Below are 230,686 nucleotides of genomic sequence, written 5' to 3' on the forward strand. Positions count from 1 at the left end.
GAAGTTGTTGCGCAGTGCAAGCGCTGTCGCCCTAGCCGTCGGCGCTTGCTTCGCCTCCGGTGCCGAGCCGCACGGGGATGATCGGCTTGAAACGATCAAGGCGGCAATCTCTCGCCACTCTGGCGGCGAAGTACTGCCAGACGCGGTCGCCGCGACCCCCGTCCCGGGCATATTCGAAGTCACCAACGGCCGGGAGGTCTTCTACGCCGATTCGACCGGTCGCTACGCCTTCGTGGACGGTCGGCTCGTCGACATCGCGGAGAAGCGGGACCTCACCCAGGCACGCCTCGAGCAGCTCGCTGCAATTCCCTTCGACGAGCTGCCCCTCGACTTGGCAATCAAGACGGTCCGCGGGAACGGCGCCCGCAAGCTGGCGGTGTTCGAGGATCCCGCCTGCCCGGTCTGCCGCTCCATGCAGGGCAGTCTGGCCGCCCTCGACGACGTCACGATCTACACCTTCGCCTATCCGGTGGTCTCGCCCGAGTCGATCCCGGCCGCGGTTTCGGCCTGGTGCGAGCCGGGCGACCAGCGGGACCGGCAGTGGCAGACCTATATGGACGGCGCTCCGCCTCCCCAGGCGATCGCGCCGCAGTGCGAGCCGGCCATGCAGCAGGTGGGCCGCATCGTGGAGTTCGGCCGTACCCGGGAGATCCGGAGCACGCCGACGCTCGTCTTGGGCGACGGGCGGCGAATCGTGGGCGCGATGCCGCGCGAAGAGCTCGATGCGGCGCTGACGCGAGCGGCTGCGCGATGAGTAGCCTGCACACGCGGCTGGTGACCGCCCTGGTGGCCTCTATCTGGGCAGTTCCACTCGTCGGCGCACAGGAACAGGTGGAGATCTTCCTGCTCGCCACCCACGAGGTTCGGGGCGCCCAGGGGGCGAAGGTGTTCCATGTGGATGCGGTCGAGCACCTTGCCGCGTCGCTGTCGGCTGGTCTGCCAGCGGATCCGACCCAGGCCGCAGCCCTTGCGCGCCGACGTTTCGATGCCTTGAGCCAAGCCGAACGGCAGGGCGCCAGTGCGGGCGCGCAAGCCCTGGCGCTCGCCGCCCAGTACGGGCTGACGAAAGTGCCCGCGATCGTCTTCGATCGACGGGCCGTGGTCTACGGTGTCCTCGATGTCGAGGAGGCCCGGGCGCTTTACCATGCGTGGCGGGCGCGGGGCGGATGAGGGCCAAGCCAATGAGCCGCTTCGTCCGGCACTTTGCTGCATCCCTGTGCGTCGGGACGCTGGCATCACACGGCATGGCGGCTGAAGTCACCACGACCGCGGCACTCGTCGCCCAGGCCGTTGCGAGCTACCCGACCTGCAGCGCCTGGCACGCCTCGGGGATCTGCTTCTGGCTGGTGTGCTCGCCGTTCGGGTGCAGCGTGAAGACCTCGACACGGTTCTCTCACTTTGCGCCGGACCTGGTGGTGAGCACCTACCACGATGTCGCCACGCATCCGTGGCCGGAGATCGGCATTCCCTTGGCGGCTGCGACCAAGACGACACTCAGTTCGCTCCTCACCACGCCGCTCTCCGACAGCGCGGGCACCCACTCCCAGGGCGACCGCACCGACAAGAACCGGCGTTTCCGCGACGCCGATGCCATTGGTCACCCTGCCACCCGCGTCGGCACCTGCCCCACGGCCGTCGATCCGTTCGTTCCCTATTACCAGTCCACCCTGGACGCCATGGTGTGGCGGTCCTACCTGCCGGCCGAGCTGCTCTATCCGGCCTCATGGATCCCCGGCATGCGTGAGGTGGGATCCTGGCCGACCAACACCTGGGGCAACGTCTATCCGCGCACCGGCGAAGTCGTGCAACAGCACGAGGTGAAAGGGGCCGCCGTGCTCTCCCAGCGGATCGCCGACTTCGTGACCCGCTCGGGTCAGCCGCACGTGTATGTGCCCGTGTCTTCAGGGAAGCGGGGGGTGCGCGACGGTCAGCTCGTCTGGGATCCCCCGCCCGCCATGGAGACGAACCTCCTCGGCGGACTGTGGCAGATGAATGTGGCGGTCCCCACCGGCTGCCACGTCTTCGGCTTGAATGACACGCTGAGCCCCGTCTCCTATGGGGACGCCAAGACGACGCAATCCGGGAGCTACGCCTATACCTTGTGGCGGCCGTACGCCTGCTGCCGCGTGAGGGGCAAGTTCATCGGGTATCTCCAGTGGGGCATGTGGTGATGACGATGCGTGTGCTCGTGTCTGTGATCGCCGGGACGCTGGCGTTCCCCGTCTGGCCGGCGGATCTTCCCGCCATGCCGCTTACCGTCATCCACGACGCCGGCGGCGTCCCGATCGCACCGGACCTGCGTCGCGAGGCTTCCCCGGCGCCGCGTCCGGTTTCGCCGGGGCCCGCTGCCGTGACGCGAGCCGCGGTTTCCTTCCCGGTGGTATCCACCCGCGCCGGGCCTGGGCGATTGCTGCATAACCCCCTGCCCGCGAGGCTGCCAGGCGGCCCTGGCCAGCCCATCTTTATCGTCGGCGACGATGCGCCGTCCCAGCAGTGGCTGCAGCGCAACCTGCAGGCGCTCCACGACATGGGGGCGCGGGGCATCGTGGCGGCCGTACGCTCGCCGGCGGATCTGGAGCGGCTGCGCATCGCCACGGGCCTGCCGATGGTGCCGATGCCCGCCGACGACCTCCTGGAGGCAGCCGGCATCTTCGTCTGGCCCGTCCTGATCGCCGCCGACGGCTCGATCTCGCAATGAGGTGCCACTATGAAGTGCTTCCCTTTGTTCCAAGCGTTCGTCGTGGCCGCCCTCGCGCTGCTTCATCTCACCGTGGGCCTTGCCGCCGAACCGTCCGGTAAGGCTCACGTGCTTGCCGGCGCGCTGTTCGCCTCGGTGCCGTCCGGCAACCTTTCGGGCGCGGACCGCGCCGCAATCGCCGCCCTCACCCCCCTCGACTTGCGCGACGGCGTGGTCGTCAGCACTGCCCGTGGCTGTGAAACCGCGATGCACCCGAAAGTCGCGCTCGAGGACCTGAATGGCGACCGTGTGCCCGAGATGTTTATCCTGGCCGGCAACACTTGCACGTCCGGCATGACGGGCAAGAGCGTCTGGCTCTATGCCAGACGCCGCGACGGTCGTTGGGCCCGGCTGCTCGATGCCGGCGCCGCCGGCTACCGGATCCTGCCGACCGCAACCTTCGGCTGGCGCGACATTGCCCTGGGCGGGCGCGGCTTCTGCGAGGGACTCTGGCGCCTGGGCCCTCAGGGCGAGTACGACTATGCCCGATCCATCCAGGCCGACGGCACGCCATGTCCCGAGCGATAGGAAGAGCACGATGAGCCTACCCCGCCGCCTCTCCTGCCTGCTGCTCCTGGTGGCCACCTTCGCTTGGGCGGGCGTGACCTACACGGACTTCCTGAAGGCGCTGGCCCAGCGCGAAAGCAGCCTCAACCCGGCCGCGATCAACCCGCACGGTTATGCGGGCCTGTTCCAGTTCGGCGAGGCCGCTCTGGAGGACGTCGGTCTCTATGCGGGCGGCGGAACTTCCAAGAACGACTGGACCGGAAACTGGACGGGCAAGTTCGGCGTCACGTCCTTGGACGACTTCCTGGCGAACCCGGACGCACAGATGCAGACGGTCGCCGCTTACCACGCGCAGGTGTGGGACACGCTGAGGCGGGTCTACAGCGCCGACAACTACGTCGGCTCCACTGTCAACGGCATCATGATCACCCAGTCCGGCCTGGTGGCCGCGGCGCATCTCGTGGGTGCTGGAAAGGTCGGCGACTGGCTGAGCTCCGGTGGTGCCACGACCCCCAAGGACGGCAACGGTACGACGATGACCTCCTACCTCTCGGCGTTCGCCGGCTACAGCGTCGGCGGCTCGGCGCCCTCTTGGGCGGATGTGCTCGCCGGCAATCCGACCCAGTCGGGAGGCGGAGGCTACGTCCATACCCCACCCCCAATGAGCGCAGCATCGTCGGACCTTCTGTCCGGTGTGAAGAGCCACGGCTTCGGGAGCGCGGGCGAAGGCTTCCGGGCAGCGACGGGGTACCAGATGGACGAGGTGCGCACTATGTTGACAGAGCTCGCGGCCATGGTGCTGCTGACGTGGATTGCGTACGTGGCCATCAGTAAATGGCGAGCCTACGGCGCGGGCGGCGAAACAACTCGTGACATGACGTTCGATATTCTGCGGGCTATGGTCACCACATCCATCGTGCTGTTGTGGATGGCCTGAAAGTTCTGTGGATCAGGTTAGGTGAGGACCATGGAGACCGACTGGATGATGAGGCGACTGCGCTCCATCGGCTTGGCTTTGTTGCTTCCGGTGGCACTCGGCACCACGTCGGCCCGGGCCGACGTGCTCGACGGAATCGTGTTTGGCATGAAGTGCCTCGGGGCGGCGGATCGCCAAGCCTGCGAGGAGCGGTCAAAGCGCGAGGCGGATGAGACGCGAGACCGATTGAGGGAGCGCCCTGCTCCAAATACGCAGCCTGTCCCAATTGCCGAAAAGAACAAGGAAGAGACGTTCGGACAGAGAATCCATCGTAACTGGGTTAAGAACCTGGTGTGTTACAACTTCGCCAAACGCTCGGTGCGCGACGTTGACTCCACATATGCACGCGCAACCGCCCGGTACGGCTTCATGAATCCGGCTGAACTCAGCCGACAAACTATGACTGTCGAGGCCGGAATCAACCTTGCGGGCTACCTCCACGAGACGATCCCGGGAGCCCGTTACCGACTCGAGCAAGTTGTCCATTCTCAGGATGTGGCGAGCGGAAAGCGTCAGTACAAGCTCAATCTCGAGTTGGCGCGCGACGGCTCAGGCACGCGCGTGTCGGGCCATTACTGCGTCACGACCGACGATCCGGCAGGGTGGCAGGATTTGTCACCCCAGGTCCTTTCGAGTCTCAACAGCACCTTCTGACCAGGGAGACTCCCGATGTTCGACGATGAACGCTCCTGCCCGTACTGTCGCGGCGTCCGCGAAAACAAGACGAACGTTGAACGGCCTTGTCGGGCCTGCGGCGGCTCCGGGCGTGAGCGGGGCTCAAACGACGACGTTTGCCGGGCGTGCAACGGCCGGGGGATGGAGTCAACGTGGGAGGACCAGCCCTGCTCCGCGTGCCACGGCCGCGGATACCTGTAAAGCGTGCTTCGCCCCACACTTAGGCAGCGCCCCCGTGGCCTGCAGCCGCGCCGCACGCCACGGTTGCGCACACCTTATCCACAGAGCTGTCCCACGCTAGCTGTGGATAAGTCTGATCGAATCGTGGTGCATGCTTGGTCTGCTCGCGGCGGACTTCCGCAAGCTAGCCACTGATGGCGCTGTCATAGGGGTTTCGATGAGAACGACGGCGGCGCTGGGGCGGCCATCCCTGCCTGCCCTACCGGTAACACACGGACATCGACTACATCACCATGGCCCGGCGCATGGCATACGTTTCGCGCCCATCCGGCAATCGTCCAGCGACTCATCGGCAATAAGGCCCTCCGGATCGAAGGGTGCCCTGGCTCCGACCACTGAGCGCCCTGCCCTTTGTCCCCGACCCGGACTACTCAGTCGGATGGCAACTTCACAAGAGTAGCTGACGTTCGCCGACCTACTGCCCTCGTCGCATCGCCGGCTTGAACTGCCGGCCAGCATGCCGTTCGGCGGCTTGCCAACGTCAGGTTTACAGCGCCCCTCAGAATCACACTTCCGGCCAGGAGCTGCCGATCTTCGCCTCTGCACACCGGCCATTCGGGTGACTGCTCCGTTCAGGTAGCTGCCGATCACCGTCACCCCGCCTTCGTCGCGTCGTCGGCCATTTGTGGACCTATGGGCTCCCCCGGAATTGCAAGCGAAGGTTTTTGGGCTGTTCGGAGCAGATCAGCAGAAATCAATCCGGCCTACTTTGGCGCCCGTCGAGCCCGACCCTGATGACATTCGTTCTACAGCCACATCCTATTCCAGCTCACTGCGAAGAAATGCATCCAAGCCTGCGGCGGCGGGCCTGAAGCCAGTGCGTGGACGACGGCATTTTCATCACGCAACTGGCCGCGGGAAACGCAGGGGGTGGATGGCGATCGCTTCTAGGCGCGGCTCGGGAACGCTGAGTGGCCGCGATAAATCGCATTCGCACCCAGTTCAGCTTCGATCAGAAGAAGGCGATTGTACTTGGCAACCCGGTCGGAGCGGCACAGGGAGCCGGTCTTGATCTGGGTGGCAGCAGTGCACACGCTCAGATCGGCGATGGTGGTGTCCTCGGTTTCGCCAGAGCGGTGGGAGACCACTGCGCTGTAGCCGGCCCGGTCCGCCATCGTGATGGCCGCCAGGGTTTCGGTGAGGGTGCCGATCTGGTTGGGTTTGATGAGGATGGAATTGGCCACCCCGGCGGCGATTCCTTCGCTGAGGATCGCGGTGTTGGTCACGAACAGGTCGTCGCCCACCAGTTGCACGCGGTGACCGAGTCGTTCGGTCAGCAGCTTCCAGCCCGCCCAGTCGTCCTCGGCCATGCCGTCTTCGATGGTGATGATCGGGTAGTGGTCCACCCAGTCCGCCAGGTAGTCCACGAATTGGGCCGAATCGAAGCGCTTGCCTTCGGAGGCGAGTTCGTAATGCCCGTTCTCATAGAATTCCGAACTGGCAACATCCAGGCCCAGGTAGATGTCGATACCGGGTTTGTAGCCAGCCTGCTCGATGGCGGAGAGGATGGCTTCCAGGGCGGCCTCGTTAGATGGCAGGTCCGGCGCGAAGCCACCTTCGTCGCCTACCGCAGTGGACAGGCCCCGACCCTTGAGAAGGAGCCTGAGGGCGTGGAACACCTCGACCCCCCAGCGCAGCGCCTCGGAGAAGCTCGGCGCCCCCAGCGGCAGGATCATGAACTCCTGCATGTCGACGCTGTTCGTCGCGTGGGCGCCGCCATTGACAATATTCATCATCGGCACAGGCAGGCGCACCGGCCAGGTGGGCTGGGCCAGGTGCCGATACAAGGGCAGGCCAGCCTCCGCGGCCGCCGCCTTGGCCGAGGCCAGGGACACGGCGAGGATGGCGTTGGCTCCCAGGCGCGATTTGGTGGAGGTGCCATCGAGGTCGATCATGCGCTGGTCCACGCCGGCCTGGTCGGCCGCCTCGCAGCCTTGAAGTACCGCGTTCAGTTCGCCATTGACGTGGGCGACGGCCTGCAGAACGCCTTTGCCGAGGTAGCGATGCGGGTCGCCGTCGCGCAGTTCCAGGGCTTCGCGGGCGCCGGTGGACGCGCCCGAGGGGGCGGCGGCGAAACCGCGGGCGCCACCTTCGAGTATCACCTCGGCGGCGACGGTGGGATTGCCGCGGGAATCCAGGATTTCAAAGCCGCGAACCTGCTGAATCAATGCCATGCTGTGTTCTCCATCTGCATATTTGGTGACGCCTGGTGGGTGATGCGCGCGTTGCTCGACCGCGGCATCAGCCGATCCGGGCGATGCGCAGCAAATTGGTGGTGCCAGAGGTGCCGAAGGGCATGCCCGCCGAGATGGCGATCATCTGGCCGGCCTGGCCGAAACCTTCCTTTTGTGCGGTATCGCAGGCCAGCTCGCTCATTTCGCTGACATCCGCGACATCGCTGCACAGCACGGGATGCACTCCCCAGGCCAAGGCCAGCCTGCGGGCCGTCACAAGCCGCGGGGTCATGCCGATGATCGGCGCCCGGGGCCGCTCCCGGGCCATACGCAGGGCTGAATAGCCGGAGCTGGTGTAGGCCACCGTGGCCGCTACCTGCAGCACGTCGGCCACACAGCTCATGGCCGCACCGATCGCGTCGGCCATGTCGACGCGGGGCGGAGGACATCCGGCATTGAGGGCGTCGCGGTAATGCGGATCGGTTTCGGTGTGGGTAATGATGCTGTCCATCATGCGCACTGCTTCCACTGGATAGGCACCGGAAGCCGATTCGGCCGACAACATGACTGCATCTGCACCATCGTAGATGGCGGTGGCCACGTCGGATGCTTCGGCCCGCGTTGGTACCGGCGCGACCACCATCGATTCGAGCATCTGGGTGGCGACAATCACCGGCTTGCCGGCCTTGCGGCAGGCACGGACGATGCGCTTCTGGATCGCCGGCACCTGCTCGGGGGGCATCTCGACGCCCAGATCACCGCGGGCCACCATCACCGCGTCGCTCTCCGCGACGATGGCTTCCAGGCTGCCGATGGCCGCCGGCTTCTCCAGCTTGGCAACGATCCCGGCACGGCCCTGGACGATGGCTTTGATCTCGATAATGTCCTCGGGGCGCTGAACGAAGGAAAGCGCGATCCAATCGACGCCCAAGGTCAGGCCGTAGTCCAGATCGGCACGATCCTTGGCGGTCAGGGCCGACAAGGGCAGCACTACCCCAGGGACGTTCACCCCTTTGCGGTCGGACACCGTGCCACTGTTGATGACCCGGGTATCGGCAAAGTCTGGGCCGCAGCGTTCGACCCGCAGGCGCACCCGTCCGTCGTCGACCAGTAGATCGGTGCCGACTTCCAGGGCAGCAAAGATCTCAGGGTGGGGCATCGGCGCCCGCTCTTGCCCCCCGGGCTGGTCGCGGTTCAGGTCGAGGCGAAAAGCGGCTCCCTCCACGAGCTGGACCGCCCCCTTTGCAAACGTGCCCAGGCGCAGCTTGGGGCCCTGCAAATCGAGCAGCACGCCAACGGGACGACCCGTTTCCTGCTCGATGGCGCGAATGGTGTCGAGGCGCTGTTTGTGATCCTCGTGGCTGCCGTGGCTGAAGTTCAGGCGAAAAACGTCGGCGCCGGCGTCGAACAGCGCCCGGATGGTGGCCCGGTCGGTGCTTGCCGGGCCGAGGGTGGCGACGATCTTGGCGTTGCGGATGCGGTGCATGTCTCGGTTCCTTAATTGTTGTGGCGGCCAGCCGTCTCGTGGGTGATCAGGATGGCGCGAAAATCATTCACGTTGGTGAGGGTCGGGCCGGTGACGACGGCATCGCCCAGGGCGCCAAAGAAGCCGTGTCCGTCGTTATCTGCCAGGGCCTCGCGGGGCCGAAGGCCCTGGGCCCAGCCGCGGGCCAGGCTGTCGGGGGAGAGAAAGGCGCCGGCAATCTCCTCCTGGCCGTCCACCCCGTCGGTATCCGCCGCCAGGGCGTGGATGGCGGGATGTCCGTCCAGGGCGACGCCCAGCGCGAGCAGGAATTCGACATTGCGCCCTCCGCGGCCGCGGCCCCGCACCGTGACCGTGGTCTCGCCCCCGGAGAGCAGCACGCAGGGCGGAGTGAAGGGCTGGCCGCGGTCGGCTACCTGCAGCGCAATGCCGGCCATCACCTTGCCCACGTCACGGGCTTCACCTTCGATGGCGTCGCCCAGGATGTGGGCCGCCAGCCCCGCCTCCCAGGCCACCGCCGCCGCGGCTTCGAGGGCGAGCTGGGGGGCGGCGATCATGTGGGTTTGCACCCGCGCGAGGCGGGGATCGCCGGGCTTGACTGATTCACCGCGCCCGGATTCGAGCAGATCGAGCACCGCTGGCGGCAGGTCAAGACCGTAGCGGCGCACGATCGCCAGGGCATCGGCGCAGGTGGTGGGGTCGGGAACGGTGGGCCCGGAGGCGATGTTGATGGGGTCGTCGCCGGGTACGTCCGAGATCAACAGATTCACCACCCGGGCCGGGTGACAAGCCGCCGCCAGGCGCCCACCCTTGATGGCGGAGAGGTGGCGGCGTACGCAGTTCATTTCGCCGATGGTGGCGCCACAGCGCAGCAGCTCGCGGTTGACCTGTTGTTTGTCCTCCAGGCTTAGTCCCTCCGCCGGCAGCGGCAGCAGGGCCGAACCTCCTCCCGAGATCAGACACAGCACCAGATCGTCGGCAGACAGCCCCTCCACTACCGAGAGCATCCGCGCCGCAGCGGCCAGCCCTGCGGCGTCGGGCACCGGGTGGGCGGCTTCAACGATCTCGATCCGCTCACACGGCACGGCGTAGCCGTAGCGGGTAACCACCAGGCCGGATAATTCGCCCGGCCAGTAGGCCTCCACGGCCCGGGCCATCTCCGCCGAAGCCTTGCCGGCGCCGATGACCACCAGGCGCCCGGCCGGCTCCGCCGGTAGGTGTAGTGGTATGCACTGCGCCGGCTGCGCGCTGGCGACCGCGGCATCAAACATGCGGCGCAGCAGTTGCCTCGGATCTTTGATCGAATTCACGGTAAACCTCCTACTCGGTCAGTCAGCTTGGAGCTCGGCCTGCGCAACGGACAAGGGCGACCGGAACGATCACTTGATGAAACCTACCTGGCGCTTGATCCGATCGATGACCGGCTGCTTCTTTGCGTTGAAGCTGGCCTTGTTCTGCTCGATCAGGTTGTTGCCCTTGGTATCGATCGAAATGATCAACGGACCAAACTCCCGCACACGGTTCACCCAAAGGGTCTCGGGCATGCCCAGGTCCTGCCATTCGGCCCGCTCGATTTCCTCTACCAGGGTCGCCGCAAGCACCGCACAGCCGCCGGGGAAGATCGCATGTACGGCCTTGTGCTCCTGACACCCGGCGGTTGTCTCGGGCCCCATGCCGCCCTTGCCGACAATCAGCTTGACGCCCGTTTCTTTGATGAACTCGCGCTCGAATTTCTCCATCCGCATGCTCGTCGTCGGCCCGATCGACACCATCTCGAACTTTCCGTCATCCTTTTTGCGCACGATCGGGCCGGCGTGAAAGATCGCGCCACCCTTCAGGTCCACCGGCAGTTCGCGCTTCTGCTCGATGAGCCGGCGATGGGCGACGTCGCGGCACGTAACCAGGTGTCCGGTGAGAGGCTGTGAAAAATCCCCGGCCAGTTATATGCCGTTGTTATAATTAGGTCTTGCTACGAGGTCTGGATTTGCGCCGATGACGAAGATGCGAGCACGGGTGCTGCTGCCCAACCGGGGGCAGATGGAGTTTCGGGCAAGTGACCTGGAGTCACTGCTGCCGGAGGGGCATCGGGCGCGCCTGGTGTGGGCGTACGTCGAGCGGCAGGACCTGTCACGGTTCTACGCCGGGATTCGTGCGGTCGATGGCGGGGTGGGCCGCTCGGCAATCGCGCCGGAGATTTTGCTGGCGCTGTGGTTGTACGCCACGCTCGACGGGGTGGGCAGCGCGCGGGCGGTGTCACGGCTGCTCGAATCGCATGACGCCTACCGCTGGTTGTGCGGCGGGGTTCAGGTCAATCACCACACCCTTTCGGACTTTCGCAAGGATCAGGGCGAAGGGCTGGACGAGTTGTTGAGTGTGAGCATCGCCAGCCTGATGGCGGCCGGGGTGGTCAAGCTCAAACAGGTGGCGCAGGACGGGATGCGGGTGCGCGCCAGCGCCGGGGCGGGCTCGTTTCGCCGCAAGGAGAAGCTCGAAGGCTACCTGGAGGCGGCGCGCGCGGCCGTGGCGCGGCTCAAAGCCGAGGTGGAGGCGGACCCGGCGCAGGCCGAACGGGCGCGGGAAGCGGCCCGGCTACGGGCGGCGAAAGAGCGTGAAGCGCGTCTTGAGAAAGCGCTGGCGCGGCTGCCCGAGATCGAAGCGATCAAGCAGCGGCAAGGCAAAAACCCCGACCAGGCGCGCGCGTCGATGACCGATGCCGAAGCGACGGTGATGAAGATGGGCGACGGCGGCTTTCGGCCGGCGTACAACCCGCAGCTGGCGAGCGACGCCGACTCGCTGGTGATCGTGGGGGTCGAGGTGGCCACCGTCGGCAGCGACCAAGGGCAGATGGTGCCGATGATCGAGCAGGTCACCGCGCGCTGTGGTCAGGCCCCGGAGGCTTGGCTGGTCGATGGCGGCTACGTCGGGCACGAGCAGATCGAGCAGGCGAGCCGGAGCACCGTCGTTTATGGGCCGGTGCCGCAACCCAAGGACAAGGCGGTCGATCCGCACCAGGCGAAGGCCGGCGACAGCGAAGCGGTGGCGGCCTGGCGGCAGCGGATGGGCACGGACGAGGCCAAGGTCATTTACAAGCGGCGAGCGGCAACGGCCGAATGCGTCAATGCGCACAGCCGCAACCGCGGCCTGCAGCAGTTCCGGGTGCGGGGTCTGGCGAAGGTCAAGTGTGTGATGCTGATCTTTGCTTTGGCGCACAACCTGATGCGCATGGTCAGCCTCGCACCGGAATTGCTCGGGGTAGGGACAGGTGCGTCCGCAGTTCCCGGAATCGGGGTTTAAGGGGCGAAAAATGGGGAAAAACGTCAAATGAACCGTCGATAGCAGCACAAACGATGCAAAAACCCTATCGCGCCCAGCAAAACGGCGTTAACCCCGCTCGCGCGTCTAATCGGTCCTGCGAACGAAAGATTCACAAACTCTGAGATAGACCGTGTCACCGACGTTCAGGCTTTCCAGGTCTTCGCTTTTGATGGGGGTGGTAAGAATCTTCTTGGTCACAGCACTGCTCCTTTGTGGGAGATGATTTCGTAGGACAGGTCGGCATCGATGCGGATCTTTCCGCGGCGGTGCGCCCAGCAACCGGTCGATACAGCGACGCCGATCGTCGAGGGATGGCGCGCCGAGGATTCGATGTTGACGCCCATCACGCTGTTGTTGCCGGTCAGCCCTTGTGGCCCGATACCGATTTCGTTCAGGCCTTCCTCCAGCAGTTGCTCCATCTTTGCGGCGTTCTCGTTCGGGTTGTGGGAGCCCACTTCGCGAAGGATCGCGCGCTTGGAAAGTCGTGCTGCCGTTTCGACCGACGTAGATACGCCAATCCCGACCAGCAAAGGGGGGCAGGCGTTGACGCCGCGCGAAGTGATCACATCGAACACGAAATCGGTGACCCCTTCGTAGCCCTCTCCCGGCATCAGCACGGTGGCCTTTCCCGGGAGGGTGCAGCCACCGCCCGCCATGTAGACGTCGATGAGTGCGGAGTCGTCGTCGGGGACAATTTCCCAATCCAGCCAGGGAATCTTCGAGCCCGTATTGGTACCGGTGTTCTTCTCGTCGAACGTCTCCACGGCGTTGTGGCGAAGCGGGCCCATCTCCGTTGCGCCGAGCGTCGCATTGCGCAGGATGTCCTCGAGTTCGCCCAGCAAGGGGAACCTTGCACCGGCCTTGATGAAATACTGGATGACGCCGGTATCCTGGCAGCTCGGCCTGTCCAGCTTGTCTGCAGCCTCCTGATTGTCGGCCATGGACATGTAGATCGTTTTTGCGAGGGGGTTGGTCTCGAATGTCCGCAGTTCAGCCAGTTTGTCCTTGACGTCATTCGGAAGGCGCTTGCCGATGTAGGAGGTGAACTTCGCCATCACATCGGTGAGGGCCGTTATTTCGGTTTCTCGTTGCATTTCGCGCTCCTTTGGGGGAATGGGCGGTCGGGTGAGGGCGCCCCATGCCAGGGGCGACCGGAGATTGAATGTGTGAGCTGTACGTTGATCAGCTTGGGAAGAACGGGAAGAAGATGAGCAGCAGCGGAATGCTGACGGCACCGGATACGAAGATCAGGGGCAACCCCGCCCGGACGTAGTCCATGAAGCGGTAACCACCTGCCGCGAGCACCATCGTGTTGGCAGGCATGCCGATCGGCGTTGCATAGGCACACGAACCGCCGATCACGATCGCCATCAGCACAGCCCTTGGATCGGCACCGATACTGGCCGCGATTGAAAGGCCGATCGGCACCAGTAGCGCGGTGGTCGCAGTGTTAGACATGAAGTTCGTCAGCACACAGGCAATCGCGAAGATCACAACCAAGAGCAGGACCGGGGATGGGGTATCGCCAAGCAGGCCCATGATGCTCGTTGCGACAGCCGCACCGGCGCCGGTGGACTCGAGCGCAGTGGCAAGCGACAACGTTCCGCCAAAAATGAAGATCGTCTGCGAGTCGATCGCCTTGTAGGCCTGCTTTTCCGTCAGCACCCCGGTGAGGACGATCAGGACCGCGCCGATCGAGCCGATGATGTGGAGCGGGATGCCGATGCTGCGCTCGAATACCATCCCGGCAATAGTCGCAAGCAGGATTGCAAGCGAGGTGTATTGCTTCCACTTCGGAACATCCGAGTAGTCGAGCTTGGGTGCATGCGAGGGGTCATACGGATCGGCAGTGTTGTTACCGCCCGGAAGCAGCCGATGGCCGAAGAGTGCAAAGAACGCGATGCCACACAGGAGCATGGGTAGGCCGATCTTCGCGTACTCGAAGAAACTGAACTCCTGGCCGATCTGTTGCAGTGCGCTTTGTGCAATCAGGTTCCCGGGGGCACCGATCAGGGTCAGGTTTCCGCCCATGGCCGCCGCGAAGACCAGCGGCATCAGAAGTCGGGAACGGGCGAACCCCGATTTCGCCGCGATGCCGATCACCACCGGGATCAGGACGGCCGCAGTACCGGTGTTGGAGAGCACACCGGACAGCAGACCCACGATGAGCATGATGGCAATGATCAGTTGGCGCTCGGTCTTGGCGAAGCGGGTTACCAGCCCCCCGATCTTGTTCGCCATGCCGGTCTCGAACAGCGCTCCACCGACGATGAACATTGCAACGAATAGAATGACGTTTGTATTGACGAAGCCATTGAATGCGACTTTTGTATCCAGCACGCCAGTCAATACCAAAGTCAGGCAGACGATCACCGAAGTCAGCGCCAGCGGGATCTTTTCCCAGACAAACATGACTGCGGCGAAAAGCAGCAGCAGCAGGGTTATTTCCATCGGATTCATTGAGGTCTCCTCCTAACGTGCGTACCGACGCCCCACCGCTGTTATCGTCAGCAGGTGCGTGGACACGGCGGCGCTGCAACTGGAGCAGCGCCGCCTATCTTCTTGTGGATGTGTTCGCCCAACCCGGCGCGCAATGCGCCGGTGGAGGCGATCAGGCGGCCAGGGACTTTGCGCCAGTGAGGAACTGACACACTGCTGCAGTCACGTCGGCGGTCTTCGCCGTGCCGCCGAGGTCGCCGGTGTGAAGAACGGGGTTTGCCGTGACGCTCTCCACCGCCTTCATCAGCTGGGCGGCCGCTTCCGATTCGCCGAGGTGTTCGAGCATTAGCGCGGCCGACCAGAAGGCGCCGACCGGGTTGGCCAGGCCCTTGCCCATGATGTCGAACGCCGACCCATGAATAGGCTCAAACATTGAGGGGTAACGGCGTTCCGGATCGATGTTGGCGGTCGGCGCAATGCCCAGGCTGCCGGCAAGCGCCGCAGCCAGGTCGCTGAGGATGTCGGCGTGCAGGTTGGTGGCGACGATGGTGTCGAGCGAGGCCGGACGGTTGATCATGCGCGCGGTCGACGCATCGACGAGTTCCTTGTCCCAAGTCACGTCCGGGAACTCCCTGGAAACCTGCACGGCGATCTCGTCCCACATCACCATGGCGTGGCGCTGGGCGTTGCTCTTGGTGATGACCGTGAGCAGCTTGCGGGGCCGGGACTGGGCCAGCTTGAACGCGAAGCGCATGATGCGCTCGACCCCTGCCCGGGTCATCATCGACAGATCGGTGGCGGCCTCGATCGGGTGGCCCTGGTGCACACGGCCGCCGACGCCGGAATATTCGCCTTCGGAGTTCTCCCGCACGATGACCCAGTTCAGATCGTCGGCGCCGCAGCGCTTGAGCGGGCCGTCGATACCAGGCAGGATGCGGGTCGGGCGCACATTGGCGTATTGGTCGAAGCCCTGGCAAATCTTCAGGCGAAGGCCCCACAGCGTGATGTGATCGGGGATGTCCGGATCGCCGGCCGAGCCGAAGAGGATCGCATCCTTGCCGCGCAGGGCGTTCAGTCCATCTTCTGGCATCATCACACCATGTTCGCGGTAGTAGTCGCCGCCCCAGTCGAAGCTCTCGAACTCGAAACCGAATGTGCGGCTCGAGGCCGCCAGCGCTTCCAGCACTTGCTGGGCCGCGGGCACAACTTCTTTGCCGATGCCGTCTCCGGGAACCGTGGCAATGTTATAGGTCTTCATCATGTGTCTCCTGTCTCAGTGGTAGGTGGTGCAGTGGGTGCACTGTAGGAGTTGGACTTGGCCGCTACGCGCGCCTGGATTCAAGCCATCGTTAACCTGAATTCAACAATGGCCCCGCCATGACCGTTGGCATCCAACCGGCAGAACTCAGCTTCTTTTCCACTCTGGCCTCCTGCGGCAGCCTCAGTGCGGCGGCGCGGGAACTCGGCATCACCACGCCGGCCGTCAGCAAGCGCCTGGCCCAGATGGAGGCGCGCCTGGGCCTCCCCTTGGTCAACCGCACCACACGCCGCATGAGCCTGACGCCTGAAGGTGAAGTGTTTCTGGAGCACGCGCGGCGGATCCTGGGTGACATCGCCGATCTCGACCAGCTTCTGACGAGGTCGAAAGGCACCCCCAAAGGCTTGCTGCGAGTCAATGCCACCTTGGGTTTTGGCCGGTTGCACATTGCGCCGGTGATCTCGCGCTACGTCTCGCAGTACCCCGATGTGGACGCACAGTTGCAGTTGTCGGCCACCCCGCCGCCCCTGACCGACGACCAGTTCGACGTTTGCATCCGCTTCGGCGCGCCCCCCGAGGCTCGCGTGATCGCCAAGCGGCTGGCTCCCAATCGGCGCCTGCTGTGCGCCTCGCCAAAGTACCTGAAGGCGCAGGGTGAGCCCAAGGTGCCCAATGACCTGACGCACCACAACTGCATTGGCATTCGGCAGGGAGATGAGGCCTACGGAGTGTGGCGACTTTCTCCGTTACGCAGCCCCAGCCGGGACACGGAAGCCGTCAAGGTTCGCGGCAACCTCACCACCAACGACGGCGAGATCGCGGTGAACTGGGCCCTCGACGGCCACGGCATCCTGATGCGGGCAGAATGGGACATCAAGCGTTATCTGAACAGTGGCCGGCTGGTGCAAGTCCTGCCCCAGTACCAGACGCCAGACGCCGACATCTATGCGGTTTATCCCCTGCGGCATCAGCTGTCGACACGCATTCGGACGTTTATCGACTTTCTATCGCAATCGTTCGTCCGGTTCGGGGAAAAGTCGGGTTGAGGTCTCAGCGTTACAAGTCGGGTAGGTGATCAAATGAGCGTAGGCAAATTCAGAACGACCTTGCTGCTACAACTATAGCGACCTGCCGGCACCTCCCCAATGACCACTGAGGCATTGCGCTGCCGCCCTGGCTCTCGTCCTGACAGACTGCTTCACTCAGAAACCTGCCGCAGGTCTGCCGCGATGATGAGTGTCTCTTGTGGGTCGATACCGCCAGTTCGATCAATTGGACACCTGCCGTTCGACGGCGCTGAACGCCGTGGGACGGTTTTCCGCAGCACTGCCGCCACTCAATCGGGCGTGTCTGGCCGGCGGCTGAGCAGCACCTTGGCGCCCCGGCGAAGGGTGACGTCCTTGAGGGTGATCATGAAGTCAGGGCTCTGATAGGGGGTTGCGGTTGCGGGCGGATAGGGGAAAGAACGCGCGCGGGGACCGCACTGCGGAGCTCGACCGAATCGGGACGGACGCAAGGATACGTGCTTTGGCGAAGTTCACCGAATAGGCCGTCGCCGAAGTGTACTATCCGGCTTTGCCCACTCACGAGACGTAATCTCCGAATGCAAAGCGAAGTCCAGGGAAAGCCCACGTACGCCGTCGCCGCGGCCGTCCAACTGCCGAACGTGAGCGATGTCGAGTTCGAGGCGTCACTGACCGAGCTGCGCGAGCTTGCGAAGACCTTGGGGCTGACGGTCGTCCACACCTTCATCCAGAAGCGTTCCGGCTTCGACACGACCGCCTACCTCGGCACCGGCAAGCGGCAGGAAATCCGCGAGTTCGTCGACGCCGGCGGCGTCGTCGACGGCAAGTCCCACGAGATCGACGTGATCCTGGTCGACCACGAGATTTCGCCGTCGCAGGCGCGCCACCTCGAGCTGGAGGTGGGCTGCGAGGTGACGGACCGCACGATGGTCATCCTTGAAATCTTCCATCGCAATGCGCGCTCCCGCGCAGCCCGCGCGCAGGTGGAGATCGCACGCCTCGGCTACATGGCCCCGCGCCTGCGTGAGGCGGCGAAGCTCGCGGGACCGCAAGGTCGGCAGCGCAGCGGCACCGGCGGCCGGGGCGCCGGCGAGTCGCACACCGAGCTCGACCGACGCAAAGTGCGAGACCGCATCGCCGAACTGCAGGAGGAAATCGATGCGATGGAGGTCGAGCGCAAGACGCAGCGCGCGCGTCGGCAAGGGCGTCAGAGCGTTGCGAACGTCGCGCTCGTCGGCTATACGAACGCCGGCAAGTCGACTTTGATGCGGGCGCTCACCGGCAGCGAGGTGCTGGTCGCCAACAAGCTTTTCGCGACGCTCGACACCACCGTGCGGGTCATCTACCCGGAGAGCGTGCCGAGGGTGCTCGTCAGCGACACGGTCGGATTCATCAAGAACCTGCCGCACGGGCTCGTCGCGTCATTCAAATCGACGCTCGATGAAGCGCTGGATGCCTCGCTACTGCTCCACGTCATCGACGCCAGCGATCCCGGTTTCGAGCGCCAGCGGGAGGTCACGGACCAGGTGCTGGCGGAAATCGGCGCCGATGTGCTGCCGCGCCTGCGCGTCTTCAACAAGATCGACCACGTCGGCGATGCCGAGGCGCAAGCCGAACGCGAAGCGGCGTTGCGGGCGCAGTACCCGGACTGCGTCGTGATGAGCGCCCGTCGTCCGGAAGACGTGGCGAAGCTGCGCCAGCGGATCGTCACCTTTTTCCAGCAGGACCTTGTCGCCGCCGAACTCTTCCTTCCCTGGTCGGCACAGCAATGGCGCAAGGACATCTACGCGAATTGCGAGGTGGTGGACGAGCGGGCGGACGACGAGGGCGCGTTCTTCCACGTGCGCGGGGAGCGCGACACCGTGGAGAGCCTGCGCGAGCAGTTCGAGCAGGTGCGATGAGCTGAGGGTATCGGCTCTACAAGCGAGCGAAGAACCAGCGCCCCTCCAGTTTGACAGACCGGCGCTGCGCTCCGCTGCCAAGCGGGATGCCGCGAAGCTCGTTCGGCCACTTCCGTTCGGTCCCCTTGGCTTCAGAGCCGACATTCGAGCGCCCGCTCGACGCTGCCATTTGCCCGATTGCCAGATAGTGCAGTTCGGCCGAAACTGCCTGCCAGCTCGCACAACATGAGGGGCGGCAATGCGCGCTTACACTGGCCGCCCAGTTCTCACGCGGATTGAACGGCAGATCACGACCGCCTCGATCTGACGGTTTCGACCCAGACCCACCAATCACCTGGTCATGCCAAATGCGTGATGATAGGTGACCGTGCCAGTCGCCATCGGTTGTCCGAACGACAGTGCCATGAAGTATTCGGGAGGCACGTCTGGCAACACGAGACCGGCCTCGTTCGCAAAACCGAATCGCTTGTAATAGGAAGGGTCACCAAGGACAACGCAGCCTGATGCACCTTGTGCGGAAAGCCGAGCGAGCGCCTCGCGCATCAGTTGCGCCCCGATGCCGCGTCCCTGCAGCTCGGGAATGACCGATACAGGCCCCACCCCGAACCATCCTGCCGCGCCACTGGATATGGAAACCGGTGAAAGGACGACATTCCCGACGATTACCCCATCCATTTCAGCGACCAGCGAAACCGAGAGCGCGCCGGCATCGCGCAACGCCGCAACGATGAACTGTTCGTTGTGGTCCGAATGAGGCGCGTGGCGAAAAGCTGATTCCGTTACGGCCTCGATTGCCGCAGCGTCTTCTGGAGCTTCGGAACGGATGATTAGTTTCGTCATGTGGGTCACTGTAGGTGGCAACAGACGCTTCTGGCCGATACTTCCCTGCCGGCATAGGCCCCGCAGGCGCCCGCTCGGCGCAAATCGTCCAGGCGCCGAGCGGCTGCTTGCTGGAGCGGTTCCGAAGGGATCGTATCGGCCAGAGGCGCAATTTTGTCCGCTTGGTAGTTGTCGTCAAAACGACGATTTCACTCGGCAAGCCGTCGGATCAGGTGCGCATCGCCACACAAAACGAACCCTTGATCAGTTTCTCAATCTCGCCTACGGCGGTGCCCAGCCCATCTTCCTTTTCCATCTGCTCGCCAAGCTGCGCTGCCCGCTTCTGGACCCCCTCGCCTTCGACAAAGCCTATCGCCTTCCCCAGCAGCCCGGCCTCCAGCTTCGCCGCATCGAGTGCTGGCGGCGCGACGCCCAGACGATTCAGGCGTTCGGCCCAGAAGGCTTGATCGCCGGCAAATGGGATGACGACGGACGGCTTGCCAGCGCGGGTGGCGGAATGGGTCGTACCGGAGCCACCATGATGGATGACGGCGCTGGTGCGCGGGAGCAGCCAATCGTGCGGGGTGGTACCGATACGCAGGATGTTGTCAGGCAGCCCGACGTCGTCCATGCCGCTCCAGCCGGGGTAGAAAAGTGCGCGGCGGCCGGCCAACGCAGTCACCAGCGTTTCTGCCATGTGTTGCCCATCTATCCCGGCCATGCTGCCGAAGCCGACATAGACTGGCGGCGGGCCGGCGTCGAGAAAGTCGGTGAGTTCGGGCGGTGGCGTGAAATCGGCGACCGGCGTCTGCCATTGGCCGCACAGGCGCGCGTGGGCCGGCCAATCTCCGGGCTGCGGCAGGATCGTCGGTGAAATGCCGTAGAGCATTGGATGTTCGATCGGCAGATCTCGACGCGGCGGCAGCCTGAGCACACTCTGGCGCGCTTCATTCAGGGTTTTCCTGAAAGCAAACCAGAGCAACTGGTTCGTTGCCCGGAGGCTGGCATGGTTGAGCCAGCGTGGCACCAGAGCGGCGGGCAGGAAAGGCGAAGGAAACTCGCGCGAAGGCGTGAGCGGAATCATTCCGCTGCCGATGACCGGGATGCTCAGGCGTTCGGCCACCGATAGGCCGATGAAGCCCGCCAAGCCGGACGTGAGGATGGCGTCGCAGCCTTCGGCAGCCGCCAAGGTTTGAACCGTCCAGGCGCGGGTGTTGGCGTTGGTCAATTCCACTAGTGCCTTGGCCGTGCCTTTTGGCCCGTGGCGGCTCCATTCGGAGAACAACTGGCGGACGTCGCCGGGCAGCGCCGAGTTGGCCAGGCCGAGTTCTTTGGCCGAGCCGAGGGCGCGCGCATCGCCGAGCAGATGGACAGCGTGGCCGCTCCTGCGCAGCGCGTGGCCAACGGCGACGAGCGGCCGGGTGTCGCCTTCCGTGCCGTACGTGAGGATCAGCAGTTTCATAGAAACGCCCTAAACAGTATACGTCGTATACTTTAGCGTCCTTTATACTTCTCGGCCATGATCTCTCTGACCGATCTGGAAACCCCTACCAAGGTGCTCGCGAGCGGCCGGCGACCGCTGAAGAAGGCGCACCTGATGGAACGCATTGCCGCTGCTGCGGGGGAATTATTTCAAGCCGCTGGCTACATGACCGTGACGATGGAGCAGATTGCCGCCGCCGCCCAGGTCTCCAAGCGCACGTTGTACAAGTATTTCCCGGCCAAGGAGGCGGTGCTGGCGCATCTGCTGGAACGGGAACTGGCGCGCGACCTTGCCGGCCGCGGTTTACGATTCGACCTGAACGCTCCGTTCCGTGCCAACGTCTCCGCACTACTGGCGGAGTCGGCTGCCTGGTGCGAGCGTCATCCCGACTATCTGCTGCCCTATATCCGCTACAAATTCGGCAGCTTTGAGCCGAATGCCGAAACCGCCGACAAACCCGCCGACAGCGGGGACATGGTGCAGATGTGGACGCTGCTGATCGCTGCGGCCCAGCAGCGCGGCGAACTCGATGCGACACGCCCGGCCGAACAACTGGCGATCTATTTCCATTACCTGTATTTCGGCGCGCTGATGCGCTGGATCACGGATGGGCGGCTCGATCTGAAGCAGGAGTTCACGACAGTGGTATCGCTGTTCGTCGATGGTGCCTGCGCTGCAAGGCGACAGTAGTATTCCCCTGCAAAGCCGCGGAATTTACATTATGAGCATGTCAAAGCGGCAATTCGGGGGCTAACGGGATCCCGGTCCTTTATGGCAACTTTTAAGGTTATCGATCACTGCACGGGTGGTCCGGGCGCAGTCCGTCGGAGGCGGACAGAGCGGCCGCTCGAACGAATTTGCGTACGGGCTGCCGCGTCCAGTACCGGCCGAACGGCAAGTCCCGGCCCCGGCGGGGGTGTCAGGATTTCTGTGTGTGAGGCGTGAAGAGACTGTTCCAACGGGGCCGCCTGCAGGCGGCCCCGTTGGAACAGTCGGTAGTCATTTTAGCCCCGGCCGGCTTCAAAGCGCTCGGCGTAAAGGATGGCGAACTGGTTCATCGCCTCTTTCCAGTCTTTGGCTGCCCGTCCCCAGTCGGCGGTGATGTTGCGCAGGGCGAGCCAGATCAGCTTGGTTGCCGCCTCGTCGCTCGGGAAGTGCCCCCGCGTCTTGATGATCTTGCGCAGCCGCGCGTTGATGCTCTCGATGGCATTGGTGGTGTAAATCACCCGGCGGATCGGGGACGGAAAGGCAAAGAACGGGATCACCCGATCCCACGCCCGGCGCCAGGCGGCGGCCACGGGGGGAAACTTCTCGCCCCACGGCCCTTGGGCGAATGCGTCGAGTTCGCCCAGCGCCGCTTCGGCACTCGGGGCGGTGTAGATCGGCCGGATTGCCGCCGCCAGCGCCTTGCGATCTTTCCAACTCGCGTAGTCGAGGCTGTTGCGGATCAGATGCACGATGCAGGTTTGCAGCGTGGTCGCCGGAAACACCGCCTCCAGCGCTTCGGGCATGCCCTTCAGGCCGTCGGTGACCGCAATCAGGATGTCGGTCACGCCGCGCGTCTTGAGGTCATTGAAGACCTTCATCCAGAATTTTGCGCCCTCGGTGTTCTCGATCCACAGCCCCAGGATGTCGCGTGTGCCGTCGGGCAGCACCCCGAGCGCCAGGTAGATCGCCTTGTTGCGGACTACGGCGTCCTCGCGGATCTTGACCCGAAGGGCATCGAAAAACACCACCGGGTACATCGGCTCCAACGGGCGGGATTGCCAGGCAGTGACTTCACCCATCACGGCATCGGTGACCGAGCTGATGAACTCGGGCGACACGTCGGTGCCGTATTGCTCGCCCAGAAATCCCTGGATCTCGCGGATCGTCATTCCGCGCGCATACATGGCGACGATCTTGTCGTCGAAGCCGGTAAAACGCCGCTCGTGCTTCGGGATGAGCACCGGCTCGAAACTGCCGGCGCGGTCACGCGGCACTTCGATCCGCAGCGGCCCGTCTTCGGTAAGCACCGTCTTGCCGCTCGCGCCGTTGCGGTGATTGCTGCTCTCGACCGGCTTGTCAGCGCCCGGCAGGTAGCCGAGGTGATGACTGAGTTCGGCGCCGAGTGCCCGTTCGATCAGCGCCTTCTTGAACGCCATCGCGGCCGCGTTGACCGCCTCGGCGCTCATTGGACCGCCGACGAACTGGTCAATCAGTTCTTTCGGAATGTTGGGCAGCGCCGCCGGTTGCTTCTTGCTCGTCTTGCTTGGCATACATGCTCCTTGCTGACATGTTATGCCTCACACACAAAATTTCTGACAGGCTCGCCCCGGCCGGTCGATCACCTTCTCTCGACGACAGACTTTCGAGGGGCTGTTTCGCCCCGAGACCTGCCGGATGCTGTACTTCAGCATCTCGGCCTCAACGGTCGTTCGAACGGTAGCCTGCACCAGTCACCAATCCATCGGTAACCTGCCGCTCAACCACGGACTCCAACGAGCTGCAGCTTTTCGATCCGGTGAACGCGAACTCCGACCCGTTGCCGCGTGTCGTGCGTGCTGGCATTCTTCGGTAGCTTTCTGGGCTGAACGCGGGAGGTCTTCCAACGGCACCTCGGCGAATTCCGTCGCATTGATTGCGCGCAGATGAATTACGCAAGTATGCTTAACAACTCGTCAAATTTTCACCTCCCATGTCCAAGCACAAGAAGCAACACTTCGTGCCAGCCTGCTACCTCAAAGCGTGGTGTGATCCGGAGGCTCCCCCAATGCATAAGCCATATGTATGGGTTTTCGACAGAAATGGTCAAAATGTCCGGAGAAAAGCCCCAGAGAATATCTTTCACGAGTCAGATATGTACACCACTTTCGGCAAGAACGGAGAGCGTGATCTCATACTGGAACAAGGTCTCAGCCAACTTGAGATGGAATTCACAAGAATTCGCAACAGCAAAATCAACTACGGCCGCGATCTAACTCCTGACGAACATATCCTACTCTGTGCATTTACTGCGACAGCGCAAGCTCGCACACCAGCTAACCGAGAGCATCAAAGAAAACAGTGGGAACGTCCGCTAAGAATGATGGAGCGGATGACGGAGGCTGTTGCGAACATGACGCCAGATACGAAGGAAAGATTCATCGCCAGCCAACCGCCTCGCTCCGTCAATTCGAAGGGAAGTATCGGCTACGAGGAAGTCAAGCAAATGCACGAGAACCCTTTGCAAACATTGTTGTATCCGATGATCCAAGCGACAACGCCGTTGCTATGCAAGCTCGACATGGCATTTCTCGTTTCCAACGACGAGATCGGCTTTATCACGTCAGACCATCCGTGCGTGTGGTTCGACCCAGATTCCTGTCGGCGCCCTCCGATGTATCGTGGTCCGGCGCTGATGTACGAGACGATAGAAATTACCGTTCCACTATCGCCAACACACTGTCTGTTGCTCAATCGGCAAGGGATGAATGGCTACATTCAAGTCCAACCCAACGTCGTACATGAAGTAAATCGTAGAACGAGATTCGAAGCCGACGAATATTTTGTCGTCCGGAGAAATGTCAAGCTGGATCATTGGTTTGATCGTGGGAGAGAGCCTGAAGACTCATGGGATCGGCTGCATCCGCGTTCAGGAGGATAGACCGTGTCCGATGCGGGAGAACACCAAATCGTACCGGACACAACTGCCAGCCATTCCGTCTTCGCGCAACTAGCAAATATTGATTGAGGGAATATTGGGAACTCAAAACGTCGCGATAGTTGCGAAGGAAAGCGGCCGCAAAGTTGCGGGACAGCCGGTTTTCCCACGGCCAGTTCGTTTGATTCGAGAACTGATAGCTGCCTTCGTCTGGCTCCTGGTTGTCGGTCAGCTATTGCTTTTCGACATCGCTAGCTATCTCTCAGTACGATTCGCGTATCTGGAACTGCTTCTTCGCTTCCGGCTGCTTACGTTATTGGTCGTCGTAGCCCTCCTCTGGGGGCTGCTCGGAAACCGCAGGTTCCTGCTATTTTGTGGTTACATATTCGCCTATCCGTTTGTTCTCGTTTGCTGGCACATTCCGAGGATCCTGTTCAAGAACTGGGCTGTTGTCCTCGCATTCTCTCCAGCTGTGCATTCAATCTTAGGCCGCTTCAAAGCCAGCTTCATTACGTTTGTGGTTGTTCTCCTTGCGGCTTCCTTGGCCTCACTCGCTACCTATAAGCCTCTAATCGCCGGATCAATGAGTGTTCTTGGCGTCTATCTCATTCATCACTTCATCCGACGGTTTCGGGTTGCCTTCTCTCCCTCAACTGTCTTCGCCGATGCGGCAAATGTCATCCGCAACATCTGGAGCACGATTAAGGATTCAGAATTCTTCAAGCGACCGGAGAATATTGCCCCCGATTCGAGCGAGTATAGGCAGAAACTCGGGCAGAACCTACTTAGCCTCTACGTATTGACGGCCGGCTTACACTTCCTTGGAGAACGCCTTAAAGTGGTGGCGAGAAGTCGGAAGCTAGATTTATATTTTCTCTCTTCTCTGCTATACACCTTCATACTTACTACGGTTCTCTTTGCCTTCGTATACTTTGGCTTGGAACGCTTGCTACCGGGAAGCTTTACAGGTGAATCAAGCCCAGGTTTGTTTGACTTTCTGGGCCTGAGCTTCGGCACCCTGATGACCGCAGATATATCCCCCTTGAAGCCCGTCAGCGGCATAGCGCAGGCGTTCATGTATGTTCAGTTGTTTGCATCGCTCCTAATAATCGTCCTATTGGTCTTTGTTGTCCTTACAAGCATCAGAGAGCGCCACAGACAGGATCTTGATGCAGTCATTGTTGAAATTAGCGAAGCTTGTGACCGTATAGGCAGTGCGCTCGAATCGAACTACGAACTGACTATCGCCGGGGTCGAGGCATTGCTTCTAGAATTTAGCCCTAGTGTGATGAAGTGGTGTTTGAAGCTTAGACATGGTGAGGAACGGGCTAGAACGATTCAGGCGGAACGTGAAGCGCGCGGTAAACTGGGGCGTGAAGGTGGACGAGAGTAGGGTGATTTCGATCCGAAGGATCGTCGCCCCCTGCCGTTCGACCATATTGAGGCGCTGCACGGCAGGTTTAGGCCGCGTTGCCGCCACTCATTTGGCTCAGGCTGGCCAGCAGCTCAGGCCGAGGAGGCGTCTCCGACCAATCGTCTCCAACGGCCGCTGTACTTCATCACCTGCCCTTTGGTCAGACGCGGCACGAAGGCCTGCAGGCGCAGGCTCTAATGTGTTGCGTCCCCCAGGTGAATCCGCCTCAGCACTGCCGCCGCTCAATCTGCGCGGGCTGGCCGGCAACTGAGGCCCACTTCCGGTCCTGGGCCGGAACGGACATTGACAATCCGATCCATGGACGTCCGCGGCGATCAAAATGGTGACCGGACGTAGAGCAAGAAACCGACTTCTGGACTCGCTCGAGATAGCTCCGGTGCCGCCGCATTCCGTCGCCTCGCCGCAGGGGGGTGAAGAGGAAGATCTCCCGTTTCCGGTCCCGGACGAGGCGTTGTTCCGGCCTGTCAGGCACTTCCCCGCCGACACGCGAAAAACCGGGGAGTCCCCGGCTGCTCCGTGTGCTGCGCAACGGATCCCGCTTACTGCACGCGCACCTCGACGCGACGCGCCTCGGCGGCGTCCCCACCACCCGACGTGACGGCCGGACGGCGCAGCAGCACGCGCTCGGCAGGCACGCCGGCAGCCAGAAGCGCCTCGCGCACCGACAGCCCGCGGTTCTTCGCCACCTCGGCGTTCACCGCGGCGCCACCGGTCTCGTCGTGAAAGCCGGACAGCAGCGCCTTCTTCTCCGGCGCCGCTTCCAGTGCGGCGATGACGGTCGCCAGGTCGGCCGACGCGTTCGCGGGCAGCGCCGTTTCGCCGACACCAAAGTAGAACTTCACCAGCGGCTCGCCGACTTCCGCAACTTCAACGAATCCGCCTGCCGCCGTGGCCACCACGGGTTCCGCATCGGCTGCACGCAGCGTCCAGGCTCCAAGTCCGATGACCAGCGCGATCACAAGCGCTATGACGCCGAAGAGTACACCGATGACGACGTTGAGTTCGCCGTCTTCCTGATCGAACATGTCCTAAGCTCCAGTCATGGGTTGTCCCGCGCAGCCGGGGTCGGGCGAGAGTTTAGCCCAATCCCGTGCGGTCACCGTTATTCATAGCGAATTCCGAATGTGGAGATCGGCAGCTTCGTTCGCAGGCCGTAGGCATCGCCACTTGCCAGCTTCAGCCGCGGCGTGGTGACGGGAGGGGAACGGGCGGACTTCGGGCTGCACGGCGATCGTTGGGGCAGTGCCACACCTATGGCAGTGGCCATTGGCCTTTATGACGCCGCAAACCCGTAGAGCACGTTTCTTCGTTTGATTTCGTCACGGGCAAGGGCTATCGGATTTGACGGACGCGTTCGTCTCGGATCGGCCCACTTTTGCCTCATCCCCCAGGCGGAATCGCTCCCCCGGTCAGGCCTGTCGGCAGCGGCACACTTCCTTACCGGGCGCGCACGATCCATTCCTGCACCACGCCGCGCTCACCCACCCGCTCATAGCCGCGCCACAGTTGCACGCCGTTGCGGGCGCTGATCAGGACCGGCTCGTAGAGTTCCACCGGCGCGTAGCCGCTCGTCCACGGGCTCTTGAGGCGAAGCCGGCGCGCGCCGTTGGCGACATCCAGGACGAACTCTCCCGAGTGCTCGGTCTGACTCGCCGCCTCGTCGCGCGCCAAACGCACGCCGTCGCGGCGCATCACGCGCACGTCGAACACGCCCGCCCCGCGTCGTCGCCCCTTGCTTCGCCGTTGCGCTCAGCAGGCGGTGAAGCGGCACCCGCCGCTGGGACCGCTGCGAGGAAAAGCGCTTGATCGCACTCCGGACACACCCGGCAGACCGCCTGACTGCACTGCGCATGCTCGAACGAGCCGATCGGAACCGAGGTATGGCAATAGGGGCAAACGACGTGCGGGGCGTTACGAGGATCAGTGTTCATCATGGCGGGGCTCCTATGAACTGTATTTTCGTAGGGGGTATCCACTTAGCTCCACCGACCCCGGAGTGCTGTATATTTATATATATGATAGCTCCGGTTGCAGGGATGGACTACCCCCGAACGTGGAACGAGTTCTTGGACTGGTTCCCGACGGAGGAGGCCTGCATGGCCTTTGTCGAGCGGCTTCGCTGGCCGCACGGTTTCACCTGTCCGGCGTGTGGGGTGGTCGGGCCGCCGTACCGCGCCAGTCGGGGACGCTTGATGTGCCGCAGTTGCCGGCATCAGACGTCGGTCACGACCGGCACGATCTTCGAGAAGACGCGCACGCCGTTGCGCGTATGGTTGGCGGGGGCTTGGTATGCAGCCAACCAGAAGCTGGGCGTGAGTGCCCTCGGCTTGCAGCGGGTGCTTGGCCGAGGCAGTTACCAGACGGCGTGGACGATGCTGCACCGCTTTCGCCGAGCCATGGTGCGCCCGGAGCGCGAAAAACTGCATGGGCTGGTCGAAGTCGATGAAACCTATTTGGCCCTCACCGACCGGCAGTTACCCATTACGGCCGCGGGGCGCAAGAGCAAGACCACCAAGGTCCTGGTCGTCATGGCGGTGGAAATCCACCAGCCGAAGGGGTTCGGGCGAATTCGGCTGCGCCGGGTGAGCGACGATAGTGCTGCGAGCGTAATTCCGTTCGTTCAGGAAGCCGTCGACGCCGCGGCCGTCGTGCGTACCGACGGCTCGGCTGCCTATCTGGGATTGAAGTCGCTCGGATATGGGCACGAGCGCAAAGTCATGCTCGGCGCGGAGGATGCGGCCCATGTCGCGATGCCCGGCGTCCACCGGGTCGCGTCGTTGGTGAAGCGGTGGATTCTCGGTACGCACCAAGGCTCAGTGCAGCCCGACCAGCTCGACTTCTACCTGGATGAATTCGTGTTCCGTTTCAACCGCCGCGCCTCGCGCTCACGCGGCATGCTGTTCTACCGACTGATGGAGCAGGCTGTGCGGACTCCACCTGTAACGTACGCCGATGTTGCACGGAAACGGCGACCTACCGCAGGCTTAGTGGAGCTAAGTGGATACCCCTTATTTTCGTACAGTCTTTCTGCCTCTTCAAGAGCCGATCGCCCACGTTCGAGAATTTGTCTCCTAACGAGCTGATCCTGCAACCGTCGAGTTCGGCGCACTCCACTACGAGAATGGAATGTTCTACGCGCGACCTCTTCTTTCGGCCGGGGCGAATGTCTACGGCCCGCTATGGAGGATCGCGGTCGCCTTGCAGCCTCTCGATTGGCCGATGATTGAGAGTGACTCGGCGCGCAGGAAGCGACGCGCGAGCGCGTCGAGGCGCCGCAGTCGAGCTAAACGCCTTGACGGGGTCGGCTGCCACGCCTATGAATATTCTGTCTGGTCGAAAGACTGCACGGCATCCGGTCAGCCCCTGTAACCGGAACGGCTTTCGGGCTCGGGGTCACTTCGTAGGTTCATGTTCAATCCCGTGGGGAGTTCCTCCCCCACGGAGAGACGGCTCTCCGCATTGTCCAAGGAGACGCCGATGTTGCCCTTCTACGCTTCGCCTACTTCGCTCGCGGATGCCGCCCTGCTCGAGCGTTTCTTCGGCCCCGAGGCCGAGGACGTCTGGGAAAGCTGCGGCGGCTCGTGGAGCCGGGTCGTCGAGTTCGCCCGCGAGCCCCGCACGCCCGCCTGGGACGCATTGTCCAGCGCGCTCGAAATTCTGCAGCGCAGTTTTGCCGAGCAGCTTGCCGCGGGGGACGTTCTCGACGCCCCCGATGTGGTCAAGCCGTTCCTTCGAACTTTCTTCGCGGGGCGACCCTACGAAGTCTTCGTGGCCCTCTATCTCAACGCCCGCAACCACCTCATCCTTGCCGAAGAGGCTTTTCGCGGCACGCTGACGCAAACGAGCGTCTATCCGCGCGAGATCGTGCGCCGGGCGCTCGAGCTTCGCGCGGCCGGCGTGATCTTTTCGCACCAGCATCCGTCCGGCGCCTGCGAGCCGTCGCTCGCGGACGAACTGCTCACGCGAACGCTCACTTCTGCGCTCGCGATGGTCGAGGTGCGGGTGCTCGACCACTTCATCGTTGCCGGGCACTCGACGGTCTCGTTCGCCGAGCGGGGTCTTCTCTAGACGCGCACCGAAGCTCAGGTTTCCTCGCGCTTCGCGCGGCCACTGCACCTTGCACGTGGCCGCTTTTCTCAGGCGGCCGATGCCTGAGAAAAGCGGCTACGCTGCCCGCCAATCCGCCCTGACCGTCCCCGCACAGCCGTCACCGCCAGCCGTCACCGCGCCTCCTTGCCAACGCGCAGCCGAGGCACTAGATTGAACACGCTGGCCGGTCGGCATCCTGCCGCATCCACAGACGCGCGGATCCCCTAGCTCCGTCTTCTAGCACGCTCTCGCTTCTTTTCCTTGCTCGTCGCGCGGCGCCAATGCGCTGCTCGAACATCGTCCCGAATCCTCACGCGTCGCCAGTCCATGAGCTGCTCATCGGACCGAAGGCTGGCCCCCGGACCCACGAACCTCAGCAAGGAGAAGGACATGAAGCATGATTCCCCTGGACTACGGGCAGCGCGCCGTATCGCCCCCGGCAAGATCCGCCCCGCGACCGACGCTGGCGACGCCACCATGACGGCCGATCACGTGCGCATCGAAGACATCGCGCACGTACTGGCCACGACGTGGTGCTTCGCAGGCCAGACGAAGACTTTCTACTCGCTCGCGCAGCACGACTATCTCGCGAGCGTGATGGTCCCCCCTCAAGACGCCCTGCCCGCCCTGCTGCTCGATATCGAAGACGCGCTCAGGCAGTTGCTGGCGAGCCGCGAGATGAACGGCCGTACCACCGCGGCGATTCGGGCGAAGTTCGGGGTCTCGGGCGCCCTGCCTTCCTCTGTCCGGGATGCCGATCTCATTCTTCGCGCCACCGAACAACGCGACCTCGAGCGACCGCGAGACAGCCTGTGCCCCGCCCTCCTTCAGGTTCGGCCGTTGTCGCTCAAGCTTCAGCCGCTTCCGCCGATCGTCGCGAAGCACCTCTTCATCGATCGCTACTACGAGCTGCGGCCTCAGGCCGACCCGAGGCGCCGTCACCCTGAGGAGGGCGTGACATGAGGCGCGACGACAATCCGGGCGGTTCCGGCGGCGCCCGGCGGATCTACCGCTTCCACTTCGGCTGGTCGACCGCCGGTCGCGTCAACCACTTCAACTTGGCTGCACCGCCCCTGCAAGAGCCCGACTGCGCCAACAGTGAGGTGATTCAACGTACGCCGGGCGGCAGCTTCCCGGGCAATGGAAGCGCCGACTTGAGAACGTCCGGTCCATCCAGGAGCCAGCGAGCGCATCGCTGCGCGAATGCTGTTGGAAGGAGGGCCGGCGAATGAGTCTGCAACAAAGCGCCACCTCACACGACGAACAAAACGCTGCAACTCGCCCCGACAGTTGCAAGAACCTGTCACATCGAGGCGTTGAAACGAGCTCCGCTGCTCCGGCGGGTCGGCGCGCACCGACTCACGCACGGAGGAGCGTTCCTGGAGCGGTTCCTGCCGCCGAGCGGGAAGACGGTCCTCGAGCATGCGACAGCGGCGAAATCGCTGCCGGCGCCGAAGGAGTGAATCGGATGAGCGGGCTCACCCCTGCCCACCTCGCCCTGATTCGCCTCATCGCACGGCAGGCTGTTCGGGACCATTCGACACCACAACCCAAGAAGCCGCGCGGCATGGAGCCAGAGCGTTCAAATCGTGCCGTTCAAAGCCGGCGGTCAACCCGATAAGCTATTTCAGATGCGAACCGCCGCCTACTGCCGATTCTCGTCCGACGCTCAGCGCGAGACCTCGATCCGCGACCAGCTCCGAAACATCGAGGTCTATTGCCAGCGCGTGGGTTGGCAGGCCCCGGCCCTCTACCAGGATCAAGCGGTCTCAGGTTCACGCAGCGATCGTCCCGGGTACCAAGCCATGCTCGAGGCGGCCGAGCTTGGTGCCTTCGATGTGCTGCTGGTCGATGACCTCTCGCGCCTGTCGCGGGACCACATTGAGAGCGCGCAAGCGGTGCGCCGGCTCAAGTTCTCCGGGATCCGCATCATTGGCGTGTCGGACGGAACGGACACCAGTCGCGACGGCTACAAGCTCGAGACGGGCCTTCGCGGGTTGATGAGCGAGTGGTACCTCGACGACCTGGCGAAGAAGACGCACCGCGGCCTCATGGGCCAGGCGCTGGAGGGCTACAGCGCGGGAGGTCTGCCCTATGGGTACCGAAGCGAGTTTGACGGCAATGGCCACCGCCGTCTCATCGAAGAGGAGCAGGCGCGCTGGGTCCACTTCGTCTTCGAGCGCTATGCCGCGGGCGCGAGTCCACGACAGATCGCCGACGAGCTCAACCGTCGGGGCGTTGCGAGCCCCCGTGGCGGCACCTGGGCGCACTCTGCGCTCTACCCCGACAGCAAGGGCGTGGGCATGCTCGGGAATCCCATCTACAACGGCCACCAAGTGTGGAACCGCACCGCCTGGATCAAGGATCCGGCAACCGGCCGGCGCCGGCGCACGCTGCGCCCGATGTCCGAGTGGGTGATTATCGACTCGCCCGAACTCAAGATCGTCGACGACGAGCTGTGGAGAGCATGCGAGGCGCGCGCCCGGGCGGTGAAGCGTAACACCGCGGCAAAACGGAAAGCCGGCAAGGGCTCTGGCGGACGTGCGCCGAAATACCTTTTCTCCGGGCTCCTGAAGTGCGGGGAGTGTGGTGGAGCGTTCGTGATCCAGGGGCGCACGGACTACGGATGCGCGACGCACAAGAACCGCGGTCCGTCGGTGTGTGGGAACCGGTTGAAGGTGCGGCGCGCGACCATCGAAAAGGTCCTGCTGGCCGGCATCAAAGACTCGCTTCTTTCGGACGAGGCCTACCGGGCCTTCGAAACGGAGGCATGTGCGCTGTTGAAGCAGGCCAAGCCTGACCCGGGCGTCGCAAAGCGGAAGCTTGCGCACGCGCACAAGGAGCTCGACAACCTGATGGCGGCCATCCGCGCTGGCATCATCACCCCCACCACCAAGGCGGCACTGATGGAGGCCGAGCGCCAGGCCGCCGATGCGCAGGCCGAGCTTACCGCGATCGAGCGCTTCGAGCCGACGCAGATCCTACCCAGGGCCCGCGAGATCTACCGCGACCTGGTGGCCAGACTGGAAGCGGTCGAGGACATCACCAGCGCACGCGAGGCGATCCGCAAGATCGTGGGCGGTGAAGTCCGCCTTATTCCGGAAAACGGTGCGCTGACTGCCGAACTGGCGGAGCCGGTTTTTTTTTGCTTGGTGAAATAACGATCAAATCCTGCCCCCGCAACCAAATAAGTACAAAAAACCCAATCACTTCGCGGTGGTTGGGTTTTTTGCTTTTTCGCTTCGCTGTGTAGCTGCGCGCGATAATTGGCACTACCACCGCTTTGACGATGCGCAAATGAATTGCGCATCAGTTTCACCTCATCAGGATTCAACCGTACGGCGCCGCAAGTGGTACTTTGCAGCGTTGGCGTTTCCCCAGGAGAGTGGCGCATATGTCCGAGACTACGCAAGCCGTCCCCGCGCGCATCAATTCCCGGATGCCGACCCTGTTCGTTCCCCATGGTGCCGGCCCCTGCTTCTTCATGGACTGGAACCCGCCCACGGCCTGGGACGCGATGGCCGGCTTCCTCAAGAGCGTGGCCGCTACCCTGCCGCAACGCCCGCAGGCCGTGGTCGTCGTTTCAGCGCACTGGCTGGAGCCCGTGTTCAGCGTTACCGGTGGCGTACGGCCGGAGCTGATCTACGACTACTACGGTTTCCCGGCCCACACGTACGAATTGCGCTATGACGCCCTTGGCGAGCCGCACCTGGCGGGGCGGATTGCCGCGCTGCTCGGCCAGGCGCAGCTGCCGGCGAAAACGGACGCCCACCGCGGCTTCGATCACGGCATGTTCATTCCGCTGAAGCTGATATTCCCGACTGCCGATATCCCGGTGGTGCAACTGTCGCTGCGCCGGGATCTCGATCCGCTGGCGCATCTGCAGGCAGGCCAGGCGCTGGCGGCGCTGCGTGACGAAGGGGTGTTGATCATCGGCAGCGGCATGAGCTTTCACAACATGCGCGGTTATGGCGATCCCCGTTTCGGGCCCGTCTCCGACGAGTTCGACCGCTGGCTCACGGCGGCGGTCGAGGCGGCGCCGCAGCACCGCCATCAGGCGTTGGTCGACTGGGCGCAGGCGCCTTCGGCACGTCTTTCGCACCCGCTGCAGGCCGAAGAGCATCTGCTGCCGCTGATGGTGGTCGCCGGCGCCGCCGGTGAGGATCGCGGTCAGCGCGTCTTCTCGGATCGCGTGCTCGAAACCACGCTTTCCGCTTTCCGGTTCGGCTGAAGCAACAACGGGCTGCTGCCCGCGGGAATTGCTTGGAGGCGCAGTTCATGAGTGCGCGATGCAGCCCAGCCTGTCCAGGTGATTCACGATCTTGACGGCGCCTCTGTAGCGGCCATGCTGTATGGATCGACGCCCATGGAGTGCCGATCATGAAGTCCGCGCGCCGCCACACTGAACGTCACCGCACCGATCGCCTCGGCTGGATGCGTGCCGCCGTGCTCGGCGCCAACGACGGCATCGTTTCGACGGCCAGCCTGGTGGTCGGCGTCGCAGCTGCCGGATCAGGTCAGGGGGCTGCCCTCGTGGCCGGTGTCGCCGGACTGGTGGCCGGGGCGATGTCGATGGCCGCAGGCGAATATGTATCGGTGCATTCGCAGGCCGATGCGGAAAATGCCGACCTGTTGCGCGAGCGCACCGAACTGGAGAGGCAGCCGGTCGCGGAACACCGCGAGTTGGCCGCGATTTATATCGCGCGGGGCCTCGAGCCAGGCCTCGCGCAGCAGGTTGCCGACCAGCTGATGGCACACGACGCGCTCGGCGCCCATGCGCGCGACGAACTCGGAATTTCCGCAACGCTCAGCGCACGGCCGGTCCAGGCCGCACTGTCGTCGGCCGCGAGCTTCGCGGTCGGGGCAGCGCTGCCGCTGGCGGTGACGGCGCTGGCCCCGGCGCAGGGCCTGATGGCGTGGGTTTCGGGGACGTCGCTCGCGTTCCTCGCCCTGCTCGGCGCCGTTGCCGCCCGCGTCGGCGGCGCCCCCGTGCCGACAGGGGCATGGCGCGTGACGTTCTGGGGCGCGCTCGCGATGGCGGTCACTGCCGGCGTCGGGGCGCTGTTCGGGGCGGTTGCTTGAGTCGGTGACGACGGTCTTTGTCAGGTTCCCGGCGTCCTCGGCGGGATCACGAGTGCCGCCAACCAGTCGCGCAGCAGCCCGGTGACCTGTTCGGGCTGCTCGAGCGGCACGAGATGACCGCATTCCTCGATGACATGGAGCCGCGCACCGGAAATCCCCGCCGCCAGTTCACGGTGCACGTCCGGCGGCGTGATGACGTCATCCTGCCCGCACAGGACGAGCGTCGGGCATTCGATGTCGGCGAGCGTGGGCCGGCTGTCCGCGCGGCCGATGATCGCGCGCTGCTGGCGTACGAACACTTCGTACCCGAGGCCGGTCGCCATCGACTGGAACACGCCGCCCACCTCGGGGGTGTTGGCATGCTCGGGGTGCGCCATGCGCGCCAGCAGTTTTTCGATGACCGCCGGAAAATCGGTGGCGCCAAGTTCGATGAGCTCCTCGCGCGCCGCCGTGGCGTCGGGCGTGTCGGGACGCGCGCTCGTGCTGAGCAGCACCAGTGCCCGCACACGGTGCGGTGCCCGGCGCAGGATCTCGAAGGCGACATACCCGCCCATCGACATCCCGGCAAGCACGAACGGCCCTTCGGGCGCTTGCGCCAGCGCATCCTCCGCAAGGCCGGCCATCGAGTCCGAACCGGTCAGGTCGGCGATCGTGATGCCAACCACGTCCGCCAGCGCCTCCACCTGGTGTTCGAACAGGCTCGCCCCGTTCAGCAGCCCGGGCAACAAAAGCAGGTTCATCTTTTCCATGTCGATCCCTCTCGTCAATCTGCCGCCAGGACGGCAGTGCGCCCCCGAAACCCTGAATCCAGTCTAGCCTCCCCGGCTGGCTGAGTCGAACCGCCGCGGGGTGCGGGATTTGCGCGCCCCGGCCCTCGTCACAGCTGCGACTTCAGCGGCAGCACGAATTTCTCGACCAGCTTGTCCTTCATCGGCCGCTGCTGCCACATTTCATAGGTGTAGCGCTGCGCCTGGGCGAGGTCGGCCTCGAAGACCGCGATCATTTTCTCGGCGAACGGCCGGTCGTAGAGATTGAGGCTCGCCTCGTCATTGAGGCGAAACGAACGGATGTCGAAATTGGTGGACCCGACCGACACCACCTCGCGGTCGACCACCAGCAGCTTCGTGTGCAGCATCGTCGGCTGGTATTCGTGGATCTCGATGCCGGCGTGCAGCAGCGGACCCCATCCGGCTTTCGACGCGAACCGCACTGCGTCCGAATCGATGTACGGGCCGGGCAGCAGGACGCGGATGCGCACCCCGCGTTGCCGGGCGGCGATCAGCGCCTTGACGATCAGCTCGTCCGGCACGAAGTACGACGCGGCGAGGTCGATCGAATGTTTCGCGGCGGTCACCGCCATCATGTACATCAGGTGCATGCTCTCGCTGCCGCCCGACGGCGACGCGAGGAAGAGGTGCGCGGCCACGTCCCCGACCGGGGACAGCTCCGGGAAATAGGCCGGACCGCTGAGCACTTCGCCGGTCGTCTTGATCCAGTTGTCGTTGAACGCCGCCTGCATCTGCGCGACGGCCGGACCCTCGATGCGGTAATGGGAGTCGCGCCAATGCTCGGGATCCTGCGCGTGACCGAGCCATTGGTCGGCGATGCCGACGCCGCCGGTAAAGCCGATGCGCCCGTCGACCACCAGCAACTTGCGGTGCGTGCGGTTGTTGAGCCGGTCCAGCGAGTACCAGTGCAACGGCCGGTAGCGATGGACCCGCACCCCGGCCTGCTCCATCTTCCGCAGCAGGCGCTCGTCCATCTTGATGCTGCCCGCCCAGTCGATCGTGACATGGACCGGAATGCCGGCCTGCGCGCGCTCGGCCAGCGCATCGGAGAATTCCCTGCCGATTTCGCCGGACCAGTAGATGTACGTCTCGAAGGTGATCGAAGCGCGGGCGCCACGAATGGCCTGCAACATCGCCGGGAATATCTCGTCTCCATTTTGCAGTGCGGTGACGCGATTGCCGGCGATGATCGGCGGCCCGAGCAGCACCGACATTTCGCGCCGGAACTGCGGCGTGGCGACTGCGAAGCGGTGCGCGAGCACCTGTTCCAGCTTCTTTTCCGGCGTGGAGAAGTTCATCGCCACGAGCGCCACGGCGCCGGCCCCCGCCGCCGTGATCGCGGCGGTCCAGAGCATGCGCTTGGACATCCATTTTCCTGGCATGGAAAGGTCCTTTCGGCGGGAAGCAGGCAGTCCGGCGCGGCATGCTGCCGTGCAGCCCGTCGCGTGGGAAATTGAAACACAGAAGCGCGCGCCGATGCGAGGCCCGCTACCCGGAGTGGCCTCCCAGACGCCTGCATTGCGCCTCGCCACTGACGATCGCGCCGACCCCGCGCCTCGTCATTGCGGCGTGGAGATGATGTACGTACTATCCCGCACTTTTGTTTCCTTTTGTTTCTCGATACGTTCATCGTAACCATGCAGGGAGCGCGGGATGGGAGCGCAGGTTCTTTGGCAACAGCCCCTGGCGGTTGCGGTCGCGGTCGCTTGTTTTGGCCAGTCCGGCACGCTCTTCGCGCACAGTTCGCATGATCCGGAGCTGGTGGATCTGTCGCTTGACGACCTGCTGCGCGTCGAGGTGCGCGGCGCCGCGCGTTACCCCCAGCCGCTGTCGGATAGTCCCGCTTCGGTAACGGTCATTGCGCACGACGAGCTGCGCGAGCAGGGCTACCGGACCCTCGCCGAAGCCTTGTCGAGCGTGCGCGGCGTATACACCAGCAACGATCGCAACTACACCTACCTCGGCGTGCGCGGCTTCAGCCGCCCGGGCGACTACAATTCGCGCGTGCTGCTGCTCACCGACGGCGCCCGCCGCAACGACGCGCTCTACGACCAGGCTCAGGTCGGCAACGAAGCGCCGATCGAGATCGACTGGGTCAAGCGCCTGGAATTCATCCCGGGTCCGGGTTCCGCCGTCTATGGCGGCAATGCATTGTTCGGCACCGTCAATGCCGTGATGCTCGACGGCGGGGATGTCGAGGGTGCGCGGGTCAGCGTCGATGCCGGCAGCGGGCAGAGCCGGCGGCTCGGCGCGGTCGCCGGCCGGCGCCTTGCGAACGACGGCGACTGGTTCGTCGGTTTTGCCGCGTACGAAGCCCAGGGCGAAGACCTTTACCATGCCGAATTCGACGACACTGCGACCGACGGCTGGGCACGCGGCCTCGACGGCGAGACCTACCAGAAACTCTACGGCAAGCTCAGTCAGGGCCGCTGGCGGCTGAGCGGGAGCTTTTCGAGACGCGACAAGGACTTGCCGAACGCCCCTTTCGGCACGGTTTTCGGCGAAGCCGGCACGCGCACGCTCGACCAGCACGGTCTGCTCGACCTGGCCCACGACAGCCATCTCGAAAACGGCTGGCAGCAGCAGTTCCGGGTTTTCAGCGGCGCCTATCGCTATGACGGCGACTACCGCTTTGCCGACGGACTCGACAACCGGGATCAGGCGCGATCCACGGGGCGAGCCCACTGGTTCGGCGGCGACTACCGGCTGAGCGGCGCGCTCGGCGTCGGCCACCGCTGGATGTTCGGCGCCGAACTGCAAAAGAACGCGCGTTTATTGCAGCGCCTCTTCGACGTGAATCGGCGCACAGTGCTCCTGCATACCGACAATCCTTCGCACACCTACGGATTTTTCGTGCAGGACGAGTGGCGCCTCCATCCGCAGTGGCTGCTCAACGTCAGCGCGCGCCGCGACCAGCATAGCGATTATTCGCCGATCGTCTCGCCACGCGTCGCGCTGATCCACCAGCCAACCCGCGACCTGACGCTGAAGGCGATATTCGATCATGCCTACCGGCCGCCCAACGCCTATGAGCGTTTTTACGCCGACGGGATCTTCCAGAAGGCGAACCCGGAATTGCGTCCGGAGCGTGTTCGCAGCGTCGAACTCGCAGCGGATTTTCGCCTCGGCCAGAGCGGGCGGGCCGGCATGAGCCTGTACCGGAACGAAATGCGGAACATGATCGACCAGGTGTCCGATCCGGCCGACGGTTTCCTGGTCTTTGATAACTTGCCGCCCGTGCGCGTCCATGGCGTCGAGGTGGATGCCGAGAACCGCTGGGCCGCCGGCTACCGGCTGCGCGGCAGCCTCGCATGGCAGCGCTCGCGGATGGCCGATGGAAGCACGCTGGCCAACTCGCCGCGCCTGCTCGGAAAACTCGTTTTCGGGCTGCCCTTGCCCGGTGGCTGGACGGCTGCCGGGCAGTGGCAGGGCATGGCCGACCGGCTGTCGCGCAATCGCCGCAGCGCGAGCCACGGCCTGTTCAACCTCGTGCTGTCGGCGCCCCATCGCGCCGGACTCGGCGAGTGGAGCCTCGGCCTCTACAACCTCGGCGACCGTCGCTACAGCGATCCGGTGTCATCCTCTTTTGTGCAGGATGCGGTCGAGCAGGATCGGCGCCAGTTCCGCCTGCGCTGGACACTGGCCCTCTGACCCGGCCGGCCATGTCTGTTCCACTCCCTCTGCGCGGCCTCCTGCTCGCGCTGCTGCTCGCGCTGTCGCCGCCGGCCCTCGCGCAACGCCAGGCGTCCGAACCCGAGATCAAGGCAGCGATCCTGGTCAACATGCTGCTTTTCGTCGAGTGGCCCGAGAGCGGCGAGGAGGCCGAAGAGGCGCTCGCGGTGTGTTATCTGAGCGACAGCCCGGTCGCCGATGCGCTGGTGCGGCTCGACGGAAAAATCCTCCGCAAGCGGCGGCTGCGCGTGCTGCGCACCGATGAGACCGGGGCCGTTCGATGCCATGCGCTGTACGTGTCGCAGGGAGACGATGCGGCCCTTCTCGCTTCGCCCCCCGGCCCGGGCCCGCTGCTGGCCGGCGATACGCCGGGCGATCTGCAGCGCGGCGTCATGGTGAACCTCGAACTGGTTGCAGGGAGGGTGGTTTTCGATGTCGATCTGCGCGCGGCTCGTCGGGCGGGACTGAACGTGAGTTCGAAAGCACTGCGCCTGGCGCGGACCGTACTGGAGTAGCGATGGAAGAATCTCACCGTCTGCGACGCTCGCGCCGCCTGAGCCTGCTGTCGATGGGGCTCGCGCTGCTGATCGCGTTTTTCCTGCTTGTCGTGCATCAATATTTCGCCGGGCGTCGGGCGCTGCTCGAAGAGCTGCACACCGAAGCGGCGATCATTGCCGAAAACAGCAGTGCGGCGCTGGTATTCGAGGATGCCCGGGCCGGCCAGGAAATCATCACCGCCATCCGGCTCACGCCGCGCATCGTGGCCGGAGCGCTGTATCGCGCCGATGGCCTCCTGCTGGCATCGCATCCGGAGGGACAACGCGCCTTCCCGAACCTGATGCCCGGACACGACGCTACCGCGTTCGCGGACCACCCCCTGCCCGAGCGGACAGCACTCGGGCTGACCGGCGGGGTGATCCGCGAGGAGGTGCGCTTCAAGGGCGCGCCGGTCGGCACGCTGTTCCTGCACGTGGATTTCACGTCGCTCTACTGGCGCCTGCTCGAATACGCCGCCGGCGTGCTGGGCATCGCCGCCGTTGCGCTGGCGCTGGCGTACCGCCTGACGGGCCGCCTGCGTCGGCGTGTTGCCCGCACCGAAGAGCAGCTCGAGCAGTTCGCGCTCTACGACCAGGTGACGGGGCTGCCGAACAGGCGGCTGTTCGAGCAGGAACTGGCGAAGGCCGTCAGCCGCGTGCGCCGCGAGGGCGGGTCGGCCGCGCTGCTGTTCCTCGACGTCGATGGCTTCAAGAAAGTGAATGACTCGTTCGGCCACGAAGTCGGCGATCGCGTCCTGACGATGATCGCGGCGCGCCTGCGCGAAGCGCTGCGCTCCGAGGATGTCGTCGCGCGCATCGGCGGCGACGAATTCGCCGCGGTTCTTCACGCGCTCGGTGGTCCGAATGACGCGGCACGGGTGGCCTGCAAGCTGATCGCGACGATCAACGAACCCTTTCCGACCGATCCGACGCCGATCCACATCGGGCTGAGCGTCGGGATCGCGATGCTGCCCGCCGACGGGGAGGATCCCGTCGCGCTGCTGCGCCATGCGGACATGGCGATGTATGTCGTCAAGGGGCAGGGAAAGAACGGCTACCAGTTCTTCTCCGAAGCGATCGACGGCAAGGTGCGCAACGATCTCCGGCTCGAAACCAGCCTGCGGCAGGCGCTGGCGGCGACGGACGGCGGGCTGTGGGTCGCGTACCAGCCCAAGCTGTGCGCCCGGACGCGTCGTTTCCTCGGAGTCGAAGCACTGGCGCGCTGGCAGGCACCGGACGGTTTGCAGGTCTCGCCGGCCGAGTTCATCCCGGTGGCCGAGCGTTCCGGGCTCATCACCGCGCTCGGCGACTGGCTGCTCGGCCAGGTGTGCCGCGACCTCGCGTGGCTGCGTGCCGCGGATGTCGAGGTGCCGAAAGTGGCGGTCAACGTTTCTCCGCATCAGCTGCTGCGCGGCGAAGCGGTCATCGACGGCTTTTGCCGGACCCTCGCGCGACATGGCGAGCGGGCCGAGCGATTCGAGTTCGAGCTGACCGAAAGCACGCTGACCGAAGCGCGGGGAGCGAGAGTGCTCGAGGCGCTGCACGCCGCCGGCTTCACGCTCGCGATCGATGATTTCGGCACCGGCTATTCGTCGCTCGGCTACCTCAAGCGTTTTCGCGTCAGCACCCTCAAGATCGACCAGAGCTTCGTGCGCGACCTGCCCGATGACGGCGACACCGCCGTCATCGTGCGGGCGGTGATCCAGATGGCGCATGCGCTGAACATCTCGGTGGGCGCCGAAGGGGTCGAAACCGGCGCCCAGGCGGACTTCCTCGCCGCCGCCGACTGCGACATCCTGCAGGGCTATCTCTTCGGCCGACCGATGTCCGCCCACCAGCTGCGCCAGTATCTGCACGAGCCGCTCGTCAAAGCGCTCCCGTAGCGCGGACCGGCGCCCGGCAGGGATCGCCCTTGCGGAGGGCGGTGCATGAGGCCGCCGCCGGCGCAGCAGAAAATTCGGCTCCAACCGTGCAAGAATCCCGTCCACCCGTCGCCTGCCCGCCGCGCTCGATCGCGGACCGCGGCGACGGCCGGATGCGTACACGCGAGCGGCGGCTGCAGCGCCCGATCGCGCCTTCAGGAGTCCTCCTCGCGATGAAGCCCGAAATCCCCGATCCCGCCACTGCCGCCCTCCCCGCCGCCGCCCGTTCCGAACTGCGCCGGCGCATCGACGCCGCCTGGCGAACGCCAGAACCCGAGTGCGTGCCGGCGCTGATCCGCGCCGCGCGGCTCGATGCGGAAATGCAGGCGCGCATTGGCGCACAGGCGCGCGAGCTGGTCGCAGGACTGCGGGCGACGCGCACGCGCTCCAGCGGCGTCGACGCGCTGATGAAGGAGTTTTCGCTGTCGAGCCAGGAAGGGGTCGCGCTGATGTGCCTCGCCGAAGCGCTGCTCCGGGTGCCCGACTCCGCGACTGCCGACCGCCTGATCCGCGACAAGCTCGCCCACCGCGACTGGCATGCGCACCTCGGCCACAGCCCGTCGCTGTTCGTCAATGCCGCGACGTGGGGCCTGCTGGTGACGGGAAGGCTGGTGGCGACGAGCAGCGCGCAAGGGCTTTCGAGCGCGCTCACGCGGATGCTCGCGCGCGGCGGCGAACCGCTGATCCGCCGCGGCATGGACCTGGCGATGCGCCTGCTCGGCGAACAGTTCGTCACCGGCCGCAGCATCGCCGAAGCGCTCGAGCGCAGCGCCACGGCGCGCCGGCGCGGCTACCGCTACTCGTTCGACATGCTCGGCGAGGCGGCGATGACGGCGACCGACGCGCGGCGCTACCTCGCCGGCTACGAAGAGGCGATCCACGCCATCGGCAAAGCGTCGGCCGGCCGTGGCGTGGTCGACGGCGACGGCATTTCGGTCAAGCTGTCGGCGCTGCATCCGCGCTACGTGTGGTCGCAGCGCGAGCGCGTGCTCGCCGAGCTGCTGCGGCGGCTGAAATCGCTGTGCGTGCTGGCGAGGGACTACGACATCGGCCTGAACATCGACGCCGAGGAAGCCGAGCGCCTGGAGCTGTCGCTCGACCTGCTCGAAGCGCTCGCGCTCGACGACGAACTGGCCGGCTGGCAAGGCCTGGGCTTCGTCGTGCAGGCGTACCAGAAACGCGCTCCGCGAGTCGTCGACTGGATCATCGAGCTGGCGCGGCGCAGCGGCCGGCGCCTGATGGTGCGGCTCGTCAAGGGGGCATACTGGGACGCGGAAATCAAGCGCACCCAGGTCGAAGGCCTCGCCGGCTACCCGGTCTTCACGCGCAAGCTGTACACCGATGTCGCCTACCTCGCGTGCGCCAAACAGCTGCTTGCAGCGCGCGACGTCCTCTATCCGCAGTTCGCGACGCACAATGCGCACACGCTGTCGGCGGTCTTCCAGCTCGCGGGCGACGACTATGCGGCTGGCGACTACGAATTCCAGTGCCTGCACGGCATGGGCGAGCCGCTCTACGACCAGGTCGTTGGCGACGGCGGCCGGCGGCGCAGGGTGCGCATCTACGCGCCCGTCGGCAGCCACGAGACGCTGCTCGCCTACCTCGTCCGGCGCCTGCTCGAAAACGGCGCGAACTCGAGCTTCGTCAATCGCCTCGTGGATGAAAACGTGAGCATCGACGAGCTGGTCGCCGACCCGGTCGAAGAAGCGTTGCCGCTCGCCGGCGCGCCTCACCCGCGGATTCCGCTGCCGGCCGACCTGTACGGCAGCGAGCGGCGCAATTCGGCGGGCCACGACCTCGCGAGCGAGCCGGTCCGCCAGCGCTTCGGCGCTGCATTGCAGTGCAGCCGCAGCGTCGTGCGCCGCGCCGGACCGCTGCTCGCGAACGGTGCAGCATCGCCCGCCGCACGCGACAACGTGCGCGCGGTGCGCAATCCGGCCGACCACTCCGACGTCGTCGGGATGGTCGTTCAGGCCGACGAGGCCGATGTCGAACGGGCGCTCGCGGCGGCATCCGGTGCCGCCCCTGGGTGGGCGATGCGGGCTCCGGCGGCACGTGCCGATTGCCTGGACCGCGCCGCCGAACTGATCGAGCGCGACACCGACGAGCTCGTCGCGCTGGCGGTCCGCGAAGCCGGCAAGTCATGGGCCAATGCCCTTGCGGAAGTGCGCGAGGCGGTCGATTTCTGCCGCTACTACGCCGCCCGGGTGCGCGGCTTCGACAACGCCAGCCATGTCGCGCTCGGGCCGCTGCTGTGCATCAGCCCGTGGAATTTCCCGCTGGCGATTTTCACCGGCCAGATTGCGGCGGCACTCGCCGCAGGCAACCCGGTGCTCGCCAAACCGGCTGAACAGACCCCGCTGATCGCCAGCGCGGCAGTGGCCCTGTTCCGCGAAGCCGGCGTGCCCGCGGCGGTCCTGCAGTTGCTGCCCGGCCGGGGCGACACCGTCGGCGCAGCGCTGGTCGCCGACCCGCGCGTACGCGGCGTGCTGTTCACCGGCTCGGTCGAAGTCGCGACGCAGATCAATCGCGCCCTCGCCAGGCGCGGCGGCGACGTGCCGCTGATCGCCGAAACCGGCGGGCAGAACGCGATGATCGTCGATTCCACGGCGCTCGCCGAGCAGGTCGTCGCCGACGCGATCGCGTCGGCTTTCGACTCCGCCGGCCAGCGCTGCTCGGCGCTACGCGTGCTGTGCCTGCAGGACGACGTCGCCGACGCCGTGCTCGCGATGCTGCGCGGCGCGCTCAACGAAATGCGGCTCGGCGACCCGTCGGATGTGCGCAACGACATCGGTCCGGTCATCGACGCGGACGCCCAGGCGGCGCTCGAGCGCCACGTCGCCGCGATGCACGCGAACGGCGCGAAAATCACCCGCCTCGCGTTGCCGCAGCGCTGCAGCCGGGGCACTTTCGTCGCGCCGACGATCATCGAGGTCGGCGACATCCGCGACGTCGGCGGCGAGCACTTCGGTCCGATCCTGCACGTGCTGCGCTACCGCGCTGAGGAGCTCGACCGCCTCCTCGACGCGATCAACGCGACCGGCTACGGCCTGACGATGGGCGTGCATTCGCGCATCGACGAGACGATCGATGCCGTCATCGCGCACGCCCGCGTCGGCAACCTCTATGTCAACCGCAACATGATCGGCGCCGTCGTCGGCGTGCAGCCTTTCGGCGGCGAAGGCCTGTCCGGCACCGGACCAAAAGCGGGCGGCCCGCTGTACGTCCATCGCCTGCTGCGCCGCGGCCCGGGGCCGGCGCTGGAGGGCCGCGACCGGCTCCCGGACGGCGAGGCGTTCGGCTGCCTCGTTGCCTGGCTCGACGCTGCAGGGCGGACGCTGATCGACGACGCCGGCCGCGCATTCCTGCACGAGCGGATCGCCGCCTGCCGCGCGACGCGCCTCGCTGGCCTGCGGCTCGCCCTGCCCGGCCCGACCGGCGAAGACAACAGCCTGCGTTTCGTCCCGCGCGGCCTCGTCGCCGGCGTCGCCACAACCACCGTCGGACGCCTGCACCAACTCCTCGCCGCGCTCGCGAGCGGCAACCGCATCGTATTCACGGACGATGCCGCGCATCGCGCACTGTTCGACGCCCTGCCGAGTCCGGTGCGAAAAGCGGTGACGCTGGACACCGACCGGGAAGGCCACCGGTTCGGCGCGCTGCTGCTCGACGGCACCGCGGCAGAGGCCGACGCGTGGCGCGTGCGCCTCGCCGAACGCGACGGCCCGATCGTGCCGCTGCTGCAGCCCGAGCCCGGATACGATCCGGCGCGGCTCATCCATGAGCGCACCGTCAGCATCAACACCGCCGCTGCCGGAGGTAATGCGAGCCTGATGACGCTCGGCGCCTGATAGCAGTCAGCCCGGCTTCACTCGCCGGCGAGTTGCGGATATTCCCCGCGCAGCGTCTCCCCGTCGCGCCGCCATGCGAGGCATTCGCCGACGAACGCGACCGCGCGTGCATCCGGCCAGCGCCGCGGGTCGGGATCGATGGCGATCTGGCGCGCGACGCGGTCCGGCCACGAGGCCTGCGTGTAGGTGTTGCCGACCTGGGTGATGAGGTCGGTCAGATGCGCGCATCCTTCCGTGCCGCCGACGCGCTCGCGCACCTGCCGGCCGAATCCGGGCCCGATGTGGAGCCCGATGAGGCGACGATACGCCGCAGCGGCTTCCGGACACACCGGCCACGGCGCCGCCATCATCCGCGCCTCCACGTCCAGGATCGTGAACTCCCGGTCGATCAGGAACGCGATCGTCATGTGATGGATCAGTTCGCCGGGACGGATCGGCTCGCGCGAGCGAAAAATCATCTCCTGCGCCTTCTCGTCCGCCACCGTCGCTTCGACTTCATACAGGCCGTCCTTGCGGCGATAGGCGCGGCAGGTGATCTGTCGCGTATGCGCGAGTTCGCGCTCGCATTCCCCAAGCATTCCAGCTTCCTCCGGAGCGGTGGCCCGTTCGCCACCGCGATAGCAAAAGTCAATGGTAATGGCAGCCGGCTACGATCGACAGCGCCGGCTGATCAACCGCGCCGACGGTAGATCGAAGCACGCATCAGCAGCATCGCGGTCACCGGCGAAGTGAGGACGACGAACACCGCGATCAGCACTTCATGCACCACCGGCCGCTGCGCGAGCGCTGACGAAACCAGGATCGAGGCGAGCAGGATGCAGCCCGCGCCCAGCGTGCTTCCCATCGTCGGCGCGTGGATGCGGGCATGGAAATCGTGCAGCCGCAGCAATCCGAGCGAACCGACCAGCGTCAATAGCCCGCCGATCACCAGCAGCGCGGCCGCGGGGAGCGCCGCCCACAACGGCACGTTGATCGCGTTCATGGCTCGATGACCTCGCCGCGCAGCAGGAACTTCGCCATCGCGGTGGCGCCGACGAAGCCGAACAGCGCGATCAGCAGCGCGATGTCGAAGTAGATGCCCGAGCCGAAACCGATTCCCAGCGTAAGCACGACAAGCATGCCGTTGATGTACAGCGTGTCGAGGGCGAGCACGCGGTCCTGCGCCTGCGGGCCGCGCAGCAGGCGGATCGTGGCGCACCCCATCGCGACCGAAACGCACATCAGGGCGAAGTACACCGCCCACGGAAGGACGTGATTCATCCGAAGATCTCCATCAGAGGTCGTTCGTAGCGCTGCTTGACCGTTCGTATCCACGCCGCTTCGTCCTGCAGGTCGAGGATATGCAGCGTCAACACATTGCTCTCCCTGTCGTGTCCGGCCCACACCGAGCCCGGGCAGGCGGTGATGATCATCGCCAGCACGGCGAGTCCGTGCGGATCGCGCAGTTCGAGCGGAATCTTCATGAAACCGACATGCGGCTGCCGCCTCGACGCGCCGAGGATGACGCTGCCGACCGCGATGTTGGAGCGGACGACATCGACGAGGACGACGAAGAACAGGCAAACCGCGACGTCGAAGCGTCGCGGCCACGCGGACACCGGGCGCAGGGCCGCGACGGCGAGCGTGACCAGGCCCGCGAACAACACGCCGAGCGCGATCTGCCCCGGCGCGAGGCTGCCGTTGAGGGACAGCCACATCACCAGGAGAAAGACCGGCAGGACCGGCACCCTGCGTCTCATCGCGCGAAGCCTTCCGTCACCGTCATCGCCGGCAGCACCGCCTCGACGTAGCCTCGGCCCTCGAGGTATCGGGCGGTAGCGTTGAAATACGTCATCGCCGGCCCGGCGCCGCCCGCGAGCGCGACGCACAGCAGCAGCAGCGCGGTGACGGGGACGGCTTCGGTCCATTGCAGCTGCGGCACGCTGCGCTCGGTGCCCCAGAAGATGCGCACCCCGATGCGCGACAACGCGACCACGCCGGCGAAGCCGGAGAGCAGCAGCGCGGCGACGAACAGCCAGGGTTGCGGGGCATTGGAGCCGGCCCCGGGCTCGAAAGCGATCGCCGCGACGAGCAGCGTGAACTTCCCAACGAACCCCGACAGCGGAGGAAGGCCCGTCAGCAACACCCCGCACAGGATGAACGCCAGGCCGAGGAAGGCCATCGCGGCCGGGATCGGAAAGCCGACGACGCTCTCGATCTGCCTGGGGTCCTGGGGATCCTGGAGCCCGAAGGCTTCGAAGCTGACCGCGAGGAGATCGGCCGCGATCGCCCGGCCGCGTTCGGCCATTTCGATGACCATGAAGAACGCGCCGCTCGCGAGCACCGAGCTGACGAGATAGAACAGGCCGGGGCCCGTCAGCGCGTAGCCGTCGAAGCCGAACGCCGTCAGCAACGTTCCCGACGAGACGATCACCGTGCAGCCGGCGAGGCGGTCCAGCTGCTGCGCGGCGAGCATTCCGAGCGTCCCCGTGGCGATCGTCGCGAGGCCGCAGTAGAACATCCATTCCCCGCCGAACGGGGCCGGCGCGGCGTCGCCGAGCAGCGTTTCGAAGCGCATCAGCGCATAGACGCCGACTTTCGTCAGGATCGCGAACACGCCCGCCACCGGCGCGGCTGCCGCGCCGTAGGCTGCGACCAGCCAGAAGTTGAGCGGCCACGCGCCCGCCTTGACGAGGAACACGACGCCGAGCAGCGCCGCGGCCGCATCGACCAGCGCCCGTTCGTCCCCGACGAGGAGCGGGATGCGCAGCGCCAGTTCGGCCATGTTGAGCGTGCCGGTGACACCATAGATGAGGGCCGCCGCGATCAGGAAAAGCAGCGACGCGACGAGATTGACGACGATGTAATGCAGCCCCGCCCTCACCCGCGTCGCGCCCGAGCCGTGCAGCACGAGCCCGTACGACGCGGCGAGCAGCACTTCGAAAAAGACGAACAGGTTGAAGAGGTCGCCGGTCAGGAAGGCGCCGCTGATCCCCATCAGCAGGAACTGCGAAAGCGGCAGAAAATGCGTGCCGGCGCGCTCCCACCGCGCGAGCGAATACACGAGCGTCGCGAGTCCCAGCGTCACGCCCAGCGTGAGCATGATCGCCGACAGGCGGTCGACGACCAGCACGATGCCGAACGGCGCGGCCCAGCCGCCGAGCGCATAAGCGCCGACCTCGCCGCTCCACGGCGCACTGATCAGCCCGCCGCTCATTCCCAGCAGCGTGACCGCGACGACCAGCTGCGCGAGCGTCGCGGTCAGCGCGAGAATGGTGCGCGCTCGCCGCTGTGTTTCGCCGAACAGCAGCATCGCCGCTCCCGCGAACAGCGGCAGCACGACCGGCAGGATCGGCAGATGCTGCAGCCAGCCGCTCATGCCGCGGCTCCGGCAAAGGAGCGGTCGAGCCGGCGGGGTAAGGCAGCGACACGCATCGGCTTCGTCATTCCTGCTCCGGCTCCCGTCCGTCGACGTGGTCGGTGCCCGTCAATCCGCGCGACGCGAGCAGCACGACGAGGAACAGCGCGGTCGTCGCGAAACCGATGACGATCGCCGTCAGCACCAGCGCCTGCGGCAGCGGATCGGCGTAAAACGCGGGATTGCTGCCGAAGGACGGCACGATCACCGGCGCGCGGCCGAGATTGAGCCGCCCCATGCTGAAAATGAACAGGTTCACCGCATATGCCAGCAGCGACAGGCCGATGATGACCTGGAAGGTGCGGGGGCGCAGCAGCAGGTACACGCCGGAGCCGCCCATGATCCCGATCGCCAGTGCGAGGACGATTTCCATCAGACGAATCCTCCGCGCGCGAGCATCGCCTTGCGATGGTGGCTGCGCAGCGACTGGTGCGCGAGCGCGACCAGCATCAGCACCGTCGCCCCGACGACGAGCATGTAGACCCCGAGATCGAACAGCAGCACCGTCGACAGATGGATTTCACCCAGCAGCGGCAGCTCGCCGTGCCAGGACCGGCTCGACAGGAACGGCTCGCCGGCAAGCCACGCGCCGCCCCCGGCGGTTCCCGCGCCGAGCAGCCCGAGCGCGATCCAGTACTGGGGATGGATGCGCAGGCGCGACTCCACCCACACGGTGCCGCCGACGATGTATTGCAGGATCACCGCGGTCGCGAGCACGAGCCCGCCGACGAAGCCGCCGCCCGGCGCATTGTGCCCGCGCAGCAGGAAGAACAGCGACACCAGCGTCGCCAGCGGCAGGAGCAGGCGCACGATCACCGCCGGCAGCATCAGGTAGCCGTCCGGCAGCAGCGCCGCAGGGTCCGGCAGCCGCTCTTCACTGTCGCCGTCCGCTCCGTCCTGCTCGCTTTGCTGGCGCGGCAGCGCGACGCTCTCGGGCGCCGGGCGGAAGCGGCGCAGCAGCGCATACACGGTCAGCGCGACGATCCCGAGCACGGTGATTTCGCCGAAGGTGTCGAACCCCCGGAAATCGACGAGGATCACGTTCACGACGTTCAGGCCGCCGCCGTCCGGCAGCGCCCGTTCGACGAAGAACGGCGAGATGCCGTCGGTCGGGGGGCGGGTCAGGATGGCATAGGCGAGACCGGCGAGTCCGAGTCCCGCCGCGGTGGCGATGAGGGTGTCGCGGGCGCGGCGCACGCGCGTGCTCAGCGGCACCCGCTCGCCCAGGCGGAAGCGCTCGTCGCGCCGCGGCAGCCACCGCAGCCCGAGCAGGATCAGCACCGCCGTGACGACCTCGACGGTGAGTTGCGTGAGCGCGAGATCGGGCGCGGAGAACCAGACGAAGGTCAGGCTCGTCGCCAGCCCTGCGCCCCCGGACAGGATCAGCGCGGCGAAACGGTGATGCTTGGCCTGCCACGCGGCGGCGACCGCGCACGCCGCGCCGATGACCCACATCAGCACGAAAGCCGGGTGAGGAGGAAGGACCGGGCGCGTGCCCCACGACCACCCCGCGGTCAGTGCCGGATAAAGCGCGCCGACGACCGCGACCCCGACCACCAGCAGCAACTGCGTCTGCAGGCGACGCGAGGACAGCGCCCGCAGCGCACGCTCGGAACCCGACATGATTCCGGTCTGCGCCAGGTCGAACGCCCGCTTGCCGTCGAAGCGGCCGAACAGCGGCGCGCGGATCCCCGGATGGCGCCGCAGCAGAACGTGCAGCAGGATTCCCCCGGCAAGCGCGCTGAAGCTCATCAGCACCGGCAGGTTGAACCCGTGCCACATCGCGAGGCTGTAGGCAGGCGCATCGGCGCCGAGGATCGCGGTCGTCGCCGTCTTCAGGAACGGGCCGACGGTGTGCGCCGGAAAAACCCCGACCAACAGGCACATCAGCACCAGCAGCGCGCTCGGCAGCAGCATCCAGCGCGTCGGTTCGTGCGGCGCGCGCGGCAGGTCGGTGGCCTGCGGGCCGAGGAAGACCTCGGCGATGAAGCGCAGCGAATAGGCGACGCTGAACATCCCCGCGACCGTCGCCGCAAGCGGCAGTCCGATCCGCTGCACGTCGGGGCGCTGCAGGAAGACGGTTTCGGAGAAGAACATCTCCTTCGACAGGAAACCGTTGAGCAGCGGCACGCCGGCCATCGACGCGGCGGCGACGAACGCCAGTGTCGCGGTGATCGGCATCGCACGGTAAAGACCGGACAGGCGCTTCAGGTTACGCGTACCGGTCTCGTGGTCGACGATGCCGGCCGCCATGAACAGCGAAGCCTTGAACGCGGCGTGATTGACGATGTGAAACACCGCGGCGACCAGCGCCAGTTGCGTGTTCATCCCGAGCAGCAGCGTGATGAGACCGAGATGGCTGATCGTCGAGTACGCCAGCACGCCTTTCATGTCCTCCTGGAACATCGCCAGGTAGGCGCCGATCACCAGCGAGCACAAGCCGGCGCCGCCGACGATCCAGAACCAGGCGTCAGTCCCGGAGAGCACGGGCCACAGCCGCGCCAGCAGGAACACCCCGGCCTTGACCATGGTCGCCGAATGCAGATAGGCCGAAACCGGCGTCGGCGCCGCCATCGCGTGCGGCAGCCAGAAATGGAACGGGAACTGCGCGCTCTTCGTCAGCGCGCCGAACGCGATCAGCCCGAGCACGGCCGGATACCAGGGATGCGACCGGATCACCGCCGCCGAATCGAGCACGATGTCCAGGTCGTAGCTTCCCGCCATATGGCCGAGCAGGAGCACGCCACCCAGCAGCGAAAGTCCGCCTGCTGCCGTGACGGTGAGCGCCATGCGCGCGCCCCGGCGAGCGTCCACGCGATGATGCCAGTACGCGATGAGCATGAACGAGGCGAGGCTCGTCAGCTCCCAGAACATCGTCATCTGGATCAGGTTGCCCGACAGCACCACGCCGAGCATCGCGCCCATGAACGCGAGAAAGAAGGAGAAGAACCGCGGCACCGGGTCGGCCGGCGACATGTAATAGCGCGCATACACGACGACGAGGGTGCCCATCGCGGCGACCAGCATCGCGAACAGCCACGCGAAGCCGTCGAGCCGCAGCGAGAAGCTCAGGCCGAGTTCCGGCGCCCACGGCAGCGACGCACGCACGACGCCTCCGTCGGAAACCTGCGGATACAGGCTCGCGGTCAGCAGGGTCGACGCGAGCGCCACCAGCCCGGCGAGCCATGCTTCGGCATTGCGGGCGTTCGACGGGAGGAAGGCGGCGCACAGGCTGCCGGCGAACGGCAGCAGTATGATCAGGAGCAGAGTCATTTTGCTCCAATGCTAACCGTAATGGCGCGTCCCTGCGAACCCCATGCCGTAATGCTAAAAGGACGGTTTCGCAGAAACGCACAAGCAAAAAGGCCAGTCTTTCGACTGGCCTTTTTGCCTGAATCCGTGGCGCGCCCGGAGAGATTCGAACTCCCTACCCCTTGGTTCGTAGCCAAGTACTCTATCCAGATGAGCTACGGGCGCTTTGTGAAGAAGCGAGATTCTAACAGGTCTCGCTGCTGCGTCAACCACCTCGCGGTATTTTTTCGGAATCACCGTAATTTCATCGAAAATCCTGTTGAATCATCGATTTGGTTAAGCTTTCCCGCTCTTGCGAGCTACCGCGAGACGCCGCAGGCCGGCATTATGGGCATGCCCGTCGCGCGACGCAAGCATTTTTGCTGGCCGGCGCGGCTCAGCGCGTGTAATAGCCCACGCCGACGATCTTGTCGCCGACCTTGCGGAAAAAGCTGTGTTTCGACTCGAGCTTTTCCGTCAGCGGATTGCGCCAGGCGTAATCGAGCTCCCCTTCGCCCTTGCGCCCGACGATATTCAGCATGTCGGTGACGATGGCCTTGCCTTTCGGGTCGCGCAGCGCGCTGCCGTCGGTGCCGACCATCGCGGGAGAACCGCCGTGGGCGACGAAGCGCCGGGTCGGGATATCGATGACGAAGACGTAGAGATCGTCCTGGATGAAACCGCCGTCGACCGCGTTGAACGCGTCCAGCGCGGTGTCGCCCTTGTCGTTCAGCGCGGTGACGGCGCGCTCGAGCAGGCCTTTCGCCTGCTCGGCGGTGGCGCGCGGCGTGTAGTAGCCGACGGCGATGATGCGGTCGTTCACTTTCTCGAACAGGGTAACCTTCGGCTCAACGCGGTTATCGACGCGGTTGAGCCAGCGGTACTCGATGCGGCCATGGCCGGTCTTCGCCGCGGTGTCGAGCATGTCGCGGAAAAACGCCTTGCCCGAGACATCCTTCATCGTCGCGACGTTGCGTCCGACCAGCGCGACGGACGGTCCGCCGCTCGCGAGCATTTCGCCGTCCATGCTCAGCACATAGACATAAAGCTCCTTGTCGCTGAACGCCGGCGATCGATTGAAATCGGCCAGCGCGGCTTCGCCCTTCTCGCGATAGTGCGCGACGGCCTTCTCGAGCAGGCGGCGGCTGCGGTTCTCGTCGGCGCGCTGGACGAGATCGGCCTGGGCAGCCGGAGCGGTTGCGGCGGATGCGGGTGCGGCCGCGTGGGCCGCCGGAAACGCGAGGCTGCACAGGCACAGGGAAGCGATGCGAAGAGTTGTTTTCATGGCGCGGAATTAGTTTCAGTAATGATTGGATGCACAAAAATTATCGGATATGACGATGATTGTCGACACATGCTCGTCGCGCGACTCCCGGCGCCTTCCGCAGCGCCACCCGCGTTAGGTCAGCCGAGGCGGTACACGCGCGCCTCGTACGGCCTGAGCAAAAGACTCTCGGTCGGGGCGTGCGGCTCGACCGGCTGGTTCGCGAGCAGCAATCCGCCGTCGTCCAGCGGCAGGCCCGGCTGGTGATATCGGGCTTCGTCACGCGTCATGTTCGTGATGATCACATAGCGCCGAGCGTCGTGCGTGCGCGTGTAGGCGTACACCTGCGCATCGCCCTCCATCAGGAGCTCGTAGTGGCCATGGACGAGCCCCGGCTCGCGTTTGCGCAGCGCCATGAGGCGGCGGTAATGGTTCAGCACCGACGCCGGGTCGCGCTCCTGCAGCTCGGCGTTGATCTCGTTGAAGTTCGGATTGACCCGCAACCACGGCGTGCCGGGGCTGAATCCGGCGTTCGCCGACCCGTCCCACTGCATCGGCGTGCGCGCGTTGTCGCGCGAGACGATCGCCAGCAGGTCGATGATGTCACGCTCGGCGAGCCCTTCGCGCTTCATCAGCGCGAAGCGGTTCTTCGTCAGGACGTCGTTGAAATCGTCGATCGCCGCAAAGCGGCTGTTCGTCATGCCGAGCTCCTGCCCCTGGTAGATGAACGGCGTGCCCTGCATCAGGAAATACATCGTCGCCAGCGCGGTCGCGCTCTCGCGCCAGTAGCGGCCGGTGTCGCCCCAGCGCGAAACGACCCGTGGCAGGTCGTGGTTTTCGAGGAACAGCGCATTCCAGCCGATGCCTTCGAGGCTCTTCTGCCATTTCGTCAGCACCGCCTTGAGCGCCGGAAGGTCGAGCCCGTTGCGCGGCGCCTTCTTCCATAGCGCGGAGTGCTCGAACTGGAAGATCATGTTGAGCCGCCGGTGCTCCTCGCCGACCCAAGCTCTGGCCTGCTCCGGCGACACGCCATTGGCTTCGCCGACGGTCATCACGTCGTAGTGGTCGAAGGTGTGGCGGCACAACTCGTCCAGGTAGTCGAGCACGCCATCGACGTTCATATGCTTCTCGAACGAGGGCACGTAATCGAGGCCATGCGGATTCGGCATGTCGGGCAGGCCCGGCTCCTTTTTCTTGTGGCTGACGGCGTCGAGCCGGAAACCGTCGACGCCCTTGTCGAGCCACCAGCGGACCATTTCGTAGATCGCGGTCCGCACTTCCGGGTTGTCCCAGTTCAGGTCCGGCTGGCGCTCCGAGAACAGGTGCAGGAAATACTGGCCGGTCTCGTCATCGTGTTTCCACGCCGAGCCCTTGAAGATGCTCTCCCAGTTGTTCGGCTCGCGCCCGTCCTTGCCGTCGCGCCACAGGTACCAATCGCGCTTCGGATTGTTCCGTGACGAGCGCGACTCGAGGAACCACGGATGCGCGTCGCTGGTGTGGTTCGCGACGAGATCGAGGATCAGCCGCATACCGCGGCGGTGGACTTCGGCGAGCAGGCGGTCGAAATCCGCCATCGTGCCGAACTCGTCCATGATCGCCCGGTAGTCGCTGATGTCGTACCCGTTGTCATCGTTCGGCGACTTGAACACCGAGCAGATCCAGATCACGTCGACGCCGAGCGATTTCACGTAATCGAGCCGCGCGGTGATGCCGTTCAGGTCGCCGATCCCGTCGCCGTTCGAATCCATGAAGCTGCGCGGATAGATCTGATACACGACGGCTTCCTTCCACCATGCCCTGCCCGCCGCGTTGTCGCCTGCCGTCCTCATCCGTACTTCTCCCCGCTGTTCAGTGTCGAATCGCCAATTGTCGCAGTTCCAGCCCGCTCCGCGGTTGCCGCGTGTGAGCCGCCTGCGGGCCGGGCGGCAAGGTGGACACTTTTTCGCGCGGCGGGCACTCTCCCGATTCTGTCCATCCGCTTCGCTCGCCCTGATGTCCACTGGCTGCTCCGACACCTACCCCCGGCTGATCGGCGATATCGGCGGCACGCACGCCCGCTTTGCCGTCATCGACTCGCCCGGCAGCCCGCCGACGCGCTTTCGCACGCTGTGCTGCGACGATCACGCCGGCCTCCTCGAGGCCGTCCGGGCTTACCTGCTGCCGGAACGGGGGCTTGCCGGTCCGCGTGTCGCCGCGTTCGGCATCGCCAATCCGGTCGAGGGCGATCGGGTGCAGATGACGAATCACGACTGGTCGTTTTCGATCGAGCAGCTGCGCACGGATCTCGGGCTCGCGCGGCTCGTGGTCCTCAACGACTTCACCGCGCTGGCGCTGTCGCTGCCCCGGCTGCAAGCCGGTGAACGGCGTCAGATCGGCGGCGGCCACGAGCGCGCCGGGCGGCCGGTCGCACTGATCGGGCCGGGGACCGGCCTCGGCGTGTCGGGACTGGTGCGCTGCGGCAACGGCTACGCGCCGCTCGAAGGCGAAGGCGGGCACGTCACGCTGGCGGCGTCCACGCCACGCGAAGCGGAGCTCATCGCGGTGCTCGCCGCGCGCTTCGGCCACGTGTCGGCCGAGCGGGCGCTGTCGGGACCGGGGCTGATCGCCCTGCACGACGCGATCCGGCAGCTCGCGGGCGCCCCGCCGCTGGCCCTCGAAGCGGACGAGATCAGCGCCCGGGCGATGGCCGCGAGCTGTCCGTGGTGCGCCGAAGCGCTGCAGGTCTTCTGCGCGATGCTCGGCACCGTCGCCGGCGACCTCGCGCTGACGCTCGGCGCATTCGGCGGCGTGTATATCGGCGGGGGAATCGTGCCGAAGCTCGGCGAATTCTTCGATCGATCGGATTTTCGCCGGCGCTTCGAACAGAAAGGGCGGTTCTCGGACTACCTCGCGCGGATTCCCTGCTACGTCATCCTCGCCGAATATCCCGCACTGCTCGGCGCAGCGACGGCGCTCGACCACGCGCTTGCCGGCGAAACGGGCAACTGATCGGGCGAAAACGCCTGCGGCAATCGGCCGTGCCGCTCAACCCGCCAGCGGAACGGCGCCCTGCGACAGCAGGCTCCAGCCGGCTCCGGTGCACACCGCCTCGCGCCGCATCACAACCGTGAAACGCCCGATGCGGACGTCGTGATCCCGCTCTTCGATTTCGATGCGCCGCACGCCCGTCCGGCTGGCGCCCGGCTCGGGCGGCGCGAAATGCACCAGATTGTACGAATTGGGCCGGCCGTTGCGACGCCGCGTCGACATCGACGTGCCGGCCTGCAGCACCAGCGCCTCGCGAGAGCCGTCGCCGGTCGCCACACAGTACGGCAAATGGATGTGTCCACCGAGAAACAGGTCGGCGCCGGCTGCGATCCAGGCCGCGAGCGCCGCGTCGGCACCGCGCACGCGGTTGCGCCGGTCGGAAGGTTCGATGATCTCCAGCGGGTGGTGCAGCGCGACGACCTTGAAAGCCTCGCCGAGGGCGGCAAGCTGACGGGCGACCTCATCGACGAGCGGCGCCGGCAGTTCGCCATGCTTGTGGCGCAGCATGCGTGTCGAATTGACGCCGACGACGGCGACACGACGGCCCCGCCACAGCGGGGAAAGCGACGCGCAGATGTGGCGACGGTAATAGCGATAAGGCTCGGTGAAGCGGGTAACGAGGTCGAACAGCGGCAGATCGTGATTGCCGGGCAGCGCCAGCACCGGAAGCGGCGCGAGACTGTCGAGGAAGGTGCGTGCAGCGCGGAATTGCGCCTGCCGGGCGCGCTGCGTGATGTCGCCGGTCAGCACGATGAGGTCTGGCGCTTCGCGCAGCAGGTCCTCACGCAGCGCGTCGCGGACCGGCGCGTCCTCGGTGCCGAAATGCGGGTCCGAAATATGGGCGAGCCGCATCACGCGCGCACCTCGGGCACTGCCGGCACGAGGACCTGCAACGCCTCCGGCACCGATCTCACGACGAGCGGCAGCTCGCAGTCGATGAGTTCACCGTCGAGCGCGACGCGGATATGCCGCGTGCCCTCGTCGAGCCGCTCGATGTGCACCGTCAGCGCGCAATACTGGCGCAGGTTTTCGGCGGTTTCGAGGCGGGCCAGGGCGCCGCGCAGCACCAGCGCCAGCAGGTCGTGGCGGCCGACCTCCCGCAGCGCGAGCACCGCCAGTTCGCCGCGCGCAACGCACACCGCCTCGTCGAGGCCGAGCTGCTCCATCTGCAACGCGTTGCGGCCGAAGAACACCGTCAGCGTCGACAAGGTCAGCGGGTGGCCGTCGATCTGCAGCGCCAGGCGATATGGACGGTGCTCGCGCATCAGCGTGACGAGGCCGGAGACGAACGCGACGAAGCGGTTGCGCCCGAAGCGGCGCTTGTGCACTTCACGCCATTCGAGCAGGCGCCGGTACAGTCCGATGCTCGCGTTGTTGAGGAAGACCCTGCCATTGACCTCGCCGATCGCGACGCGGCGGATCGACCCCTCCACGACCACTTGCGCCGCGGCCGCCGGATCGAGCGGAATGCCGAGTTCGCGCGCGAAATAGTTGAAGGTGCCGAGCGGGATCACCGCGAACGGCAAATTGCGCGCGTACGCGACCGAAGCGACCGCGTTGAGCGTGCCATCGCCCCCAGCCGCTGCGAGGATGCCGGGCCGCCGCTCAGCCGCCCGACGAACGAGCGTGGACAGTTCCCGCGGCTGCTTCACGATCAGCAGCTCGACGTCGCGGCCGCTCGCGCTCAACACCTTCTCGATCGCCGCGCCGGCTTCGGACTTGTCCTCGCGGCCGGAGCCCGCATTCATCACGACGGTGATCGGCAACTGCCGCAGATCGGCGGCCGGCGGCGGCGCGGGAGGCAGCGGGTGAAGGGACTGTGGCTGGGTCAACATTTCCTCCCATACAGCCCGGCGATCGGGCAGTTCGGCTCGACGTAATGACGGCGCGCTGCGCCGGCAGTTCCGAAAACACACCGCTGCAAGATCAGAACCCGATCACCGGCCCGCTCCACATCCCGTCTCTTGGCCGCGCACGGCCGATTGCTTCGGCGGCTTCGCACCAGCCTTCGCAGGCGTTGCGCCCCGCCCGGCCCCGCCACAGGTTCAGCAGCCCCTTGCAGCGGGCGTAAAGATGAAAGAAACGCAGCACCGCGCGGCACTCGGTCGAACTCGGGCGATGCGCAGCGCACACCAGCTTGTCGTCGGTCATGCCGCGGTCCCTCAGGATCACCGCGCCCCAGGCCTTCGTCACCACCCGGCTGCCGAGCGGCAGGCGCGGCCCGAGCACGAGCGCGTCGAGCAGATCGCCTTCGCACCCGATGTAGGCCGGCACCGAGCCGTAATTGAACGGGCAGGGCAGCGGCGAGATGAAGTCGACGTGACCGGTCGAACCGCGTTTTACGAAGCTGCCTTTCGGAATCTCGATCAGGACTTCAAACTCCGGCGGCTCCTGATCGAGGAAAAAAGGACTCGAAGTTGCGTCGTTCATTGCGCAAGCCTACGCCGTTCCGGCGTGCCGCGACGGACAAGGGTATATTTCGTCCTCGGCCGAGGACCCGGACTAACGGGCATCGCGGCTTTTTCGTCGTTTCGCGCGCTTCGCCCGGAAACGGCCCTCACAGACACCGCAACACCCTTGGCAATACCCACGGATTTCATGCCCCTACCCGCCATCGACCCCGCCGAGTACGCGTCGCAGCTCGCGGACAAAGTGACGCAGTTCAAACAGGCTTTCGCACCCTTCGCCGTCCCCGAGCCGGCGGTCTTCCCCTCCGCGCCGCTGCACTACCGGCTGCGCGCCGAGTTCCGCATGTGGCACGACGGCGAGCGCGTCGATTATGCAATGTTCGACCCCGCCAAGCCGAAGCAGCCGATCGCGATCGAGCAGTTCGACATCGCCGACGAATCGATCTGTGCGGCGATGCCGCGCCTGCGCGAACGGCTGCAGGCGAGCGAAACCCTGAAGCGCCGCCTGTTCCAGGTCGAGTTTCTCGCCACGCTCAGCGGCGAGCTGATGATCAGCCTGATCTACCACCGGCCGCTCGACGAAAGCTGGGAAGCGGCGGCACGGGAACTGGCGGTCGAACTCGGCGTGCAGCTGATCGGGCGCAGCCGCAAGCAGAAGATCGTGCTGGAGCGCGACTGGGTGCTGGAACAGTTCGCGCTCGATGGCCGCGAGTTGCGATACAAGCAGATCGAAGGCAGCTTCACGCAGCCCAACGGCGGCGTAAACCGGCAGATGCTCGGCTGGGCCTGCGAACAGGCGCGCGGCTCCGGCGGCGACCTGCTGGAACTGTATTGCGGCAACGGCAACTTCACCGTCGCGCTGGCGCCGCTGTTCGAGCGAGTGCTGGCCACCGAAGTCAGCAAGACGTCGGTCGAGGCCGCGCACTACAACCTCGCCGCGAACGACATCGACAATGTCGCGATGGTGCGCATGTCGAGCGACGAGATCAGCGCCGCGCTCGTCCGCACGCGGGAATTCCGGCGCATGAAGGACGTGGACCTCGACGGCTACGGGTTCTCGACGCTGTTCGTCGATCCGCCGCGCAGCGGACTGGACGCGCCGACGGTCGAGCTCGCGCGCGGTTTCGACCGCATCCTGTACATCTCCTGCAACCCGCAGACCCTGCAGGAAAACGTCGCCGCGCTGCAGGCGACGCACGACATCGCCGGCGCCGCGGTGTTCGACCAGTTTCCGTACACCCGGCACCTGGAGTGCGGGTTGCTGCTGACGCGGCGTGGAGGCCGCGGATGAAGCGGACCGCGGCCAGCGCGCCCCGGCACTAGGGACCGGTTTCGATCTTGACCGAACGCTACGCGCTGATCGCCGCCTGGGTGCTGTCGGCGGTATCCCTTTTCCTGGTGCTGCGCCTGGACCTGCTGCCGGCGCTGCTGACCGGGCTGCTGGTTCACGAACTGGTCCATCTGCTCGCCCCGCGGCTGCCGAAGCAGCTCTCGGGGCGGCGGAGCAAGCCGGCGGCGCTGGTGCTGGTCGTGGGAGTCGCCACCATCGCGGTGGTGGCGATGGTCCTCGGCGTGGTCGCTTTTTTCCGCAGCGACGCGGGCGATCTCGCCAACCTGCTGACCCGCATGGCGGCGATCATCGAAGGGCTGCGCGAATCGGTGCCGCCATGGGTCGTCGACCACTTTCCGAACGGCGTCGATCCGATCAAGGAAGCGATCTCGCGCTGGCTGCGGGAACATGCAATCGAAGTCGGAGGCGTGGGCAAGGACGCGGGCGTCGTCATGGCCCACATCGTCGTCGGCCTGATCATCGGCGCCATGGTTTCGCTGCACGAGCTGCAGGCCGGCCAGGAATATGCGCCGCTCGCCCGCGCGCTGAGCGAGCGGGCCGGGCGGCTCGCCGACGCTTTCCGCCGCATCGTCTTCGCGCAGGTGAAGATTTCGGCCATCAATGCCTTCTTCACCGGACTGTACCTGCTGGCCGTGCTGCCGCTGCTCGGCGTGCAACTGCCGTTGGTCAAGACGATGATCGCGGTGACGTTCATCGCCGGCCTGCTGCCGATCATCGGCAACCTGATCTCGAACACCGTCATCATTGTCGTCAGCTTCGCCCATTCGCCGCAGGTCGCTCTCGGTTCGCTGGCGTTCCTGGTCAGCGTGCACAAGGCGGAATATTTCCTCAACGCGCGGATCGTCGGCGGCGAGATCCGCGCCAAGGCGTGGGAGCTGCTGCTGGCGATGCTGGTGATGGAGGCTGCTTTCGGCCTGCCCGGCGTCGTCGCGGCGCCGATCTTCTACGCCTACCTCAAGGACGAACTGCGCACCCGCGGGCTCGTTTGACTTGCGCGCGGCACCGGTCACGATAATCTCCCATCCCTCCCATCCCACCCACCACTGCAAAGGACCTGCTTTCCCATGTTCGAGCACGTCGACGCCTATCCCGGCGACCCCATCCTCTCCCTCGTCGAAACTTTCCACCGCGACCCGCGCCCGCAGAAAGTGAACCTCGGCATCGGGCTCTACTACGACGAAGAGGGCCGCATCCCGCTGCTCGGCTCGGTCGAGAAGGCCGAGGCGGCGCTGGCGGCGAGTCCGGCCCCGCGCCCCTACCTGCCGATGGAAGGGGCGGCCGACTATCGCGCCGCCGTGCAGAAACTCCTGTTCGGCGCGGACAGCGCGGCGCTGCGCGCCGGCCGCATCGCGACGATCCAGACGATCGGAGGCTCGGGCGCATTGAAGGTCGGCGCCGACCTGCTCAAGCGGTATTTTCCGGCGAGCGAAGTGTGGGTCAGCGACCCGACCTGGGACAACCATCGTTCGATCTTCGAGGGCGCCGGCATCGAAGTACACGACTACCCGTACTACGACGCGGCGAGCGGCGGCGTGCGCTTCGACGAGATGCTCGCGACGCTGCAGTCGCTGCCCGCGCAGAGCATCGTGCTGCTGCATCCGTGCTGCCATAATCCGACCGGCGTCGACCTGTCCAAAGCACAGTGGCAGGAAGTGATCGCGGTGGCAGCGTCGCGCCGGCTGATCCCGTTCCTCGACATCGCCTATCAGGGCTTCGGCGACAACCTCGACGACGACGCGTACGCGATCCGCGCGATGGCCGACGCCGGGGTGAGTTTCTTCGTCAGCAACTCGTTCTCGAAGAACCTGTCGTTCTACGGCGAGCGCTGCGGCGGCCTGTCGGTCGTGTGCCAGGATGCCGACGAAGCCGAACGCGTGCTCGGCCAGCTGAAATTCACCGTGCGCCGCAACTACTCGAGCCCGCCGGTGCACGGCGGCCGGGTCGCCGCGGCGGTCATGAACGACGCCGGACTGCACGAGGAGTGGGTCGGCGAGGTGCGCGGGATGCGCGAGCGCATCAAGGCGATGCGCCAGAAGCTCTACGAGGTGTTGAGCAGCGCCGTGCCGGGGCGCGATTTCAGCTATTTCATCCAGCAGCGCGGCATGTTCAGCTATACCGGCCTGACGCCTGCGCAGGTCGATCGCCTGCGCGAGGAGTTCGCCGTGTACGTCGTGCAGTCCGGTCGCATGTGCGTCGCCGGCCTCAATCGCGGCAACGTCGATTACGTCGCGAAAGCGATGGCCGCCGTGCTGCAGGAGCCCGGCACCGCCGCTGCCTGATCCTTTCCGCGCACCGCATGCGGACGCGCCGGCGCTCGTCGTCGCGTCGCGCGCTATGATTCCATTCGGGCCGATCAACCTGTCCTCGGGAGGAATCCGACATGCGCGCGATGGTTCTCGACGCTCCAAACACGCCCCTGCGGCTTGCGGAACTCCCGGTGCCGCAGCCGGGCGTCGGGGAAATTCTGCTGCGGGTCGAAGCGTGCGGGGTCTGCCGCACCGACCTGCACCTCGTCGACGGCGAACTTCCCGAGCCGCGGCTGCCAGTCATCCCGGGCCACGAGATTGTCGGGCGCGTCGTTGCGCTCGGCGCCGGGGCGAGCGGTTTCGCGCCCGGCCAGCGCGTCGGCGTACCGTGGCTCGGCCGGACCTGCGGCCATTGCGGATACTGCGCCGAAGGCCGCGAAAATCTCTGCGACGACGCACGCTTCACCGGTTACCAGCTGCCCGGCGGCTACGCCGAATACACCGTCGCCGACCAGCGCTTCTGCTTTGCGCTGCCGGACTCGCAACCCGCCGCCGAACTCGCGCCGCTGCTGTGCGCGGGCCTGATCGGCTACCGCGCGCTGAGCATGGCGGGCAGCGCGCAACACGTCGGCCTCTACGGTTTCGGCGCCGCGGCGCACATCCTGGCGCAGGTGCTCGCCTATCAGCGCCGGCCTTTCTACGCTTTCACGCGGGCCGGTGACGATGCGAGTCAGGCATTCGCGACAGAACTCGGCGCCGCGTGGGCCGGCGCCGCAGGCGAGAACGCGCCTGACGAACTCGACGCGGCGCTGATCTTCGCCCCCGCGGGCGAACTCGTGCCGGCGGCGCTGCGCCAGCTCAGAAAAGGCGGCACGGTCGTCTGCGCCGGCATTCACATGAGCGACATCCCCTCGTTTCCGTACGAAATTCTGTGGGGCGAGCGCGTCATCCGCTCGGTGGCGAACCTGACGCGTGAAGACGGCAGGCGTTTCCTCGAGATCGCCGCCGCAGCGCCGATCCATACCCATATCGAGCGCTTTCCGCTCGAACGCGCGAACGACGCGCTGCTCGCGCTGCGCCGCGGGCAGATACAGGGCGCGGCCGTCCTCGTGCCCGCCTGAATCCCGCCAAAGCGATTGCAACGCGGAACCGCAGTTCAGGTTTTGTTCATGTTCGCGCGTTTAAATTGCGTCCGTGCCCCGACCGGGGTACGCCAACGGAATCAGGACGCGCATATGAAAAAACTGCTCGCATCGACCGTCATTGCCCTTTCCGCCACCGCTGCCGTGGCTGGCCCGACCTGCGACGTGCCGCAGGAACAGTGGATGAAGGAATCCGACTTCAAGGCCCGCCTCGAAGCCCAGGGCTATCAGATCAAGACCTTCAAGGTGAGCAAGGGCAAGTGCTACGAAATCTACGGTTTCGACAAGGACGGCAAGAAGGTCGAGATCTACTTCGACCCCGCCACGGCGGCCGTACTTGAAACCAAGCGCTGAACGACGCGCTTTTCACGGCGTGCGGGACGGGCTCCCTCGCGGAGCCCGGCTCCCTGTCGACGAGAGGATGACGATGAGCCATTCCGATCCTGCCAGGGCGATTCGCGTCTGGGATCCGTTTGTGCGGGTGTTCCACTGGACACTGGTGTCCTGCGTATTCCTGAACTTCTTCGTCATCGACGACGGCGAGACGCTCCATGAGTGGACCGGCTATGCCGCAAGCGCGCTCGTCGGCGCCCGCATCGTGTGGGGATTCGTCGGCTCGCGACATGCGCGCTTTGCCGACTTCTTTCCGACCGTATCCACCATCCGGCATCACCTGCGCACGCTGGTTTCCGGCGAACCCGACTTCCACGCGGGCCACAATCCGCTGGGCGCAGTCATGATGCTCGCGCTGATGGCGCTTGTGCTGGGCCTCGGGGTCACCGGTTTCATGCAGGACCTGGACGCTTTCTGGGGCGAAGAATGGCTGCAGGATCTCCACGCAACCCTGGCCTCGACGCTGATCGGCCTGGCCGGACTGCACGCCGCGGCCGCCGTCTTCATGAGCCACCGCGAACGCACGAATCTCATCGGGGCAATGCTCACGGGAGTCAAAGTCCGTTCCGAGCCGAATCGGCGACGATGATGACACCCTCCATCTCGGCGCCGTGCCATCCCCTTCCCGAGCAGCAGCTTAACCGGCCGCCCACGCTCGGCTCCCATCTCGCATTCACGGCGCTGTGCGCAATCGCCTTGCTGCTGATGTTCGCCGCGCTGCGCATTGCGCTGCTCGTCTACAACCGGGCGCTGATCGGCGACACACCGATCGCAACCTTCGCCGAAGCTTTCCTGACCGGCCTGCGATTCGACCTGCGGCTCGTCGTGTATCTCTGCGCGCCGCTGATCCTGGCACTGGTGGCCGTGCGGGCGATGGCAGCGCGAAGGGCGCACAGGGTGTGGCTGACAGCGACGGCGAGCATTGCGCTGTTCCTCGGCCTGATCGAACTCGATTTCTACCGGGAATTCCACCAGCGCCTCAACAGCCTGGTCTTCCAGTACCTGCGTGAAGATCCGGCCACCGTGCTGAGCATGCTGTGGCACGGCTTCCCGGTGCTGCGCTACCTGGCGGCCTGGCTGCTGGCAAGCTGGGGGCTGTTCCGGCTCTTCGCCGTCATCGACCGGCTGACTGCGCCCCGGCGCGATGATTCCCGCGGTGCACGCCGCTTCGGCGCCACCCCGCGCTGGCTTGCGCTGGTGCTGTGCCTGGCGGTTTCGGTCGTAGCCGCACGCGGCACGCTGCGCCAGGGACCGCCGCTGCGCTGGGGCGACGCCTATACGACCGACTCGATGTTCGCGAACCAGCTCGGGCTCAACGGCACTCTCACTCTCGTCGCCGCGGCGAAGAGCCGCTTCTTCGAGTCCGAAGACAAGATGTGGAAAGCCTCGATGCCGCAGCACGAGGCAACCCGGATCGTGCGCAGCATGCTGCTGACCCCGGGCGACCGCCTCGTCGATGCCGAGAGCGCGAACATCCGCCGCGACGTCACTCCGCCTGCCGCCGGCACGTTGCCGATCCGCAATGTCGTCGTGATCCTGCTCGAGAGCTTCGCCGGGCATTACGTCGGCGCGCTCGGCAGCAAGGATGGCATCACGCCGCATTTCGACCGGCTCGCGCGCGAGGGCGTGCTGTTCACGCGCTTCTTCTCGAACGGCACGCACACCCACCAGGGCATGTTCGCGACGATGGCATGCTTCCCGAACCTGCCCGGCTTCGAATACCTGATGCAGATGCCCGAAGGGGGGCATCGTTTTTCCGGTCTCCCGCAGCTGCTGCGGGCGCGCGAATTCAACGACGTCTATGTGTATAACGGCGATTTCGCGTGGGACAACCAGTCCGGCTTTTTCAGCAACCAGGGCATGACGCGCTTCATCGGCCGAAACGACTACGTCAATCCGGTGGTTTCGGATCCGACTTGGGGGGTGTCGGACCAGGACATGTTCGACCGCGCGGCCGAGGAACTGCAGAAGAATCCTGCCGGAAAGCCGTTCTACGCGCTGCTGCAAACGCTGTCGAACCATACGCCGTACGCATTGCCGAAGACGCTGCCCGTGGAACCGGCTACCGGCCACGGTTCGCTCGACGAGCATCTGACCGCGATGCGCTATTCGGACTGGGCGCTCGGGCAGTTCTTCGAGAAAGCGCGCCAGTCAAAATATTTTCGCGACACCTTGTTCGTCATTGTCGGCGACCACGGCTTCGGCGCGGAGGAACAGATCACCGAGATGGACCTGCACCGCTTCAACGTTCCGCTGTTGCTGATCGGACCCGGCATCCAGCAGGCTTTCGGCACGCGGCGCGATACCGTCGGAACGCAGATCGACATCGTTCCGACGATCATGGGACGCTTCGGCGGCGAGGTGCGCCACCAGTGCTGGGGACGCGATCTGCTCAACCTGCCGGCAGGAGACGAAGGCATCGGCGTCATCAAGCCGTCGGGAAGCGACCAGACGGTCGCAATCCTCAGGGGAAGCCGCATCCTCGTCGAACCAAAGGGAATGGCGCCGCGGCTCTATGATTACCGGCTCGGCGACGCCCCCGGCAGCACGCGGGTGAACAACGCCGCGGACGAAGCGCAGCTGCGCAGCATGCTGCACGCGTTCGTGCAGACTGCTACGGAGAGCCTGCTCGGAAACACCGCGGGCGTGGCTACGCAAAGCCGGTGAGCCTGCAGCAGCCGGACCGGACCGATGCACAAGCCGGGTAAAATAATACCCCCGCATGAAGCCGGAAATTTCCTTGCGAAAAATTGCCCCGTCCCGGCCGGAATGTCGGACGTGCCTTCGTCGGCAGCTTGACACACCGATTGGCGGGGCAACAACCTGTGGTAACAATCGAGTCACCCATGCACGATAACGTTTATGTTTCCGTCCTGATTCCTGCGAGAAACGAAGCCGGCAACCTTGCGCCACTCCTGGAGGAAGTGCGCACTGCGCTCGCCGGCGAAGCCTACGAGGTCATCGTCGTGGATGACGGCAGCACCGACGGCAGCGCGTCCGAGCTGCGGGCGCTGAAAAGCGCCGGCTTCACCCAGCTGCGCATCCTCAGCCATCCCCGCTCGCTCGGGCAAAGCACGTCGCTCTACCACGCAGTGCTCGCTGCGCGCGGTCACTGGCTCGCAACGCTCGACGGCGACGGCCAGAACGACCCGGCCGACATTCCCGGCATGCTCGCGCTGGTGCGCGGCACCGAAGGCCGCCCCGGCGGCATCAAGCTGGTGGCGGGCCACCGCGTCAATCGCCGCGACACGGCCAGCAAGCGCTGGGCATCGCGCTTGGCCAACGGGCTGCGCAGCAGGCTGCTGAAGGATGCGACGCCCGATACCGGCTGCGGCCTCAAGCTCATCGAACGGGAAGCATTCCTGCGTCTGCCTTACTTCGATCACATGCATCGTTTCCTGCCGGCGCTGATCCAGCGCCACCACGGGCGGACGGTGGTTCATCCGGTCAATCACCGGCCGCGCAGAACCGGCACCTCCAAATACGGAAACCTCGACCGGGCGCTGGTCGGCATCCTCGACCTGTTCGGCGTGTGGTGGTTGATCAAGCGCACCCGCCTGGATGCGGTCGCGACCGAAACGGAGGGCTGAGATGGGCAGGGAAACACTCTGGCTGGTAATCGGCTTCGCCGGCCAGCTGACGTTCACGGGCCGCTTCGCGCTGCAGTGGCTGTACAGCGAATACAAGAAGCGCAGCCTCATTCCGGTCGGCTTCTGGTACCTGAGCCTGGTGGGCAGTGCGCTGCTGCTGGCTTACGCGATCCACCGCGAAGATCCGGTGTTCATCGTCGGGCAGTCGTTCGGCTTCATCGTCTACCTGCGCAATTTGCAGCTGATCGCGCGGCAAAAAGAACAGGAGAGTTGAGCAGTGCGCAACACTTTTTCGCCGCGTGTCGAGTTCCTCGGCCTGATGCTGCTGGCGCTGCTGATGGTCGGCGCCGGACTGGGCTTGCGGCAGCCGCTGAACGTCGATGAAGAGCGCTTCCTCGGCGTCGCGCTGGAAATGCTGCAGGACGGTTCGTGGTTCATTCCGCATCGCGCCGCCGAAATCTACCCGGACAAACCGCCACTGTTCATGTGGACGGTGGCACTGTTCGTTCAGCTCACCGGCTCGCCCGTGGTCGCGTTGTTCCTCCCGGCGCTGCTCGCCGGCGTGGTCGCGACAGCATGCCTGTACGATCTCGGGCGGCGCCTGTGGCACCGGCGCATCGGGATCATCGCCGCACTGCTGTTTCTCGCGAGCTACCAGACTTACAGCATCCTGAGGGTCGGGCAGATCGACGGTTTCCTGTGCCTGTGGATCGTCCTCGCCGTGTACGGCCTCGTGCGCCATCTGATGCTCGGCCCGGCGTGGGGGTGGTTCTACGTGGCGTGTGCCGCGATGGGACTCGGCGTCATCAGCAAGGGCGTCGGCTTCCTGCCGGCCCTGATGCTGATTCCGTACGCCTGGGCCGTGCACGCCGGCTGGTCGGGCGTCACCCGCATGCCGGGCCAGGGCGTGCGCTGGTCCCTGGGCCTCGCCGCGACGCTGGCGGCGATAGCGCTGTGGCTGCTGCCGCTGGTCGTCATGGTGATGCTGCAGGCGGACACCGACAGTCTCGCGTACGTCAAGGAGATCCTGCTGCGACAGACGGCCGAGCGCTACACGAAAGCGTGGGCGCACCAGGAGCCGTTCTGGTATTTCTTTGCCGAAGTGATCCCCAAGTACTGGCTGCCGATCGTGCTGGCGCTGCCGTGGCTCGTGCCGGCGTGGCGGCGCCAGCTGGCGAAGCGGGACGGCCGCACGCTGGTGCTGCTGGGCTGGGTGGCGCTGGTCCTGCTGTTCTTCTGCCTGAGCAGCGGCAAGCGCAAGCTGTATATCTACCCGGCGTTGCCCGGCCTGGTGCTGGCGGTCGCGCCACTGGTGCCGTGGCTGCTGCGCCGCTGGTTTGCCCGCCGCCCGCGTGCACGAAAGCTCTTTGTCGGCGCCGCCCTGCTCTGGTTCGCCGCCTGGTTCGTGGAAGGTTTCATCGAACCGGTCCGCGACGGCCTCAATCCCCACCAAGCCATCATGCGCCAGGCGGCCGAACTGACGGGCGGGGCGGAGCTGGCGCTGATCGACTGGCGCGAAGGGCACTGGCTGTTCGCACGCCAGCCGATCGTGCATTTCGGCTTCCACTCGGAGGTCACGGTGGATCACGCCGCAGGCTGGCTGCGAAGCCATCCGCAATCGTTCGCGCTCGTTCCGCTCCGGGATCTGGCGCGATGCTTCCGGCAGGACAAGGCGCACAAGCTCGGCGAGACTTCCCGCGCGGAATGGTTTCTGGTCGGATCCGACGCGGATAACGGGCGATGCGGCGGCGAGCCGCCACCCCGGGTGTACCGATTCGCCTGGCACTCGCCGTTGCAGTAAGCGCCCGAGGGCGCGCGCGAGGCAGCGGAGTGCAGGACGCTGACCGCTGTTTTCGGTGGCGTCCCTGGATGGATGTTACGTGCTGCCGGGCTCCGTCCCGCCGTTCGAGGGCGGGAGCGACACCCCGGCGTCATCGGCCGACGGCGCTTCGTCGATGTCGGCCGGAACATCGCCAGCGCCGGCCTTGGCAGCGAGCTTCTGACGGCGTTTTTCTTCCTGCCGACTTTTCTTCGCCAGATCCCTCTGGCGCTTTTCGAACTGGTAATTTGGTTTTGCCAAGAGATTCCCTTTGGTTCGGCCGGGCCGATTGAAACAAGGTGGACGCGGGCTCGCGCGGTCGAGCTTGCCGCACGCCGACTATGCCACAACCGTCCCGCCTGCGCTCGGCTGTCGGCCATCATCGAAGAGCACTGAAGAGCAGCGCGACCCGATGGCCGCCTTCAGCCTCAGGGCCAGCCGCGGAACCACTGCGCGGCGAAAACGATCCCGACGACGACCGCCGTCGCGGTGGCGACAAGCACCGCACCTGCCGCGATGTCCTTGCATGCGCCGATCTCCGGATGCCGTTCCGGGTGAAGGTGATCGGCCAGCGTCTCGAGTGCGGTATTGACGAGTTCGGTCACCATGACGAAACCCGCCGTCAGCGCAAGCACCGTCCACCATACGAGCGGCGGCCGGGCCAGCAGCAGAATGATCAGCACGCCCCCGCCGGCGAGGACATGCACGCGAAAGCTCCTTTCGCGACTGATCGCGAGCTGCAGGCCGTGCAGCGCGAAACCGAGGCGGTCGCGGAAACAACGGCCCTTCACGCGCGCTCCCCGCTCCGGAGCTTCACGAGTTCCGCCGCGCCCCACCATCCCAGCGCCCCCGGCCCCCGCCGCCCACCCGGCAGAACGTCGGTCGGCCAGTGAACGCCCAGGTAGATGCGGCTGAGGCCGACGATCACGGTCAGCGCCAGCGCGATCGACATCACGTAGAGCTTGAGTCGGCGCCGCGGCATCAGCCGCGCCAGCAAGGCTCCGAGTGTCAGATACACGATCGCCGAGAGCATTGCATGCCCGCTCGGAAAACTCGCCGAGATGACGAAGTCGCCGTGCGGAAAAATATCCGGCCGGGGTCGGGAGAAAGCGCCTTTCAGCAGCACCGAAACCAGGGTCCCGCTGCTCGTGCCGAGCAGCACGAACATCGCCGTGCGGTGCCGCCGGGCCAGAAGGAGAAAGACCGTCACGGCCGCGACCACCAGCCCCAGCACGGTGAAGCTGCCCAGCGCCGTGACGTCCCGCGCGACCGCCTCGATCCATGCCGGTCCGAGCGGAGAATCCGGCTCCCCGGGCGCCCGCAAGGCCACCAGGATCGCGTTGTCGAGCGCACGTGTATCCCCTTCGACGACGTCTTCAGCGACCTCGATGAAGATCCACAGCGTGGACGCCACGGCAGCGACTATGCCGAGAATCCGCGGCTCCAGCCAGTTCCGAAGAAAACGCAAAATGCTGCCTCCGAACGAACCACCGTCGGGCAGGGTGTCGTTCCTGCCGGTTCAGACGCTACTGCGGCGCAAGGCGTTGAGCAGGATCGCGATCGTGCTGCCGTTGTGCAGCATGGCAGTGGTGATCGGCGACAACAGTCCGGCCGCAGCGGCGGCGAGAATGCCCGTATTGAGCCCTACCGTCAGTCGATAGTTGGAACCGATGAGCGCCATCGTGCCGTTCGCCAGGGCCTTGGCGTCGGCCACGCAGGCGATGTCGTCCTCGAGCAGCGCCACGTCGGCCGTGAGGCGCGCAATATCCGCACCCTTCTGCATGGCAATGCCGACATGCGCCCCCGCGAGCGCCGGTGCGTCGTTGATGCCATCGCCGACGAAGGCGATACGCGCCCCTTGCTGCGAGAGTTCTTCGACGATCCGCGCCTTGTCCTGCGGCAGCAGCTCGGCATGGCAGCCATCGAGCCCGAGGTGTTCCGCAAGTTCTTCCGCCCGCTCGCGGTGGTCCCCGGTGAGCATCAGGATCCGCTTGGCGCCCAACTCGCGCAGCCGGAGAATGGTCGCCGCGCTGTTGGCGCGTACTTCGTCCTTCAGCGCCAGCACGCCGAGGAACCTGCCGCCGAAGCCGATGTAGAGCAGCGTCTTGCCTTCCTCGTAAAGCCGGTCGACGGTCTCGAGATGCGCCGAAATGTCGATCCCTTCGTCATCGGCGACGAAATGCCGCGAACCGATGACGATGCGCTGACCCTCGATGACGCTGGCGACTCCGTGGGCGACGATGAACTGCACTTCCTGGTGCTCGAAATGCTGTCCGTGTATCGCGCGCGCCGCGGCGACGACCGCGTGCGCCAGCGGATGGACGTAGTGCTCCTCGACCGAAGCCGCGAGGCACAGCAGGTCTTCCGCAGTGTAGGTACTGTCGAAGGCGATCGAGTCGGTCACGGCGAGCGTGCCTGCAGTCAGCGTGCCCGTCTTGTCGAAGATGAAGGTGTCGGCATCGGCGAGACGTTCGAGGGCGCTGCCCCCCTTGACCAGGATTCCGGCACGCCCCGCCCCGTACATCGCCGACTTGAAAGCGACCGGCGTCGCAAGCTTGAGCGCGCAGGAATAGTCGGCCTGCAGCACAGACGCGGCGCGCCGCCAGTCGCCCGAAAGGAAATAGGTGACACCGGCCAGCCCCAGCACGATCGGCACGAGGCGATCGGCGAGGCGCGCCGCGTCGAGCTGGGCCGCGCTTTTCGCCGTCAGCGACTGTTCGACGTAGTCGGCGATGCGCGCAGCGGCAGTGCGGCTGCCGACCTGTTCGGCGTACACTCTCAGGCGCCCCTCTTCGACCAGCGTTCCGGAAAGAACCGCGTCGCCCCGCCCTTTGGCTATCGCGGCACTCTCGCCGGTCATCGTCGCTTCATTGACGGTCGCTTCGCCCCCCAACACAGTGCCATCAACGGGAACGACAGCGCCGTCGGCAACGATCACCGTATCGCCGACCACGACCTCGCCGGCCGCGACCAGCACTTCCTGCCCGCCGCGCTCGATCCATATCTGGTCGCTTGCCGGGCGCAAAAGGTGTTTGAGCAGATCGTCGGAACGGCGGGCGATGGAAATCTCGAGGTATTCCCCCAACGCCAGCATGAAAGTGGTCGTATTGGCAGCGGTATAGTCACCGCGCGCCAGCGAGATCGACACCGCCATCGCCTCCAGCACATGCGACGAAATGCCGTTGGCGACGAGATCCTCCAGCGCGTGTCTGAGCAGCGGCGCGGCCGCCCCGAGCGCCACCGGAAACTGCAGCGGCTGCGGCAGATAACGCGTGAGGGCCAGTGTCGCCAGACTCGCCACCATGGGCGCCGGGCCGCCCTGCTCGACAACAGTCGAACCCCTCGCCGCCGGGACCGGGGGAGACAGGGCCGCAAGCGCGGTGCGCAAGCTCTCGAGCTCGACCTCTTTGTCGTCGAAGTGCAGCACCAGCGAACGGGCCGCGCGATTGACTCGTGCTTCGAGCACTCCGGTGATGTTCTCGGCCGCCCGCTCGATCGTCCTGGCATCGGTCGGCGTGCCCGACCGGCAGCGGTAGCGAAAGCGCGCGCGCCCGCGCGTGCGGTGAGCCAGTTCCAGCGTGCCGAACCACGAACCCGAAGTCATGCGTCGCCGCGACGCTCCGCTTCGGCTTCGGCCTTGAGGTCGGCCATCTGCTCCTTCATCTCCTCGAAGCCCCCGACCACATTCGAATAGAGCTTGATGCCGGTCTTCACCAGTTTGGCGCGCAGTTCCTCGTCACTCAGCACATACGCGGCCGCGGCCCCGATCACCGCGCCCAGCAGGAACTGTTCGTACTGGCCCGACTTGAGCCGCCCGGGAAGCCCGCGCAGGAAATCCTCGTCGACCAGTCCGGCGCCGAAACCGCCCGCGTGATGGCCCTGCGCGCCAAAACCGCTGGAATGAGGGTGTTCCCCCCAGGATCCACCGGCGTAAGCCGCCGCCTTGTCGCGGTGCTTCGCCTTCTTATGCTTTTTCTTGCCCAAGAGCCTTCTCCTTGTTGTCTTTGCGCGCGGGTTTGCGCAACAGGTAATCGACGGCAACTACCGCGGCCGCGCCGCTGGTGACAGCCATCAGGGCCGTCCTGTAATCGCGACGCTGCAAGGCGCCCGCTGCCGTCCCGCCTGCCGCAAGGGCGATTCCGCCTTGCAGTGCCTGACGCAGGATCGCCTTGCCGGCATTCGGCGCGGTGGTGCTTGCCGCCCCGCTCGGCAGCGCTGCGAGGAGGCCGGTGGCGACGAATCCGCGCACAAAATTCGCCGACGCGGGATCGGCCGCGGGCGCCGGATAGGGGCGGCGCCGCTTCACGGCTGGTCCTCGTCGGGTTTCTCGACTTGCGTGCGCGCCTCAGCGGGTTCGGTCGGACGGGACGCGGGCTTGCGCCTGCGGCGCGGAGCAGCTTTCGATTCCGGCGTCACTTTCGACTCCGGCTGCACCTTCGACTCCGCCTCCGTTGGCGCGGCTTGCGCTTGCGCTGCCGGTTCGAGCGGCAGTTCGGAGTCTGCCGCGAGCTTGGCGCGCAAGTGAGCCGACGAATGTTCGATCGCGCTAAGACTCGATACGGTCGCCTCCCGCAGGCGCTCCTGGGCTTTGTCGAGCGTGGCGCGGGTCTTGCCCGCCTTGAGCAGCCGGATGCCCAAGGCACCGGTCACCAGACCGACGGCGAATGGAAGCAAGGGGTACATGTCATCCCTCCTTTTCTTGTTGGTTGAGTTTGCGCTTGCCCTTGACGAACAGCACGCCTGCCCCGCCGGCCACAAGCCCGGCGATCATCGCCGGGCGAGCGTTGCGCAGGAGCGGGCCGACGACGCCGATGGCGCGGTGCTGGCTCCCGAGCACGGCGAAGGTTTTCTCGAGAAAATCGGCGAACAGACCATGCTGGATGTACGCCTGTTCGGGCGCCACGCCCTGCTGCGCATGAAGCGCTTCCTGCCGGAGCGCGTCGGCCACGGCGCGTTGCAGCATCGGCAGATGACGTTCGAGCGCGCTCGCCTGCAAACGCTGGAACGTCCGGCGGACTTCCGGCTCGGCGATTCCCTTCAGGAGGGATTCGTAAAGGCGCGCCCGCTCGATCTCGCCGACGACCGCCCGCTCGCAGTTGGCGCGCCAGTCGGGCGCCAAGGCGGTTTCGAGAGGAAATGGATCAAGCGGGAGCGGCACGCCAAAGCGCCGTGCGAGCGCGGAGAGGGTCGCCGCGTGCTTTTCTTCCGATTTGGCGAGATCGGCGAACGGAGCACGCGGCCCGAACGCCTCGACCATCTTGGTGTAAAAGGCCCGCGCCGCATATCCGTCGTAGAGCGCAATGCGCAGCCCCTGATGCAGTGGCGCAAACGGCGCGGCGCGGTCGATTCGCCGGCTGCGCAGGATCGCTTCGTCGTAGTTACGCACCAGGCAGCTCCCGATGCTTGGTCACCAGGATGTCCAGCAGCGTTTCCGCTGCGGTCGAGCGCACACCACTCAACAGGTCCGGCCAGGCGGCGGCGGGGATGGTGGTCGTGTCGTATTCGATGGTGCAGGAGCGGGCCAGAATATTCAGCTTGATCGAATGCACGCCGGGAATGCCGTCGAGCGCACGGCCGAAGCGTCTGGCGTCACCGATTGCCCCGAGCCGGTCCGAGTCCAGATCGCCCTCGAGCTTGAGGCGTATGCGCCCCGGGATGTGGTGGGCGATACGCAGGTAGCCGGTGAAGCGTTGCAGTTGATCGAATGCGTCCATGGTGGATTCCGACACGGTATCTCAAGCTATTTCAGTAAGTGACGCCGGTGCACGGCCATATGAATCGCGAGCAAGGCCGTGAACAAACCTCCGGTGGCCGCGTGCAGGTGCTTCTTCCCGACCGCCGCCAGTGCGAGCGACGCCCCGAGACTGCCGAGCATGCCGATCTTGGAGTAGGTATTGAGGCGCCGCGCCATCGCGCGTCTCGAACCAAGCGTCCAGCGCTCGCGGGCAGCCGGCTGCACTGCCTTCGGCGCGCCCCGCCCAGCCTCCGCGGCGCCCAGCACCTTCTCGGCCGCAGCCACCACCCGCGCTTCCATCGTCGCCCTGTCGATCCGGGCGGCATCGTAGCGCATCAACAGGCTGCCGGCATTGATGCTGCCTTCGACGGCCAGCGTCCCGTCGAGATCCTCCAGCAGGGCTTGCAGGCGAGCATGCCGATCAGGCTCGCGCAATGCCCGGTTGCGTAGCCGCAGCCGGCCCGGTATCGAGGAAACGATCCAATTCATGCAATCCAACCGTATCGATATTTTGAACATTGTGATCGACTTTACCGCTTGAATACTCGGCGCGAAAGCGATTCCGGCGTGAAGGGCAAAGCCGGCCTGCCCGGGAGACCCGCCGGCAATCATCCGGCGGTTGCCGCTTCAGCCGCCGCCCGCCACCGACGGGAGTCCCTCGCGGAGGCCTGCCCCTGGAGAGGTGGCAAGAAGGGATGTTATAAGGAAAAAGCCGCATTCACCACGTCATTGTTTTGACTAGCGAATGCGGCTCAAATATACCACTGGCGGAGAGTGAGGGATTCGAACCCTCGATGCGAGTTTTAGCCCGCATGCTCCCTTAGCAGGGGAGTGCCTTCGACCTCTCGGCCAACTCTCCAACCTTCAGAGGCCGCGATCATAACGATTCTGCGGCCGCCGGTCAAACTTCCGCAGCAATTCCCCAGCAATTCAGGCGGATTCGAGACCGAAAGCCTTGTGCAGCACGCGCACGGCGAGTTCGAGATACTTCTCCTCGATCACCACCGAGATCTTGATCTCGGATGTCGAGATCATCTGGATGTTGATGCCCTCTTCGGCGAGCGTACGGAACATTTTCGACGCGACGCCAGGATGCGAGCGCATGCCGACGCCGACGACCGACACCTTGGCCATCGTCCGGTCGCTTTCGATGGCGCGTGCGCCGATATGTGCGCGCACGCCTTCGAGCACCTTCACGCTCTTGTCGAGGTCGGCGCGCGGCACGGTGAACGAAAAATCGGTCGTGCCGTCGTGGCCGACGTTCTGGATGATCATGTCGACATCGATGTTGGCGTCGGCGACCGGACCGAGGATCTGGTAGGCGATGCCGGGCTTGTCGGGCACGCCGAGCACCGTGAGCTTGGCCTCGTCGCGCGTGAAGGCGATGCCGGAGATGACGGGTTGTTCCATGTTCTGATCTTCCTCAACTGTGATGAGCGTGCCCTCGCCTTCCTCCTGGAAGCTCGACAGGACGCGCAACTTGACCTTGTACTTGCCGGCGAATTCGACTGAACGGATCTGCAGCACTTTCGAGCCGAGGCTCGCCAGTTCGAGCATTTCCTCGAAGGTGATCGTGTCGAGCTTGCGGGCTTCCGGGACGACGCGCGGGTCGGTCGTATAGACGCCGTCGACGTCGGTGTAGATCTGGCACTCGTCGGCCTTCAACGCGGCAGCGAGCGCCACGCCGGTGGTATCCGAACCGCCGCGGCCGAGCGTGGTGATGTTGCCGTGCTCGTCCACGCCCTGGAAGCCCGCGACGACGACGATATTGCCTTCGTCCAGGTCCTTCTTGATCGGGGCTTCGTCGATATTGAGGATCCGCGCCTTGGTATGGGCGCTGTCGGTGAGGATGCGGACCTGCCCGCCGGTATAGCTCTTCGCCTTGACGCCGATGTCGTGCAGAGCCATGCACAGCAGGCCGATCGTGACCTGCTCGCCGGTCGATACGACAACGTCGAGTTCGCGGGCATCGGGGTGAGTCGCGACCTCCCTGGTCAGCGCGATCAGACGGTTCGTCTCGCCGCTCATCGCCGACACCACCACCACCACCTTGTGCCCCTGCGCCTGGAACTTCGCCACTTTGCGGGCGACGTTCTTGATGCGCTCCGGGTTACCCACGGAAGTGCCGCCGTATTTCTGAACTATCAGTGCCATCGTCGTATCCAAGTGCCTGTGGATAAAGGGAGGAATTCTATCGAATGCGGCGAAAATTTGCAGGCCGGCGTCGTGCCACCTCCCGATCGCACGATTTATTTGTTTTGACTAGGTTCGGATGCGCCGGTTTTTTTCATTGTATGTGGAAAGAATAGTGATCTATACTTCGGCTACCCTACAACTTAAGTCGTAGGAACTCGGCTACGTACCGCCTTGTCTTATAAGCGGGCTGGATACCCTACAGAGGATGTGAGTATGAAAAACACCGACACCATCGACGTTCGCGAGATTCGGCGCAAGCTGGGTCTGAACCAATCGCAGTTCTGGTCGAAGATCGGGGTCACGCAGAGCGGCGGCTCGCGCTACGAGAGCGGACGCAACATTCCGCGCCCCGTACAGGCCCTGCTGCGCCTCGTGCATATCGAGCAAATCGACATCAACAAGGTCAAGAAGGAAGACGTGGAAGTCGCGGAATTCCTCAAGACTTCGAACCCGGAGCTGTACAAGTCGCTAAAGAAGGAAGCGCGTGCCAAGCGCAAGGAACGCACCACGCGCTGACCCGGCTGTCACTTCCACCGGCTCAGGGGCTGACGCGAACCGTCAGCCCTTTTTTTCGCACCTTCGCCGCGATCGCCTCGAGCTCGGCCTCATCGAGCGGCGCCAGATGCACGGCCTCGGGCTGCATTGACGGCCGCGCGATTCCATATAACAGCACGCCCGCAAGCCGTTCTGGCCCGGCGCGCATAAGCAAGTCGATATAAGCATCGATATCGTCACCCGACGGTGAAGCGCCATCCCAGCGGAACATGCAGGTCTGGACCCACGTCGTGCACAGGCCGGCGCTGACCGCCAGGTTGCGCGCCACGAGATCGGGATCGAGCGACACGCCGTTGACGCGCTCGATCGACGCCTGCGTTCCCGCATCGACCTTGAACCAGACTTCTCCGCCCGCCTCGCCGAGAAGCCTTAGCCCTTCTCTCACCCTCGCCTGCCCGATCAGGCTGCCGTTCGTGATCAGGCGCAGCGGCACCTCGCGACCGAGTCCGACGGCGTCGCGCAGGCGCACGACGAGCGACACCGCTTCCGGGAACGCGGTCGCGCTGGTCGGCTCGCCGTTGCCGGAGAACGCGATGTCGCGCACGACGCGCAAGCCTTCCGGCACATGGCGCTCGAGATAATCCCCTTCGACCAGCGCATGGAGGAAGCCCGACAGTTCCGCTTCCAGCAGCGACAGGTCGATCTCGGGCGCCCGCCCCCGCACGAGACCGGGCACCTGACAATACGCGCAGTGCCAGTTGCAGGCGTTGTTCGGATTGAGATTGATGCCGACCGAGATCCCCCCGGCGCGCCGCGACAGCACCGGGTAAACATAGGTCAGCCCGGCCAGGTCGCGGTCGTGGTTGCGTATGGAAAGGGTCTGGTCGCGTGCCGTCATGGGTCGAAGCCGGTGAATGAAAAGGTGCCAAAGGGCGCGCCGGAAAGAGCGTCGGGAAGCAGCTATAATTCGGGCCTGTTTCCCCCCGGATCAATCATGCGCATCACTCGCCGACTGGAATTCGACGCCGGGCACCGGATTCCCGATCACGCCAGCCAGTGCCGCCACCTGCACGGCCATCGCTACGCGATCGAGATCACGCTGTCGGGCGATATCATTAACGCCGCAGGCGAGGCCGTCAACGGCATGGTGATGGATTTCGGCGACGTCAAGCTGATCGCCAAGACGCACGTCGTCGACCGCTGGGATCACGCGTTCCTCGTGTACCGCGGCGACAGCGCTGTCGTCGATTTCCTCGCGACGATGCCGGCCCACAAGACAGTCGTGCTCGACACCGTGCCAACCGCCGAAAACCTCGCCAGCGAAGCGTTCCGCATCCTCGACGCGTGCTATCGCGACCTCTACGGCAATCACCTGCGCCTCGAACGCGTCCGCCTTTATGAAACCCCCAATTGCTGGGCCGACGCGCTACGCCCTGGCGAGTGAGCCCTTTCTGGTTCCCGGGTGCCGGGCGCCGTAAATCAGGCGGTGTACTGGCGCAAGCGCAACGAAAATTCCTGCAGTTGCGCGATACCGCTCTGCTCGGCGCGCGCGATCCAGTCGTGCAACTGCTTGAGCAGCTGCTCGCGCGAAGCCGTCGAGCGCGCCCAGATCGCGACGAGGTCCCGCCGCATCGACGCAATCGTCGATAACGCGGCGCTGTCGACGAGCACGAGCTCGAGGGCGCGCCGCGCGTCCGGCGCGAGATTCCTGTCTTCCCCCGACAGCACCCAGCGGCGCAGCACACGGGGGTTGAAGCTCCTGCCGTGGGTCGCGGCGAGCCGCTCGATCTCGTCGCCGCAGAGGCGCTTGAGCGACGCGACATAGCGCGTCATCACGTCGTAGCGGTGGGTGATGATGGCCTGCAGCGTATCGAGGTCGGGAACATTCTTGGCCTCGCCGAACTTCGGCGACGGAATGACTTTCCGCACCTTGGCGAGGCCCAGCAGCGCGAGCACGCGGATATACATCCAGCCGATATCGAACTCGTACCACTTCGCCGAAAGCTTGGCCGAGGTCGCGAAGCTGTGGTGGTTGTTATGCAGTTCCTCGCCGCCGATCAGGATGCCCCACGGCACGAGGTTCGTTGCCGCATCGCTGCAATCGAAGTTGCGATAGCCGACGTAATGCCCCAGTCCATTGACGACGCCGGCTGCCCAGATCGGGATCCACATCATCTGCACCGCCCAGATCGTCAGTCCGAGCGGGCCGAACAGCACGAGGTCCGCGATCAGCATGATCGAGACGCCGACGATCGAATGCCGGTAGACATGGCGTTCGAGCCAGTCGTCTGGCGTGCCGTGGCCGTAGCGCGCGAGGGTTTCCTTGTTGGCCGCTTCGGCGCGGTAGAGTTCCGCCCCCTGGAACAGGACCTTGCGAATCCCCAGCACTTGCGGGCTGTGCGGGTCGTCGGCGGTTTCGCACTTGGCGTGGTGCTTGCGGTGCACCGCGACCCATTCCTTCGTCACCATGCCCGTCGTGAGCCACAGCCAGGCGCGAAAAAAATGACTCGCAACCGGGTGCAGTTCGAGCGCGCGGTGCGCCTGATGCCGGTGCAGGAAGATCGTCACCGAGGCAATGGTCACGTGAGTGAGTCCCAGCGCGACGAGAATGTAACCCCACCACGGAAGATCGATAAGTCCTGCAAGCATGTGAAACCCGTTCCTTAAATGTCGATGTCCTCCGAATCATCGCGGAGGAGTGCTGCACGCGATCTTGCCGCCCCGCCCGCGCGGGTCGGGTCGCCGATCGCAGGGTTTGCCTCCGACACCTTTCCCATTTCCGGAAAAACGACCGAAGGCAGCGGCGACAGCAGTCGCACTTCCCTTTGCGGGAACGGAAACTCGATTCCTTCCGCGCGGAAGCGATGCCATACCGCGAGATTGATGTCCGAACTCACGCCGAGCGTGCCTTCCTGGGGGTCCGCAATCCATAGTCCCAGGCGCAGATTGATTCCGCTATCGGCAAATCCCGCCAGGAAGGCGTTCGGAGCCGGTTCGTCGAGCACTCGGGGCTGAGCCCGGGCAACCTCCACGAGGATTGCCATTGCACGCTCGACATCAGAGCCGTAACTCACCTGAAAGTTCAGCGGCACCGCCATCCGGGTGTCGGTGTACGTTTCGTTCTGCACCACCGAACCGACCAGCACCTCGTTCGGCACCAGCGATTCGACGCCGCTGGGCGCGCGGATGACGGTGTAGCGGGTGTTGATCTGCGTGACGATGCCGCGCTCGGCGCCGACGCTGATCATGTTGCCGATGCGCAGCGAGCGGTCGAGCAGGATGATGAAGCCGGAAACATAGTTCGCGGCGATCTTCTGCAGGCCGAAGCCGAGACCGACGCCGAGCGCGCCGCCGAACACCGACAGCGTCGTCAGGTCGATGCCGACCATCGGCAGCGCGACGAGCACCGCCACCAGCACCAGCGCCGCCTTCGCGACGCGCAGCATCACGATGCGCACGTTCTCGTCGAGGCCCGCCGTGGTCGCCAAGCGACGCTCGAGCAGCCCGGCTGCCCAGAGCGCGACGAGCAGCGTCAACAGCACCATCGCGATGCCCTGCAGCAGGGTCCACAGCGAAAGCCGCTGGCTGCCGAGCGTGAACGAAACGGAGTCCAGCCCGCGAATGACCTGCGGCAGCCAGCCGACGATGTGCAGCGCGACGACCGACCACGCGACGGCAGCGAAGATCCGCTCGAAACTCGCGATCCAGCTCGATCGGCCGACCGCCTGCCGAAGCGCGAACATGACGAGGCGGATCAGCGCGAGCGAGATCAGCAACGGCACCGCGACATTGAGCAGGCTCACGTTGTGAAACTCGCCCAGCACGGCACGCGCGCCGATCACCAGCACCAGTGCCGCAAGCGGAAACAGCACGCGCCGCAACCCGCTGCGCCCGAGTCGGTAAGCCGGGGTGTCGACGTGGTTGCCGGCTGCGAACCGGAGCAACGTGGAGCGCGCGAACAGCCACGCCAGCAGCAGGCAGCCGGCGAGCGCCGCGAGTTGCCACAGCACGGCAGGGCTTTGGAGATCACGCCAGGTTTCGGTCAGCAGCAGTGCAAATCGCGAGTCATCGCGCACGTTCATGACTTCCAGGGCAGACGGGTGACGGGCGTCGCGTCCTCGCGGTGGCGACGCCAGTTGTCGAGATAGGCCGCGGCGAGCGGACAGTTGTCCCGCAGCACGATCAGGTTTTCGGCATTGCGCTTGTTCGCCGACCAGGTGAAATTGTACGAACCGGTCGCGACCACGCATGCCGGTCCGCGGCCGTCGGCGATCAACACCTTGTTGTGGGCCGCGGCGTAGCGCGTCTCCAGCGCCACCGGCACGCCGGCGGCAAGGAGCCTCGGCAGCGCATTGTCCTTGCCGCGCCGGTTCATCCGGGCATCCGCGAGCACTTGAACCTGCACGCCACGCCGATGAGCCTTGACGAGCGCATCGGCGATCGGACGGCTGGTGAATACGTAAGCCTGCACGTGCAGCGTTTCGCGCGCCGCGCCGATGACACGCAGCAGCGCCTCTTCGCCACTGCCCTCGGGCGAGAACACGACTTCGATTGAACCGCGCGCCGGCAGCGTGCGCGCGCCGGAAGCGAGTGCGAGCGCCGGTGCCGCAAGCGCCACGAGCACCAGCAACGCGCGTCGCAGATGCTCACGCATCGGCCGGCGCCCGCTCCAGCACCGCGGCGAAGAAGCCGTCGGTATCGTGCTTGCGCGGCGACAGGCGCAGGCGTGTGCCGGTATCGAGCGCGATGCCCTGTTTCTTCAGCACCTCGGTCGCATCGACCTCGCGGAACTCCGGATGCGCCGCCAGGAATGCATCGACGATGGCGTCGTTTTCCTCGACGAGCAGGCTGCAGGTCGCATAGACGAGCCGCCCCGCCGGCTTCACGAGGCGCGCCGCCGATTCGAGGATCGCGCCCTGCTTCGCGACCATTTCGGCGACCGATTCCGGCGTCTGGCGCCATTTCAGGTCCGGGTTGCGGCGCAAGGTGCCGAGGCCGCTGCACGGCGCATCGACGAACACCCGGTCGGCCTTGCCGGCGAGGCGCTTGACCTTCGCGTCGCGCTCGTGCGCGATCAGCACTGGATGCACGTTCGACAGCCCGGCGCGCGCGACGCGCGGCTTGAGCTTCGCGAGCCGCTTCTCCGACACGTCGAATGCGTACAGCCGGCCGGTCGAGCGCATCATCGCGCCCAGCTGCAGCGTCTTGCCGCCGGCGCCGGCGCAGAAATCGACGACCAGTTCGCCGCGCTTGGGCTGCACGAGGAAGCCGAGCAACTGGCTGCCCTCGTCCTGCACCTCGAACGCGCCTTCGAGAAACAACGGATGCTTCTGCAGCGCGGGCTTGCCCCCGAGGCGGATGCCGTGCGGCGAGAACGGGCACGGCTTCGCCTCGATACCGGCGAATTTCAGCTTTTCGAGCACTTCGCCGCGATCGGCCTTCAGCACGTTGACGCGCAGGTCGAGCGGCGCCGGCCGGTTCAGGCTGTGCGCGAGCTCAAGCAGTTCCGCCTCGCCGTGCGTTGCGAGCAGCCGCTCCGCGAGCCAGTCGGGGAGGTCGGCGCGCTCGGCGAACGAACCTTCTTCGAGTTCGCGTGCCTTGATCCCGGAGATCCAGTCGCGCTCGGTCGCCGACGCGAGCCCTTCGAAATGGCGCATCGGCCAGCCTTCGCCGCGCGCCAGCCACGCGAGCAGAAGCGTGCGCGGCCGCACATCCTCGCCAACCAGGCGGCGCAGCCAGCGCAAGCGGCGCACGATGCCATAGACCGCCTCGGCGATGAAGCCGCGGTCGCGGTGCCCGATTTCGCGGTTCTCGCGGAAGTAGCGCGACAGCACCCCGTCAGCCGGGTGTTCGAAAGTCAGCACCGCCCCGAGGACGCGGGCGGCATGGATCAGCAGGCTGCGCGAAGCAGCCTCGTCGTGTTTGGACATCGTCAATCGGTTCTCACTCGTGGTTGGATGCGGCGGCGCGATCGTCCGCCCGCAATTCGATCTTTTCTTGCGCCGCGGCGCGCGCGCCGACCGGCCCGGGCAAGGCGCCTTTGCCATCCCCGGTGTCAACAAGCTTCGCGGCGGCCTTGCCCGCCGGCGCCAGGCGTACCTCCACCGCCTGTTGATCGAGCACGTCGCCCTTGTCGTCGGTGATGCGGATGCGCACCGGCAACGTGCCGTATTCCCGCGCCAGCCATACGTCGATCGAGAGTTTCCCACTCAGCGCGCGGGCGCGCAGGCGTTGCGTGTCGAGACCGCCGATCGGCAGCACCAGCCGTTCGGCGCCGACCCGCTCAAGCACCGAGGGCGTCGCCGACTTGCCGCTGACAACCTTGAGTTCATCCGGCAAGGCGGCGGCGTCGGTCATGCCAATCTGGTGCCACAGGCTCAACAGGTCCTGGTCACCGCGCTCGACGGGCGCGATACGAGTGCGGCTGCCGCGTCGCATCGTGACCTGCCCGGTGTTCCAGTCGAACTCCGCCGTCTCGGGCTTCTTGCTCGACTGCTCGACGCGGAAATGCTCAGGAACGAGCCCCTTCGGGCCGATCCGGCCCTCGCTGCGCTGCTCGTACTGCAGCGAGCGCAGCAGATCCATGACACCGGTGGTCTTGAGCCTGACGCTCATCCGGTAGCGCTTGTCGTCGTGCGTCCAGTCGTGCAGCGCCTCGCCGACCTCGAAGCCGCCTTCGCCGTACATCACCCGATAGCGAATGCTGCCCTGCGCGGGCCACGCGGCAACACCGGGTTTGCGTGGATCGGCCTGCGGTGCGGCGGCAAGCTGCCGGGGCGCCGGCGCGGAAGGCGCGGCCACCAGATGCAGCCGGACGGCGGGCTGCGCCGGCGCGACGAGGCTGTCCGCCGCTCCGGCCAGCGCGGCATGGACCAACAAGGATGCGCCGACCGCGGCGATCAGGAGCCGGTGCCGCATGCTCCGCTCGCGCTTATCGACGCCGATTCGAGCGCGGGGACGGTCCAGCCGGCGTCAGGCCGCGCTTCGCCCTGCACCGACACCCTGCCCTCGGAGGAAAGCGACAGGCGGCCCTCGACGAACCAGCGCACCGCCTGCGGATAGATGCGGTGTTCCTGCGCCAGCACCCGCGCGGCGAGGGATTCCTCGTCGTCGCCGGACGACACCGGCACGGCCGCCTGGATGACCACCGGCCCGCAATCGAGCGCCGCGGTGACGAAATGCACCGTCGCGCCATGGATCCGGATGCCCGCCTCGAGCGCGCGGCGATGCGTGTGCAGGCCCGGGAACGCCGGCAGCAGCGACGGATGGATGTTGAGCAGGCGGCCTTCGTAATGCCGCACGAAATCGTCGCTCAGCACGCGCATGAACCCCGCGAGGACGACCAGGTCCGGCCGATGCATATCGATCGCTTCGGCCAGCGCCATATCGAACCCTTCGCGGGTCGCGAACGCCTTGTGATCGACGACGGCCGTCGCGATGCCGCGGGAGGCAGCGAACTCCAGCCCCTTCGCATCCGGCCGGTTGCTGATCACCGCGCTGATGATCGCACCGGGGATGGCGGCGCGCACGATGGCTTCCATGTTGCTGCCGCGGCCGGAAACGAGAATGACGATCGACTTCATAGGTGGATTCTTGAGGTTTGAATCGGGCGCGCCTTAACGCGCCGGCGGGAAAAACGGCGGCCCATGCCCTGCAGCGCCGCGGAGCCGGCCAGGATGATGCGGCCGAAGCTCCGCCCGCATGATACCGGAAGGCCGTCGAAGCTTCAGGCCGGCGGGGCAAATGGGCGTCCCCGGCGCCAGCGGTCGATGCAGGCGCGCGGGCTCGTATAATCGTCGCTCTCCGAGCTTCCCGCCGCCCGCATGCCCCCATCGCCCCGCCGCCATCCGACCGCTCGCCGATGTCCTCGTCAACCAGATCGCTGCCGGCGAGGTCGTCGAGCGGCCGGCGTCCGTCCTGAAGGAAGTGCTCGAGAACGCGCTCGACGCCGGCGCACGCGCGATCGACGTGCAGCTCGAACAGGGCGGCGTGCGCCGCATCCGGGTGGCCGACGACGGCTGCGGCATCGCACGCGACGATCTCGCGCTGGCGCTCGAACGCCACGCGACGAGCAAGATCGCGACGCTCGAAGATCTCGAACAGGTCGGCACGATGGGCTTCCGCGGCGAGGCGCTGGCGGCGATCGCGGCGGTCGCACGTTTGACGCTGACGAGCCGCGCCGAAGACGGCGCGCACGCGTGGCGCATCGACGGCACCGACCGCAATGTCGCGCCGGCCGCGCTGAACCAGGGTACCGTCGTCGACGTCGCCGAGCTCTTCTACAGCACGCCGGCGCGACGCAAGTTCCTGAAGTCCGAGGCAACCGAGTATGCGCACTGCGACGAGGTGTTCCGCCGCATTGCGCTGGCGCGCCCCGACATCGGCCTGCAGCTCGCGCACAACGGCCGCGTCGTCCATCGCCTGCCCGCAGGGGACCCGCTGCGGCGCGTCGCGGCGCTGATGGGCGACGACTTCCTGCAGCACGCGCGCACCCTCGATGCCGACGCCGGGCCGCTGCGCCTCGCCGGCTTCGCCGCGCTGCCGGCGTATTCGCGCACGAGCCGCGACGCGCAGTATCTGTTCGTCAACGGCCGCTTCGTGCGCGACAAGCTGCTGACGCACGCGGTGCGCCAGGCCTACGCCGACATCCTGCACGGCAGCCGCCATCCGGCTTACGTGCTGTTCCTCGAGCTCGACCCCGCCGGCGTCGACGTCAACGTGCATCCGGCGAAAATCGAGGTGCGCTTCCGCGAGGCGCGGGCGGTCCACCAGTTCGTGTTCCATGCGCTGACGCGCAGCCTCGCCGAGTCCGGCGCCGGCATCGGGATCGCGGGCGGTGATGCCAATGCGGCCAAGGCTGCGACGGAAGCGGGCCGGACCGATTCCCCCGCGCCGGCGCGCGCCGCGAATCCGCTTCGCTACGTGGCCGCCGGCGGCCACGCTCCGCCACCGGTGCAGGGCCGTCTCGCGATGGAATCGGCGAGCCGCAGCTATTACGACTTCGCCGCGAGCGCCCGGCCGACGGCCGAAAGCGCCTCGTCCCCGCCCGACGCCAGCGGATTCCGCCCGACCGCCTTCGCCCCGTCCGCAGGCCGCCTGCCGGGCGCGGCCGGCCTGGCCGAAGCCCACATCCCGGCGGATGCCACAGGCGCACCGCTCGGCTACGCGATCGCGCAGCTCCACGGCATCTACATCCTCGCGCAGAACGTCGCCGGCCTGGTCCTCGTCGACATGCACGCCGCGCACGAGCGCATCCTCTACGAGAAGCTCAAGACCGTGCTCGACGGCCGCCCCGCGGTGCAGCGCCTCTTGATTCCGGCTGTGCTGTCGGTCAGCGCGAAGGACATGGCGGCCGCCGAAGAGTGCGCCGAAGTCCTCGCCCGCATGGGCTTCGAAGTCGCACCCGTCGGCCCGGCCGAACTCGCGGTACGCAGCGTGCCGGCGCTGCTCGCGTCCGCGCCGATCGCAGAGCTGCTGAGGAAGCTCCTCGAGGAGCTGCGCGAATTCCCGGCCTCCGAAGTCGTCACCGCACGACGCAACGAGCTGCTCGCGACGATGGCGTGCCACGGCGCGGTGCGGGCGCACCGCAGCCTGACGATTCCGGAGATGAATGCACTCTTGCGCGACATGGAAGCCACCGAGCGCGCCGACCAGTGCAACCACGGCCGGCCGACGTGGACGCAGCTGACGATGGGCGATCTCGACCGCTTCTTCATGCGCGGGCAATGAGCCGCGCGGCTCGCTGCCGCATGCCCGATCCCCGTTCAACGAGTATCCTTGCACCCCCCGGCCTTTCGCCGTGCGGCCACGAAGCGCAGATCACACACTCATGACAGGCAAGCAGCACTACGACGAATCCTCCTTTCGCGTCCTCAAGGGGCTCGAACCGGTGCGCGAGCGCCCCGGGATGTACACCCGCACCGACTCGCCCGCCCACATCATCCAGGAAGTCATCGACAACGCCGCCGACGAGGCACTCGGCGGCTTCGCGAAGAAGATCCACGTGACGCTGCACCCCGACGGCTCGATCAGCGTCGCCGACGACGGCCGCGGCATCCCGGTCGGCCTGCATCCCGAGGAAGGCGTGCCGGTCGTCGTGCTCGCCTTCACGCGGCTGCACGCCGGCGGCAAGTTCGACAAGCGCGACGGCAACGGTGCGTACGCGTTTTCCGGCGGCCTGCACGGCGTGGGCGTCGCCGTGACGAACGCGCTGTCGACGCGCGTCGAAGTCGAGGTCAGGCGCGAGGGCAAGATCCATCGCATCGAGTTCAGTGAGGGCGGCGAGAAGGTCGGCGCAATCGCTGTTGCGGGCGATTGCGGTCGGCAGAGCGGCACGCGCGTTCGCGTGTGGCCGGACGCGAAGTATTTCGAGGCCCCGCGCGTGCCGCAGGGCGAGCTCGAGCGCCTGCTGCGCTCGAAAGCGGTGCTGCTGCCGGGCGTGTCGGTACGGCTCGACATCGAGCAGGCGGGCGGCGCAGCGCTGACAAAGACCTGGTCCTACCCCGAAGGCCTGGCCGGCTATCTGCGCGAGCAGGCCGGCGACATCGAGGCGGTCGCGCCGCTCTATACCGGCGAAAAGTACGCCGGCAAGGACGACCCCGCCTACGCGCCCGGCGAAGGCGCAGCCTGGGCGCTGGCGTGGTTCGAGCACACGGTGCCGAGCGAATCCTTCGTCAACCTGATCCCGACCGTCGCCGGCGGCACGCACGAGAGCGGCCTGCGCGCCGGCGTGTTCGACGCGGTGAAGAGCTTCATCGAGCACCACGCGCTCTTGCCGCGCGGCGTCAAGCTGCAGCAGGAGGACGTCTGCGGCCGGATGAGCTTCGTGCTGTCGGCGCGGCTGCTGGACCCGCAGTTCCAGGGCCAGGTGAAGGAAAAATTGAACTCGCGCGAAGCGGTGAAGCTCGTGTCGTCGATGATCCGCGACCCGTTCGAGATCTGGCTCAACAACCACGTCGAAGCCGGCCGTGCGATCGCGGAACTGTCGATCCGGCAGGCGCTCGCGCGGCAGAAGAGCGCGCAGAAAGTCGAGAAGAGAAAGACCTCCGGCGTCGCGGTGCTGCCGGGCAAGCTCTCCGACTGCGAATCCGAGGACCTTGCCGACAACGAGCTTTTCCTCGTCGAGGGCGACTCCGCCGGCGGCTCGGCGAAGATGGCGCGCAACAAGGAAACGCAGGCGATCCTGCCGCTGCGCGGCAAGGTGCAGAACTCGTGGGAAATCGACCCCGACCGCCTGCTCGCGAACGCCGAGATCCATGACATCGCGGTCGCGCTCGGCGTCGATGCGCATGCCGCCGGCAGCGCGCCGGATCTATCCGGCCTGCGCTACGGCAAGGTCGTCATCATGTCCGACGCCGACGTCGACGGCGCGCACATCCAGACGCTGCTCTTGACGCTGTTCTTCCGCCATTTCCCCGAACTGATCACGCGCGGGCACATCTACGTCGCCCAGCCGCCGCTGTACCGCGTCGACGTGCCCGCGCAGGGCAAGAAGCGCCCGGCGCGCAGGCTCTACGCGCTCGACGACGGCGAACTTGCGGCGATCCGCGACCGCCTCGAAAAGGAAGGCTTCAAGCCGGACGCGATCGAAGTCGGCCGCTTCAAGGGCCTCGGCGAGATGAACCCCGACCAGCTGCGCGAGACGACGATGGACCCGGCGACGCGCCGCGTGCTGCCGGTGCAGGTGCGCGCCGACGCGCTCGAGGACACGAAGCGCATGTTCACGCTGCTGATGGGCAAGGGCGAAGCCTCCGGTCGGCGCGCGTGGATGGAGGAGAAGGGCGACAGCGTCGAAGCGGACATCTGACGCGGTCCGCGCGACGCGGGCGACCTTTCCGCAACGCAGCAAACCTCCTATAAAGAAGGCACCGAAAGGGCGCCGCCGGGTTGCCGGCGGGGCGTTCCTGCACGGTCCCGGCAACGAGTCCGACACCCGAATGCCATGTCGTCACAACCCTCGTCACCACCCGTATCCGCCACCACCGCCCGCCTCGCACGTCGCCCCACGGCGCTGCTGATCGACCTGGCCGGCGTGCTGCACGTCGGCGACCAGGCCATCGAGGGATCGGTCGCCGCACTCGCGCGAGTGCGGCAGGCGGCGCTGCCGCTGCGCTTTCTCACCAACACCACGCGTTCGCCCCGCCGCACGATCGTCGCGAAGCTGCGCCGGATGGGCTTCGACGTCGCCGAGGACGAAATCCAGACCGCCGCCCATGCCGCGCAGCAGCTCGTCAGGCAGCGCGGCCTGAAGCCGCTCTACGTGGTCCACCCGGACCTCACGGAGGAGATGGGCCCGAGCGCCGCGGCGCCCGATGCCGTCGTGATGGGCGACATGGGACCGTACCTGGACTACGCGCAGTTGAACGCCGCGTTCCGCCTGCTGATGGCCGGAGGCGCCTTCATCGCGATGGCAAAGAACCGCTACTTCATGGAGGAAGACGGTCTTTCGCTCGACATGGGCGCCTTCGTCACCGGCCTCGAGTTCAGCAGCGGCATGCCGGCCGAGATCGTCGGCAAGCCGGCCGCAAGCTTCTTCCACACCGCGCTCGCGGAACTCGGCGTCACGCCCGCCGAAGCGGTCGTGATCGGCGACGACCTGCACGACGACGTCGGCGCGGCCCTTGCCGCAGGCATTCCGGCGATCCTCGTGCGCACCGGCAAGTTCCGCCCCGGCGACGACGCCGACCCGGCAATCCGCCCCGACTGCATCGCGGACGACTTCGCCGGCGCGGTAGATCGGCTGCTCGCGCTAGACTGACCACACGCCGGCACCCGCGCTGCCGACGTAGCCGGTTCCGCTTCGGGGCCTGTCGTACAATGCGCCGCTGACCGATCTTCCGGGCCTGCGCCGCGCTGCGCCCCGACCGAACCTGCATTGCCAAGCCATCCATGAGCAACGAAAACTTCGATCTGTTCACCGCCCCGCCGCCTGCCCCTCCCTCGCCGCCGACGTCGATCGGCGGCAACGAGCCCGCAGCACCGGACGACGGCACGCTCGCCCTCGACCGCTACGCCGAACGCGCCTATCTCGCGTACGCGATGAGCGTCGTCAAGTCGCGCGCGCTGCCGCAGGTCGAGGACGGCATGAAGCCGGTGCAGCGGCGCATCCTGTACGCGATGAACGAGATGCGCCTGTCGGCGGCGTCGAAGCACGTCAAGTCGGCGCGCGTCGTCGGCGACGTCATCGGCAAGTACCACCCGCACGGCGACACCAGCGTCTATGACGCGATGGTGCGGGTTGCGCAGGACTTCTCGCTGCGCTACCCGCTCGTCGACGGCCAGGGCAACTTCGGCTCGCGCGACGGCGACTCGGCCGCGGCGATGCGCTACACCGAATGCCGCCTGACGCCGATCGCCGAGCTGCTGCTCGCCGAGATCGACCGCGGCACCGTCGATTTCGTGCCGAACTACGACGGCGCGTTTCATGAGCCGCAGCTCCTGCCCGCGCGGCTGCCCTTCGTGCTGCTCAACGGCGCCTCGGGGATTGCCGTCGGCATGGCGACCGAGATCCCGCCACACAACCTGCGCGAAGTCGCGGAAGCCGTCTGCCACCTGATCCGCAATCCGGACGCCGGGCTCGACGACGTCCTGCCGCTGTTGCGCGGGCCGGATTTCCCCGGCGGCGGCCAGCTCATCTCGTCGCCCGACGCGATCCGCGATGCCTATGCGAGCGGGCGCGGCAGCCTGCGCGTGCGCGCGCGCTGGCACATCGAGGAGCTCGCCCGCAGCCAGTGGCGCGTCATCGTCGAGCAGCTGCCGCATGGCGTGTCGGCCGCCGGCGTGCTCGCCGAGATCGAAGCGCTGACGAACCCTCAACCGCGCGGCGGCAAGAAGGATGTCAGCCAGGAGCAGAAGAACCTCAAGCAGCTCGTGCTCGGCGTGCTCGAGACGGTGCGCGATGAATCGAGCGACAAGTCGCCGGTGCGCATCGTGCTGGAGCCGCGCTCGTCGCGCCAGAGCCGCGACGAGTTCATGGCGGTGCTGCTCGCGCACACCAGCCTCGAAAGCTCGGTGTCGGTGAACATGACGATGATCGGGCATGGTCCCGTGCATGGCGGCCGGCCGCAGCAGAAGAACCTCGTGCAGATCCTGCGCGAGTGGATCGACTTCCGCTATGTGACTGTCGAGCGGCGCACGCGCCACCGCCTCGACGAGGTCGACCGGCGCCTGCACATCCTCGAAGGCCGCATGATCGCGTTCCTGCACATCGAGGACGTGATCCGCGTGATCCGCGAATCCGACGAGCCGAAGCCGGCGCTGATCGCGGCGTTCGGCCTGTCCGAGATCCAGGCCGAAGACATCCTCGAGATCCGCCTGCGCCAGCTCGCGCGCCTCGAAGGTTTCCGCATCGAGAAGGAGCTCGCCGAGCTCAAGGAAGAGCGCGGGAAGCTGCAGCACCTGCTCGACAGCCGCGCGGCGATGACGAAGCTGATCCTCAAGGAGATCACCGACGACGCGAAGAAATACGGCGACGAGCGCCGTACCCTGATCGAGAGCGTCGCCGCCGTTGCGCCTGCCGAAATCAGCGTGCCCGACGAGCCGGTGACGGTGCTCGTGTCGAAGAACGGCTGGGTCCGTTCGCGCCAGGGCCACGGCATCGACGCCGCGGCCGTCACGTACAAGGCGGGCGACTTCGCGTTCGCGGTCATCGAGACGCGCAGCACCTGGCCGCTCGTCGTCCTCGACACGCACGGCCGCGCCTACACGGTGCGCGTCGCCGAGCTGCCGGGCGGGCGCGGTGACGGCGTGCCGATCGCAACGCTCGTCGACTTCCAGAACGGCGCCAAGCTCGCGCAGGTCGTCTCCGCGGAACCCGAGTCGGCGTGGATGTTCGCCAACTCCGGCGGCTACGGTTTCATCTGCACACTCCTGGAGGCGACGAGCCGCCAGCGCGCCGGCAAGGCGTTCATGACTGTCGAGAAAGGCGAAAAAGTGCTGGCGCCGGCGCGCGTGCTCGGCGAGCGCATCGCCGCGGTCTCGGAGAACGGCCGCCTCTTGGTGTTCCCGCGCAGCGAGATGAAAGTGCAGGCGGGCGGGCGCGGCGTGATCGTCATGGCGCTCGATGAGGCCGAGGGGCTGGTCGCGGTCGCGGCGCCGGCCGATGCTGCGGTGCTGAAAGTCGAAGGCATCGGCCGCGGCAACAAGGCGACGAGCGTCGACCTGAAGCCGGCGCAGCTCGCGACGCTGGTCCACCGCCGCGCGCGCAAGGGCTCGCCGCTGGCGATCAGGATCAAGCCGACCGCGCTGCGCTGATCACCCCATGCACGCACTCGTCAGTTGACGTGTCGTCAAAAGCAGAAAAGGAAGACACGTTTCGTTGACATGTCGCTGCCGACGACACATCCGAAGAACGTGTCGCTGAAACAAGAAAAAAGCGACACGTTCTGACCACCTGTTTACACTGACGACATAAACAGAAGCGTCCCACCGCGCACCTGTTCATGTGCACATACCAATGAATCAGAACGCTCACATGACCAATGCTGCCTTCGCGTGGCGGGCAGACACCCCGCACAACCAGCTTCCCCCGCTACCGCCGGCGATCGAACTGGAAACGCGAGCGGTGCTCAAGCGTTGCATTGATGCACGCACTGCCTTGGCCGAACTGAAGCAGGCGGCCGAGCTGATTCCCAACCAGACTGTGCTCATCAACACGATCCCGCTGCTTGAAGCCAAGGACAGCTCGGAGATCGAAAGCATCGTAACCACCACCGATCTGCTGTTCCGGCACGCCCAGGGGGCCGACAGTCAAGCGGACCCGGCTACGAAGGAAGCACTACGTTATCGCACCGCGCTCTACCAGGGTTTCCAGTCCCTGGAGCAGCGACCGCTTTGCACCGGCACTGCGGTAGAAATCTGCCGCACGCTCAAGGGCGTGGAGATGGACATTCGCCGCACTCCGGGCACTCAACTCGCCAATGACTGCACCGGTGAGGTGATTTATACGCCGCCGGAGGGAGAAGCGACGCTGCGCGATTTGCTCGCCAACTGGGAGCGTTTTCTGCACAACGAAACGGGACTGGACCCTCTTGTCCGCATGGCAGTTGGACATTACCAGTTCGAGGCCATCCACCCGTTCTCGGACGGCAATGGTCGCACCGGACGTGTGCTCAACATCCTCTACCTGATCCAGGAAGACCTGCTGACACTGCCCATCCTCTACCTCAGCCGCTACATCATTGCCCACAAGGCCGACTACTACCGCCTGCTGCTCGATGTGACCCGCGATCAGGCATGGGAGCCGTGGCTGCTCTACATGCTTACCGCGGTCGAAGAGACGGCCCGCTGGACGGGCGCGAAGATCGCTGCCATCCGCGCGCTCGCCGAACACACCACGGGCTTCGTGCGCGAGCGACTGCCCAAGACCTACTCCCGCGAACTGGTGGACGTGATCTTCGAGCAACCCTATTGCCGCATCGGCAACGTCGTCGACAAGCAGATCGCGCAGCGCCAGGCCGCATCACGCTACCTGAAGGAACTCGTCGCACTCGGCGTGCTGCGCGAAGCCCAGGTTGGCAAGGAAAAACTTTTCATCCATCCCAAGCTGATGCAGTTGCTCATCCGCGACAGCAACGACTTCAAGCCCTACGCCTGAAGCAACCCGGAACGCATGACCATGAGCAAGCACAAAGAACGATTCATCGAACTGCTGAACGAGCTCTTCCAGCTCAACCAGCCCGAGCTCGACTTCGGCCTCTACCGCATCCTTCACGCCCGCAGCGCGCAGATCAAGGCCTTCATCGACACCGAACTCGGTGCCGAAATCGACGCCCAGTTCGCCGGCGAATCGCAGGCCGGCGCGCACGACGCGCTGGAAGCCGCGCGCGTGCGCGTGGCCGAGACCCTCGGCGAAGACGTCTTCCTGCCCACCGGCCAGCTCAAGCCTGAATACCGCGTCACCAAGGTCGGCAAGGAATTCGAACTCGCGCAGCAACGCGCGCGCGAAGGCGGCGGCGTGCTGGCCGACGACGCGCAGGTGTACGAGCACCTCTACCGCTTCTTCAGCCGCTACTATGACAAGGGCGACTTCATGTCGAAGCGCTACTTCGTCGCCGAAAACGACAGCCGCGCCGCCCCCTACGCCATCCCCTACGACGGCCGCGAGGTGATGCTGCACTGGGCCAACAAGGACCAGTACTACATCAAGTCCAGCGAAACCCTCACGAATTTCAGCTTCGACCTCGCCGCGGCGCAGGCGCGGGTGCAGGGCGCGCAGGCCGGTTTCGACTTCGACACGCGCAGCGAAGCGCCCCTGAAGGTGCATTTCCGCCTCGCCGCTGCCACCGAAGGCGAACACAACAACGTCAAGGAAGGGCAGGAGCGCTTCTTCATCCTGCATGCCGCGGAACCGCTGCGCCTCGAAACCGGCGCCACCGGCCAGCCCGAACTGGTGATTCAGTTCGACTACCGCCCGGACCCGGAAAAGACCGGGCAGGCCGGCACCTGGCAGCAAAAGCGCCTCGCCGAAGCCGAACAGGCGGTGCGCGAACGGCTACCGGCCTTCGCGACCGAGCACCCGCAGGCGCGCGCCTTCGCGCAGCCCCTGTTCGCCCTGGCCCCCACGGAGAAGCAGCCCAACCGCACGCTGCTGGCCAAATACCTCGGCCAATTCACCGCGCGCAACACCATGGACTACTTCATCCACAAGAACCTGGGCGGCTTCCTGCGGCGCGAGCTGGATTTCTACATCAAGAACGAGATCATGCGCCTCGACGACATCGAGGCCGCCGACGCGCCGCGCGTCGAGGACTACCTGACGAAGCTGCGCGTGCTGCGCCGCATCGCCCGCCGCATCATCGACTTCCTCGCCCAGCTCGAGGACTTCCAGAAGAAACTGTGGCTGAAGAAGAAGTTCGTCGTCGACACCCAGTACTGCATTACGCTGGACCGCATTCCCGAATCCTTCTATCCCGAGATCGCCGCCAACGAGCGGCAGCGCGAGGAGTGGGTGAAGCTGTTCGCGATCGACGAGATCGAGGGGGATATGGCGCAGCCGGGGTACAGCGTGCCGCTGACGGTGGAGTTTCTGAAAGCGAACCCATATTTGCTTCTTGATACGTCCAATTTTTCACCAGCGCTCAAGGATACATTGCTAGCGACACTCCCCAGCCTGGACGAAGACTTTGATGGCGTCATCATTCACTCCGAGAACTTTCAAGCACTAAATATTTCGCGGAACAAGTTTGCAAGAGCAGCGAGCTGCGTATACATCGACCCACCGTACAATACCGGAAATGATGAATTTATATACAAGGACAGATATCAGGAATCGAGTTGGGCATCGATGATTTCAGACAGGATCGACGCATCGCTTGACCTGCTTTCAAATAAGTCAGCTCTTCTGATATCCCTTGACGACAAGGAATCAGGCGTACTCAGAGAGGCTCTCAGAACAAAACCTCTTAATCGCCATGGAGAATTTGTATGGAGAACACGAAACACTGACAACCGAGTCACTTCAAATTTCTCCTTGGACCACGAGTCAATTCACGTATTTACAACACCAAATGGAGGCCTACCTGGAAGAACGATTGACAGAAGCAATTTCAAGAATCCAGATAATGACCCAAGAGGTCCATATACAACGGATCCGCTCACCGGCAAAGCTAACGCTGTCAATAGACCAAACCTTCATTACACGGTAACAAATCCAAACACCGGGGATATTTATCCTCCAGAACCTGATTTTGGGTGGATTACTGACCGAGCGGGCTTCGACGAACTCATAAAAAATAATTTAGTTTATTGGCCAGCAAATCCACTAACAGGAAAACCGCGAAAAAAGCGTTTTCTTAAAGACACGCCCCCCAAGGTACCGATTTCAAGCTTCGCATTGTCAATTAAACAAGGCGAAGGAAACCAAGGCTTATCGGACATAATAGGATTCAAGGCACTCAATTTCCCGAAACCTGTCTCAATCATGGAAACCATAATTGATGCCAGCACCAAGGAAAGAGACCTGGTAGTTGACTATTTCGCCGGATCTGGGACAACTGGCCACGCAGTAATTAACATGAATCGGAGGACGGCAGATAAGAGGCGCTATCTTCTTATCGAGGGAGGCACCCACTTTAGCCCGATACTGCTCCAGCGGATCAAGAAGGCGGTCTTCGCAAGCGAATGGATGAATGGAAAGCCGGTTTCGCGCGACGGTATCAGCCACTGCTTCAAATACCTTCGCCTCGAATCCTTCGAAGACACGCTGAACAACCTGCAACTGCCCGAGCAGCCGCCGCTCGACCTCGGTTCGCCCGAAACCCGCGACATGGCGCGCGACTATCTGCTGAAGTACTGGCTGGACTTCGAGACCGCCGGCAGCCCCAGCCTGCTCAACGTGCGCGAGTTCGCCGACCCCACGGCCTACCGGCTCAAGGTGAAGCAGCCCGGCAGCGAGGCGCAGGTGGAGCGCACCGTCGACCTCGTGGAGACCTTCAACTGGCTGATCGGCCTGCACGTGGCGCAGCTCGACCGCCCGCGCCGCTACGCCATCGAGATGATGCGCGAACCCGACCCCGAGCTGCCGAAGGACCAGCACATGCGCTGGCGCGCGACCGCGATCAAGGAGCGCGAGGACGGCGAATTCTGGTTCCGCTGCGTCGAAGGCCATGTGCTGGCCGTGCCCGGCGACGAGCTGTCGCGCGAGCGCGTGCTGGTGATCTGGCGCAAGCTCAGCGGCGACGCCGGCCGCGACCAGGCCGCGCTGGAAGCGTGGCTCGGCAAGCGCGGTATCAACCCGCGCGACAGCGAGTTCGACTGGATCTACGTGAACGGCAGCCACGCGCTCCCCAGCGACGGCACCGCCGCGACACGCGTGCGCCTGATCGAGGACACTTTCGCGCAGCGCATGTGGGAGGACGCCTGACATGGACCAGCCGCCTAGCCTGCAGCGCGTGGCCCTGCGGGGGTTCCGCTCGATCCGCGAGATGGATCTCGAACTCGGGCCGCTGAATGTGCTGATCGGCGCCAACGGCGCCGGCAAGTCGAATTTCATCAGCTTTTTCAGGTTCATGAACAAGCTGCAGGACAAGGATCTGCAGTTCTATGCCCAGCAGCAGGGGGGGGCGGACCGGATTCTGCATTTCGGCCGCAAGACGACCGATACGCTGGAAATTGAACTCCGCTTTTCCCTCAACGGTTACGCGGCCGTCCTGGCGCCCACGCCCGATAACCGTCTGGTATTCAGGGACGAGTTCCATGCGCCGCCCGGCCTGAAGCCGCCGGCAAAGGGCGGCAACGGCGCCTACCGCAAGCGCCGGACGCGCCTCGGGCGCACCGGCGCGGAAGAATCGGCCCTCCCCAAGCCGGACATCACGACGGAACGCGGGCGCCTCGCCGCCTTTCTTGCGGACTGGAAGACCTACCATTTCCACGACACCAGCGACACCGCCAAAGTGAAGGGCACTTGCAGCGTGCACGACACGACACGCCTGCGATCCCAGGGCGAAAACCTCGCCGCCTTCCTTTACGGCATCCGCAACACCGACGCCTACGCACGCATCGTCCGGACCGTCCAGCGCGTGGCGCCGTTCTTTCACGACTTCGTTCTCGACCCGGATGGCAGCGACTGGATCCGCCTGCGCTGGAAGCACAAGGGCAGCGACGACTACTTCGACGCGTCGATGCTCTCGGATGGCACGCTGCGCTTCATCTGCCTCGCCACGCTGCTGCTGCAACCGCGCCTCCCGACCATCATCCTGCTCGACGAGCCGGAGCTGGGCCTGCATCCCTACGCCCTGCAGTTGCTGGGCGCCATGATGCGCATGGCCAGCACGCGGACCCAGATCGTCGCGACGACCCAGTCGGTAACGCTGGCCAACGAATTCGGCTGGCAGGACATCGTGGTCGTCGACCAGATCGACAACGCATCGCGTTTCCGGCGCCTTGAGGAACAGGCGGTCGGGCACTGGCTGGAGGATTACCGCGTCGGCGAGATCTGGGAGATGAACCTTCTCGGGGGCAACCCCGCATGATCCGTCTCGGCATCAGCGTCGAAGGGGCGACCGAGCGCGAATTCATCCTGCAGGTGCTGGCCCCGCACCTGGCTCGTTACGGCGTGTTCGCAAGCCCGGTGGACATGCGCGGCAACGTCAGCCGCGACCGCATTCGCGGCGCACTGCCGCACCTGATCGCCAGTTTCGACCACGTCAGCACCCTGTACGACTATTACCGCTTCAAGCAGCGGGAAACGCTCTCGGTCGACGCGTTGCAGACGGCCATGCTCGAACTGGTCGCCCCCGCGCAGCGCCGGCATTTCACGCCCTATATCCAGCTCCACGAGTTCGAGGCCTTGCTGTTCGCAGTCCCCGAACTGACCGTGCAGACACTGGGCGGAACCGAAAGGCAACTGCACGCCCTGCGGGCCGCCGTTGACGCTTGCGGCTCGCCGGAAGCGGTCAATGACAGGCCCGAAACCAGCCCGTCCCACCGGCTGCTTGCCCTGTTCGGCAGGGATTACGAAAAGCCGTTCCACGGGCCGGAAGTTTTGCGCATCGCCGGCTTGCCCGCCATCCGCGCTCGATGCCCGCGCTTCGACGCCTGGGTGACCCGACTCGAAAACCTGGGAGGCCGGGCATGAGCCGCGCCCCACGCCGCACCAAGTCCCAGCCGCCGCTCGTCGCCAGCCACTTCCAGGACGCGCTGGTGCTGAACCAGTACCTGCTCAGTCTGTTCGGCATCGACCCGCTGGCGCCGCACCGCGACGGCGGCCGCCCGGTGCGCCCGCTGGAACTGATCGCCAAGACGCTGCGCGATGCCGAGCCGGGCATCGGCCCCGACGGCAGGCACCGCTTCCTCGGCGAGCTGATCTCGCATCTGCCACGGAACTCGACCCTGACGCCGGCGGAGCTGGCGCGCTTCGACGCCAACCTCGTCGCGCACACGCAGGCGATCAACGCCCGGCGCCGGCACAAGGGCGACATCGCGTGGAAATACTTCCAGTGGCTGACGCTGCTGTTCGTGGAGATCTACCTCGACCGCTACTTCAACGACCGCCAGGGGCTGTGCGCGGCGCTCAACGACTTCGTCGAACGCTTCAACAGCCACCACCTCGGGCAGGGGCGCGAAACGGGCCTGACGCCGTATGCCGTCGAGGACCTGAACAAGCTGTGCCTGCAGAACGCCACCGGCAGCGGCAAGACGCTGCTGATGCACGTGAATCTGCGCCAGTTCGCCCATCACGCGCGTGCCACCGGCCAGGCCGACAGCTACAGCCGGGTGATCGTGCTGTCGCCGAACGAGCGCCTGACCGCGCAGCATGAACGCGAGCTGCGCGACAACGGCTTCTACCCGGAGGCGCTGCGCCAGGAGAGCGACCTGGTGTCGCGCGGCCAGAGTGCGCTCGACATTCCGCTGCTGACCGAGATCACCAAGCTCGCCGACGAACAGAAGGTGAAGCAGATGGCCGTCGACAGCTTCGGCGATGCCAACCTGCTGCTGGTCGACGAAGGCCACCGCGGCATGAGCGGCAGCGACTGGAAGGGCAAGCGCGACAAGCTGGCCGCGAAGGGCTTCACCTTCGAGTATTCCGCCACCTTCAAGCAGGCGGTGCGGGCCGCCAACGACCGCGTGCTGGCGGAGAACTATGCCAAGGCGGTGCTGTTCGATTACAGCTACCGATACTTCTACGCCGACGGCTACGGCAAGGACTACCGCATCTTCAACCTGCCGGCCGACGAGCTGGCGTACAAGGACACCTACCTGACCGCGGCGCTGCTGGCGTTCTACCAGCAGTTGCGGATGTTCGCCGAAGCGGGCAGCCGCTATGCCGGCTACAACCTGGAAAAGCCGCTGTGGGTGTTCGTCGGCGCCAGCGTGACCGGGCGCAAGGTGGACGAGGAAAGCGTGTCGCCGTCGGACGTGGCGCAGATCCTCGATTTCCTCGCGCGCTTCCTCGCCCGGCGCGAGGCGTTCACCGGCCTCGTCCGCAGCGTGCTCACCGGCAACAGCCAGCAGACCGGCCTGCTCGATGCACAGGGGCGCGACATCTTCGTGCAGTCCTTCCCGTATCTGAAGGGGCTGAAACAGGATGCGGCGCAGATCTACGCGGATATCTGCGTGCGCCTGTTCCATGCACCGGGCGGCGGCCATCTCGTCGTCGAACGCGTCAAGGGCGACAGCGGCGAGCTGTTGCTGAAGGTGGGCGAGTCCGACACGCCCTTCGGGGTCATCAACGTCGGCGACGCGGCGGCGCTCGCCAAGCATGTGCAGGAGGAACTGGAGCACAAACGGTCCCTCGCCGAGGTGCGCCCGAGCGAGTTCGGCGAACCGGTTTTCGGCGATGTCCATAAACCGACCTCGCCGATCCACCTGCTCGTCGGTTCGAAGAAGTTCATCGAAGGTTGGGATTGCTGGCGCGTGTCCAGCCTCGGGCTGATGCGCATGGGCCAGAGCGAGGGCGCCCAGATCATCCAGCTGTTCGGGCGCGGCGTGCGTCTCAAGGGCAAGGACATGAGCCTGATGCGCACCAGCCGCTATCAGCCGGTGAACCCGCCGCGGGATATCCACTTTCTGGAAACGCTGAACGTGTTCGGCGTGCAGGCCGACTTCATGGCGACCTTCCGTGATTTTCTTGAAAGTGAAGGCTTGCCGCCGAACGATGTGCCCCACGTCGAGGAGATCACGCTCAACGTCACCCACGATTTCGGCCTGAAGCTGAAGATCCTGCGGGCGAAGTTCCGCAAGGACACGCAGGAGCAGTACGACTTCCGCAAGCATGGTCCGGTAGTCGAATTCGGCCTCGCGGCACTGCCGCCGAGCCTGACGATAGGAGGGGTGCCGCTGGTGGTGGATCGCTTCCCGCGTTTGCAGGTGATCCAGGCTGCGGAGATTACCGGGGAGGCTGTGGACGCCCCGGTGTCGGGACCTCGCCATTTCGACGCCTTGCGCCTCGCGATGCTGGACTGGGACAAGCTGTGGATCGATCTGGAGCGTTTCCGCCGCCAAAGACACTTGGAGAACGCCATCGTGCCCCGCGATGCGCTCCGCCCTCTGCTGGAAAAGCCGGACTGGTACTGCCTCCTGGTGCCCACGCAGTGGTGGGCGCCGTCGATGGGGAACGTTCGGCACTGGCAGTCGATTGCCGTTGAACTGCTGAGCGCCGCCCTCGAGCGCAGCTTCAATTACCAGAAGCGCAAGTATCTTGACCCGCGCATGGAGTTGGTACCGCTGACCTGCGACCATGAGAACCTGCCCGCGGACGGCACAGACTATCAGCTCATCGTCGAGGCAAACGAGCAGTACCTGATCGACGACATCAAGGCGCTGAAGGAAGAGCTCGCGCAAGTAGGCTGGCGCGACCACGGCCACGTCCAGGGCGTGCGGTTGGCGATGCACCTGTATGAGCCGCTGCTATCGAGCGAGAAAGTGAAGATCCAGCCGGTCGGCCTAAACAAGTCCGAGTTCCGCTTCGTCGAAGACCTCCGGCTTTGGCTGCAGACCAACGCGGCGGACGTAGAGACGCGCGGGGAGCGCCTCTTCCTGTTGCGAAACCTCGCCAAGCAAGGCGTGGGCTTCTTCGAGGCCGGAAACTTCTACCCGGACTTTATCCTGTGGTGCCTGAAAGCCGACGGCAGCCAGCGAATTTGCTTCATCGACCCTCATGGGCTGGAGCATGAAGGACCGGGCAGCGACAAGATTCAGCTCGCCGAGAACATCAAGGATCTTGAAGCGCGCCTGAACGATAAGACTGTCACGCTCGAATCCATCATCTTGTCGCCTAATACCAACCGCATGCGCATCGAGCATCTGTGGACACAAAAAGGCCTTCCTCGGCCCGACCTCGACGCGCTTCACGTGTACTTCATCGGGGAAGGCGACTACCTAGCCAAAGTCATGAAGGTAGTTATCGAGTAGCCCCTGTTCGCAATCATTACCTCATGAAAACGCAAAAATACGCCGTCAATCAGTACCTTATTGAAAGCATGCTCGCCAAAGTGAAAGAAGGCGAGATTGCCATCCCGGAAATCCAGCGCCCCTTCGTCTGGGACGGCACCCAAGTGCGGGATCTTCTGGACTCGCTGTACCAGGGCTTCCCCGTCGGATATCTGATCGCTTGGCGGAATCCGGATGTGAAGCTGAAGGACGGCTCGACCGCATCCGGGAAGATGATCCTGATCGATGGCCAGCAGCGGGTAACTGCGCTGACTGCCGCGGTGCTCGGTGAGCAGGTGGTGAACAAGGACTACAAGAAGACGCGTATCACCATCGCCTTTCATCCGGTCAACGAACGTTTCGAGGTATGCAACACAGCGATTCGCAAAGACAGCGCGTGGATTCCTGACGTTGCGCCGGTGGTCAACGGTGACATCAAGCTGACAAAGGCAATCAAGCATTACCTGGAAGCAAACCCGGCCGCTGACGAGGACGCAGTGGAGGAGGCACTCTCGGCGCTGACCGACATCGGCAAGAAGCAGATCGGTCTGATCGAGTTATCGCACGACCTGGATATCGAGACGGTGACGGAGATCTTCATCCGTATCAATTCGAAGGGTACCGTGCTCTCCCAGGCGGATTTCGTGATGTCCAAAATCGCGGCCGACCAGCTCTATGGCGGTCCGTTGCTACGCAAGTGCATCGACTATTTCTGCCACCTGGCCGTTGCCCCCGAATTCTACGGGCAGATCAAGGAAAACGACCCGGCGTTCGCCTCATCGGATTACTTCCAGAAGATGGCGTGGCTGCGCAACATCAATGACGACCTGTATGACCCGGCCTATACCGATATGCTTCGTGTTGCTTTCGCCACCGAATTCGGCCGCGGCAAGCTGGCGGACCTGGTGAGCCTGCTGTCCGGCCGGAACTTCGGCACAAAGCAGTACGAAGAGACGATTGCCGAGGAAAGTTTCGGGAAGTTGGCGACCGGTGTTCGAGCGTTCATCAATGAAACGCACTTCCAGCGGTTCGTCATGATCATCAAGTCGGCCGGCTTCGTCTCCGCTGAGATGGTGCGATCCCAGAACGTGCTGAACTTCGGCTACGCGCTGTATCTGCGGCTCCGGGCTGCGGGAGTGAATGAATCGCTTATCGAAACCTATGTGCGACGTTGGCTCGTCCTGTCGATCCTCACTGGCCGGTTTTCCGGTTCAGCCGAAACGCAGTTTGAAGCGGATATCCGCCTGACTTACGAGCCGGATTTCGGGGCGGTACTGTCCTGGCTTGAGCAGGCCGAGTTGTCCGATGCCTTCTGGAACTTTGGCCTGGTGCAGGCACTGGAGGTATCCGCCACCAGTCACCCGCTGTTCTGGGTCTTCGTTGCCTCGCAAGTGAAGGCCAATGACAAGGGGTTCCTCGCCAAGGACGTCACCGTGCGTGACCTGGTTAGTCACTTGGGAGATATCCATCACATTTTCCCGCGCGAGTACCTGAAAAAAGCCGGCATGGCTCGCAACCAGTACAACCAGATCGCCAACTACGTCTATGCCCAGGACTCGATAAACATCAAGATCGGCAGCAAGGCACCCGCGGACTATTTCGAAACCGTTTGTGGTCAATGCGAAGGCGGTTCGCTGAAGTACGGAGCCATCGACAACGTCGATGAACTCAAGGCGAATCTTGCTGTGAATTGCATCCCCGCCAGCGTAGCCACCATGCGCGATTCCGACTACGAAGCCTTTCTGCGGCAGCGTCGCCTGCTTATGGCAGCGAAGATCCGGGACTACTACTTTTCATTGTGAGCCGACGCCTGCCGGCTCCTCACGGGACCTGCACCTCCGACGGCCCCACTCCCTCCGGCATGATCGACCGTATCGGATCGCCGGCCCGGATTCGTCCGGGGCTGCGCGGCACGGGATCGCCGAGCATCGACTCGATCAGGATCGTGACCCGCCGGTTGCGCGCGCGGCCTTCTTCGTTCGTATTGTCGGTGAGCGGCCGCTGGTCGGCGTAGCCGGCGGCGGTGAGGCGGTCGCCGCGCACACCGGCGTCGATGAACAGGCGCACGACCGACGACGCGCGCACTGACGACAGCTCCCAGTTCGACGGGAAGCGTCCGGTGCCAATCGGCACGCTGTCGGTGTGGCCCTGGACGGTGATCGGGAAATCCGCGCCGGCGAGCACCTGCGCGACGGCTTGCAGCACCGCGACCGCCGGCGCGCCGAGCGTCGCGTCACCGGGCGCGAACAGCACGCTGGCGTTGATCTCGACGGTGATTCCATGCACGCCTTCGGCAACGCTGACCTGTCCGCCTGCGGTGAGCGGCTGGAGCACGCGGCGTATTTCGTCCGCCATGCTGTTGATGCGCTTCATTTCGGCTTCGCGCCGGGCCTCGGCTGCCGGCTCGCGGACGGGGCGCACCACCGGCGGCGACGGCGCCGCGGGGATCGACGCAGCGATGATCCGCCCGCCGGCCGGGCTGATTGCGCCGCTGCGAAAAGCGCTGACGAGGGAATCGGACAGGACCCGATACTTGCCCTCGTTGACCGATGACAGCGAATACATGACGACGAAGAATGCGAACAGCAGCGTGATGAAGTCCGCGTAGGAGACGAGCCAGCGCTCGTGATTCTCGTAGTCTTCGTCAGGGGGGCGGCGACGCGACATGGGCGAGGCTTGCGGCTAGGGCCGAGCGGCGCGCGGCAGGAGGAATCCCATCACCGGCTTCAGCTCACATAGCCCTGCATGCGGCTCTCGATGATGCGCGGGTTGTCGCCGCTGGCGATGCCGACGAGTCCGTCCACCAGCATCTCGCGCTGCGAGACGCCGCTCGCAACATGCGCCAGCAGCTTCTTCGAGATCGGCAGGAAAATCAGGTTCGCGAAGCCGACGCCGTAGATTGTCGCGACGAACGCGACTGCGATGCCCGAGCCGAGCCGCGACGGATCGGAGAGGTTTTCCATCACGTGGATCAGGCCCATGACTGCGCCGAGAATGCCGATCGTCGGCGCGTAGCCCCCGGCCGATTCCCAGATCTTCGCGCCGAGCCGCATCTGCGCGCTCCACGCATCGATTTCGACTTCGAGCACGTCGCGCAGGTGCTGTGGCTCGACGCCATCGATGAGCAGTTGCAGCCCCTTGCGCACGAACGGATCGGGCAGCGTGTCGAGGCGCTCTTCCAGCGCGAGCAGGCCTTCCTTGCGCGCGATGTGGCTCCAGTCGGTGGTCTGCGCGATGAGGTCGGTGTGGTTCGAGGACGGCGGCACGAACACCCATTTCGCCATCCGCATGCCATTGCGGAATACCGGCAGCGGGCTCTGCAGCATCACCGCGCCGAGCGTGCCGCCGACGACGATCAGGAACGCGGTCGGCTGCACCAGCGAGGAAATATGGCCGCCCTCGAGCACCTGTCCCGACAGGATCGCGGCGATTCCGAGCGTGATGCCGATGAGACTGGTCTTGTCCATGCCGGAGAGTCGGTGGAAGCCCGTTCAGGCCGCGGCCGGAGGGGTCTTTCGCGGTCGGCCGCGGCGCGCGCCGCCGGCCTCGCCAGCACCGAGGATGCGCGCCCGCAGCCGCGCGACGGCCTGGCTGTGCAGCTGGCACACGCGCGACTCGGACACGCCGAACACCTCGCCGATCTCGCGCAGGTTGAGCTCCTCGTCGTAATACAGCGCCATCATCAGCTTTTCGCGCTCGGGCAGGTCCTCGATCGCCTGCACCAGCGCGCTGCGCATGTCGGACGCTTCGAGCAGGTCGAGCGGATTCGATGCGTGCTCGCCGAGGTGACGCTCGAAGTAGTCCTCGCCTTCGTCGCCGGCGAAATCCTCGAAGTGCACCAGCTGGTAGCCGCGCGCGTCCTGCAGCATGCGCTGGTATTCGGCGAGCGGCATTTCGAGCGACTCGGCGAGCTCGACTTCGGTCGGCTGGCGGCCGTGGTGTTGCTCGAGGCTGTGGATCGCGCCTTCGATGCGCCGCATGTCGCGCCGGATGCTGCGCGGCAGCCAGTCGTTGTCGCGCAGCCCGTCGAGCATCGCCCCGCGCACGCGCTGCACCGCGTAGGTCTCGAACTGCGCGCCGAGGCCATCCTCGTAGCGGTTGATCGCGTCGAGCAGCCCGATCATGCCGTTCTGGATGACGTCGTCGATATGCACGCTCGCCGGCAGCTTCGCCATCAGGTGGTAAGCGAGGCGCTTGACCAGCGGAGCATAAGTCTCCACCAGCTGGCTCTTGTCGAGATTTCCTTCGGGGTCGTACATCCACTTCGCCTGTATTTTCCGGGCTCCCGGCCGCGGCGCCGGGGTTTCCTGCTTTTCGTCGGCCTGCCATGGTCCGGCGGCGGGTTGCGCCTTGCCGCGCGGATAAGTCAGTCCGATCATGGTCGCCGGTCCGCCTGCGCCGTCGCGCCCGGCCGGCGTGCGGACAGCGCGAGGCGGCGCAGGAACGCGGCCTCGCCCCCGGACGCGCACGCGCGCTGCGCGTCGGCCGTCAAGCCCGCGGCGATGTCGTCGCGCTCGACCTCGCCGAGCCACGCCAGCGGCACGCCGACGTGGCGCCGCACCAGGGCGTTCAGACTCGCGAAGAACGCGCTCGCGTCGTCGCGATGACGCGCACGCGAGACGGCCACATGCAGCGCCCCGGCTCCGGCGGCGGCGAGATGCTTGATCGTGCGGTATGCCTCGGTCGCGCCGCTGTGGCTTGCTTCGGCGACGACGAGCCGGCGTGGCGCGGCGAAGACGAACGGCGACGGATCGCCTGCCGATGCGCAGCTCGCGTGAATCAGCACGAAGCCGGCGTGGCGATGCAGGCTGTGCAGCGCGCCGACAAGACACTGGCGGCGCTCCTCGTCGAGCAACGGCAGTGCGAGCGCCGCGGCCGACACCGGGACGCGGCCCAACAGCCCCGCCACCGGCTGCAGCAGCTCGCGCGCGCCGATGCGCCCGCCAAGCACACCCAGCAGGTCGGGGCCGTCGGCCAGCCCGAGCGGGGCGGCGAGCGATTCGTGCCCGGCAGCCTCGTCGAGCAGCAGCACCCGGCTGCTCCGACCCGCAACGCGATGGGCGACGTGGATCGCCGCCGCGGCGCGATGCGCCCCGGTCGCATACAGCGCGACCACGGTCGGCGGCGCCCGCCGGAAAAGCCGGCGCAGTCCGGCCGCCTGGTCCTCGCGCGTGTCGATCATGTCACGCCCCCCGGCCCGATGCGGCGAGCATCAGCGCCGCCTCGTCGCCCTCCAGCTTCCATGGCGAACCGGCCGCCTGCTCGCGCAGCGCGCGATGCAGCAGGTAGGCGCGATTGGGCAGGTGGAGGTCCTCCGGCACGCGCTGGCCGTTGGCGACGTAAAAAACGTCCAGCTCGTTGCTGACCGCGACATCGATCGCCGAAGCGAGCGATGCTGCCTCATCGACTTTCGTCAGCACGCAGCCGGCGAGATCCGGGCCGCGATAGGCGCGCACGACATCGGCGAGCGTGTCGCCGCGGCACGTCGCGTTCAGCAGCAGCAGCCGGCGCACGTTGCCGGCGCCCATCAGCATCGCCGCCTGTTCGGCGACCATGCGGTCGCGCTGGCTCATGCCCATGGTGTCGATCAGCACCATGTGCTTGCCGCGCAGTTCGGCAAGCGTCTGGCGCAGGTCGGCGGCGTCGCGCACCGAGAACACCGGCACGCCGAGAATCCGCCCGTAGATGCGCAGCTGCTCCTGTGCGCCGATGCGGTAACCGTCGGTCGTGATCAGCGCGAGCTTTTCGGCGCCATGGCGGACGACACAGCGCGCGGCGAGCTTTGCGGTCGTCGTCGTCTTGCCCACACCGGTCGGCCCGACCAGCGCGTAGACGCCGCCCCGGTCGATGATGTCGGCATCCGACGACTTGACGCGCAGTTCGCGGCCCAACGCATTCCTGACCGCAACCCGTGCGTTCTCGGCGCTGGCGTCGTCGGCGACGACGCCGGCAAGCCGACGCGCCAGAGGGCCGGAAAAACCGGCTTCGAGCAGTTCGCCGACGATGTCGGCACGCGCCGGCGCGTTGCGCCGCGCTTCGCCCCATGCGAAGCCGGAGAGTTGGCGCTCGATCAGTTCGCGGATGCCGGCCAGCTCGTCCATCAGACGCACATTCGCCTGCTGCAGGTCGCGGAGGCGCCCGTCGTCGGCGGGCGATGGGGCGCAATGCGCGGCGCCCGGAGCCGCCGCGACGGGATGGGCTTCCACTGCGGCGCGAGCCGGCGGCAGTTCGGCAGGCACGGCGTACGCAGGGGACTCGGGCGCGTACCAGTCGTCGCCGAGCAGATCCGCGCCGCGCGGCATTGCCGGCGTGCGCGTCATGTAGTCCGGCGTTTCGACTCGCGGCGGCTGGAACGGCCTGACGACCGGCGCCGGGGCCTTGCGCGCCGGGGTGGGTTCGCGGGCGCTGGACGCTGGCCGGACAGGCTGACGTGAAAATCGTCGTCGATATCGGGCAGCGAAGCCGGGAACGGAGCCCGGGCGGGAGCGGCCGCGACCGGAGCGGCGGGGGCCGGGGCGCCGGACGTGTCGCACTCTGCAGTGCACCGACCGCGTCGGCCGGCAGCGCGAGGATCTCGACGCCGCCTTCGACCGGACGGTTCGCCAGCACGATCGCGTCGGCGCCGAGTTCGGCCTTGAGTGCACGCAGTGCCTCGCGGGCGGTCTGGGCGAAATAGCGCTTCACGTTCATTTGAGTGTCCCCCGGCTACGCACTCGGCGCAGGATGGTTCCGATTATCGTCGGCGCCGCGGATCCCGATAGGGTGGAATAAAAGCGGTTTCCCCCGCCTATTCGGGTGTGCTTCAGCGCGCCGCGCCGCCGACCATCGCGGTGACGCGAATCGTGCGCGTTTCGGGCACCTCGGAATTCGCGATGACCTTGAGCGAAGGCACCGCGCGCCGCAGAAAGCGCGACAGCAGCCAGCGCAGTTGCGGCGGCACCAGCAGCACCGGCGGCAGGCCGATGTCCTCCTGGCGTTGCGCGACTTCCACGGCGTGGCGCAACAGGCCGTCGGCCAGGCTCGGCTCGATGACGCCGCCCTCGCCGCCTGCCGCGCTGACCGCCTGGCCGAGGATGCGCTCGAGCGACGGATCGAGCGCCATCACCTGGATCTCGGCGTTGCCGGGGAACAGGCTCTGCAGGATCGAGCGGCCGAGGCCCTGTCGCACGCGCGACGTGAGCTCCAGCGGGTCCTGCGTGCGCGGCGCGTTCTCGGCGAGGATCTCGATGATCGTGCGCATGTCGCGGATATTGACCCCCTCTTCGAGGAGATTCTGCAGCACCCGCTGCACCGTCGACACCGACAGCAGCGCCGGCACGAGGTCCTCGACGAGCTTCGGCGCGTTCTTGCCGATGTGGTCGAGCAGCGCCTGCGTTTCCTGGCGGCCGAGCAGTTCGGCGGCGTGACTGAGGATCAGGTGGTTCAGGTGGGTCGCGACGACCGTGCTCGCGTCGACGACCGTGTAGCCGAGCGCGTGCGCCTGTTCGCGCTGGCCGGCGTCGATCCAGAACGCGGGCAGATCGAACGCCGGGTCACGCGTCTCGCGCCCGGCGAGCGGCCCGGTGACGCGGCCCGGGTTGATCGCGAGGAACTGGCCAGGATAGGCCTCGCCGTTGCCGATCTCGACGCCCTTCAACGCGATGCGGTACGCGTTCGGCTTGAGTTCGAGGTTGTCGCGGATATGCACCGGCGCGGACAGGAAGCCGACGTCCTGGGCAAACTTCTTGCGCAGGCCGCGGATGCGCTTCAGCAGTTCGCCGTCCTGCCACTTGTCGACCATCGGGATCAGGCGGTAGCCGACTTCGAGACCCAGCACGTCCACCGGGGCGACGTCGTTCCAGCTTGCCTCGAGGTTCTCGGCCGGCGGTTCGAGGGCGACTGCTTCAGGCGGCGTGCGTGCGCCCTCGGCCGCGTCGCGCCGCGCGTCGCCCATGCGGCGCCACGCGAGCCAGCCCAGCAGGCCGGCGATCAGGATGAATACGAGGTTCGGCATCCCCGGAATCAGGCCGAGCACGCCGATGATGCCGGCAGTCAGCATCAGCACCTGCGGGTTCGAGAACACCTGCGCGATGACGAGGTTGCCGATGTCGGACTCATCGCCGACCCGCGACACGACCATGCCGGCCGCGACCGAGATGATCAGCGCCGGGATCTGCGCGACGAGACCGTCGCCGATCGTCAGCAGCGTGTAGGTCTCGATCGCGACGCCGGCGTCCATGTCGTGCTGCACGATGCCGACCATCAGCCCGCCGAGGATGTTGATCAGCAGGATCAGGATGCCGGCGACGGCATCGCCGCGCACGAACTTCGACGCACCGTCCATCGCGCCGTAGAACTCGGATTCCTGCGCGACCTCCTTGCGCCGGCGCTTCGCCTCGGCCTCGTCGACGAGGCCGGCGTTGAGGTCGGCGTCGATCGCCATCTGCTTGCCGGGCATCGCATCGAGCGTGAAGCGCGCGCTCACTTCCGCGATCCGCCCGGCGCCCTTCGTGACGACGACGAAGTTGATCAGCACGAGGATCACGAACACGACGAGACCGATCGCGGTGTTGCCGCCGACGAGGAAATGGCCGAAGGCCTCGATGACCTTGCCCGCGGCATCCGGACCGGTGTGGCCTTCGAGCAGCACGATGCGCGTCGAGGCGACGTTCAGCGCGAGGCGCAAGAGTGTGGTCACCAGCAGCACGGTCGGGAACACCGAGAACTCCAGCGGCTTCTTCGTGTACATCGCCACCAGCATCACCATCACCGAGATCGCGATATTGAACGTGAAGAACACGTCGAGCGCGAACGCCGGCAGCGGCAGCACCATCATCGACAGCACCATGATGATGAAGACCGGCGCGCCGAGCATCCGCAGGTTCGCCGGCGTCATCAGCGCGCGCAGGTTCAGGGCTTCGAACATTGCCTACCTCAAGAGAGTCGGGGAGCGGCGCATCAGGCCGGTGCGCCCGGGTCCATGTCTTCGGGCACCGGCAGCTTGCCCGGCACAGCGGGCGGCAGGCCGCCGCCGGCCATCCAGCGGTTGAGCTGGTACACGTAGGCCATGACTTCGGCCACCGCGGTGTAGAGCGCGCCCGGCACCGCCTGCTCGAGTTCGCAGTGCTTGTACAGCGCGCGCGCGAGCGGCGGCGCCTCGAGCAGCGGCACCTTGTGCTCCTTCGCGAGCTCGCGGATCTTCAGCGCGATCTCGCCACGCCCTTTCGCGACGACGACCGGCGCGCCCATCTTCTGCGCGTCGTATTTCAGCGCGACCGAGAAATGCGTCGGGTTCGTCACGACGACGTCGGCCTTCGGCACTTCGGCCATCATCCGCCGGCGCGCCATCTCGCGCTGCATGCTCCGGATGCGGCCCTTGACGTGGGGGTCGCCTTCCTGCTCCTTGCCCTCGCGCTTGACCTCTTCCTTCGTCATGCGCAGGCGCTTGTGGTATTGCCACAGCTGGAACGGCACGTCGATCAGCGCCAGCAGCGCGAGTCCCATGATGATCAGCAGCGCAGAAAACAGCACCGCCTGCAGAAAATCCGGCACCGCGCTCTCCACCGCCTCGGAGGTCAGCGCGAAGATGTGCTCGTGCTCGCGCCACACCGCGAAAACACCGATGCCGCCGACGACCGCCGCCTTGAGCAGCGACTTCAGCATTTCGGCGAACCCGTGCAGCGAAAACATCCGGCCGATGCCCTTGAGCGGATCCATGCGGTCGAGCTTGAGCCCGAGCGCCTTCGGCGAGAACACGAAACCGCCGAGCAGGATCGGCGCGCCGACCGCGGCCACCATCAGCACGCCGAACAGCGGCAGCATCGTCAGCAAGGCTTGCGTGAACAGGTCGCCGAAGTCCTTCAGCATCAGCTGCGGGTCGAAGGCGACCGCGCGCTCGAAGCGGAAGCCGTGGCGCAGCATGCCGAGCACGCGCTCGCCGATCCAGTCGCCCATCAGCCACAGGCCGCTGACGCCGGTGATCAGGACGAGGAAGGTCGACAGCTCGCGCGACTGCGGAACCTGCCCTTCCTCACGGGCCTGTTCCAGCCGCCGTGCCGATGCCTGTTCCGTTTTCTCGAGATCGCTGTCCTCGGCCATCGCCGGCTCCTTGCCTGCACCGCGCCGCAAGCCGCCCGCGCGATGCGGGCGGACGACGAGCTGCGGCAATTATCGCGGCGGGGCGGCAGCTGGCGGTGGCCGATAAGCGACGGGAAAAGCCCTTAATTCAGGAGTCGGAAGGCGAAACGGGGACGGCTCGCGCCGCTCAGCGCGCCGTGGGGAGCCGGTCGACGCCGCGGATCTGGGCGCCGGCGGCGATATTGCGTTCCGCAAACCAGTCCCGGTTCATTTCCAGCGCGAAGCGTGCCGGGCCGGTAGCACAGTGGCTGTCCTCGCTTTGCGGCTGCATCTGCTCGATGTTGAGGATGCGTCCGTCGCGGTCGAGAAACGCGACCGACAGCGGGATCAGCGTGTTCTTCATCCACATGCAGTGGCGGGCGTCGTGCGCGAAGACGAAGATCATGCCGCGGTGCACCGGCATCGCAGGCCTGTTCATCAGGCCGATCTGGCGGGCCTCGTCAGTGTGCGCGAGCTCCGCCTCGATGCGGTACATCCCCGCCCCCAGTTCGACGAGCGGCAAGCCGGCCTGCACGACCGGAACCTGGAGCAGACAGCTGGCGAGAAACAGCGCGGCGTGACGGACGGAACGACGTTGCAGGAACATGGCAGCAGCCTGGGTGCGATTTCGACGCGGAATTCTACCCTCGACCGCCCCTGCGCCGTCCGTCCACGCCCGCGAATGGCTTCGCAACGGACATTGCCGGGCTTTCCACCTGCTCGCTGTGCCACTGGCCGGGAGCGAGCCCGGCCAGCGACCAGTCGCCGATCGCCAGCCGGATCAGCCGCAGCGTCGGAAAACCGGCTTTCGCTGTCATCCGCCGTACCTGGCGGTTCTTCCCCTCGTGCAGGACGATCTCGAGCCACGAGGTCGGCACGTTCTTGCGGAACCTCACCGGCGGATCGCGCGGCCACAGCCAGTCCGGCTCGTCGACGCGGCGTGCGCGGCACGGACGGGTGACGAAGTCCCCCAGATCGAGCCCAGCCCGCAGCGCGGCCAGCGCCGCGTCGTCGGGCTCGCCCTCGACCTGCACCAGGTAGGTTTTCGGCAGCTTGTGGCGCGGGTCGGCGATGCGGTGCTGCAGTGCGCCGTCGTCGGTGAGCAGCAACAGGCCCTCGCTGTCGGTGTCGAGCCGCCCGGCGGGATAGACGCCGGGCACGGGGACGAAGTCCTTGAGCGTGACGTGCGCGCCGTCGCCGGAAAACTGGCAGATCACGCCGTACGGCTTGTTGAGGAGGATCAGGCGGGACATGGGATCGCCGCCTCCGCCGGCCGCTCCCGGCGCGTCGCGCATCGCCTCGGCAGCCACGGCCGGGCAGCGGCCCCGGCGTGCGCCACCTCGTTCAGTCGCTGGACGATTTGGCGCCAGCCGTGGTCGTGGCCGCTGCATCGGGGGCGGGATGTTCGCCCGCCGCCTCCGCCGCGCTCTGCCGGATTCGCGCCAGCGCCGTCTTGCCCTTGGTCGTGAGGAAAGGTTCGACCAGCAGCTGGATGCCTTCGTCGACGTATTCGGCGAGCGTGTACCGTTCGCGGAACGCCCAGTACTTCAGTGCCCATGAATGCGCGAACGTGACACATTGATAAGAAAGCAGATGTTCGTTGATCGGGCGCATGAAGCCGCCCGTGGTGCACGCGCGGATCGACTTCTCGATCAGGCGGTTGGTGCGGGTTTCGCCATCCTTGACGAGGCCCCGCCGATCGGGACGCAACGACTTCGTCGAGCGGTAGGCGAGCACCGTCGCGTCGCGCTGCGCGTCGACGATCGCGCAATACGCCCAGATCGCCCGGCACAGGCGCTCGACCGGGTGTGTCAGGCCTTCGAGCTGGCGCGGAATCTCGTTCTCGTAAGTGTCGAGCACGTGCTTCAGCGTCAGGAACAGGATGTCGTCCTTGTCGCCGAAATACTGGTAGATCAGCCCGGTGCTCACCTTGGCCTCGCGGGCGATCTGCAGAATGGTCGTCGTATAGTAGCCTTCTTCGGAAAAAAGCTTCGTCGCCGCACGGATGATCTGGTGACGGCGCTCCTCGACCAGTTTCGGGTCGGAAACCACGCTCTTGACGTTTTCTGCTGAACTCATGATCGTTCCTCGGGGATGTTCTGTTGCTGCCGCCGGCCGGCGCCGGAATCGCGTCGGACGTCGTATTGTGCCATCACTGCGTGCGTGTTTCCGCGCCCGCGGTCATGAGGGCCCGCCTCGACAGCGCTGGCGGAACCGCCTCGCGCAGCGCTCCCGGCAGCGGCGCCGCCACACATGGCACTTTTACTGCCGCTGCTTGTCGAGGAATCGCTGCACGCGCCGCTGCGTCTCGGCGTCGGCGAGCAGCGCCGCGCTGCCGGAGAGTTCCACTTCGAATCCATTTTCCTCGGCGGCGACCGCGACATCGATGCAGCGCTTGCATTCGGCAAGCGCCGTACCCGGCAGCGCCGCAATGCGTTCGACCACGGCCCGCGCGACCGATTCCAGCTCGGCAGCCGGCGCGACCCAGTGCGCACAGCCGAGTGCGACCGCTTCCGCGCCGCCGATCACTTCGGCGCCGAGGATCAGCCGCCTTGCGACCGCTTCGCCGCAGATGCGCGTCATGCGCTGTGTGCCGCCCGCCGCCGGCAGAAGCCCGAGCCGCGCTTCGGGCAGGCCGATCCTGGCGGAGTCGGCGACGACGCGCAGATCGCACGCGAGCGCGAGTTCGAAGCCCCCGCCCATCGCCGCCCCGCCAATCTCGACGACCGACACCTGCGGGAGACGTTCGAGGCGCGCATACACTTCCTGCATCCGGCGGGTCATCGCGATCATCTGCCTGCGCCCGGTCTCGCTGTCGAACAACGAGCGGATCAGCTCCAGATCCGCACCGGCGCAAAACACCCGCTCGCCGCTGCGGATCCACAGCACGTTGACGCGCGGCGTGCGTTCGATCTCGGCGAGGATGCGGTCGAGCTGCTCGATCCATTCCTCGTTGATCGCATTGACCGGGGACCGGCACAGTGTCACGGTCGCGACCGAAGCTTCAATAGTTAGCGAAATCATAAATCCCTCCCGATGGAACCCGATTCCCGGCCTGCGACGCCGCCACGGCGCCCACTGAAGGGGGAATCGGCACGGCGCGGTCAAGAATAAAAGGGAGGCATCGCCGGCGTTTGCGGACGTCGGAGGAGATGAGCAGCGTGGTATCACGCAAGCCGTTCGATGCGATGCCCCCGAAAACGGGTCGCCAGGAACCACGCTCCGGCGAAGACCTGCAGCGGCGCCAGGGACGACACCTGCGGGCGCCGGCTCCCATGGCCGCCCGGCCATGTCTTCCCCTCCCCGCCCCGACGCCGTGCCGACACCGGGGCGCTGCCGTTTCCGGGCTCAGTTGCCTTCGAACTTCGGCACCTGCTTGTTCACGAACGCGTTATAGGCACGTTCGAAGTCCTTCGTCTGCATGCAGATCGCCTGGGCTTCGGCCTCAGTCTCGAGCGCCTGCTCGATCGTCTGGTTCCATTCCTGGTGCAGGCACTTCTTCGTCATCGAATGCGCGAACGCCGGTCCGTTGGCGAGCGACAGCGCCATCTCCTGCGCCTTCGCCAGCACCTTCTCGCCCGGGACGATGTCGTTGAAGTAACCCCAGGCACGGCCTTCCTCGGCGCTCATCGAGCGGCCGGTGTAGAGCAGCTCGGACGCGCGGCCCTGGCCGATGATGCGCGGCAGGATGCTGCAAGCGCCCATGTCGCAGCCGGCCAAGCCCACCCGCACGAACAGGAAGGCGGTCTTCGCTTCCGGCGTCGCGTAGCGCATGTCGGAAGCCATCGAGATGATCGCGCCGGCGCCGGCGCAGATGCCGTCGACTGCCGAGATGATCGGCTGCGGGCAGTTGCGCATTTCCTTGACGAGGTTGCCCGTCATGCGGGTGAAGGCGAGCAGGCCGTCCATGTTCATGCGGGTGAGCGGGCCGATGATGTCGTGCACATCGCCGCCCGAGCAGAAGTTGCCACCCGCGCCCGTGATCACCACGACGCGCACGTCCTCCGCGTACTGCAGCTTGATGAAGGTGTCGCGCAGTTCGGCGTAGCTCTCGAACGTCAGCGGGTTCTTGCGCTCGGGACGGTTCAGCGTGATCGTCGCGACGCGATCGACCACGTCGAGTTTGAAATGCTCGGGACGCCACTCGGCAGCTTTCAGCTTGTACATGAAATTCTCCTGATGATTGACTGGGGGAAATAGTTGGAATTGGCAGGGAACCGCTCAGCCCGCGAGCGTCAGACCGCCGCTCACGCTGATGACCTGGCCGGTGATGAAACTCGCCCGGTCGCTGGCGAAGAACAGCACCGCATCGGCGAGCTCGGACGGCTTGGCGAGGCGCCGCATCGGTGTCGCCTTGACGAAGGCTTCGCGATGCTTCTCCGGCACCGCCTGCAACAGCGGCGTGTCGGTCGGTCCCGGGCACACGCAATTGACGTTGATGTTGTAGCGCGCGACTTCGCGGGCGAGCGACTTGGTGAACGCGATCGCACCGCCCTTCGCCCCGGAATACACGGTTTCACCGAGGCTGCCGACGCGCCCCGCGTCGCTCGCGACGGTGACGATCTTGCCCGCGCCGCGCTCGATCATCTGCGGCAGGAACGCGTGCGAAACCGCGACCGGCCCGAGCAGGTTGAGGTCGATGACCTTGCGCCAGAAGTCCGGCGTGTTGTCCATGAACGGCTGGATCTTGCCCCACCCTGCAACGTTTGCGACGATGTCGATCTGGGGGCGGCGGCGGTACGCCTCGTCCTTGAACGCGGCGATCGAATCGAGATCGGTGACGTCGAGGCGGATGAAGTCCACGCCCAGTTGCTGTTCGCACAGCGCGCCGGCGACGGCGGCACCCTTCTGCTCGTCGATGTCGCCGATCAGTACATAAGCCCCGGCGCGCGCGAGCGTTTCCGCGGTCGCCAGGCCGATCCCCGATGCTCCGCCCGTGACTACTGCCGTTTTTCCGTCAAGCCGCATTTTGTTCTCGCCTCCTGATTCACAAAGTTTTTGCCTGGTCGGGTGTCCGGATACCGGCCTTGCCGCTCACGAACCCCTGTTGCTCACACGCCGCGCCGGGTCTTGCACGGAAGCGCAGCTGGTGTATGAATGATTGTTCAGTCAGTCAATCAAGTCAACCCCCTGAGGCAGGATTCCTCTTGTCAACGTACGGAAGCCGACCCGGCGAGCCGCACGGTCCAGCACCTCTGGCAATGGTTTTCGCCTATCGCGCAGTTGACTGTTGTGACTGAGCACTCAATCATTCATCAACACTCCAGGGGAAAGCAATGCAGAAGACTTCATGGACCGCGGTAGGCATCGCGATCTTTTCCGGCATGGTGGCGGCAGCGGCCATCGGCAAGGTCCCGCCCGCGCTGCCGGCGGTGCGCGACCAGCTGGGACTGACGATGGTCGAGGCGGGCTGGGTGATGTCGACGTTCGCGACGCTCGGCAGTTGTTGCGCGCTGTTTTTCGGCGGCGCGAGCGCGCGTGTCGGCGAGCTTCGGCTGACGCTGCTCGGGCTCGCGATGATGGTGCTCGGCGCACTCCTCGGCGCGTTCGCGCAGAGTTACACGCTGTTGCTGGTGTCGCGCGTGCTCGAGGGCAGCGGCTTCATCGCCGTCGTCGTCACCCTCCCCTCGCTGATCACGCGCAGCACGGCGCCGCGCGACTACCGCCTCGCGCTCGGCCTGTGGAGCATCTACCTGCCATTCGGCAGCAGCGTCGTGATGCTGACGGCGCCGTTCCTGCTCCCGTCGCTCGGCTGGCGGGGCCTGTGGCTCGTTCTCGCCGGCGTGACGCTTGCCTGCGCGGCGCTGCTCTACCGCATGCGCCAGCGCTTCGTCGCGCCGGCGAACACCGCCAAGGGCCCCGCTTCGGGCGTGATCCTCGAAACCTTGCGCAGTCCGGGCGCGTGGTGCCTGACCGCCGCGTTTTTCACGTATACCCTGCAGTGGTTCACGCTGATGGTGTGGCTGCCGAGCTTCCTCGTCGAGCACCGCGGCCTTTCAGTGTCGCTCGCCGGCGCGCTGACCGCAGGGGTGGTCGCGGCAAACGTGCCCGGTAACATATTCGGCGGCTGGCTCGTCCACCGCGACATCCGGCGCGGCACGCTCATCTGCGGGACCTCGCTGTTCATGCTGGCGTGCGCGTTCGGCATTTTCGACGAGCGCCTGCCGGACGCGCTGCGCTACGGCCTGTGCCTGCTGTTTACCGCTGTCGGCGGCATTCTCCCGGCTGCCGCGTTCTCGGGCCTGACCGCCCATGCGCCGTCGCCGCGGCACATCGGGGCGGTCAATGGACTGCTCGTGCAGGGCTCGAACCTCGGCCAGTTCATCGGACCGCCGGCGATCGCCGCAGCCGTTACCGCGGGCGGGGGCTGGCACGCTGCGACCGGCATCATGGCAGGGGCTGCCGTGGCAGGCGTCGCCGCCGGCCTGTTGCTGCGGGTGATCGAACGCACCCAGCCGGACGCGCGCAGCGCCCCTGCGGACCATGCGCTCGCGGAAGGGGGCGGTCCGGGCTGATGAAGAACGCGGCAACGACACAAACGGCGGTCTTCGATGGTCTGATCACAAACGACAAATTCTGCGTCACCCGCTTTGTCCGGCTGACACTGACCTCGCCGCGCCATGACTGGCGGCGACAGGGCACGGCTCAGCATGCTGCGTGTCCTTCCGCGGAGAGTGTTCTCTGCGGAGGGGGCCATGAAACACCAATGGCAGATTCGCCGGCAGACGAAGCCGTTGCCGGACGGTCAGCAGCGGTGGGATCGAGCCTACCAGCTGTTGCTGGAATGGAGCCGGTGTCCGGCGGCGCCTCCGCATCCACCGGCAAAGGAGAAGGATGATGCGAGTTGCCGTGTATGTGAGGGTATCGACCTCGAACCAAGTCCACCAGCAGACCATTGATCAGCAACTCGATCGCCTGCGAGCCCATCTCCAAGCACAGGACCTTACCCTGACGGATCAGAACATCTACCGTGACGACGGCTTCAGCGGCGCGCGCCTGAACCGTCCCGGGTTGGATCATCTGCGCGATGCCATACGGGAGCGCAGTATCGATCGGGTGGTGCTGACGGCGCCGGATCGGCTGGCGCGCAATTATGTCCATCAGATGCTGCTGCTGGAAGAATTCGAAGAGCATGGCTGCCAGGTCGAATTTCTCGACCGCCCGATGAGCCAGGATCCGCACGACCAGCTGTTGTTGCAGATTCGCGGAGCGGTGGCCGAATACGAACGCACCCTCATCACCGAACGGATGCGCCGTGGCCGCCAGGCAAAGCTGCGCGCCGGAGTGTTGTTGCCCTGGACGCGGGCGCCCTACGGCTACCGCCTTCATCCCGATCGGCCGCGCGATCCGGGCGGGGTGGTGCTGGAACCCGGCGAGGCCGCCGTGGTGGCGGAAATCTTTGCGCTTTACCTGGAGCCCCAGGTGAGCCTGTTGCAACTGGCGCGCACGCTTGCCGAACGTCATATACCGTCGCCCGGCGGCAAGTCGGTGTGGGCAGTCGCCACCTTGCACGGGATACTGACGAATCCCGCCTATACCGGCCAGGTCTATACTGGACGAGTACGTTACCGCCCACCCCGTATCCGGCGTTCGGCGACCCACCCGATTGGCCGGCCGCACGAAAGCCGCATCCCGGTGCCACGCGCCGAATGGATTGCGGTGGCGACGGTGCCGGCCATCGTGGCCACCGAACAGTTTGACCTGGTACAAAGCGAGTTGGCGAAGAATCGATGCTTTTCGCAACGCAACAACACGGCGCACCCCTACCTGCTGCGGGCGCTGGTCAGCTGCGGCTACTGCCGGTATGCCTGTATCGGTCGCACGGCGGTCCGTTCTCCCTATTCGTATTACATGTGTTCGAGCAAGCTCAGATGGGCCATGTTGGGGCGTGAGCCTTGCCATGCGCGTTTTGCTCCGGCCGGCCAACTCGATGATCTGGTGTGGCGCGACTTGTGCGAAGTGCTGACCCATCCGGCTGAACTCACGCGGGCGCTGGAGCGGGCGCACGGCGGACAGTGGTTGCCGCAGGAATTGCAGGCACGCCGGGAGAACCTGCGCCAAGGCCGGGTCAGCCTGGGCCAGCAGATCGACCGCCTGACGGAAGCCTACCTGCACGACGTCATTGCCCTGCCTGAGTACGAGCGGCGGCGTCGCGACTTGGAACAGCGCGATCAGGCGTTGGCGGAACAGGAGCGCCAGTTGTCCGCCCAAGCCGACCGGCATGAGGAACTCGCCGGCACCGCCATCGCCATCGAGAACTTCTGCGCCCGCGTATGCGCTGGACTGGATAACGCCAGCTTCGAGCAGAAGCGCCAGTTGGTCGAACTGCTGATCGATCGGGTCATCGTCACGGACACCGCGGTGGAAATCCACTATGTGATTCCCACCGACCGGAGCAGCGAGCACGTCCGTTTTTGTCATTTGCGTACAGACTATCTCCACTTCCCAGTGACTGCGCACGGCGTGCGCGATCTTGTCCGCGTCCGGGGCGAGGCTGCTGATGTAGTGGCACCGCTCGACGGTGGTCTTGCCGCCCACGGTGCGGCTGCGCTCGACCACGGCAAAGCTTCGGATGTCGCGCCGCTGCTCGACCTGATAGAGTCGCTCGCCCACGTCGAACGCCCAACAGCGGCGCAGCTCCTCGCGCCCATGGCCGCGCGAGCGCGTCTCGTTGGAGCTTACCGCCGTCAGCGGCCCGCCCACACCCGCGTGCAGGAGGGGGATCGAGTCCATGAGCTTCGGGTGTTAGTGGGGCGGTCGAACCCGTCTCATCGGGCGACGGGCCGAATTTCTTGCGGTGACGCCGGTCGGGAGGGGGCGGTTTCGGGTTGCGATGATCATCCGCCACGGAATCTGGGGATTTGCCGCGCGTACGGCATCCGGGACGCGCGTTGCAGCCTCGCCGATCAGCTCGAGATTGCGTACGGATGCGTCGTAGCTCAATCCGCTGGCGATGAATGCGGCCTGGTCGAGTTGCTTGGTGTAGGCGATCACCTTTTCGGCAAAGCCGATCATGTCGTCGAGATAGAAGCGCCATTCGCGCGCGCCGCGGTCAGACATGCACCGCCTCCTTCTCGACGAATGGGCGCAGTTCGGGGCGCAAGGCCTTGTCGGTCACCAGATCGACCGGGACGCCGAACATGTCTTCAAGATAGAACTGAACACCGAAGTAACGCTCCGATGTGGCCGGACCATCGAACGCGACCAGGATGTCGACGTCGCTATCGCCACGCGCGGTGTCGCGAACGGTGGATCCGAACAGGGCGAGATCCGTAACGCCGTAGCGCTCGGCCAGCGTGGGCTTGCTTCGGGCGAGTAGTTCGAGGGCGCGTAATCGGTTCACCATGTCCTCCTGGTGCGCTGTGGGGGCCGGCCCGGCAATCTTGCGTAGCAAGTCCGACCGAATGCCCGGCGAGTGATGCTCCTCTCTTCCACCTGCCGACGGTATCGGGTGCGTCGATAAGATTATCCCGCTTTGCCGGAATTTCGTGTTGTCCCTGCCGGCCCCGCACGCGGCGCCGGCCCTCTTTGCAGATCGGCGTCGGGGTGGCTGGGCTGCGGCTTTGCCCGACCGCCCGACGTGGTTCACGTCATGCGGCCGTTTTCATCATTTCCCGCAGACGGTATTTCTGGATCTTGCCGGTGGCCGTGCGCGGCAGCTCGTCGACGAAGCGGATCGTGCGCGGGCACTTGTAGATCGACAGGTTCGCCTTCAGCGTGTCGAGGACTTCCTCGGACAGCCGTGCGTGGTTCGCCGCCGGATCCTTGGCGACGGCAATCAGCGCGAGGCGCACCAGCCCGTCATCCTGCTGGATGCCGACGACGGCGGCCTCGGAGATCCCCGGCGCCGTCATCGCACAGGATTCGATCTCCGACGGGCTCACCCATTGCCCGGAAATTTTCAGCATGTCGTCGGCGCGCCCGTTGTGGTACCAGTACCCGTCGCGGTCGAAACTGAACATGTCGCCGGGGTAGTACCAGCCGTCCCGCAGCGCCTTCGCGGTCAGTTCGGGCTGCTTCCAGTAGCCGGCGAACTGTGACGGCGTCCTGATCGCGATCAGCCCCGGCACATCGGGGGTGACGATCTCTTCGCCGGCTTCATCGACTAGGCGGACTTCGGCCCACGGCACCTTCTTGCCGCACGAACCCGGCCGCTGCTCGTGCCCCTCATTGACGAGAAACAGGAAGATCGTCTCCGACGCGCCGATGCCATCGATGATCGGTTTGCCGCAGGCTTCGAGCCAGCGCTGGTAGAGCGTCTCGGGCAGCTTCTCGCCGGCCGACAGAAAATGGCGGATCTCGCGGCACGCGGGCGTTTCGGCGACGCCTTCGCGCAGCAGGTTGCGGTACATCACCGGTGTGCTGAACAGGATCGTCGGCTTGTGCCGCTCGATGACGCCGGCCATCAGCGTCGGGTCCGGCCAGCCCGGCACGACGATCACGGTCGCCCCGCAACGCAACCCGCCCATCAGCGAATGGCCGAGCGCCCAGCCGAAGAACATCTTCGATGTGGTGAAGATGCGGTCTCCCGGCACGACGCCGAAATACTCGCGCTCCATCTGGTCCGCGATCAGCACGCAGTCGTGCGTGTGCATCACTGCCTTCGGCCGGCCGGTCGTGCCCGAGGAGTAGACCCAGAACGCGATGTCGTTCGGTGCCGCCGGCTCCGATTCGAGCGCATCGGAGCGGCCCTCGACGAAGCTCTCGAGCGACACGCAGCCCGCAGGAGGCGCGGCGCCGCGAACCACGACCAAAGGCCGGGACGCGAGCTCGCCGGCGATTTCCTCGTACAGGTGAACGAACTCGGCATCGATCATCAGCACCCGGCACTCGCTGTCTTCGATGACGTAGCGCACGTCGCGCGGCGCGAGGCGGACGTTGAGCGCAACCGAGACGGCGCCAATGCGCATCGTGCCGAGGTAGGCCGCAACCATTTCGGGCGAGTCGTCCATGAGGAAGAGCACCCGGTCTCCCCTGGCGAGCCCATGTTCCTTCAGCGCGTTCCCGGTGCGATTGACCATCGCATTCAGTTCGCCATAGCTCACCGAGCGTTCGCCGCTGACGATCGCGGCCCGATCGCCGAGCCCCAGGAAAAGGGGGCGACCGATGATTTCGTCGGCCGCGTTCATCGTTCCATATCGCGCGGTATTGTCAAAGCTCATGTCTGCTCCACAACGACAGAAAAAATCCCCGGCGCGAGGACCGGGGAGCGAGACGACCTTCGCGGTCAGTTACTCAGCAGGGCCTGGGCTTCGGCGAGCAATTTCTGCCCGTCATGCCCCTTGGCGGTGACTTCCTTGACCCACTCGGCAGTCACCGACTCGGAGGCCTTCTGCCACTTCTTCACTTCGTCCGCGGGCACCATATAGAAAGTGTTCTTGCGGTCCACCGCCGACTGACGCCCGGCCAGCGTCGCGTCATCCCAGACCTTGCCGGCCCACGCCGACACCTCGGCGCCGCTGTTCGCGTCGATGACCTTCTTCAGCTCCGGCGGCAGGCTGTCGTATTTGGCCGGGTTCATCGCCAGCACGAAGGCCGATGTCGACAGCAGCGGCATGCTCGGATCGGTCTCGGTGTGATACTTGACGACGTCCTGCACCTTCATCGCCGGCACCACTTCCCACGGGATCATCGCCCCGTCGATGACCCCCTTCGACAGGCTCTCGGTGACCAGCGGCACCGGCATCGGCACCGGCGTGGCGCCCAGCGCGGTGAGCATCCGCGTTGCCAGCCGGGTCGGCGCGCGTACTTTCAGGCCACGCAGGTCGTCCATCGTCTTGACTTGCTTCTTCGACGTGTGCAGGGCCATGCCGGAGATCACGTGGAAAACCAGCGGCCGCACGCCCTTGTACTCCTCCGTCGCGTTTTTCGTCGCGTAGGTCCACAGCGCCCGGCTCGACTTCTCGCCGGAGATGCCCATGAACGGCAGCTCGAACGCTTCGGTCACGAGGAAGCGGCCCGCCTGGTAGCCGGGCAATGCCCAGACGATGTCGGCGACGCCGTCCTTGGCCTGGTCGAACAGCTGCGGCGGCGTGCCGCCCATCTGCATCGCCGGATAGATCTGGCACTTCAGCCGGCCCGCGGATTCCGCATTGATTTTCGCGCACCACGGTTCGAGGAACTTCAGCTGCGTGTTCGACGACGGCGGCAGGAAGTGATGCACACGCAGCGTGACGACATCGTCTGCCTGGGCCTGGGCGGCACCAAACGTCATCAGCACGGAAGCGCAAAGCGGGGTGAGCAGGTTGCGGGTTTTCATCGGTTTTTTCCTTTGAACAGATCGAATGAACCGGGCCCGGCTAGCCGCCGAAGGTCCGTACCAGGTACAGCGTGATAACCGGGAAGAACATCAGCAACACGATGCGCATCAGGTCGGAGGCGAGGAACGGCATCACCCCCTTGAAGGTGTCGCTGAGCGGGACGTCCTTCGCGAGACGGTTGATGATGTAGATGTTCATGCCGACCGGCGGATGCACCAGACCGATCTCGACGACCATCAGCACGAGGATGCCGAACCAGATCGACTTGTCTGCCTGGCTCAGGTCCCAAAACTCCAGGCCCATCACCACCGGATAGAAGATCGGGATCGTCAGCAGGATCATCGCCAGCGCGTCCATGACGCAGCCGAGGAAGACATAGATCAGCAGGATCGCAGTCAGCACCAGCAGCGGCGACAGGCCGCTGTCCTTCACCCAGTTGGCGAGCTCGGCCGGCATCTGCGTGAGCGCGAGGCCCGTGTTGAGCATGTCCGCCCCGAGCAGCACGAGAAAGATCATCGCCGTCGCTTCGGCTGCCCCGAGGATGCTGTCCTTGACGCCTTCGAAGCGCATCCCGCCCGAGACGACCGCGAGGATGCCGCACGCGGCGGCGCCGATCGACGCCGCTTCAGTCGGATTGGCCCAGCCGCCATAGATACCGATGATCACGACCAGGAAGATCAGTGCGACCGGGAACACGCTCGCGATCGAACGCAGCTTCTCGGCAAGCGGCACATGCGGGCCGGCGGGGCCGGCTTCCGGCTTGAGCGTGACGATGATGCGGATCACCAGCATGTAGCCGAGCATCGCGATGATGCCGGGCAGCACCGCCGCCATGAACAGCTTGCCGATCGATTCCTGCGTCAGCACGGCGTAGATCACGAGCGGCACCGACGGCGGGATCAGGATGCCGAGCGTGCCGCCCGCGGCCAGCGCGCCGGTCGACAGCGCGCCGGAATACTTGTAGCGCTTGAGCTCCGGCAGCGCGACCTGGCCCATCGTCGCGGCCGTCGCCAGCGACGAGCCGCAGATCGCGCCGAAGCCCGCACAGGCGCCCGTCGAGGCCATCGCGACGCCGCCGCGCCAGTGCCCGACCAGCGAACTCACGCAGCGGAACAGCGCCCGCGACAGGCCGCCGTGCGTCGCGAACTGCCCCATCAGCAAGAACATCGGGATGACGGCGAGGTCGTAGTTCGAGAGCCGCGCATACGCGAGGTTCTTGAGCATGTTGAGAAAAGGCGACCAGTCGCCGCCGGTCATCGTCAGGAAGCCGCCGGCGCCGACCGTGAACATCGTGATGCCGATATGCACGCGCAGCACGAGCATCACCAGCAGGATGCCGAACATCGTGACGCCGATTTCGATGCCGCTCATTTCGCCTCTCCCAGTGCATGACGGAAACGCCGTCCGGCGATGTACAGGCCGGTCAGCGCGAACAGGATGAAGCTCGGCACGATCAGCGCGATCGCGATCCATCCCGGCCATCCGAGCATCAGCGACGCCTCGCCCGACTCGAACGACGCGACGGCGCCGATCGCGGTGCGCCACGAAACCAGCAGCGCGACGACGCACATCAAGAGCGCGGCGAGGCCGTCGAGGAAGGCGCGCAGGCGCGCCGGCATCCAGGTCGTGAAGAAATCGACCTTCACGTGCCCGTCGGTCATTTGGCAGTACGCGAAGAACGTCGCCGCGGCCACCGCCGCGCCCATCTGCAGCACCTCGAAATCGCCGGGCACCGGCAGCGAGAACAGCTTGCGCCCGATGATCGACACCAGCGACATCGCGATCAGCACGATGAACAAGACTCCGCCGGCCAAGGCGAACATCCTGCTGACCCCGTGCAGCCGCATGCCCCATGGCCCGTGCGGCAGCGCTTCAGGATGGGCGACGTGTTCGATGGAACCGGGCTCGAGCAGGATTCCCTCTTCGCCCGCGGGCACCGTGGGTCGAACAGGAAGCCCTTCGGCGCCACGCGGCGTAGCCGTCGCATCGTAGCTCGCAATGCTTGCATGCATGTTTTGTCTCCTCCTGCATGGGGAACTGGATGAATGCCCAGTCCCGCAATAACGGGTATTTTCCCGATTGGTCCCGGCCCACGCCGCAAGGTCGCGGGCCGGCTTTACGCCGGACGCGAGTGCCAAACGATCCCCGATCGTTTGGCACCGGACGGCCGGCGTCAGTACTTCTGTTCCCGTTCGTACGCTGAAAGCGTCTGCCGGGCGATGATGAGTTGCTGGACTTCGGTTGCGCCTTCGTAGATGCGCAGCGACCGGATCTCGCGATACAGGCGCTCGACGGGGTGATCGCTGACGACTCCGCAGCCGCCCCAGATCTGCACGGCGGCATCGATGACCTGCTGCGCCGTCTCGGTGGATGTCATCTTCGCCATCGCGGCGGCGCGCGTGATGTTCTGTCCCTGATCGCGCAGCCACGCAGCGCGGTAGGTGAGCAGCGCCGAAGTGTCGACACCGGTGGCCATCTGCGCGAGCTTCGCCTGCGTGATCTGGAAATCAGCAAGCTTCTGGCCGAACATGTCGCGCGTCGTCGCGCGCTTGAGCGCTTCGTCGAGCGCGCGCCGCGCAAAACCGAGCGCCGCCGCGGCCACCGACGTGCGGAAAATGTCGAGGGTCTGCATCGCGACCTTGAAACCCTGGCCCGGCAGGCCGAGGAGGCAGGACTTCGGCACGCGGCACTCGCGAAAGCGCAGACGGGCGAGCGGATGCGGCGCGATGACGTCGATGCGTTCGGCGATTTCGAGCCCCGCCCTGTCGGCCTCGACGATGAACGCGGAAAGCCCGCGGGCGCCGGGCGCTTCGCCGGTGCGGGCGAAGACCACGTAAAAATCGGCGATGCCGCCGTTCGAGATCCACGTCTTCTCGCCGTCGATCACGTACTCGTCGCCGTCCTGGCGCGCGCTGCAGGCCATCGCGGCGACGTCCGAACCGGAGCCGGGCTCCGACAGCGCGAAGGCGGCGATCGCCCGGCCGGCTGCGACGCGCGGCAGGTAGTCGCGCTTCTGCGCGTCCGATCCATGCAGCGTGATCGCGCCGGAACCCAGCCCCTGCATGCCGAAGGCGAAGTCGGCGAGCCCGGAGTGACGCGCCAGCGTCTCGCGCAGCAGGCATACCGCGCGGGTATCGATGACGTCGTGACAACCGCCGTAGGCGGTGCCGCCGACGACGTAGCGCAGCCAGCCGGCGGCGCCCAGCTTGGCCACCAGCTCGCGGCACGCGGCGTCGAGATCGCTGCCGTGATGTGCGTTCACGTTCGCCGACGCCCAGGCCTCGAGTTCGATCTGCAGTTGCCGGTGACGCTCGTCGAAGAACGGCCACTCGAGATAGGTCTGATCACTCATCTATTTCTCCTCCTGCAAACGGGAAGGTGAGCCGATGTCACCTCCTCCTCTGGTTCATTGCACTGCGCCGCGCTGCCGGCGGGCGGCGGTGGTCAACCGGACCCGCTCCGGGATTTCCGCACTGCCGGCCTGTCGCGTCCGCGCAGCCTCACATGACTTCTCCGCCGGACACCGAAATCGCCTGGCCGGTGATCGCTTCCGCACCCGGCAGGCACAGCCACAGCACGGCATTCGCGACTTCGTCGGGACGAACCAGGCGGCCTTGCGGGTTGTGCTTTGCCAGCTCGCCTTGCGCTTCGGCTTCGCTGCGGCCAGTCTTGGCGCGGATATTCGTGATCGCCTCGCGCACGATGTCGGTGTCGGTGTAGCCGGGACAAACCGCATTCACCGTGATGTTCTTCTGGGCCAGTTCGAGCGCCAGCGCGCGGGTCATGCCGATGACGCCATGCTTGGCGGCGCAATAGGCCGAGACGTAAGGGTAGCCTTTCTGCCCGGCAGTGCTGGCGACATTGACGATGCGGCCCCAGCCGGCGGCGAGCATGCCGGACAGCACTGCCTTCGTCCCGAGGTAAGTGCCGGTGAGGTTGACGTCGAGCATCTGCTGCCACAGCGCGAGATCGGTCTTGATGAACGGCGCGCTCGACGCCTGGCCGGCGTTGTTGACCAGGATCGAGACCGGCCCGAATCTGTGTGCGGCCGCCTCGAAAGCGGCCGCGACGGAGGCCGGGTCGGCGACGTCGACGGCTTCGCAATGCATGTCGCAATGCACGCCGATGAGTGCGCGCAGCGCGTCCGCCCGCTCTTCGAGCGGTTCGCGCGTGCGCCCCATCAGCGTGACGCGGGCGCCTTGTTCGGCCAGGCGCTGTGCGATCGCGGCACCGATGCCACGGCCGCCTCCGGTGACCACCGCATGCTTGCCGGAAAGTTCGCGCACCGTACTCATTCCACCCCCTCCTTCATTGACTGGAACCCATCGCCACCTGCCTGGCACCGATGCTCCGCTTCCTGCCGCCGCAGGGCGCGTATCACCCCTCGGGGTGTCACTGCCACCCAAATCAGTGAATGAATGGTCACTCATTCACCTCCATGCGTCAAGTCATATTCGACGTTGAAAGGACAATTCTTGTGGTGAGCCGTCCGTGTGGACGGCGCCTGTTTCTTCTGGAATGAATTGTGGCGGAGACAGTGTTACTACCGGCCTGGCGATCGTCGGTCACGACCACCCGGCCCATCGGTGCCGCAAGTATGCAGCGCTTCGGCGCGCTCTGGTTGACTGCAGGCAGTCCCGCGCCAAGATGTCGCCTCCGGCGCGGCAGACCTTGCCGGTCACCGCGCCGGCTACCCGCTCAGGGCAGCTGATATTCCAGATTCACCCGCTTGGACGGCGTGAACTTCTGCCGCGAGAAGAATTTCTCCAGCGCGAAATCGTCCCAGTTCACCAGCGTGTAGACCTTCTTCACGCCCGCCGCCTTCATGTTCATCATGAACTGGTCGAGCATTTCACTGGCGATGCCGTGGTTCTGGAACTCCGGATGGACGCCGAGGGTGTCGATCGTCGCGGACGTTTCCGGGATGCCGAACTCGCCGAAATAGACGTCGCCCATGACGAAGCCCACGATCCTGCCATCGATCTCGCAGACGATCGACGAGTTGATGTTGTGAGCAGAATTGAGGATTGTCTCGAACTTGCGTTCGTAGTAATCGCGGCGGGAGCGCTTTGCACCGATTTCGTCGATTGCGACGACCGCGCCGAGATCATCCTTCTTCAGTACGCGCATTACACGGTTCTTTTCAGGCATTTCCCCTTCTCCTCGATAAATGCAGCGCCGGCAGGGATGCCGGCGCTGCTTCAGCCCCGACTTCAGGCCGCTTTCACCTGCTTCTGCATCAGCGTGTAGCCGAACAGCGCCGCGCCCAGCGCGCCGGCGATCTGGCTGTCGATCTTGGTGTCGACCGCCTTGATGCCGAGGATGCGCTCGATGCGCTTGACGACACCCGGGTTCTTCGCGATGCCGCCGGTGATGAAGAAGCCTTCCTCGACGCCGATGCGCTCCAAGAGGCTCACCACGCGCTCGGCCATCGCCTGGCAGTATGCCGCGATCACCTTGTTCTTGGTGTAGCCGGCCTTCAGGAGACCCAGCGCTTCGGACTTGGCGAACACGACGCAGATCGACGACACCGCTTCGGGTTCGACATCGACGTCGAACGAGCGCGGGCCCAGTTCGGCGATCGGGATCTGCATCAGGTCGGAGATGACTTCCATGCCGCGCCCGGTGCCGGCCGCGCACTTGTCGTTCATCAGGAAGTTGGTGACCTTGCCTTTCTCGTCGCAGTGGATCGCCTTGCAATCCTGGCCGCCCATGTCGAGGATGGTGCGCACCTTGTTGCCGCCCATGTAGTTCGCGCCGCGCGCGTGGCAGGCGATCTCGGTGATCGCCTTGTGGGCGAACGGCACGTTCACCCGGCCGTAGCCGGTGCCGACGACGTAGTGGATGTCCTCGAGCTTCATGCCGATCTTGTCCATGATGCCCTGCAAGGCATTCCTGGCCGAGTCCGGCGAGTTGTTGCCGGTGCGCATGCTGTTGTAGCCGTACAGCTCGCCGTCACAGACCAGCACCGCTTGCGAGGACACCGAGCCGACGTCGATGCCGCAGGTGATGATCTTGGCGTCTCTCCAGTCCTTCTTCGTCTCGTCGAACCAGACGTTTTCCTGCCAGCGCCAGAATTCCTTCTTCTCGGGGGCCGCTTCTGCCGCCGTGGCCGCAGCAACTTCTGCATTCATTTGATCGCTCCTTTATCCGTGTCTTGTCGCGTGTCTTTGCGCGTATCGGTTCAGTGCTGGCGTTCGGCCGCGATCAGCGCGCAGCCCAGCGCGCTGACGAATTCCGGCAGCTCGGGCAGCAGCACCTGATCGACGTCCATCGCGTTCTTGAGCGACGCGACGAAACCGGGGTTGTGCACCATGCCGCCGATCAGCACCACGTTGCCTTCGATGCCGACGCGGCGCACCATCGCGCACACCCGGCTGGCGACCGCGTCGAGCACGGCCTTGGCGATGTCTTCCTTCGGCGTCGCGGAGTGGATCAGCGACACCACTTCGGACTCGGCGAACACCGTGCATTGGGCGTTCATCGGGATCGACTTGTCCGAGCGCAGGCTCGCTTCGCCGAATTCCTTGAGCGTGAGCTGCAGCGCGCGGCTCATCGCTTCGGCGAAGGAACCCGCCCCGGCGGCGCACTTCTCGTTGCCGGCGAAGTCGATCGCCTTGCCGTCCGCGTCGGTCTTGATGCCGCGCCCTTCCTCGGCGCCGACGTCGACCACGGTGCGCGCCTGCGGGTACATGTACACCGCGCCGCGCGCCCCTGCCGTCATCTCGGTGACGCCTTCGGTGGCGAACTCGACCTGCTTGCGACCGGCCCCGGTCGCGAACACCGACTTCACCTGGTCACGCGACACCCCGGCCGCGGCCAGCGCTTCGGTGAAAGCCTTCTCGGCGGCCTGGTCGGCGTCGATGTCGCCCGGCATCATCAGGTGCGCTTTCTTCACCGCGTAGTTCAGTTGCGGCGCGCCATCCACCTTGATCTCCTCCAGCAGCACAACCTTCACGCTGCGGGAGCCCATGTCGATTCCAGCGGTAATCATTCTCGTATCCTCAATCGAAAATTCATTCTGATACCACCTGCACGCCGGAACGCACCGATTCGTCACCCGCCGCACGTGTGGTGCGACAGGCGACGTCGGCAACGATACGGCGCGCTGGCAGCGCGGAAAATCAGGCGGCCAGGCGGCGCAGGCCGAGCTGCTCCATGAACGCATCGACCCGCGCCTGGGTGCGAACTTCGTCGAACTCGCGCTCGTCGCCCATGTTTCCTTCGTACGTCATGATCGGGATGCCGGCCTTCGCCATCGCCTGGCGGTTCTCCATGATCCCGACGGAGAGACCTTCGCAACCGCGGTTCAGGTGCATCATGCAGCCATCGACTTTCCAGTCGCGCGCGATGTTGAGCATCATCTCGGACTTCACCGACGGGTCGAAGAACTGCTGCCACAGCGGCTTCGACAGGTTCCAGTCGGCATAGAGACGCAGCGCCGTGTCGCGGTCGTTCATCTCGATGCCGTTCTCCCACGGCAGCGTGCGTGCGCCCCAGCTGCCGTCGGGCTTGGTCTCCCACGTGCCTTCGAGGCCGAAGGTGTAGAGCGAGCCGACCGACACCGCGCCGTAGCTCTCCAGATAGCGGAATATCTTCAGGAAAGGCCACGGCGGCTGCGTGTCCGACATCAAGCGGCAGCGCTCGTTGGGCACTGCGGCGATGCCGCGCGCGACGCGGTCCTTCACTTCCTCGTACAGCTCGTCATAGAAGTCGGCGCACCACTGCGAGGACTTGTGCAGGATCGCGAGCACGTACAGCGAGTACATCGTCTTCTCGTCGAGCGGCGCCGGCACGGCTTTCTGCAGTTCGCAGATCTGCGCCCAGCGTGCGGTCGAGCGCATCTCGTTCTTGATCGCGCGGATCAAGAGCTCGTCGTCGCACTTGCGACCCGTGGCTTTCTCGACGAACTCGATCGAGTCGTGCAGCTGGCTCGTCACATAGTCGAGGCGGTCCGGCGTCAGGTCCTTGTACGCGCCGACCGACACGTCGACGTAGAAATCGGGAATGCCTTTCGTGCGCGCGACGTGCTGGTACCACTTCGCGTGCGAGCAGCAGATCTGCGTCTGGTAGATGAAGTCCGACTTCGGCCACTTGCCGCCGTAGAAGTACTCATCCAGATGCATGCTGCCCCAGTAGATGCGCATGTACGAGCACATGTCGCGCGCGAAGCCGTAGGATTCGGCGGCGTCGAGGCAGCGCTGGGTGAATTTGCGGTCGAGCGACACGCCGGCCGAATACGGCTCGCCGGTCAGCGGATAGACGTCGTCGCCGAGCGAGGTCGGGATCGCGTCGAACGACCAGCCGGCCGCCGACCAGCGGATGCCGCCGTTGTCCTTCGCACGGGCGTAGTTCTGGTAGTACTGCTCGCGCAGCTGCTTGGCCTTGCCCCAGAGCTTGAGCGGTTCGGTCGGGTACAGGTTCGTCATGGTTGGTCTCCTTGAGGGCTCAGAACAGCTCTTCTTCGCTCAGCGTCTCGAGCATCGCTTCGATGCGGATGCGGAACGGGCCGATGGGGTTCGTGATGTCGAATTCCAGGAACAGCGTCGGAATGCCGTTGGCTTCGAGGTGACGCTTCAGGTCCGGGTAGTCGCCCTCGTGCGGATCGCAGAACTTCTGCTGCAGGAAGATCGCGGCCTGGACGTTGTATTCCTTCGCCAGATTGAGCACGTGGTCGAAACGCGTGTGGGCCGGGTAGTCCTTGGTCGGGCACGCCGGCCGGTCGCAGTAGCGCTCGGCGATCGCGCGGACGACGTCGTCGCCGGGTTTCGAGGCGTTCCAGAAGTAGCGCGTGCCCGAGCACTGGTCGTCGATGACGATCGTCGCGCCGACGGATTCGACCATCGCCATGAACGAGACGTCGTCGTTTTCCGAGCCGATGGTCATGAAGCGCGCGCCCTGCGGACGATCGAGATTGCGCGTCGGCAGCGCCGCCAGCACTTTCTTCAGCTGCTCGTTGTGCTCGCGCTTGTCGATGAACTGGGCGGTGATCGACGCATACAGCGCTTCGACGCCGGTCACCTGCGGGTTCGTTTCCTTGCGGTAGTCGAAGAGCTGGCGCAGCAGGCGGCGGTTCTCGTCACACACGGCAAGCGACTCGCGCAGCATGTCGTCGGTGATTTCCTTGCCGGTCAGCGTCTGCAGGAACACGCGGAAGCGCTGCACTTCGGCGATATGCGCCTTGCGCGAATGCGGCGACTGCACGTCGTTCGGCATCGCGACGTAGTAGTCCCACTTCACCGTCGGGACATTCTGGCGCCACGAGCTGTAGGTCTGGCGGTACTGGATGCACGACTGCGTCAGCGTCACGCCTTCCGCATAGTCGTAGCGGCCGAGCAGGCCCTGGGCGAGCGAGTCGCGACAGAACGGGCAGAACATGCCGAAGATGTGCGGCTCGGTGACGTTCTGCGGCTCATGCGCGCCGAGCACGCGCACCGGCAGCATCCCGGCCGCGATCAGCAATTCCTCGGGCGAATAGGTACACATCGTCGCCACGACCTGCCCGCCCGTGCGCGCCTTCCAGGCCCGCGCGTAGTCGTGACGCTTCTCGTACCACTCCTTGAACTGGTCAAACAATCCGTCGTTCATGAACTTGCCTCCTTAAGAATGTTCCGCTGCGCGGCGGATCCGGCCATCTGAAAAACATATCGAGCGATACAAACCCCATCCGCCCCTGGGTCTTCACTTGTTTGATGCCAATCAAACGACTGAATGAACACTCACTCTACTCGCGGTTTATCAGGAATGCAAGCATTCGGGGGGAAATCGGGTCCGGCCACCGAACAGGGGTAATCCGGGAGTGCCTTGATGGGCAGGACGTCGCGGAGTCGTGGCTCAACGGGCCACGGCTTGCTTGAAGCCGAGGCGGTGTCGCTTGACACCAACCTCGTTTCGGCTTTGCACTGTTTAGTATGGGGTAAACGGAAAAAGCGGCCAAAATGACCGCTTTTTCTCGTATTTTTGGCGGAAGCGGTGAGATTCGAACTCACGAACGGTTGCCCGTTGCCGGTTTTCAAGACCGGTGCAATCGACCACTCTGCCACGCTTCCTGGGCGGGGGTTCAGGGCAGGTTTTCAGTTGCGCTGCCCTGCTGCCGAGAGCGGCGAAGTATACCACCGGGCACGCCGTGCACCGCCATATGGAAGCTGCCGGCACGAATCCCGCGGTGCGGGGCGGCAAATTCCTCCGCGTCAGTTTCGCTCGAAAAGCGCGATCGATTCCACGTGCGAGGTTTGCGGGAACATGTTGGCAATGCCGGCGCCTCGCAGCACGTAGCCCTTCTCGTGCACCAGCACGGCCGCATCGCGCGCGAGCGTCGCCGGGTTGCAGGATACATACACGATGCGCGCGGGCGATTGCAGCGCGCTGAGCGCCTTGACGACCGCGATCGCTCCTTCGCGCGGCGGATCGATCAGCAGCTTGTCGAGCCTGCCGAGCGCAGCGAGACTGTCCTCGGTCGCTTCGAAAAGGTTTGCGGCGTGGAATTCGCTGCGGCCGTGCAGGCCGTTGCGTCGCGCGTTCTTGGCCGCACGCCTGACGAGTGATTCGCTGCCCTCGACGCCTACCACGGTGGCTCCGCGGCGAGCGATCGGCAGGCTGAAATTTCCCAGCCCGCAAAACAGGTCGGCGATGCGCTCGCCAGGCCGGGGGTCGAGCAACTGCAACGAACGACGGATCAGCAGGCGGTTGATGTCGATATTCACCTGGGTAAAATCGGTCGGCTGGAACGCCATCGCGACATCGAACTCGGGCAGGGTGTAGGCGAGCGGCGCGGCGCCCTTCGGGTGCAGCGGATGAGCTGTCGCCGGCGCGCCGGGCTGCAGCCACACCTGCACGCCGTGCTCGTCGGCGAAGGCCGCGAGCCGCGCCTCGTCCGCGGGAGTCAACGGCAAAAGGTTGCGGAACACCAGTACGGTCGTCGTGTCGCCGATCGCGATTTCGATCTGTGGCAGCCGGTCGGCTATCGAGAGTCCGCCGACGAGTTCGTGCAGTGCCGGCAACATCCCCGAGACGTGAGAAGGCAGGATGGCGCAGCTGCGCATGTCGGCGATGTAGCTGCTGCGCCGTTCGTGGAAGCCGATCAGCACTCCGCCTTTTTTCGGCACCACCCGCACGCCGATCCGCGCACGATAGCGGTAACCCCAGGACGGGCCGTGAATCGCCGCGTAGATGATGCCGGGCCTTACCTTTCCGACGTGCCACAACGCGTCCTCGAGCACGCGCTGCTTGGCGGCCGCCTGCGCGACCGAATCGAGATGCTGCATCGAGCACCCGCCGCACACGCCGAAATGCTCGCACCGGGGCACAACGCGCTGGGCGCTGGCCTTGATGATGCGTGTCACCTCGGCGAGGTCGTAACTCGGCCGCTGACGATAGACCGTATATTCGACCCGCTCGCCCGCAAGCGCCCCCTCGACGAAGACGACCTTGCCGTCAACGTGCGCGACCCCGCGACCTTCGTGATCCAGCGACTCGATGACTGCGACAGGCATTGAAGATCCGCCAAAAGTCGGTGATTTTACGTCTCTCCGCAGCACTTTTTACAGCGATACATCGCTGGCAGGAAAACTTCCCGGAAGCATCCAGGCGGCAGGTCACCTTGCTCCCCCATTCATACAAATTGAAACATGTTGGTCGCCGGGAAATGTCGTGGACCTTGTGCCGTGCGGAGTCCATGCCGTTTATCCGGGTGCGGCACTGCAACACATAACGAGTGGCAGCGACATTGACATGTTAGAATTTCCATTGGTCTACCGCTTGCATAATCGCTTTGACGATCTGCAGACAAGGCGGATCAACTGCTGTCATCACCTCTATCTAATAAGGAAACCAGACATGAAACAATCGCTCCTCGTCGCTGCCCTGCTCGCCTTTGCCCTGTCCGCATGCGGCAAGAAGGAAGAGCCCGCCGCTCCTCCGGCTCCCGCCCAGGAAGCAGCCCCCGCAGCCGCCGCCGGGGAAGCCGCGAAGGAAGCCGTGGAAAGCGCCAAGGAAGGCGCGGTCAATGCGGTCGAAGCAGCCAAGGAAGGTGCTGAGGCGGCTGTTGAAGCAACGAAGGAAGCCGTTCAGAAGTAACGAGCTCTTCAGGAATGAAAAAGCCGGCGCGAGCCGGCTTTTTTACGCACCACGGAAACATCTCCGCGGCGCGCTCCGGGTCACGCCGGCGGGATGCCGCCACACCTCAGCGCAGTTGCTCCTTCAATAGAGCGAGAATCTTGCGCGCGGTAGGCGACGAATCCTCCCCGCCTTCGCGTGTCATCACGGTGATCACCGACGCATCCTTTTCCCCCTGCACCCGCAGACGATATTCACTGCCGCTTGCGGCGACTTCGTCCTTGCCGCGCCAGAACGCCAGCTTCGACAGGAAGCCCTCGGATTTCTTCGACTCGATATCGACCTCCGGATCGACATAGCGGACGAAATACAGCCCTTTCGAACGGTCGCGATCCTCGACGGTGAAACCGATCCGGTCGAGCGCGAGGCCGACCCGTCGCCACGCGCGATCGAAAGACTCCTGCATCGACAGGCTCGCCTTCCCGCCAGCGGTCTGCAGCGTCGCGCGCTCGGCCTCCGGGGCCGCCGCAACGATTGCCTCCGCGCGCTCTTCCTTCGCGCCGAGCCGCACCATCAGGCGGCGCAGCATCTCGGCCTCGATGTCCGGATCGGCCGGGCGGGGCTGCCAGATCGTCGTGTCCTTCCCTTCGGTGGGATAGATCTCCACCATTCCGCGATGGCTGATATAGATCTCGACGGTGTTCGGTTCCTTGCCCGGCTCGAGCCGGGTGCGGAATTTGTCCCGTTCCGGCGTCGAGAACAATCCGTCGAGCACACCGCCGATCGCGGAGCGCAGGAAGTCCTGCGGAATTTTCGCCCTGTCTTCGGCCCAATCGGTTTCCATCACCCCGACTTGCGGGCGGTCGATGTTCACGACGAAGCCCAGTTCGAGCCAGAAATCCTTGACCTGCGGCCACAGCACGTCCGGCGTTCCCGGAACGACGAGCCAGCGCTGCGTGCCGGCACGTTCGACCCGCATGCTTTGCACTGCGGGCAGCACGTCTGCGGTCGCCGTCGCCTGGGGCTGCGCGGCCCGGTCGCTGGTATAGGCCGAATAGGTCGCGACGCCGCGCGGCGAGACATCCGGTACGGCATAGCGGTCGTCACGCGTCGGGGCGGTGAGGTCGGGGGGGATTTCGAGCGGCGGCAACTGGCGCGCACTTTTGTAGTCGATCTTCTTTGATTCGACCAGTGAGCCGGAGCATCCGGCCAGGACGAGTGAAAGGGCGAGAAGTGAAGCCGAGGTGCGGACGCTGCGATTCATGAGTTTCCGAAAGTCCTGAAGATTCAAACGTTCACGCCGGCACGACGCATCGCGAGCAGCACGCGCTCCTGCGAGCCGGACGACAACGGGGTCAACGGAAGGCGAATGCCGGACTCGATCAGGCCCATGCGGGCAACCGCCCACTTGACCGGAATCGGATTGGCCTCGCAAAAGAGATCGCGGTGCAGGCCGACGAGGCGCGCGTTGATCTCGCGCGCCCTGAGCGCATCTCCCGCACGTGCCGCGGCGCACATCTCGTGCATTGCCCGCGGCGCGACGTTGGCGGTGACCGAGATCGTGCCGTGACCGCCAAGAAGGATGAAGGCCGCCGCGGTCATGTCGTCGCCGGTGTAGAGGGCGAAATCCTTCGGCGCGCGCTCGATCAGATCGCAGGCGCGGTCAATGCTGCCCGTGGCGTCCTTGATGCCGATGATGTTCGGGATCTCGGCCAGGCGCAGCGCCGTGTCGTTCGACAGATCGGCGACGGTGCGCCCCGGCACGTTATAAAGGATCAGCGGCAGTTCGACGGTTTCGGCGATCGAGCGGAAGTGCCGGTAAAGGCCTTCCTGGGTCGGCCGGTTGTAATACGGGACGACCGAAAGCTGCGCGACTGCCCCCGCCTCCTGCGCAAAGCGGGCAAGTTCGATCGCTTCGGCTGTCGAATTGGCCCCGGCTCCGGCTATCACCGGGATGCGCCCGGCGGCATGTTCGACCGTCGTGCGGATGAGTTCGCAATGCTCCTCGACGTTCACCGTCGGCGATTCGCCGGTGGTGCCGACGACGACGATGCCGTCGGTGCCTTCGGCCACGTGGAAGTCGATCAAACTGCGCAGACGAGGGTAATCCAGGCTGCCATCCTCGTGCATCGGCGTGACGATGGCGACAAGCGATCCGGTAATCATGGAAGTGGCCGAAAGATTAAAAACGCTGATTCTACCCGATCGACGGCAGACGACCACCCCGACGCGGGCGCGGATCGCGTCGCGCGCCCCCCATCACAGATCGGCCAGCGCCTTGATATGCGCAACCACCGAACGGGCGAGCGAAGACAGCGCGTGTCCCCCTTCAAGGACGGAAACGATGTTCTTGTGTCCGCAGTCCGCCGCCAGCGCCTTGACCTGCTGCGTCGCCCAGACGTAGTCGGATTCGACCAGACCGAGCGACCCCATGTCGTCTTCGTAATGCCCGTCGAAACCCGCGGAGATGAAGATCATCTGCGGGTTGTGGTTCCTCAGCGCGGGGATCCAAACGTCGCTGACAATCTGGCGGAAGGTGTCTCCGCGCGCCCCGGCGGGGACGGGCACATTGACCATGTGGGCCGCCGTGCAGTCCGCGCCGCTGTATGGATAGAACGGATGCTGGAAAATGCTCGCCATCATCACGCGGGGATCCTCGCGGAAAATGTCCTCGGTGCCGTTGCCGTGGTGAACGTCGAAATCGACGATCGCCACCCGTTCCAGCCCGTGCGCCTCGAGCGCGTGGCACGCCGCGATCGCGACATTGTTGAGGAAACAGAATCCCATTGCCCGGGCCCGTTCCGCGTGATGCCCCGGCGGGCGCACCGCGCAGAACGCGTTCTCGATCTCGCCCTTCAGCACCAGGTCCGTCGCCAGCACGCCCGCGCCGGCCGAACGCAACGCCGCCTTCATCGTCTCGGGGTTCATTGCGGTATCGGGATCGAGGTGGCGGATGCCATGCTCGGGCACGCTGTTCATCAGCTCTTCGAGGTACGCGGCAGGGTGTGCGCGAGTGATCTGCTCGGGCGTCGCCTGGGGCGCGTCGTAAAATGAGAGATAGAGGTCGAGGCCGGCCGCGATCAGGCGGTCATTGATCGCCGCTAGCCGGTCGGAACATTCCGGATGGAAGGTCCCCATATCGTGCAGCCAGCATTCCCGGTGCGTAATGAACGCAGTCGTCGTCATATCCCTCCCCTCATTCATTGCAGGCGATGTCATCGCGGCCTGGCCTTCGAACCGTTTTGTCGCCTGCGTCGGGCGCAGCCTGATGATCTTTGTCGTCTATTATCACCGCTTCCCGGTCAATTTCACAGTGCGCAGCCCCTGCCTCACGGCCATGCCACCCGCCTGCCCGGCGAAGCAATCCCGGCCCTTCCCGCCCCGGGCGGCACCACGACTTCACGCCGGCGGCTCAAGCTGGCCCCGGTCCTGCATCAAGCACGGCGCCTATTGCCGGCCGCCTGGTTTGCCTGGCCGGAGCAGGGGAACCCATGGATTCCCGGCGGCCACCACCCAGAGACTGAGACACCTGAGACACAAATGAAACAACGCTTCGTCACCCCGCTCCTCGCACTCGCTCTCCTCTCGGGCACAGCGCTCGCGGATGCGTCCTATGTCCAGCGCGAGGAGGTCAGGGCGTTCGTCCGCACAATGGAGGAAAAACACGGTTTCGACGGCGGGGAAGTGCTCGCGGCGCTCGACCGCGCCCGCCACGAGCCCGGCGTCATCCGGCTGATCAGCCCGTCGGGCTCGCCCGGCGTCCGCTCGTGGCAACGCTACCGCGCCCGCTTTCTCGATTCGGCACGCATCAGTGGCGGCGTTGCGTTCTGGCAGGAGCATGCGGCGACCTTGCAGGCCGCGCACGAACGCTATGGCGTGCCGCCGGAAATCGTCGTCGCGATCATCGGCGTGGAAACCTACTATGGCCGCAATACGGGAAATTTCGAGACGCTGTCAGCGCTGGCAACGCTGGCGTTCGACTATCCGCCACGGGCGCCGCTGTTCCTGCGCGAACTCGAAAACCTGTTCCTGCTGGCACGCGAGCAGCAACGCGATCTCTTCAGCTATTACGGTTCGTATGCCGGCGCGATCGGCTACCCACAGTTCCTGCCCAGCAGCATCCGCAGCTACGGCGTTGATTTCGACCGCAGCGGTGGCATCGATTTCGATCTGGAACCGACCGACGCGATCGGCAGTGTCGCGCGCTACCTGGCCGAGCATGGCTGGGTGCGTGATGAACTCGTAGCGGAGCCGGCGCGCGTCGCGCCCGGAGCCGACCTGCAGGCGCTGATCGACGCCGGCATCAAACCCGCGCTTTCACCGGAACAACTGGCACAGGCCGGCGTGACGGGCCTCGATGGCTCGTCACGCGCGGCTCCCGCAACCTTGGTCGACCTTGCGGCGCCCGGCACTGAAACCGAATACTGGCTTGGGTACCAAAATTTCTACACGATCACGCGATACAACAAGAGCAGCTTCTACGCGATGGCCGTGTTCGAGCTGTCGCAGGCCTTGCGTGAGCAGCAAAGGGGTGAAACCGCACGCGCGGAGTGAACGGGCGGAGCAAGCCTACAGCAGTTCGTCCCGCGAAATACCGCGCCGTTTGACGGTCCTTCGCAATTGTCCCAGCGCCTCGAGCTGGATCTGGCGCACCCGCTCACGCGTCAGGCACAGCCGCGACGCGAGCTCCTCCAGCGTCATCACCTCGCATTCGTCGAGCCCGTATCGATGCCGGATCACGAGGCGCTGCTTTTCGTTCAACATCCCGATCCATTCCTGGATCAGCCTCTCGACCTCCGCATCCTGGATGTGGGTATCGGGAGGCTCGGCCTGATCGTCGGCGAGCGATTCGCCGATCGAAAGGGTCGGGTCGATCTCGAGTGGCGCGTCGAGCGACGCGGTGTGCTCGCTCAGGGCGAGGATCGCGCGCACCTCCTCGACCGACTTGTCGAGACGATGGGCAACCTGCTCAAGCGTGAACTCGCCGTTGCCCGACGCTTCGAGGTTGCGCTGCGCGCGCAGCACCTGGTTCAGCTCCTTGACCACATGCACCGGCAAGCGGATCGTGCGCGACTGGTTCATGATCGCCCGCTCGATGTTCTGGCGAATCCACCACGTCGCGTAGGTCGAGAAGCGGAAGCCGCGCTCGGGGTCGAATTTCTCGAGCGCATGCATCAGACCGAGATTTCCCTCCTCGACCAGGTCGAGCAGCGGGATGCCGCGATTGAGGTAATGTTTCGCGATGTTGACCACCAGGCGCAAATTGCGCTCGATCATGATCTGGCGAGCGGAAAAATCGCCGGTGCGCACCCTTCGCGCAAGCGCAGCCTCTTCGGTTGCCGTAAGCAGCGGATTCGCCCCGATCTCGTTCAGGTAGATCTGGGTGACGTCGCTGAGAAACTCGTTCTCGAATGCGGGCGCGGCCCGCTCGACGAACACCTCCACCTCGGGGGGCAGATCCGGCTCCTGACTATCCACATCGTCACGACTCACCGGATCGTACATAGCCTCCTCGTTAGCGTGCAGGCAGATATTTCATCGGATCGACCGGACGTCCCTGCTTGCGAATTTCGAAGTGAAGCTTCGGGCGATCCGCATCGGTACTTCCGAGCTCTGCGATTTTCTGACCCTTGGTAACCGACTCCCCTTCCTTGACCAGCAACTGCTGGTTATGCGCGTATGCCGTGAGATAGTTCGCGTCGTGCTTGATGATGACCAGTTTTCCATAGCCGCGCAAGCCGCTGCCCGAATAGACTACCTTGCCCCCTGCGGAGGCAATCACCGGATCGCCCGGCTTGCCCGCGATATCGAGCCCCTTGTTGGCGGCCTCGTCGAATGTCCCGATGACCTGACCGCTTACCGGCCATAGCCAGACAGGGTCGGCAGTTACCGCCTTGTCCGCTTCGGGGGCGGCCGGCGGCACGACTGGCGGAAGCGTCGAGCGTGGCTGGAGCGAAGCCCACGCTTCGTCGCTGTAAGGCTGCTTTCCGCCCTTCGGTTCCTGCTTTACCAGCACGCCGTTCCCTTCGCTCCCCGGCTTCACCGGCTGCACTTCGACCGGTTGACCGATTGCGATCGGCTGCGCAACCACATCCACGGGAGGACCGACACGCAATTCCCGGCCCACATGTATTTGATTCGGATCCGTCAAATTGTTCCAGACGACCAGATCCCTTGCCGTCACCCCGTACAGCCGTGCGATACCCATCAAGGTGTCGCCCGGCCGGACCACATGAACGGGCTGCTTCGCACCGTTGGTCGGGGCCGGCGACGGTGCCTGGGCCGAGGGTGGGGGCGTGGTGTCGCGGACAGGAGCGGGGCCTGTCGCTGCGCATGCCGACAGCAGCGCGGCGAGAAGCACGGGGCCGAAAAACTTCAACGAAGCGGATTTTACTGAATGGATCATTCCGTACCAGTGAGCAAGGGGACGAAGCGCACCGCTTCGAACCGGCTTTCCCTGAAAATATTGCCGTGCCGCTCGGTCATCACGAGACGCTGGTCGGCGGTCCCGAGCGGGATCATCAGCCGCCCGCCGGGAGCGAGCTGCTCCTTCAGCGAGCCCGGGATGCCGGCCGCGGCGGCGGCCACGATAATGGTGTCAAAAGGAGCGGCTTCGGGCAATCCCAGATTGCCGTCGGCGTATTTGAGACGAACGTTCGGCAGCCGCAAGGGCCGCAGGTTTTCGCGTGCCCGGTCGAGAAGGGGGCGAATGCGCTCCACGGCATACACTTCGGTCGCCACGAGGGACAGTACCGCAGCCTGGTAGCCGCAGCCGGCGCCGACTTCGAGGGTCCGCCCCAGTTCACGGCCCGCGTGCAGGATCTCGATCATGCGCGCGACCACCAGCGGTTGCGAAATCGTCTGCTGGTATCCGATCGGCAGCGCCGTGTCGTCGTACGCACTGAAGGCGAGGCCTTCATCGACAAACGCGTGGCGCGGAATCTGCATCATCGCCGCGAGCACCTTCTCGTCGGCGATCCCCTGCGCACGGAGCCGCTCGACCATGCGGGCACGGGCACGGCTCGAGGCCTGCCCGGGATCCGGGGGCCGCATGCTCATCTACCGACCCATTCGGCGACGCTGGGAATGAGGCCGCTGTGGGTGAGGTCGATCTGTAACGGCGTAACCGACACGAAGCCTTCAGCCACCGCCTGGAAGTCGGTACCCTCACCCGCGTCCGCAGCCTGGCCGGCCGCGCCCACCCAATAGACGGTCTCGTTGCGCGGCGTCACGCTGCGGATCACCGGTTCGGCCTTGTGCCGCTTGCCCAGCCTCGTGACGCGGATGCCGCGCAGTTCTTCATAGGGGCGGTCCGGCACATTCACGTTCAGCAATACCGGATGCTGGAAAGGGACGCGTGTAAATCGCTCGGCGAGATCGCGCGCGACCCGCGCAGCCGCCGAAAAATCGGTCGCCGCCTTGCTCACGAGAGACACCGCAATCGCCGGCACTCCGAGCAGGAATCCTTCCGTGGCGGCCGCGACCGTGCCCGAATAAATCGTGTCGTCGCCCATGTTGGCGCCGTGATTCACGCCGGACACGACCATGTCCGGGAGGTGATCGAGCATGCCGGTGACCGCAAGGTGCACGCAGTCGGTTGGTGTGCCATTGACGAAATGGAAACCGTTTGCCGCCTGCCGCAGTGACAACGGGCGGTCGAGCGTCAGGGAATTGCTTGCGCCGCTTCGGTCACGCTCGGGCGCCACCACCGTGATGTCACCGATCTCCTGCAGAGCCTCAGCGAGGGCGGCAATCCCCGGAGCAAAATAACCGTCGTCGTTACTCACCAAAATGCGCATGATTCTTCCGTTCGGAATGGCACGAGCGCCCACACCGTGCCCGATGTACGCAAGAGAAGCGGGGAATGTTAGCACAGCGGCACACACCCTCCGCACCGCATCCGCACGCCTCTCTGAAGGGGCGCTGCCGGCACCCTGATGAGACCGCCCCCCGTGCGGGGTGGCGCCACTTCTAGCAGGCGCTGAAGCAGACCTGGTCGCGGCCGTTGTGCTTGGCGAGATACATCCGCTGGTCGGCTTTCTCGATCAGGGCTTTCCAGTCGCCGGTGCCGTCGGTACGGCGCTCCGCCAGGCCGATGCTGGCGGTCACCGGTGTGCCATCCGGACCGCTGCCCAGACCGAGCGTGCACAGGCGCCCCATCGCTGTGCGGGCTTCGGCGAGATCGGTGTTGGGCATGATGACGATGAATTCTTCGCCGCCCCAGCGGACCAGGACGTCGACACGCCGCAGCGCCGCCGTGATGTGCGTGGCGAGCGTGATCAGGACCTTGTCGCCTGCTTCATGGCCGAAGCGGTCGTTGATGCTCTTGAAGTGATCGACGTCGATGAAGGCGACCGTGATCGACGCCTGGTTGCGATTCGCGATGGCCAGTTGCAGTTCGAGCATTTCTTCGCCGCTGCCGCGTGAAAAGGCGCCGGTCAGGGGATCCCGCACCGACTGGCGCACCAGCGCCGTCATGAAGGCGAGCTGGCTCATCCCGGCAATGATCGACACGCCGGTGATCAGCACCAGCAACCAGAACGAGCCGGCAAACGACGGCCAGTTGAGCGTCGTCCAGCTCAGATAGCCAGCGAGGGCTTGGGCGAGCAGGATCGGGCTCGAAATCAGCACGTTCTCGATCAGCGTCAGCGGAAAGACCGACAGGCCCGCGAGCAGGACGAACGGCAGAAAAGCATAGCCCGCGCCGATCGCTGCCGAAAGCTCGGACAGCTGGTACGTCCCGAGCAGGGTGTGCGAAGCGACATAGAACGCCGTCGGAATCGCGAACAGGACCGCAATCGCGCGGTAGGCATCGAACAGGTTGCCTGACGGCCGGTAGCAGATCAGGAGGGTCGCGAACGCGGCGCTGGCAAAAAGCCGCATCAGCGCGAGGGTTATCCACAGCGACGGCGGAAAGACGACGAAGTCGATCACGCTCCACAGCGGCGTGAGCACGGCGAACAGAAACGCGAACATCCGCACGCGATTGACGATCATCGTCGCCCGTCGCCGCACCAGAAGCGGCATGTGCCGGTTCGGAAGGAAGAGGTAGCCGAGTTCCGACTTATCCAGTTCCCCCGGCAGCGGGCCGGCGAGCCTGTGCCACAACACGTCGGCCAGATATGACATTCGTGCTCTTTCCCTTCAGAACGTTGGTTCGCTGATCGATGGACCGGGCGCCAGTCTAGCAGCCGGCTTCGGCCGTTCTCAGCACCGATCTATCGGAAAACGAGACGTTTTTCTCGCACGGATGCCAATTTCACCAGGGTTGACAAAGTCATAGGGTCCGGCGCCCTGCCTGACGCGGAGGAAGGTCAGTCGTAGCGCTTCCTGTAGATGCGCATGCAACCATCCAGCTCGGCGAAGCGGGACTCGATGCTCGTTCGTTCAAGCACCTCCTTGAGCCCGAGGCAGAGAAATCCGCCGGGCGGGAGGCTGTCGTCGAACAGGCGCAGGCAGCGTTCCTTGAGCGGCGGCTTGAAATAGATCATGACGTTGCGGCACAGGATCATGTTCATTTCGCCGAACTCGGCGTCGGTCGCGAGGTTGTGCGGCGCGAAGACGATATTTTTTCGCAACGCCGGGGACAGCAGCGCGTGCTCGTAGCGCGCCGTGTAGTAATCCGCGAAGGACGCGGCCCCGCCGCTCAACTGGTAGTTGCGGGTGAACAGCTGCATGCTGGCGACCGAGAGGATGCCTTCCTGCGCGCGCTCGAGGATCGCCTCGTTGATGTCGGTCGCGTAGATCCGGTAGCGCCCCGCCATCCCCTCCTCGTTGAGCAGGATCGCCATCGAGTAGGCTTCCTCGCCGGTGGCACAGCCCGCGTGCCAGATCTTGACGAAGGGATACGTCCGGAGGAAGGGAACGACTTTCGTGCGCACCATCCTGAAGAAGCCGGGGTCGCGGAACATTTCCGTGACGTTGATCGTGATTCCGCGCAGCAGCGAATCGAAGACGCGGCGGTCGCGCAGCAGCCGCGACTGCGCGAGCGAAAACGTCTCGAAGCCGGATTCGGCGAGCCAGCGCACCAGGCGGCGCCTGATCGAAGCTTCCGCATAGTCGCGAAAGTCGTAGCCATACACCTGCTCGATTCCCTCGAGCAGCAAGCGCATTTCCACCTCTTGCAGATCCGGTTTCCGCTGGTCCCACTCAGACACGCTGATACATCCACACGCGAATCAGCGAAAACAGCTTGTCGACATCGATCGGCTTGGCGATGTAATCGCTCGCTCCCGCCTCGATGCACTTCTCGTAATCGCCCTTCATCGCCTTCGCCGTCATCGCGATCACCGGAAGCTTGGCGAAGCGCGGATTGCGGCGGATTTCGCGCATCGCGGCATAGCCGTCGGTCTCCGGCATCATGATGTCCATGAGCACGATCGACACATCCGGATGCTCTTCCAGGCGGGCCAGCGCCTTGCGGCCGTTGTCCGCCTCGATCACGACCATGTTCTTTTCGGCCAGCACGCTCGACAGCGAGAACAGGTTGCGCATGTCGTCGTCGACCAGCAGCACCTTCCTGCCCTCGAGCATCGCCTCCTTGTCGAGTGCCGCGCGGATCATGCGCTGCTTGTTCGCGGGCAGCCTCGTTTCGACCTGGTGCAGGAAGAGGGTCACTTCGTTGATCAGCCGCTCGGGGCTCTTCGCGCCCTTGATGACGATACTTTCCGCGTAGCGCCGCAGTCTGCGCTCGTCATCCTCGCTCAGCTCGCGGCCCGAATGGATGACGACCGGGACGCGCGCGCCGCGTTCCATCGCCTGCATGTGATCGAGCAGATCGAAACCGGACATCTCCGGCAGCCCCAGATCGAGGACGACGCAATCGAAGGTTTCGGACGCCAGCAGATCGACCGCCTCGCGTCCCGAGGCGGCGACCGAGATCTCGACGTCCTTGTCGTCGAGCAGCGCGACGATGCTGTACGCCTCGTTCTGGTCGTCCTCGACGACGAGGAGCCGCTTGACGGACTTCGTCACCGAGCGCTCGATCGCCTCGAGAACCTCGTTGAGCTGCTCGCTGTCGACCGGCTTCGTTGCGAAGCCGATCGCCGCCATCCCCAAAGCCTTTTGCCGCTCCTCGAGGCAGGTGAGGAAGTGGACCGGGATGTGGCGCGTGCGCGGATTGTCCTTCAGGCTGCGCATCACGTTCCAGCCGTCGATGCCGGGCAGCATCACGTCGAGGATGATCGCGCTCGGCAGTTCCCGCTCGGCGAGTTCGAGCCCCTTTTCCCCGCTCTCGGCGACGAGGACGGAGAAGCCGCGCTCGCGGATCAGTTCCTGCAGGATCTTCGCGAACTCGGGATCGTCCTCGACGACCAGGATGCTCCGGTCGCCGGCTTTCGCATGACCGTGCTCCTCCGTCCTCGGCGAACGGGCGGACGGCTCGTGCTGGGCACGCACCGCCGGCGCCTGCGGGAGCAGCGCGGCGGGCGGACGGCGCCGCTCGGGCCCCTTGTCGCTTTCGACGCACAGCGGCAGGTACAGGATGAACACGCTGCCTTCGCCCTCGCTGCTGCTCATGTGGATATCGCCGTGCATCCTGCGGGCCAGCTCGAGCGAGATCGAAAGGCCCAGGCCGGTGCCGCCGTATTTGCGGCTGATCGAACCGTCAGCCTGCTGGAAGGCATCGAAAATCCCTTGCTGCTTGTCCGGCGGAATCCCGATGCCGGTATCGCTGACGACGAACGCGATCGCGAGCTCCGGCAGGGGATTGGCGCTCCCGGAAGGGAAAGTCACGCACAACCTGACTTCGCCGTGCTCGGTGAACTTCAGCGCGTTGGAAAGAAGGTTCTTCAGTATCTGATGAACGCGCTGCGAATCGCCGTGGAACGTTCGGGGGACATCCGCCTGGACTTCCACGCTGAATGCGATCCGCTTCTGCTCGGCCTGGGACTGGAACAGGCTGCGCATCGACGCGGACAGCTCCTCGACGGCGATATCGGCGAAGTCGAGTTCGATCCGCCCCGCCTCGATCTTCGACAGATCGAGAATATCGTTGATGAGGTCGAGCAGGTCGGTGCCGGCCGAGTGGATCGTCGAGGCGAACTCGATCTGCTTTTCGCTCAGGTTGCCGTCCTTGTTCTGCATCAGCAGGCTCGACAGAATCATCAGGCTGTTGAGGGGCGTGCGCAGTTCGTGCGACATGTTCGCGAGAAACTGCGACTTGTACGCACTCACGCGCTCGAGTTCCTGCGCCTTGACGCGAAGGTCCTCGGCGGCGAGCTTGATCTCGCGGTTCTTCGCCCGGATGTTTTCGCGCTGCGTTTCGAGCATCTGCGCGCGTTCTTCCAGTTCCTCGTTGCTTTGCTGCAGTTCCTCCTGCTGCACGCGGAGTTCTTCGGCCTGCTGCTGGGTCTCTTCGAGGAGTTCGGCCATCCGCTGGCGCGACAGACTGACGCTCAGGCCGATCGCGACGGCTTCCTGCGCCAGGTTCAGGAACTCGAGCTGGATGTCCGTCATGTCGGCGAAAGTGCCGATCTCGAGCGCGCCGATCAGCCGCGTTCCATGCAGCAAAGGCAGCGCGAGGACGATTTTCGGCACCGACTCGCCGAGCGCGGAGGCGATCGGCAGATAATCGGCCGGCACGTTCGCGAGGCAGATCGGCTTGCGTTCCCGTGCGGCCTGCCCGATCAGCCCCTCGCCGAGGCGGAAGCGGTCGCCGAGGTTCTTGCGTCGCGTGAAGGCATAGCTCGCCGCCAGGCTCAGTTCCTCCGCGCGCTCATCGAGCAGGTACAGCGCACCGACACCCGCCTTGAGGTATTCCACGAGGTACGCAAGCACCTTGTCGGCGATGTCGGACGCCCCCTGTTCTCCCCGCATCACCGAGTTGAGCTCGTTCAGCCCGCTCTTGAGCCAGTCCGCCTCGTGTGCCTGGGCACGCGCCTGGCGCAACGACGAGGTCATGTTGCGGAAGGAGTGGTCGAGCTCGTTCTGGACCGCGCTCAGTTGCGCCGCCGCCTTGAGCAGGGTCCCGGTTTCGTCGTGCGGCAGAGCTTCCGGGTCGAGCTTGAGCGGCTTCGATTCTGCGATCTCCTGGCTCAGGTCTCCTGCCCCGATCGCTTCGACGACCCGCGCCTTGTCCGAACTGCTTTCGATCACGCGCTTGACTTCGTTAGCCGCGCGTCGCAGCGAGCGGTTGACGCTGTGCGTGACGACGAAGGTCAAGGCCGCTCCGGCAGCGAGGATCAGCACCAGCGCGGCGACGAGCAGGCGCCCTGCGGACGCCGCCTCATTTGCCGAATCCTGCTGGTAGATCGAGGCCCGCTGGTCCGAGAAATTCGAAACGGCGTTCATGCGGTCGAGCAGCGCATTGACGAGCCGGTCCGAACGCTCGCGGTGCAAAACGATCGCCTCGGCGCGACGGCCGCTTTTCACGAGCGCGATCGTCTCGGCGCGCGCCACCCTCCAGTCGTCCCGTGCCTGCTGGATCCTGTCCAGGTCGGCGGGGTTGCCGCGGTAACGCTCCCGCAGCAACGCAAACCTCTCGTCATTGTCCTTGCGCCGCGCCTCGAGCCTTTGCTCGAGGCTGTGGACTTCCGCGGAGTCCGCGTAGTGCACGAGGGTGCTCATGACCTGCTGGGCGACCAAGGCTTCCGTCTTCGCTTCGCGAATCGCGATGGCCACGGTAAACGGATGCCGGTACATGCTCGCGGTCGTCTCGGCGAGGCCCTGGATGCTGCGCAGGCTCATCACGCCCAACAGCAGGGTCGCCACCAGCATCAGGGAAAACCCGGCGACCAGGCGCGTCGTGATACTCGTTCGTCTTATCATTGCTCGATGCTCTCTGTGCCGCGCCTCACTTTCCGACGAGGCTCGGCTGGTTGTCACAGCTCACCGCCAAGGCATGCCAGCGCATGTTGCCCTGCATGCGTTTCGCGCCGCCGGTCCTGAACTTCTTTGTCAGCTCGCTCGCCGGGAGCGGCTTGCTGTAGAGATACCCCTGGTATTCGTCGCATCCCAGCCTGCGCAACGCCCCGAGCTGAGCTTCGTTTTCCACCCCTTCGGCGATGACGTTGAGCCCGATCGCGTGGGCCATCTGGACGATTGCGGTGACGATGGCATGGGTGTCGCGGTCGTGCGGCAGGTCGCGCACGAACGATTGGTCGATCTTGAGGATGTGGATCGGAAGCGCCTTGAGGATCGCGAGCGACGAGTAGCCGGTGCCGAAGTCATCGACCGCGATCGATACGCCGGTTGCGCCGATCTGCGCCAGCACGCTCACCGCCTGGTCGACGTCGCGCATCAGCAAGGTTTCGGTGATCTCGAGCTCGATATGCGCCGGAGACAGCCCGTGCTCGTCGAGCAGGCGCGCAAGCGTGTCGGGCAGCGCCGAATAGATCTGCGGCTCGGCGACATTCACCGCGATTCGCACGGTGTCCTTGAGCCATCCCGCATCCTGCCACTGCCGCGCCTGGCGGCACGCCGCGCGCAGCGCCCATTCGCCCAGCGGCACCAGCATGCCGGCCTCCTCGGCCAGCCCCATGAACTGTTCGGCCGAAAGGAATCCGAGTTGGGGATGGTGCCAGCGCAGCAACGCCTCCAGCCCCGCGATCGTTCCGTCGACGACGTTGACCTTCGGCTGGTAGTACAACTCGAATTCGTCATTCTCCAGCGCCTGCTGCAGCTCGTGCTCGTGCCGGATGCGTTCCAGCAGGCGGCAGTTGAGCTCCTCGCGATAGAACTCGTGGCCGTTACGTCCCCTCTGCTTTGCTTCGTACATCGCCAGATCGGCATTCTTCATCAGCGCCCCCGCACTCGTCCCGTCCTCCGGGTAAAGGCTGATCCCGACGCTCGCGGACACCTTCACCGTGCTGGAGCCAAGCTCGAACGGATGCGCCAGCGCGGCGCAGATCTTGATCGCCACTTGCGCGGCATCGTCCCTGTCGTGCAGGTTTTCGAGCAACACGACGAACTCGTCGCCGCCAAACCGGGCCAGCGTGTCAGCCTCCCGCACCGCGCCGCGCAGCCGCGTGGCGACCTGTTTCAGCAGTTCGTCCCCCTTGTCGTGCCCGAGGGAATCATTGACGCGCTTGAAGCGATCGAGGTCCAGGAACAGCAGCGCGAGACGGTCGTTCTGGCGACCGGCCACCGCGATCGCATGGGCGAGACGGTCGTTGAGCGAGCGGCGGTTGAAGAAACCGGTAAGCGTGTCCCGAAGCGCGAGCTCCCGGGCGAGCTTTTCCGCTCCGCGCCGCTCTGCAACCTCCGTCTGCAGGGCCGCGTTGGCACGCTCCAGATCCGCCAGGCGCTGTACCTGCAGCTCGCGATTGAGATCCGCGAGCAAAGCCGCCTTGTGCTCCAGTTCCCGCCGTTGCCGGCACAGTTCGACGAACACGCCCACCTTTGCCTGCAGCACCTGCGGGACGAGCGGGGTGAAGAGGTAATCGGCAGCGCCAGCCTCGTAACCCCTGATCCGGTCGAGCTCGTCGGACCGGTGAGCGGTCAGGAAGATGATCGGTATCGCCGCCGAACGGGGGCGGCCGTGAATCAGCCGGGCAGTCTCGAATCCGTCGAGTCCCGGCATGTTCACGTCGAGCAGGATCGTCGCGAATTCATGCTCGAGAAGCTGTCGCAGCGCCTCCTCGCCCGAGCTCGCGGTCACGACCGTGAAACGCAGCTCCTCCGCCGCAGTTTCAAGCAGCGCGGCAACGGCCTTCAGGCTGGCATCGTCGTCATTGACAACGAGCACCAGGGGGTTCTGTTCGGGATCCATGGGGGTGCCCGGTATGAATTGCGGTTGTAGTGGGATGCCTCAAGGCACAAAATTGCTGACTATAGGGCCATGAAAGGGCGTCAGCCAGAGCGTGAAGTTGCTCGCGCGGGAGCGCCCGGGACGCGATATCCCGAGTTTCAGCTTTCGATCTTCAAGCCTTTGGCGGGCACCGCAGCGACGAAAGCCGCTTTCCGCCTAAGGGTTATTCGATTGCCAAAGCGGTGCGGGGATACGAGTGTGGTCACCAACCTCCCTCCCGGCATACGGATTTCCGCGACGATTTGATACAAAATCGCCAACCTACGCGCAGGGAGGGGAGCAGATTGACCCTTTCTTGTCCCCCTCGGGGGGCGGAAACGGCAAAGCTGTTTCCTGGGGGGCGCTCAGACGCCGCGGTCGCCGGCGATGTAGTGTTCGAGCTGCTCGATGATGAACCGCTGCTCCGCGACGATGCTTTTCACCAGGTCGCCGATCGACACGATGCCGACCACCTTGCCGGCCTCGACGACGGGAAGATGGCGAAGTCGTTTCTCGGTCATCAGGGCCATGCATTCCTCGCTGGTCTGGTCGGGGCGCACATACATCACCGGCGAGGACATGATCGCGCGCACCGGCAGATCCCTCGACGAGCGTGCCAGCAGGATGACTTTGCGGGCGTAGTCGCGTTCGCTGACGATGCCGGCAAGGCGCTCGCCTTGCATGACCAGAAGCGCGCCGACGTTGTGTTGCGCCATCCGCTCGAGCGCCTCGAACACCGACGCCTCGGGGCCGATCGTGTGGACGCTCGGATCGAGCTTCTCCTTCAGAATCGCGGCGGCGCTTTTCACGGGCTTCTCCCCGGCAGCTCGGCTGATGATTGATCGTAGCCCCTGGAGGCCGGCGCTGCCAGCGGCGCGAAATCGTGCCGCAAAGCGGGGCTCGCCCCACTTGCGCGACCCAGCTGTTTTTTCGCGCTCGGGCAAGGGCACACCACCGAATGACCGAGGATGTTCTAACATTGCCACCAATGAATCGGCAATTGCTTTCCGGACTTCCCCTCATGCTCCAGCGCACGCGTCTTCTCCCGGTCATCGCTGTCGTCGGGCTGCTCCTGGCCGGGTGTTCGTCTCCCCAGCCCGTCTACCGAACCGAGACCTTCGAACCCGAATCCCCCTTCGTCAACTGGAGCACGCAGGAACCGGCCGTCGCGTGCGAGGTCGGCAAGCGCGCGCTGCTGAGCCAGGGATACCGGGTCGACAGCGCCAATCCGACGAGCATTCGCGGCGAGAAATTCTTCCAGCCGAAGGCGGACCACGGAATAACGCTCCACATCACGCTGGTGTGCCTGCCCAGCAACGTCGGAACGGTCCTGTACGCGAACGCGCTGCAGACGCGCTACGAGCTGAAGTCGAGTTCAAACAGCACCGGGGTCAGCGTCGCCGGCGTCGGGTCGATTTCGCTGCCGTGGGCTGCCCACAAGGAAGCACTGGTGAAGGTCGGCGAGGAAACCGTCGCCGACCCCGATTTCTATCGCCGGCTTTTCGCCCTCATCGACGCCCTCGACGCCTGAAGGCCGCGCATCGCCGGTCTACGCTCGGTCAGGACTGCCCGCGCCGCGCGAGGACCACCGCCGCGGGCCCGGCTCCCGCGGGCTGTCCGACCCCGCCCGGGGCGATCGCCCGGGCGCGCAACTGGCCGCAACCGCCGTCGACATCCTGCCCCGCCGAATGGCGCAGCTTCGTCAGGATCCCGCGCCGATGCAGGTGGCGCGCCATTGCCGCCGCATGCTCCCAGGAAGGACGGGCGAAACCCGTGCCGGCGACGCTGTTGTACGGGATGAAGTTCATCACCGCGTACTTGCCGGCGAGCAGCCGGACAATGCCGTCGAGTTCCTCGTCGTCGTCGTTGACGCCTGCGAGCAACGTCCATTGATACTGGATCGGGTATCCCGTCGCGCGGGCATAGGTTTCGCCGAGCTCGACGAGTTCGGCCGGGTCGATGCGCGGCGCGCGCGGCATGAGCTTTGCGCGCAGCGCGGCGCGGGTCGTGTGCAGCGACAGCGCGAGCGCCGGCTTGACGTTCCCCTGCGGCAGCCGCTCGAACACACGCCGGTCGCCAACGGTCGAGAAAACCAGGTTCTTGTGTCCGATCCCGCCTTCGGTGCCGAGCAGCCCGATCGCCTCGAGCACGTTGTCGAGGTTGTGGGCGGGCTCGCCCATGCCCATGAACACGACCTTGCGGACGACCCTGCGCGAGCGGGCGAGCACCACCTGCGCAACGATCTCGGCGCTGCCGAGCTGGCGCAGCAGGCCATCGCGACCGGTCATGCAGAAGGCGCATCCGACAGCACAGCCGACCTGCGTCGACACACACAGGCCGTCGCGCGGCAGCAGCACGCTCTCCACGGCCTGGCCGTCGGCCAGTTCGACCAGCAGGCGCGCGCCGTCCTCGCCGGCATGTTCAGAGCGCACGTGCGCGAGCGCGGCCAGCTCCGTGGCGATCGCGGGCAGGCCGGCACGCAGCGGCGCAGGGAAAAAATCCTCGGATCGGCTTTGGCCGCCATCGAGGGGGAGTGCCTGCGTCCAGGCGCGCAACACGCGCTGCTCGTGGCAGGGTTTGGCGCCGCTCGCCCGCAGGCGCTGCCGGATATCGTCGATACGCATCAAATGCGCGAATGCTAGCATCGCCCGGCGATGGCCGCATAGCCGCGCTTCGGGGCAGCAAGCTACCCGTTTTCCCCCGATGCCCGCTACACCGGACGCGGTATCGGCAACCTCCCCGGCCCGCCTCATAATCTCCTTGGCCAATCGTTCTTTGACGACTATCAATCAGTATTGGCGGGCCGAGGTGCAGCCGGTGGTCCGCCGATACCCGAAATCGACGCAAGATGAGGAGACCTGACATGCAGAATTCACCGACAGAACAGCTTCGGACCGAAAACATGGAGTGCGAATTCGTTCCACCGCTTGATCTGCCGGAGACCTGGGGGCTTGCGTGGGAACGCCAGTTGAACGCGGCGCTCGCGTGGCAGGCCGCCAATGCGGACAGCGGCGCGGAAGCGAGCCCGGTGACGAATGCAACGGCGAGCGCCGGGGCGGCGGAATTCCGGCAGGTGGGCGGCACGGCGTGCGCACCGACGATGCGGACGATCACCAGGATGACGACGCTGCTGGGCTCGCTGCGGGAGCGAACGCTGCAGATCCAGAGCGAGGCCGCGAACGTCGCCATCGCCGAGGTGTCGCGTTCCCGTGCTCCGGCGGCGGACGGTGCGGGGAACGATGAAGCATTGCGCCCGCTCGACGCGGAAAACGCGCGGCGAATCACCGAACTCATCCGCTCGTGGTTCGAAATGACCGCCGCTGCACAGGCCGAAATGGCGGTCTTGGCAGGCTTCGGCGCGACCGGCGCCCGCAACGACGCGACCGGTCCGGTGGTATTCGAGCGGCGCACCCAGGCCCGCGTGATCGACTTTCCCGACCGCCGCCGCGCGGCTTGACGGTCCGGGCAGGTGAGCGCCCGCTGCAGGGAATCAACCCGCAGCGCGACGCTCACCTGCCTCCGTTTTTTACCTCGCACTCCGGTGTTATCCTCGCCCGCTCGCATGGCAATCCGTTCCGGATACAACCTGCGTCCGGATTTCATTCATGCTGCAAGTATTCACGATCACCGGCCCGGTCTTCATCGTCATCGCCCTCGGATTCGCCACCGTGCACTGGGGTTTTTTCGCGAAGTCGGACACCCGCATCCTCGGCAAATTCGCGATCAACATCGCCCTGCCGGCAATGCTGTTCAAGGCGCTGACCGAGCGGCCGTTCGCGGAAATCCTCAACACCCGTTACCTGCTCGCCTACGCGCTGGGCTCGCTCGCAACCTTCGCGATCGGTGTCGCGGCGACGCACTTTTTTCGTCACAAGAGCCTGCAGCTGAGCGCCGTGCACGGCATGGGCATGTCGCTGTCGAACAGCGCCTTCATCGGCTACCCGATCGTCCTGCAGTTGCTCGGGCCGCCCGCGGCGATCGCGCTCGCGCTGTGCTTTCTCGTCGAGAACCTGCTGATCCTGCCCCTCGCGCTGGCGCTCGCGGAGAGCGGCGGCGGCAACGGTGAAAGCGCTCTCAAGGTCTTGTCGAACACGTTTCTGCGCCTCGGGCGCAACCCGCTGATCCTCGCGATCGCTGCCGGCTTCGCGTGCGCGATGCTCGAACTGCGGCTGCCCGGGCCGGCGCTGCGGGCGATCGACCTGCTCGCGCTGGCCTCGGCCGGCATCGCGCTGTTCGTCATCGGCGGCACGCTGGTCGGGCTGAAAATCGAGGGCATGCGCGGCGACATCGCATATATCGTCGCCGGGAAGCTGCTGCTCCATCCGCTCGCAGTGTTCGTTGCAGTCATGCTCGTTCCGCCCACCGACCGCGCGCTGCAGATCGCCGCAGTGACGTTCGCATGCATGCCGATGCTGAGCATCTATCCGATCCTGGCGCAGAAGTACGGCCGCGAAGAGCTGTGCGCCGCGGCATTGATGGCCGCGACGGTCAGTGCGTTCTTCACGATCAGCGCAGTGATCTGGGTGCTGCAGGCCGGCATGGGCTGACCGCCTATCCGGCGATCTCTTTCAGCACGTCGAGGAACCCCGCCAGCAACGGGTTCGGGGCGCCCTCGCGGGTGGCGATGGCAAGCGAAAAATGCGCCCCCTCGTCGCGGATCGCAAGGTAGCGCACGCGTGGCAACCGCACGCACTCCAGCGGCGCCGGCAGCAGCGCGGTGCCCAGGCCCGCGGCGACCAATCCGATCTGCGTTGTCGCCTCGCGCGCCGTCTGCACGATGCGCGGCGCAAACCCGGCGCTGCGGCACAGGCGATCGAGGACGAACGGCAGGCCCGAGCCGACGTCGGGTGGAAACGCGATGAAGCCGTCGTCGCGAAATTCCGCGAGCGAGACTTCCCCCCGGTCTGCCCGCGGATGACCGGCGTGGACGACGAGCCGCAACGGGTCGCGCCCGATCTCGCGCGTCTGGATGCCGGCGGGCACTTCGAGGCCGCCGTGCCGCACGAAACCGACGTCGAGAACCCCGTGCAGGATCGCCGCGAACTGCTCCGTCGTGAACATCTCGTGCAACTGCAGACCGACCTGCGGATATCGCTGGCGATAGGTGTATAGCGTGTCGGCGAGCGTCGACGTGTACGGCAGCGACGACGCGAAACCGACTTTCAGTTCGCCGGCCTCGCCGCGTCCGGCACGCCTCGCCTCCTCGACGGCCTCGCGCGACTGCTCGAGGATTTCCCGCGCATGCTCGAAAAAGCGCCGCCCCGCCTCGGTGAGCGCGACGCGCCGCCGGCTGCGGTCGAACAGCGGCGTGCCGATTTCCGCTTCCAGGTCGCGGATCTGCATCGACAGCGGCGGCTGCCCGATATGCAGCCGCGCGGCCGCGCGCGTGAAGTTGAGCTCTTCGGCGACGGTGACGAAATAACGGAGATGGCGTAGTTCCATGATCTGTTTTTTATATCGACAAGGCCAGAACAATATATTGGACTCGTATCATCGCGACAACCTAGCATTTGTCTGCAGAGAACAGCGCATTTGCTCGAGGAGACGACCAATGACCACCCGTTACTCCATTGCCGACGCGATCCGCGAGGATGGCCGCATCGAAGCGGGCAGCAGTGCGTTCCGCAAGGCCAACCTCGCGATGTTCGTCGGCGGCTTTGCGACGTTCGCGATGCTCTACGCGACTCAGCCGATCCTGCCGCGTCTGGCCTCCGATTTCGCCGTCGCGCCGACCACTGCCAGCCTGTCGGTCGCCGCAGGAACGGCCGCGCTCGCGGCGATGCTGATTCCGGCGAGCGTGCTGTCGGACCGTTACGGGCGCGAGCGGGTGATGAAGGCGGCGCTGGTGCTCGGCGCGATCGTCACACTCGTCGCTGCGTTCGCCGCGGATTTCACGCAACTGCTGGTGCTGCGCGTGCTGCTCGGCGCGGTGCTCGCCGGCCTGCCCGCGGCGGCGATGGCCTATCTCGGCGAAGAGGTCGCGCCGGGCGCGCAAGGTCGCGCGATAGGACTCTATATCGCCGGTAACGCGCTCGGCGGCATGAGCGGGCGCTTTCTCGTCGCCGTGCTGACGGACTGGAGTTCGTGGCGGCTCGCCCTGGCGGCCCTCGGTTTCATCGGCGTCATCGCCGCCGCGCTGTTCTGGTACGCACTGCCGCGCTCGCACCATTTCGCACCGCGCGCCGCCGGGCTCGGCGACGTGCTCGCGGACGCCGCGGCGCTGCTCGGCGACCGGGGTATGCGCAGCCTCTTCGCGATCGCGTTCCTCATGATGGGCGCCTTCACGAGCCTCTATAACTACCTCGGTTTCCGTCTCCAGCTGGCGCCGTTCTCCCTCGGCCAGAGCGCGATCGGAGGCGTGTTCATGCTCTACCTCGTCGGCACCGCATCGTCGGCGTGGACCGGCCGGCTCGTCGACCGGGTCGGCCGGCGCACGGTACTGTGGACGATGATTCTCGCGAGCGGCTGCGGCCTCGCGCTGACGCTGTCGGGCGCCCTGCCCGCCGTCATCACCGGCGTCGCGGTGTTCACATTCGGCTATTTCGGCGCGCATACGGCGGCGAGCGGCTGGGTCGGCCGACGCGCACATGAGCGCCGCGCCCTCGCCGCGGCTCTGTACCTGTGCAGCTACTACCTTGGTGCGAGCCTGCTCGGTACGCTCTCGGGGCTGGCGTGGGAGCGGGCGGCGTGGCCGGGCGTCGTCGCGGCGCTCGCGCTGTCGATGTCGATCGCGCTGGGCGCGGCGTGGTGGTTGCGAAAGCTGCAGCCGCTCGCGGCGCCTGCCGCAACCGCGCTCAACCCCGTGTCCTAGTCTTTGTTCCGGCTGCGCGACCCCGACCCCGGTCGAAACACGCGGCGGGCACCGGTCGTAACACGTTCCGCCCCCGTTTCTTGTTACTCTTAATATTCACGACGATTGCCGGGGCGCCGTCCTGGCGACGCCTCTCACTGAATGGAAGAAAACTTCACGATGACTCAACGCCGACCCCGTGGCCTGTCCGCCGATCCGATGCTCCAATGGACCAACCTCGCCGTGAGGACGATCGAGATGATGATGGCGTCCGCGCAGGTCATCGGTCACCGCACCACGCGGATGGCCGACGCCGGCTTTACGCCCAGTGCGAGGGATCAGGAGGAATTCACGCTGATGGGGCAGGAAAAATTCGAGGCGGCCGCCGAATCGGCGCAAGCGATGACGATGCACCTGATGAAACTCAACCAGCGCCTGTGGGAACAGACGTCCGCCCGGATGGTCGGCGGCGCAGCCGCGATGTGGTCCTTGGCGGGCAGCCAGACGCTGGGCCAGTCGGTCGAGCGGCAAGCCGACCTCTTCAACCTGGTTTCGGAATCGGCGCAGAGCATGTCGAAGCTCGCCGGTTCGGGCGTGACGCTCGCCCACCGCGGACTGCGGCCGATCCACGCCAAGGCGACGGCGAACGCGAAGCGCCTCGGGGGACGGTAATCTCTTGACCTCTGTCAGCAGGCGGGTGAGCGATCAACTCGTTCCCCCCGCCCTCGGGACGGGCGCCTGCGGGTTGCGGTTCTTCTCCTGCAGCGCCTTCAGCAACCCTTCGATACCGCCGCTGCTGATCTCGTTGTTGAAGCTGCTGCGGTAGTTCGTCACGAGACTGACGCCGGCGACCGTGACGTCGATGACTTTCCACTCCCCTCCCTTGTCCACGAGGCGATAGTCAAGAGCGATCGGCTGCCCGCCCGGCTTGTTGATCTGGCTCTGGACGAGCACTTCCTTCGCGTCCGGCCCTTTGCGCATCGGCTTGAAAGTCACCGTCTCGTCGCTGTACTCGGTCAGCGCGTTCGCGTAAGTGCGTACCAGCAGCGTGCGGAATTCTTCGCTGAGCTGCCTGCGCTGCTCGTCATTCGCCTGCGTCCAGTGACGCCCGAGGGCGAGCGCCGTCATGCGCGGAAAATCGAAGTGCGGCGCGATGCGGGTCTCGATCAACTCGGCCGCGCGCTTGCTATCGCCGGAGCGGATCTGCTTGTCCTCGCGCAGGATCGTCAATACCTCTTCGGTGACATCCTTGACCAGGGCGTCCGGCGCGCTCTGTTGCGCCACGACCAGCAGTGAAGCAAGCAGCAGCAGGATGGCAAGCAGAGAACGTGCGAACGTCGGCATCATCAACTCCTTGACATGCTGCAGATCCCGCGGCCCCGGATGTCACTCCGGAGCACCCGAGCCCTTCAGGCGGACGACGCCGGCCGGTGTCGCCCGCCGCGCCGGGAAGGGCCTCTTCGTCACGGCGTCTTCTTGTTGCCGGCGTTCCACTCGTTCATCGACAGCTTGCCGTCCTGGTCGGTGTCGAGCTGGTCGAAGCGCGCCTGCAGGTCGGCCGAACGCTTGGCCTCGTCCTTGGTCACCTGACCGTCCCTGTCCCGGTCCAGTTCCATGAACATCGTCGCGTCAGCGTCCTTCGCAGTCCCGCTTCCCATCCGTTCGCCCGGCGAAGCCGGCGTCGCGGGGGTCGCGGGCGTGGTGCCGGAAGGCGTGGTCCGGCTGGGGGACGTGCCCTGGCCGCTGCCGTAGCCGCCGCTGCCCTGGGCCTGGGCTGCCGCCGCCAGCGGAACAGCCGCCGCGATGATCAAGGCCGTGAGAGTGAGTTTGCGTTTCATGGATGTCTCCTTGGGGGTGTCTGATTTGAGTGGCAACCGGTGAAACTCCGGCATTGGCGAATGAGCAAATCCGGTGCCACTTGGCGAAAACCCCGCAATGGCAAGCCTTTTGGCGGAATGCGACGTCGCTGGCGGCGCGTCCCGGGCAGCGAATCCGTCGCCGATCCGCAACAGCCCGGCGGCACTTGCGGGGCCGGTATCCGCCGCCGCCCTCCGCATCCGTTGCCAGCGTCCGCCTGGACAAGCGTGGGGGGCATGACATTGTTTTCGGCAGCCACGGGCTTGTCGTCAGTCGGCGACAACGGCACGTCGCGCGTGCCGCCCGGTTTACCGCCGCAGGGGGCGCAGCGAAAGGCTTCCGCGCTGCCCGATTGACAAAACCGGAGCCGGCTTCTAAACAGGAATAGTCAAAAAGAATAACCCCCCCCGGCCACCGCATCCGGGTGCGCGACGACAGCGGCGACGAAGCGGAGGCGCGCGATACGTCCGGCGGGACATCGCCTCCCTCGCGACTTTCGCCCGAACGGCAGCCCGCCGTGGCCGGGCGCAGCGCACTTGCGACGGAGGCCCGATGCCGAGCACATTGAAACCGGGCGAAATCCTCGTCCACCTGCCGGGCGAGGAACGTCCCGCGGGGGCGGCACGCAGCGCCCTGCCGCCTGCGCTGACAGCCGGAAGCCGGGCTGCGCTAGGCACTCCGGACCCGTTTCTCGATCGGATCGTCAGCGTCGAGGCCGCCTTCAGCCTCGTCGCGCCGGGCCGGGCCGACGGACCGGAAAGCGCCGCATCGGTCGCCGACGACCGCCTGCTCGCGCTCGAGACGGCGGACGGCGCGACGGTCTTCATCCGCGCCGACAAGCTGCGCGACGATCTCGCCCGAGTGCGTCCTGCAGCGGTGCGTGCCGACGGCTCGCTCGATCTCGCCGCGCTGCGCGACCCGGAGGCGGCTGCGCGCGGCGTGACCGACTGGATCTGGTCGCGGGTGTCGGTGCTGTCGCTGGGCAGCGACGCGATCACCGGCGCCGCGCTCGACAAGGCCGGCGAATGGCTGCGCGACTGGCTCGGCGAAGCGGCGCCGGATCTCGCGCCGTCCGGCGCCTCGTGGCTTGGCGCGAAAGCGCTGATGTGGGCGATCGAAAGCCGCCTGCCCGGCGAGCCGGGGATCTACCACTGGCGCAACGATGCCGCGCCCGCCGCTTCCGACCGCTGCGCACCCGGCGACGCGCGGCTCGCGGCCGGCGCCGACGCGCCGCTGCTGCTGTTTATCCACGGCACCGGCTCGCACACCTTCGGCAGCTTCAGCGATCTGCGCAGCGGCAGCGCCGCCGGCGACTGGGAGGCGCTGGCGCGGCGCTTCGGCGGCCGCATGTTCGGCTTCGAGCACCGGACGTTTTCCGAAAGCCCGATCGACAACGCGCTCGCGCTGGCGCGGACGCTGCCGGCGGACGCCCGGCTGTCGCTCGTCACGCATTCGCGCGGCGGCCTCGTCGGCGACCTGCTGTGCTTGGCCGGCCTCACGGATGCCGCGATCGCCGCCTATCGTCGCGATCCGCCACCGGACACGAGCGAGACGCCGCAGCAAAAGCGCCTGCGCGAGCTGGTCGCGGCGCGCGAACAGGATTCGCTGCGCGCGCTGCGCCAGGAACTCGCCGACAAGAACTTCCGCATCGAGCGCTACGTCCGCGTCGCGTGCCCGGCCCGCGGCACGTCGCTGCTGACGGACAACCTCGACGTGTTCCTGTCGGGTCTGCTGAGCCTGATGGCGAAGCTCGCCGGCGCGGCGACCGGTCCGGCCGGCGGCGCGGCGCTGTCGGCCTTCCGGCGCATCGTGCTGGAGATCGCCGCAAAACGCATCGACCCGCGCTTTCTGCCGGGCATCGAGGCGATGCTGACCGACGCGCCGATGGCGCGGCTCCTCGCGGACGCCCAGCGCAAGCAGGGCATCGCGATGTCGATCATCAGCGGCGACATCGAAGGCGGCAGCGTGCTCAGGCGGATCGGCGTGCTGTTCACCGACTGGATGTTCTTCGACCGCGCCGACAACGACCTCGTCATCGATACCGAGTCGATGTACGCGGGGCTGGCCGCGCGCAACGACGCCCGCTACCTGTTCGACCAGGGGGCATCGGTGCATCACTTCAGCTATTTCTCGAATCGCCTTACGCGAAGCGCGCTGCGCGACTGGCTGACCGCCGACGACCCCGCGGCGCTCGCCGCCTTCGCCCCCCTCGTCCGGCGTCACGAACCGGATGCCGCGACCGTCCGCACTCGTGCAGCGAGGCGCGCCGCGCCGCGCCGCGACAGCCGCCCGGTCGTGATCATGCTGCCGGGGATCATGGGTTCGCACCTCGAGGTTCGCGCCGCCGACCGGTTGCCGGGTGAAGGCGACCGGGTGTGGTTCGACTTTCTCGATCTGGCGAGCGGCGGCCTGGCGAAAATCCGCTTCGACCGGCCGGACGTGCGCGAGGAAGCGCTGTTTGACATGTTCTACGGCGAGCTCGCGGAGTACCTCGCCGACAGCCACTTCGTGATCCGCTGCCCGTACGACTGGCGTCAGCCGCTGCAGGCCGCCGGCGCCTCGGCCGACCATCTCGCGGCGGTGCTGAAGCAGGCGCTCGCCGAGCACCCGAACCAGCCGGTGCGCCTGCTCGCGCACAGCCTCGGCGGCCTCGTCGCCCGCACGATGATCGCAAAGCACCCGGACCTGTGGGCGCAGCTCGTGCGGCGGCCCGGCGGCCGGCTGGTGATGCTCGGCACGCCGAACAACGGCTCGCACCTGATGGTCGAGGCGCTGCTCGGCAAGTCCGACCTGGTGCGCAAGCTCGCGCGCCTCGACCTGCGCCACGACATGCAGCACGTGCTCGACATCGTCGCCGGCTTCCCGGGCGCGCTGCAGCTTCTGCCGCGGCCGGGCTTCGTCGACAACGGCGCGACACTGCACGCCGACTATCTCGACGCCGCCGTGTGGCCGGCGCTCGCGCAGCACAATCGCGACCGCTGGTTCGGCGACCACCGCGTCGGCCGACCCGACGCCGACACGGTGGCGCAGGCCCGCGCGCTGTGGCAGACCACCCTCGCGGCCGGCACCGCACCGCAGCCGGTCGAGCGCGTCGTTTATGTGTTCGGCAAGGCCGGCAACACGCCCTGCGGCCTCGTGCTCGACGGCGGCCGGCTGAAAATGGTCGGCACCCCGGAGGGCGACGGCTCGGTGAGCTGGGCGTCGGGGCGGCTCGCAGGCCTGCCGGACGGGCAATGCTGGTTCATGCCGGCCGATCACGCCGGCCTGACCGGCACCGAGGAACACTTTCCGGCGATCGTCGATCTGCTGCACGCCGGCACGACCAGCCGTCTCGGCCGCCTGCCGGCCTTGCGCGGCGCGGCGGGGGCGACGCTGACGTACGACGCCCCTCCGCCGGTGCTGCCGACCGAGGAGGAACTCGCGCGCAGCATCCTCGGCGGCAAGCCGAAACCTCCCCTTGCGGCGACGAGCCTGCAGTCGCTGCGGGTTTCGGTGGCGGCGATGGACCTGCGCTTCGCCCGCCACCCGGTCATCTGCGGCCACTACATCGGCGACCCGATCGCCGGGGCCGAGGCCAGCATCGACCGTTACCTCGTCGGCGGCGCGTTGCGCCAGCGCGAACGGCTCGGCGTGTACGCCGGCGAAGTCGGGTCGAGCGCGGTCGTGCTGCAGGCCCGCGACGCCGGCGACCGGCTGCACGGCACCGGGCGCGGCGCGGTGATCGTCGGTCTCGGGCGCTTCGGTGAAGTGACGATGATGGACATCGCCGAGACGGTGCGCGCCGGCGTGCTGCGCTTCCTGCTGCACTCGCTCGATCGCCAGGACGGCGACGCGCCGCCCGCGGACGACGCCAATACCGGGCTGACGCTCGCGAGCCTGCTGATCGGCTACAACTCGACCGCGCATATCGGCATCGAGGATTCGATCGCGATGATCGTGCGCGGCGTCATCGCGGCGAACCGCCAGTTTGCCGACGCGATGCCGCGAACCCGGCTGCGCGTCGCGCGGCTCGAGCTGATCGAACTGTTCCTCGACACCGCGATCAGCGCCGCGCGCGCGGTGCGCGAACTGCCCGAACGCATCGCCGCCGACCTGCGTCGGCTCGAAGCCCGCGTCGAGCCGGCTGAAGAACTGCGCGAGGGCGAAGGCGCGCGCCCGCGCCTGGCGGTGTTCGCGCGCTTCGGCTACTGGCCGCGCCTGATGGTCACCGACGCGGACCGCAGCGACGAGTCTCCGCTCGGCGGCGAAGACGACACCGGGCGCCCGTTCCCCCTTCCCGGCGGCGTGCTGCCTCCGCCCGCCCGGCCGGTCGCGACGCGGCTCAAGTACGTGTTCCTGTCCGAGCGCGCCCGCGCCGAAACCGTCGTGCAGCAACGCCAGCCCGGTCTCATCGAGGCGCTGGTGAAAAACGCGATCGGCCGCGACGAATACAGCGCGGACCTGTCGCGCACGCTGTTCCAGCTGATGGTGCCGCTCGAATTCAAGGCCACGGCGCGCGACACCGAAAAACTCGTGCTCGTGGTCGATGGCTACACCGCGAACCTGCCGTGGGAAATGCTGCAGGCGGACGACCAGCCGCTCGCGCTGAAGACGGCGATCGTGCGCAAGTTCGCCTCGACGCGTTACCGCCGCAACCCGATGATCCTGACGCGCAAGGTCGCGTGCGTGATCGCGAACCCCTCGACGCGCGGTTACCACGCCGCTTTCGACGATCCGGTTGCGGCCGCTCCGGCGCCGCACGCCGATCGCCTGCCCGACCTGCCCGGCGCGACGGCCGAAGGCGCGGCAATCCGCGATCTGCTCGCCGGGTGCGGCTACGCAGTCACCTACGGCGAAGGACTTGAAGCGCTCGACGTGTTCGCCCGCCTGTTCCATCAGCCGTGGCGCATCCTCGTGATCGCCGCGCACGGCGTGTTCCGCGTCGTCGCGCGCGACGGGCGTGCGCGCAGCGGCGTGGTGCTGTCCGACGGGCTGCTGCTGACGGCGGCCGAAGTCGGCCAGATGGAAATCGTGCCGGAGCTCGTGTTCCTCAATTGCTGCCACCTCGGCGCGATGAGCGTGCAACGCGAGACCGCGAACCGGCTCGCCTACAGCCTCGCGCGCGAGCTGATCGAGATCGGCGTACGCTGCGTCGTCGTCGCCGGCTGGCAGGTCAACGACGAGGCGGCGAAAGTCTTCGCGACGACTTTCTTCGACAGCTTCGTGCGTCGCTGCCAGCCGTTCGGCCCGGCGGTGTTCGCCGCGCGCCGCAGCACGTGGGAGCGCTTTCCGCAGTACAACACTTGGGGCGCCTACCAGGCGTACGGCGACCCCGAGCATGTGCTCGAGCCGTCCGCCGGGGAGACGGAGGGATGGAGCGCCGCGGCGATGGTGGTTCCGGCGGAGCTGGTGAATGCGCTCGACTGCGTCCGCGTCGCCCTCAGCCACGAGCCTCGCGACCTCGCGACGCTCGAACGCGAACTCGGTGCCCTGCTCGCACGCGGGCCGGCCGCATGGCAGGCGCTTCCCGAAGTGCAGGCGGCAATCGGCGCGGTGTATCGCGAACTCGGCCCCGCAGGGTTCGAAGCGGCGCGCGCCGCCTACTGCCGCGCGCTCGAACTGGAGGATCGCAGCGGGCGTGTTCCGCTCCGGATCGTCGAACAGCTCGCGGAACTCGAGGTCCGTGCGGGCGAAGCGCACGGCGATGTCGCGCCGATTGACCGGACGATCGCACGCCTGCGCGGCCTCATCGCACTGTGCTCGTCCGACCGCGCACGAACGCGCAGCCCGGATGCGCAAAACGCCGTTGCACCCCATGCCGAACTGCGCCCCGCCAGCGACGCATCCCGTCCGGCAAAGGCGCGGCGATCGAAAAAGAAGAGCTGAGCGGGCGCACGGGTTCGCGGGAACCCCGATTGCTGTCGAGCGGCATGGCCCCGCAACGTCGCCGCATCACGCCATCCGGCAGGGCATGACGGGGCAGCAACGGCCGGGGATCACGGAGGCACGGACAGATGAATTCGGGGCGCGTACTCAGGGGCATCGGCGTGACGGTTCTCGGCCTGATCGCGCTGATCGTGCTCGCCGCGCTGCTGTTCGACCCGAACTGGCTACGCGGCCCGATCATGCGCCAGGCGACCGAAAAAACCGGCCGTGAGCTCGTGATCAATGGCGAGCTGGACATCGACTGGGGCTGGCCGGTCACGCGCCTGAGCGCCGGCGGCGTGACGTTCGCGAATCCGCAGTGGGCCGAGGAGCCGCAGATGTTCACCGCCGAGAACATCAGCGTCGGGGTCAGTCTGCCGCAGTTGTTCAGGCGCGTCGTGATGCTGCCGGAGATCACGCTCGACCATGTCGACGTCTTTCTCGAACAACACCCGGACGGCCGGAAAAACTGGCTGCTCGACCGGGAGCAGAAGGACGAAGGCGCGCGTGTCGGAATCGGCCGCCTCGCGCTGCACGACGGCCGCATCCGTTATGCGGATCCCGCGCAGAAGACACGCATCGACGCGACGCTGTCGACAACCGGCGACGGCGGGGCCAGCGGCGAACGCCAGCGTGACAGTGCAGCGGGCAGCAAACCCGAAGCCGACGCACCGGTGGTCAAAGCAACCGAAGGCGGCATCCGGTTCGAGGCGAAGGGGCGATACAAGGGGCTGCCGATGAATGCACGCGGCACCGGTGGCCCGGTCCTCGCGTTGCGCGACGAGGAAACGCCTTATCCGCTCGACGCGCAGGCCCGCTTCGGCGACACGCTGGTGAAGGCCGAAGGGAGCATCACCAGTCTGCTGAAATTGTCGGCGATCGACCTCGATGTGGACCTTCGCGGGGCGAGCACCGCCGACCTGTATCGGCTGATCGGCATCGCGCTGCCGGAAACGCCGCCGTACCGCACTGCCGGCCATCTGATCCGCAACGGCAACATGTGGCGCTACGAGAATTTTTCGGGCGCGATCGGCAAGAGCGACATCGCCGGCACGCTGCAAGTCGCCACCGGCGGCGAACGTCCGTCGCTGCACGGCGAGCTGTCGTTCAAGCTGCTCGATTTCGCCGACCTCGGCCCGCTCGTCGGGGCGCAGGAAACCCCGGCGGAGGCCGGCGACGCCGATGCCGACACCGGGGCGCCCGCCGCGGACGGCACTGTGCTGCCCGAGACGCCGTTCCGTACCGGGCGCTGGAACAGTGTGGACGCCGACGTCAAGCTCAGGGCCGATCGCATCCGCCGCCCCGAAGCGCTGCCGATCGACAAGCTCGTGACCCGCCTGCAGATGCAGGATTCGGTGTTGACGCTCGATCCGCTCGAATTCGCCCTTGCCGGCGGGACGCTCAACGGCACTATCCGCATGAATGGCCAGAAGAAACCGCTCGAGGCGAGCGCGAGGCTTCGGGTGCGCAACCTCAAGCTCGCGGAGTTGTTCCCGACCTCCGAGCGGGCGAAACCGAGCCTCGGGGAACTCAATGGCCAGATCGACCTCAGCGGCCGGGGAAATTCCGTCGCCCGCATGCTCGGCACCGCTGACGGCAAAGCCGCGCTGATCCTGTCCGAAGGCCGGATCAGCCGTTTCATGGTGGAAGCGCTCGGACTGCATCTGTGGGACATGCTGCAGCTGAAGCTTGGCGGCGATGAACTCGTCGAGATCCGCTGTCTGATCGCCGACTTCGGCGTCACGGACGGCATCATGGAAACGAACGCGCTCGTGCTCGACACCGACATCACGCGGATCACCGGTTCGGGCACCATCGATCTGGGCGAGGAAAAACTCGACCTCACGCTGAAATCGGACACCAAGGTCACAACCCCGGTTGCGCTGCGCGGCCCGATCTACATCCGGGGGACTTTCGCCAATCCGGAGCCCTCCGTCGACACCGCCCGGGTTGCCGCGCGCGGGCTCGGCGCCGTCGCGCTGGGCCTGATCAACCCCCTGCTCGCCCTGATCCCGCTCGTCGAAACCGGCCCCGGCATGGACAGCGACTGCGGGCAGCTGATCCGCGAGGCGAAATCCCCGCCGCGCAAGTGATCCGGCAAGCCCCACGACAGGCGGAAAAACGGGCAGCAGATTTCTACTATATTGGAACATCGCGCAAGGAGTTCGGACATGGACCTGCACCTGAGCACTGGCCCGCTGGTATCGCTGATCGCCGGCATCCTGATCCTGATCATGCCGCGGCTGCTCAACTACATTGTCGCGATCTACCTGATCGTCATCGGCCTGATCGGGCTCTTCGGAGTGCGCTGAGCCGGGTCGTACCGGTCGAAACATCCGGTAGTGATTGAGGGATTGCTTCTCGCCACCAACGGAGGAAACTGGGCTCCTTCGCTGCCGCGTACTCCACGGCGCGACAAACGGTGACGCAAGAAGAAGTCGGCAAGGCTCCGACGTCCGACAACGAGAATCCGGAGGGATAACACGATGCCCACGAAGCACGAGCACGACGTAATCGGTGCAAACGTCGTCCAGGCGTTCCAGACGATTTCGACCCTTTATCTGACCAGCGCCCAGCGCCTGGCGGAATTGAACATGAGCACGATGCACGAAGCCATTGAAATCAGTACATCGGCGATGCAGGAAATGGCCCGTGCCAAGAATCCCCAGGACGTCCAGTTGATGGTTTTCCAGCCGCTGCTGGAAAACGCCCAGAATTACACACGCAAGGCCTGCGACATCCTCGCCAAGACCCAGCAGGAAGCCGTCAATGCGATGATTCCGCAGTTCGCGGGCCGCAACCCGTTCGGTGACTGGAACTCCGCCTTCGAAGCCTTCAACACCGGCATGCGCCGGTTTTCGTCGCTGACCGCCGACAACCTTGCCGCGGCGACCGAAGCGACCTCGCAGGCAACCGAGGGGCGCCCGTACAGCAAGAAATCGGCGTAGACGGTTCGATTCGAGTCGGTTCGAAGATGTTACGACGAGGCCCCGCGAGGGGCCTTTTTTGCGTCCCGCACGGGCACGACACTCGCGCCGTGAGGAGGTGAGGCATCAGTCCTTTTGCCGGGCTTCCCATTCGACGATCTGCTTTTCCGCCTCGTCCTTCGATATTCCGTAGGACTCCTGGATGCGGCCGGCCAGCTCGTCACGCCTGCCCGCAATTACATCGAGCTGATCGTCGGTGAGCTTGCCCCACTGCTGCTTGACGTTACCTTTGAACTGCTTCCAGTTGCCTTCGATGCGATCCCAGTTCATTTCGTCACTCCTCGTCGGTGGGTGATCCTCGACCGGATTCCGCCCGAACGATGACCTCATCGGCCGGGTGGAGTCCGTGGTCGCACAGTGAGGTGGCAATCCGCGTTCCCGGGACGTGACCCCCAACAGCCACACGATCAGGAGCGGCATTCCGGCGGCGGAGAGAAACCGGACAGCGGACCGGCGCGAAGCGTGCCGAGGAGTCTGCCCCTGGCGAAATCAATCGCCGGGCGTCACCGCGCTGCGAGTCGCCACAGCGATGTCACTTCCGCTGCGCGCGCCCGGTGCAGCGCATCGGACGCGTCAGCGGCGCGGGGATGCTGCGGGCGGGCGTCCAGGCGTCCAACGACTTTCAGCCCCGCTTCGTCGATCAGCGCCAGCAGTTCGATGCGCGAGCGCAGCCCGAGATGCTCGGCGAAATCCGACAGGATCAGCCACCCCTCTCCGCCCGGAGCGAGATGTGCCGCGAGCCCGCCGAGGAAGCCGCGCAACATGCGGCTGTCGGGGTCGTACACGGCGTACTCGACGGGCGAGCTCGGCCGCGCCGGCACCCACGGCGGATTACAGACGACGAGCGGTGCGCGGCCTTCGGGAAAGAGATCGGCGTGGACGACCTCGACCTGCACGCCAAGGCCGAGCCGGGCGAGATTTTCGGCGGCGCACGCGAGGGCGCGCGGGTCCTGGTCGGTCGCGACGACATGCTCGACACCGCGGCGCGCGAGCACCGCCGCGAGCACGCCGCTGCCGGTGCCGATGTCGAAGGCGAGTGCTTCGGCGCCCGCCGGCAGCGGCGCCTGCGCGACCAGCGCGACGTATTCCCCGCGCAGCGGCGAAAACACGCCGTAATGCGGGTGGATACGTTCGCCCAGCGCCGGAATCGACACCCCCTTCTTGCGCCATTCGTGGGCGCCGATCAGGCCGAGCAGCTCGCGCAGCGACGCGACGAAAGGCTCGCCCGCAGGCCCGTAGGCTTCGGCGCACGCCTGCCGGACGTCGGGTGCACGGCGCAGCGGAATGGCGTAGTCGGCATCGAACGGCAGCAGCAGCATGCCGAGCGTGCGCGCCCGCTGCGCCTGCGCCTGGCGATGCAGATGGAACGCGTCGGTCGCGCCCGGCTCGGCCCCGGCGACGACCTTGCCCGGCTTGCCCGGCCGCCCGCCGCGGCGCTCGGTACGCCGCGCCATCGCCTGCAGCAGCTGGCGCGCGTTCTGGAAGTCCCCGCGCCACAAGATCGCCGTCCCCTCGCACGCGAGCCGGTACGCCGCATCGGCGCTCATGCGGTCGTCGGCGACGACGACGCGTTTCGGCACCGGCGCAGCGCTCTCCGAACGCCAGCGCGCCGAACGCGCCTCCCCGTCCTCGTTCCAGACGATCGATGCGTCACCACTCACGACAGCGGAGCCCCTGCAGCGGCTGCCGATTGCCCCGGCAGCGCAGGCGAGCACGAGGCTCCCGAATTCAGACGCACGAGCTTCTCCAATAGATTCCGCTAGTTCTGCACCGCTTCGACCGCAATCACCAGCTTTACTTCATCGCTGACATACGGCGCGTTGGCCCCGGCGCCGAATTCCGAACGCTTGATCATCGTCGTCGCGTTCGCGCCGCAGCCGAGCTTTTTCAGCATCGGATGCGGCATGCAGTGGAACGAGTTGACCGCGAGCGTCACCGGCTTCGTCACGCCCTTGATCGTCAGGTCGCCATCGACCGACGCGAGCTTGTCGCCGTCGAATTTTACGCCGGTCGACTTGAACGTGATCGTCGGATATTTCTCGGTGTGGAAGAACTTCTCGTCCTGGATATGGGCGTCGAAAAGCTGGGAACCGGTGTCGACCGACTTCGCGTCGATTGTGACCTCGACCGAACCGGTCTTCGCGGCCCGGTCCAGCACGATCGTGCCGGAGGTCTTGTTGAAGCGGCTCTGCTGCGTCGAGTAGCCGAAGTGGCTGTACTCGAAGCGCGGGAAGGTGTGCGAATTATCGATGCTGAAGGTTTCGGGAGCGGCCAGCGCCGGGGCGGCGACAGCGGCGGCAAACGTGGTGGCGACGGCGAGACGGACGAGCTTGTTCATCGTTGATTTCCTTTTTTGCGTTGAGTAGTAAGAAAGAGGGTAAGAAAAACGGGACGCCGGCGACGTTATTTTGTGCCGGCGCTGCGGGCGACTGCATGGAAACGGACATCGACGTCGTTGGCGACGACCGACGTGTCGGCCCAGATGCCGTCGCCAATGGCGAATTCGAGGCGCTTGAGCGTGAATCCGCCATCGAACGTCGCGGTATCACCCTGGCGGGTGACGGTGACCGGCGCCGTCAGCGGCTGCGTCTTGCCTTTCAGGCTGAGATTGCCGACGACCTCAAAGCGATTGCCGCCGAGCGGCTTGACCGCGGTGGACACGAAAGTCGCGGTCGGGTTGTCCTTGACGTTGAACCACGGTTTGCCGAGCACTTCGGAGTTGGCTTCGGACGAACCGGCATCGATGCTCGAGAGGTCGAGTTCGAGCCGGACGCTCGATTTTGCCGGCGCCGCGGCGTCGAACACGAGGTTCGTCCTGACCTTGCCGAAATGCCCTTCGATCGGCACGTTCATCTGCTTGAAGACGAAATCGACCCGGCTCTTGTCCGCCTGGACCTGGTTGAACACCGGCTCCGGCCCGGCGGCGAGGGCTGCGCCGGTGGCGAGCGGCAGCGCGACGGCGAGCAGTGCGGCGTTGAATGGCAGCGATGTGTTCATGTTGATTTTCCTTAGCGGACCCGTTCGAGTACCGGCAGCATGCGTGACAGGGTTCTGTCCCGGTCGATGAAATGGTGCTTGAGCGCGGCGGCGACGTGCAGCCCGACCAGCCCCAGCAGCGTGTAGTTGAGGAATTCGTGGGCCGCCCTGAACAGCTCGCCCAGTTCCTTGTTCTTGCCGACGAGGTCGGGCAACGGCAGCACGCCGAGGAAGACGACGGGGAAGCCTTTCGCCGAACTCATCAGCCAGCCCGTCACCGGCACCGCGATCATCAGCGCGTACAGCAGCAGGTGCGTCGCGCGGGCGGTTTTCTGCTGCCACGTGGGCGCCGGCAATGGCACCGGCGGCGTGTGCGCAAGGCGCACGACGAGGCGCGGCAGGATCAGCAGCAGCACCGCCACGCCGAGCCACTTGTGATACGAAATGAGCTGCAGCTTCAATGGCGACAGGGGCAGCTCGTGCATATAGACGCCGAGCGGGAACGCCGCGAGCATCAGCGCGGCCATCAGCCAGTGCGCGGTGCGGGCGGGTACGGTGTAATGAGGCCGTGAAGGCATCGGGTTTTCTCCTTGCGTGCTGTGGGGCGCCGCGTGCCTACGCGCGGGGCGCGCGGAAGAATTCGGCGACAAGGCAATCGATTGATTTCGGCGGGTGGCCGACGAGCGCGGCGAAGTCAGTGGTCGTGCGGGCGAGGCGGTTCCCGGCGATCGAGACGTACAGCGTCGCGAGCGTACGGGCAGTCGCCGCCGGCACGTCCCCGGCTTCGAACGCCTCGACAGCGGCCCCCGTGGGCACCGCTTCGTAGCGCAGCGTCTTGCCGACCGCGGCAGCGACTCGGGCAACGAGGTCGCGGTAATCATGGGCGGTCTGCCCGGTCAGTTCATACGTCTGCTTCTCCAGCCGCGGCGCGACGGCCGCTGCGGCGATCGCCTCGGCCAGTTCGTTGCGTGACAAGTAGCTCACCTTGCCGTCCCCCGCCGGGAGCCGCAGCACACCGGTCCGCAACGCGGCGGCGAATTTCATCGGCAGGAAATCGCCATAAAGGCCGTTGCGCAGCACGGTGCAGGCGAGGCCGGATGCGGCCAGGTCGGCTTCGGCCGCGGCATGCACCCGGGCGAAGGCCGACGGCGATTTCGCGTCCGCGTCGAGGAAGCTCGTGTAGCAGACCCGACGCACGCCGGCCGCAGTGGCGGCTTCGATGGCGTTGCGATGGCGGGCGATGCACACGTCATCCGGCCCGTCGGTCGACACCAGCACCAGGCGCTCGACGCCGGCAAACGCTGCAGACAGGGTTTCACGGCGGTCGAAATTTCCGTGCCGCACCTCGATGCCGCGCGCCGCAAAGTCGGCGACACGTTCCGGGTCCCGCACGTTGACGGCAAGTTGTCCGGCACCCCCTTCGGGAAGCCGGACCGAGAGCCACTGGACAATACGCCGCCCCAACTGCCCGCTCGCCCCCGTCACCAGAATCACCCTGCCCTCCTCTCATGTCGTGAGTTTCAAGCGGCATACTTTAGGCGATTGATTAGTATCGAAACAGGCGCTATTTTCAAATTCTTTGTTGCGATCAGAAAAACAATGGACCGTCTGCAGGCAATGGAAGTCTTCGTTCGGGTTGCCGAGGCGGGCAGTTTCACCGCCGTCGCGGATCACCTCAACGTCGCACGCTCGGCAATCACGCGGCAGATCGCGGGGCTCGAAGCGCACCTCGGCACGAAGCTCCTCGCCCGCAGCACCCGGCGCCTGAGCCTCACGTCGTCCGGCGCGGCGTACCTGGAAAAATGCCGCGAGATCCTGGCGATGGTCGAGGCGGCCGAAGGCGATCTCGCCGGCGAGAAGCGCGCGCCGCGCGGGCCGATCCGCATCAGCGTGCCGATGAGCTTCGGCATCCGCCACCTCGTGCCGCTGATTTCCGACTTCATCACGACCTACCCCGAAGTCACTGTCGACCTCGAATTCACCGACCAGCGCGTCAACCTCATCGAAGGCGGGCTGGACTTCACGGTGCGCATCTCGCAGCAGATCGACCCGACGCTCGTCATCCGCCGCCTGAGCACCAGCGAACTCACCGTCGTCGCCGCGCCTGCGTACCTCGACCGCCACGGTCGCCCGCAGCACCCGGACGAGCTGCTCGGGCACCACTGCCTGAGCTACACGCTTGCGCCGTCATCCGGCTGGAGTTTCCGCATCGACGGCGAATACCGCACGGTTCCGGTCAAGGGACGCCTGCAGATGAACAACGGCGACGCGCTGCTCGAAGCGGCGATCCGCGGCCTCGGCATCACCAACCAGCCGACTTTCATCAGCGCGCAGGCGGTGCAGGCGGGCCTGCTCGAGGAAGTGCTGGCGGACTATTCGACCACCGAGCTGCAGATCTACGCGGTCTTCCCCGGCAGCCGCTACGTGCCGCATCGCGTGCGCGTGCTGGTCGATTACCTCGCGGAGCGGCTCGGGCCGACGCCGTACTGGACGCGCGCAGTGCCACGCGTCAGCGCCTGAGCGACTCCACCCGCGAGGGAACGCCCTGCCGCGCCGCGCAGTTCAGAAATTCATCCGCCACGGCAATTCGCCTTGGATGAACAGGCGCGCCTCTTCGGATGCCGGCTTCGCAAAGAAGCGCTGCACCGGCGCGTGCTCGCGCACCCGCCCGGCGCTCATGAACACGACATCGTCGCCGAGGCGCGTCGCCTGGCCGAGATTGTGCGTCGCCATCAGGATGCGCGTGCCGTCGGTGCGGATCTCGCGCACGATGCGCTCGACTTCGGCCGTCGCCGACGGGTCGAGGCTCGCGGTCGGCTCGTCGAGCAGCAGCAGGCGCGGCGCGGTGACCCACGCGCGGGCGAGCGCGAGGCGCTGCTTCTCGCCGCCCGACAGATAGCGCGCGCTGTCGGCCTCGCGCCCGCCGAGCCCGACGCGCGCGAGCACCGCTGCGGCGCGGCGATGGCGTTCGCCGCGCCCGATGCCATGCGGCTTCAACGCGAGCGCGACGTTTTCCAGCACCGATGCACGCAGCATCATCGGATGCTGGAACACCATCGTCACGCCGAACTTCGGCGGCACCGTCCCGCCCCAGTCGATCGTCCCGCCGCAGGGCTCGATCAGTCCGCACAGCGTGCGCAGCAGCACGCTTTTCCCCGCGCCGTTCGGTCCGAGCACCAGCGTGATGCCGTCGCCGCCGAGTTCCAGATCGACGCCGTCGAGCACTGCCCGGCCGTTCGGCTGGAAACGCAGGTCGCGGATGCGCAGCGGGAACATCAAGCTCATCCGTACCGCCGCATCGCCCAGCCGCGCATCGCAAACGCGAACGCGTTGAGCGCCAGGATCACGACGACCAGCACGACGCCGAGCGCGATCGCGAGCGGCAGGTCGCCCTTGCTCGTCTCGAGCGCGATCGTCGTCGTCATCACGCGCGTCGCGCGGTCGATGTTGCCGCCGACGATCATCACCGCGCCGACTTCGCTCATCGCCCGGCCGAGTCCCGCGAGCACCGCGACGACGAGCGAATGGCGACAGTCGTACAGCAGCGTCGTGACGCTCTGCCACCACGAGAACCGCATCACGCGCAATTCCTCGGCATAGCGCTGCCAGGCGTCCTCGATGACCTGGCGCGTGATCGCCGCCATCAGCGGAATGACCAGCAGGCTTTGCGCGAACACCATTGCGGCCGGCGTGTACAGCAGGCCGTAATCGCCGAGCGGGCCCGAGCGCGACAGCAGCAGATAGACGATGACGCCGACGACGACCGACGGCGCGCCCATCAGCCCGTTCATCAGCACCGACAGCGTGTGCTTGCCGGGGAAATTGCCGATCGCCAGGCACGCCCCCAGCGGCAACCCGAACAGCATGCCGATCAGCACCGCGCCGCCACTGACGCGCAGCGACAGCGCGACGATCTCCGCGACGCGGTCGTCGAACGTGGCGAGCAGCGAAAAAGCTTCGGAGAAGGTGGCGGCGAACAGGGACATCGGCGGGAGGATAGCGGAACGGCGGCGTTTCGACAGCCGCCGCTCACTTACCACTCACTGCCTCGTCCGTCGCCCCGCCGCTCGTGGGGAATTCAGCCACCGGCGATCGGTGGCCAGATCGCGATTTCGTCGCCGCCAGCAAGCCGCCGCGTCGCGCGCGCCGTCGGCGGCACGAAGTGGCCGTTGACGAGCACGAGATGGACGGCGCGTTCCGGCAGCCGGTAACGGGCGACCAGGCTCGCAATCGTGGCACCGTCCTCGACTTCGAGCTCGACGCGGTTGCCCTGCCGGCCGGGCGGCAGGTAGTCGGTCAGCGACGCGAACAGCTTGAAACCGATCTTCATTGCGAACGCGCAAGTGCCATCGGTTGCTGCGAGCGCGCGATGTACGCATCGACGAACTGCAGCGGCGAACGCAACAGCCGCTTCTTCCACTCGCCCAGGCGCACCCTGCCGTGGATCAGGCCGCGCAGCGCGCCGACGTGCTCGGTGAGCCCGATCGAGGTCGCGCCGATCAGCACGTCGTCCTTGAACTGCAGGCTCAGGTAGCGGTACGCCGCTGCGTCGACGTGTTCGACGCCCGCTCCGCCGCGCTCGGGTTCCTCGCCCCACCATTGCCCGAACGACGACGAGATCAGGCCGAGCGTGTCGAGCACGTTGATCGCGAGCACGCCTTTCAGGCGCGTCTCGTGCCCGGCCATGTTGAGCGCGGCAACGCGCGCCTGGTCGGCCGCGTTCGGCTGGATCGCGGCAACGAGATGCGCGCCGGTGAAGAGGTCCGGCGCCTCGGCGACGTCACCGGCGGCGAAAATGCCGGGAACGCTGGTTTCGAGCCGGTCATCGACGAGCACGCCTTTCGCGACATGCACCGGCGTCGATTCGAGGAACGCGATGTTCGGTGCGACGCCAGCGGCGACGATAACGAGATCGGCGACGACGACTTCGCCGGTCGACAGCGTCACGTCGAGCGGTGCGTCGTTGCTCGCACGGCAGTCGATACGGCTGACGCCGGCGTTCGTCACGACGCGCACGCCCTGGTCCTCGACCCATTTGCGGATCATGCCGCCGGCCTGCGGCGTCATCATCCGCGGCACCAGGCGGTCGCCCATCTCGACGACCGTCAGCTCGACGCCGCGTGCGGCGAGCGCTTCCATGATGATGCAGCCGATGAAGCCCGCGCCGAGCTGCAGCACGCGCGCGCCGGGCGTCGCGAAGCGGGCGATCGCACGCGCGTCCTCGAGCGTCCAGCAGGTTTGCACTTCCGGCAGGTCGATGCCGGGAATCGGCGGCCGCACCGGGTGCGAGCCGGTCGCGATCAGCAGCCGGTCCCAGGATTCGAAGTGGCCGTCATCGAACAGGATGCGGCGCCCGTCGCTGTCGAGCGACACCGCGCGGCCGCGCACCTCGTGGATGCGCAGGCGGTCGAAATGGCCGGGCGACTTTCGCAGCCATGTCCCGGACTCGTCGATGTTTCCTTCCAGCAGGTAGGGGATCGCCATGCGCGAATACGGCGGCGCGTCTTCGCTGCCGACGAGCAGGATGTCGTCGGCCGGCGCGGCGCGGCGCAGGGTTTCGGCGGCAATCACGCCCGCCGGGCCGTTGCCGAGTATCACGTGTTTCATCGGGGGTCCTCGTTCGCGTCGGGTAGGCGCGGCCCGTACGGGCGGCCGCGTAAGCGGGAGGCGGCGGGGCGACCCGGGCAGGACACCTCGCCGCCTGCCGCAGGCAAATCATCCTGCCGTCACGACAGCCCCAGCCGGGACAGCGTCTCCGGCGTCGGCGTGCCTTCCGGCGTCCAGCCGCGCACGCCGTAGTACTCGGGCAGCATCTCGGCGAGGCGATTCACCATGCCCTTTGCGGGCCCGGTCTTCGCCGGCTCGCTCGTGAGGCGCGGCGGCAGGTTGTCGTCCTGCGCGCCCAGGCCGGCCGCGTTGTTGAACTGGCGCTCCATGTTCCAGATGCGCTCGCCGACCGTGGCGAGCTTGTCCATCGACCAGTCGCCGTCGCAGGCCGCGGCGATCTGCGGCTGCACGTCGGCGAGCGTCCACGCGAACGACGTGAACACGCAGATGCCCGCCGAATCGAACACCGCCGTCGCGTCCTGGAACGCCTTGACGAGTTCGGCCTTGCCCTCGATGACGTGCGGGTCGGTCTTGACCGGCACACCGAGCACTTCGGAGGCGACCGTGTAGCCGCGCAAATGGCATGCGCCGCGGTTCGACGTCGCGTACGCGAGGCCCATGCCCTGGATGCCGCGCGAGTCGTAGGCAGGGAATTCCTGGCCCTTGACGCTCATCGACAGCTCGGGGTGACCATATTTCGCGCACAGGCGCTTCGAGCCGAGGCCGATCTCGCGCCCGAAACCTTCGCCGGTCGCGGTCATCTCGGCGAGCTTCGCCAGCGCCTCGGCCGAGCCGAATGGCGCGTCGAGGCCGAGCTGCTCCGGCGTCAGCACGCCCATCTCGTACAGCTCCATCACCGCGCCGACCGTCGCACCGAACGAGATCGGGTCCATGCCCTGCTCGTTGCACAGCAGATTCGCGTACTGCAGCGCTTCGAGGTCGCCGACGCCGTTCGCCGCACCGAGCGCCCACGCCGCCTCGTATTCGAGCCCGCCGGAAGCGCCCCAGTATTTCGGGTTGTTCTTTACCGTGAAGTGCGTCTTGTCGATCGCCGAGATGCGGCCGCACGCGATCGTGCAGCCGAAGCATGCGGCGTTCGTCACGAGCTGCGGCTTGCCGTCGCTCGGGCGCTTCTCGTGCATCGCCTCGGCCGAGATCTTCGACGCGTCCTCGAACTGCACGTCGCGATGGTTGCGCGTCGGCAGCGCGCCCATCTCGTTGATGACGTTCATCAGCACCTGCGTGCCGAATTTCGGCAGGCCCTCGCTCGTCACCGGGTTGCCGGCGAGCACTTTCTTCGCCTCGCTCGTCGCCTTGATGAACCCGGGGAAGTCGCGGATGCCCGAGACGCCTTTCGTGCCGCGGATCGCGACCGCCTTGAGGTTCTTCGAACCCATCACCGCGCCGACGCCCGAACGCCCCGCCGCGCGATGGAGGTCGTTGACGATGCACGCGAACATCACCTGGTTCTCGCCCGCACGGCCGATCGACGACACGCGGATCAACGGATCCTGGTGCTGCGCGCGGAGGGTCTCCTCGGTTTCCCAGCAGCTCCTGCCCCACAGGTGGGAAGCGTCGCGCAGTTCGGCGCGCTCGTTCTCGATGAAGAGGTACACCGGCCTCAAAGAGCGGCCTTCGAAGATCACCATGTCCCAGCCGGCGAACTTCATCTCGGCGCCGAAGAAGCCGCCGGAATTCGAACAGGCGATCGCGCCGGTCAGCGGTCCTTTCGTGACCACGGTGTAGCGCCCGCCGGTCGAGGCCATCGTGCCGGTCAAGGGGCCGGTCGCCATGATCATCTTGTTGTCGGGCGACAGCGGATCGACTTTCGGATCGGTCTCGGAGACGAGGTATTTCGTTGCCAGCCCGCGCGACCCGAGGTATTCGTCGGCCCACTGCATGTTCAGCGGCTCAGGCGTGCACGTGCCTTCGGCGAGGTTCACCCGCAGGATCTTGCGATTCCATCCCATGATGTCCGCTCCTCTCAAGCCGCCGAGGCCGGCGTGTTGGCTTTCGCCGCCCAGGCCTGCATCCGCGCGAGGCCCGTCCAGTCGGCATCGATGTAGGTGATCGCCGCGGTCGGGCAGGCTTTCGCGCACGCCGGATCCCCCTCGCACAGGTCGCATTTCTGCACCTTGCCGGTGTCCTGGTTGTAGTTGATCGTGCCGAACGGACAGGCGATCGTGCAGACCTTGCAGCCGACGCAGGTATCTTCGAACACCATCTTCGCGCCGGTCGTCAGGTCGAGCCGGATCGCATCGACCGGACAGGAGTGCAGGCACCACGCTTCGGTGCACTGCGTACAGGTGTAGGGCACTTTGCGCCCCTCGTGTTCGAAGCTGAAGACCTTGATGCGCGACTTGCTGGGATTGATGACGCCGGTGTGTTCGTAAGAGCATGCCATTTCGCACTGCAGGCAGCCGGTACACTTGGCGGGGTCAATGTGAAGCGATTTCCACATCGAGGATTTCCTCCGGGCTGTGACACGTTTTCGGGACTACGAGCATCGCCAACGGGCTGTCGACGGCCTGGCGCCGAGGGGGTCCGGCTGCGGGCGTATCCGTTCGCCGATCCGGCTTTTGCGTTCCCGAAAGTAGCACCGGGGCCGGGCCGAAGCAATCTGTTTTCCCGACGCCGCGCGCGGGACGGGACGATGTTTTCGCCGGCCTCCATTCCCACTTCGCGAGGCCCGGGGCCGGCGCTTCAGTCGTCCTCGTCGTCGTCATCGGGCAGCGCCGCTTCGACGCCCGCGCCGACAACCTTGGCGCCGACTTTCACCGTCGTCGCGACGACCGACACCGCTGCGTCGGCAACGGTGAAGACGGCGCAGCCGCCGGTCAGCAGGACGGCGCCGGTCACCACGGCCAGCACAATGGCTTTCATGGATTGCCCCGGAAAACCGGATCCTGACTCCCGGCCCCGGCGCCCGCTTCGTACCAGCCCTTGCTCGCATTGACCATGCGCACCAGCCACAGCATGACCGGCACCTCGATCAGCACGCCGACGACGGTCGCCAGCGCTGCCCCCGAGTCGAAGCCGTAGAGGACGATCGCGACCGCGACCGCCAGTTCGAAGAAGTTCGACGCGCCGATCATCGTTGAAGGCCCGGCCACGCGGTGCGCGACTCCGAGCCTGCGGTTCAGCCAGTAGCCGAGCGCGGCGATGAGTATTGCCTGCAGCAGGATCGGCACCGCCAGCATCGCGATGACGAGCGGCTGCTCGATGATCGCCTGCCCCTGGAACGAGAACAGCAACACCAGCGTCGCCAGCAGCGCAACGATCGAAACCGGGCCGATGCGCTCCATCGCGTCACGGAAAGCCTGCTCCCCGCGGGTCAGCAGGCGCCGGCGCACGAACTGCGCGATCGCCAGAGGGATGACGATATACATCACGACCGACAGGAACAGCGTCTCCCACGGCACCGGAATCGATGACACGCCCAGCAGCAGCGCGACGATCGGTGCGAAGGCGAACACCATCACCAGGTCGTTGAGCGCGACCTGGCTGATCGTGAAGTTCGCATCGCCCCGGCACAGGTTGCTCCAGACGAAAACCATCGCCGTGCAGGGCGCGGCGCCGAGCAGGATCAGCCCGGCGACGTAACTGTCGAGCTGTTCGGCCGGCAGCCACGGCGCGAACACATGACGGATGAAGATCCAGCCGAGCAGCGCCATCGTGAACGGCTTGACCGCCCAGTTGACGAACAGGGTCACGCCGATGCTGCGCCCCTGGGCGCGTACTTCGTGCAGTGACGCGAAGTCGATCTTCATCAGCATCGGCACGATCATCACCCAGATCAGCACCCCGACCGGGATATTGACATGCGCGATTTCGAGCCGCCCCACCGCCTGGGCGGCCGCCGGCAGGACCTGCCCCAGCACCGTGCCCGCGACGATGCACAGGAACACCCAGACGCTGAGGTAACGCTCGAATCGCCCGAGCGGAACGTCCGCCTCGTTTTTCGCCATCACTTCACCCTGCGCGGACATGACGATCGCTGCCTCCCTTCAATTCGCATGACTTCCCGCCAGCGCCCGCAGCCTCCCGATTCCCGTCGGCTCGTCAGCCTGCATCGCGACGAGCGCGAGCCGCTTCGCGTGATGCTCGCGCACCGCCTCGATCTGCGCCCATTCCTGCCCGGCGCGCCGGCGCAGTATCGGCGCAGCGGTCGTCGTCGCGGCCAGGCTGTTGTTGATGATCCACGCCCACGGCTCGATGCCGGCGCGGCGCAGGTCGGCCTGCAGGCTCGCGGCCTCGAGCACCGGGGTCGTCTCGGCGAGAGTCACGACCAGCACTTTCGTCTGCGCGGGGTCCTGCAGCTGCAGCATCGGCGTCGTGAATTGCGCAACGCCGCTCTTGTCCATGTGGCGCGCCACTTCGCGGTGATACGCTCCGGTCGCATCGAGCAGCAGCAGCGTGTGGCCGGTCGGCGCCGTGTCCATGATCACGAACTTGCGCCCGGCCTCGCCGATGACGCGCGAGAAGGCCTGGAACACCGCGATCTCTTCGGTGCAGGGCGAACGCAGCTCTTCTTCGAGCAGCGCCCTGCCCTGGGCGTCGAGGCTCGCGCCGCGGGTGTCGAGCACATGGCGGCGATAGCGTTCCGTCTCCGCCTGCGGATCGATGCGGCTGACGGCGAGGTTCGGCAGCGAGCCGTCGAGCGTGTCCGCGAGGTGCGCTGCCGGGTCCGACGTCGTCAGATGCACCGGGAAGCCGCGCTGCGCGAGTTCGACGGCAATCGCCGCCGCGAGCGTCGTCTTGCCGACGCCGCCCTTGCCCATCAGCATCACCAGTCCGTGACGATCCCGGGCCAGTTCATCGACGACGCTCGCCAAGTCCGGCAGTGTTGGCCGATCGTCCGGCGCAGCTGCCGGGGCCGACGCCGCCGTTGCCGCCTCGGCGTCGTCGAGCAAGGCCCGCAGCGCCGGCAGGCCGACCAGGTTGAACGGCATCAGCGGCACGCGGTCGGTCGGCAGGTCGCGCAGCCCGGCCGGCAGCTCGTCGAGCGCTGCCGCTTCGCGCCGCAGCACCGCTGCCGCCAACGCGTCATCCGCAGCCGCTTCCGCCGCCGGCAATACACCGTTGATGACGAGGAACTGCCGTGCGAGGCCGATTGCCGCGAGCTCGTCATGCGTGCGGGCGACTTCGCGCAGCGTCGAAGCCTGCGCCCGTGCGACGAGCACCAACCGCGTGCTCGCCGGGTCGGCGAGCGCGCTGACCGCCGCGCCGTACTGCTCGCGCTGCTTGTCGAGCCCGGCCAACGGGCCGAGGCAGGACGCCCCGTCGGTATTGTTCTGCAGGAAACCCGACCATGCGCCCGGCAATTGCAACAGGCGGATCGTGTGGCCGGTCGGCGCGGTGTCGAACACGATGTGGTCGAATCCGGCCGTCAATGCCGCATCCGTGAGCAGTCCGGTGAACTCGTCGAACGCCGCGATCTCGGTCGTGCACGCGCCGGACAGCTGTTCCTCGATGCTGCGCACGACGGCCTCGGACAGCACGCCGCGCACCGGACCGACGATGCGCTCCCGATAAGCCCGCGCAGCGGCCTGCGGGTCGATCTCGAGCGCCGACAGGCCGGACACGGCCGTCAGCGGTGTTATGCGGTTGCCGATCTCCTGTTCGAACACCTGCGCGACGTTCGACGCGGGGTCGGTGCTGACGAGCAGCACGCTGCGCCCGGTCCCCGCGAGATGGATCGCAGTCGCACACGCGAGCGAAGTCTTGCCGACGCCGCCCTTGCCGGTGAAAAACAGGTAGCGCGGAGGCTGGTCGAGGAAGCGCATCACGATTCCCGCGCTCAGCAGCAGCGGCCGCCGCTGCAGCACTCGCTCGCCGGCAACGGCGTGAGCTTCGCCTTCGCTCCCGACCAGCGCGACAACTCGCTGCGGTTCGGGTAGCGCCCCGCGAGCGCCACTTCGCCGTCGACGAGCACCAGCGGCAGCGCGTCGGCGCCCGAACGCTCGAGGAAGCCTTTCACTACCGCGTTCCCGGCAAAAGCGAGCGGCTGCTGGGCGAGGTTGTAGCGCTCGATCGCGACGCCCTCCTGCTTCGCCCACTCGACATCGGCGGCGAAGTTCACGAGCTGCTGGTCGACGTCGGTGCCGCACACGCCGGAACTGCAGCACAGCGCGGGATCGAAAATCTGGATCGTGGTCATGACGGATTCCTTTAAAGTTCTACGGGGTCAGGCAGCGATGTGCCCGATGCGCTCGAGCGCCGCGCGGAAGGCGGCCGGATCGCGTCGGGCAAGGTTTTCCGGAAGCGCGAGAAACGCTTCGATGCGGGTGCGCAGCGTGCGGTAGGCATGTTCGAAAGCGGCGTCGATCCGGGCATCGCTGCCGCTCGCCTCGGCGGGATCCTCGACGCTCCAGTGCGCGCGCTCGACCGGTCCGAGATAGGCCGGGCAGGTTTCGCTGGCTGCGCTGCCACACACGGTAATGACGATGTCGGGCGTAACCGGAAGTTCGTCCCACGACTTGCTCGACAGCCCTTCGGTGGAGATCCCTTCGCGCGCGAGCAGCGCGAGCGCGCGTGGGTGGACAGAGCCCGCGGGGCGGCTGCCGGCGCTGAGCGCTTCCAGCCCCTGCGGGGCGAGCGCGTTGAACGTGGCTTCCGCGAGAATCGAGCGGCACGAGTTGCCGGTGCACAGGAACAGCACTTTCATGTCCGGGGCTCCGTACCGGCACTGCAGCTGCCGGCGCAGTCTGCGAGCTGCGCCTCGGCATCGCATATCGCCGCGCAGCGCCCGGGGACGCCGGCGCAGCAGTTTTCCGTGAGAAAACCGATGACTTCGGCCATCAGCGAAAGATTCGCCCGGTAGCGCAGGAAGCGCCCCTCCTGCTCCACGGTGAGCAGGCCGGACTGGGTGAGCGTGCGCAGGTGGAAAGACAGGCTGCTCGGGGCGACGTCCAGTGCAGAAGCGATCTCGCCGGCGACGACACCTGTCGGCTCCGCCTTGACGAGCAGTCGAAACACATCCAGCCGCACTCCGGACGAGAGACTCTCGAACACCGCAAGGGCTGATTTCTGGTCCATGTTTCTATATTTCCACTATTTTCGAAACATTGTATTGCCACGAGTGGCGAGGCGTCAACTCGGGGACGGGCAAACATGAAAATAGACCAGGAGCCGGATCCCTGCCCGTCCGAATCAACGATCTCCGCTTCGCTGTGTTCGACGACTACATACTGCCAGCCAGCACGAGGCGATCAGGCGTAGCCGTTTGCCGTCGCCGCGGCAGCGGCGGCAGCGGGAGGCGCGCTGGAAGCAACCGCGACGGGACGGCCCAAAACGGGCGGAACAATGGCAGTGGATTTGATGGGACCAATCAGCCGTAAACACAACTTTTTGCCTTCCATCAGGAAATGCGGGGCAGCCAACGCGACGGCGTTCGTTCGTTCAATGCAAGTCGAATGCAGACGGACACATCCGACGGCCCGTGCAAATGCCGCTCATCCCCCGGTGCGCGTCCGCCCTTCTCGTCGATCGCCTCGCGAAGCCGGGCCGCGACGAACGCGCCGGGCGGGAGTCGGCGTGCGTCTCTCGTCGCGCCGCCGGCCGTGCTGGCGGGCGAGCATCTCGTCCACCGTCTCCGACATGCTGCGGGCGAGCGCCACCGCCGCTTCGGCATCGGGATAGTAATCGGGCAGGCGGTAGCCGAGCCACGCGTACGCCGAGTACTTCTTGCACGCGTCCTCGGCCGCCTGCAACGCATAGCGCATGTCGCCGACCGGTTCGATCGACAGATGCGAGCTACGCGCCTTCGCCAGCGCCCGCGCCCAGCCCTGCCACGCCTGATTGAGCGTTTCGACCCGCGTCGACACCGGCACGAGCGACAGCGTGAAGCGGTGCTCGAGCGACAGCGGCAGGGAGTCGAGCCATTGCGCGCGCTCGGTCTGCTCGCTGAGGTCGCCGGGGAGGAAGAAATCATCGGTGAGGTCGATGTTGCGCGAGAACAGTTCGAGCAGCCGCGCCAGCGTACGCTCCCCGGTTGCCGCGGCGATGCTCTTCACGTGCCGTAGCGAGGGGGTGACGTAGAAGCCGCGGTTCGACAACGGGTCGGCGGGCGTGCGCATCAGGCGGGAGATGATGCGGTGGGTGTGGTCGTCGAATCCGGCCACCAGCCCCGCCTCGTGCAGGCCGAAACGCCCCGCCCGGCCGGCGATCTGGTGTGTGAGCCACGGCGCCAGGATGTCCTCGGAGATGCCGTCGAACTTCTTCGCGGCGGAGAACACGACGCGCGCGACCGGAAGATTGAGTCCCATGCCGATCGCGTCGGTCGCGACGACGATGTCGGCCTCGCCGTCGCGAAAGCGCTGCGCCTGCGCGCGCCGGACTTCCGGCGAGAGGTTGCCGTAGATCGTCGCGACGCGAAACCCGGCTGCAGCGATGTTCGTCGCCCAGTTGAGCACGTCACGGCGCGAGAACGCGATAACAGCGTCGCCGCGGCGCAGCTGGCCGATGCTGCCCACGGCGCGCGGCGCCATCTCGAGCGGCGACTTGCGCGCGAGCGTGGTCACTTCGAGCTCGCAGCCAAGGCGCTCGGCGAGCGCCTCGACCGCCGGACGCGCCGACAGCGCACCGAGCAGATAGACCGTTTTCGCCGCCGCCCCGCACACGGCAGCGGTCCACGCGGAGCCGCGCTCGAGGTCCTCGAGCATCTGGATCTCGTCGATCACCGCGACTTCGACCGTGCGCGACGTGTCGAGCATCTCGATCGTGCTCGCGACGTGCGTCGCGCCGGGCGTGATGCGGCGCTCTTCGCCGGTCACCAGACTCACCGCGACGCCGCGGTCGGCGAGACGCTCGTAGTTCTCCAGCGCGAGCAGGCGCAGCGGCGCGAGGTACACTCCCGTCGCTGCCTGCGCGAGCGCTTCCATCGCCTGATGCGTCTTGCCGGAGTTCGTCGGCCCGAGGATTGCGACGAAGCGGCGCCGCATCATGAACGCGGTCTCGAACGACTCGGGGTAGCGGGTGAGCTTGACCGTGCCACGCGCGACTTCGGCAAGCGTCTCGGCGCGACGGCGCGACGACGCTTCGGCGAGCCGGTCCTCGACGATGCGGAAGCGCCGGCTCGCCAGCTCCTTGCCGGTTTCGAGCGCGCGCAGGAAGCGCGCCCCGTCCAGCCCCTCGGCCTCGGCCTCGCGCAGCACACGCGCGACAAAACGGTGCACCTCGCCTTCGAACTCGGCGACCGAAGCCTCGTTGAGCCGCTCGCGCACCAGCGCGAGATGGCGCTCGGCAGTGAGCTTGCGCCACTTCTGGACGCGGGCGAGAACGCAGCGTTCGGGCACGAGGCGGAACGGATAGCGGCGGCCGTCGGCCTCGACGTTGCCGGCGACCTCGATCGCGACCGCCCCCTCGTTGTGCACCAGCCGGGCGCCGAAGCCCTGCAGGTAGGCGTGCAACTCGCGGGCGACGTCGAGCAGCGCGTCGTCGCCTTCCGGGTCCTGCCCGGCCGGGACGATGGCTTCGGGATCGATGAAGAAGTTTTCTTCCAATTTGCTCGACTCGGTCAAATCTCGGTCAAATAACGATACAAACCGCGTGACGGCAGGCGCGCCTATTGCGCGGCCTGCGGCAACGCACGCTGCGGAGCCACGCATTGTGCGGAAAGCCAGCGAGCCTCGGTTTCCATCTGCATGTCGCCCTGCGGCGATCTCATATTGACGCGCGTCGTGAAGTGTTCCGGACTGCTGACCCGCGCCGCGAAGTCGCCGGTCGCTTGCGGCTGCGTGCAGGTCAGGCGTCCCGTCACGCTGTCGCCGGTCTTTGTCACGTTGCCCAGCGTGCAGTTGCCCTCGGTCTTGCCCGAGTAGATGTTGTCCTGCTTCGCCTGCTCCGGCGAAATGCAGCTGCGCACCGTCCCATCGCGGCCCAGGCTCACGCCGCGCTCCGCCATTTGCTGCTCGACCATACGCCGCATGTCCGGGGGAAGGCTCTTCAGATGCTGCTGCATCTGCGCCATCTGCGACGACATGTCGGGCAGCCCGCCAATGTTCATCCGCGTCGAGCGGAATTCCCACAGCCCGGGCCGCAGATCGGCCGCGTGCCCTGTCGCGGTCATGCACAGCGCCGAAAGGCCGAAAATCAGCGAACCTGTCCTGCTCATCGGCACACCGCCTTGCCAGCCATCCGCAGGATGTCGTCCCACGGTTCGCCGACAGGCGAGTCGAGGCCGCCTCTCTGCGCAAGAATGTCGATGGTCTGCATGGGCTTGCTCCCTATATTGATGGTTATGCAGCGGGCTCGGGCGGGAAAACCGCGTCGTACCGTACTCTCTTTCCGAAGACGAAGAAACAGCTTGTCCTGCCGGAGCGCCGCCGCACGAATGCTGATGATAGTGCCGCCCCTCGATTTTCACCACGATGGGGCCGGCACTGGCGGGCTGTTCAATCGAACCACTCGTCCTCGTCGCCACCGACCGGTTCGATGACGCCGCAAGCAGCGCGCCCGCCCCCTGCGCAACCGGGGACCGGGCCGTCAGGACAATAGGTATCGGGATCGATATGCACAATGAGGGCGCTGCCGTCGCTGTCGAACACCCCGAGCGGGCCGGGCGAAAGGGTCACTCGGCTGGTGGTGGTCCTGAGCATGCCGCGACCATTCTTGACGTCGAGGTTGATCAGGTCGCCGGCGTGGAACGGGTGATTACCGTCGGGCGACACGTGGCCGTACGGTCCCGGATCGAAATGACCACCCGCGGCGGCGCAGGTGGGGGCACACGCTCCGGTCTGATGAATATGAACGGCATGCAGGCCATCGGGCAATCCTTTCACCGAAATCTGAACATCGACGAGCTTCACTCCCTCGGGCGAGGGGCGCTCGACAAAACGCGCCGCGCCCACAATACCGGGATCGGTGCAGCCATCGATCGTGGCCGACGCCCTCAACCGCGTCACGCGATCTCCATCACGCTCCATCGAGTCGGCGGCCTGCGCTGCCGGCAACAGACTCCCCAGTGCAACCGCAATCACCGCCGTACGGCATCCTCGGATCATCACAGTCTCCTTGTTCATTGAAGGACTACCACGAAGGGACGGACCGCAGGCGTGATGAAACCAAAGCGCCAGCGATCGCGCTGTCCAGCGAAGACGCTGTGCTCCGGCCCCCGCCTCCGGAGCCGCGCCGACACGTCCCGCCGATGCTCGCCCACATGACGCCAGTGCGCTGACGCTAACGGCATCCCTACTGTATAGGTGCCCGGCGCGTGGTCCGATAGTTGCGATCAGGGGTTCCCTCATCGCATCTCGAACAGTTCCTGGTGAAACCTCTCCTCGGCGAACCCTTTCGCGCTGAACGCCTGACGCAATGCCTGCCCGAATCCGGCTGGTCCGCAGAACCACAACCCGGCCGCTTGCCAGTCCGGCACGTGGCGACAGATTCCGTCCGCATCGAGGCGGCCGTCCCGGTCGGCAATCAGGACATGCAGCCGGACCCTTGCGCGCTCGGCCAGTTGCCGGATGCTCGCGATGAAGTTTTCGTCCGGCGCGCTGGTGCTGTAGAAAAGATCGACCGGCGGATGCGACGGTTCACTCGCCAGCCCCTGCAGACGGGCGATGAAGGGCGTGATGCCGATGCCGCCCGCCACCCAGATCTGGTGCGCCTGGTCGCCGCTGAAGTCGAAGCGGCCGTACGGCCCCTCCACTTCGGCCGGGTTCCCCACGCTGAGTATCTCCGGCAGAGTCTTCGTGTAGTCACCCAGCGCCTTGATCATGAATACCAGCCGCCCGTCCCCCTTCCACGCCGACGAAATCGTGAAAGGATGCGGCCCCTCGCGCCGGTCGAAGGTGACGAAGGCGAACTGGCCGGCCTCATGGCCACGCCACGGGCTCTTCAGCCTGAGCCCGACTTCGAGCACCTGATTGCCCGGATGGCGCACGAGCGTCTCGATCTCGGCCGCGGCGCGATGACTGCGGCCGATTCGGCCGCGCAGGGATTTGACTGCCGCGTAGCTGCCACCCGCCATCAAGACCCCCATCACGACGCCGACGGCGGTGCCCCAGTACGGGAACGGCAGCAGGATCACGCTGTGCACCACGAGCGCCAGATACACAACCGCGAGCACGCGGTGTATCTGGAAGAAGCGACGGTAGGGAAAGCGCTTGGTGAGCGCGATCGCAGCCGCGGCGACGAACACGTAGAACGCCCACTCGCCGATGGTTTCGGCCAGGCCGCGCTGCTCCTGGAAGAAGCGGAAGATCTCCACGCTCTGCTCCGGGCGCGGACCGCGCTGCGGACGCTCGAGCCACTTGTGCAGCCGATAGCCCTTGTCCAGCCCGCCGAGCAGCGGTTCCAGGATCACCGGTCGCAAAGCCAGCAGCATGGCGAAGCTCATCACGCCCATGGCAAGCACGCCGGTGTAGTTGACCACCAGCTTGCGAATGGCGAAGAAACTGTCGCCCTGCAGCAGCAGCGGATCGGCCTGCCACCAGAGCAGGCTGAGCGAGATGAGGATGAAGATGAGTCCGAGCTTGATTCGTTTCATGATGAAAACTCAGGTTTGTGCAGTGACCGGGGCAGGCGCCGCCGCTGCGGGCCGGGCAGGATCATGCCCTGCGCCTGCGCCTTCTGGTGTACCGGGATGTAGGACATCGGGGTCGTCAAGCTGAAGGAGTGGCGCCACAGGATGTCCAGGGTGTCCGGATGACGCTTCGCCCCATTCAGCGGATTTCCGGCACGCCCTGCCATCCTGGATGTTCGAACAGCAGCCCGTAGAGTCTCAGGTCCTGGACCACTTTCATCAGTCCGACGCGCCGCGCGTCATCGTGGCTTGCCGTGCGCATGAGATCGAGCCCGTCACGCATGTCGCCGAGCAGGAAACTCGCCTGTCTGCCCGCCGCGCGGGAAATCGCCTTGTCCGCCAGAATCGAGTCGATTTCCCTGCCCACCTCCAGCGCAAGCGCTGCGCCTTCGGCCCGCGACAAGCGCAGGTCGGGATGAGCATCGATGGAGGTGACGAGCATCGCGCGAATCACCTCCATGCGCTGCTGCAGCGGTCCGGGCGCGGCGGCACGGTCCGCGAGACGTTCGGAGCGCGCCGATTCCTCAACGTCGGCAAACGCCAAAGGAGGCGCGAAAAGCAGCGCCGAGACAAGCAGGACGGAAGTTGCGAGGCGACGGTTCATGACAAGACCCGGTAGTTGGAAACATGTGACCGAGTCTAGATTTTGTTGCCTGAACTGAAGATGAATGAGCACCTTCTCCATGCGAGCGTCAGGACTTTGCAGCCTGACACAACAAAAAACCCGCAAAGCCTTGGGGCGTGCGGGTTAGGGTACTGCGTGATGCTGGTTGTTGTTCGTATCTGGTGAACGGGGGAAATTCGGGGTGTGGGCGTGCGTGCCCGGTGCGGAATTACGCATGGCTGAAGCTCCGTGTCGTTTGGTCCGGAGCCAGCATCCCCACGCCAGTGGGGCGGCATTGCATGCCACGGCTCAGCCGCTACAATGGGCGCATGAGCGCGATCACCTTCGACACCTTGCGATATGCCCAACGGCTCCGTGAAGCGGGCGTACCTGCTGCCCAGGCGGAAGCGGAAGCCTCGGCGCTCGCCGACGTGTTCGCCACCGGCCTCGGTGAAGTGGCCACGCGACAAGATCTCGAGGCACTGCGTATAGCAGTGAAGAGCGACATTGACGCCCGGATCAACGAAGCGAAAAGCGACATCGTCAAATGGGTCGCAGGACTGCTGCTCGGCCAAGCTGCGCTCGTCGCCGCCCTGGTGAAGCTGCTGTAACCGTCCATCCGGTTTCATGGCGTGCTTCTTGGTGGCACTGCCTGACACAAGAAAAAACCCGCAAAGCCTTGAGCCGTGCGGGTTAGGGTACTGCGTGACACTGGTTGTTCTTCGTATCTGGTAGGTGCTGACGGGCTCGAACCGCCGACATCCGCCTTGTAAGGGCGGCGCTCTACCAACTGAGCTAAGCACCCGTAGCCGGAGACTCGAGGAAGCCGGAGACTTTAAACCATCCTTTGCCGCTTTGCCAGTGCAATTTCGCCTTGGCCCTTCCGATGCAGCCGATCCGGGCGCGGCCGCGGCGCAGCGTGAAAACCAGCTGCGCCGCGTCTTCCGTGGGCGTGAAGCGGAGCGCGCTCAGTGCGCTCTGGCGCTGCTCTTGCCAGCCACGCCTTCGGCAGGCTCCGCTACCGTCGCCGTCTCCTGCGCGAGTTCGGATTCGGTCAGCGGCTGCGGCTGTCGCTCGAGTGCGTGTTCGAGCACCTGGTCGATCCACCGTACCGGGATCAGCTCGAGTGTATTCTTGATGTTCTCCGGGATCTCGGCCAGATCCTTGACGTTTTCCTCAGGAATCAGCGCAACCCGGATGCCACCGCGAACCGCTGCGAGCAACTTTTCCTTCAAACCACCGATCGGCAGGACTTCACCCCGTAGCGTGATCTCTCCGGTCATCGCGACATCGCAGCGCACCGGAATGCCGGTCAGCACCGACACCAGCGCCGTGCAAATCGCCGTGCCGGCCGAAGGTCCGTCTTTTGGAATTGCGCCTTCCGGCAAATGGATGTGAATGTCGCTCTTCTGGTAGAAATCCTCATGGACGCCGAGCGAGCGAGCGCGCTTGCGCACCACCGACAACGCGGCCTGGACCGACTCCTGCATCACTTCGCCGAGCTTGCCGGTGGTCATGATCTTGCCCTTGCCGGGCAACACCACCGCCTCGACGGTCAGCAATTCGCCACCCACTTCCGTCCATGCCAGCCCGGTCACTTGCCCGACCTGGTTTTCTTTTTCCGCCATGCCGAAGGAGTAGCGACGAACCCCGAGATACTTGTCGAGATTGCGGGCATTGACGATGATCTTGCTCGCGCGCTTGCGCAACACCAGCGATTTCACGACTTTGCGGCATATCTTGGAGATTTCGCGTTCCAGGCTGCGCACCCCTGCCTCGCGCGTGTAATACCTGCATACATCGCGCAACGCCTCTTCCGTCACGGACAGCTCGTCGCGCTTGAGGCCGTTGTTCTTCATCTGCTTCGGCAGCAGGTAACGCTGCGCGATGTTGACCTTTTCATCCTCGGTATAGCCGGACAGGCGGATCACCTCCATCCGGTCGAGCAGTGCGGGGGGAATGTTCAACGTATTCGCGGTCGCCACGAACATCACGTCGGAGAGGTCGAAATCCACCTCGATGTAATGATCCTGGAATGTGTGGTTCTGCTCGGGATCGAGCACTTCGAGCAGTGCGGAACTCGGGTCCCCGCGGAAGTCCTGACCCAGCTTGTCGACCTCGTCGAGCAGGAACAGCGGGTTCTTGACGCCGACTTTCTGCATGTTCTGCAGGATCTTGCCCGGCATCGAACCGATGTAAGTGCGACGATGGCCGCGGATTTCAGCCTCATCACGGACACCACCCAGCGCCATGCGCACGAACTTGCGGTTCGTCGCCTTCGCGATCGACTGCCCGAGCGACGTCTTGCCGACGCCCGGAGCGCCGACGAGGCACAGGATCGGCGCCTTTACCTTGTCGACACGCTGCTGGACTGCGAGGTACTCGAGGATGCGTTCCTTGACCCGCTCCAGACCGTAGTGATCCTTGTCGAGTATCTTTTCGGCTTCCGCCAGGTCGCGACTGACGCGCGACTTCTTCTTCCACGGCAACCCGATCAGCGTCTCGATGTAATTGCGCACCACCGTCGCTTCGGCAGACATCGGTGACATCAGGCGCAGCTTCTTGAACTCCGCCTGCGCCTTGGCGAGCGCGTCCTTCGGCATGCCGGCGGACTTGATCTTGCGGTCCATCTCCTCGAGATCGGCACCTTCCTCGCCTTCGCCGAGTTCCTTCTGGATCGCCTTGACCTGCTCGTTGAGGTAGTACTCGCGCTGGCTCTTTTCCATCTGGCGCTTGACGCGGCCGCGGATGCGCTTTTCGACCTGCAGGATATCGAGTTCGGTTTCGAGCTGCGTCAGCAACCGCTCGAGCCGTTCGCCAGCGCCGAACATTTCCAGCACTTCCTGCTTCTGCTCGAGCTTGAGCGGCAGATGCGCCGCGATCGTGTCCGCAAGCCGGCCCGGATCCTCGATGCCGGCGAGCGACGCGAGAATCTCGGGGGGGATCTTCTTGTTGAGTTTCACGTACTGGTCGAACTGCGCGACGATCGCCCTGCGCATCGCCTCGAGTTCGTTGGTGTCGGTTTCGGGCACCGGCACCGGCGTGACTTTCGCGACGAAGACACTGCGCTGGTCTTCGACCGAGTCGACGCGGCCGCGCTGCACGCCTTCCACGAGCACCTTGATCGTGCCGTCCGGAAGCTTGAGCATCTGCAGGATGTTCGCGATGCAGCCGATTTCGTACAGATCTTCGGCCGACGGTTCGTCCTTGGCGGCCGACTTCTGCGCCACCAGCAGGATACCCTTGCCCGCCTCCATCGCGTTCTCGAGAGCCTTGATCGACTTCGGACGCCCGACGAAGAGCGGGATCACCATATGGGGAAACACCACCACGTCGCGCAACGGCAGAAGCGGCAGTTCCATTTGTTCGTTGGGGAGGTCGAGCGGGCCTGACATGATTGTTGTTACCTCGATGGGACGTGTCGAGCCCACATGGGGGCCCGACCGGGAAAAATCAAGCGGCGCGCGACCGATTCGCCTGGGCTAGTTAGAGCCCGAAACCTTCGGCTGCTCGGCATACATCAGAAGGGGCTGAGCGCCCTCTTCGATGGTGCCTTCATCCACCACCACCTTTTCCACCCCTTCCAGCGTGGGCAGGTCATACATGATATCGAGCAAAGCCGACTCGAGAATCGAACGCAAGCCACGTGCCCCGGTCTTGCGCCGGATCGCCTTGCGAGCCACCGCATGAAGCGCCGCGGGACGAATCTCGAGGTCGACGCCTTCCATCGAAAAAAGCTTCTGGTACTGCTTGACGAGCGCGTTTTTCGGCTCGACCAGGATCTGGATCAGCGCTTCTTCATCAAGTTCCTGCAACGTGGCGACAACCGGCAACCGGCCCACGAATTCCGGGATCAGACCGAACTTGATGAGATCCTCGGGTTCGACCTGACGGAACGACTCCGAGACGTTCTTTCCCTCGCGACTCTTGATCTCGGCGCCGAAACCGATGCCGATCTTTTCGGTACGGTTGCGGATCACTTTTTCAAGGCCGTCGAACGCGCCGCCACAAATGAACAGGATGTTCGTCGTGTCGATCTGGATGAAATCCTGGTTGGGATGCTTGCGCCCGCCCTGGGGCGGAATCGACGCGACCGTCCCTTCGATCAGCTTCAGCAGCGCCTGCTGCACGCCTTCGCCGGAGACGTCGCGCGTGATCGACGGGTTGTCCGACTTGCGCGAAATCTTGTCGATTTCGTCGATATAGACGATGCCGTGCTGCGCCTTGTCGACGTCGTAGTCGCATTTCTGCAGCAACTTCTGGATGATGTTCTCGACGTCCTCGCCAACGTATCCGGCCTCGGTGAGCGTCGTCGCATCGGCCATGACAAAAGGCACGTTGAGCAGGCGCGCCAGGGTCTGCGCGAGCAGCGTCTTGCCCGAACCGGTCGGGCCGATCAGCAGGATGTTGCTCTTCGACAGCTCGACCTCTTCCTTGCGGCCGGAAAGGTGGCGCAGGCGCTTGTAATGGTTGTATACAGCGACCGACAGGTTGCGTTTGGCCTGGGTCTGTCCGATCACATACTGGTTAAGGATCTCGCAGATTTCCTGCGGGGTAGGCAACGTCGTGCGAGTCCCTTCCGCGTCGACGGTTTCGGCAATCTCGTCGCGAATGATGTCGTTGCACAGTTCGATGCACTCGTCGCAGATAAAGACCGACGGCCCCGCAATGAGTTTGCGAACCTCATGCTGGCTCTTCCCGCAAAACGAGCAGTACAGCAGCTTTTCGCCACCCGCCTTTTTATCCGTCATGGTCTTCCTCTCTTATATCAACTGTCGGCGCGATTGGTCAGCACCTTGTCGACAATGCCGTACTCCACGGCATCGGTAGCCGACATGAACCGGTCCCGGTCGGTATCCTTCTCGATCTGCTCGATCGGCTGGCCGGTATGCTTGGCCAGCATCTCGTTCAGTTTCGCGCGAATGCTGAGGATCTCGCGGGCGTGGATTTCGATATCGGAAGCCTGCCCCTGGAACCCACCGAGCGGCTGATGGATCATCACGCGCGAATTGGGCAGGCAGAAGCGCTTGCCTTTCTCGCCGGCCGCGAGCAGGAACGAACCCATGCTCGCCGCCTGCCCGATGCACAAGGTGCTCACGCTCGGCTTGATGAATTGCATCGTGTCGTAGATCGCCATCCCCGCCGACACCGAACCACCCGGCGAATTGATGTAGAAATAGACATCCTTGTCCGGGTTCTCGGATTCCAGGAACAGCAGCTGCGCCACGATCAGGTTCGCGGTCACGTCGTTGACCGGGCCGACCAGAAAGATCACCCGTTCCTTCAGCAGGCGCGAGTAGATGTCGTAAGCGCGCTCGCCCCGACCGCTTTGTTCGACCACCATCGGGACCAGTCCGAGGCCGACCGGATCCCAGTTGCTGCTTCCATGTGGCGCTGCACTGTTCATTGCTTTGCCCCTTGCGGCATCAGGCCGCGTTACCCATCAATTCGTCGAAAGTGACCGTCTTGTCCTCAGTTTGAGTCTGGGACAGCACCCACGCAACAACGTTGTCCTCGATTACGACCGCTTCGGCCTGGCCCAGACGTTCCGGTTGAGCGTAGTACCAGCGCACCAGTTCCGCCGGATCCTCGTAACTTTGCGCCATCTCGTCGATCATCGCGCGGACCTGCTCCGGTTTTGCGTACAGTTCCTTCGCGTTGACCAGCTCTGCCATGATGAGGCCGAGCTTCACGCGGCGAACCGCCTGGTCGGCAAACCATGCCGGCTCCACGGGGATGTCCTTGGTCTTCATGCCGCGCATTTCGAGGTCGCGCTTCGCGTTCTCGGCGAGCTGCCTCGACTCGGCCTCGACCAGCGCTTTCGGCACCTCGATCGGATTCGCCACCAGCAGCGCCTCCATCACCTGTTCCTTGACCTTCCCCTGGATGCGACGTTTCACTTCGCGCTCCAGGTTGGCCCGGACTTCGTCACGCAGCTTCGTCACGTCACCGTCGGCAACTCCCAGCGCGCGGGCGAGATCCGCATCCACGGCGGGCAGGACCGGAGCCTCGACGCCTTTCACCGTGATTTCGAACTCCACATTCTGGCCGGCAAGGTCGGCCGCGTGGTAATCCTCGGGGAACGTCATTTCAAAAGTCTTCGTTTCGCCGACCTTGAGACCCAGCACGGCGCTCTCGAAATCCTTGAGCATCGAACCGGCTCCGATCACGAACGGGAAATCCTGCGCCTGTCCGCCCTCGAACAGTTCCCCGTCCTTGCGTCCCGCAAAGTCGATCACCACCCGGTCACCGTCCTGAGCGGGACGATCCGCGGCCTCGAAGGTCGTGCGCTGCTTGCGCAGCACTTCGATCGTCTTGTCGACTTCAGCGTCGCCCACCGTCAGGACCGGCCGCTCCACCTTCTGTCCCGACAAGTCACCCAACGGCACCTGTGGATAGACTTCGAACACCGCGCTGAATTCCAGTGCTCCCTCTGCTGCCGCTTCACGCGGCTCGATCCGCGGGTAGCCCGCGACGCGCAAATTCTGTTCCCGCACCTTGTCGCCGAACGCTTTTTCTATCGCTGCGCCGATCGCTTCGGAACGAGCCTGCGAGCCGTAGGTTTGCGCGACGATCTTCATCGGCACCTTGCCCGGCCGGAAACCCGGCATCTTCACGGTGCGGGCCATCCGCTTCAGCCGAGAATCGACTTCCTTGTCGATCTCCGCCATGGGCACGGACATGTCGATGCGGCGCTCGAGCGCGCCTTGCGTTTCCTGGTTGGTCTGCATTAAGTGATCCCTGACAAGTCAAAGTTTGCCCCGAAAATCGACTCCCGACCAGCAAGCGGCGCGATGCCGATCAAGGTGAGTTCAACGGGCATGTTAGGAGTAAAAATTTAATTCTAACACAGCCTCCGGACCTTCCTTCCAGCCGCCTTCCGGCCGCAAAATGGCACGAATAATCTTTCCCGTCAGGGTGCACATTGCATGGAACTTGCTGCGTCCATGTGCCTCTCACGGGTGACGACAGGGGCTGGAGACGCGCCGGCATGAGGGTGCCGGGCCGTTCGCCAAACGTCCAAGAGCGTCTCGACCGCTCTGTGTTTCAACTGATTCGATCATGAAGGGAGATATCCAGATGACCATCTTCAATGCCTATCAGGCGCGATTCGAGGCAGCCCGCGAAGAAGAGATGTCGATCCAGGAGTATCTCGAGCTGTGCAAGTCGGACCGCTCGGCATATGCCACCTCCGCGGAACGGATACTGATGGCCATCGGGGAGCCCGAACTCGTGGACACGCGCGTCGACCCGCGGCGGTCACGCATCTTTTCCAACAAGATGCTCAAGCTGTATCCGGCCTTCCGTGACTTTTACGGCATGGAAGAGGTCATCGAGCACATCGTTTCCTACTTTCGTCACGCGGCGCAGGGACTGGAAGAGAAGAAACAGATCCTGTACCTGCTCGGTCCGGTCGGCGGCGGCAAGTCGTCGCTTGCCGAAAAACTGAAGTCGCTGATCGAAAAAGTGCCGTTCTATGCGATCAAGGGATCGCCGGTGCACGAGTCGCCGCTCGGTTTGTTCGACGTGAACGAGGACGGCCGTCTGCTGGAAGACGACTTCGGCATCCCGAGCCGCTACGTCAACACGATCATGAGCCCCTGGGCGGTCAAGCGGCTGCATGAGTTCGGTGGCGACATCACCCGCTTCCGCGTCGTCAAGCTGCGCCCGTCAGTCCTCAAACAGATCGCGGTCGCGAAGACCGAACCCGGCGACGAGAACAATCAGGACATTTCTTCACTCGTCGGCAAAATCGACATTCGCAAGCTCGAGGAATATTCGCAGGACGACCCCGACGCGTACAGCTATTCGGGTGGCCTGTGCCTCGCCAACCGCGGCCTGCTCGAATTCGTCGAGATGTTCAAGGCGCCGATCAAGGTGCTGCATCCGCTGCTGACCGCGACGCAGGAAGGCAACTACAAGGGCACCGAGGGCTTCGGCGCGATCCCGTTCGACGGCATCGTGATGGCGCACTCGAACGAATCGGAGTGGGTGGCGTTCAAGAACAACCGCAACAACGAAGCGTTCCTCGACCGCATCTACACGGTGAAAGTGCCGTACTGCCTGCGGGTGTCGGACGAGATACACATCTACGAGAAACTGCTTACCGAGAGTTCGCTCGCGGCCGCGCCGTGCGCGCCCGACACGCTGCGGATGATGGCGCAGTTCGCGACGCTGTCGCGGCTCAAGGAGCCCGAGAACTCGAGCATCTATTCGAAGATGCGGGTGTACGATGGCGAGAACCTCAAGGACACCGACCCGAAGGCGAAGAGCTACCAGGAATACCGCGACTACGCCGGCGTGGACGAGGGAATGACGGGTCTGTCCACGCGGTTCGCGTTCAAGGCACTGTCGAAGGTGTTCAACTTCGACCACCGTGAAGTCGCGGCCAACCCGGTGCACCTGATGTATGTACTGGAACAGCAGATCGAACAGGAGCAGTACCCGCCCGAGGTCGAGGCCCGTTACATGGGCTTCATCAAGGAATTTCTTGCCCCGCGCTACGCCGAGTTCATCGGCAAGGAGATCCAGACCGCTTATCTCGAGAGCTATTCGGAGTACGGCCAGAATATTTTCGACCGCTACGTGACCTACGCCGACTTCTGGATCCAGGACCAGGAATTCCGCGATCCCAATACCGGCGAGATCCTCGACCGTTCGGCGCTCAACGACGAACTCGAAAAGATCGAGAAGCCGGCGGGCATCAGCAATCCGAAGGATTTCCGCAACGAGGTGGTGAACTTCGTGCTGCGCGCACGGGCCAAGAACGATGGCAAGAATCCGAGCTGGACGAGCTACGAGAAACTGCGCGCGGTCATCGAGAAGAAGATGTTCTCGAATACCGAGGAACTGCTGCCGGTCATCAGCTTCAACGCGAAGGCAAGCGGCGACGAGCAGAAGAAGCACCAGGACTTCGTCAACCGGATGATCGAAAAGGGCTATACCGAGAAGCAGGTCCGCCTGCTGTGCGAATGGTATCTGCGGGTCCGCAAGTCGTCGTAAGCGACATCCCGCCCGGCGCGCACCGCCGGGCGGAGTCCAACACGGGAGGAATTCATGACCCGCATCATCGATCGACGGTTTGACAGCAAGAAGAAAAGCGCGGTCAATCGCCAGCGCTTCATGCGCCGCTTCAAGCAGCAGATTCGCCGCGCGGTCAGCGATGCGATCCAGGATCGTTCGATCCGCGATCTGGACAACGGCGAACAGATATCGATCCCGTCGAAGGATCTGAGCGAACCGCAATTCCAGCACGGCCGCGGCGGCGTGTGGGAGCAGGTCTTTTCGGGCAACGATCAATTCTCGAGCGGCGACCTGATCAACCGCCCGCCGGCGGGCGGCGGCGGGGGCCGCGGCCAGGGCAAGGCCAGCAACGAGGGCGAAGGCGAGGATGACTTCGTCTTCCACCTGTCGCGCGAGGAGTTCCTCGACATTTTCTTCGACGACCTCGCGTTGCCGAACCTGATCCGCACGCAGCTGGCCAAGATCACCGACTACAAGACCCAGCGGGCCGGTTTCACCGCCGACGGCTCGCCGGCGAACATCAACATCATCCGCTCGATGCGCGGAGCGCTGGGGCGCCGGCTGGCGCTCGGTTCCCCGTTTACGACGCGGCTGCGGGAACTGCAGAAGGAACTGGATGCAGTCATCGAGGCCTGCGGCGAAGACAGCCCGGAAGCGATCGCGCTGCGGGAGGAAATCGCCCGCGTGCGGGCGAAGATCGAGGCGATCCCGTTCATCGACAGCTTCGACCTGCGCTACAACAACCGCATCAAGGTGCCGAAGCCGACGACGCAGGCGGTGATGTTCTGCGTGATGGATGTCTCCGGCTCGATGGACGAAGAGAAGAAGGCCACCGCAAAGCGCTTCTTCATGCTGCTCTATCTGTTCCTGAATCGCACCTACGAGCACATCGAGGTGGTGTTCATCCGTCACCACACGATCGCCAAGGAAGTGGACGAGGATGAGTTCTTTCACTCGCGCGAGTCGGGCGGCACGGTCGTGTCGAGCGCGCTCAAGCTGATGCACGAAGTCATCGCTTCGCGTTACGCGCGCGGCAACTGGAACATCTATGGTGCCCAGGCTTCCGACGGGGACAACTGGGACAACGATTCGCCGATCTGTCGTGAGCTGCTCGACACCCAGATCCTGCCCTACTGCCAATACTTCGCGTACATCGAGATCACTCCCGGCGAACCGCAGAACCTCTGGCGCGAATACGAGAAACTGATGGGGGCCCACAAGAACTTCGCGATGCAGAGAATCGAAGCGCCGGCCGACATCTATCCGGTATTCCGCGAACTGTTCAAGAAGACGCTTGCATGAAACGTGCCGCCGTGAAAAAGCTCAAAGAGCTACCCGCGACCTCCGAATGGACGTTCGAGGCGATCGACACCTACCACACTGAAATCGCACGGGTTGCCGGCGAATTCGGCCTCGATGTATACCCGCCGCAGATCGAGCTGATCACCGCCGAGCAGATGATGGATGCCTATGCGTCCGTGGGCATGCCGGTGAATTATCACCACTGGTCTTTCGGCAAGCACTTCCTGACGACAGAAAAGGGCTATCGGCGCGGCCAGATGGGTCTCGCGTACGAAATCGTCATCAACTCCAACCCCTGCATCGCGTACCTGATGGAGGAGAACACGCTGACGATGCAGGCGCTGGTGATCGCCCACGCGGCTTATGGCCACAACAGCTTCTTCAAGGGCAATTACCTCTTCCGCACCTGGACCAACGCCGACGCAATCGTCGACTACCTGATCTTCGCGCGGCATTACATCGCCGAATGCGAGGAGCGCCACGGCGAGGAAGAAGTCGAACTGCTGCTCGATTCGTGCCATGCGCTGATGAACCTGGGGGTGGACCGCTACAAGCGCCCGCCGAAACTCTCGCTGGCGAAGGAGAAACTGCGCCAGAGCGAACGCACCGAATATCTGCAGAGCCAGGTGAACGAGTTGTGGCGGACCTTGCCGGTTCATGAAGCCAAGCCCGGCCGGGCGTCGCGGCCACGCTTCCCGCCCGAACCCGAGGAGAACCTGCTGTATTTCGTCGAGAAGCACGCGCCGCTCCTCGAACCCTGGCAGCGCGAGATCGTGCGCATCGTGCGCAAGATCGCGCAGTACTTCTTTCCTCAACGCCAGACGCAGGTCATGAACGAAGGCTGGGCGTGCTTCTGGCACTACACGCTCCTCAACCGGCTGTACGACGAGGGGTTGCTGGCCGACAGCTTCATGCTCGAATTCCTCCAGTCGCACACCAACGTGGTGTATCAACCCGCCTATAACGAGCGCTGGTACAACGGCATCAACCCCTACGCGCTGGGTTTCATGATGTGGCAGGACATCCGCCGCATCTGTGAATCGCCGACGGAAGAGGATCGGGCCTGGTTTCCGGACATCGCCGGCAGCGACTGGCGCGAGACCCTCGATTTCGCGATGAAGAACTTCAAGGACGAGAGCTTCGTCGCCCAGTATCTGTCCCCGAAGGTGATCCGTGATCTCCGGCTGTTTGCGATTCTCGACGACGAGCACGAGTCCAAGCTCAAGGTGTCGGCGATACACGACGAGCGCGGTTATCGTCGCGTGCGCGAGATCCTGTCCGACCAGTACAACCTCGGCAGCCGCGAGCCGAACATCCAGGTCTGGAACGTGGATCTGCGGGGCGACCGCTCGTTGACATTGCGCCACCAGGAATACCGGCGCCGGCCCCTCGGCGGCACCATTGACGAAGTCATGAAACACATGGCGCGACTGTGGGGGTTCACCGTACGCCTCGAGACGCAGCATGAGGACGGCAGCATCGAACTCGTGCAGGAGACGAGGATCGAGAAGCGCCGCGGTCATCCGGACAACTGACGGGCACACGGACAGGGCCCGCTGCGAGGAGCAGAGCACGCGGCGGCCTGCCGAACCTTTGCAACGTCGCAGGAATCACCCGCCACGCATCATCGACAAATCCCCGGGCGGTAGAATCGGGTCTTTCCCTTGTCATCGGAGACCCCATGTTCCAGCCGCCCAGTCCGATCTATCCGGTCGCCGGCATCCGCACCATCGAAGCGCGCGTCGCACCGCTCGCCCAGCCAACGCTGATGGAGCGGGCTGGCCGCGCGGCGGCGGAAGAAGCCGTGCGCCTGACGCAGGACCGTGCAGGACACGTGCTTATCGTGTGCGGGCCGGGTAACAACGGCGGCGACGGGCTGGTCATGGCCCGCCGGCTCCTGCAGGCCGGGCGGCCGGTGACGGTGGCGTTTGCCGAAGATCCGCGCAGTCTGCCGCCCGACGCCGCGGCGGCGTTCACCGCGTGGCGTGCGGCCGGCGGTGAAACGGTTTCGGACTTTCCCGGCGCGCCGGCGAACGGCTGGGCACTCGTCGTCGACGCGCTGTTCGGTATCGGCCTGCGCCGGCCGGTCGAAGGCCGCTACGCGCGCTGGATCGACACGATGAACGCGCAGCAGGCACCGCGGCTCGCGATCGACATCCCGAGCGGCCTCGACGCCGACACCGGCGCAATCCTCGGCACGGTGTTCCAGGCGACCGCAACGCTGACCTTCATCGCGCTCAAGCCCGGCCTGCTCACGCTCGACGGGCCGGACTACGCCGGCACGGTGCACGTCCATCGGCTCGACATCGACCCCGCGGCCTGGCTTTCGCCGCCGGGATTCGAGATCCGCCCCGCGATGATGCGGGAGTTCATGCGGCCGCGACGGCAAAACACGCACAAAGGCAGCTATGGCGACGTCGGCATCATCGGCGGCGCACCGGGGATGACCGGCGCAGCGCTGCTCGCCGGCCGGGCAGCGCTGAAACTCGGCAGCGGGCGGGTGTATGTCGGCCTCGTCGACGATCACGCGCTCCCGGTCGACCACACCCAGCCCGAGCTGATGCTGAAGCGGCCGGAGCAGGTTCTCGAACAGGCCAGCGTCCTCGCGCTCGGACCCGGCCTGGGCACCAGCGCAACCGCTCTTGCGCTGCTCGAGGGTGCGGTCGGATCCGATCGCCCCCTGCTGCTCGATGCCGACGCGCTCAACCTGCTGGCCGACGCGCCACACCTGAAAGCGCAGGTCGCCGCACGCGAGGCCCCGACCTTGCTCACTCCCCATCCCGGCGAGGCTGGTCGACTCCTCGGCATCGGCACCGCTCACGTGCAAGCTGACCGCGTTGCCTCCGCGCTCGAACTGTCGACGCGCTTTCGCGCCGACATCGTGCTCAAGGGCGGCGGCAGCGTCCTTGCGACAACGACAGGACAATGGTTCATCAACACCACCGGCCATCCCGGCATGGCGAGCGCCGGTATGGGAGATGTGCTGACCGGCCTGATCGCCAGCCTGCTCGCCCAAGGCTGGCCCGCCCGGTCGGCGCTGCTTGCGGCGGTGCATCTGCATGGTGCGGCGGCCGATCGCCTTGCCCGCGAAGGCATCGGGCCGATCGGACTGACCGCGAGCGAAGTCGCCGAGGCCGCGCGCGGCGTATTCAACGGCTGGATCGTGAAGGCCGCCCGGGGGCGCTGAAGTCAGTGCCCTTGATGCGATGTCGGAAGCGCGCCCGGTGCACTGCTAGAATCGGCGTTCGTCCCGACCTCCGCCCTTCATGCCGCAAATCAGTGTCAATCGCCTCCAGCCCGGAATATTTGTCTCGCTCTCGGGCCATGGATGGATGAAACACCCGTTCCTGCTGAACCGGTTCTGCCTTTCGAGCGAGCGGCAGATCCAGGCGATGCGCGAAATGGGGATCGTCGCGGTCGAGTGGGACCCTGCGCGCAGTACCGTCGCCCCGCTCCCCGAATGCCCTGCCGGAAGTGCCAGCGCGCCGGAGCCGGATTTCGGTCGTGCGGCGCTGGCCGGCATGCAGGACGAAAAACGCGTGCGTCTCGAGCGGGTGCGACATCAGCGCGAAGGCTTGGCGCGTCGGGAACGGCAGTTCGAACAGCAGACCGTCGTGGCGGGCGACATCTTCCGCTCCCTGCTCGCCCGCCCGCAGGACGCGCACCGCCACGCTTGCGCGCTGGTTGGCGGGATCGTCGAAAACCTGCTCGGTACCGAGAACATGGTCATCCATCTCGTCAGCCAGAAGAGCCGCGAAGGCGGTCTCGCCTTTCACGCGCTGAACGTGATGGGCCTTTCGCTGATGCTGGGCAAAACGCTGCGGCTGCCGGACGAGGACATGAGGCACCTCGGCCTCGGTGCCCTCCTTCACGACGTGGGCAAGCAGGACATCCCGCCGCGCATTCTGCGCAGCACTCAGCGCACGGCGCCGGAAGAGGAATTCTACCGGGCACACGTCGGCTACGGCATCAAGGCGGTCAGTGCGCTGCGCGCGTTGCCCGTGCCGGTCAGGAACATCATCGCCTGCCATCACGAGCATTGCGACGGCAGCGGATTTCCAAACCGCCTCGTGGCGGAAAGGATTCCCCGTCTCGCCCGCATTGCAGCGATCGCGAATCGCTACGACAACCTGTGCAATCCGTTCGACCTGCGCGAAGCGAAGGCGCCGGCCGAAGCGCTGCGGCAGATGTACCGCAACGAGGCCGCCCGCTATGACCGGCAGATGGTGGAACTGTTCATCAAGACACTCGGAGTTTACCCGCCGGGGACTTTTGTCGCCTTGTCGAACGGCAGTGTCGGCATGGTCGTCGAAACCAACGTCGCCGACCTGCTCCACCCGCTGGTGATGCTGTACGACCCGGACATTCCGCGCTCGGAGGCACTGCTGATCGACCTGCGCGACGCCGAACTGAGCATCGAATCGGCATTGAGCGCCGCCAAGCTTCCGGTCGAAACCGTCGAATACCTCGCCCCTCGCGGTCGTCTCGACTACCTTGTCGAAGGCAGCAGGAATTAGGAAACCGGGGGACGGTAAATACCGCGCCCGTGCTTCGATCCGGAACTTCCGGGTTTCGTCTGCCCCCACAATAATCGAGCCCCCACCCCATGTCCGACACTCACCCCCATGCGCTGCGCAGCATCATGCTGCTCCTCGGTGCGCTGTTCCTGTTCGTGCTCCTCGATGCCACCGCCAAACGCCTCGCCGCGACCTACCCGGTCCCGATGCTGGTGTGGGCGCGCTACGCGCTGCACTTCCTGCTGATGGTGGTGTTCCTGGCGCCGTCGATGCGCCTGAAGCTCATCACGACGAAGCGGCCGGGACGACAGATCGTTCGCGCCACCTGTCTGCTCGCCGTGACCTTCTTCAATATCGCCGCGCTGCAGGTGATGCCGCTGGCCGAGACGACCGCGATCGTCTTTGCCGCGCCGCTGATGGTCACGCTGATGGCCGGACCACTGCTTGGCGAACGCATCGGCCCGCTGCGCTGGGTGGCCGTCGTGACCGGTTTCATCGGCGTCCTGCTGATTGCCCGCCCCGGCGGCGCGCTGGTGGCCGAAGGCGTCGCCCTCGCCCTCGGGGCGGCCGTGAGCTACGCGGCCTACCAGATTCTGACCCGCCAGCTTTCCCCGACCGAAACCCCCGTCAACATGCTGTTCTACACGGCGCTGGTCGGCACCGGCGTCATGAGCCTCGCGCTGCCGTGGTTGTGGGAGGGCCCGATGCCCGGACCGCTCGATGCGCTGCTGATCGCCTCGCTCGGGATCTACGGCGGCTGCGGGCATTTCCTGCTGATCCGCGCGTTCCGCGACGCCCCGGCTTCGATGTTGTCGCCGATCCTGTACGTGCAGCTGCTGTGGGCGACCCTGATCGGCTGGTTCGGCTTCGGCCAACTGCCGGATGGCTGGGGACTGGCCGGCATCCTGACGATCGGCGGCGCAGGGGTGCTGATCGCCATCGACGGTCGCCGCGCCGCGCAGCGCCGACAGGAGGCGCTTGTCACGGCGGCCGAACCGGCGTCCGGGACAAACGAGATTCGCGCCATCGAAGGGACGGAACCGCTAGAATCCCCGCTCCACTTCGAAGGCCGACGCCAATGAATCTGTCACAACAGCTACGCATCGAAATCCAGCGCAACGTTGCCGCCTCGCTGGCGGAAGATGTTGGCACGGGCGACCTCACCGCGCGTCTGATCCCGTGGGAAACCGACGCACGCGGCCGCGTCATCACGCGCGAGGCGGCGGTCCTGTGCGGCACCGCGTGGTTCGACGCCGCATTCGAGGTGCTGAGCCCCGCCGCCGCGGTTGTCTGGCACGTCCGCGACGGCGACCGGATCGAACCGGGCCAGGTGCTGTGCGAAGTCGTCGCAAGCGCTCGCGTGCTGCTCACCGCCGAGCGCACCGCGTTGAATTTTCTGCAGTTGCTTTCAGCGACCGCGACTGCGACGCGGCGTTTCGTCGATGCGATCGCCGGCACCCGCGCGAAGATCGTCGACACCCGCAAGACCCTGCCCGGCCTGCGCCTCGCGCAGAAATACGCCGTGACGGTCGGCGGCGGCGTGAACCACCGCGTCGGACTCTACGACGGCATCTTGGTCAAGGAAAACCACATCATCGCCGCCGGCAGCATCGCCCGCGTCATTGAGCAGGCCCAGGCGATCGCGCCGTCGAACGTGTTCATCGAGATCGAGGTCGAGACGCTCGAAGAGCTCCATGAAGCGCTCGACGCCGGTGCGAAGATGATCCTGCTCGACAACATGAGCCTCGAGACGATGCGCGAAGCCGTGCGCATCGCCGACGGGCGCGCCGAACTCGAAGCATCGGGCGGGGTGAATCTCGAAAAAGTGCGCGCGATCGCCGAAACGGGCGTGGACCGGATTTCGATCGGCAGCCTGACGAAGGACGTCCGGGCGATCGACCTGTCGCTGCGTCACGTCGAGGAATGAGGGCCGCTTCGGGTTAGACAGATCCGGACCAGAGCAGCCGCCCTCCACACCGGGCACGGACTGCCCAACAAGGGCCGCGACGGACTCCCGTTCGCGGCCTCCCTCTGCCGGCGCTACACGCGCTCGACAATGAAGCGCTTGACCGCCTCGACATCCGGCGCCATGAGTTCGACGCGCTGCGGCAGGTTCTCGATGCCTTCGAGCTCGGCCGGACGCTCCGGCTCGCGCCCGAGCGCTTCACGGATCGTTTCGGCGAACTTTGCCGGCAATGCGGTTTCGAGCACCAGCAACGGCACGCCCGCCGGCACGCTGCCGGCACAGTCCCAGGCGACCTTGACGCCGTCGGCGGTGTGCGTGTCGATCATCGTGCCGTATTGCTCGAACACCTTGCGGATCGTCGCCACGCGCCCCGCATGCGAACTGCAGCCGGACACGAGCGCGAAATCGCCGATGCGGGCGAAATCGGCGGACCCCGACAGGTCGAAGGCGCCGCCTGCATCCACCGCCTTCCAGAGTTCGGCGACCCGCTTCGAGTCGCGCCCGACAAGGTCGAACACGAAGCGTTCAAAGTTCGACGCTTTGGAAATGTCCATCGACGGGCTCGACGTGACGTGTGTTTCGGCAGCCTTGCGCGGACGATAGACGCCGGTGCGGAAGAACTCGTCGAGCACGTCGTTTTCGTTTGTCGCGAGGATCAGCCGCGCGATCGGCAGCCCCATCTGGCGCGCGATGTGGCCGGCGCAGATGTTGCCGAAATTGCCCGAGGGCACGCAGAAGGCGACCTGTTCGTCGTTCGACCGCGTCGCGGCGAAATAGCCTTTGAAGTAATAGACGATCTGCGCCGCAACGCGCGCCCAGTTGATCGAATTGACCGCGCCGATCTTGTATTTCGCCTTGAAGGCGGCGTCGTTCGAGACCGCTTTCACGATGTCCTGCGCGTCGTCGAACATGCCGGTGACGGCGATGTTGTAGATGTTTTCGTCCTGCAGCGAATACATCTGCGCGCGCTGAAAAGCGCTCATCTTGCCGTGCGGCGACAGCATGAAGACGCGCACGGCGTGCTTGCCGCGCATCGCGTATTCGGCCGCCGAGCCGGTATCGCCGGAAGTTGCGCCGAGGATGTTGATGGTCTCGCCGCGGCGCTCCAGGACGTACTCGAACAGGTTGCCGAGCAACTGCATCGCCATGTCCTTGAACGCCAGCGTCGGGCCGTTCGACAGCTCCAGCAGGCCGAGCTTGCCGGCTTCGAGCCAATGCACCGGCGTGATCTCGGCGGCGTCGTCGCCCGGACGCGCGAAGCGATAGATCTCGGCAGTGTAGGTCTTGTCGCAGATCGCCTTCAGGTCGGCGGCGGGAATGTCGGTGATGAACTTCGACAGGATCGCGAGCGCGAGATCCGCATACGACAGCGAGCGCCACGCGTCGAGTTCGGCGCGCGAGATCCGCGGATAGCTTTCAGGGAGGTACAGCCCGCCATCCGGCGCAAGACCGCCGAGCAGAATGTCGCAAAACTCGGGTCGCGCGGCGTGGCCGCGAGTGGAGAGATACTTCACGGTGGGGTCCTTCAGATGAGCAGGTTCAAATGGAACGGGCGGCGGACCGCTGCAGCGCCGGCGTACAGGCTTCCCGGCGTCACAAGGGGCGCATTATCCGCCAGCGGGCGCACCCAGTCCATGCGCGGCGGCACCGCTCACCCGGTTCAATCCTGCAGCAACGCGGGCGGGAAGCCGAAGCGATAGGTACCCCAGTGCCGGCCGCCGACGATGAGCGGCAGCGAAAGGTCGCACAGCACCTCGCCGGTGTCGCGCACGTAGGTCTGCAGCAGCGCGTGCCCCGTGTTGGCGAGTGCACGACGACATGTCGGATCGTCGTAGATGCGCTTTTGCCGGCTGAACATCAGGTCATGCTCGGGGTCGCCGTTCGGCTCCGCGGAAAAACGGCGGTTATGGACGGGCATGTAGCAGTTGGTGTCGACCGCCGCGCAGAACGCCAGGCCGGGGAACCTTTCGAGCGCGCGCTCGTAAATATCCTGCAGCTCCTTGCCGATCGCCATGTCGTAGCTGGTGTGGAATTTGGGCGGGTGGGTGTTCGGAATCGGCTGGTAGCGCGTATCGAATATGTTCAGCGTGCGCGCCTTGTCCTCGAGGAACGCGACCATCTCGTTGCGGCTTTCCTCGGCCACCGCCGTCAACCTGTCGTAGGCCGACTCGCCGATGCGAAAGCGCGACGACAGCGCGTGGAGGCCTTCGGTATGCTCCCGGAGGTCCCTCGAGAAGCGTTCCGATTCGAGCATCTGCGTCGACACCTGCCCCGACAGCGAGTTGATTTCGTTCACCCGCTCATGCACGGTCTCGTTGGTGTTGCGAATCTCGTGAATCGAGTGAGTGATGACTTTCATCTGCGCGCCGACCCGCTGCAATTCTCCGATCATCGCGGCAAAATTCGCCGATGACTTGTGCACCACCTGCAGTGCCCGCGCCGAATCCTCGGCAATGCCGCGCGTCTCCACTTCGGTATCGGCGACGAGACCGAGCATCTGGTCCGAGTTCTCGGTGATGACGCCGGTCGCGACCTTGACCTTCTCCGCGAGCTTGCGGACTTCATCGGCAACCACTGCGAAACCCCGGCCCGATTCGCCGGCGCGGGCCGCTTCGATTGCCGCATTCAGGGCCAGCAGGTTGGTCTGGTCCGAAATGTGATTGATCAGCAGGCCGATGTCCCGGATCTTTGCCGAATGATTGTTCAGCTCGGCAACGATCCGGTCGAAAGACTGCACTTTTTCGCTGATCCCGCTGATGCGTTCGGCCACGTCGAGCAGTTCCCGATAGTTGGTCTGCACCGCCTCCAGGTTGGCTGCGGTCGCGACGTCGATCTCGTCGGCGTGGGCGCTCACCCGCGAAACCGCTGCGCGAGTCGTCTGACTCGCGTCGAAAACCAACGCCGCGAGCTCACGCTGGCGGTTCGCACTGACAGTGGTCTGGTGAATGCGCAGGTTCAGTTTCGCTGCCTCGACAGCGATGCTCGAGCCTTTGCCGCGTAGCGCGGCGATCGTCTCCCGGACCTGCGCGACGAAACCGCTTCGCACCCCGGTCGCCTTCTCGCCGATATCCGGACGTTCACCACTCAGGTCCGCCAGCGAGCGCGACGTCTCGTCACGGCCTTTGCGCAGAAATGGGAACAAGGATGCAGCAAGACCGCTGCGCGGATTCGAATTCATGAAATCTCCTGGGTCCTGTTTTGGGAATGCATCGACGGCACCGTTGTCCACTTCCGGACGTAACCGTCAATCTCCCGCTTGATCCTGTGTATCGTCCATTTCCGGGCAACCTTTAACGTGAAAGAGCCCACATCCGAGACGAGCGCGCGCCTGACCGCTGAAGGTCATGGGGTGGAAGGGCGGGTGAATCAGGCGGCTGCGCGAATGAAGCCGAAGCGAGTCAGAGCCTTGATCCAGCGTGGAGCGTTGCGTTGAACGGAAAGCGCCTCATAGTCGGTGGCTGAATCCCGGTAGTGTTCGCCACGTTTGAGCATGAAGTAGATGGTGCGCAGAATCTTGTGTGCCAAGGCGACGATGGCGCGTTTGTGGCCGCGGCGAACGATGAGCGACTGGAACTTCGACTGCAAGGCCGATTTGGTGCGGCTGGCGGCATGAGCGAACTCGCAGAGCAGGCGTCGGACATAGAGGTTGCCCTTGCGAACGCGTCCGGATTTGCGCTTGCCCGCCGACTCATTGTTGCCCGGGCAGATGCCGACCCAGGACGTCAGCCGATCCGCGCAGCCGAATGCCTCCATATCGGTGCCAATTTCCACCAGCAGCATGGCTGCGCCGATCAGATCGACGCCGGGCAGGGTTTGCAGCAAGGCGAGCGCGTTTCGTTCGTCCTGCAGTCCATCCAGAAGTCGCGCATCGAAGCGCGCAATGCGCGCCTCGATCTCCTCGACATGGTGCATCAGTTCATCGAGCACGAAGCGATGGCTGTCGGTCAGTTCCCCCTGCAAGGCATCGAAGATTTCCTCGCGACTGGCCTTGAGTCGCCGACTGGCGAACTTCAGCACCTCGTTCGGCGAGTGCCCTTCGATGATGGCCTTGACCATGGCGCGTGCCGACTGACCATGCAGATCGCTCACCACCACGCCCAGGCGGATGCCGCCGTCGGTCAGCACCTTGTGCAGGCGGTTCTTCTCGGAGGCCAGCAGACCCACCAGTTTCTGCCGCTGCCGCGAAATCAGACGCAACTCACGCAGCCGTGCCGGCGGCACGAACGAACCGCGCAGCAATCCGGCACGCGAGAGCGTCGCCAACCATTGCGCATCGCCGACATCGGTCTTGCGTCCGGGAACATTCTTGACGTGCCGGGCATTGACCACTTGCCCACGGATGCCCACCGCTTCCAGTGCGGCATACGGGCTCTTCCAGTAGATGCCCGTGCTCTCCATCACCACCTGATCGGGAGCAAGCGATGCCGCCCAGTCGGCCAGTGCGCGCCGATCGCGTTTGAACGCACCGAATTGCCGCTGTTCGATACGCGTCGTGCCGTCGGCCTCTTCGAGGATCGCGCAGGCCGTAATTTGCGCCTGATGCACATCCAGTCCGATGACTCGTTTGTGTAGCGCTACCAGTTCCATGCCATCTCCCGTCGAATTACACTCAACAGTGGAAGGGGGCGGGTGCCAGAACTGAAAGTGCCTGAAGGCGACAAGTCGCCGACGGCCTGTTTAACGTGCGCTCTCTATGGAAGCAATCCGGGGTACGAGTCAGTTCGGCGGGTCACGTTAGCTTGCGGGGTCGAGCCGCCAAAAAATTGCGCGACCTCTTCCCGCCTCCTTCCACCCCGAATTCTCTTTCATCATCAGGGGTGGCGGCCATCGCAATCACCGTTAGCCCGATGGAGAGGAGATCCGCGCCAAGGGCCGTTCCCCGCTCGCCGCGAGCCGGTGAGATGGAGCGAGCAGGACCGGGTCGCCGTTCCCGGGTCGCGAGCGGCCCCTATCCTGCCGCGGCCTTGCCGATCTCGGATAACACTGCGCATGCCGCGTCCCATAGGCTTCCGACCATCGCCCGCCGCCACGGCGGGTGATTTACAACAATTCGCTTCAACGCAAGCGTGAAGGAGACGAGATGCAGATTTTCGACATGATCATCAACGGCAGGCCAGTGAAGGCCGATAGCACCTTTGAAGTCATCAACCCCGCAACCGGCGAGCCCTTCGCGTGCGTACAGGCGGGTACCCCCGCCCATGTCGACCAGGCCGTCGCCGCGGCGCGCGCAGCGTTCCCGGCATGGTGCCGCACCCCGGACGCCGAGCGCCAGCGCCTGATGCACGCGCTCGGTGCGGCACTCGAAGCGAACATGCCGGAGCTGATGGAACTGGTCACGAAAGAGGCCGGCAAGCCGCTCGGCGGACTGAACGGCGTCGGGTCGGGGATGGAGGTCGGGGGCGCAATCGCGTGGACCCACGTCACGGCCGACCTCGAACTGCCCGTCGAGGTGATCCAGGACAACGACGATGCGCGCATCGAGGTGCATCGCAAGCCGCTGGGCGTCGTCGGCTCGATCACGCCGTGGAACTGGCCGCTGATGATCGCGATCTGGCACGTGATCCCGGCGCTGCGCGCAGGCAACACCGTCGTCATCAAGCCGTCGGGCCTGACGCCGACCGCGACGATCCGTTTCGTCGAGCTCGCCAACGCGATCCTGCCGCCGGGCGTGCTGAACATCGTCACCGGCGAATCCGGTGTCGGCTCGGCGATCGCAAAACACCCGGACATCAACAAGATCGTGTTCACCGGCTCGACGCCGACCGGCAAGAACATCATGCAGAACGCGGCCGGCAACCTGAAGCGGCTCACGTTGGAACTCGGCGGCAACGACGCGGGCATCGTGCTGCCCGACGTTGATCCGAAAGCGATCGCGCCGAAGCTCTTCGGCGTCGGTTTCCACAACAATGGCCAGACCTGCGCCTGCCTCAAGCGGCTCTATGTGCACGACAGCATCTATGAAGACGTGTGCGCGGAGCTGGCGCGCATCGCCAAGGAGACGGTCGTCGGCAACGGACTGGTCGAAGGCACCGAGCTCGGACCGGTGCAGAACAAGGCGCAGATGGACTTCGTGCAGGAACTCGTCGAGGACGCGCGGGCGCAGGGCGCACGCATCCTGTCCGGCGGCAAGGCCCGGACCGGCTGCGGCTTCTTCTTCGAGCCGACCGTGATCGCGGACGCGAAGGACGGCATGCGCGTCGTCGACGAGGAGCAGTTCGGCCCGGTGCTGCCGGTGATCCGCTACTCGGACATCGAGGAAGTGATCGCGCGCGCCAACGACAACGAAAACGGGCTGGGCGGCTCGATCTGGTCGAAAGACCGCGCGAAAGCCGCGGAGCTCGCGCTGCGCCTCGAATGCGGCACGGCGTGGGTGAACGAGCACGGCGCGGTGCAGCCCGACGCGCCCTTCGGCGGCGTCAAGCAGTCGGGGCTGGGCGTCGAGTTCGGCCGCTACGGGCTCGAGGAATACACCTCGATCCAGACGCTGAAGATCATGAAGGCCTAGCGGGGTTTCCGCGCCCGGCCGGGTTGGGGTGCGGCGACCGGGAATCCTCCCGGTTCCGCTTTCCCATTCGTCACATTCGCGCGGGTCGCTGTTGCACGGGTCGCCGCTGCACGGGTCCGGTCTCCTCCACCTGACCCGGGACGATCCGCTTGCGCCCCGGCAGCCGGGGCGCTTTTTTGACGCGCGCTTACTGCAGGCTTTCCATGCGCAGGCGCGTGATCCTGCCCTGCACGACCGGCAGTGCTTCGATCTTCGCGATCGCCGCGTTGGCGTTCTTCTCGATCGTGACGTGGGTCAGCATGATGATGTCGGTCTGCGACGCGCCTTCCGGCGCTTCCTTCTGGATCATCGCTTCGATCGAGATGTCGCTGTCGGCGAGGATGCGGGTGATGTCGGCCAGCACGCCCGGTTTGTCCTCGACGCGCATGCGCAGGTAATACGAAGTCACGACTTCTTCGATCGGCAGCACCTTGAGGTCGCGCACCTGCTCGGGCTGGAAGGCGAGATGCGGCACGCGATGCTCGGGGTCCGCGGTGTGCAGACGGGTGACGTCGACGAGGTCGGCGATCACCGCGCTGGCAGTCGGCTCGGCGCCGGCGCCCTTGCCGTAATACAGCGTCGCGCCGACGGCGTCGCCATGGACGACGACGGCGTTCATCGCGCCCTCGACGTTCGCGATCAGGCGCTTGGCCGGAATCAGCGTCGGGTGCACGCGCAGTTCGATGCCTTCGGTACGCATGCGCGAGATGCCGAGCAGCTTGATGCGGTAGCCGAGCTGTTCGGCGTAGGCGATATCGACGCTGTCGAGGCTCGTGATGCCTTCGACGTGCGCGGCCTCGAACTGCATCGGCACGCCGAACGCGATCGCGCTCATGATCGTCGCCTTGTGCGCGGCATCGATACCTTCGATGTCGAAAGTCGGGTCGGCTTCGGCATAACCGAGCGCCTGCGCTTCTTTCAGCACGTCTGCGAACGGCAGGCCCTTGTCGCGCATCTCGGAGAGGATGAAGTTCGTCGTGCCGTTGATGATGCCGGCGACCCACTGGATGCGGTTCGCCGAAAGGCCCTCGCGCAGCGCCTTGATGATCGGGATGCCGCCGGCGACCGCGGCTTCGAACGCGACCATGACGCCCCTCGATTGCGCAGCGGCGAAGATCTCGTTGCCGTGCACCGCGAGCAGTGCCTTGTTCGCCGTGACGACGTGCTTGCCGTTCTCGATCGCTTTCAGCACCAGTTCCTTCGCGACGCCGTAGCCCCCAATCAGTTCGACGACGATGTCGATTTCCGGGTCGGCGACGACCGAGAACGCGTCATCGGTCAGCCGCACGCCGCTGCCCGCGACGGTGCGCGCGAGCTCGAGATTCTTGTCAGCCACTGCGGTGATGCGAATCGGGCGACCGGCGCGGCGGGTGATTTCTTCCTCGTTGCGCTTCAGAACGGTGAAGGTACCGCCGCCGACGGTACCGATGCCCAGCAGGCCAACATTGATCGGTTTCATAAAAGCTCGTTCGATTGAGATTCGGTTGGAAATTTGGTTGAGTGAGCCGATTGGGTACGCCGTTGAGTCAGGCGGGCCCCGCTCAGGTGGCGTGCCGCTTGCGGTACTGCTCGAGAAAACGCGCGATGCGTGCGATCGCGTCGCGCAGGTCGTCCTCGTGCGGCAGGAACACGAGCCGGAAATGATCGGGGTACGGCCAGTTGAAGCCGGTGCCCTGCACGAGCAGCACGCGCTCTTCTTCGAGCAGTTCGGCGATGAAGGCCTGGTCGTCCTGGATCGGGTAAAGCTTCGGGTCGAGCTTCGGAAACATGTACAGCGTCGCTTTCGGCTTGACGCAGCTGACGCCCGGAATCGCGGTGATCAGTTCGTGGGCGAGATCGCGCTGACGGCGCATGCGCCCGCCCTCCGCGACCAGGTCGTCGATGCTCTGGTAGCCGCCGAGCGCGGTCTGGATCGCATACTGCCCGGGAACGTTCGCGCACAGGCGCATCGACGCGAGCATGTTGAGCCCCTCGATGTAGTCCTGCGCGTGGCGCTTGTCGCCGCACACCACCATCCAGCCGGCGCGGTAGCCGCACGAGCGGTAGTTCTTCGACAGCCCGTTGAAGAGGATCGTCAGCACGTCTTCGGAGAACGAACCCATCGACCGATGCGTCGCGCCGTCGTACAGCACCTTGTCGTACACCTCGTCGGCGTAGAGGATCAGGCCGTGCTCGCGGGCGATGTCGACGATGCCCTGCAGGATGTGGTCCGGATACAGCGCACCGGTCGGGTTGTTGGGGTTGATGACGACGATCGCGCGCGTGTTCGGCGTGATGCGGGCGCGCATGTCGTCGAGGTCGGGCAGCCAGCCGTTGGCTTCGTCGCAGAGGTAATGCACCGGCGTGCCGCCCGACAGGCTCACCGCAGCGGTCCATAACGGGTAATCAGGCGCCGGCACGAGCACCTCGTCGCCGATGTTCAGCAGCGCGTTCATCGCCATCACGATCAGCTCGGATACGCCGTTGCCGATGTAGATGTCCTCGAGCGTCACGCCCTTGATGTGCTTTTGCTGCGTGTAGTGCATCACCGCCTTGCGCGCGGCGAAAATGCCTTTCGAGTCCGAGTAGCCGGCCGAATTCGGCAGGTTGCGGATCATGTCGAGCTGGATCTCTTCCGGCGCATCGAAGCCGAACGCGGCGAGGTTGCCGATGTTCAGCTTGATGATCTTGTGGCCTTCGTCCTCCATCTGTTTGGCCTTGGCCAGCACCGGGCCGCGGATGTCATAGCAGACGTTGGCGAGTTTCGCGGACTTGCGCACCATCCTCGCGTCGGGGGCCAGCGGGGAGGCTTGCGTTTCCGCCACCAGGGGGGCAACACGCAGTTTCGGCTCGACGCTCATCGCAATCCGTCCTTTCTTTCGCATGATCTGGATACTCCGCACCACGGCAGTGGCGCGCAAGGTTTTCGCTCGCCGGGGTAGAATGCCTCGTGCCGGATCGGCGAGCCAAAGAAGCTATCTTATCCAAGCCAGCCCCCCCCGGCAATTTTGCGACCGAGCGAACCGTCATGAAGCTGAATCTCGAACAGAACTCGAACCTCAACCTCTTCACCGGCTATGCCGCCGATCACGTGATGGTCAACAAGGTGCGCCACGAGGGCAACCTCATCGTGACGAGCGAGCGGGTGCTGGTGTGGGCAGCGGCCGGATTCGACGATCTTGCCGCCGCCGACTTCGTCGCCCTGCGCGAACTCGCCCCCGAAGTGGTCCTCCTCGGCACCGGTTCGCGGTTGCGCTTTCCGTCGCCACGCGTGCTGCGCCCGCTGATCGACGCCGGCATCGGCTATGAAGTCATGGATCTGGCGGCGGCATGCCGCACCTACAATATCCTGGCCACCGAAGGTCGCGCCGTCGCAGCCGCGCTGATTTTCGACGCGCCCTGAACACCGCGCCCGCCTTCCGGCGCGCATTGTCAGCTGCAACATTTGTCCGCTACGCTGCAGCCATCCATTTTCGCTGGAGGGTCCATGACCGCAAGCGCCACTTCGTCCACGCCCGACTTCAGCCTGCCCGCCACGGGCGGAACCGCCGTTGCGCTGGCAGCCCTGCGCGGCAGCAAGGTCGTGCTGTATTTCTATCCGAAGGACAGCACGCCCGGATGCACCAATGAAACAGCGGACTTCCGCGATCACTACGCGGCGTTTCGCGCCGCCGGCTGCGAAGTATTCGGCATCTCGCGCGACAGCCTCAAGTCTCACGAGAACTTCAAGGCCAAGCTCGCCCTGCCGTTCGAGCTGATCTCCGACGCCGATGAAGTCGCCTGCAACGCCTTTGGCGTCATCAAGATGAAGAACATGTACGGCAAAGAGGTGCGCGGCATCGAGCGCAGCACCTTTGTCCTCGACGCCGACGGCGCGATCCGGCGCGAATGGCGCGGCGTCAAGGTGCCCGGACACGTCCAGGAAGTGCTGGACTTCGTCACCACCCTTTAGATCCGGCCGGACTCCTCCCACCTGCTCCGCACTCCATGACCAAACGCACGCTCCGCACCCAGAAGACCAAGCTGTTCGTCCTCGATACCAACGTGCTGATGCACGATCCAACGAGCCTCTATCGCTTCGAGGAACATGACATCTTCGTGCCGATCATGACGCTCGAAGAGCTCGACGCAAACAAGAAGGGGATGTCCGAAGTTGCCCGCAACGCCCGCCAGGCGAGCCGCATGATGGACGACATCGTCAGCGGCAGCCCGGACGACATCCATGCAGGGATCACCCTCGACGGTCCCTCACGAGGCCTGGCGACCGGCAAGCTGTTCCTGCAGACCGAAGCGATCAAGATCGCGCTGCCCGCCGCGCTGCCCACCGCCAAAGGCGACAACCACATCCTCGCGGTCGTGATGCACCTCGCCGAGCGCTTCCCGCAGCGCCCGGTGATCCTCGTCTCCAAGGACATCAACATGCGCATCAAGGCCCGCGCACTGGGCCTCGATGCGCAGGATTACTTCAACGACAAGGTACTGGAAGATACCGACCTCCTCTATAGCGGCTGGCGCGAACTGCCGCCCGACTTCTGGGACACCCACGGCAAGGGCATGGAATCCTGGAAGGAGGACAGCCGCACCTATTACCGGGTCACCGGCCCGCTGGCCCCGGAACTGCTGGTCAATGAGTTCCTGTTCCAGAACGGCGAGGCGCCGCTGCAGGCGTGGGTGAAGGAGCGCAACGGCCGCAGCGTGCTGCTCGAAACGCTGGTCGACTATGCGCACACCAAGAACAACGTGTGGGGCATCACGGCGCGCAATCGCGAGCAGAATTTCGCGTTCAACCTGCTGATGAACCCGGAAATCGACTTCGTCACGCTGCTCGGCCAGGCCGGCACCGGCAAGACGCTGCTGACGCTGGCCGCCGGTCTCACCCAGGTGCTCGAAGCCAAGCGCTATTCCGAAATCATCATGACGCGGGTGACGGTGCCGGTCGGCGAGGACATCGGCTTCCTGCCCGGCACCGAGGAAGAGAAAATGGCGCCGTGGATGGGCGCACTCGAGGATAACCTCGACGTATTGAACGGCACCGCCGGCGAAGGCGGCGACTGGGGCCGCGCCGCGACGCGCGACCTGATCCGCAGCCGCATCAAGATCAAGAGCCTGAACTTCATGCGCGGGCGCACTTTCATCAACAAGTTCCTGATCATCGACGAAGCGCAGAACCTGACGCCGAAGCAGATGAAGACGCTGATCACGCGCGCGGGCCCCGGCACCAAGGTCGTGTGCCTCGGCAACATCGCGCAGATCGACACGCCCTATCTGACCGAAGGCAGCTCGGGCCTGACTTTCGTCGTCGACCGCTTCAAGGACTGGCTGCATTCGGGCCATATCACGCTGCAGCGCGGCGAACGTTCACGGCTCGCGGACCACGCGGCCGAAGTGCTGTAGCCGCGTGCGCTTGCCGGACCCGGCAGGCGCATGCATGTGAAACATTTCCGGATCATCCCGATTAACCGGTACGCGGCCTATAATGCGCAGGTTTTTTTGCGCGGAAGAGCCCCATGACCGCTACCGCCGCCGGGATGCTGATCGGCGCCAGCTCGGATTTCCTCAAGCGCTTCTCGCCCTTCAACCGGATGGAGCCGCACGCGCTCGACTTCCTCGCCGAGCGGGCAGTGCTGGCGTTTCATGCCCGGGGCAGGGAGATCCTGACGCCCGAGATGGGGCAGCCGCGGCATTTCCATATCGTCCAGCGCGGCAAGGTGCAGGCGCGCCAGTTCGGCCCGGCAACCGTCACGGATTACACGACGATGACGCTGGGGCCGGGCGAATGCTTTCCGATCGGCGCGATTTCGGCGCAGCGCCCGTCGACGAACAGCTACGTCGCCGTCGAAGACAGCTTCATCTACCAGCTGCCGGCTGAAGACTTTCTCAAGCTCATGCAGATGAGCCCGGTGTTCCACCTGTTCTGCACCCAGTACATCGCCAGCCTGCTGAACCAGTCGCGCCAGCAGCTGCAGACGAGCTTCGCGCAGCGCGCCGCCGAGCAGCAGACGATGACGACGCCGCTCGGCGAACTCGTGAAGAAGGACGCGATCTTCGTCACCCCCGGAACGACGATCCGCGCGGCGCTCGAAAAGATGTCCGAAATGCGCCTCGGCTGCATGGTGATCGTTGACACCGAACAGCGCCCGGTCGGCATCCTCACGCAGAGCGACCTGCTGTCGCGCATCGTTTTGCCGGCGATCGACCTGCAGCGACCGATCAGCGAGGTGATGACCCGCGATCCGCACCTGATGCCCGCCTCGGCGTCCGCGTACGACGCAGCGCTCGAAATGGCAACGCACGGCGTGCGCCACCTGCTCGTCACCGACGGCGACGACAGGCTCAAGGGCGTCGTGTCCGAGCGCGACCTGTTCTCGCTGCAGCGCATCAGCCTGCGCCAGGTTCGCGCCGGCATCGAGGGCGCGGAGGACGTCGAGGGGCTGCAGCGGGCGAGCCGCGACATTCGCCAGCTCGCGCTGAACCTGATTGCCCAGGGCGTCGGCGCCGAGCAGCTGACCCAGTTCATCTCCGCGCTCAACGATGCGCTCACCCGCCGCATCATCGACCTCGCCGCCGCCCGCCACGACATCCACGGCATCGATTACGCCTGGCTCGCATTCGGTTCGGAAGGACGGCATGAACAGACCCTGTCGTCGGACCAGGACAACGGCGTGATCTTCGTCAGCCCGCCAGGCGCCGACAAGGAAGCCCTGCGCAAGCGCCTGCTCGCGTTCGGCCGGGAGGTGAACGAAAACCTCGCGGCCTGCGGCTTCCCGCTGTGCAAGGGCAACATCATGGCGAGCAACCCGGAGCTATGCCTGACGTTCGAGGAATGGCGAGGGCGTTTCGGCGACTGGATCCGCGAACCGGACCCGCAGGCACTGCTCAATGCGTCGATCTTCTTCGATTACCGCGTGCTGTGCGGCAACGAACGGCTCGGCGACCAGTTGCGCACGTGGCTGAACAACACCGCGCGAGCGAACACGGCTTTCCTGCGCATGATGGCCGTGAACGCCCTGCAGGTCGCGCCGCCGCTCGGCCGCATCCGCGATTTCGTCCTGGACGACGACGGCACGATCGACCTGAAAAAATGCGGCGCCCGCCTGTTCGTCGACGTCGCCCGCATCCTCGCGCTGCGCACCGGCGTCGCTTCGAGCAGCACGGTCCAGCGCCTGCGCCAGGCCGGCGCGAAGATGGGAATGCAGGCCGAGGAAATCGCCGCGCTGATCGACGGCTTCCACTTCATCCAGTTGCTGCGCCTGCGCTCGCAGCATCTCGAAACCGAACACGATTCGCCGGGCGACAACCGCATCAATCCCGACGAACTCAATGAACTCGACCGCCGCATCCTCAAGGAAGCGTTTCGCCAGGCGCGCAAGCTCCAGCTCCGGCTGAAGCTCGACTACCAGCTATGAACTGGCTCACGCGACTGCTCTCGAACCGGGCCGACATCACCGCGCTCGACATCGCGCTGCGCGAGACGCTGGCGCACTGGCAGGCCGCGGCCGAGCCGGACCTGGGCGTCGCGCACTTCGAAGCCCGCTACGTCATCGTCAATACCGAAGCGACAGGGCTGGACCTCGACGCCGACCGCCTCCTCGCAGTCGGCGCAATCGCAGTCGATTGCGGAGTGCTGCCGCCGACCGAGAGCTATTACGCGAGACTCGAACCCGACCCGGCGACCGCGCTGATCAACCTGCTGACCTTCTGCGGCGCGGGTCCGGTCGTGGTTTTCAATGCGGGCTTCAACCGCAGCCTGCTCGAACGCGCCCTCGGCGAACACCTCGGGATCAAGCCGGAATGGACGTGGCTCGATCTTCACTGGCTGCTGCCGGCCCTGTACGGCGAACTCATCGACCATCCCGCGCGCCTCGCGGACTGGATGAAAGCGTTCGGAATCGAGACTTTCCAGCGCCACCATGCACTCGGCGACGCGTGGGCGATTGCCCAGCTGATGCTCGCCGCCCAGGCGCGGGCGCTCGCGCTCGGGCTCAAGACCCCGCGCAGCCTCGCAGAACTGGAGCGCTCGTGCCGCCACCTGAGACGACAGGCATGAAATATCCTCACGACGCTGCACCCCGCAGGGTGCTGTCGCGCATCGGCGTCCTTGCCGCGCTGCTGATCGCCTTCGCGTTTGCTGCCGCGACACCTGTGGCGGCGGCGGAAGAAAGGGAGGCCCCGGCGGACGACGGCTCTGTGGACCTGATCGAGCGCTACGGCAACGCCGCCCAGGAACTGATGAACCAGGGGATGGAGTATCTGGGTATCCGCTACCGCTTCGGCGGAAATTCCCCCGCGACCGGGCTCGACTGCAGCGGCCTCGTGCAGAACGTGTTCCGCAACGCGCTCGGCCTCGATCTGCCGCGCACTGCGCGGGAAATGGCGCGCCTCGGCGACAAAGTGGGCCTGCAGGACCTGAAACCGGGCGATCTGGTGTTCTTCAACACCATGCGGCGCACGTTCTCGCACGTCGGCATCTACATGGGCGAGGGACGCTTCCTGCATGCGCCGGCAAGCGGCGGCCGGGTCCGCCTTGACGAGATCGGGGAGCGTTACTGGAGCCAGCGTTTCAACGGCGCGCGCCGCCTGCTGCCAGACGCCGACGCGATGCTGCCCCGCTAGAACTCAGCCGCCATCACTTCCTGCGCGTCGCGCAACCGCCCCGGCAGCCTTCGCAGTCGCCCTGCTCGATGCGCCGCCCGAGCGCCTGCTGCAGCGCGCATACCGACCGGCGGCAACACACCAGCATTACGCCTTCGCGGCTGGCGGCCTCGCGAAAACGCTGCATCACGTTGTGCCCGAGAAAATCGGTAAACAGGATCACCATCTGGATGCCGGCCGGCAGCGGCGCGCTGCGGCGCTGGTGCGCGCTGTCGCGCCCGCTGACGTGGGCCGCAATGCGGATGCCGAACCCCGCGAGCACGTCCGGAATGTTGCCGAGGCGGTCGGCACCGACGATCAGCGCGTTCATGCGAATCTCCTTATTGCGAATTATTCGCATTCATATTGCCGCTAATACGAATGGATTGCAACTGCGAATTGTTATCGTTATTATGCCGCCATCGAACTAACACAAAGGCGCCAAGTCATGAAGAAGACCCTCCTTGCCTCCGTCCTGATCGGCCTCGGCCTGACTGCGGTCCACGCGCACGCGGCGGACAACGAGCTGAACCTCTACTCCGCCCGCCACTACCAGACCGACGAAGCTCTCTACCAGGACTTCACGAAGCAGACCGGCATCAAGATCAACCGCATCGAAGCCAAGGAAGACGAGCTGCTGGAGCGGATCCGCAACGAAGGCGCGAACAGCCCGGCCGACGTGTTCATTACCGTCGACGCATCGCGTCTGGCGAAGGCCGACGAGCTCGGCATTTTCGCCCCGGTAAAGTCGAAGGTGCTCGAAGAGCGGATCCCCGCCCACCTGCGCACCGACAACTGGTTCTCGTATTCGACTCGCGCGCGCCTGATCGTCTACAACAAGGAAACAGTGAAACCCGAACAGGTCCAGACCTACGCCAGCCTTGCCAGCCCCGAGCTGAAAGGCAAGGTCTGCACGCGCTCCGGCAGCCATCCGTACAACATTTCTCTCGGCGCCGCGCTGATCAATCACGAGGGTGCCGAGAAGACCGAGAAGTGGGCGCGCGACCTCGTCGCGAACTTCGCCCGCACGCCGAAGGGCGGCGACACCGACCAGATCAAGGCAGTGGCCGCCGGCGAGTGCGGGGTCGCGATCGCGAACAGCTACTACCTCGCGCGGCTGATGAACTCGACGAAGGAAGAGGACAAGGCGGTTGTCGCGAAGGTCGGCGCGGTGTGGCCGAACCAGAAGACCTGGGGCACGCATATCAACATCTCCGGCGCCGGGATGCTGAAGCACGCCCCGAACAAGGCTGCCGCCGTCAAGTTCCTCGAATACCTCGCCTCCGACAGTGCGCAGAAGTATTTCGCCGACGGCAACAATGAATGGCCGGTGGTCAAGACTGTGAAGGTCACGAACCCTGCCCTCGACGCGCTCGGCGACTTCAAGGCGGATGCGCTGCCTGTCGGCGATCTGGCGAAGACCGCGGCCGAAGCCCAGCGCATCTACGACCGCGCCGGTTTCCGCTAAACGATATCCGGTATCGCTGCTACCAAAGCCGCCCTGCAGGGCGGCTTTTTTTCGCCATTCTCTACCGTATTCCTGCACGCACAAGCGAAGGAGTAATATGCGCCCTTCGTTCAAGGCCGCACGTCGCTCCCGATGCTCAAACGCTTTTTCTCGACGCGATTCGGTCGCTGGCCGGCGACGTTCGCCTGGATCGCCGCATTATCGGTTTCGGCGTGGGTCGCAGCGGATTCATTCCTGCTTTTCGCCGCCCCCGGGAATATCTCGGCCACCTTCCGCTCCTCAGCCGATCCGGCAACGGCAGCGCAGAAGATCGTCGACAGCGCACCGCTCGCCGTCGAGACGCGCCCGGTCTCGGAGCCGACCGCCGACAGCCCCACATACGCGCTCATCGGCGTCGCGACCGGATTCGGCAGCGAGCGGGGTTTTGCCCTGCTGAAATCCGCAGGCGGCGGTGTCATCCCCGCAACTGAAGGGGAAACGCTTGCGCCGCACACCCGGCTCGTGAAGATCCATGCCGACCGCGTCGAGATCGAACGCAGCGGCATCACCCGGACGCTCCATCTGGAACTACCGCAATCACCCGGCAGCTCGCTCGCTGCCGCAACCGCAACTGCAAAACCGGACCGCTAGCGAACCCGTGCCCATGACCCTGATGACTCGCGCGCGCGGCCTGCTGTTGACGCTCGGCCTGCTTTCCCTTTCCCCGCTTGCGGTCGCCGCGCAGGACGACACGGTGTCGCTGAATTTTGCGAACGCCGAGATCGACGCCGTCATAAAGGCGATCGGCAAGATATCGGGGAAGAATTTCCTCATCGATCCGCGCGTCAAGGGCACGCTGAACATCGTCACGAACACGCCGGTGTCACGCGACCTGTCATACCAGATCCTGCTGTCGGCGCTGCGGCTGCAGGGCTACACCGCAGTCGAGGGGCCGGGCGTGACGAAGATCGTGCCGGAGGCCGACGCCAAGCTGCACGGCGTGCCGGTCGGCAAGGAGAGACTCCGCGGACGGGGCGACAGCCTCGTTACGCAGGTCTTTGCGATGCGCAACGAATCGGTCACGCAGATGCTCGCTGTCGTGCGCCCGCTGGTGTCGCCGAACAACACCGTCACCGCCTTCCCGTCGAACAACGTGCTGGTGGTCACCGATTATGCCGATAACGTCGCACGCATCGCGCGCATCATCGATTCGGTGGACGTTCCGCAGGGCGACGTCCACGTGCTCGAACTGAGGCACGCGGCAGCGGTCGACCTGGCCGCGACGCTGAACCGGCTGATGAACGATGGAACCGGGAACAGCAGCGGGGCGAACGCCGCGGATACGAGCCAGCGCGTGCAAATCGTGCCCGACGCGCGCACCAACAGCCTGCTCGTCAGGACCGAAAATCCCTCCCGTATCAGCGCGCTGCGCCAGCTCGTCGCGTCGCTCGACCGTCCGGGCGCAGGCGGCAACATCCATGTTGTCTACCTGAAGAACGCCGAGGCGACGAAAGTCGCGCAGACGCTGAACGGCGCGCTTGCCGGTGACGGTTCGGCATCCTCCGCGACCGACAGCATTGCCTCGCCCAGCCCGCTCGGAGCATCGACGCCGGATCGCATGACGACGCAGGGCGCCGGCCTCACCCCGGCGACGTACCGCCCCTCGCCGGAACCCGGCAACGCGTCCGAGCGCAGCGGCATGATCCAGGCCGACCCCGTCAATAACGCGCTCATCATCGTCGCGCCGGAAGCGATCTACCGCAACCTGCGCCATGTCATCGACCTGCTCGACCGGCGCCGCGCGCAGGTGTATATCGAGGCGCTGATCGCCGAGATCTCGACCGAGCGCGCCGCCGAGTTCGGCATCCAGTGGCAGAGCGCGAACACCCCGGGCGCCGGCAGCAGTTCAACCTTTTTCGGCGGCACGAACTTCGGCGGTGCCGGGCAGAACATCATCGGCGCGGCGCAGAACATCGGCTCGGTCGGCAAGGGGATGAACTTCCTGCTCGGCGGCGGCACGGTAAAAGTCCCGATCAACGGGCAGATGGTCGAAGTCTTCAACCTCAGCCTGCTGGCGCGCTTTCTCGAAACCGACAGCCGCACCAACATCCTGTCGACGCCGAGCCTGGTCACGCTCGACAACGAAGGTGCGAAGATCGTCGTCGGCCGCAACCTGCCGTTCATCACCGGCCAGTATGCCAATACCGGCGGCGGCACGACGCCGGCGAATCCGTTCCAGACGATCGAACGCCGCGACGTCGGCCTGACCCTCGAGGTGCGGCCGCAGATTTCCGAAGGCGGCGCGATCCGGCTCGACATCTACCAGGAAGCCTCGTCGGTCGTGCCGACCCTCGACGACTCGGCCGGGCCGACGACCAACAAGCGCTCGATCCAGTCGACCGTGCTCGTCGACGACGGCGCGATCATCGCGCTCGGCGGCCTGGTCGAGGACGACTACAGCTCGGGCGAGGAAAAAGTGCCGCTGCTGGGCGACATCCCATTCGCCGGCAGCCTGTTCCGCTACGACACGCGACGGCGCACGAAGACGAACCTCGTCGTGTTCCTGCGCCCGGTGATCCTGCGCGACAGCGACAGCTACTCGGCGATCACCAACGCGCGCTACGACTACATCATCGGGCAGCAGCGCAACGTCGCCACACCGAACGCGCTGCTGCGCGGCGAGAACACGCCGCCGGAGCTGCCCGCGCCCGGCAGCCCGGCCCCCGCCGTCCCGGTGTCGCACGCGCCCACACGCGCCACGCCGCCGCCCTTCGTCACAACCGCGCCGCAGCCGGGCCGGACTCCGGAGCAGGTCAACCCGTGAATGACGCCGCGCCCCTGCCCTACGGTTTTGCCAGCACTCACGGCATACTCGTCGCGGGGCGCAGCGACGCGTCGGCCGAACTCGTGCTGCGCGACGATGCGAGCCTCGCCGCGCTCACCGAAGTGCGCCGCACGCTCGGGGTCCCGGTTTCCATCACGCGCGTCACGCGCGCGGTGTTCGAGGCGCGGCTGGCCGACGCGTACAACGGCACCGACAGCAGCGCCGCCGAAGTCATCGCCGGCGCGGGTCAGGATATCGATCTGTCGAAACTGATCACCGAACTGCCTGCGGTCGCCGATCTCCTCGACAGCCAGGACGACGCGCCGATCATCCGCATGATCAATGCGCTGCTGACGCAGGCCGTGCGCGACGGCGCCTCGGACATCCACATCGAACCGTACGAGCGCCGCTCGCTGGTGCGGCTGCGCCGCGACGGCATTTTGCGCGATATCGCCGAAGTGCATCGCGGCCTGCACGCGGCGATGGCGTCGCGCATCAAGATCATGGCGAATCTCGACATCGCCGAAAAACGCCTGCCGCAGGACGGGCGCATCGGCCTGCGGCTCGCTGGCCGCCAGGTCGACGTGCGGGTGTCGACGCTGCCGACGACGCACGGCGAGCGCATCGTGCTGCGCCTGCTCGACAAGAGCACGGCGCAGCTCGGGCTCAATGCGCTCGGCATGGCACCGGACACCCGCGCCTCGTTCGGCGCGCTGCTCGGGCAGCCGCACGGCATCGTGCTGGTGACCGGCCCGACCGGCTCCGGCAAGAGCACGACGCTGTACGCGGCGATTCAGTCGATGGACGCCGCGCGGATGAACATCGTCACGGTCGAAGACCCGGTGGAATACGATCTGCCCGGCGTCGGCCAGATCCAGGCCAATCCGCGCATCGACCTGACGTTCGCGAGGGCGCTGCGCGCGATCCTCCGCCAGGACCCGGACGTCATCATGATCGGCGAGATCCGTGACCTCGAGACGGCGCAGATCGCGGTGCAGGCGAGCCTCACCGGCCATCTCGTGCTCGCGACGCTGCACACCAACGACGCGCCGTCGGCCGTCACGCGCCTCGCCGACATGGGCGTCGAACCGTTCCTGCTCGCCTCGACCTTGCGCGGCGTGCTCGCGCAGCGGCTGGTGCGCCGGCTGTGCCCGGCGTGCCGCGAGGCGGCGCAGGCCACCGCCTCGGAGGTCGCCGCGTTCGGCGACGCCTGCCCGGCGACGCTATGGACCGCGCACGCCTGCCCCGCCTGCAGCCATACCGGCTACAGCGGCCGCAGCGGCCTCTACGAACTGCTCGTCACCGACGAGGCGCTCGCGCGGCTGATCCACGACGGCGCCGACGAAGCGCGGCTGCGCGGACATGCGCGTCGCGCCGGCACGCGCAGCCTGCGCGACGACGGCCTGCGCTATGTCGCGGACGGCGTCACGTCGGCCGAAGAGCTGTTGCGGGTGACGAAGGACTGACGCCGCATGACCGCGTTCCGCTACCGTGCCGTCGATGACGCCGGACATGAAAGCGCCGGCGTGCTCGAAGCCGATACCGCACGCGCCGCACGCGGCCTGCTGCGCGAGCGCGGTCTGTTTCCGCTGGACGTGACGAACATGCGCGGCGCGGCCGGGCATTCCCGCAGGCCGGGCCGGCTGCGCGACGCGGAGCTCACGCTGCTGTCGCGCCAATGGGCGACGCTGCTCGCATCCGGCCTCACCGTCGATGCGTCGCTCGCCGCGCTGATCGAACAGGCGGACCGCGAAGCGACGCGCCAGATCCTCGCCGGCGTGCGCTCCGAGATCCTCGCCGGCTACGGCCTGCGCGC

198 protein-coding genes, 4 tRNA genes and 3 pseudogenes (2 of these 205 only partly in view) are annotated in these 230,686 nt (G+C 65.6%); 80 read left to right on the plus strand and 125 right to left on the minus strand.

Annotated features, from left to right (window positions below; all coding sequences use genetic code 11):
* The 7 genes in view from GO606_RS17415 to GO606_RS17445 are tightly spaced (at most 30 nt apart) and all read left to right on the plus strand, a layout consistent with a single transcriptional unit that may run on beyond the window.
* On the plus strand, positions 1–754 hold the 3' portion of the coding sequence (locus GO606_RS17415) for a DsbC family protein (RefSeq protein ID WP_169119679.1). The gene continues 56 nt to the left of window position 1, outside the view; 754 of the gene's 810 nt are visible here — the last part of the coding sequence; its start codon lies off the left edge, out of view; it ends in the stop codon at positions 752–754.
* Complete coding sequence (locus GO606_RS17420) at positions 751–1,170, plus strand: TIGR03757 family integrating conjugative element protein (protein WP_169119680.1); 420 nt, start codon at positions 751–753, stop codon at positions 1,168–1,170. Before GO606_RS17415 ends, GO606_RS17420 begins: the two co-directional genes overlap by 4 nt.
* 11 nt (positions 1,171–1,181) lie before the next feature.
* On the plus strand, positions 1,182–2,171 hold the full coding sequence (locus GO606_RS17425; RefSeq protein WP_169119681.1) for a TIGR03756 family integrating conjugative element protein: 990 nt from the start codon (positions 1,182–1,184) through the stop codon (positions 2,169–2,171).
* 5 nt (positions 2,172–2,176) lie between these two features.
* Complete coding sequence (locus tag GO606_RS17430; protein ID WP_169119682.1) at positions 2,177–2,698, plus strand: integrating conjugative element protein; 522 nt, start codon at positions 2,177–2,179, stop codon at positions 2,696–2,698.
* Positions 2,699–2,707: 9 nt separating this feature from the next.
* Entirely contained in the window at positions 2,708–3,265 is a 558-nt protein-coding gene (locus tag GO606_RS17435) for a hypothetical protein (protein ID WP_169119683.1), read from the plus strand.
* Between the two features lie 10 nt (positions 3,266–3,275).
* The gene (locus GO606_RS17440) at positions 3,276–4,181 is read left to right on the plus strand and encodes a DUF3262 family protein (protein WP_169119684.1); all 906 of its coding nucleotides are present in this window, start codon (positions 3,276–3,278) and stop codon (positions 4,179–4,181) included.
* Between the two features lie 30 nt (positions 4,182–4,211).
* Positions 4,212–4,874 carry a hypothetical protein gene (locus tag GO606_RS17445; protein ID WP_169119685.1) on the plus strand — a complete coding sequence of 221 codons (663 nt, stop codon included), beginning with the start codon at positions 4,212–4,214 and terminating at the stop codon, positions 4,872–4,874.
* Between the two features lie 1,148 nt (positions 4,875–6,022).
* Here GO606_RS17445 and eno read toward each other — a convergent pair.
* The 4 genes from eno to ttdB form a co-directional block, all read right to left on the minus strand.
* Entirely contained in the window at positions 6,023–7,309 is a 1,287-nt protein-coding gene (gene eno / locus GO606_RS17450) for a phosphopyruvate hydratase (RefSeq protein ID WP_144179891.1), read from the minus strand.
* 67 nt (positions 7,310–7,376) lie between these two features.
* Positions 7,377–8,795 carry a pyruvate kinase gene (gene pyk, locus GO606_RS17455; protein WP_169119686.1) on the minus strand — a complete coding sequence of 473 codons (1,419 nt, stop codon included), beginning with the start codon at positions 8,793–8,795 and terminating at the stop codon, positions 7,377–7,379.
* An 11-nt stretch (positions 8,796–8,806) separates the two neighbouring features.
* Positions 8,807–10,063, minus strand: coding sequence for a glycerate kinase type-2 family protein (locus GO606_RS17460; RefSeq protein WP_169119687.1), 1,257 nt, complete (start codon positions 10,061–10,063; stop codon positions 8,807–8,809).
* Between the two features lie 108 nt (positions 10,064–10,171).
* Positions 10,172–10,732, minus strand: a complete 561-nt coding sequence (ttdB, locus tag GO606_RS17465) for a L(+)-tartrate dehydratase subunit beta (protein ID WP_343316363.1) — start codon at positions 10,730–10,732, stop codon at positions 10,172–10,174.
* A 52-nt stretch (positions 10,733–10,784) separates the two neighbouring features.
* On the opposite strand from ttdB, the gene GO606_RS17470 reads away from it, so the two are divergent.
* Positions 10,785–12,086: an IS1182 family transposase gene (locus GO606_RS17470; protein ID WP_246979332.1), complete on the plus strand. Its 1,302-nt coding sequence runs from the start codon at positions 10,785–10,787 to the stop codon at positions 12,084–12,086.
* Positions 12,087–12,301: 215 nt separating this feature from the next.
* Here GO606_RS17470 and ttdA read toward each other — a convergent pair whose 3' ends face one another.
* The 3 genes from ttdA to GO606_RS17485 all read right to left on the minus strand — a co-directional run bounded on the left by ttdA (position 12,302) and on the right by GO606_RS17485 (position 15,807).
* Positions 12,302–13,201, minus strand: coding sequence for a L(+)-tartrate dehydratase subunit alpha (gene ttdA / locus GO606_RS17475; RefSeq protein WP_169119998.1), 900 nt, complete (start codon positions 13,199–13,201; stop codon positions 12,302–12,304).
* An 88-nt stretch (positions 13,202–13,289) separates the two neighbouring features.
* Positions 13,290–14,567 carry an SLC13 family permease gene (locus tag GO606_RS17480; protein ID WP_169120000.1) on the minus strand — a complete coding sequence of 426 codons (1,278 nt, stop codon included), beginning with the start codon at positions 14,565–14,567 and terminating at the stop codon, positions 13,290–13,292.
* Positions 14,568–14,718: 151 nt separating this feature from the next.
* Positions 14,719–15,807 carry a tartrate dehydrogenase gene (locus tag GO606_RS17485; protein ID WP_246979712.1) on the minus strand — a complete coding sequence of 363 codons (1,089 nt, stop codon included), beginning with the start codon at positions 15,805–15,807 and terminating at the stop codon, positions 14,719–14,721.
* A gap of 116 nt (positions 15,808–15,923) precedes the next feature.
* On the opposite strand from GO606_RS17485, the gene GO606_RS17490 reads away from it, so the two are divergent.
* Positions 15,924–16,850 carry a LysR family transcriptional regulator gene (locus tag GO606_RS17490; RefSeq protein WP_169120002.1) on the plus strand — a complete coding sequence of 309 codons (927 nt, stop codon included), beginning with the start codon at positions 15,924–15,926 and terminating at the stop codon, positions 16,848–16,850.
* 557 nt (positions 16,851–17,407) lie between these two features.
* On the plus strand, positions 17,408–18,730 hold the full coding sequence (hflX, locus tag GO606_RS17495; RefSeq protein ID WP_041645482.1) for a GTPase HflX: 1,323 nt from the start codon (positions 17,408–17,410) through the stop codon (positions 18,728–18,730).
* 330 nt (positions 18,731–19,060) lie between these two features.
* On the opposite strand, the gene GO606_RS17500 is transcribed toward hflX, so the two are convergent.
* On the minus strand, positions 19,061–19,570 hold the full coding sequence (locus tag GO606_RS17500; RefSeq protein WP_169120004.1) for a GNAT family N-acetyltransferase: 510 nt from the start codon (positions 19,568–19,570) through the stop codon (positions 19,061–19,063).
* 208 nt (positions 19,571–19,778) lie between these two features.
* On the minus strand, positions 19,779–21,011 hold the full coding sequence (locus tag GO606_RS17505; RefSeq protein WP_011236114.1) for a glycosyltransferase: 1,233 nt from the start codon (positions 21,009–21,011) through the stop codon (positions 19,779–19,781).
* Between the two features lie 135 nt (positions 21,012–21,146).
* Between GO606_RS17505 and GO606_RS17510 the strand changes: the two genes are divergently transcribed.
* On the plus strand, positions 21,147–21,722 hold the full coding sequence (locus GO606_RS17510; RefSeq protein WP_211166792.1) for a TetR/AcrR family transcriptional regulator: 576 nt from the start codon (positions 21,147–21,149) through the stop codon (positions 21,720–21,722).
* Between the two features lie 314 nt (positions 21,723–22,036).
* On the opposite strand, the gene GO606_RS17515 is transcribed toward GO606_RS17510, so the two are convergent.
* Positions 22,037–23,290, minus strand: a complete 1,254-nt coding sequence (locus tag GO606_RS17515) for an IS256 family transposase (protein ID WP_169120008.1) — start codon at positions 23,288–23,290, stop codon at positions 22,037–22,039.
* 419 nt (positions 23,291–23,709) lie between these two features.
* Between GO606_RS17515 and GO606_RS17520 the strand changes: the two genes are divergently transcribed.
* A complete protein-coding gene (locus GO606_RS17520; protein WP_169120010.1) occupies positions 23,710–24,657 on the plus strand; it encodes a DUF4238 domain-containing protein in 948 nt (315 codons plus the stop codon).
* Positions 24,658–24,751: 94 nt separating this feature from the next.
* Positions 24,752–26,047: a hypothetical protein gene (locus GO606_RS17525; protein ID WP_169120012.1), complete on the plus strand. Its 1,296-nt coding sequence runs from the start codon at positions 24,752–24,754 to the stop codon at positions 26,045–26,047.
* A 581-nt stretch (positions 26,048–26,628) separates the two neighbouring features.
* Here the strand turns inward: GO606_RS17525 and GO606_RS17530 are convergent.
* Positions 26,629–27,114 carry an OmpA family protein gene (locus tag GO606_RS17530; protein WP_169120014.1) on the minus strand — a complete coding sequence of 162 codons (486 nt, stop codon included), beginning with the start codon at positions 27,112–27,114 and terminating at the stop codon, positions 26,629–26,631.
* A 412-nt stretch (positions 27,115–27,526) separates the two neighbouring features.
* Complete coding sequence (locus tag GO606_RS17535) at positions 27,527–27,799, minus strand: hypothetical protein (protein ID WP_169120016.1); 273 nt, start codon at positions 27,797–27,799, stop codon at positions 27,527–27,529.
* Positions 27,800–28,104: 305 nt separating this feature from the next.
* Here GO606_RS17535 and GO606_RS17540 point away from each other — a divergent pair.
* The 6 genes and pseudogenes from GO606_RS17540 to GO606_RS17565 form a co-directional block, all read left to right on the plus strand.
* A pseudogene (locus GO606_RS17540) lies at positions 28,105–29,055 on the plus strand (IS1595 family transposase); the annotation flags it as partial.
* 511 nt (positions 29,056–29,566) lie between these two features.
* Complete coding sequence (locus tag GO606_RS17545; RefSeq protein ID WP_169119136.1) at positions 29,567–30,157, plus strand: JAB domain-containing protein; 591 nt, start codon at positions 29,567–29,569, stop codon at positions 30,155–30,157.
* A gap of 411 nt (positions 30,158–30,568) precedes the next feature.
* A complete protein-coding gene (locus GO606_RS17550; RefSeq protein ID WP_169119135.1) occupies positions 30,569–31,141 on the plus strand; it encodes a phosphohydrolase in 573 nt (190 codons plus the stop codon).
* A gap of 626 nt (positions 31,142–31,767) precedes the next feature.
* The gene (locus GO606_RS17555) at positions 31,768–33,339 is read left to right on the plus strand and encodes a recombinase family protein (RefSeq protein ID WP_246979716.1); all 1,572 of its coding nucleotides are present in this window, start codon (positions 31,768–31,770) and stop codon (positions 33,337–33,339) included.
* A 278-nt stretch (positions 33,340–33,617) separates the two neighbouring features.
* Positions 33,618–34,409 carry a DODA-type extradiol aromatic ring-opening family dioxygenase gene (locus tag GO606_RS17560; protein ID WP_169119139.1) on the plus strand — a complete coding sequence of 264 codons (792 nt, stop codon included), beginning with the start codon at positions 33,618–33,620 and terminating at the stop codon, positions 34,407–34,409.
* Positions 34,410–34,558: 149 nt separating this feature from the next.
* Positions 34,559–35,260, plus strand: coding sequence for a VIT1/CCC1 transporter family protein (locus GO606_RS17565; protein ID WP_169119134.1), 702 nt, complete (start codon positions 34,559–34,561; stop codon positions 35,258–35,260).
* 20 nt (positions 35,261–35,280) lie between these two features.
* Here the strand turns inward: GO606_RS17565 and GO606_RS17570 are convergent, their stop codons facing one another.
* Positions 35,281–36,009 carry an alpha/beta fold hydrolase gene (locus tag GO606_RS17570; protein ID WP_169119133.1) on the minus strand — a complete coding sequence of 243 codons (729 nt, stop codon included), beginning with the start codon at positions 36,007–36,009 and terminating at the stop codon, positions 35,281–35,283.
* A gap of 128 nt (positions 36,010–36,137) precedes the next feature.
* A complete protein-coding gene (locus GO606_RS17575) occupies positions 36,138–37,415 on the minus strand; it encodes a phospholipase D-like domain-containing protein (protein ID WP_246979717.1) in 1,278 nt (425 codons plus the stop codon).
* Between the two features lie 394 nt (positions 37,416–37,809).
* Here GO606_RS17575 and GO606_RS17580 point away from each other — a divergent pair, with 394 nt between their 5' ends.
* From GO606_RS17580 to putA, 4 genes are all read left to right on the plus strand, one after another.
* A complete protein-coding gene (locus GO606_RS17580) occupies positions 37,810–39,699 on the plus strand; it encodes a TonB-dependent receptor plug domain-containing protein (protein WP_169119132.1) in 1,890 nt (629 codons plus the stop codon).
* Positions 39,700–39,710: 11 nt separating this feature from the next.
* Positions 39,711–40,235 carry a YfiR family protein gene (locus GO606_RS17585; RefSeq protein WP_169119131.1) on the plus strand — a complete coding sequence of 175 codons (525 nt, stop codon included), beginning with the start codon at positions 39,711–39,713 and terminating at the stop codon, positions 40,233–40,235.
* A 2-nt stretch (positions 40,236–40,237) separates the two neighbouring features.
* Positions 40,238–42,139: a putative bifunctional diguanylate cyclase/phosphodiesterase gene (locus tag GO606_RS17590; RefSeq protein ID WP_246979718.1), complete on the plus strand. Its 1,902-nt coding sequence runs from the start codon at positions 40,238–40,240 to the stop codon at positions 42,137–42,139.
* A 212-nt stretch (positions 42,140–42,351) separates the two neighbouring features.
* Positions 42,352–46,029, plus strand: a complete 3,678-nt coding sequence (putA, locus tag GO606_RS17595; RefSeq protein ID WP_169119129.1) for a trifunctional transcriptional regulator/proline dehydrogenase/L-glutamate gamma-semialdehyde dehydrogenase — start codon at positions 42,352–42,354, stop codon at positions 46,027–46,029.
* A 17-nt stretch (positions 46,030–46,046) separates the two neighbouring features.
* On the opposite strand, the gene GO606_RS17600 is transcribed toward putA, so the two are convergent.
* The 10 genes from GO606_RS17600 to GO606_RS17645 form a co-directional block, all read right to left on the minus strand.
* Positions 46,047–46,607, minus strand: a complete 561-nt coding sequence (locus tag GO606_RS17600; protein WP_169119128.1) for a DUF2889 domain-containing protein — start codon at positions 46,605–46,607, stop codon at positions 46,047–46,049.
* 92 nt (positions 46,608–46,699) lie between these two features.
* A complete protein-coding gene (mnhG, locus tag GO606_RS17605; protein WP_169119127.1) occupies positions 46,700–47,011 on the minus strand; it encodes a monovalent cation/H(+) antiporter subunit G in 312 nt (103 codons plus the stop codon).
* A complete protein-coding gene (locus GO606_RS17610; RefSeq protein WP_169119126.1) occupies positions 47,008–47,289 on the minus strand; it encodes a K+/H+ antiporter subunit F in 282 nt (93 codons plus the stop codon). Before GO606_RS17610 ends, mnhG begins: the two co-directional genes overlap by 4 nt.
* Positions 47,286–47,768, minus strand: a complete 483-nt coding sequence (locus GO606_RS17615) for a Na+/H+ antiporter subunit E (protein ID WP_169119125.1) — start codon at positions 47,766–47,768, stop codon at positions 47,286–47,288. Before GO606_RS17615 ends, GO606_RS17610 begins: the two co-directional genes overlap by 4 nt.
* The gene (locus GO606_RS17620; RefSeq protein ID WP_169119124.1) at positions 47,765–49,387 is read right to left on the minus strand and encodes a monovalent cation/H+ antiporter subunit D; all 1,623 of its coding nucleotides are present in this window, start codon (positions 49,385–49,387) and stop codon (positions 47,765–47,767) included. Before GO606_RS17620 ends, GO606_RS17615 begins: the two co-directional genes overlap by 4 nt.
* 64 nt (positions 49,388–49,451) lie before the next feature.
* Positions 49,452–49,799, minus strand: coding sequence for a Na+/H+ antiporter subunit C (locus GO606_RS17625; RefSeq protein ID WP_169119123.1), 348 nt, complete (start codon positions 49,797–49,799; stop codon positions 49,452–49,454).
* On the minus strand, positions 49,799–52,699 hold the full coding sequence (locus tag GO606_RS17630) for a monovalent cation/H+ antiporter subunit A (RefSeq protein WP_169119122.1): 2,901 nt from the start codon (positions 52,697–52,699) through the stop codon (positions 49,799–49,801). The genes GO606_RS17625 and GO606_RS17630 overlap by 1 nt, the downstream gene beginning before the upstream one ends.
* A 127-nt stretch (positions 52,700–52,826) precedes the next feature.
* Positions 52,827–52,903, minus strand: a tRNA-Arg gene (locus GO606_RS17635).
* Positions 52,904–53,114: 211 nt separating this feature from the next.
* Positions 53,115–54,002, minus strand: coding sequence for a cache domain-containing protein (locus GO606_RS17640; RefSeq protein ID WP_169119121.1), 888 nt, complete (start codon positions 54,000–54,002; stop codon positions 53,115–53,117).
* A 119-nt stretch (positions 54,003–54,121) separates the two neighbouring features.
* Entirely contained in the window at positions 54,122–55,810 is a 1,689-nt protein-coding gene (locus tag GO606_RS17645) for an alpha-glucosidase (protein WP_169119120.1), read from the minus strand.
* Positions 55,811–55,973: 163 nt separating this feature from the next.
* Here GO606_RS17645 and GO606_RS17650 point away from each other — a divergent pair, with 163 nt between their 5' ends.
* Positions 55,974–56,969, plus strand: coding sequence for a glucokinase (locus tag GO606_RS17650; RefSeq protein WP_169119119.1), 996 nt, complete (start codon positions 55,974–55,976; stop codon positions 56,967–56,969).
* 36 nt (positions 56,970–57,005) lie between these two features.
* On the opposite strand, the gene GO606_RS17655 is transcribed toward GO606_RS17650, so the two are convergent.
* From GO606_RS17655 to GO606_RS17665, 3 genes are all read right to left on the minus strand, one after another.
* Positions 57,006–57,860, minus strand: a complete 855-nt coding sequence (locus GO606_RS17655; protein ID WP_169119118.1) for a metallophosphoesterase family protein — start codon at positions 57,858–57,860, stop codon at positions 57,006–57,008.
* On the minus strand, positions 57,860–58,843 hold the full coding sequence (locus tag GO606_RS17660) for a diacylglycerol/lipid kinase family protein (RefSeq protein ID WP_169119117.1): 984 nt from the start codon (positions 58,841–58,843) through the stop codon (positions 57,860–57,862). Before GO606_RS17660 ends, GO606_RS17655 begins: the two co-directional genes overlap by 1 nt.
* Positions 58,844–58,934: 91 nt before the next feature.
* Entirely contained in the window at positions 58,935–59,438 is a 504-nt protein-coding gene (locus tag GO606_RS17665; RefSeq protein ID WP_169119116.1) for an inorganic diphosphatase, read from the minus strand.
* Positions 59,439–59,606: 168 nt separating this feature from the next.
* Here GO606_RS17665 and trmA point away from each other — a divergent pair, with 168 nt between their 5' ends.
* The 10 genes from trmA to GO606_RS17715 all read left to right on the plus strand — a co-directional run bounded on the left by trmA (position 59,607) and on the right by GO606_RS17715 (position 69,939).
* Positions 59,607–60,707 carry a tRNA (uridine(54)-C5)-methyltransferase TrmA gene (gene trmA / locus GO606_RS17670; RefSeq protein WP_169119115.1) on the plus strand — a complete coding sequence of 367 codons (1,101 nt, stop codon included), beginning with the start codon at positions 59,607–59,609 and terminating at the stop codon, positions 60,705–60,707.
* A gap of 47 nt (positions 60,708–60,754) precedes the next feature.
* Positions 60,755–61,756 carry an AI-2E family transporter gene (locus tag GO606_RS17675; protein WP_211166697.1) on the plus strand — a complete coding sequence of 334 codons (1,002 nt, stop codon included), beginning with the start codon at positions 60,755–60,757 and terminating at the stop codon, positions 61,754–61,756.
* Between the two features lie 75 nt (positions 61,757–61,831).
* Positions 61,832–63,046: an amino acid aminotransferase gene (locus GO606_RS17680; protein WP_169120426.1), complete on the plus strand. Its 1,215-nt coding sequence runs from the start codon at positions 61,832–61,834 to the stop codon at positions 63,044–63,046.
* Between the two features lie 101 nt (positions 63,047–63,147).
* Positions 63,148–64,134, plus strand: a complete 987-nt coding sequence (locus tag GO606_RS17685) for a zinc-dependent alcohol dehydrogenase family protein (protein ID WP_169120424.1) — start codon at positions 63,148–63,150, stop codon at positions 64,132–64,134.
* Between the two features lie 114 nt (positions 64,135–64,248).
* A complete protein-coding gene (locus tag GO606_RS17690; protein WP_169120422.1) occupies positions 64,249–64,509 on the plus strand; it encodes a PepSY domain-containing protein in 261 nt (86 codons plus the stop codon).
* 73 nt (positions 64,510–64,582) lie between these two features.
* Positions 64,583–65,137: a cytochrome b/b6 domain-containing protein gene (locus GO606_RS17695; protein WP_169120420.1), complete on the plus strand. Its 555-nt coding sequence runs from the start codon at positions 64,583–64,585 to the stop codon at positions 65,135–65,137.
* Positions 65,134–67,215, plus strand: coding sequence for an LTA synthase family protein (locus GO606_RS17700; protein ID WP_246979719.1), 2,082 nt, complete (start codon positions 65,134–65,136; stop codon positions 67,213–67,215). The genes GO606_RS17695 and GO606_RS17700 overlap by 4 nt, the downstream gene beginning before the upstream one ends.
* A gap of 179 nt (positions 67,216–67,394) precedes the next feature.
* Positions 67,395–68,138 (plus strand): glycosyltransferase family 2 protein, encoded by a 744-nt coding sequence (locus tag GO606_RS17705; protein WP_169120418.1) that lies wholly within the window; start codon positions 67,395–67,397, stop codon positions 68,136–68,138.
* A gap of 1 nt (position 68,139) precedes the next feature.
* On the plus strand, positions 68,140–68,412 hold the full coding sequence (locus GO606_RS17710; RefSeq protein ID WP_169120416.1) for a lipid-A-disaccharide synthase N-terminal domain-containing protein: 273 nt from the start codon (positions 68,140–68,142) through the stop codon (positions 68,410–68,412).
* A 3-nt stretch (positions 68,413–68,415) separates the two neighbouring features.
* Positions 68,416–69,939, plus strand: coding sequence for an ArnT family glycosyltransferase (locus GO606_RS17715; protein ID WP_246979720.1), 1,524 nt, complete (start codon positions 68,416–68,418; stop codon positions 69,937–69,939).
* 75 nt (positions 69,940–70,014) lie between these two features.
* Here the strand turns inward: GO606_RS17715 and GO606_RS17720 are convergent, their stop codons facing one another.
* From GO606_RS17720 to GO606_RS17775, 12 genes are all read right to left on the minus strand, one after another.
* Positions 70,015–70,218 (minus strand): hypothetical protein, encoded by a 204-nt coding sequence (locus GO606_RS17720; protein ID WP_169120414.1) that lies wholly within the window; start codon positions 70,216–70,218, stop codon positions 70,015–70,017.
* A gap of 167 nt (positions 70,219–70,385) precedes the next feature.
* The gene (locus tag GO606_RS17725; RefSeq protein WP_169120412.1) at positions 70,386–70,748 is read right to left on the minus strand and encodes a diacylglycerol kinase; all 363 of its coding nucleotides are present in this window, start codon (positions 70,746–70,748) and stop codon (positions 70,386–70,388) included.
* Complete coding sequence (locus GO606_RS17730) at positions 70,745–71,425, minus strand: phosphatase PAP2 family protein (protein WP_246979721.1); 681 nt, start codon at positions 71,423–71,425, stop codon at positions 70,745–70,747. The genes GO606_RS17725 and GO606_RS17730 overlap by 4 nt, the downstream gene beginning before the upstream one ends.
* Before the next feature lie 51 nt (positions 71,426–71,476).
* On the minus strand, positions 71,477–73,561 hold the full coding sequence (locus GO606_RS17735) for a heavy metal translocating P-type ATPase (protein WP_169120046.1): 2,085 nt from the start codon (positions 73,559–73,561) through the stop codon (positions 71,477–71,479).
* Positions 73,558–73,941, minus strand: a complete 384-nt coding sequence (locus tag GO606_RS17740) for a YtxH domain-containing protein (RefSeq protein WP_169120044.1) — start codon at positions 73,939–73,941, stop codon at positions 73,558–73,560. Before GO606_RS17740 ends, GO606_RS17735 begins: the two co-directional genes overlap by 4 nt.
* Positions 73,922–74,263 carry a hypothetical protein gene (locus tag GO606_RS17745; RefSeq protein WP_169120042.1) on the minus strand — a complete coding sequence of 114 codons (342 nt, stop codon included), beginning with the start codon at positions 74,261–74,263 and terminating at the stop codon, positions 73,922–73,924. The genes GO606_RS17740 and GO606_RS17745 overlap by 20 nt, the downstream gene beginning before the upstream one ends.
* Positions 74,260–74,640: a hypothetical protein gene (locus GO606_RS17750; RefSeq protein ID WP_169120020.1), complete on the minus strand. Its 381-nt coding sequence runs from the start codon at positions 74,638–74,640 to the stop codon at positions 74,260–74,262. Before GO606_RS17750 ends, GO606_RS17745 begins: the two co-directional genes overlap by 4 nt.
* 1 nt (position 74,641) lies before the next feature.
* Positions 74,642–75,343: a ferritin-like domain-containing protein gene (locus GO606_RS17755; protein ID WP_169120040.1), complete on the minus strand. Its 702-nt coding sequence runs from the start codon at positions 75,341–75,343 to the stop codon at positions 74,642–74,644.
* A complete protein-coding gene (locus tag GO606_RS17760) occupies positions 75,336–75,671 on the minus strand; it encodes an HMA2 domain-containing protein (protein ID WP_169120038.1) in 336 nt (111 codons plus the stop codon). The genes GO606_RS17755 and GO606_RS17760 overlap by 8 nt, the downstream gene beginning before the upstream one ends.
* Before the next feature lie 26 nt (positions 75,672–75,697).
* Positions 75,698–76,180 (minus strand): HMA2 domain-containing protein, encoded by a 483-nt coding sequence (locus tag GO606_RS17765; RefSeq protein WP_169120036.1) that lies wholly within the window; start codon positions 76,178–76,180, stop codon positions 75,698–75,700.
* Positions 76,181–76,456: 276 nt separating this feature from the next.
* A tRNA-Ser gene (locus tag GO606_RS17770) sits at positions 76,457–76,550 on the minus strand.
* Between the two features lie 71 nt (positions 76,551–76,621).
* A complete protein-coding gene (locus GO606_RS17775) occupies positions 76,622–77,845 on the minus strand; it encodes an aspartate kinase (protein WP_169120034.1) in 1,224 nt (407 codons plus the stop codon).
* Between the two features lie 255 nt (positions 77,846–78,100).
* On the opposite strand from GO606_RS17775, the gene GO606_RS17780 reads away from it, so the two are divergent.
* A complete protein-coding gene (locus GO606_RS17780) occupies positions 78,101–78,403 on the plus strand; it encodes a helix-turn-helix domain-containing protein (protein WP_011236189.1) in 303 nt (100 codons plus the stop codon).
* 22 nt (positions 78,404–78,425) lie between these two features.
* On the opposite strand, the gene GO606_RS17785 is transcribed toward GO606_RS17780, so the two are convergent.
* Positions 78,426–79,280, minus strand: coding sequence for a radical SAM protein (locus tag GO606_RS17785; protein WP_169120032.1), 855 nt, complete (start codon positions 79,278–79,280; stop codon positions 78,426–78,428).
* 96 nt (positions 79,281–79,376) lie between these two features.
* Between GO606_RS17785 and queD the strand changes: the two genes are divergently transcribed.
* Entirely contained in the window at positions 79,377–79,826 is a 450-nt protein-coding gene (gene queD / locus GO606_RS17790; RefSeq protein ID WP_169120030.1) for a 6-carboxytetrahydropterin synthase QueD, read from the plus strand.
* 35 nt (positions 79,827–79,861) lie between these two features.
* Here the strand turns inward: queD and GO606_RS17795 are convergent, their stop codons facing one another.
* The 6 genes from GO606_RS17795 to purN are packed head-to-tail and all read right to left on the minus strand — an operon-like array spanning position 79,862 to position 85,965.
* Positions 79,862–81,031, minus strand: coding sequence for a DesA family fatty acid desaturase (locus tag GO606_RS17795; RefSeq protein ID WP_169120028.1), 1,170 nt, complete (start codon positions 81,029–81,031; stop codon positions 79,862–79,864).
* Between the two features lie 14 nt (positions 81,032–81,045).
* Positions 81,046–82,464 (minus strand): mechanosensitive ion channel family protein, encoded by a 1,419-nt coding sequence (locus GO606_RS17800; RefSeq protein WP_211166794.1) that lies wholly within the window; start codon positions 82,462–82,464, stop codon positions 81,046–81,048.
* Entirely contained in the window at positions 82,461–83,036 is a 576-nt protein-coding gene (locus tag GO606_RS17805; protein WP_169120026.1) for a phospholipase D family nuclease, read from the minus strand. The genes GO606_RS17800 and GO606_RS17805 overlap by 4 nt, the downstream gene beginning before the upstream one ends.
* Positions 83,029–84,312, minus strand: coding sequence for an RsmB/NOP family class I SAM-dependent RNA methyltransferase (locus GO606_RS17810; RefSeq protein WP_169120024.1), 1,284 nt, complete (start codon positions 84,310–84,312; stop codon positions 83,029–83,031). Before GO606_RS17810 ends, GO606_RS17805 begins: the two co-directional genes overlap by 8 nt.
* 13 nt (positions 84,313–84,325) lie before the next feature.
* Complete coding sequence (locus tag GO606_RS17815; protein ID WP_246979722.1) at positions 84,326–85,258, minus strand: DUF3108 domain-containing protein; 933 nt, start codon at positions 85,256–85,258, stop codon at positions 84,326–84,328.
* Positions 85,259–85,281: 23 nt separating this feature from the next.
* Entirely contained in the window at positions 85,282–85,965 is a 684-nt protein-coding gene (gene purN / locus GO606_RS17820) for a phosphoribosylglycinamide formyltransferase (protein WP_169120022.1), read from the minus strand.
* Between the two features lie 160 nt (positions 85,966–86,125).
* On the opposite strand from purN, the gene mutL reads away from it, so the two are divergent.
* The 10 genes from mutL to GO606_RS17870 all read left to right on the plus strand — a co-directional run bounded on the left by mutL (position 86,126) and on the right by GO606_RS17870 (position 105,051).
* Entirely contained in the window at positions 86,126–88,111 is a 1,986-nt protein-coding gene (mutL, locus tag GO606_RS17825) for a DNA mismatch repair endonuclease MutL (protein ID WP_246979723.1), read from the plus strand.
* A gap of 100 nt (positions 88,112–88,211) precedes the next feature.
* Positions 88,212–90,188 (plus strand): DNA topoisomerase IV subunit B, encoded by a 1,977-nt coding sequence (locus GO606_RS17830; RefSeq protein WP_169119510.1) that lies wholly within the window; start codon positions 88,212–88,214, stop codon positions 90,186–90,188.
* A gap of 135 nt (positions 90,189–90,323) precedes the next feature.
* Positions 90,324–91,139, plus strand: coding sequence for a TIGR01458 family HAD-type hydrolase (locus GO606_RS17835; RefSeq protein WP_169119509.1), 816 nt, complete (start codon positions 90,324–90,326; stop codon positions 91,137–91,139).
* A gap of 131 nt (positions 91,140–91,270) precedes the next feature.
* On the plus strand, positions 91,271–93,634 hold the full coding sequence (parC, locus tag GO606_RS17840) for a DNA topoisomerase IV subunit A (protein WP_169119508.1): 2,364 nt from the start codon (positions 91,271–91,273) through the stop codon (positions 93,632–93,634).
* 202 nt (positions 93,635–93,836) lie between these two features.
* A complete protein-coding gene (gene fic, locus GO606_RS17845; RefSeq protein ID WP_281503929.1) occupies positions 93,837–94,976 on the plus strand; it encodes a protein adenylyltransferase Fic in 1,140 nt (379 codons plus the stop codon).
* A gap of 21 nt (positions 94,977–94,997) precedes the next feature.
* The gene (locus GO606_RS17850; protein ID WP_169119507.1) at positions 94,998–98,243 is read left to right on the plus strand and encodes a site-specific DNA-methyltransferase; all 3,246 of its coding nucleotides are present in this window, start codon (positions 94,998–95,000) and stop codon (positions 98,241–98,243) included.
* A 1-nt stretch (position 98,244) separates the two neighbouring features.
* Positions 98,245–99,351, plus strand: a complete 1,107-nt coding sequence (locus GO606_RS17855; protein ID WP_169119506.1) for an AAA family ATPase — start codon at positions 98,245–98,247, stop codon at positions 99,349–99,351.
* Positions 99,348–99,956, plus strand: coding sequence for a DUF4276 family protein (locus tag GO606_RS17860; RefSeq protein ID WP_169119505.1), 609 nt, complete (start codon positions 99,348–99,350; stop codon positions 99,954–99,956). The genes GO606_RS17855 and GO606_RS17860 overlap by 4 nt, the downstream gene beginning before the upstream one ends.
* The gene (locus GO606_RS17865; protein ID WP_169119504.1) at positions 99,953–103,231 is read left to right on the plus strand and encodes a DEAD/DEAH box helicase family protein; all 3,279 of its coding nucleotides are present in this window, start codon (positions 99,953–99,955) and stop codon (positions 103,229–103,231) included. The genes GO606_RS17860 and GO606_RS17865 overlap by 4 nt, the downstream gene beginning before the upstream one ends.
* A 23-nt stretch (positions 103,232–103,254) precedes the next feature.
* The gene (locus tag GO606_RS17870; RefSeq protein ID WP_169119503.1) at positions 103,255–105,051 is read left to right on the plus strand and encodes a GmrSD restriction endonuclease domain-containing protein; all 1,797 of its coding nucleotides are present in this window, start codon (positions 103,255–103,257) and stop codon (positions 105,049–105,051) included.
* Between the two features lie 19 nt (positions 105,052–105,070).
* On the opposite strand, the gene motD is transcribed toward GO606_RS17870, so the two are convergent.
* From motD to GO606_RS17935, 13 genes are all read right to left on the minus strand, one after another.
* Positions 105,071–105,916, minus strand: coding sequence for a flagellar motor protein MotD (motD, locus tag GO606_RS17875; protein WP_169119502.1), 846 nt, complete (start codon positions 105,914–105,916; stop codon positions 105,071–105,073).
* A gap of 59 nt (positions 105,917–105,975) precedes the next feature.
* Positions 105,976–106,716: a flagellar motor protein gene (locus tag GO606_RS17880; RefSeq protein WP_169119501.1), complete on the minus strand. Its 741-nt coding sequence runs from the start codon at positions 106,714–106,716 to the stop codon at positions 105,976–105,978.
* 24 nt (positions 106,717–106,740) lie between these two features.
* Positions 106,741–107,508 (minus strand): RNA polymerase sigma factor FliA, encoded by a 768-nt coding sequence (locus GO606_RS17885; RefSeq protein ID WP_169119511.1) that lies wholly within the window; start codon positions 107,506–107,508, stop codon positions 106,741–106,743.
* A 116-nt stretch (positions 107,509–107,624) separates the two neighbouring features.
* Positions 107,625–108,431: a MinD/ParA family ATP-binding protein gene (locus tag GO606_RS17890; protein WP_169119500.1), complete on the minus strand. Its 807-nt coding sequence runs from the start codon at positions 108,429–108,431 to the stop codon at positions 107,625–107,627.
* A gap of 1 nt (position 108,432) precedes the next feature.
* On the minus strand, positions 108,433–109,569 hold the full coding sequence (gene flhF, locus GO606_RS17895) for a flagellar biosynthesis GTPase FlhF (protein ID WP_246979725.1): 1,137 nt from the start codon (positions 109,567–109,569) through the stop codon (positions 108,433–108,435).
* A 482-nt stretch (positions 109,570–110,051) separates the two neighbouring features.
* The gene (gene flhA, locus GO606_RS17900; RefSeq protein ID WP_169120284.1) at positions 110,052–112,154 is read right to left on the minus strand and encodes a flagellar biosynthesis protein FlhA; all 2,103 of its coding nucleotides are present in this window, start codon (positions 112,152–112,154) and stop codon (positions 110,052–110,054) included.
* A gap of 32 nt (positions 112,155–112,186) precedes the next feature.
* Entirely contained in the window at positions 112,187–113,326 is a 1,140-nt protein-coding gene (flhB, locus tag GO606_RS17905; protein ID WP_169120282.1) for a flagellar biosynthesis protein FlhB, read from the minus strand.
* Positions 113,327–113,492: 166 nt separating this feature from the next.
* Positions 113,493–113,951: a DUF192 domain-containing protein gene (locus GO606_RS17910; RefSeq protein WP_169120280.1), complete on the minus strand. Its 459-nt coding sequence runs from the start codon at positions 113,949–113,951 to the stop codon at positions 113,493–113,495.
* Positions 113,952–113,985: 34 nt separating this feature from the next.
* Positions 113,986–114,597 carry a pseudouridine synthase gene (locus GO606_RS17915; RefSeq protein ID WP_169120278.1) on the minus strand — a complete coding sequence of 204 codons (612 nt, stop codon included), beginning with the start codon at positions 114,595–114,597 and terminating at the stop codon, positions 113,986–113,988.
* A gap of 91 nt (positions 114,598–114,688) precedes the next feature.
* Positions 114,689–115,423: a TetR/AcrR family transcriptional regulator gene (locus GO606_RS17920; protein WP_169120276.1), complete on the minus strand. Its 735-nt coding sequence runs from the start codon at positions 115,421–115,423 to the stop codon at positions 114,689–114,691.
* Between the two features lie 183 nt (positions 115,424–115,606).
* Positions 115,607–116,368, minus strand: coding sequence for an enoyl-CoA hydratase/isomerase family protein (locus tag GO606_RS17925; protein ID WP_011236223.1), 762 nt, complete (start codon positions 116,366–116,368; stop codon positions 115,607–115,609).
* Positions 116,369–116,692: 324 nt separating this feature from the next.
* On the minus strand, positions 116,693–117,511 hold the full coding sequence (locus GO606_RS17930) for an enoyl-CoA hydratase family protein (protein WP_169120275.1): 819 nt from the start codon (positions 117,509–117,511) through the stop codon (positions 116,693–116,695).
* A gap of 54 nt (positions 117,512–117,565) precedes the next feature.
* Positions 117,566–118,312: an SDR family NAD(P)-dependent oxidoreductase gene (locus tag GO606_RS17935; RefSeq protein WP_169120274.1), complete on the minus strand. Its 747-nt coding sequence runs from the start codon at positions 118,310–118,312 to the stop codon at positions 117,566–117,568.
* A 308-nt stretch (positions 118,313–118,620) separates the two neighbouring features.
* Between GO606_RS17935 and GO606_RS17940 the strand changes: the two genes are divergently transcribed.
* Together GO606_RS17940 and GO606_RS17945 are read left to right on the plus strand one after the other, a co-directional pair.
* Positions 118,621–119,859, plus strand: coding sequence for an MFS transporter (locus GO606_RS17940; protein WP_169120273.1), 1,239 nt, complete (start codon positions 118,621–118,623; stop codon positions 119,857–119,859).
* A 322-nt stretch (positions 119,860–120,181) separates the two neighbouring features.
* Positions 120,182–121,237 (plus strand): annotated as a pseudogene (locus GO606_RS17945) (recombinase family protein); the annotation flags it as partial.
* Between the two features lie 543 nt (positions 121,238–121,780).
* On the opposite strand, the pseudogene GO606_RS17950 reads toward GO606_RS17945, so the two are convergent.
* The 16 genes and pseudogenes from GO606_RS17950 to rlmD all read right to left on the minus strand — a co-directional run.
* Positions 121,781–122,089 (minus strand): annotated as a pseudogene (locus GO606_RS17950) (ISAs1 family transposase); the annotation flags it as partial.
* On the minus strand, positions 122,090–122,404 hold the full coding sequence (locus GO606_RS17955) for a HepT-like ribonuclease domain-containing protein (RefSeq protein WP_169117430.1): 315 nt from the start codon (positions 122,402–122,404) through the stop codon (positions 122,090–122,092).
* Positions 122,397–122,690: a nucleotidyltransferase family protein gene (locus GO606_RS17960; protein WP_211166521.1), complete on the minus strand. Its 294-nt coding sequence runs from the start codon at positions 122,688–122,690 to the stop codon at positions 122,397–122,399. Before GO606_RS17960 ends, GO606_RS17955 begins: the two co-directional genes overlap by 8 nt.
* Positions 122,691–122,934: 244 nt before the next feature.
* Complete coding sequence (hbdA, locus tag GO606_RS17965) at positions 122,935–124,506, minus strand: 3-hydroxybenzoate--CoA ligase HbdA (RefSeq protein WP_169117431.1); 1,572 nt, start codon at positions 124,504–124,506, stop codon at positions 122,935–122,937.
* Between the two features lie 65 nt (positions 124,507–124,571).
* Entirely contained in the window at positions 124,572–125,603 is a 1,032-nt protein-coding gene (locus GO606_RS17970; protein WP_169117432.1) for a TRAP transporter substrate-binding protein, read from the minus strand.
* Between the two features lie 40 nt (positions 125,604–125,643).
* Positions 125,644–126,975 (minus strand): TRAP transporter large permease, encoded by a 1,332-nt coding sequence (locus GO606_RS17975; RefSeq protein WP_169117433.1) that lies wholly within the window; start codon positions 126,973–126,975, stop codon positions 125,644–125,646.
* Entirely contained in the window at positions 126,972–127,616 is a 645-nt protein-coding gene (locus GO606_RS17980) for a TRAP transporter small permease subunit (RefSeq protein WP_169117434.1), read from the minus strand. Before GO606_RS17980 ends, GO606_RS17975 begins: the two co-directional genes overlap by 4 nt.
* Positions 127,617–127,777: 161 nt before the next feature.
* On the minus strand, positions 127,778–128,956 hold the full coding sequence (locus tag GO606_RS17985; RefSeq protein ID WP_169117435.1) for an acyl-CoA dehydrogenase family protein: 1,179 nt from the start codon (positions 128,954–128,956) through the stop codon (positions 127,778–127,780).
* Between the two features lie 148 nt (positions 128,957–129,104).
* A complete protein-coding gene (locus GO606_RS17990; RefSeq protein ID WP_211166522.1) occupies positions 129,105–129,899 on the minus strand; it encodes an SDR family NAD(P)-dependent oxidoreductase in 795 nt (264 codons plus the stop codon).
* 403 nt (positions 129,900–130,302) lie between these two features.
* Positions 130,303–130,755, minus strand: coding sequence for a GNAT family N-acetyltransferase (locus GO606_RS17995; protein ID WP_169117436.1), 453 nt, complete (start codon positions 130,753–130,755; stop codon positions 130,303–130,305).
* A 62-nt stretch (positions 130,756–130,817) separates the two neighbouring features.
* Positions 130,818–131,738, minus strand: coding sequence for a benzoyl-CoA reductase, bzd-type, subunit Q (gene bzdQ, locus GO606_RS18000; RefSeq protein ID WP_169117437.1), 921 nt, complete (start codon positions 131,736–131,738; stop codon positions 130,818–130,820).
* 50 nt (positions 131,739–131,788) lie between these two features.
* The gene (locus GO606_RS18005; protein ID WP_169117230.1) at positions 131,789–132,598 is read right to left on the minus strand and encodes an acyl-CoA dehydratase activase; all 810 of its coding nucleotides are present in this window, start codon (positions 132,596–132,598) and stop codon (positions 131,789–131,791) included.
* A 130-nt stretch (positions 132,599–132,728) separates the two neighbouring features.
* The gene (bzdO, locus tag GO606_RS18010; RefSeq protein ID WP_169117438.1) at positions 132,729–134,033 is read right to left on the minus strand and encodes a benzoyl-CoA reductase, bzd-type, subunit O; all 1,305 of its coding nucleotides are present in this window, start codon (positions 134,031–134,033) and stop codon (positions 132,729–132,731) included.
* Between the two features lie 19 nt (positions 134,034–134,052).
* Positions 134,053–135,192 (minus strand): benzoyl-CoA reductase, bzd-type, subunit N, encoded by a 1,140-nt coding sequence (gene bzdN / locus GO606_RS18015; RefSeq protein ID WP_169117439.1) that lies wholly within the window; start codon positions 135,190–135,192, stop codon positions 134,053–134,055.
* Positions 135,193–135,565: 373 nt separating this feature from the next.
* A tRNA-Ser gene (locus GO606_RS18020) sits at positions 135,566–135,653 on the minus strand.
* A 141-nt stretch (positions 135,654–135,794) separates the two neighbouring features.
* Positions 135,795–137,096, minus strand: coding sequence for a 23S rRNA (uracil(1939)-C(5))-methyltransferase RlmD (gene rlmD / locus GO606_RS18025; RefSeq protein WP_169117440.1), 1,302 nt, complete (start codon positions 137,094–137,096; stop codon positions 135,795–135,797).
* On the opposite strand from rlmD, the gene GO606_RS18030 reads away from it, so the two are divergent.
* Positions 137,080–137,679, plus strand: coding sequence for a hypothetical protein (locus tag GO606_RS18030; protein ID WP_246979727.1), 600 nt, complete (start codon positions 137,080–137,082; stop codon positions 137,677–137,679). The genes rlmD and GO606_RS18030 overlap by 17 nt on opposite strands.
* Positions 137,680–137,785: 106 nt before the next feature.
* Here GO606_RS18030 and bamC read toward each other — a convergent pair whose 3' ends face one another.
* The 3 genes from bamC to GO606_RS18045 form a co-directional block, all read right to left on the minus strand.
* Positions 137,786–138,922 (minus strand): NlpB/DapX family lipoprotein, encoded by a 1,137-nt coding sequence (bamC, locus tag GO606_RS18035; RefSeq protein WP_169117441.1) that lies wholly within the window; start codon positions 138,920–138,922, stop codon positions 137,786–137,788.
* A 23-nt stretch (positions 138,923–138,945) separates the two neighbouring features.
* Entirely contained in the window at positions 138,946–139,824 is an 879-nt protein-coding gene (gene dapA, locus GO606_RS18040) for a 4-hydroxy-tetrahydrodipicolinate synthase (protein ID WP_169117442.1), read from the minus strand.
* Between the two features lie 93 nt (positions 139,825–139,917).
* Complete coding sequence (locus GO606_RS18045) at positions 139,918–140,844, minus strand: histone deacetylase family protein (protein WP_169117443.1); 927 nt, start codon at positions 140,842–140,844, stop codon at positions 139,918–139,920.
* Between the two features lie 354 nt (positions 140,845–141,198).
* Here GO606_RS18045 and mltB point away from each other — a divergent pair, with 354 nt between their 5' ends.
* Positions 141,199–142,212, plus strand: coding sequence for a lytic murein transglycosylase B (gene mltB, locus GO606_RS18050; RefSeq protein ID WP_169117444.1), 1,014 nt, complete (start codon positions 141,199–141,201; stop codon positions 142,210–142,212).
* Positions 142,213–142,227: 15 nt separating this feature from the next.
* Here mltB and rpoS read toward each other — a convergent pair whose 3' ends face one another.
* The 9 genes from rpoS to GO606_RS18095 all read right to left on the minus strand — a co-directional run bounded on the left by rpoS (position 142,228) and on the right by GO606_RS18095 (position 154,194).
* Entirely contained in the window at positions 142,228–143,163 is a 936-nt protein-coding gene (gene rpoS, locus GO606_RS18055) for an RNA polymerase sigma factor RpoS (RefSeq protein ID WP_169117445.1), read from the minus strand.
* Positions 143,164–143,173: 10 nt separating this feature from the next.
* Entirely contained in the window at positions 143,174–144,064 is an 891-nt protein-coding gene (locus tag GO606_RS18060) for a peptidoglycan DD-metalloendopeptidase family protein (RefSeq protein ID WP_169117446.1), read from the minus strand.
* Positions 144,061–144,717 carry a protein-L-isoaspartate(D-aspartate) O-methyltransferase gene (locus tag GO606_RS18065; RefSeq protein WP_169117447.1) on the minus strand — a complete coding sequence of 219 codons (657 nt, stop codon included), beginning with the start codon at positions 144,715–144,717 and terminating at the stop codon, positions 144,061–144,063. The genes GO606_RS18060 and GO606_RS18065 overlap by 4 nt, the downstream gene beginning before the upstream one ends.
* On the minus strand, positions 144,714–145,457 hold the full coding sequence (surE, locus tag GO606_RS18070; protein ID WP_169117522.1) for a 5'/3'-nucleotidase SurE: 744 nt from the start codon (positions 145,455–145,457) through the stop codon (positions 144,714–144,716). Before surE ends, GO606_RS18065 begins: the two co-directional genes overlap by 4 nt.
* A 172-nt stretch (positions 145,458–145,629) precedes the next feature.
* Positions 145,630–146,787 carry a GGDEF domain-containing protein gene (locus tag GO606_RS18075; protein ID WP_169117448.1) on the minus strand — a complete coding sequence of 386 codons (1,158 nt, stop codon included), beginning with the start codon at positions 146,785–146,787 and terminating at the stop codon, positions 145,630–145,632.
* 185 nt (positions 146,788–146,972) lie between these two features.
* Entirely contained in the window at positions 146,973–147,770 is a 798-nt protein-coding gene (locus tag GO606_RS18080) for a CheR family methyltransferase (RefSeq protein ID WP_169117450.1), read from the minus strand.
* A 37-nt stretch (positions 147,771–147,807) separates the two neighbouring features.
* The gene (locus tag GO606_RS18085) at positions 147,808–151,425 is read right to left on the minus strand and encodes a response regulator (protein ID WP_169117452.1); all 3,618 of its coding nucleotides are present in this window, start codon (positions 151,423–151,425) and stop codon (positions 147,808–147,810) included.
* A 25-nt stretch (positions 151,426–151,450) separates the two neighbouring features.
* The gene (locus GO606_RS18090; protein ID WP_169117453.1) at positions 151,451–153,367 is read right to left on the minus strand and encodes a putative bifunctional diguanylate cyclase/phosphodiesterase; all 1,917 of its coding nucleotides are present in this window, start codon (positions 153,365–153,367) and stop codon (positions 151,451–151,453) included.
* Positions 153,368–153,750: 383 nt separating this feature from the next.
* Positions 153,751–154,194: a CBS domain-containing protein gene (locus GO606_RS18095; RefSeq protein WP_169117455.1), complete on the minus strand. Its 444-nt coding sequence runs from the start codon at positions 154,192–154,194 to the stop codon at positions 153,751–153,753.
* 212 nt (positions 154,195–154,406) lie between these two features.
* Here GO606_RS18095 and GO606_RS18100 point away from each other — a divergent pair, with 212 nt between their 5' ends.
* Positions 154,407–154,916: a DUF2242 domain-containing protein gene (locus GO606_RS18100; protein ID WP_169117456.1), complete on the plus strand. Its 510-nt coding sequence runs from the start codon at positions 154,407–154,409 to the stop codon at positions 154,914–154,916.
* A gap of 28 nt (positions 154,917–154,944) precedes the next feature.
* Here the strand turns inward: GO606_RS18100 and GO606_RS18105 are convergent, their stop codons facing one another.
* Positions 154,945–156,009, minus strand: a complete 1,065-nt coding sequence (locus GO606_RS18105) for an RNA methyltransferase (RefSeq protein WP_169117457.1) — start codon at positions 156,007–156,009, stop codon at positions 154,945–154,947.
* Between the two features lie 344 nt (positions 156,010–156,353).
* Between GO606_RS18105 and GO606_RS18110 the strand changes: the two genes are divergently transcribed.
* Both GO606_RS18110 and GO606_RS18115 read left to right on the plus strand, forming a co-directional pair.
* The gene (locus tag GO606_RS18110) at positions 156,354–156,842 is read left to right on the plus strand and encodes a hypothetical protein (RefSeq protein WP_169117458.1); all 489 of its coding nucleotides are present in this window, start codon (positions 156,354–156,356) and stop codon (positions 156,840–156,842) included.
* A 148-nt stretch (positions 156,843–156,990) separates the two neighbouring features.
* Positions 156,991–157,932 carry an AEC family transporter gene (locus GO606_RS18115; RefSeq protein ID WP_169117459.1) on the plus strand — a complete coding sequence of 314 codons (942 nt, stop codon included), beginning with the start codon at positions 156,991–156,993 and terminating at the stop codon, positions 157,930–157,932.
* A 4-nt stretch (positions 157,933–157,936) separates the two neighbouring features.
* Here the strand turns inward: GO606_RS18115 and GO606_RS18120 are convergent, their stop codons facing one another.
* Positions 157,937–158,827: a LysR substrate-binding domain-containing protein gene (locus GO606_RS18120; RefSeq protein WP_169117460.1), complete on the minus strand. Its 891-nt coding sequence runs from the start codon at positions 158,825–158,827 to the stop codon at positions 157,937–157,939.
* Positions 158,828–158,936: 109 nt separating this feature from the next.
* Between GO606_RS18120 and GO606_RS18125 the strand changes: the two genes are divergently transcribed.
* Positions 158,937–160,196 carry an MFS transporter gene (locus tag GO606_RS18125; protein WP_169117462.1) on the plus strand — a complete coding sequence of 420 codons (1,260 nt, stop codon included), beginning with the start codon at positions 158,937–158,939 and terminating at the stop codon, positions 160,194–160,196.
* A 159-nt stretch (positions 160,197–160,355) separates the two neighbouring features.
* Positions 160,356–160,847 carry a polyhydroxyalkanoate granule-associated phasin gene (locus tag GO606_RS18130; RefSeq protein WP_169117463.1) on the plus strand — a complete coding sequence of 164 codons (492 nt, stop codon included), beginning with the start codon at positions 160,356–160,358 and terminating at the stop codon, positions 160,845–160,847.
* A gap of 33 nt (positions 160,848–160,880) precedes the next feature.
* On the opposite strand, the gene GO606_RS18135 is transcribed toward GO606_RS18130, so the two are convergent.
* Complete coding sequence (locus GO606_RS18135; RefSeq protein ID WP_169117523.1) at positions 160,881–161,519, minus strand: MlaC/ttg2D family ABC transporter substrate-binding protein; 639 nt, start codon at positions 161,517–161,519, stop codon at positions 160,881–160,883.
* Between the two features lie 119 nt (positions 161,520–161,638).
* Positions 161,639–162,013 carry an EF-hand domain-containing protein gene (locus GO606_RS18140; RefSeq protein WP_169117464.1) on the minus strand — a complete coding sequence of 125 codons (375 nt, stop codon included), beginning with the start codon at positions 162,011–162,013 and terminating at the stop codon, positions 161,639–161,641.
* Positions 162,014–162,584: 571 nt separating this feature from the next.
* Between GO606_RS18140 and GO606_RS18145 the strand changes: the two genes are divergently transcribed.
* The 4 genes from GO606_RS18145 to GO606_RS18160 all read left to right on the plus strand — a co-directional run bounded on the left by GO606_RS18145 (position 162,585) and on the right by GO606_RS18160 (position 170,884).
* Positions 162,585–167,897, plus strand: a complete 5,313-nt coding sequence (locus tag GO606_RS18145) for an alpha/beta fold hydrolase (RefSeq protein WP_169117465.1) — start codon at positions 162,585–162,587, stop codon at positions 167,895–167,897.
* Positions 167,898–168,025: 128 nt separating this feature from the next.
* On the plus strand, positions 168,026–170,029 hold the full coding sequence (locus GO606_RS18150) for an AsmA family protein (protein ID WP_169117466.1): 2,004 nt from the start codon (positions 168,026–168,028) through the stop codon (positions 170,027–170,029).
* 78 nt (positions 170,030–170,107) lie between these two features.
* The gene (locus GO606_RS18155; protein WP_169117468.1) at positions 170,108–170,248 is read left to right on the plus strand and encodes a DUF3096 domain-containing protein; all 141 of its coding nucleotides are present in this window, start codon (positions 170,108–170,110) and stop codon (positions 170,246–170,248) included.
* A 174-nt stretch (positions 170,249–170,422) separates the two neighbouring features.
* On the plus strand, positions 170,423–170,884 hold the full coding sequence (locus GO606_RS18160; protein ID WP_169117470.1) for a phasin family protein: 462 nt from the start codon (positions 170,423–170,425) through the stop codon (positions 170,882–170,884).
* A 105-nt stretch (positions 170,885–170,989) separates the two neighbouring features.
* Here GO606_RS18160 and GO606_RS18165 read toward each other — a convergent pair whose 3' ends face one another.
* The 6 genes from GO606_RS18165 to GO606_RS18190 all read right to left on the minus strand — a co-directional run bounded on the left by GO606_RS18165 (position 170,990) and on the right by GO606_RS18190 (position 175,393).
* Complete coding sequence (locus tag GO606_RS18165) at positions 170,990–171,193, minus strand: CsbD family protein (protein ID WP_169117472.1); 204 nt, start codon at positions 171,191–171,193, stop codon at positions 170,990–170,992.
* 233 nt (positions 171,194–171,426) lie between these two features.
* Entirely contained in the window at positions 171,427–172,584 is a 1,158-nt protein-coding gene (locus tag GO606_RS18170) for a methyltransferase (RefSeq protein ID WP_169117473.1), read from the minus strand.
* 98 nt (positions 172,585–172,682) lie between these two features.
* Positions 172,683–173,261: a YceI family protein gene (locus GO606_RS18175; RefSeq protein ID WP_169117475.1), complete on the minus strand. Its 579-nt coding sequence runs from the start codon at positions 173,259–173,261 to the stop codon at positions 172,683–172,685.
* A 65-nt stretch (positions 173,262–173,326) separates the two neighbouring features.
* Positions 173,327–173,920, minus strand: a complete 594-nt coding sequence (locus GO606_RS18180; protein ID WP_169117477.1) for a YceI family protein — start codon at positions 173,918–173,920, stop codon at positions 173,327–173,329.
* Between the two features lie 11 nt (positions 173,921–173,931).
* On the minus strand, positions 173,932–174,477 hold the full coding sequence (locus GO606_RS18185; protein ID WP_169117478.1) for a cytochrome b: 546 nt from the start codon (positions 174,475–174,477) through the stop codon (positions 173,932–173,934).
* Positions 174,478–174,514: 37 nt separating this feature from the next.
* Positions 174,515–175,393, minus strand: coding sequence for an NmrA family NAD(P)-binding protein (locus GO606_RS18190; protein ID WP_169117479.1), 879 nt, complete (start codon positions 175,391–175,393; stop codon positions 174,515–174,517).
* Positions 175,394–175,498: 105 nt separating this feature from the next.
* Here GO606_RS18190 and GO606_RS18195 point away from each other — a divergent pair, with 105 nt between their 5' ends.
* A complete protein-coding gene (locus GO606_RS18195) occupies positions 175,499–176,419 on the plus strand; it encodes a LysR family transcriptional regulator (RefSeq protein WP_169117480.1) in 921 nt (306 codons plus the stop codon).
* 42 nt (positions 176,420–176,461) lie between these two features.
* Here GO606_RS18195 and GO606_RS18200 read toward each other — a convergent pair whose 3' ends face one another.
* From GO606_RS18200 to GO606_RS18280, 17 genes are all read right to left on the minus strand, one after another.
* Positions 176,462–177,175, minus strand: a complete 714-nt coding sequence (locus GO606_RS18200; RefSeq protein ID WP_169117525.1) for an ABC transporter ATP-binding protein — start codon at positions 177,173–177,175, stop codon at positions 176,462–176,464.
* A gap of 5 nt (positions 177,176–177,180) precedes the next feature.
* Positions 177,181–177,885 carry an ABC transporter permease gene (locus tag GO606_RS18205; RefSeq protein WP_169117481.1) on the minus strand — a complete coding sequence of 235 codons (705 nt, stop codon included), beginning with the start codon at positions 177,883–177,885 and terminating at the stop codon, positions 177,181–177,183.
* Positions 177,886–177,977: 92 nt separating this feature from the next.
* The gene (gene thiS, locus GO606_RS18210) at positions 177,978–178,229 is read right to left on the minus strand and encodes a sulfur carrier protein ThiS (protein WP_169117482.1); all 252 of its coding nucleotides are present in this window, start codon (positions 178,227–178,229) and stop codon (positions 177,978–177,980) included.
* On the minus strand, positions 178,226–179,506 hold the full coding sequence (locus GO606_RS18215; protein ID WP_169117484.1) for an NAD(P)/FAD-dependent oxidoreductase: 1,281 nt from the start codon (positions 179,504–179,506) through the stop codon (positions 178,226–178,228). Before GO606_RS18215 ends, thiS begins: the two co-directional genes overlap by 4 nt.
* 119 nt (positions 179,507–179,625) lie before the next feature.
* On the minus strand, positions 179,626–181,476 hold the full coding sequence (locus GO606_RS18220) for an aldehyde ferredoxin oxidoreductase family protein (RefSeq protein WP_169117486.1): 1,851 nt from the start codon (positions 181,474–181,476) through the stop codon (positions 179,626–179,628).
* A gap of 14 nt (positions 181,477–181,490) precedes the next feature.
* Positions 181,491–181,967 carry a 4Fe-4S dicluster domain-containing protein gene (locus GO606_RS18225; RefSeq protein WP_011238651.1) on the minus strand — a complete coding sequence of 159 codons (477 nt, stop codon included), beginning with the start codon at positions 181,965–181,967 and terminating at the stop codon, positions 181,491–181,493.
* Positions 181,968–182,209: 242 nt separating this feature from the next.
* Positions 182,210–182,389 (minus strand): NF038104 family lipoprotein, encoded by a 180-nt coding sequence (locus GO606_RS18230; protein ID WP_169117487.1) that lies wholly within the window; start codon positions 182,387–182,389, stop codon positions 182,210–182,212.
* Complete coding sequence (gene arsB / locus GO606_RS18235) at positions 182,386–183,495, minus strand: ACR3 family arsenite efflux transporter (protein WP_169117488.1); 1,110 nt, start codon at positions 183,493–183,495, stop codon at positions 182,386–182,388. The genes GO606_RS18230 and arsB overlap by 4 nt, the downstream gene beginning before the upstream one ends.
* 18 nt (positions 183,496–183,513) lie before the next feature.
* Positions 183,514–185,334 carry an arsenical pump-driving ATPase gene (arsA, locus tag GO606_RS18240; protein ID WP_425532224.1) on the minus strand — a complete coding sequence of 607 codons (1,821 nt, stop codon included), beginning with the start codon at positions 185,332–185,334 and terminating at the stop codon, positions 183,514–183,516.
* Positions 185,307–185,666 (minus strand): arsenite efflux transporter metallochaperone ArsD, encoded by a 360-nt coding sequence (arsD, locus tag GO606_RS18245; protein ID WP_169117489.1) that lies wholly within the window; start codon positions 185,664–185,666, stop codon positions 185,307–185,309. The genes arsA and arsD overlap by 28 nt, the downstream gene beginning before the upstream one ends.
* A 27-nt stretch (positions 185,667–185,693) precedes the next feature.
* The gene (locus GO606_RS18250; protein WP_169117491.1) at positions 185,694–186,173 is read right to left on the minus strand and encodes an arsenate reductase ArsC; all 480 of its coding nucleotides are present in this window, start codon (positions 186,171–186,173) and stop codon (positions 185,694–185,696) included.
* The gene (locus tag GO606_RS18255) at positions 186,170–186,544 is read right to left on the minus strand and encodes an ArsR/SmtB family transcription factor (protein WP_169117492.1); all 375 of its coding nucleotides are present in this window, start codon (positions 186,542–186,544) and stop codon (positions 186,170–186,172) included. The genes GO606_RS18250 and GO606_RS18255 overlap by 4 nt, the downstream gene beginning before the upstream one ends.
* Before the next feature lie 416 nt (positions 186,545–186,960).
* Entirely contained in the window at positions 186,961–189,009 is a 2,049-nt protein-coding gene (locus GO606_RS18260; protein ID WP_169117494.1) for a helicase-related protein, read from the minus strand.
* Between the two features lie 62 nt (positions 189,010–189,071).
* Positions 189,072–189,620, minus strand: coding sequence for a DUF3617 domain-containing protein (locus GO606_RS18265; protein WP_169117495.1), 549 nt, complete (start codon positions 189,618–189,620; stop codon positions 189,072–189,074).
* Between the two features lie 280 nt (positions 189,621–189,900).
* The gene (locus GO606_RS18270; protein WP_169117496.1) at positions 189,901–190,527 is read right to left on the minus strand and encodes a superoxide dismutase family protein; all 627 of its coding nucleotides are present in this window, start codon (positions 190,525–190,527) and stop codon (positions 189,901–189,903) included.
* A gap of 221 nt (positions 190,528–190,748) precedes the next feature.
* A complete protein-coding gene (locus GO606_RS18275) occupies positions 190,749–191,996 on the minus strand; it encodes a ferredoxin reductase family protein (protein WP_169117498.1) in 1,248 nt (415 codons plus the stop codon).
* A 175-nt stretch (positions 191,997–192,171) separates the two neighbouring features.
* Positions 192,172–192,717, minus strand: a complete 546-nt coding sequence (locus GO606_RS18280; RefSeq protein WP_169117499.1) for a hypothetical protein — start codon at positions 192,715–192,717, stop codon at positions 192,172–192,174.
* Positions 192,718–192,965: 248 nt separating this feature from the next.
* On the opposite strand from GO606_RS18280, the gene GO606_RS18285 reads away from it, so the two are divergent.
* On the plus strand, positions 192,966–193,247 hold the full coding sequence (locus GO606_RS18285; protein ID WP_169117500.1) for a DUF1640 domain-containing protein: 282 nt from the start codon (positions 192,966–192,968) through the stop codon (positions 193,245–193,247).
* A gap of 118 nt (positions 193,248–193,365) precedes the next feature.
* Here GO606_RS18285 and GO606_RS18290 read toward each other — a convergent pair.
* From GO606_RS18290 to tig, 5 genes are all read right to left on the minus strand, one after another.
* Positions 193,366–193,441, minus strand: a tRNA-Val gene (locus GO606_RS18290).
* Between the two features lie 163 nt (positions 193,442–193,604).
* Positions 193,605–196,031 (minus strand): endopeptidase La, encoded by a 2,427-nt coding sequence (lon, locus tag GO606_RS18295; RefSeq protein WP_169117502.1) that lies wholly within the window; start codon positions 196,029–196,031, stop codon positions 193,605–193,607.
* A gap of 87 nt (positions 196,032–196,118) precedes the next feature.
* On the minus strand, positions 196,119–197,387 hold the full coding sequence (gene clpX / locus GO606_RS18300; RefSeq protein ID WP_011238635.1) for an ATP-dependent Clp protease ATP-binding subunit ClpX: 1,269 nt from the start codon (positions 197,385–197,387) through the stop codon (positions 196,119–196,121).
* 17 nt (positions 197,388–197,404) lie between these two features.
* On the minus strand, positions 197,405–198,043 hold the full coding sequence (gene clpP / locus GO606_RS18305; RefSeq protein ID WP_169117503.1) for an ATP-dependent Clp endopeptidase proteolytic subunit ClpP: 639 nt from the start codon (positions 198,041–198,043) through the stop codon (positions 197,405–197,407).
* A 19-nt stretch (positions 198,044–198,062) separates the two neighbouring features.
* Positions 198,063–199,367 (minus strand): trigger factor, encoded by a 1,305-nt coding sequence (gene tig, locus GO606_RS18310; RefSeq protein ID WP_169117504.1) that lies wholly within the window; start codon positions 199,365–199,367, stop codon positions 198,063–198,065.
* 349 nt (positions 199,368–199,716) lie between these two features.
* Between tig and GO606_RS18315 the strand changes: the two genes are divergently transcribed.
* The 7 genes from GO606_RS18315 (at position 199,717) to nadC (ending at position 209,406) form a co-directional block, all read left to right on the plus strand.
* Positions 199,717–201,639 carry a PrkA family serine protein kinase gene (locus GO606_RS18315; protein WP_169117506.1) on the plus strand — a complete coding sequence of 641 codons (1,923 nt, stop codon included), beginning with the start codon at positions 199,717–199,719 and terminating at the stop codon, positions 201,637–201,639.
* A gap of 54 nt (positions 201,640–201,693) precedes the next feature.
* Complete coding sequence (locus GO606_RS18320) at positions 201,694–202,962, plus strand: YeaH/YhbH family protein (protein WP_169117507.1); 1,269 nt, start codon at positions 201,694–201,696, stop codon at positions 202,960–202,962.
* Positions 202,959–204,497, plus strand: coding sequence for a SpoVR family protein (locus GO606_RS18325; protein WP_169117508.1), 1,539 nt, complete (start codon positions 202,959–202,961; stop codon positions 204,495–204,497). The genes GO606_RS18320 and GO606_RS18325 overlap by 4 nt, the downstream gene beginning before the upstream one ends.
* A gap of 146 nt (positions 204,498–204,643) precedes the next feature.
* Positions 204,644–206,149 (plus strand): NAD(P)H-hydrate dehydratase, encoded by a 1,506-nt coding sequence (locus tag GO606_RS18330; RefSeq protein ID WP_169117509.1) that lies wholly within the window; start codon positions 204,644–204,646, stop codon positions 206,147–206,149.
* 79 nt (positions 206,150–206,228) lie between these two features.
* On the plus strand, positions 206,229–207,479 hold the full coding sequence (locus GO606_RS18335; RefSeq protein ID WP_169117510.1) for a cyclic di-GMP phosphodiesterase: 1,251 nt from the start codon (positions 206,229–206,231) through the stop codon (positions 207,477–207,479).
* 89 nt (positions 207,480–207,568) lie between these two features.
* On the plus strand, positions 207,569–208,561 hold the full coding sequence (locus GO606_RS18340; RefSeq protein ID WP_169117512.1) for a DMT family transporter: 993 nt from the start codon (positions 207,569–207,571) through the stop codon (positions 208,559–208,561).
* Positions 208,558–209,406: a carboxylating nicotinate-nucleotide diphosphorylase gene (gene nadC, locus GO606_RS18345; protein WP_169117513.1), complete on the plus strand. Its 849-nt coding sequence runs from the start codon at positions 208,558–208,560 to the stop codon at positions 209,404–209,406. The genes GO606_RS18340 and nadC overlap by 4 nt, the downstream gene beginning before the upstream one ends.
* A 113-nt stretch (positions 209,407–209,519) precedes the next feature.
* On the opposite strand, the gene thrC is transcribed toward nadC, so the two are convergent.
* The 3 genes from thrC to GO606_RS18360 all read right to left on the minus strand — a co-directional run bounded on the left by thrC (position 209,520) and on the right by GO606_RS18360 (position 214,032).
* Positions 209,520–210,959, minus strand: a complete 1,440-nt coding sequence (thrC, locus tag GO606_RS18350; RefSeq protein WP_169117515.1) for a threonine synthase — start codon at positions 210,957–210,959, stop codon at positions 209,520–209,522.
* Between the two features lie 146 nt (positions 210,960–211,105).
* On the minus strand, positions 211,106–212,623 hold the full coding sequence (locus tag GO606_RS18355; RefSeq protein WP_169117516.1) for a methyl-accepting chemotaxis protein: 1,518 nt from the start codon (positions 212,621–212,623) through the stop codon (positions 211,106–211,108).
* Positions 212,624–212,811: 188 nt separating this feature from the next.
* Positions 212,812–214,032, minus strand: a complete 1,221-nt coding sequence (locus tag GO606_RS18360) for an IS110 family RNA-guided transposase (protein WP_246979205.1) — start codon at positions 214,030–214,032, stop codon at positions 212,812–212,814.
* A 493-nt stretch (positions 214,033–214,525) separates the two neighbouring features.
* On the opposite strand from GO606_RS18360, the gene GO606_RS18365 reads away from it, so the two are divergent.
* Positions 214,526–215,950, plus strand: a complete 1,425-nt coding sequence (locus GO606_RS18365; protein WP_169117055.1) for an aldehyde dehydrogenase family protein — start codon at positions 214,526–214,528, stop codon at positions 215,948–215,950.
* A gap of 187 nt (positions 215,951–216,137) precedes the next feature.
* Here the strand turns inward: GO606_RS18365 and GO606_RS18370 are convergent, their stop codons facing one another.
* Positions 216,138–217,448, minus strand: coding sequence for a homoserine dehydrogenase (locus GO606_RS18370; RefSeq protein WP_169117054.1), 1,311 nt, complete (start codon positions 217,446–217,448; stop codon positions 216,138–216,140).
* A gap of 82 nt (positions 217,449–217,530) precedes the next feature.
* Positions 217,531–218,751 carry a pyridoxal phosphate-dependent aminotransferase gene (locus tag GO606_RS18375; RefSeq protein ID WP_169117064.1) on the minus strand — a complete coding sequence of 407 codons (1,221 nt, stop codon included), beginning with the start codon at positions 218,749–218,751 and terminating at the stop codon, positions 217,531–217,533.
* A 245-nt stretch (positions 218,752–218,996) separates the two neighbouring features.
* Between GO606_RS18375 and GO606_RS18380 the strand changes: the two genes are divergently transcribed.
* The 6 genes from GO606_RS18380 to GO606_RS18405 all read left to right on the plus strand — a co-directional run bounded on the left by GO606_RS18380 (position 218,997) and on the right by GO606_RS18405 (position 224,581).
* A complete protein-coding gene (locus tag GO606_RS18380) occupies positions 218,997–219,371 on the plus strand; it encodes an Mth938-like domain-containing protein (RefSeq protein ID WP_169117053.1) in 375 nt (124 codons plus the stop codon).
* A gap of 84 nt (positions 219,372–219,455) precedes the next feature.
* Positions 219,456–219,920 (plus strand): peroxiredoxin, encoded by a 465-nt coding sequence (locus GO606_RS18385; RefSeq protein WP_169117052.1) that lies wholly within the window; start codon positions 219,456–219,458, stop codon positions 219,918–219,920.
* 35 nt (positions 219,921–219,955) lie between these two features.
* The gene (locus GO606_RS18390) at positions 219,956–221,362 is read left to right on the plus strand and encodes a PhoH family protein (RefSeq protein WP_169117051.1); all 1,407 of its coding nucleotides are present in this window, start codon (positions 219,956–219,958) and stop codon (positions 221,360–221,362) included.
* 113 nt (positions 221,363–221,475) lie between these two features.
* Positions 221,476–223,374, plus strand: a complete 1,899-nt coding sequence (locus GO606_RS18395) for a DUF294 nucleotidyltransferase-like domain-containing protein (RefSeq protein ID WP_169117050.1) — start codon at positions 221,476–221,478, stop codon at positions 223,372–223,374.
* Positions 223,371–224,015 carry a 3'-5' exonuclease gene (locus tag GO606_RS18400; protein WP_169117049.1) on the plus strand — a complete coding sequence of 215 codons (645 nt, stop codon included), beginning with the start codon at positions 223,371–223,373 and terminating at the stop codon, positions 224,013–224,015. Before GO606_RS18395 ends, GO606_RS18400 begins: the two co-directional genes overlap by 4 nt.
* Positions 224,012–224,581, plus strand: coding sequence for a C40 family peptidase (locus tag GO606_RS18405; RefSeq protein ID WP_169117048.1), 570 nt, complete (start codon positions 224,012–224,014; stop codon positions 224,579–224,581). Before GO606_RS18400 ends, GO606_RS18405 begins: the two co-directional genes overlap by 4 nt.
* A gap of 13 nt (positions 224,582–224,594) precedes the next feature.
* Here the strand turns inward: GO606_RS18405 and GO606_RS18410 are convergent, their stop codons facing one another.
* On the minus strand, positions 224,595–224,930 hold the full coding sequence (locus GO606_RS18410) for a DUF2325 domain-containing protein (protein WP_169117047.1): 336 nt from the start codon (positions 224,928–224,930) through the stop codon (positions 224,595–224,597).
* A gap of 117 nt (positions 224,931–225,047) precedes the next feature.
* Here GO606_RS18410 and GO606_RS18415 point away from each other — a divergent pair, with 117 nt between their 5' ends.
* The 5 genes from GO606_RS18415 to gspF form a co-directional block, all read left to right on the plus strand.
* Positions 225,048–226,067 carry a Fe(3+) ABC transporter substrate-binding protein gene (locus tag GO606_RS18415; protein ID WP_169117046.1) on the plus strand — a complete coding sequence of 340 codons (1,020 nt, stop codon included), beginning with the start codon at positions 225,048–225,050 and terminating at the stop codon, positions 226,065–226,067.
* Positions 226,068–226,199: 132 nt separating this feature from the next.
* The gene (locus GO606_RS18420; protein ID WP_169117045.1) at positions 226,200–226,697 is read left to right on the plus strand and encodes a type II secretion system protein N; all 498 of its coding nucleotides are present in this window, start codon (positions 226,200–226,202) and stop codon (positions 226,695–226,697) included.
* A 13-nt stretch (positions 226,698–226,710) separates the two neighbouring features.
* Entirely contained in the window at positions 226,711–228,870 is a 2,160-nt protein-coding gene (gspD, locus tag GO606_RS18425) for a type II secretion system secretin GspD (protein ID WP_169117044.1), read from the plus strand.
* Positions 228,867–230,336, plus strand: coding sequence for a type II secretion system ATPase GspE (gspE, locus tag GO606_RS18430; protein WP_169117043.1), 1,470 nt, complete (start codon positions 228,867–228,869; stop codon positions 230,334–230,336). The genes gspD and gspE overlap by 4 nt, the downstream gene beginning before the upstream one ends.
* Positions 230,337–230,342: 6 nt before the next feature.
* Positions 230,343–230,686: the 5' end (the start) of a type II secretion system inner membrane protein GspF gene (gene gspF / locus GO606_RS18435; protein ID WP_169117042.1), read on the plus strand. Its footprint extends 859 nt past the window's final position; the window shows 344 of its 1,203 coding nt (coding positions 1–344); its start codon is at positions 230,343–230,345; its stop codon lies beyond the right edge, outside the window.

Source organism: Aromatoleum anaerobium (assembly GCF_012910705.2).
In the GTDB taxonomy this organism is placed as follows: domain Bacteria; phylum Pseudomonadota; class Gammaproteobacteria; order Burkholderiales; family Rhodocyclaceae; genus Aromatoleum; species Aromatoleum anaerobium.

What these genes read in the sequence shown, in the direction of transcription:
- GO606_RS17440 (WP_169119684.1), top strand. Translation starts at nt 3,276, where the DNA reads ATGAGCCTACCCCGCCGCCTCTCCTGCCTGCTGCTCCTGGTGGCCACC.
- GO606_RS17425 (WP_169119681.1), top strand. Translation starts at nt 1,182, where the DNA reads ATGAGCCGCTTCGTCCGGCACTTTGCTGCATCCCTGTGCGTCGGGACG.
- GO606_RS17775 (WP_169120034.1), bottom strand. Translation starts at nt 77,845, where the DNA reads ATGGCACTGATAGTTCAGAAATACGGCGGCACTTCCGTGGGTAACCCG.
- GO606_RS18285 (WP_169117500.1), top strand. Translation starts at nt 192,966, where the DNA reads ATGAGCGCGATCACCTTCGACACCTTGCGATATGCCCAACGGCTCCGT.
- bzdO (WP_169117438.1), bottom strand. Translation starts at nt 134,033, where the DNA reads ATGACGAACCTGTACCCGACCGAACCGCTCAAGCTCTGGGGCAAGGCC.
- GO606_RS18175 (WP_169117475.1), bottom strand. Translation starts at nt 173,261, where the DNA reads ATGAACAAGCTCGTCCGTCTCGCCGTCGCCACCACGTTTGCCGCCGCT.
- GO606_RS18330 (WP_169117509.1), top strand. Translation starts at nt 204,644, where the DNA reads ATGTTCCAGCCGCCCAGTCCGATCTATCCGGTCGCCGGCATCCGCACC.
- fic (WP_281503929.1), top strand. Translation starts at nt 93,837, where the DNA reads ATGAATCAGAACGCTCACATGACCAATGCTGCCTTCGCGTGGCGGGCA.
- GO606_RS18075 (WP_169117448.1), bottom strand. Translation starts at nt 146,787, where the DNA reads ATGTCATATCTGGCCGACGTGTTGTGGCACAGGCTCGCCGGCCCGCTG.
- purN (WP_169120022.1), bottom strand. Translation starts at nt 85,965, where the DNA reads ATGAAGTCGATCGTCATTCTCGTTTCCGGCCGCGGCAGCAACATGGAA.
- GO606_RS17625 (WP_169119123.1), bottom strand. Translation starts at nt 49,799, where the DNA reads ATGGAAATCGTCCTCGCACTGGCGATCGGGATCATGGGCGGCTCCGGC.
- motD (WP_169119502.1), bottom strand. Translation starts at nt 105,916, where the DNA reads ATGTCGCGTCGCCGCCCCCCTGACGAAGACTACGAGAATCACGAGCGC.
- GO606_RS17690 (WP_169120422.1), top strand. Translation starts at nt 64,249, where the DNA reads ATGAAAAAACTGCTCGCATCGACCGTCATTGCCCTTTCCGCCACCGCT.
- GO606_RS18315 (WP_169117506.1), top strand. Translation starts at nt 199,717, where the DNA reads ATGACCATCTTCAATGCCTATCAGGCGCGATTCGAGGCAGCCCGCGAA.
- GO606_RS18280 (WP_169117499.1), bottom strand. Translation starts at nt 192,717, where the DNA reads ATGGAGAAGGTGCTCATTCATCTTCAGTTCAGGCAACAAAATCTAGAC.
- GO606_RS17560 (WP_169119139.1), top strand. Translation starts at nt 33,618, where the DNA reads ATGCCGACCCTGTTCGTTCCCCATGGTGCCGGCCCCTGCTTCTTCATG.
- GO606_RS18060 (WP_169117446.1), bottom strand. Translation starts at nt 144,064, where the DNA reads ATGATCCATTCAGTAAAATCCGCTTCGTTGAAGTTTTTCGGCCCCGTG.
- GO606_RS17750 (WP_169120020.1), bottom strand. Translation starts at nt 74,640, where the DNA reads ATGTACCCCTTGCTTCCATTCGCCGTCGGTCTGGTGACCGGTGCCTTG.
- GO606_RS18150 (WP_169117466.1), top strand. Translation starts at nt 168,026, where the DNA reads ATGAATTCGGGGCGCGTACTCAGGGGCATCGGCGTGACGGTTCTCGGC.
- GO606_RS17960 (WP_211166521.1), bottom strand. Translation starts at nt 122,690, where the DNA reads ATGGTGAACCGATTACGCGCCCTCGAACTACTCGCCCGAAGCAAGCCC.
- GO606_RS18135 (WP_169117523.1), bottom strand. Translation starts at nt 161,519, where the DNA reads ATGCCGACGTTCGCACGTTCTCTGCTTGCCATCCTGCTGCTGCTTGCT.
- GO606_RS17700 (WP_246979719.1), top strand. Translation starts at nt 65,134, where the DNA reads ATGATGACACCCTCCATCTCGGCGCCGTGCCATCCCCTTCCCGAGCAG.
- GO606_RS18005 (WP_169117230.1), bottom strand. Translation starts at nt 132,598, where the DNA reads ATGATTACCGCTGGAATCGACATGGGCTCCCGCAGCGTGAAGGTTGTG.
- GO606_RS17500 (WP_169120004.1), bottom strand. Translation starts at nt 19,570, where the DNA reads ATGACGAAACTAATCATCCGTTCCGAAGCTCCAGAAGACGCTGCGGCA.
- GO606_RS17855 (WP_169119506.1), top strand. Translation starts at nt 98,245, where the DNA reads ATGGACCAGCCGCCTAGCCTGCAGCGCGTGGCCCTGCGGGGGTTCCGC.
- GO606_RS17760 (WP_169120038.1), bottom strand. Translation starts at nt 75,671, where the DNA reads ATGGACGCATTCGATCAACTGCAACGCTTCACCGGCTACCTGCGTATC.
- GO606_RS18215 (WP_169117484.1), bottom strand. Translation starts at nt 179,506, where the DNA reads ATGAAACACGTGATACTCGGCAACGGCCCGGCGGGCGTGATTGCCGCC.
- GO606_RS18355 (WP_169117516.1), bottom strand. Translation starts at nt 212,623, where the DNA reads ATGAATTCGAATCCGCGCAGCGGTCTTGCTGCATCCTTGTTCCCATTT.
- GO606_RS17710 (WP_169120416.1), top strand. Translation starts at nt 68,140, where the DNA reads ATGGGCAGGGAAACACTCTGGCTGGTAATCGGCTTCGCCGGCCAGCTG.
- GO606_RS18390 (WP_169117051.1), top strand. Translation starts at nt 219,956, where the DNA reads ATGACCAAACGCACGCTCCGCACCCAGAAGACCAAGCTGTTCGTCCTC.
- GO606_RS17835 (WP_169119509.1), top strand. Translation starts at nt 90,324, where the DNA reads ATGTCGTCACAACCCTCGTCACCACCCGTATCCGCCACCACCGCCCGC.
- GO606_RS17800 (WP_211166794.1), bottom strand. Translation starts at nt 82,464, where the DNA reads ATGAACGTGCGCGATGACTCGCGATTTGCACTGCTGCTGACCGAAACC.
- clpX (WP_011238635.1), bottom strand. Translation starts at nt 197,387, where the DNA reads ATGACGGATAAAAAGGCGGGTGGCGAAAAGCTGCTGTACTGCTCGTTT.
- GO606_RS18250 (WP_169117491.1), bottom strand. Translation starts at nt 186,173, where the DNA reads ATGAAAGTGCTGTTCCTGTGCACCGGCAACTCGTGCCGCTCGATTCTC.
- GO606_RS17955 (WP_169117430.1), bottom strand. Translation starts at nt 122,404, where the DNA reads ATGTCTGACCGCGGCGCGCGCGAATGGCGCTTCTATCTCGACGACATG.
- GO606_RS18205 (WP_169117481.1), bottom strand. Translation starts at nt 177,885, where the DNA reads ATGTCCCTGTTCGCCGCCACCTTCTCCGAAGCTTTTTCGCTGCTCGCC.
- GO606_RS17695 (WP_169120420.1), top strand. Translation starts at nt 64,583, where the DNA reads ATGAGCCATTCCGATCCTGCCAGGGCGATTCGCGTCTGGGATCCGTTT.
- bzdQ (WP_169117437.1), bottom strand. Translation starts at nt 131,738, where the DNA reads ATGAATGCAGAAGTTGCTGCGGCCACGGCGGCAGAAGCGGCCCCCGAG.
- GO606_RS17420 (WP_169119680.1), top strand. Translation starts at nt 751, where the DNA reads ATGAGTAGCCTGCACACGCGGCTGGTGACCGCCCTGGTGGCCTCTATC.
- GO606_RS17795 (WP_169120028.1), bottom strand. Translation starts at nt 81,031, where the DNA reads ATGCTTGCAGGACTTATCGATCTTCCGTGGTGGGGTTACATTCTCGTC.
- GO606_RS17650 (WP_169119119.1), top strand. Translation starts at nt 55,974, where the DNA reads ATGTCCACTGGCTGCTCCGACACCTACCCCCGGCTGATCGGCGATATC.
- GO606_RS18125 (WP_169117462.1), top strand. Translation starts at nt 158,937, where the DNA reads ATGACCACCCGTTACTCCATTGCCGACGCGATCCGCGAGGATGGCCGC.
- GO606_RS18405 (WP_169117048.1), top strand. Translation starts at nt 224,012, where the DNA reads ATGAAATATCCTCACGACGCTGCACCCCGCAGGGTGCTGTCGCGCATC.
- GO606_RS17865 (WP_169119504.1), top strand. Translation starts at nt 99,953, where the DNA reads ATGAGCCGCGCCCCACGCCGCACCAAGTCCCAGCCGCCGCTCGTCGCC.
- GO606_RS17915 (WP_169120278.1), bottom strand. Translation starts at nt 114,597, where the DNA reads ATGTCCCGCCTGATCCTCCTCAACAAGCCGTACGGCGTGATCTGCCAG.
- GO606_RS18030 (WP_246979727.1), top strand. Translation starts at nt 137,080, where the DNA reads ATGACTGCGACAGGCATTGAAGATCCGCCAAAAGTCGGTGATTTTACG.
- surE (WP_169117522.1), bottom strand. Translation starts at nt 145,457, where the DNA reads ATGCGCATTTTGGTGAGTAACGACGACGGTTATTTTGCTCCGGGGATT.
- GO606_RS18360 (WP_246979205.1), bottom strand. Translation starts at nt 214,032, where the DNA reads ATGGAACTGGTAGCGCTACACAAACGAGTCATCGGACTGGATGTGCAT.
- GO606_RS17665 (WP_169119116.1), bottom strand. Translation starts at nt 59,438, where the DNA reads ATGAACGACGCAACTTCGAGTCCTTTTTTCCTCGATCAGGAGCCGCCG.
- GO606_RS17630 (WP_169119122.1), bottom strand. Translation starts at nt 52,699, where the DNA reads ATGACTCTGCTCCTGATCATACTGCTGCCGTTCGCCGGCAGCCTGTGC.
- GO606_RS18115 (WP_169117459.1), top strand. Translation starts at nt 156,991, where the DNA reads ATGCTGCAAGTATTCACGATCACCGGCCCGGTCTTCATCGTCATCGCC.
- GO606_RS17860 (WP_169119505.1), top strand. Translation starts at nt 99,348, where the DNA reads ATGATCCGTCTCGGCATCAGCGTCGAAGGGGCGACCGAGCGCGAATTC.
- GO606_RS17925 (WP_011236223.1), bottom strand. Translation starts at nt 116,368, where the DNA reads ATGATTTCGCTAACTATTGAAGCTTCGGTCGCGACCGTGACACTGTGC.
- GO606_RS18080 (WP_169117450.1), bottom strand. Translation starts at nt 147,770, where the DNA reads ATGCGCTTGCTGCTCGAGGGAATCGAGCAGGTGTATGGCTACGACTTT.
- GO606_RS17620 (WP_169119124.1), bottom strand. Translation starts at nt 49,387, where the DNA reads ATGAGCGGCTGGCTGCAGCATCTGCCGATCCTGCCGGTCGTGCTGCCG.
- GO606_RS18155 (WP_169117468.1), top strand. Translation starts at nt 170,108, where the DNA reads ATGGACCTGCACCTGAGCACTGGCCCGCTGGTATCGCTGATCGCCGGC.
- GO606_RS17490 (WP_169120002.1), top strand. Translation starts at nt 15,924, where the DNA reads ATGACCGTTGGCATCCAACCGGCAGAACTCAGCTTCTTTTCCACTCTG.
- bzdN (WP_169117439.1), bottom strand. Translation starts at nt 135,192, where the DNA reads ATGAACGACGGATTGTTTGACCAGTTCAAGGAGTGGTACGAGAAGCGT.
- GO606_RS18370 (WP_169117054.1), bottom strand. Translation starts at nt 217,448, where the DNA reads ATGAAACCGATCAATGTTGGCCTGCTGGGCATCGGTACCGTCGGCGGC.
- GO606_RS17680 (WP_169120426.1), top strand. Translation starts at nt 61,832, where the DNA reads ATGTTCGAGCACGTCGACGCCTATCCCGGCGACCCCATCCTCTCCCTC.
- queD (WP_169120030.1), top strand. Translation starts at nt 79,377, where the DNA reads ATGCGCATCACTCGCCGACTGGAATTCGACGCCGGGCACCGGATTCCC.
- GO606_RS17615 (WP_169119125.1), bottom strand. Translation starts at nt 47,768, where the DNA reads ATGAGACGCAGGGTGCCGGTCCTGCCGGTCTTTCTCCTGGTGATGTGG.
- flhB (WP_169120282.1), bottom strand. Translation starts at nt 113,326, where the DNA reads ATGGCCGAGGACAGCGATCTCGAGAAAACGGAACAGGCATCGGCACGG.
- GO606_RS18380 (WP_169117053.1), top strand. Translation starts at nt 218,997, where the DNA reads ATGAAGCTGAATCTCGAACAGAACTCGAACCTCAACCTCTTCACCGGC.
- GO606_RS17705 (WP_169120418.1), top strand. Translation starts at nt 67,395, where the DNA reads ATGCACGATAACGTTTATGTTTCCGTCCTGATTCCTGCGAGAAACGAA.
- parC (WP_169119508.1), top strand. Translation starts at nt 91,271, where the DNA reads ATGAGCAACGAAAACTTCGATCTGTTCACCGCCCCGCCGCCTGCCCCT.
- GO606_RS18335 (WP_169117510.1), top strand. Translation starts at nt 206,229, where the DNA reads ATGCCGCAAATCAGTGTCAATCGCCTCCAGCCCGGAATATTTGTCTCG.
- GO606_RS17830 (WP_169119510.1), top strand. Translation starts at nt 88,212, where the DNA reads ATGACAGGCAAGCAGCACTACGACGAATCCTCCTTTCGCGTCCTCAAG.
- lon (WP_169117502.1), bottom strand. Translation starts at nt 196,031, where the DNA reads ATGTCAGGCCCGCTCGACCTCCCCAACGAACAAATGGAACTGCCGCTT.
- GO606_RS18195 (WP_169117480.1), top strand. Translation starts at nt 175,499, where the DNA reads ATGGACCGTCTGCAGGCAATGGAAGTCTTCGTTCGGGTTGCCGAGGCG.
- GO606_RS18340 (WP_169117512.1), top strand. Translation starts at nt 207,569, where the DNA reads ATGTCCGACACTCACCCCCATGCGCTGCGCAGCATCATGCTGCTCCTC.
- GO606_RS18220 (WP_169117486.1), bottom strand. Translation starts at nt 181,476, where the DNA reads ATGGGATGGAATCGCAAGATCCTGCGGGTGAACCTCGCCGAAGGCACG.
- GO606_RS18375 (WP_169117064.1), bottom strand. Translation starts at nt 218,751, where the DNA reads ATGGTGCGCAAGTCCGCGAAACTCGCCAACGTCTGCTATGACATCCGC.
- dapA (WP_169117442.1), bottom strand. Translation starts at nt 139,824, where the DNA reads ATGATTACCGGATCGCTTGTCGCCATCGTCACGCCGATGCACGAGGAT.
- GO606_RS17515 (WP_169120008.1), bottom strand. Translation starts at nt 23,290, where the DNA reads ATGCCAAGCAAGACGAGCAAGAAGCAACCGGCGGCGCTGCCCAACATT.
- GO606_RS18270 (WP_169117496.1), bottom strand. Translation starts at nt 190,527, where the DNA reads ATGAACAAGGAGACTGTGATGATCCGAGGATGCCGTACGGCGGTGATT.
- GO606_RS17660 (WP_169119117.1), bottom strand. Translation starts at nt 58,843, where the DNA reads ATGTTGACCCAGCCACAGTCCCTTCACCCGCTGCCTCCCGCGCCGCCG.
- GO606_RS17520 (WP_169120010.1), top strand. Translation starts at nt 23,710, where the DNA reads ATGTCCAAGCACAAGAAGCAACACTTCGTGCCAGCCTGCTACCTCAAA.
- GO606_RS18420 (WP_169117045.1), top strand. Translation starts at nt 226,200, where the DNA reads ATGCTCAAACGCTTTTTCTCGACGCGATTCGGTCGCTGGCCGGCGACG.
- GO606_RS18105 (WP_169117457.1), bottom strand. Translation starts at nt 156,009, where the DNA reads ATGCGTATCGACGATATCCGGCAGCGCCTGCGGGCGAGCGGCGCCAAA.
- thiS (WP_169117482.1), bottom strand. Translation starts at nt 178,229, where the DNA reads ATGAAGATCGGTTTCAAGCTGTTCGCGTCGCTGACCGACTACCTGCCG.
- GO606_RS18140 (WP_169117464.1), bottom strand. Translation starts at nt 162,013, where the DNA reads ATGAAACGCAAACTCACTCTCACGGCCTTGATCATCGCGGCGGCTGTT.
- GO606_RS17565 (WP_169119134.1), top strand. Translation starts at nt 34,559, where the DNA reads ATGAAGTCCGCGCGCCGCCACACTGAACGTCACCGCACCGATCGCCTC.
- flhA (WP_169120284.1), bottom strand. Translation starts at nt 112,154, where the DNA reads ATGTTCGAAGCCCTGAACCTGCGCGCGCTGATGACGCCGGCGAACCTG.
- clpP (WP_169117503.1), bottom strand. Translation starts at nt 198,043, where the DNA reads ATGAACAGTGCAGCGCCACATGGAAGCAGCAACTGGGATCCGGTCGGC.
- GO606_RS17585 (WP_169119131.1), top strand. Translation starts at nt 39,711, where the DNA reads ATGTCTGTTCCACTCCCTCTGCGCGGCCTCCTGCTCGCGCTGCTGCTC.
- GO606_RS18255 (WP_169117492.1), bottom strand. Translation starts at nt 186,544, where the DNA reads ATGGACCAGAAATCAGCCCTTGCGGTGTTCGAGAGTCTCTCGTCCGGA.
- GO606_RS18415 (WP_169117046.1), top strand. Translation starts at nt 225,048, where the DNA reads ATGAAGAAGACCCTCCTTGCCTCCGTCCTGATCGGCCTCGGCCTGACT.
- GO606_RS18385 (WP_169117052.1), top strand. Translation starts at nt 219,456, where the DNA reads ATGACCGCAAGCGCCACTTCGTCCACGCCCGACTTCAGCCTGCCCGCC.
- GO606_RS17570 (WP_169119133.1), bottom strand. Translation starts at nt 36,009, where the DNA reads ATGGAAAAGATGAACCTGCTTTTGTTGCCCGGGCTGCTGAACGGGGCG.
- GO606_RS17990 (WP_211166522.1), bottom strand. Translation starts at nt 129,899, where the DNA reads ATGAGTACGGTGCGCGAACTTTCCGGCAAGCATGCGGTGGTCACCGGA.
- GO606_RS17930 (WP_169120275.1), bottom strand. Translation starts at nt 117,511, where the DNA reads ATGTACAAGCTGAAAGCTGCCGAGTGGCGTCCCGAGCATTTCAAACTC.
- GO606_RS17980 (WP_169117434.1), bottom strand. Translation starts at nt 127,616, where the DNA reads ATGCATGCAAGCATTGCGAGCTACGATGCGACGGCTACGCCGCGTGGC.
- GO606_RS18185 (WP_169117478.1), bottom strand. Translation starts at nt 174,477, where the DNA reads ATGCCTTCACGGCCTCATTACACCGTACCCGCCCGCACCGCGCACTGG.
- GO606_RS17890 (WP_169119500.1), bottom strand. Translation starts at nt 108,431, where the DNA reads ATGATCGACACGCGCGAGGACCAGGCGGCCGGACTGCGCCGGCTTTTC.
- tig (WP_169117504.1), bottom strand. Translation starts at nt 199,367, where the DNA reads ATGCAGACCAACCAGGAAACGCAAGGCGCGCTCGAGCGCCGCATCGAC.
- GO606_RS18200 (WP_169117525.1), bottom strand. Translation starts at nt 177,175, where the DNA reads ATGTTCCCGCTGCGCATCCGCGACCTGCGTTTCCAGCCGAACGGCCGG.
- GO606_RS18180 (WP_169117477.1), bottom strand. Translation starts at nt 173,920, where the DNA reads ATGAACACATCGCTGCCATTCAACGCCGCACTGCTCGCCGTCGCGCTG.
- GO606_RS18165 (WP_169117472.1), bottom strand. Translation starts at nt 171,193, where the DNA reads ATGAACTGGGATCGCATCGAAGGCAACTGGAAGCAGTTCAAAGGTAAC.
- GO606_RS17805 (WP_169120026.1), bottom strand. Translation starts at nt 83,036, where the DNA reads ATGCGTGAGCATCTGCGACGCGCGTTGCTGGTGCTCGTGGCGCTTGCG.
- GO606_RS18130 (WP_169117463.1), top strand. Translation starts at nt 160,356, where the DNA reads ATGACTCAACGCCGACCCCGTGGCCTGTCCGCCGATCCGATGCTCCAA.
- GO606_RS18400 (WP_169117049.1), top strand. Translation starts at nt 223,371, where the DNA reads ATGAACTGGCTCACGCGACTGCTCTCGAACCGGGCCGACATCACCGCG.
- GO606_RS18225 (WP_011238651.1), bottom strand. Translation starts at nt 181,967, where the DNA reads ATGTGGAAATCGCTTCACATTGACCCCGCCAAGTGTACCGGCTGCCTG.
- mltB (WP_169117444.1), top strand. Translation starts at nt 141,199, where the DNA reads ATGAAACAACGCTTCGTCACCCCGCTCCTCGCACTCGCTCTCCTCTCG.
- rlmD (WP_169117440.1), bottom strand. Translation starts at nt 137,096, where the DNA reads ATGCCTGTCGCAGTCATCGAGTCGCTGGATCACGAAGGTCGCGGGGTC.
- GO606_RS18045 (WP_169117443.1), bottom strand. Translation starts at nt 140,844, where the DNA reads ATGACGACGACTGCGTTCATTACGCACCGGGAATGCTGGCTGCACGAT.
- GO606_RS17445 (WP_169119685.1), top strand. Translation starts at nt 4,212, where the DNA reads ATGGAGACCGACTGGATGATGAGGCGACTGCGCTCCATCGGCTTGGCT.
- GO606_RS17920 (WP_169120276.1), bottom strand. Translation starts at nt 115,423, where the DNA reads ATGAGTTCAGCAGAAAACGTCAAGAGCGTGGTTTCCGACCCGAAACTG.
- GO606_RS17685 (WP_169120424.1), top strand. Translation starts at nt 63,148, where the DNA reads ATGCGCGCGATGGTTCTCGACGCTCCAAACACGCCCCTGCGGCTTGCG.
- GO606_RS17910 (WP_169120280.1), bottom strand. Translation starts at nt 113,951, where the DNA reads ATGTTCCTGCAACGTCGTTCCGTCCGTCACGCCGCGCTGTTTCTCGCC.
- rpoS (WP_169117445.1), bottom strand. Translation starts at nt 143,163, where the DNA reads ATGTACGATCCGGTGAGTCGTGACGATGTGGATAGTCAGGAGCCGGAT.
- GO606_RS17610 (WP_169119126.1), bottom strand. Translation starts at nt 47,289, where the DNA reads ATGAATCACGTCCTTCCGTGGGCGGTGTACTTCGCCCTGATGTGCGTT.
- GO606_RS17970 (WP_169117432.1), bottom strand. Translation starts at nt 125,603, where the DNA reads ATGAAAACCCGCAACCTGCTCACCCCGCTTTGCGCTTCCGTGCTGATG.
- GO606_RS17885 (WP_169119511.1), bottom strand. Translation starts at nt 107,508, where the DNA reads ATGTACGACCCCGAAGGAAATCTCGACAAGAGCCAGCTGGTGGAGACT.
- GO606_RS17435 (WP_169119683.1), top strand. Translation starts at nt 2,708, where the DNA reads ATGAAGTGCTTCCCTTTGTTCCAAGCGTTCGTCGTGGCCGCCCTCGCG.
- GO606_RS17575 (WP_246979717.1), bottom strand. Translation starts at nt 37,415, where the DNA reads ATGTCCAAGCGCATGCTCTGGACCGCCGCGATCACGGCGGCGGGGGCC.
- GO606_RS18085 (WP_169117452.1), bottom strand. Translation starts at nt 151,425, where the DNA reads ATGATAAGACGAACGAGTATCACGACGCGCCTGGTCGCCGGGTTTTCC.
- GO606_RS18365 (WP_169117055.1), top strand. Translation starts at nt 214,526, where the DNA reads ATGCAGATTTTCGACATGATCATCAACGGCAGGCCAGTGAAGGCCGAT.
- GO606_RS17545 (WP_169119136.1), top strand. Translation starts at nt 29,567, where the DNA reads ATGTTGCCCTTCTACGCTTCGCCTACTTCGCTCGCGGATGCCGCCCTG.
- GO606_RS17460 (WP_169119687.1), bottom strand. Translation starts at nt 10,063, where the DNA reads ATGTTTGATGCCGCGGTCGCCAGCGCGCAGCCGGCGCAGTGCATACCA.
- flhF (WP_246979725.1), bottom strand. Translation starts at nt 109,569, where the DNA reads ATGACGCGCACGCCGGCAATGCCGCGCGGCGCGGATCTGCTCGGCGAC.
- GO606_RS17935 (WP_169120274.1), bottom strand. Translation starts at nt 118,312, where the DNA reads ATGCGGCTTGACGGAAAAACGGCAGTAGTCACGGGCGGAGCATCGGGG.
- GO606_RS18090 (WP_169117453.1), bottom strand. Translation starts at nt 153,367, where the DNA reads ATGGATCCCGAACAGAACCCCCTGGTGCTCGTTGTCAATGACGACGAT.
- GO606_RS18100 (WP_169117456.1), top strand. Translation starts at nt 154,407, where the DNA reads ATGCTCCAGCGCACGCGTCTTCTCCCGGTCATCGCTGTCGTCGGGCTG.
- GO606_RS17785 (WP_169120032.1), bottom strand. Translation starts at nt 79,280, where the DNA reads ATGACGGCACGCGACCAGACCCTTTCCATACGCAACCACGACCGCGAC.
- GO606_RS17765 (WP_169120036.1), bottom strand. Translation starts at nt 76,180, where the DNA reads ATGAATTGGATCGTTTCCTCGATACCGGGCCGGCTGCGGCTACGCAAC.
- GO606_RS18395 (WP_169117050.1), top strand. Translation starts at nt 221,476, where the DNA reads ATGACCGCTACCGCCGCCGGGATGCTGATCGGCGCCAGCTCGGATTTC.
- GO606_RS17600 (WP_169119128.1), bottom strand. Translation starts at nt 46,607, where the DNA reads ATGCTTGGGGAATGCGAGCGCGAACTCGCGCATACGCGACAGATCACC.
- GO606_RS17655 (WP_169119118.1), bottom strand. Translation starts at nt 57,860, where the DNA reads ATGCGGCTCGCCCATATTTCGGACCCGCATTTCGGCACCGAGGACGCG.
- GO606_RS18275 (WP_169117498.1), bottom strand. Translation starts at nt 191,996, where the DNA reads ATGAAACGAATCAAGCTCGGACTCATCTTCATCCTCATCTCGCTCAGC.
- gspD (WP_169117044.1), top strand. Translation starts at nt 226,711, where the DNA reads ATGACCCTGATGACTCGCGCGCGCGGCCTGCTGTTGACGCTCGGCCTG.
- GO606_RS17870 (WP_169119503.1), top strand. Translation starts at nt 103,255, where the DNA reads ATGAAAACGCAAAAATACGCCGTCAATCAGTACCTTATTGAAAGCATG.
- GO606_RS17940 (WP_169120273.1), top strand. Translation starts at nt 118,621, where the DNA reads ATGCAGAAGACTTCATGGACCGCGGTAGGCATCGCGATCTTTTCCGGC.
- GO606_RS18160 (WP_169117470.1), top strand. Translation starts at nt 170,423, where the DNA reads ATGCCCACGAAGCACGAGCACGACGTAATCGGTGCAAACGTCGTCCAG.
- GO606_RS17505 (WP_011236114.1), bottom strand. Translation starts at nt 21,011, where the DNA reads ATGAAACTGCTGATCCTCACGTACGGCACGGAAGGCGACACCCGGCCG.
- eno (WP_144179891.1), bottom strand. Translation starts at nt 7,309, where the DNA reads ATGGCATTGATTCAGCAGGTTCGCGGCTTTGAAATCCTGGATTCCCGC.
- GO606_RS18320 (WP_169117507.1), top strand. Translation starts at nt 201,694, where the DNA reads ATGACCCGCATCATCGATCGACGGTTTGACAGCAAGAAGAAAAGCGCG.
- GO606_RS17810 (WP_169120024.1), bottom strand. Translation starts at nt 84,312, where the DNA reads ATGTCCAAACACGACGAGGCTGCTTCGCGCAGCCTGCTGATCCATGCC.
- GO606_RS17430 (WP_169119682.1), top strand. Translation starts at nt 2,177, where the DNA reads ATGCGTGTGCTCGTGTCTGTGATCGCCGGGACGCTGGCGTTCCCCGTC.
- GO606_RS17735 (WP_169120046.1), bottom strand. Translation starts at nt 73,561, where the DNA reads ATGACTTCGGGTTCGTGGTTCGGCACGCTGGAACTGGCTCACCGCACG.
- mnhG (WP_169119127.1), bottom strand. Translation starts at nt 47,011, where the DNA reads ATGAACGCGATCAACGTGCCGTTGTGGGCGGCGCTCCCCGCGGCCGCG.
- GO606_RS17995 (WP_169117436.1), bottom strand. Translation starts at nt 130,755, where the DNA reads ATGCCTGAAAAGAACCGTGTAATGCGCGTACTGAAGAAGGATGATCTC.
- GO606_RS17470 (WP_246979332.1), top strand. Translation starts at nt 10,785, where the DNA reads ATGACGAAGATGCGAGCACGGGTGCTGCTGCCCAACCGGGGGCAGATG.
- arsD (WP_169117489.1), bottom strand. Translation starts at nt 185,666, where the DNA reads ATGACCACGATCCAGATTTTCGATCCCGCGCTGTGCTGCAGTTCCGGC.
- arsB (WP_169117488.1), bottom strand. Translation starts at nt 183,495, where the DNA reads ATGTCCGCGCAGGGTGAAGTGATGGCGAAAAACGAGGCGGACGTTCCG.
- GO606_RS18145 (WP_169117465.1), top strand. Translation starts at nt 162,585, where the DNA reads ATGCCGAGCACATTGAAACCGGGCGAAATCCTCGTCCACCTGCCGGGC.
- pyk (WP_169119686.1), bottom strand. Translation starts at nt 8,795, where the DNA reads ATGCACCGCATCCGCAACGCCAAGATCGTCGCCACCCTCGGCCCGGCA.
- nadC (WP_169117513.1), top strand. Translation starts at nt 208,558, where the DNA reads ATGAATCTGTCACAACAGCTACGCATCGAAATCCAGCGCAACGTTGCC.
- GO606_RS17850 (WP_169119507.1), top strand. Translation starts at nt 94,998, where the DNA reads ATGAGCAAGCACAAAGAACGATTCATCGAACTGCTGAACGAGCTCTTC.
- GO606_RS17530 (WP_169120014.1), bottom strand. Translation starts at nt 27,114, where the DNA reads ATGTTCGATCAGGAAGACGGCGAACTCAACGTCGTCATCGGTGTACTC.
- GO606_RS18120 (WP_169117460.1), bottom strand. Translation starts at nt 158,827, where the DNA reads ATGGAACTACGCCATCTCCGTTATTTCGTCACCGTCGCCGAAGAGCTC.
- GO606_RS18325 (WP_169117508.1), top strand. Translation starts at nt 202,959, where the DNA reads ATGAAACGTGCCGCCGTGAAAAAGCTCAAAGAGCTACCCGCGACCTCC.
- GO606_RS17880 (WP_169119501.1), bottom strand. Translation starts at nt 106,716, where the DNA reads ATGGACAAGACCAGTCTCATCGGCATCACGCTCGGAATCGCCGCGATC.
- trmA (WP_169119115.1), top strand. Translation starts at nt 59,607, where the DNA reads ATGCCCCTACCCGCCATCGACCCCGCCGAGTACGCGTCGCAGCTCGCG.
- GO606_RS17510 (WP_211166792.1), top strand. Translation starts at nt 21,147, where the DNA reads ATGGAACGCATTGCCGCTGCTGCGGGGGAATTATTTCAAGCCGCTGGC.
- GO606_RS17645 (WP_169119120.1), bottom strand. Translation starts at nt 55,810, where the DNA reads ATGAGGACGGCAGGCGACAACGCGGCGGGCAGGGCATGGTGGAAGGAA.
- GO606_RS18230 (WP_169117487.1), bottom strand. Translation starts at nt 182,389, where the DNA reads ATGAAAGCCATTGTGCTGGCCGTGGTGACCGGCGCCGTCCTGCTGACC.
- bamC (WP_169117441.1), bottom strand. Translation starts at nt 138,922, where the DNA reads ATGAATCGCAGCGTCCGCACCTCGGCTTCACTTCTCGCCCTTTCACTC.
- GO606_RS17975 (WP_169117433.1), bottom strand. Translation starts at nt 126,975, where the DNA reads ATGAGCGGCATCGAAATCGGCGTCACGATGTTCGGCATCCTGCTGGTG.
- GO606_RS18265 (WP_169117495.1), bottom strand. Translation starts at nt 189,620, where the DNA reads ATGAGCAGGACAGGTTCGCTGATTTTCGGCCTTTCGGCGCTGTGCATG.
- GO606_RS17590 (WP_246979718.1), top strand. Translation starts at nt 40,238, where the DNA reads ATGGAAGAATCTCACCGTCTGCGACGCTCGCGCCGCCTGAGCCTGCTG.
- GO606_RS17640 (WP_169119121.1), bottom strand. Translation starts at nt 54,002, where the DNA reads ATGAAAACAACTCTTCGCATCGCTTCCCTGTGCCTGTGCAGCCTCGCG.
- GO606_RS18410 (WP_169117047.1), bottom strand. Translation starts at nt 224,930, where the DNA reads ATGAACGCGCTGATCGTCGGTGCCGACCGCCTCGGCAACATTCCGGAC.
- GO606_RS18065 (WP_169117447.1), bottom strand. Translation starts at nt 144,717, where the DNA reads ATGAGCATGCGGCCCCCGGATCCCGGGCAGGCCTCGAGCCGTGCCCGT.
- GO606_RS17480 (WP_169120000.1), bottom strand. Translation starts at nt 14,567, where the DNA reads ATGAATCCGATGGAAATAACCCTGCTGCTGCTGCTTTTCGCCGCAGTC.
- GO606_RS17985 (WP_169117435.1), bottom strand. Translation starts at nt 128,956, where the DNA reads ATGAGTGATCAGACCTATCTCGAGTGGCCGTTCTTCGACGAGCGTCAC.
- GO606_RS17780 (WP_011236189.1), top strand. Translation starts at nt 78,101, where the DNA reads ATGAAAAACACCGACACCATCGACGTTCGCGAGATTCGGCGCAAGCTG.
- GO606_RS17485 (WP_246979712.1), bottom strand. Translation starts at nt 15,807, where the DNA reads ATGATGAAGACCTATAACATTGCCACGGTTCCCGGAGACGGCATCGGC.
- hflX (WP_041645482.1), top strand. Translation starts at nt 17,408, where the DNA reads ATGCAAAGCGAAGTCCAGGGAAAGCCCACGTACGCCGTCGCCGCGGCC.
- GO606_RS17550 (WP_169119135.1), top strand. Translation starts at nt 30,569, where the DNA reads ATGAAGCATGATTCCCCTGGACTACGGGCAGCGCGCCGTATCGCCCCC.
- hbdA (WP_169117431.1), bottom strand. Translation starts at nt 124,506, where the DNA reads ATGAGCTTTGACAATACCGCGCGATATGGAACGATGAACGCGGCCGAC.
- mutL (WP_246979723.1), top strand. Translation starts at nt 86,126, where the DNA reads ATGGGCGTCCCCGGCGCCAGCGGTCGATGCAGGCGCGCGGGCTCGTAT.
- ttdA (WP_169119998.1), bottom strand. Translation starts at nt 13,201, where the DNA reads ATGCAACGAGAAACCGAAATAACGGCCCTCACCGATGTGATGGCGAAG.
- putA (WP_169119129.1), top strand. Translation starts at nt 42,352, where the DNA reads ATGAAGCCCGAAATCCCCGATCCCGCCACTGCCGCCCTCCCCGCCGCC.